At 63.2% G+C, this 229,647-nt stretch carries 204 protein-coding genes, 4 pseudogenes and 2 riboswitches (1 of these 210 only partly in view); of the genes and pseudogenes, 96 read left to right on the top strand and 112 right to left on the bottom strand.

What is annotated here, in order from left to right; translation table 11 throughout:
• Positions 1–476, bottom strand: partial view of a sugar diacid recognition domain-containing protein gene (locus tag OIU19_RS01040; RefSeq protein ID WP_264232714.1) — the 5' end (the start) only. The gene continues 625 nt to the left of window position 1, outside the view; the window shows 476 of its 1,101 coding nt (coding positions 1–476); it begins with the start codon at positions 474–476; its stop codon lies off the left edge, out of view.
• A gap of 162 nt (positions 477–638) precedes the next feature.
• Here OIU19_RS01040 and OIU19_RS01035 point away from each other — a divergent pair, with 162 nt between their 5' ends.
• The 3 genes from OIU19_RS01035 to OIU19_RS01025 all read left to right on the top strand — a co-directional run bounded on the left by OIU19_RS01035 (position 639) and on the right by OIU19_RS01025 (position 5,739).
• The gene (locus OIU19_RS01035) at positions 639–1,967 is read left to right on the top strand and encodes an MFS transporter (protein WP_264232712.1); all 1,329 of its coding nucleotides are present in this window, start codon (positions 639–641) and stop codon (positions 1,965–1,967) included.
• A 137-nt stretch (positions 1,968–2,104) separates the two neighbouring features.
• On the top strand, positions 2,105–3,640 hold the full coding sequence (locus OIU19_RS01030; protein ID WP_264232710.1) for an FAD-dependent oxidoreductase: 1,536 nt from the start codon (positions 2,105–2,107) through the stop codon (positions 3,638–3,640).
• 173 nt (positions 3,641–3,813) lie between these two features.
• The gene (locus OIU19_RS01025; protein WP_264232709.1) at positions 3,814–5,739 is read left to right on the top strand and encodes a sigma-54-dependent Fis family transcriptional regulator; all 1,926 of its coding nucleotides are present in this window, start codon (positions 3,814–3,816) and stop codon (positions 5,737–5,739) included.
• Positions 5,740–6,343: 604 nt separating this feature from the next.
• Here the strand turns inward: OIU19_RS01025 and aldA are convergent.
• Together aldA and OIU19_RS01015 are read right to left on the bottom strand one after the other, a co-directional pair.
• Positions 6,344–7,777: an aldehyde dehydrogenase gene (gene aldA, locus OIU19_RS01020; protein ID WP_264232706.1), complete on the bottom strand. Its 1,434-nt coding sequence runs from the start codon at positions 7,775–7,777 to the stop codon at positions 6,344–6,346.
• A 7-nt stretch (positions 7,778–7,784) separates the two neighbouring features.
• Entirely contained in the window at positions 7,785–9,977 is a 2,193-nt protein-coding gene (locus OIU19_RS01015) for a PQQ-dependent dehydrogenase, methanol/ethanol family (protein ID WP_372353273.1), read from the bottom strand.
• Positions 9,978–10,280: 303 nt separating this feature from the next.
• Between OIU19_RS01015 and OIU19_RS01010 the strand changes: the two genes are divergently transcribed.
• Positions 10,281–11,288: an aldo/keto reductase gene (locus tag OIU19_RS01010; RefSeq protein WP_264232705.1), complete on the top strand. Its 1,008-nt coding sequence runs from the start codon at positions 10,281–10,283 to the stop codon at positions 11,286–11,288.
• A 43-nt stretch (positions 11,289–11,331) separates the two neighbouring features.
• On the opposite strand, the gene OIU19_RS01005 is transcribed toward OIU19_RS01010, so the two are convergent.
• The 19 genes from OIU19_RS01005 to peaA form a co-directional block, all read right to left on the bottom strand.
• A complete protein-coding gene (locus OIU19_RS01005) occupies positions 11,332–13,569 on the bottom strand; it encodes a NahK/ErcS family hybrid sensor histidine kinase/response regulator (RefSeq protein ID WP_264232703.1) in 2,238 nt (745 codons plus the stop codon).
• On the bottom strand, positions 13,499–14,650 hold the full coding sequence (nosP, locus tag OIU19_RS01000; RefSeq protein ID WP_264232700.1) for a nitric oxide-sensing protein NosP: 1,152 nt from the start codon (positions 14,648–14,650) through the stop codon (positions 13,499–13,501). Before nosP ends, OIU19_RS01005 begins: the two co-directional genes overlap by 71 nt.
• A 149-nt stretch (positions 14,651–14,799) precedes the next feature.
• Positions 14,800–15,501, bottom strand: a complete 702-nt coding sequence (locus OIU19_RS00995) for a conjugal transfer protein TraX (protein ID WP_264232698.1) — start codon at positions 15,499–15,501, stop codon at positions 14,800–14,802.
• A gap of 2 nt (positions 15,502–15,503) precedes the next feature.
• On the bottom strand, positions 15,504–16,595 hold the full coding sequence (locus tag OIU19_RS00990; RefSeq protein ID WP_264232696.1) for a metal-dependent hydrolase: 1,092 nt from the start codon (positions 16,593–16,595) through the stop codon (positions 15,504–15,506).
• 104 nt (positions 16,596–16,699) lie between these two features.
• Positions 16,700–17,950 carry an OprD family porin gene (locus OIU19_RS00985; RefSeq protein ID WP_264232694.1) on the bottom strand — a complete coding sequence of 417 codons (1,251 nt, stop codon included), beginning with the start codon at positions 17,948–17,950 and terminating at the stop codon, positions 16,700–16,702.
• Between the two features lie 75 nt (positions 17,951–18,025).
• Entirely contained in the window at positions 18,026–19,228 is a 1,203-nt protein-coding gene (locus tag OIU19_RS00980; protein ID WP_264232692.1) for a benzoate/H(+) symporter BenE family transporter, read from the bottom strand.
• A gap of 217 nt (positions 19,229–19,445) precedes the next feature.
• The gene (catA, locus tag OIU19_RS00975) at positions 19,446–20,372 is read right to left on the bottom strand and encodes a catechol 1,2-dioxygenase (protein WP_264232690.1); all 927 of its coding nucleotides are present in this window, start codon (positions 20,370–20,372) and stop codon (positions 19,446–19,448) included.
• Positions 20,373–20,412: 40 nt separating this feature from the next.
• Positions 20,413–20,703: a muconolactone Delta-isomerase gene (gene catC, locus OIU19_RS00970; protein WP_264232688.1), complete on the bottom strand. Its 291-nt coding sequence runs from the start codon at positions 20,701–20,703 to the stop codon at positions 20,413–20,415.
• A 28-nt stretch (positions 20,704–20,731) separates the two neighbouring features.
• The gene (locus tag OIU19_RS00965; RefSeq protein WP_264232686.1) at positions 20,732–21,853 is read right to left on the bottom strand and encodes a muconate cycloisomerase family protein; all 1,122 of its coding nucleotides are present in this window, start codon (positions 21,851–21,853) and stop codon (positions 20,732–20,734) included.
• A gap of 31 nt (positions 21,854–21,884) precedes the next feature.
• Positions 21,885–23,213 (bottom strand): aromatic acid/H+ symport family MFS transporter, encoded by a 1,329-nt coding sequence (locus OIU19_RS00960; RefSeq protein WP_264232684.1) that lies wholly within the window; start codon positions 23,211–23,213, stop codon positions 21,885–21,887.
• Positions 23,214–23,267: 54 nt separating this feature from the next.
• Positions 23,268–24,029 (bottom strand): 1,6-dihydroxycyclohexa-2,4-diene-1-carboxylate dehydrogenase, encoded by a 762-nt coding sequence (locus tag OIU19_RS00955; protein ID WP_264232682.1) that lies wholly within the window; start codon positions 24,027–24,029, stop codon positions 23,268–23,270.
• Positions 24,030–24,219: 190 nt separating this feature from the next.
• Positions 24,220–25,230 (bottom strand): benzoate 1,2-dioxygenase electron transfer component BenC, encoded by a 1,011-nt coding sequence (gene benC / locus OIU19_RS00950; RefSeq protein WP_264232680.1) that lies wholly within the window; start codon positions 25,228–25,230, stop codon positions 24,220–24,222.
• A gap of 73 nt (positions 25,231–25,303) precedes the next feature.
• Positions 25,304–25,792 carry a benzoate 1,2-dioxygenase small subunit gene (gene benB / locus OIU19_RS00945; RefSeq protein ID WP_264232678.1) on the bottom strand — a complete coding sequence of 163 codons (489 nt, stop codon included), beginning with the start codon at positions 25,790–25,792 and terminating at the stop codon, positions 25,304–25,306.
• Entirely contained in the window at positions 25,789–27,147 is a 1,359-nt protein-coding gene (benA, locus tag OIU19_RS00940) for a benzoate 1,2-dioxygenase large subunit (protein ID WP_264232676.1), read from the bottom strand. The genes benB and benA overlap by 4 nt, the downstream gene beginning before the upstream one ends.
• 647 nt (positions 27,148–27,794) lie before the next feature.
• Positions 27,795–29,477, bottom strand: a complete 1,683-nt coding sequence (locus OIU19_RS00935; RefSeq protein ID WP_264232674.1) for a fatty acid CoA ligase family protein — start codon at positions 29,475–29,477, stop codon at positions 27,795–27,797.
• 130 nt (positions 29,478–29,607) lie between these two features.
• Complete coding sequence (peaD, locus tag OIU19_RS00930; protein ID WP_264232672.1) at positions 29,608–30,732, bottom strand: quinohemoprotein amine dehydrogenase subunit beta; 1,125 nt, start codon at positions 30,730–30,732, stop codon at positions 29,608–29,610.
• Between the two features lie 32 nt (positions 30,733–30,764).
• Positions 30,765–31,088: a quinohemoprotein amine dehydrogenase subunit gamma gene (gene qhpC / locus OIU19_RS00925; RefSeq protein WP_186554372.1), complete on the bottom strand. Its 324-nt coding sequence runs from the start codon at positions 31,086–31,088 to the stop codon at positions 30,765–30,767.
• A gap of 1 nt (position 31,089) precedes the next feature.
• A complete protein-coding gene (gene peaB, locus OIU19_RS00920) occupies positions 31,090–32,520 on the bottom strand; it encodes a quinohemoprotein amine dehydrogenase maturation protein (protein ID WP_264232670.1) in 1,431 nt (476 codons plus the stop codon).
• Between the two features lie 46 nt (positions 32,521–32,566).
• The gene (gene peaA / locus OIU19_RS00915) at positions 32,567–34,132 is read right to left on the bottom strand and encodes a quinohemoprotein amine dehydrogenase subunit alpha (protein ID WP_264232669.1); all 1,566 of its coding nucleotides are present in this window, start codon (positions 34,130–34,132) and stop codon (positions 32,567–32,569) included.
• A 449-nt stretch (positions 34,133–34,581) separates the two neighbouring features.
• On the opposite strand from peaA, the gene OIU19_RS00910 reads away from it, so the two are divergent.
• The 5 genes from OIU19_RS00910 to OIU19_RS00890 all read left to right on the top strand — a co-directional run bounded on the left by OIU19_RS00910 (position 34,582) and on the right by OIU19_RS00890 (position 41,819).
• Positions 34,582–36,075, top strand: coding sequence for an aldehyde dehydrogenase (locus OIU19_RS00910; RefSeq protein ID WP_264232667.1), 1,494 nt, complete (start codon positions 34,582–34,584; stop codon positions 36,073–36,075).
• Between the two features lie 129 nt (positions 36,076–36,204).
• Positions 36,205–37,524 carry an alginate export family protein gene (locus OIU19_RS00905; protein WP_264232665.1) on the top strand — a complete coding sequence of 440 codons (1,320 nt, stop codon included), beginning with the start codon at positions 36,205–36,207 and terminating at the stop codon, positions 37,522–37,524.
• A 74-nt stretch (positions 37,525–37,598) separates the two neighbouring features.
• On the top strand, positions 37,599–38,972 hold the full coding sequence (locus tag OIU19_RS00900) for a sigma-54-dependent Fis family transcriptional regulator (protein ID WP_186554368.1): 1,374 nt from the start codon (positions 37,599–37,601) through the stop codon (positions 38,970–38,972).
• Between the two features lie 183 nt (positions 38,973–39,155).
• Positions 39,156–40,304 (top strand): iron-containing alcohol dehydrogenase, encoded by a 1,149-nt coding sequence (locus OIU19_RS00895; protein ID WP_264232663.1) that lies wholly within the window; start codon positions 39,156–39,158, stop codon positions 40,302–40,304.
• A gap of 72 nt (positions 40,305–40,376) precedes the next feature.
• Positions 40,377–41,819, top strand: coding sequence for a hypothetical protein (locus OIU19_RS00890; protein WP_264232661.1), 1,443 nt, complete (start codon positions 40,377–40,379; stop codon positions 41,817–41,819).
• A gap of 32 nt (positions 41,820–41,851) precedes the next feature.
• Here the strand turns inward: OIU19_RS00890 and OIU19_RS00885 are convergent, their stop codons facing one another.
• The 4 genes from OIU19_RS00885 to OIU19_RS00870 are packed head-to-tail and all read right to left on the bottom strand — an operon-like array spanning position 41,852 to position 47,460.
• The gene (locus OIU19_RS00885) at positions 41,852–43,150 is read right to left on the bottom strand and encodes an NAD(P)/FAD-dependent oxidoreductase (RefSeq protein WP_264232660.1); all 1,299 of its coding nucleotides are present in this window, start codon (positions 43,148–43,150) and stop codon (positions 41,852–41,854) included.
• Entirely contained in the window at positions 43,143–43,820 is a 678-nt protein-coding gene (locus OIU19_RS00880) for a S8 family serine peptidase (protein ID WP_264232658.1), read from the bottom strand. The genes OIU19_RS00885 and OIU19_RS00880 overlap by 8 nt, the downstream gene beginning before the upstream one ends.
• Positions 43,810–45,543, bottom strand: a complete 1,734-nt coding sequence (locus OIU19_RS00875; protein ID WP_264232656.1) for an ABC transporter ATP-binding protein — start codon at positions 45,541–45,543, stop codon at positions 43,810–43,812. The genes OIU19_RS00880 and OIU19_RS00875 overlap by 11 nt, the downstream gene beginning before the upstream one ends.
• A 3-nt stretch (positions 45,544–45,546) precedes the next feature.
• Positions 45,547–47,460 carry a sigma-54-dependent Fis family transcriptional regulator gene (locus OIU19_RS00870; protein ID WP_264232654.1) on the bottom strand — a complete coding sequence of 638 codons (1,914 nt, stop codon included), beginning with the start codon at positions 47,458–47,460 and terminating at the stop codon, positions 45,547–45,549.
• A gap of 389 nt (positions 47,461–47,849) precedes the next feature.
• Here OIU19_RS00870 and OIU19_RS00865 point away from each other — a divergent pair, with 389 nt between their 5' ends.
• The 5 genes from OIU19_RS00865 (at position 47,850) to alkB (ending at position 54,184) form a co-directional block, all read left to right on the top strand.
• A complete protein-coding gene (locus OIU19_RS00865) occupies positions 47,850–49,196 on the top strand; it encodes a hypothetical protein (protein ID WP_264232652.1) in 1,347 nt (448 codons plus the stop codon).
• A 32-nt stretch (positions 49,197–49,228) separates the two neighbouring features.
• Complete coding sequence (locus OIU19_RS00860; protein ID WP_264232650.1) at positions 49,229–51,460, top strand: Ig-like domain-containing protein; 2,232 nt, start codon at positions 49,229–49,231, stop codon at positions 51,458–51,460.
• Positions 51,461–51,480: 20 nt separating this feature from the next.
• A complete protein-coding gene (locus OIU19_RS00855; RefSeq protein ID WP_264232648.1) occupies positions 51,481–51,954 on the top strand; it encodes a curlin in 474 nt (157 codons plus the stop codon).
• 16 nt (positions 51,955–51,970) lie between these two features.
• Positions 51,971–53,416 (top strand): curlin, encoded by a 1,446-nt coding sequence (locus OIU19_RS00850; RefSeq protein WP_264232646.1) that lies wholly within the window; start codon positions 51,971–51,973, stop codon positions 53,414–53,416.
• A 123-nt stretch (positions 53,417–53,539) separates the two neighbouring features.
• Positions 53,540–54,184 (top strand): DNA oxidative demethylase AlkB, encoded by a 645-nt coding sequence (gene alkB, locus OIU19_RS00845; protein WP_264232645.1) that lies wholly within the window; start codon positions 53,540–53,542, stop codon positions 54,182–54,184.
• 99 nt (positions 54,185–54,283) lie between these two features.
• On the opposite strand, the gene OIU19_RS00840 is transcribed toward alkB, so the two are convergent.
• Both OIU19_RS00840 and OIU19_RS00835 read right to left on the bottom strand, forming a co-directional pair.
• A complete protein-coding gene (locus tag OIU19_RS00840) occupies positions 54,284–55,222 on the bottom strand; it encodes a peptidylprolyl isomerase (RefSeq protein ID WP_264232643.1) in 939 nt (312 codons plus the stop codon).
• The gene (locus tag OIU19_RS00835; protein ID WP_264232641.1) at positions 55,219–55,695 is read right to left on the bottom strand and encodes a YbjN domain-containing protein; all 477 of its coding nucleotides are present in this window, start codon (positions 55,693–55,695) and stop codon (positions 55,219–55,221) included. The genes OIU19_RS00840 and OIU19_RS00835 overlap by 4 nt, the downstream gene beginning before the upstream one ends.
• A 340-nt stretch (positions 55,696–56,035) precedes the next feature.
• Here OIU19_RS00835 and OIU19_RS00830 point away from each other — a divergent pair, with 340 nt between their 5' ends.
• Positions 56,036–56,656, top strand: a complete 621-nt coding sequence (locus tag OIU19_RS00830) for a LysE family translocator (RefSeq protein ID WP_264232639.1) — start codon at positions 56,036–56,038, stop codon at positions 56,654–56,656.
• Here OIU19_RS00830 and OIU19_RS00825 read toward each other — a convergent pair.
• Positions 56,634–57,329: a metallophosphoesterase gene (locus OIU19_RS00825; RefSeq protein WP_264232638.1), complete on the bottom strand. Its 696-nt coding sequence runs from the start codon at positions 57,327–57,329 to the stop codon at positions 56,634–56,636. The two genes, OIU19_RS00830 and OIU19_RS00825, sit on opposite strands and share 23 nt — an antisense overlap.
• A 78-nt stretch (positions 57,330–57,407) precedes the next feature.
• Here OIU19_RS00825 and OIU19_RS00820 point away from each other — a divergent pair, with 78 nt between their 5' ends.
• From OIU19_RS00820 to OIU19_RS00810, 3 genes are all read left to right on the top strand, one after another.
• Positions 57,408–57,923 carry a DUF3016 domain-containing protein gene (locus tag OIU19_RS00820; RefSeq protein ID WP_264232637.1) on the top strand — a complete coding sequence of 172 codons (516 nt, stop codon included), beginning with the start codon at positions 57,408–57,410 and terminating at the stop codon, positions 57,921–57,923.
• 118 nt (positions 57,924–58,041) lie between these two features.
• Positions 58,042–58,785 carry a carbon-nitrogen hydrolase family protein gene (locus tag OIU19_RS00815; protein ID WP_264232635.1) on the top strand — a complete coding sequence of 248 codons (744 nt, stop codon included), beginning with the start codon at positions 58,042–58,044 and terminating at the stop codon, positions 58,783–58,785.
• Positions 58,782–59,024: a hypothetical protein gene (locus tag OIU19_RS00810; protein WP_264232634.1), complete on the top strand. Its 243-nt coding sequence runs from the start codon at positions 58,782–58,784 to the stop codon at positions 59,022–59,024. The genes OIU19_RS00815 and OIU19_RS00810 overlap by 4 nt, the downstream gene beginning before the upstream one ends.
• A gap of 28 nt (positions 59,025–59,052) precedes the next feature.
• Here OIU19_RS00810 and OIU19_RS00805 read toward each other — a convergent pair whose 3' ends face one another.
• The 5 genes from OIU19_RS00805 to OIU19_RS00785 form a co-directional block, all read right to left on the bottom strand.
• Entirely contained in the window at positions 59,053–59,553 is a 501-nt protein-coding gene (locus tag OIU19_RS00805; protein WP_264232632.1) for a methylated-DNA--[protein]-cysteine S-methyltransferase, read from the bottom strand.
• Positions 59,554–59,633: 80 nt separating this feature from the next.
• On the bottom strand, positions 59,634–60,047 hold the full coding sequence (locus OIU19_RS00800) for a hypothetical protein (RefSeq protein WP_186554349.1): 414 nt from the start codon (positions 60,045–60,047) through the stop codon (positions 59,634–59,636).
• A gap of 106 nt (positions 60,048–60,153) precedes the next feature.
• Positions 60,154–60,450 (bottom strand): hypothetical protein, encoded by a 297-nt coding sequence (locus tag OIU19_RS00795; RefSeq protein ID WP_264232630.1) that lies wholly within the window; start codon positions 60,448–60,450, stop codon positions 60,154–60,156.
• Between the two features lie 210 nt (positions 60,451–60,660).
• Positions 60,661–61,023, bottom strand: a complete 363-nt coding sequence (locus OIU19_RS00790) for a hypothetical protein (RefSeq protein WP_264232628.1) — start codon at positions 61,021–61,023, stop codon at positions 60,661–60,663.
• Between the two features lie 249 nt (positions 61,024–61,272).
• Positions 61,273–61,581 (bottom strand): hypothetical protein, encoded by a 309-nt coding sequence (locus OIU19_RS00785; RefSeq protein WP_264232627.1) that lies wholly within the window; start codon positions 61,579–61,581, stop codon positions 61,273–61,275.
• Between the two features lie 84 nt (positions 61,582–61,665).
• Here OIU19_RS00785 and OIU19_RS00780 point away from each other — a divergent pair, with 84 nt between their 5' ends.
• From OIU19_RS00780 to OIU19_RS00770, 3 genes are all read left to right on the top strand, one after another.
• The gene (locus tag OIU19_RS00780) at positions 61,666–62,016 is read left to right on the top strand and encodes an integrase (RefSeq protein ID WP_264232626.1); all 351 of its coding nucleotides are present in this window, start codon (positions 61,666–61,668) and stop codon (positions 62,014–62,016) included.
• 32 nt (positions 62,017–62,048) lie between these two features.
• Complete coding sequence (locus OIU19_RS00775) at positions 62,049–63,635, top strand: ABC-F family ATPase (RefSeq protein ID WP_186554344.1); 1,587 nt, start codon at positions 62,049–62,051, stop codon at positions 63,633–63,635.
• A 196-nt stretch (positions 63,636–63,831) separates the two neighbouring features.
• On the top strand, positions 63,832–65,013 hold the full coding sequence (locus tag OIU19_RS00770; protein WP_264232624.1) for an MFS transporter: 1,182 nt from the start codon (positions 63,832–63,834) through the stop codon (positions 65,011–65,013).
• Here the strand turns inward: OIU19_RS00770 and OIU19_RS00765 are convergent.
• Both OIU19_RS00765 and OIU19_RS00760 read right to left on the bottom strand, forming a co-directional pair.
• Positions 64,990–66,021, bottom strand: a complete 1,032-nt coding sequence (locus OIU19_RS00765; RefSeq protein WP_264232622.1) for a dienelactone hydrolase — start codon at positions 66,019–66,021, stop codon at positions 64,990–64,992. The two genes, OIU19_RS00770 and OIU19_RS00765, sit on opposite strands and share 24 nt — an antisense overlap.
• Positions 66,022–66,200: 179 nt before the next feature.
• Positions 66,201–66,812, bottom strand: a complete 612-nt coding sequence (locus OIU19_RS00760) for an FMN-dependent NADH-azoreductase (RefSeq protein ID WP_264232620.1) — start codon at positions 66,810–66,812, stop codon at positions 66,201–66,203.
• Positions 66,813–66,944: 132 nt separating this feature from the next.
• On the opposite strand from OIU19_RS00760, the gene OIU19_RS00755 reads away from it, so the two are divergent.
• Together OIU19_RS00755 and OIU19_RS00750 are read left to right on the top strand one after the other, a co-directional pair.
• Positions 66,945–67,847, top strand: a complete 903-nt coding sequence (locus OIU19_RS00755) for a LysR substrate-binding domain-containing protein (RefSeq protein ID WP_264232619.1) — start codon at positions 66,945–66,947, stop codon at positions 67,845–67,847.
• Positions 67,840–68,199: an MmcQ/YjbR family DNA-binding protein gene (locus tag OIU19_RS00750; protein ID WP_264232618.1), complete on the top strand. Its 360-nt coding sequence runs from the start codon at positions 67,840–67,842 to the stop codon at positions 68,197–68,199. The genes OIU19_RS00755 and OIU19_RS00750 overlap by 8 nt, the downstream gene beginning before the upstream one ends.
• Here OIU19_RS00750 and OIU19_RS00745 read toward each other — a convergent pair.
• Positions 68,192–68,638: a DUF1294 domain-containing protein gene (locus tag OIU19_RS00745; RefSeq protein WP_264232617.1), complete on the bottom strand. Its 447-nt coding sequence runs from the start codon at positions 68,636–68,638 to the stop codon at positions 68,192–68,194. The two genes, OIU19_RS00750 and OIU19_RS00745, sit on opposite strands and share 8 nt — an antisense overlap.
• A gap of 1 nt (position 68,639) precedes the next feature.
• Positions 68,640–69,470: an undecaprenyl-diphosphate phosphatase gene (locus OIU19_RS00740; RefSeq protein ID WP_186554337.1), complete on the bottom strand. Its 831-nt coding sequence runs from the start codon at positions 69,468–69,470 to the stop codon at positions 68,640–68,642.
• 301 nt (positions 69,471–69,771) lie between these two features.
• Here OIU19_RS00740 and OIU19_RS00735 point away from each other — a divergent pair.
• The 11 genes and pseudogenes from OIU19_RS00735 to OIU19_RS00685 form a co-directional block, all read left to right on the top strand.
• Positions 69,772–70,533, top strand: a pseudogene (locus OIU19_RS00735) (cache domain-containing protein); the annotation flags it as partial.
• Between the two features lie 138 nt (positions 70,534–70,671).
• Positions 70,672–71,406: a methyl-accepting chemotaxis protein gene (locus tag OIU19_RS00730; RefSeq protein ID WP_372353276.1), complete on the top strand. Its 735-nt coding sequence runs from the start codon at positions 70,672–70,674 to the stop codon at positions 71,404–71,406.
• Positions 71,407–71,597: 191 nt separating this feature from the next.
• Positions 71,598–72,164, top strand: coding sequence for a nicotinamide riboside transporter PnuC (gene pnuC / locus OIU19_RS00725; RefSeq protein WP_264232615.1), 567 nt, complete (start codon positions 71,598–71,600; stop codon positions 72,162–72,164).
• Entirely contained in the window at positions 72,161–72,712 is a 552-nt protein-coding gene (locus tag OIU19_RS00720) for an AAA family ATPase (RefSeq protein WP_186554334.1), read from the top strand. The genes pnuC and OIU19_RS00720 overlap by 4 nt, the downstream gene beginning before the upstream one ends.
• Before the next feature lie 297 nt (positions 72,713–73,009).
• Positions 73,010–73,447, top strand: a complete 438-nt coding sequence (locus OIU19_RS00715; RefSeq protein ID WP_264232613.1) for a hypothetical protein — start codon at positions 73,010–73,012, stop codon at positions 73,445–73,447.
• A 1-nt stretch (position 73,448) separates the two neighbouring features.
• On the top strand, positions 73,449–74,021 hold the full coding sequence (locus OIU19_RS00710) for an adhesin (protein ID WP_264232611.1): 573 nt from the start codon (positions 73,449–73,451) through the stop codon (positions 74,019–74,021).
• Positions 74,022–74,071: 50 nt separating this feature from the next.
• Complete coding sequence (locus tag OIU19_RS00705) at positions 74,072–75,625, top strand: heme utilization protein (RefSeq protein ID WP_186554331.1); 1,554 nt, start codon at positions 74,072–74,074, stop codon at positions 75,623–75,625.
• A gap of 62 nt (positions 75,626–75,687) precedes the next feature.
• Positions 75,688–76,368 (top strand): C39 family peptidase, encoded by a 681-nt coding sequence (locus tag OIU19_RS00700; RefSeq protein WP_186554330.1) that lies wholly within the window; start codon positions 75,688–75,690, stop codon positions 76,366–76,368.
• A gap of 36 nt (positions 76,369–76,404) precedes the next feature.
• Positions 76,405–77,151 (top strand): hypothetical protein, encoded by a 747-nt coding sequence (locus OIU19_RS00695; RefSeq protein ID WP_264232609.1) that lies wholly within the window; start codon positions 76,405–76,407, stop codon positions 77,149–77,151.
• A 46-nt stretch (positions 77,152–77,197) separates the two neighbouring features.
• Entirely contained in the window at positions 77,198–78,478 is a 1,281-nt protein-coding gene (locus OIU19_RS00690; RefSeq protein WP_264232608.1) for a hypothetical protein, read from the top strand.
• A 136-nt stretch (positions 78,479–78,614) separates the two neighbouring features.
• Complete coding sequence (locus OIU19_RS00685; RefSeq protein ID WP_264232607.1) at positions 78,615–80,816, top strand: LTA synthase family protein; 2,202 nt, start codon at positions 78,615–78,617, stop codon at positions 80,814–80,816.
• A gap of 51 nt (positions 80,817–80,867) precedes the next feature.
• Here the strand turns inward: OIU19_RS00685 and OIU19_RS00680 are convergent, their stop codons facing one another.
• On the bottom strand, positions 80,868–82,193 hold the full coding sequence (locus OIU19_RS00680; protein ID WP_264232606.1) for a sigma-54 dependent transcriptional regulator: 1,326 nt from the start codon (positions 82,191–82,193) through the stop codon (positions 80,868–80,870).
• Between the two features lie 330 nt (positions 82,194–82,523).
• Here OIU19_RS00680 and OIU19_RS00675 point away from each other — a divergent pair, with 330 nt between their 5' ends.
• Entirely contained in the window at positions 82,524–82,790 is a 267-nt protein-coding gene (locus tag OIU19_RS00675) for a hypothetical protein (RefSeq protein ID WP_003247923.1), read from the top strand.
• A 102-nt stretch (positions 82,791–82,892) separates the two neighbouring features.
• Here OIU19_RS00675 and OIU19_RS00670 read toward each other — a convergent pair whose 3' ends face one another.
• From OIU19_RS00670 to cobW, 4 genes are read right to left on the bottom strand one after another with little or no spacing between them, the layout of a single operon-like run.
• Positions 82,893–83,507, bottom strand: coding sequence for a VWA domain-containing protein (locus OIU19_RS00670; protein ID WP_264232605.1), 615 nt, complete (start codon positions 83,505–83,507; stop codon positions 82,893–82,895).
• A gap of 53 nt (positions 83,508–83,560) precedes the next feature.
• On the bottom strand, positions 83,561–84,574 hold the full coding sequence (locus tag OIU19_RS00665; protein WP_264232603.1) for an ATP-binding protein: 1,014 nt from the start codon (positions 84,572–84,574) through the stop codon (positions 83,561–83,563).
• Positions 84,567–88,337, bottom strand: coding sequence for a cobaltochelatase subunit CobN (gene cobN, locus OIU19_RS00660; protein ID WP_264232601.1), 3,771 nt, complete (start codon positions 88,335–88,337; stop codon positions 84,567–84,569). The genes OIU19_RS00665 and cobN overlap by 8 nt, the downstream gene beginning before the upstream one ends.
• A 3-nt stretch (positions 88,338–88,340) precedes the next feature.
• A complete protein-coding gene (gene cobW, locus OIU19_RS00655) occupies positions 88,341–89,408 on the bottom strand; it encodes a cobalamin biosynthesis protein CobW (protein WP_264232599.1) in 1,068 nt (355 codons plus the stop codon).
• Between the two features lie 99 nt (positions 89,409–89,507).
• A riboswitch (cobalamin riboswitch) is annotated at positions 89,508–89,708 on the bottom strand.
• A gap of 175 nt (positions 89,709–89,883) precedes the next feature.
• Positions 89,884–90,109, top strand: a riboswitch (cobalamin riboswitch).
• Between the two features lie 98 nt (positions 90,110–90,207).
• Between cobW and OIU19_RS00650 the strand changes: the two genes are divergently transcribed.
• The 7 genes from OIU19_RS00650 (at position 90,208) to OIU19_RS00620 (ending at position 96,708) form a co-directional block, all read left to right on the top strand.
• Positions 90,208–90,393, top strand: coding sequence for a CbtB-domain containing protein (locus tag OIU19_RS00650; protein WP_186554322.1), 186 nt, complete (start codon positions 90,208–90,210; stop codon positions 90,391–90,393).
• Between the two features lie 10 nt (positions 90,394–90,403).
• Positions 90,404–91,093 (top strand): CbtA family protein, encoded by a 690-nt coding sequence (locus tag OIU19_RS00645; protein WP_264232598.1) that lies wholly within the window; start codon positions 90,404–90,406, stop codon positions 91,091–91,093.
• 17 nt (positions 91,094–91,110) lie between these two features.
• Positions 91,111–91,503, top strand: a complete 393-nt coding sequence (locus OIU19_RS00640; RefSeq protein WP_264232803.1) for a cobalamin biosynthesis protein — start codon at positions 91,111–91,113, stop codon at positions 91,501–91,503.
• A gap of 30 nt (positions 91,504–91,533) precedes the next feature.
• Entirely contained in the window at positions 91,534–92,286 is a 753-nt protein-coding gene (cobM, locus tag OIU19_RS00635; protein ID WP_264232597.1) for a precorrin-4 C(11)-methyltransferase, read from the top strand.
• A gap of 64 nt (positions 92,287–92,350) precedes the next feature.
• The gene (locus OIU19_RS00630; RefSeq protein WP_264232596.1) at positions 92,351–92,593 is read left to right on the top strand and encodes a DUF1272 domain-containing protein; all 243 of its coding nucleotides are present in this window, start codon (positions 92,351–92,353) and stop codon (positions 92,591–92,593) included.
• Positions 92,594–92,813: 220 nt separating this feature from the next.
• Complete coding sequence (locus OIU19_RS00625; protein WP_264232595.1) at positions 92,814–93,428, top strand: response regulator transcription factor; 615 nt, start codon at positions 92,814–92,816, stop codon at positions 93,426–93,428.
• A 13-nt stretch (positions 93,429–93,441) separates the two neighbouring features.
• Positions 93,442–96,708, top strand: a complete 3,267-nt coding sequence (locus OIU19_RS00620) for a transporter substrate-binding domain-containing protein (protein WP_264232802.1) — start codon at positions 93,442–93,444, stop codon at positions 96,706–96,708.
• Here the strand turns inward: OIU19_RS00620 and OIU19_RS00615 are convergent.
• The 3 genes and pseudogenes from OIU19_RS00615 to OIU19_RS00605 form a co-directional block, all read right to left on the bottom strand.
• A pseudogene (locus OIU19_RS00615) lies at positions 96,683–97,099 on the bottom strand (methyl-accepting chemotaxis protein); the annotation flags it as partial. The gene OIU19_RS00620 and the pseudogene OIU19_RS00615 overlap by 26 nt on opposite strands.
• A gap of 120 nt (positions 97,100–97,219) precedes the next feature.
• Positions 97,220–97,936: pseudogene (locus OIU19_RS00610) on the bottom strand (PAS domain-containing protein); the annotation flags it as partial.
• 208 nt (positions 97,937–98,144) lie between these two features.
• Positions 98,145–99,164, bottom strand: coding sequence for a LacI family DNA-binding transcriptional regulator (locus OIU19_RS00605; protein WP_264232593.1), 1,020 nt, complete (start codon positions 99,162–99,164; stop codon positions 98,145–98,147).
• Positions 99,165–99,373: 209 nt separating this feature from the next.
• Between OIU19_RS00605 and OIU19_RS00600 the strand changes: the two genes are divergently transcribed.
• The 3 genes from OIU19_RS00600 (at position 99,374) to OIU19_RS00590 (ending at position 101,801) form a co-directional block, all read left to right on the top strand.
• A complete protein-coding gene (locus tag OIU19_RS00600) occupies positions 99,374–99,913 on the top strand; it encodes a gluconokinase (protein WP_264232592.1) in 540 nt (179 codons plus the stop codon).
• Between the two features lie 112 nt (positions 99,914–100,025).
• Entirely contained in the window at positions 100,026–101,378 is a 1,353-nt protein-coding gene (locus OIU19_RS00595) for a GntP family permease (RefSeq protein ID WP_186554314.1), read from the top strand.
• 129 nt (positions 101,379–101,507) lie between these two features.
• Complete coding sequence (locus tag OIU19_RS00590; RefSeq protein ID WP_264232591.1) at positions 101,508–101,801, top strand: hypothetical protein; 294 nt, start codon at positions 101,508–101,510, stop codon at positions 101,799–101,801.
• A gap of 19 nt (positions 101,802–101,820) precedes the next feature.
• Here OIU19_RS00590 and OIU19_RS00585 read toward each other — a convergent pair whose 3' ends face one another.
• The 4 genes from OIU19_RS00585 to OIU19_RS00570 form a co-directional block, all read right to left on the bottom strand.
• On the bottom strand, positions 101,821–103,251 hold the full coding sequence (locus tag OIU19_RS00585) for a sigma-54 dependent transcriptional regulator (RefSeq protein WP_264232590.1): 1,431 nt from the start codon (positions 103,249–103,251) through the stop codon (positions 101,821–101,823).
• Positions 103,220–104,713 (bottom strand): sensor histidine kinase, encoded by a 1,494-nt coding sequence (locus OIU19_RS00580; RefSeq protein WP_264232589.1) that lies wholly within the window; start codon positions 104,711–104,713, stop codon positions 103,220–103,222. Before OIU19_RS00580 ends, OIU19_RS00585 begins: the two co-directional genes overlap by 32 nt.
• A gap of 266 nt (positions 104,714–104,979) precedes the next feature.
• Entirely contained in the window at positions 104,980–106,434 is a 1,455-nt protein-coding gene (locus OIU19_RS00575; protein WP_264232588.1) for an ATP-binding protein, read from the bottom strand.
• 91 nt (positions 106,435–106,525) lie between these two features.
• Positions 106,526–107,152, bottom strand: coding sequence for a lytic transglycosylase domain-containing protein (locus OIU19_RS00570; protein ID WP_264232587.1), 627 nt, complete (start codon positions 107,150–107,152; stop codon positions 106,526–106,528).
• 185 nt (positions 107,153–107,337) lie between these two features.
• Here OIU19_RS00570 and gspG point away from each other — a divergent pair, with 185 nt between their 5' ends.
• Together gspG and OIU19_RS00560 are read left to right on the top strand one after the other, a co-directional pair.
• Positions 107,338–107,763 (top strand): type II secretion system major pseudopilin GspG, encoded by a 426-nt coding sequence (gene gspG / locus OIU19_RS00565; protein ID WP_264232586.1) that lies wholly within the window; start codon positions 107,338–107,340, stop codon positions 107,761–107,763.
• Positions 107,764–107,774: 11 nt separating this feature from the next.
• Complete coding sequence (locus tag OIU19_RS00560; RefSeq protein WP_264232585.1) at positions 107,775–108,965, top strand: type II secretion system F family protein; 1,191 nt, start codon at positions 107,775–107,777, stop codon at positions 108,963–108,965.
• A 9-nt stretch (positions 108,966–108,974) separates the two neighbouring features.
• Here the strand turns inward: OIU19_RS00560 and xerC are convergent, their stop codons facing one another.
• Entirely contained in the window at positions 108,975–109,889 is a 915-nt protein-coding gene (xerC, locus tag OIU19_RS00555) for a tyrosine recombinase XerC (protein WP_264232584.1), read from the bottom strand.
• A 178-nt stretch (positions 109,890–110,067) separates the two neighbouring features.
• Here xerC and OIU19_RS00550 point away from each other — a divergent pair, with 178 nt between their 5' ends.
• Both OIU19_RS00550 and OIU19_RS00545 read left to right on the top strand, forming a co-directional pair.
• On the top strand, positions 110,068–110,721 hold the full coding sequence (locus tag OIU19_RS00550; protein WP_264232801.1) for a DUF1345 domain-containing protein: 654 nt from the start codon (positions 110,068–110,070) through the stop codon (positions 110,719–110,721).
• Between the two features lie 271 nt (positions 110,722–110,992).
• A complete protein-coding gene (locus OIU19_RS00545) occupies positions 110,993–111,253 on the top strand; it encodes a DUF1652 domain-containing protein (protein ID WP_186554305.1) in 261 nt (86 codons plus the stop codon).
• Here OIU19_RS00545 and OIU19_RS00540 read toward each other — a convergent pair.
• From OIU19_RS00540 to OIU19_RS00530, 3 genes are all read right to left on the bottom strand, one after another.
• Positions 111,250–113,337, bottom strand: coding sequence for a bifunctional diguanylate cyclase/phosphodiesterase (locus OIU19_RS00540; RefSeq protein ID WP_264232583.1), 2,088 nt, complete (start codon positions 113,335–113,337; stop codon positions 111,250–111,252). The genes OIU19_RS00545 and OIU19_RS00540 overlap by 4 nt on opposite strands.
• Positions 113,338–113,484: 147 nt before the next feature.
• The gene (locus OIU19_RS00535; RefSeq protein WP_264232582.1) at positions 113,485–114,153 is read right to left on the bottom strand and encodes a DUF3313 domain-containing protein; all 669 of its coding nucleotides are present in this window, start codon (positions 114,151–114,153) and stop codon (positions 113,485–113,487) included.
• 28 nt (positions 114,154–114,181) lie between these two features.
• Complete coding sequence (locus OIU19_RS00530) at positions 114,182–114,487, bottom strand: hypothetical protein (RefSeq protein WP_186557094.1); 306 nt, start codon at positions 114,485–114,487, stop codon at positions 114,182–114,184.
• A gap of 165 nt (positions 114,488–114,652) precedes the next feature.
• Here OIU19_RS00530 and OIU19_RS00525 point away from each other — a divergent pair, with 165 nt between their 5' ends.
• Positions 114,653–115,363: a response regulator gene (locus OIU19_RS00525; RefSeq protein WP_264232581.1), complete on the top strand. Its 711-nt coding sequence runs from the start codon at positions 114,653–114,655 to the stop codon at positions 115,361–115,363.
• Between the two features lie 62 nt (positions 115,364–115,425).
• Positions 115,426–116,694: an ATP-binding protein gene (locus tag OIU19_RS00520; RefSeq protein ID WP_372353275.1), complete on the top strand. Its 1,269-nt coding sequence runs from the start codon at positions 115,426–115,428 to the stop codon at positions 116,692–116,694.
• A 194-nt stretch (positions 116,695–116,888) separates the two neighbouring features.
• Here OIU19_RS00520 and OIU19_RS00515 read toward each other — a convergent pair whose 3' ends face one another.
• The 8 genes from OIU19_RS00515 to OIU19_RS00480 all read right to left on the bottom strand — a co-directional run bounded on the left by OIU19_RS00515 (position 116,889) and on the right by OIU19_RS00480 (position 130,676).
• A complete protein-coding gene (locus tag OIU19_RS00515; protein WP_264232579.1) occupies positions 116,889–118,388 on the bottom strand; it encodes an efflux transporter outer membrane subunit in 1,500 nt (499 codons plus the stop codon).
• Positions 118,385–121,492, bottom strand: a complete 3,108-nt coding sequence (locus OIU19_RS00510; RefSeq protein WP_186557088.1) for an efflux RND transporter permease subunit — start codon at positions 121,490–121,492, stop codon at positions 118,385–118,387. The genes OIU19_RS00515 and OIU19_RS00510 overlap by 4 nt, the downstream gene beginning before the upstream one ends.
• Positions 121,489–124,587: an MdtB/MuxB family multidrug efflux RND transporter permease subunit gene (locus tag OIU19_RS00505; RefSeq protein WP_264232578.1), complete on the bottom strand. Its 3,099-nt coding sequence runs from the start codon at positions 124,585–124,587 to the stop codon at positions 121,489–121,491. Before OIU19_RS00505 ends, OIU19_RS00510 begins: the two co-directional genes overlap by 4 nt.
• Positions 124,584–125,852: an MdtA/MuxA family multidrug efflux RND transporter periplasmic adaptor subunit gene (locus OIU19_RS00500; protein ID WP_264232577.1), complete on the bottom strand. Its 1,269-nt coding sequence runs from the start codon at positions 125,850–125,852 to the stop codon at positions 124,584–124,586. Before OIU19_RS00500 ends, OIU19_RS00505 begins: the two co-directional genes overlap by 4 nt.
• Before the next feature lie 247 nt (positions 125,853–126,099).
• Positions 126,100–126,600 (bottom strand): thiol peroxidase, encoded by a 501-nt coding sequence (tpx, locus tag OIU19_RS00495; protein WP_264232576.1) that lies wholly within the window; start codon positions 126,598–126,600, stop codon positions 126,100–126,102.
• 132 nt (positions 126,601–126,732) lie between these two features.
• Complete coding sequence (locus OIU19_RS00490) at positions 126,733–128,022, bottom strand: serine/threonine transporter (protein WP_264232575.1); 1,290 nt, start codon at positions 128,020–128,022, stop codon at positions 126,733–126,735.
• Between the two features lie 252 nt (positions 128,023–128,274).
• The gene (locus OIU19_RS00485; protein WP_264232574.1) at positions 128,275–129,474 is read right to left on the bottom strand and encodes an amino acid aminotransferase; all 1,200 of its coding nucleotides are present in this window, start codon (positions 129,472–129,474) and stop codon (positions 128,275–128,277) included.
• A 176-nt stretch (positions 129,475–129,650) separates the two neighbouring features.
• Positions 129,651–130,676 (bottom strand): Ldh family oxidoreductase, encoded by a 1,026-nt coding sequence (locus OIU19_RS00480; protein WP_186557078.1) that lies wholly within the window; start codon positions 130,674–130,676, stop codon positions 129,651–129,653.
• 156 nt (positions 130,677–130,832) lie between these two features.
• Here OIU19_RS00480 and OIU19_RS00475 point away from each other — a divergent pair, with 156 nt between their 5' ends.
• The 11 genes from OIU19_RS00475 (at position 130,833) to OIU19_RS00425 (ending at position 143,446) form a co-directional block, all read left to right on the top strand.
• Positions 130,833–131,705: a MurR/RpiR family transcriptional regulator gene (locus OIU19_RS00475; protein ID WP_186557077.1), complete on the top strand. Its 873-nt coding sequence runs from the start codon at positions 130,833–130,835 to the stop codon at positions 131,703–131,705.
• Between the two features lie 26 nt (positions 131,706–131,731).
• On the top strand, positions 131,732–132,484 hold the full coding sequence (locus OIU19_RS00470; protein ID WP_264232573.1) for a transporter substrate-binding domain-containing protein: 753 nt from the start codon (positions 131,732–131,734) through the stop codon (positions 132,482–132,484).
• Between the two features lie 80 nt (positions 132,485–132,564).
• Positions 132,565–133,284, top strand: coding sequence for an ABC transporter permease (locus OIU19_RS00465; protein ID WP_264232572.1), 720 nt, complete (start codon positions 132,565–132,567; stop codon positions 133,282–133,284).
• Entirely contained in the window at positions 133,281–133,991 is a 711-nt protein-coding gene (locus tag OIU19_RS00460; RefSeq protein WP_264232571.1) for an ABC transporter permease, read from the top strand. Before OIU19_RS00465 ends, OIU19_RS00460 begins: the two co-directional genes overlap by 4 nt.
• A 16-nt stretch (positions 133,992–134,007) precedes the next feature.
• Positions 134,008–135,252, top strand: coding sequence for an FAD-binding oxidoreductase (locus OIU19_RS00455; RefSeq protein ID WP_264232570.1), 1,245 nt, complete (start codon positions 134,008–134,010; stop codon positions 135,250–135,252).
• A gap of 23 nt (positions 135,253–135,275) precedes the next feature.
• A complete protein-coding gene (locus OIU19_RS00450; RefSeq protein ID WP_319004449.1) occupies positions 135,276–136,058 on the top strand; it encodes an amino acid ABC transporter ATP-binding protein in 783 nt (260 codons plus the stop codon).
• Between the two features lie 353 nt (positions 136,059–136,411).
• Positions 136,412–137,224, top strand: a complete 813-nt coding sequence (locus tag OIU19_RS00445; RefSeq protein WP_186557071.1) for a gamma-glutamyl-gamma-aminobutyrate hydrolase family protein — start codon at positions 136,412–136,414, stop codon at positions 137,222–137,224.
• Positions 137,225–137,668: 444 nt separating this feature from the next.
• The gene (kdgD, locus tag OIU19_RS00440; protein WP_264232569.1) at positions 137,669–138,580 is read left to right on the top strand and encodes a 5-dehydro-4-deoxyglucarate dehydratase; all 912 of its coding nucleotides are present in this window, start codon (positions 137,669–137,671) and stop codon (positions 138,578–138,580) included.
• A 105-nt stretch (positions 138,581–138,685) separates the two neighbouring features.
• Positions 138,686–140,050 carry an MFS transporter gene (locus tag OIU19_RS00435; protein ID WP_264232567.1) on the top strand — a complete coding sequence of 455 codons (1,365 nt, stop codon included), beginning with the start codon at positions 138,686–138,688 and terminating at the stop codon, positions 140,048–140,050.
• A gap of 75 nt (positions 140,051–140,125) precedes the next feature.
• Positions 140,126–141,679 (top strand): galactarate dehydratase, encoded by a 1,554-nt coding sequence (garD, locus tag OIU19_RS00430; protein ID WP_264232566.1) that lies wholly within the window; start codon positions 140,126–140,128, stop codon positions 141,677–141,679.
• Positions 141,680–141,865: 186 nt separating this feature from the next.
• Positions 141,866–143,446: an aldehyde dehydrogenase (NADP(+)) gene (locus OIU19_RS00425; protein WP_264232564.1), complete on the top strand. Its 1,581-nt coding sequence runs from the start codon at positions 141,866–141,868 to the stop codon at positions 143,444–143,446.
• Between the two features lie 263 nt (positions 143,447–143,709).
• On the opposite strand, the gene OIU19_RS00420 is transcribed toward OIU19_RS00425, so the two are convergent.
• Both OIU19_RS00420 and OIU19_RS00415 read right to left on the bottom strand, forming a co-directional pair.
• Positions 143,710–144,459: a FadR/GntR family transcriptional regulator gene (locus OIU19_RS00420; RefSeq protein WP_264232562.1), complete on the bottom strand. Its 750-nt coding sequence runs from the start codon at positions 144,457–144,459 to the stop codon at positions 143,710–143,712.
• Positions 144,460–144,514: 55 nt separating this feature from the next.
• A complete protein-coding gene (locus tag OIU19_RS00415) occupies positions 144,515–145,330 on the bottom strand; it encodes a helix-turn-helix transcriptional regulator (protein ID WP_264232561.1) in 816 nt (271 codons plus the stop codon).
• Positions 145,331–145,438: 108 nt separating this feature from the next.
• Between OIU19_RS00415 and OIU19_RS00410 the strand changes: the two genes are divergently transcribed.
• The 3 genes from OIU19_RS00410 (at position 145,439) to OIU19_RS00400 (ending at position 147,383) form a co-directional block, all read left to right on the top strand.
• A complete protein-coding gene (locus tag OIU19_RS00410; RefSeq protein ID WP_264232560.1) occupies positions 145,439–146,254 on the top strand; it encodes a sulfite exporter TauE/SafE family protein in 816 nt (271 codons plus the stop codon).
• 74 nt (positions 146,255–146,328) lie between these two features.
• Complete coding sequence (locus OIU19_RS00405) at positions 146,329–146,979, top strand: DUF998 domain-containing protein (RefSeq protein ID WP_264232558.1); 651 nt, start codon at positions 146,329–146,331, stop codon at positions 146,977–146,979.
• A 74-nt stretch (positions 146,980–147,053) separates the two neighbouring features.
• Entirely contained in the window at positions 147,054–147,383 is a 330-nt protein-coding gene (locus OIU19_RS00400; RefSeq protein WP_264232556.1) for a hypothetical protein, read from the top strand.
• Between the two features lie 173 nt (positions 147,384–147,556).
• Here the strand turns inward: OIU19_RS00400 and OIU19_RS00395 are convergent, their stop codons facing one another.
• Both OIU19_RS00395 and OIU19_RS00390 read right to left on the bottom strand, forming a co-directional pair.
• The gene (locus OIU19_RS00395; protein WP_264232554.1) at positions 147,557–148,480 is read right to left on the bottom strand and encodes a LysR family transcriptional regulator; all 924 of its coding nucleotides are present in this window, start codon (positions 148,478–148,480) and stop codon (positions 147,557–147,559) included.
• Between the two features lie 21 nt (positions 148,481–148,501).
• The gene (locus OIU19_RS00390) at positions 148,502–149,476 is read right to left on the bottom strand and encodes a quinone oxidoreductase (RefSeq protein WP_264232553.1); all 975 of its coding nucleotides are present in this window, start codon (positions 149,474–149,476) and stop codon (positions 148,502–148,504) included.
• A 212-nt stretch (positions 149,477–149,688) separates the two neighbouring features.
• Between OIU19_RS00390 and OIU19_RS00385 the strand changes: the two genes are divergently transcribed.
• The gene (locus tag OIU19_RS00385) at positions 149,689–150,570 is read left to right on the top strand and encodes a DMT family transporter (RefSeq protein ID WP_264232551.1); all 882 of its coding nucleotides are present in this window, start codon (positions 149,689–149,691) and stop codon (positions 150,568–150,570) included.
• 6 nt (positions 150,571–150,576) lie between these two features.
• On the opposite strand, the gene OIU19_RS00380 is transcribed toward OIU19_RS00385, so the two are convergent.
• Positions 150,577–151,791: a YeeE/YedE family protein gene (locus OIU19_RS00380; protein WP_264232550.1), complete on the bottom strand. Its 1,215-nt coding sequence runs from the start codon at positions 151,789–151,791 to the stop codon at positions 150,577–150,579.
• A gap of 117 nt (positions 151,792–151,908) precedes the next feature.
• Between OIU19_RS00380 and OIU19_RS00375 the strand changes: the two genes are divergently transcribed.
• Positions 151,909–152,583: a bifunctional 2-polyprenyl-6-hydroxyphenol methylase/3-demethylubiquinol 3-O-methyltransferase UbiG gene (locus OIU19_RS00375; RefSeq protein WP_264232549.1), complete on the top strand. Its 675-nt coding sequence runs from the start codon at positions 151,909–151,911 to the stop codon at positions 152,581–152,583.
• 252 nt (positions 152,584–152,835) lie between these two features.
• Here the strand turns inward: OIU19_RS00375 and OIU19_RS00370 are convergent.
• Positions 152,836–153,357: pseudogene (locus OIU19_RS00370) on the bottom strand (hypothetical protein); the annotation flags it as partial.
• Positions 153,358–153,536: 179 nt separating this feature from the next.
• Between OIU19_RS00370 and OIU19_RS00365 the strand changes: the two are divergent.
• The 6 genes from OIU19_RS00365 to OIU19_RS00340 all read left to right on the top strand — a co-directional run bounded on the left by OIU19_RS00365 (position 153,537) and on the right by OIU19_RS00340 (position 158,708).
• On the top strand, positions 153,537–154,517 hold the full coding sequence (locus OIU19_RS00365; RefSeq protein ID WP_264232546.1) for an aliphatic sulfonate ABC transporter substrate-binding protein: 981 nt from the start codon (positions 153,537–153,539) through the stop codon (positions 154,515–154,517).
• A gap of 16 nt (positions 154,518–154,533) precedes the next feature.
• Positions 154,534–155,898 carry an LLM class flavin-dependent oxidoreductase gene (locus OIU19_RS00360; protein WP_264232545.1) on the top strand — a complete coding sequence of 455 codons (1,365 nt, stop codon included), beginning with the start codon at positions 154,534–154,536 and terminating at the stop codon, positions 155,896–155,898.
• Positions 155,899–156,031: 133 nt separating this feature from the next.
• The gene (locus OIU19_RS00355) at positions 156,032–156,868 is read left to right on the top strand and encodes a bifunctional allantoicase/(S)-ureidoglycine aminohydrolase (protein WP_186557047.1); all 837 of its coding nucleotides are present in this window, start codon (positions 156,032–156,034) and stop codon (positions 156,866–156,868) included.
• 106 nt (positions 156,869–156,974) lie between these two features.
• Positions 156,975–157,577, top strand: a complete 603-nt coding sequence (locus OIU19_RS00350) for an START domain-containing protein (RefSeq protein ID WP_264232543.1) — start codon at positions 156,975–156,977, stop codon at positions 157,575–157,577.
• 126 nt (positions 157,578–157,703) lie between these two features.
• Entirely contained in the window at positions 157,704–157,991 is a 288-nt protein-coding gene (locus OIU19_RS00345; RefSeq protein WP_264232541.1) for a hypothetical protein, read from the top strand.
• A 102-nt stretch (positions 157,992–158,093) separates the two neighbouring features.
• Complete coding sequence (locus tag OIU19_RS00340) at positions 158,094–158,708, top strand: Yip1 family protein (protein ID WP_264232539.1); 615 nt, start codon at positions 158,094–158,096, stop codon at positions 158,706–158,708.
• Positions 158,709–158,727: 19 nt separating this feature from the next.
• Here the strand turns inward: OIU19_RS00340 and OIU19_RS00335 are convergent, their stop codons facing one another.
• The 4 genes from OIU19_RS00335 to OIU19_RS00320 all read right to left on the bottom strand — a co-directional run bounded on the left by OIU19_RS00335 (position 158,728) and on the right by OIU19_RS00320 (position 161,982).
• Positions 158,728–158,994, bottom strand: a complete 267-nt coding sequence (locus tag OIU19_RS00335; protein ID WP_264232537.1) for a DUF1652 domain-containing protein — start codon at positions 158,992–158,994, stop codon at positions 158,728–158,730.
• Positions 158,995–159,169: 175 nt separating this feature from the next.
• Positions 159,170–160,009, bottom strand: coding sequence for a DNA-3-methyladenine glycosylase (locus tag OIU19_RS00330; RefSeq protein ID WP_372353274.1), 840 nt, complete (start codon positions 160,007–160,009; stop codon positions 159,170–159,172).
• A gap of 101 nt (positions 160,010–160,110) precedes the next feature.
• A complete protein-coding gene (locus OIU19_RS00325; protein ID WP_264232535.1) occupies positions 160,111–160,998 on the bottom strand; it encodes a pirin family protein in 888 nt (295 codons plus the stop codon).
• 102 nt (positions 160,999–161,100) lie between these two features.
• Positions 161,101–161,982, bottom strand: coding sequence for a LysR substrate-binding domain-containing protein (locus OIU19_RS00320; protein ID WP_264232533.1), 882 nt, complete (start codon positions 161,980–161,982; stop codon positions 161,101–161,103).
• 169 nt (positions 161,983–162,151) lie between these two features.
• Here OIU19_RS00320 and OIU19_RS00315 point away from each other — a divergent pair, with 169 nt between their 5' ends.
• Positions 162,152–162,802 carry an ankyrin repeat domain-containing protein gene (locus tag OIU19_RS00315; RefSeq protein WP_264232531.1) on the top strand — a complete coding sequence of 217 codons (651 nt, stop codon included), beginning with the start codon at positions 162,152–162,154 and terminating at the stop codon, positions 162,800–162,802.
• Positions 162,803–163,188: 386 nt separating this feature from the next.
• Here the strand turns inward: OIU19_RS00315 and OIU19_RS00310 are convergent, their stop codons facing one another.
• The 4 genes from OIU19_RS00310 to OIU19_RS00295 all read right to left on the bottom strand — a co-directional run bounded on the left by OIU19_RS00310 (position 163,189) and on the right by OIU19_RS00295 (position 167,570).
• Positions 163,189–164,082: a PA4780 family RIO1-like protein kinase gene (locus tag OIU19_RS00310; RefSeq protein ID WP_264232530.1), complete on the bottom strand. Its 894-nt coding sequence runs from the start codon at positions 164,080–164,082 to the stop codon at positions 163,189–163,191.
• Positions 164,083–164,168: 86 nt separating this feature from the next.
• Positions 164,169–165,671, bottom strand: coding sequence for a glycine betaine/L-proline transporter ProP (gene proP / locus OIU19_RS00305; protein WP_186557035.1), 1,503 nt, complete (start codon positions 165,669–165,671; stop codon positions 164,169–164,171).
• Positions 165,672–165,852: 181 nt separating this feature from the next.
• A complete protein-coding gene (locus tag OIU19_RS00300; protein WP_186557034.1) occupies positions 165,853–167,145 on the bottom strand; it encodes a sorbosone dehydrogenase family protein in 1,293 nt (430 codons plus the stop codon).
• Positions 167,142–167,570, bottom strand: coding sequence for a DUF2231 domain-containing protein (locus OIU19_RS00295; protein ID WP_264232528.1), 429 nt, complete (start codon positions 167,568–167,570; stop codon positions 167,142–167,144). Before OIU19_RS00295 ends, OIU19_RS00300 begins: the two co-directional genes overlap by 4 nt.
• A 240-nt stretch (positions 167,571–167,810) precedes the next feature.
• On the opposite strand from OIU19_RS00295, the gene chrA reads away from it, so the two are divergent.
• From chrA to OIU19_RS00275, 4 genes are all read left to right on the top strand, one after another.
• Positions 167,811–169,013: a chromate efflux transporter gene (chrA, locus tag OIU19_RS00290; RefSeq protein WP_264232526.1), complete on the top strand. Its 1,203-nt coding sequence runs from the start codon at positions 167,811–167,813 to the stop codon at positions 169,011–169,013.
• 86 nt (positions 169,014–169,099) lie between these two features.
• On the top strand, positions 169,100–169,642 hold the full coding sequence (locus tag OIU19_RS00285; RefSeq protein WP_264232525.1) for a DUF3455 domain-containing protein: 543 nt from the start codon (positions 169,100–169,102) through the stop codon (positions 169,640–169,642).
• 110 nt (positions 169,643–169,752) lie between these two features.
• Entirely contained in the window at positions 169,753–170,292 is a 540-nt protein-coding gene (locus tag OIU19_RS00280) for a sigma-70 family RNA polymerase sigma factor (RefSeq protein ID WP_264232799.1), read from the top strand.
• Positions 170,289–171,017, top strand: a complete 729-nt coding sequence (locus OIU19_RS00275) for an anti-sigma factor domain-containing protein (protein WP_264232523.1) — start codon at positions 170,289–170,291, stop codon at positions 171,015–171,017. The genes OIU19_RS00280 and OIU19_RS00275 overlap by 4 nt, the downstream gene beginning before the upstream one ends.
• Before the next feature lie 28 nt (positions 171,018–171,045).
• Here OIU19_RS00275 and OIU19_RS00270 read toward each other — a convergent pair whose 3' ends face one another.
• A complete protein-coding gene (locus OIU19_RS00270; RefSeq protein WP_264232521.1) occupies positions 171,046–172,947 on the bottom strand; it encodes a potassium transporter Kup in 1,902 nt (633 codons plus the stop codon).
• Positions 172,948–173,263: 316 nt separating this feature from the next.
• Between OIU19_RS00270 and OIU19_RS00265 the strand changes: the two genes are divergently transcribed.
• Positions 173,264–173,698 (top strand): anti-virulence regulator CigR family protein, encoded by a 435-nt coding sequence (locus OIU19_RS00265; protein WP_264232520.1) that lies wholly within the window; start codon positions 173,264–173,266, stop codon positions 173,696–173,698.
• 146 nt (positions 173,699–173,844) lie between these two features.
• Here OIU19_RS00265 and OIU19_RS00260 read toward each other — a convergent pair whose 3' ends face one another.
• From OIU19_RS00260 to OIU19_RS00245, 4 genes are all read right to left on the bottom strand, one after another.
• Complete coding sequence (locus OIU19_RS00260) at positions 173,845–175,098, bottom strand: OprD family porin (protein ID WP_264232518.1); 1,254 nt, start codon at positions 175,096–175,098, stop codon at positions 173,845–173,847.
• 56 nt (positions 175,099–175,154) lie between these two features.
• Positions 175,155–176,459, bottom strand: coding sequence for a CitMHS family transporter (locus tag OIU19_RS00255; RefSeq protein WP_264232516.1), 1,305 nt, complete (start codon positions 176,457–176,459; stop codon positions 175,155–175,157).
• A 123-nt stretch (positions 176,460–176,582) separates the two neighbouring features.
• On the bottom strand, positions 176,583–177,896 hold the full coding sequence (gene dctA / locus OIU19_RS00250; protein WP_264232514.1) for a C4-dicarboxylate transporter DctA: 1,314 nt from the start codon (positions 177,894–177,896) through the stop codon (positions 176,583–176,585).
• Positions 177,897–177,958: 62 nt separating this feature from the next.
• Positions 177,959–179,038, bottom strand: coding sequence for a 4-oxalomesaconate tautomerase (locus OIU19_RS00245; RefSeq protein WP_264232512.1), 1,080 nt, complete (start codon positions 179,036–179,038; stop codon positions 177,959–177,961).
• A gap of 147 nt (positions 179,039–179,185) precedes the next feature.
• Here OIU19_RS00245 and OIU19_RS00240 point away from each other — a divergent pair, with 147 nt between their 5' ends.
• On the top strand, positions 179,186–180,079 hold the full coding sequence (locus OIU19_RS00240; protein ID WP_186557014.1) for a LysR family transcriptional regulator: 894 nt from the start codon (positions 179,186–179,188) through the stop codon (positions 180,077–180,079).
• 60 nt (positions 180,080–180,139) lie between these two features.
• Here OIU19_RS00240 and tcuB read toward each other — a convergent pair whose 3' ends face one another.
• The 11 genes from tcuB to OIU19_RS00185 form a co-directional block, all read right to left on the bottom strand.
• Entirely contained in the window at positions 180,140–181,321 is a 1,182-nt protein-coding gene (tcuB, locus tag OIU19_RS00235; RefSeq protein ID WP_264232510.1) for a tricarballylate utilization 4Fe-4S protein TcuB, read from the bottom strand.
• Positions 181,302–182,756 carry an FAD-dependent tricarballylate dehydrogenase TcuA gene (tcuA, locus tag OIU19_RS00230; RefSeq protein WP_264232509.1) on the bottom strand — a complete coding sequence of 485 codons (1,455 nt, stop codon included), beginning with the start codon at positions 182,754–182,756 and terminating at the stop codon, positions 181,302–181,304. The genes tcuB and tcuA overlap by 20 nt, the downstream gene beginning before the upstream one ends.
• A gap of 143 nt (positions 182,757–182,899) precedes the next feature.
• Positions 182,900–183,820 carry a LysR family transcriptional regulator gene (locus OIU19_RS00225; protein ID WP_264232507.1) on the bottom strand — a complete coding sequence of 307 codons (921 nt, stop codon included), beginning with the start codon at positions 183,818–183,820 and terminating at the stop codon, positions 182,900–182,902.
• 135 nt (positions 183,821–183,955) lie between these two features.
• Entirely contained in the window at positions 183,956–184,930 is a 975-nt protein-coding gene (locus OIU19_RS00220) for a D-2-hydroxyacid dehydrogenase family protein (protein ID WP_264232506.1), read from the bottom strand.
• Positions 184,931–185,070: 140 nt separating this feature from the next.
• Complete coding sequence (locus OIU19_RS00215) at positions 185,071–186,387, bottom strand: serine hydrolase (RefSeq protein ID WP_264232504.1); 1,317 nt, start codon at positions 186,385–186,387, stop codon at positions 185,071–185,073.
• Between the two features lie 20 nt (positions 186,388–186,407).
• Positions 186,408–188,261, bottom strand: coding sequence for a DUF1302 domain-containing protein (locus OIU19_RS00210; protein WP_264232502.1), 1,854 nt, complete (start codon positions 188,259–188,261; stop codon positions 186,408–186,410).
• A gap of 174 nt (positions 188,262–188,435) precedes the next feature.
• On the bottom strand, positions 188,436–189,620 hold the full coding sequence (locus tag OIU19_RS00205; protein WP_264232500.1) for an acetyl-CoA C-acyltransferase: 1,185 nt from the start codon (positions 189,618–189,620) through the stop codon (positions 188,436–188,438).
• A 21-nt stretch (positions 189,621–189,641) separates the two neighbouring features.
• Entirely contained in the window at positions 189,642–190,076 is a 435-nt protein-coding gene (locus tag OIU19_RS00200) for a thioesterase family protein (protein ID WP_264232498.1), read from the bottom strand.
• A gap of 2 nt (positions 190,077–190,078) precedes the next feature.
• Positions 190,079–191,242: an iron-containing alcohol dehydrogenase gene (locus OIU19_RS00195; protein ID WP_264232496.1), complete on the bottom strand. Its 1,164-nt coding sequence runs from the start codon at positions 191,240–191,242 to the stop codon at positions 190,079–190,081.
• A 43-nt stretch (positions 191,243–191,285) separates the two neighbouring features.
• Positions 191,286–193,073 carry an acyl-CoA dehydrogenase C-terminal domain-containing protein gene (locus OIU19_RS00190; protein WP_264232494.1) on the bottom strand — a complete coding sequence of 596 codons (1,788 nt, stop codon included), beginning with the start codon at positions 193,071–193,073 and terminating at the stop codon, positions 191,286–191,288.
• Positions 193,070–194,308, bottom strand: a complete 1,239-nt coding sequence (locus tag OIU19_RS00185) for a 3-hydroxyacyl-CoA dehydrogenase (RefSeq protein ID WP_264232493.1) — start codon at positions 194,306–194,308, stop codon at positions 193,070–193,072. The genes OIU19_RS00190 and OIU19_RS00185 overlap by 4 nt, the downstream gene beginning before the upstream one ends.
• 100 nt (positions 194,309–194,408) lie before the next feature.
• On the opposite strand from OIU19_RS00185, the gene OIU19_RS00180 reads away from it, so the two are divergent.
• Both OIU19_RS00180 and OIU19_RS00175 read left to right on the top strand, forming a co-directional pair.
• Positions 194,409–195,308 (top strand): LysR family transcriptional regulator, encoded by a 900-nt coding sequence (locus tag OIU19_RS00180; RefSeq protein WP_264232490.1) that lies wholly within the window; start codon positions 194,409–194,411, stop codon positions 195,306–195,308.
• A 101-nt stretch (positions 195,309–195,409) separates the two neighbouring features.
• A complete protein-coding gene (locus OIU19_RS00175; protein ID WP_264232489.1) occupies positions 195,410–197,368 on the top strand; it encodes an alkyl/aryl-sulfatase in 1,959 nt (652 codons plus the stop codon).
• An 18-nt stretch (positions 197,369–197,386) separates the two neighbouring features.
• Here OIU19_RS00175 and OIU19_RS00170 read toward each other — a convergent pair whose 3' ends face one another.
• The 3 genes from OIU19_RS00170 to OIU19_RS00160 are packed head-to-tail and all read right to left on the bottom strand — an operon-like array spanning position 197,387 to position 199,416.
• The gene (locus tag OIU19_RS00170) at positions 197,387–197,686 is read right to left on the bottom strand and encodes a DUF202 domain-containing protein (protein ID WP_264232487.1); all 300 of its coding nucleotides are present in this window, start codon (positions 197,684–197,686) and stop codon (positions 197,387–197,389) included.
• Positions 197,679–198,065: a YidH family protein gene (locus tag OIU19_RS00165; RefSeq protein ID WP_264232486.1), complete on the bottom strand. Its 387-nt coding sequence runs from the start codon at positions 198,063–198,065 to the stop codon at positions 197,679–197,681. The genes OIU19_RS00170 and OIU19_RS00165 overlap by 8 nt, the downstream gene beginning before the upstream one ends.
• Before the next feature lie 13 nt (positions 198,066–198,078).
• Positions 198,079–199,416 (bottom strand): DUF1329 domain-containing protein, encoded by a 1,338-nt coding sequence (locus tag OIU19_RS00160; protein WP_264232484.1) that lies wholly within the window; start codon positions 199,414–199,416, stop codon positions 198,079–198,081.
• A 150-nt stretch (positions 199,417–199,566) separates the two neighbouring features.
• Between OIU19_RS00160 and OIU19_RS00155 the strand changes: the two genes are divergently transcribed.
• Positions 199,567–200,529 carry a LysR family transcriptional regulator gene (locus tag OIU19_RS00155; protein ID WP_264232483.1) on the top strand — a complete coding sequence of 321 codons (963 nt, stop codon included), beginning with the start codon at positions 199,567–199,569 and terminating at the stop codon, positions 200,527–200,529.
• Here OIU19_RS00155 and OIU19_RS00150 read toward each other — a convergent pair.
• From OIU19_RS00150 to OIU19_RS00125, 6 genes are all read right to left on the bottom strand, one after another.
• Positions 200,514–201,824 (bottom strand): MFS transporter, encoded by a 1,311-nt coding sequence (locus OIU19_RS00150; protein ID WP_264232481.1) that lies wholly within the window; start codon positions 201,822–201,824, stop codon positions 200,514–200,516. The two genes, OIU19_RS00155 and OIU19_RS00150, sit on opposite strands and share 16 nt — an antisense overlap.
• A 63-nt stretch (positions 201,825–201,887) precedes the next feature.
• The gene (locus OIU19_RS00145; protein ID WP_264232479.1) at positions 201,888–203,051 is read right to left on the bottom strand and encodes an acyl-CoA dehydrogenase family protein; all 1,164 of its coding nucleotides are present in this window, start codon (positions 203,049–203,051) and stop codon (positions 201,888–201,890) included.
• Between the two features lie 15 nt (positions 203,052–203,066).
• Positions 203,067–204,614 carry an AMP-binding protein gene (locus OIU19_RS00140; protein WP_264232477.1) on the bottom strand — a complete coding sequence of 516 codons (1,548 nt, stop codon included), beginning with the start codon at positions 204,612–204,614 and terminating at the stop codon, positions 203,067–203,069.
• Between the two features lie 153 nt (positions 204,615–204,767).
• On the bottom strand, positions 204,768–207,248 hold the full coding sequence (locus tag OIU19_RS00135; RefSeq protein WP_186557005.1) for a TonB-dependent receptor: 2,481 nt from the start codon (positions 207,246–207,248) through the stop codon (positions 204,768–204,770).
• A 130-nt stretch (positions 207,249–207,378) separates the two neighbouring features.
• Complete coding sequence (locus OIU19_RS00130) at positions 207,379–208,338, bottom strand: FecR domain-containing protein (RefSeq protein ID WP_264232475.1); 960 nt, start codon at positions 208,336–208,338, stop codon at positions 207,379–207,381.
• Positions 208,335–208,856: a sigma-70 family RNA polymerase sigma factor gene (locus tag OIU19_RS00125; protein ID WP_186557003.1), complete on the bottom strand. Its 522-nt coding sequence runs from the start codon at positions 208,854–208,856 to the stop codon at positions 208,335–208,337. Before OIU19_RS00125 ends, OIU19_RS00130 begins: the two co-directional genes overlap by 4 nt.
• 232 nt (positions 208,857–209,088) lie before the next feature.
• Here OIU19_RS00125 and OIU19_RS00120 point away from each other — a divergent pair, with 232 nt between their 5' ends.
• Complete coding sequence (locus tag OIU19_RS00120; protein ID WP_264232472.1) at positions 209,089–209,487, top strand: hypothetical protein; 399 nt, start codon at positions 209,089–209,091, stop codon at positions 209,485–209,487.
• A 26-nt stretch (positions 209,488–209,513) separates the two neighbouring features.
• Here OIU19_RS00120 and OIU19_RS00115 read toward each other — a convergent pair whose 3' ends face one another.
• Positions 209,514–209,942 carry an MAPEG family protein gene (locus OIU19_RS00115; RefSeq protein WP_264232470.1) on the bottom strand — a complete coding sequence of 143 codons (429 nt, stop codon included), beginning with the start codon at positions 209,940–209,942 and terminating at the stop codon, positions 209,514–209,516.
• On the bottom strand, positions 209,939–210,253 hold the full coding sequence (locus OIU19_RS00110) for a DUF2834 domain-containing protein (RefSeq protein WP_264232469.1): 315 nt from the start codon (positions 210,251–210,253) through the stop codon (positions 209,939–209,941). Before OIU19_RS00110 ends, OIU19_RS00115 begins: the two co-directional genes overlap by 4 nt.
• Before the next feature lie 106 nt (positions 210,254–210,359).
• On the opposite strand from OIU19_RS00110, the gene OIU19_RS00105 reads away from it, so the two are divergent.
• Positions 210,360–211,178, top strand: coding sequence for a helix-turn-helix domain-containing protein (locus OIU19_RS00105; protein WP_264232468.1), 819 nt, complete (start codon positions 210,360–210,362; stop codon positions 211,176–211,178).
• A gap of 13 nt (positions 211,179–211,191) precedes the next feature.
• Here OIU19_RS00105 and OIU19_RS00100 read toward each other — a convergent pair whose 3' ends face one another.
• The 9 genes from OIU19_RS00100 to OIU19_RS00060 form a co-directional block, all read right to left on the bottom strand.
• Positions 211,192–211,392, bottom strand: coding sequence for a DUF1289 domain-containing protein (locus tag OIU19_RS00100; protein ID WP_264232467.1), 201 nt, complete (start codon positions 211,390–211,392; stop codon positions 211,192–211,194).
• 124 nt (positions 211,393–211,516) lie between these two features.
• On the bottom strand, positions 211,517–212,143 hold the full coding sequence (gene ureG / locus OIU19_RS00095) for an urease accessory protein UreG (RefSeq protein WP_186556992.1): 627 nt from the start codon (positions 212,141–212,143) through the stop codon (positions 211,517–211,519).
• Positions 212,144–212,154: 11 nt separating this feature from the next.
• Positions 212,155–212,829 (bottom strand): urease accessory protein UreF, encoded by a 675-nt coding sequence (locus tag OIU19_RS00090; protein WP_264232466.1) that lies wholly within the window; start codon positions 212,827–212,829, stop codon positions 212,155–212,157.
• Positions 212,829–213,374, bottom strand: coding sequence for a HupE/UreJ family protein (locus tag OIU19_RS00085; RefSeq protein ID WP_264232463.1), 546 nt, complete (start codon positions 213,372–213,374; stop codon positions 212,829–212,831). The genes OIU19_RS00090 and OIU19_RS00085 overlap by 1 nt, the downstream gene beginning before the upstream one ends.
• Positions 213,375–213,384: 10 nt before the next feature.
• Complete coding sequence (gene ureE, locus OIU19_RS00080; protein ID WP_264232461.1) at positions 213,385–213,870, bottom strand: urease accessory protein UreE; 486 nt, start codon at positions 213,868–213,870, stop codon at positions 213,385–213,387.
• A 10-nt stretch (positions 213,871–213,880) separates the two neighbouring features.
• On the bottom strand, positions 213,881–215,584 hold the full coding sequence (gene ureC / locus OIU19_RS00075; RefSeq protein WP_264232459.1) for an urease subunit alpha: 1,704 nt from the start codon (positions 215,582–215,584) through the stop codon (positions 213,881–213,883).
• Positions 215,581–215,898 carry an urease subunit beta gene (locus tag OIU19_RS00070; protein ID WP_186556982.1) on the bottom strand — a complete coding sequence of 106 codons (318 nt, stop codon included), beginning with the start codon at positions 215,896–215,898 and terminating at the stop codon, positions 215,581–215,583. The genes ureC and OIU19_RS00070 overlap by 4 nt, the downstream gene beginning before the upstream one ends.
• Before the next feature lie 10 nt (positions 215,899–215,908).
• The gene (locus tag OIU19_RS00065) at positions 215,909–216,211 is read right to left on the bottom strand and encodes an urease subunit gamma (RefSeq protein ID WP_186556975.1); all 303 of its coding nucleotides are present in this window, start codon (positions 216,209–216,211) and stop codon (positions 215,909–215,911) included.
• A gap of 10 nt (positions 216,212–216,221) precedes the next feature.
• The gene (locus OIU19_RS00060) at positions 216,222–217,055 is read right to left on the bottom strand and encodes an urease accessory protein UreD (RefSeq protein WP_264232457.1); all 834 of its coding nucleotides are present in this window, start codon (positions 217,053–217,055) and stop codon (positions 216,222–216,224) included.
• Positions 217,056–217,488: 433 nt separating this feature from the next.
• Here OIU19_RS00060 and OIU19_RS00055 point away from each other — a divergent pair, with 433 nt between their 5' ends.
• The 11 genes from OIU19_RS00055 to OIU19_RS00005 all read left to right on the top strand — a co-directional run bounded on the left by OIU19_RS00055 (position 217,489) and on the right by OIU19_RS00005 (position 229,564).
• Complete coding sequence (locus tag OIU19_RS00055) at positions 217,489–219,681, top strand: type VI secretion system Vgr family protein (protein ID WP_264232455.1); 2,193 nt, start codon at positions 217,489–217,491, stop codon at positions 219,679–219,681.
• Complete coding sequence (locus tag OIU19_RS00050) at positions 219,678–220,559, top strand: DUF4123 domain-containing protein (RefSeq protein WP_264232453.1); 882 nt, start codon at positions 219,678–219,680, stop codon at positions 220,557–220,559. Before OIU19_RS00055 ends, OIU19_RS00050 begins: the two co-directional genes overlap by 4 nt.
• A gap of 10 nt (positions 220,560–220,569) precedes the next feature.
• Entirely contained in the window at positions 220,570–223,209 is a 2,640-nt protein-coding gene (locus OIU19_RS00045) for a T6SS effector BTH_I2691 family protein (protein ID WP_264232452.1), read from the top strand.
• Entirely contained in the window at positions 223,209–224,354 is a 1,146-nt protein-coding gene (locus tag OIU19_RS00040; protein ID WP_264232450.1) for a DUF6708 domain-containing protein, read from the top strand. Before OIU19_RS00045 ends, OIU19_RS00040 begins: the two co-directional genes overlap by 1 nt.
• Before the next feature lie 53 nt (positions 224,355–224,407).
• Positions 224,408–225,250, top strand: coding sequence for a type IVB secretion system protein IcmH/DotU (icmH, locus tag OIU19_RS00035; RefSeq protein ID WP_264232448.1), 843 nt, complete (start codon positions 224,408–224,410; stop codon positions 225,248–225,250).
• Positions 225,251–225,324: 74 nt separating this feature from the next.
• Positions 225,325–225,699, top strand: a complete 375-nt coding sequence (locus OIU19_RS00030) for a glyoxalase superfamily protein (protein WP_186555270.1) — start codon at positions 225,325–225,327, stop codon at positions 225,697–225,699.
• Positions 225,696–226,055, top strand: a complete 360-nt coding sequence (locus OIU19_RS00025) for a hypothetical protein (protein ID WP_264232447.1) — start codon at positions 225,696–225,698, stop codon at positions 226,053–226,055. Before OIU19_RS00030 ends, OIU19_RS00025 begins: the two co-directional genes overlap by 4 nt.
• Before the next feature lie 12 nt (positions 226,056–226,067).
• Positions 226,068–226,217 (top strand): hypothetical protein, encoded by a 150-nt coding sequence (locus tag OIU19_RS00020; RefSeq protein WP_264232446.1) that lies wholly within the window; start codon positions 226,068–226,070, stop codon positions 226,215–226,217.
• A gap of 118 nt (positions 226,218–226,335) precedes the next feature.
• Positions 226,336–227,352, top strand: a complete 1,017-nt coding sequence (locus tag OIU19_RS00015; protein WP_264232445.1) for a branched-chain amino acid aminotransferase — start codon at positions 226,336–226,338, stop codon at positions 227,350–227,352.
• A 171-nt stretch (positions 227,353–227,523) separates the two neighbouring features.
• Positions 227,524–228,204, top strand: a complete 681-nt coding sequence (locus tag OIU19_RS00010; RefSeq protein ID WP_186555266.1) for a response regulator transcription factor — start codon at positions 227,524–227,526, stop codon at positions 228,202–228,204.
• A complete protein-coding gene (locus OIU19_RS00005) occupies positions 228,182–229,564 on the top strand; it encodes a HAMP domain-containing sensor histidine kinase (protein ID WP_264232444.1) in 1,383 nt (460 codons plus the stop codon). Before OIU19_RS00010 ends, OIU19_RS00005 begins: the two co-directional genes overlap by 23 nt.
• The last annotated feature ends 83 nt before the right edge of the window (positions 229,565–229,647 follow it).

Genomic DNA, 229,647 nt, shown 5'->3' with positions numbered 1-229,647 from the left:
TGTGGTTTCAGGCCCAACTGCTGGGCCTCGTCCAGCAACCGCGTGGAGTCGCCGCTACCGCCCAGCAGCAAGGCCAGCAGATCATCACAGCGCTGACGCCGCCATTGCTGCTCGACTTGCAGGTGGCGCTGGGCAAGCAGCATCTCGGCGGTCATGCGCACCAATTCGCCGAAGGTGCGCAGCTGCTGCGGATCGCCAGTCAGGCCGAGCACGCCGATCAAGCGACCATCGAGCATCAATGGCAGGTTCACCCCAGGTTGCACGCCTTTGAGGCACTTGGCCGCTTCACCGTCCAGCTCGACGATACGCCCGTTGGCCAGTACCAACTGCGCGCCCTCGTGGCGGGTATTGATCCGCTCCGGCTCGCCACTGCCCAGGATCAGGCCCTGACTGTCCATGACGTTGACGTTGCACGGCAAGATGGCCATCGCCCGATCGACGATGTCCTGCGCCAGGTCATGGTCCAGTTCGAACATTCAACGATCCTTGCAGTGATAGGATTTGGGCCGCAGCACAGCAGCCAGCGCACCGACCTGTGCAAAAGCACAAAGACAGTCGCGCCGCGGTCCCCGAGACTCGTCAGGGCGAGCGCCGGCACAGGCGACGCGGCGACAACCATAACAACAGAGAACCCGATCATGGCACACAGCCCTGCCCCTGACCAAGGCCAAGACATCAGCCGCAACGCGCTATACCGGCGCATCACCCTGCGGTTGATTCCGTTCATATTCATCTGCTACCTGTTCAACTACCTGGACCGCGTCAACGTCGGCTTTGCCAAGCTGCAGATGCTCGACGCACTGAAATTCAGTGAAACCGTCTACGGCCTCGGCGCCGGGATCTTCTTCATCGGCTACGTGCTGTGCGGCCTGCCCAGCAACCTGGCGCTCAACCGCTTCGGCCCACGGCGCTGGATCGCGGTGATGATGATCGCCTGGGGCAGCCTCTCGACCTGCCTGCTGTTCGTCACCACCCCCACCGAGTTCTATGCCCTGCGCCTGCTCACCGGCGCCGCGGAAGCGGGCTTCTTCCCAGGCGTGGTACTGTACCTCTCGCGCTGGTTCCCGGCGGATAGACGTGGGCGGATCATGGCCCTGTTCATGTCGGCGATTCCGGTTTCCGGCCTGCTTGGCGGGCCGTTCTCCGGCTGGATCCTGGAACACTTCGCTGCCGGGCAACATGGCCTGGCCGGCTGGCAGTGGATGTTCCTGATCCAGGGTCTGCCAACCGTAGTGCTGGGGATCCTGGCGATAAAGCTGCTCAGCGATGGCTACCACAAAGCCGCCTGGCTGAGCCCGGCCGAGCGCCAACTGATCGAAGCCGACCTCAAGGCCGATGCGGCCAGCAAGCCGGCCACCAGTGGCGACAGCGTGCTGTCGGTGTTGACCAATCCGCTGATCTGGACCTTCGGTTTCGTCTATTTCTGCATCCAGAGCGGGGTCTACGCGATCAACTTCTGGCTGCCATCGATCATCAAGAACATGGGCTTCGACAACCCGCTGCTGATTGGCTGGCTGAGCGCCATTCCGTACCTGCTGGCGGGCGTGTTCATGATCATCGTGGGCCGCTCGGCTGACCTGCGCAACGAGCGTCGCTGGCACTTGGTGGTGCCGATGCTGATGGGCGCCATCGGCCTGCTGATCGCGGTGAACTTCGCCGCCAACCCGACCATCGCCATCCTTGGCCTGTCGATTGCCACCATGGGCGCGCTGACTGGCCTGCCGATGTTCTGGCCGATGCCTACCGCGCTGCTCAGCGCCGGGGCTGCCGTCGCGGGGCTGGCGATCATCAACTCGGTGGGGCAGATGGCGGGCTTTCTCAGCCCGTACCTGGTGGGCTTCATCAAGGACCAGACCGGTTCCACCGATGCAGCGCTGTACTCGCTGGCCGGCTTGATCGTGGTCGGCAGCCTGGTGGCGTTGCGCGTTACCCGTAGCGGTGCGCTGAAGGCCGCTCGCGCCAACTAAAGCATTTTGCGGGCAAGCCGCTCACGACTTGCCCGCACACTTGCCGTTTTAGCCCCTGCCCCGTCCAATCGTCAGTTCACTGCACCCTCCTCCCGGCAGAGGCGTCCAATGACCCACAAGGTCCTTGGAGAACGCTCATGACTCAGCACGCCGTGGCCCGCCTAGAACGGCTCGAACAACAGCGCCCCCTGCGCGTACAGGTGGGCAGTGAAGAGGTGATCCTGCTCCGCCAGGGTGACCAGGTACACGCCTACCAGGCCAACTGCCCGCATGCCGGCGCACCCCTCGAAGAAGGCACGGTATACGGTGGGCTGTTGATCTGCCCCTGGCACAAGGCCGCCTTCGCGGTGGATGAAGGGGCCGTCTGCGAGCCCCCCGCCCTGTGCGACCTGCGCCGTTACCCCACCCAGGTCAAAGGCGGTGAGGTCTGGGTCGACGACCAGCCGCTGCCCGAATCGCAGCCCCCGCGGCACAGTGATGCGCGTTGCTTCGTGGTCATCGGTGCCGGCGCTGCGGGCTGCGCGGCCGTTGCCACCCTACTCGGCCGAGGTTTTGGCGGCCGCCTGGTGTGGATCGATCAAGAGCGCCAACCCGCCTACGATCGAACCTCGCTGAGCAAATTCGTCATTGCCGGCGAAATGTCGCCTGATGAAGTTCCAGCCTTGCTGGAGGCGGATGACCTGCGCCAAGGCCATCTGCTACGTGTGCACGGCAAGGTGCGACTGCTCGATACCGGCAAACGCCAGGTGCTCCTCGCCGACGGCCAGCGCATCGACTATGACCACGCGCTGCTGGCCACCGGCGGCAAACCGCTGCGGCCCGCTATCGCTGGGGTGCAATTGAGCGGTGTGTGCGTGTTGCGCTCGCGTGACGATGCCGCGCACCTGCTCGACAGCGCCGAGCCAGGCCAACCAGTGGTGATCGTCGGTGACGGTTTCATTGGCCTGGAAGCGGCCTCGGCCCTGCGCAAGTACGGGATGCAAGTGCATGTGGTGAGCCGTCACCAGGTGCCATTGGCCAAGCAACTGGGCGAGCGGATTGGGCGCAGCATCCGCGAGCTGCACCAACGCAAGGGCGTGATCTTCCATGGCCCGACCGAGGTTGAACGCATCGAGGGCAGCGACAAGGTCGAAGCCGTGCTGCTGGCCAATGGCGAACGCTTGCCGACCTCGTTGGTGCTGCTAGGCACCGGAGTGAAACCGGCCACCGGGTTCATCCAGGGCGTGCAGTTGGCTGACGATCATTCGCTGCTGGTAGATGCGCGCATGCTGGCGGCAGAGGGCCTATGGGCCGCCGGCGACATCGCCACCTTCCCCCTCGCTGGCCAGCCAGTGCGTATCGAACACTGGCGTCTGGCCCAGCAGCACGGAGTGATCGCTGCGGCCAATATGCTTGGCGAGCGTAGCCGCTATGACGACGTGCCGTTCTTCTGGACCTATCAGCATGGGCGAACCTATGAAGTGCTCGGGCATGGCCGCAACTGGAACCGGATCGAGTATGTCGGTGAGCCGGAGCAAGGCGATTTCATTGCCTTGCAGTGTATCGATGACCAGGTCGAGGCCGTGATCGCCAAGGGTTACGGGCGGGCGATGGCGGTCTTGTCGCAGCGCATGAAGCGGCCCCTATCAAGCAAAGATGCGCGGGAGTTGATCGACGTTTGGCCTGAGGGTTGAGGTTGCCAGTACTGGCGCCATCGCGGGGCAAGCCCGCTCCCACACGATTGTTGTGGCGGCGTAACTACCAACACGCCCACTGCGCCCGTGCACCCTTGGCCACAACCAGCTATGGTTTCCCTCTAATCCGCCATTCGAAGCGGCCCCAGACAACGACAATACGGAAAGCGCCCATGCCCGCGCACACCGCTGACACCCGCGCCAGTGAACTGGCCGCCTTTATCGACTGCCATTTCGCCGAACGCGGCCTGGCGCCCGAGGCGCTGATTGCCGAGTCCTGGTACCGCAGTATCAACCAGCACCGCCTCGACCCTAGCCTGCGCCATGTCGACAATATCCTCAGCGCCGCCGAGATCCGTCAGCACCAAGCCCAGCACCAGGCATACCTGAGCATCGCCGGCCAAGGTGTCAACGGCCTGGCCCGGCGCGTGGTCGACGCCGGTTTCGCGGTGCTGCTCAGCGATGCCGATGGCATCACCCTCGACGCCCGCCTGCCCCAGGACCCGCAACGCTATACCCGCGCCGGGTTGATCGTCGGGGCGCGCTGGGATGAGTCGATCGCTGGCACCAACGGTATCGGTACTGCATTGGCCTCGGAGCAGGCACTGACCATCCACCGCCAAGAGCACTTTCTGGCGGCCAATGCCCGGCTCAGTTGCTCGGTATCACCGATTTTCGATGCGCAGAACCAGTTGCTCGGCTGCCTGAACGCCACCTGCCTGCACAACGAAGGCCCCAAGCAAGCCCAGCACCTGACCCTGCACCTGGTGATGCTGTATGCGCGGCTGATCGAAAACACCCATTTTCGCCAGTGCTACCGCGATCGCCTGACCCTGGCGCTGAAAGCGCATGACGACATTACTGATCTTGCCAACGAGCAATTGCTCGCGCTGGACGAAGGCGGCCGGGTGATCGGCGCCAACCGCGCAGCGTTTCTCGCTCAGCCCGGCCAACTGCTAGGCCAGCGCATCGAGCAGCTGTTGCCGGCCACCATCGATGAGCTGCTGGATCTCACTCGCGGTGGCGCGCGCGGCACCCAGCTGCGCGCGCCGAACAGTGAGCACATCATCGAAGTTGGCCTGCGCGTGCCGGCGGGCTACGGCCAGCAGGCAAAACCCAGTCGGCCCGCTGCAGTGCCGAGCCACCCGGACCTTGAACAACTGGCCGGTGGCGATGCCCAGCTGCAACAAGGCGTGCGCCGCCTGCGCAAGGTGCTGGACAAAGACATCTGCATCCTCATCACCGGCGAAACGGGCACCGGCAAAGAAGCATTCGCCCGCGCTATCCACCAGGCCAGTCAGCGTCATGCCGGGCCGTTCGTCGCCCTCAACTGCGCGGCGATCCCCGAATCGTTGATCGAGAGCGAGCTGTTTGGCTATCGCAGCGGCAGCTTTACCGGCGCCAATCGCAAAGGCATGAAGGGCAAATTGGAACTGGCCAATGGCGGCACGTTGTTCCTCGATGAGATTGGCGACATGCCCGCACACCTGCAGACGCGTCTGCTGCGGGTGCTGGCCGAGCGCGAATTGCAGCCGTTGGGCGCCGAGACTGCTGTTGCCTTGGATATCCAGGTGGTGTCTGCAACGCACCAGGACCTCAGCGCAATGATTGGCGAGAAGCGTTTTCGCGAGGATCTGTACTATCGCTTGTGCGGGATGCGCGTGTGCTTGCCGGCGCTGCGCGAGCGTAGCGATCGTGGGCAGTTGATCGAACGGGTGTTGGCGCGCTTGCCGGGAGGCGCCAGGGTTCGTCTCAGTGACGAGGCTCGGCAGTGTCTTGAGGGGTATGCGTGGCCGGGAAACGTACGCCAGTTGCTCAATACCCTGCGCTATGCGCTGGCTTTGGCCGAGGATGGGCTGATCGAGTGCGATTGCTTGCCAGAAGAGCTGTTCACCCGGCCAGTTGCGCGGGTAGCGCCTGCCCTGCCGCTGCGCCTTGGCGACCAGGTCGAGGATACCGAAGCCAGGCATCTGCTGGGTGTTCTGCGTAACCAGCGGTGGAATATCAGTTCGGCGGCCGAGGCGGCGGGTATTTCCCGCTCGACCCTTTATCGCAAGATGAAACGCTACGGGATCATACCGCCGAACCTGGTCGATTGACTGGGCCGGCCTCTTCGCGGGCAAGCCCGCTCCCACAGGGGTAGCGCGAATATTACCAATGGCGCTGGACGCTTTATCGCCAGTGAAACGCTACGGAATCGTACCGCCGAACCTGGTCGATTGACCGGGCCGGCCTCTTCGCGGGCAAGCCCGCTCCCACAGGGGCAGCGCGAATATTACGAATGGCGCTCGACGCTTTATCGCCAGTGAAACGCTACGGAATCGTACCGCCGAACCTGGTCGATTGACCGGGCCGGCCTCTTCGCGGGCAAGCCCGCTCCCACAGGGGTAGCGCGAATATTACGAATGGCGCTCGACGCTTTATCGCCAGTGAAACGCTACGGGATCGTACCGCCGAACCTGGTCGGTTGACTGGGCCGGCCTCTTCGCGGGCAAGCCCGCTCCCACAGGCACAGCGCGAATATTACGAATGGCGCTCGACGCTTTATCGCCAGTGAAACACTACGGGATCGTACCGCCGAACCTGGTCGATTGACTGGGCCGGCCTCTTCGCGGGCAAGCCCGCCCCCACAGGCACAGCGCCAGTCGTAAGGTTTGTACTGACCCTGTGGGAGCGGGCTTGCCCGCGAAGAGGCCAGTAGGATCAGCCTTGGATATAGACCACCTGGGTACGGGTGTATTCATACAAGCCATGCTTGCCATCCGCCCCACCGATCCCCGACTTGCGCGTCCCGGCGTGGAAGCCCTGCATGGCCTCGAAGTTCTCCCGATTGATATAGGTCTCGCCAAAATCAAGCTCGCGGCTGGCCTTGAGCGCTGCATTGAGATCGCGGGTATAGATCGACGAGGTCAATCCGTACTCGCTGTCGTTGGCCAGCGCGATGGCCTGGTCAAGGTCATCGATTACCTGGATCGGCAACACCGGGCCGAAAATCTCTTTGCGCATGATCTCCATGTCCGCCGCACATCCGGCCAGCACCGTCGGCTGATAGTGGAAACCCTCCCCTAGGTCCGCCACCTGCCCGCCCGTCACCAATTGAGCGCCCTGGCCAACGGCGGTACGCACCATCTGCGCGACCTTGTCCAGGCCGGCCTGGTTGACCAGTGGGCCCATGTCCAGAGCACTGTCCTTGGATGGGTCGCCATAGCGGGTGGCGGCCATGGCATGGGCGACTTTGTCGATGAACGCATCGGCCACCCCGCGCTGCACATACACGCGCTCAGCGCAGTTGCACACCTGGCCGGTATTGATCACCCGCGAGGCAACGATGGCGCGCACTGCCAGGTCCAGATCGGCGTCTGCCAGGACGATGGCTGGCGCCTTGCCGCCGAGCTCAAGGTTGAGCTTGGTGATGTTCGGCGCTGCCGCCGCCATGATCCGCGCGCCAGTGGCCACGCTCCCGGTGAAGCTCACCAGGTCGATACCGGCATGGCTGCTCAACCCCTGGCCGACACTGGCACCGCTGCCGCCGACGACGTTGAACACCCCAGCCGGCAAGTCGGTTTCAGCGACCAGCTTGGCGAATTCATAGCAGTTGATCGGTGTCTCCTCGCTAGGTTTGATGACGATGGTGTTGCCAGTCAGCAAGGCCGGCGCCATCTTGCGCGCGATAAGGAAGAAGGGAAAATTCCAGGGCAGGATCCCGGCCACAACGCCCAAGGGCTTGCGTAGCAGGAAGATGTGTTCGTTGGCGCGGTCGCTGGTCAGTACCTCACCTTCCAGGCGGCGCGCCCATTCGGCCATGTAATCCAGGTAATCGGCAGTGAAGTTCACCTCTACCATGGCCAAGCCGGCAACCTTGCCCTGCTCCTGGGTGATCGTGCGGGCCAAGCGCTCGGCATTGGCGCGCACCTTGGCGGCGATCTGGCGCAGGTAGCCTGCGCGTTCGATTGCAGGCTTGGCCGCCCAACCCTTTTGCGCCTGGCGAGCTGCGGCAATTGCCCGCTCGACCTGCTCGTTGGAAGATTCAGGCACCCTGGCCAGTAACTGGCCATTGGCCGGGTTGAACACCTCGATCAGTTGCTCACTGGCGACAAAGGCGTTGTCGATGTAGTTTTGATAGATCGCGTCGTGCATGGTCGTCTCACTCCTTGGGGTTGTTGTCAGCCAGCGGCGTAGCGGCGCTTGGCTTGGCGCTGAAGCGCTGCCAGGCAGTGCCTTCGCCTTTGAGGTCATGGGCGCGCTTGATCAGGTATTGATGCACCTGCTCCACCTGCTCAGGTTTGAGCGCATCGGCGAACGACGGCATGCCATCTGGCACCCGGCCGCCATAGAGGATGCCGAGGAACATCTGGTGTTTTTCCGGCGTCAGCTTGCGCAAGTCCGGCAATACCCCGCCGCTCACCGCATGAATGCCGTGGCACTGTGAGCAGTTGCCGTCATACAGCGCAGCGCCGGCCGCCACGGTCTGCTCATCGGCGCTAAGCGCGGGCGGCTCAGGCGCATCGGCCGGAGGTGGCGGTTCGCGCAGCACCGCGTTGCCGCCAATCTTGTAGGTCAGCACCTGGGAGAACGGCTGCACCCCGGCGCGCAGCGACAGCGCGCCGGCGAAGGTCGAGAACGCTCCGCCCCAGCCGGCCATGAAGGTCACGTACTGTTCGCCGTCCACCGAATAGGTAATGGGTGCGGCCATCACCCCGCTGGCAGCGGGCGATTCCCAGAGTTTCTTGCCACTGTCGGCGGCATAGGCAATCACCCGGCCATCGGCGCTGCCCTCAAACACCAGGTTGCCGGCGGTGCTCAGGGTGCCGCCGTTGAAGATAGTGATGTAGGGCACTTCCCAGGCCGCTGCTTGCTTGACCGGGTCCCAGGCGATCAGCTTGCCCGACCAGGTCTTGGCCATGTCCAGCAGGCCATCCGGGCCTTCAGGCATCATCCCGGTACGCAGGCCGAGCTGGTACACGCTCTTGAACGGGTTGCGCTTGGGCGCCTCGGGGATGTGCTCGTAGTAGGCCGACATGATGTGCGCCGGGATGTACACCAGCCCAGTGTTGGGGTTGTAGGACATCGGGTGCCAGTCATGCGCCCCCCAGAACGCTGGCGTCACCAGCTTGCGTTTGCCGTCTTTCCAGTAGGCGGCGGCCTGGTCATCGAAGATTGGCCGGCCGGTTTTCATGTCGATGCCCTTGGCCCAGTTCACCGGCACGATGTTCTTGGCCGACAACAGCTCACCGGTGGCCCGGTCGAGCACGTAGAAGAAGCCGTTTTTCGGGGCCTGCATCAGCACCTTGCGCTGCTGGCCGTTGATCGGCAGCTCGGCGAGGATCATGTGCTGGGTGGCGGTGAAGTCCCAAGCGTCGCCGGGGGTGGTCTGGTAGTGCCAGGCGTACTCGCCAGTATCGGCGTTGATCGCCACGATCGAAGACAGGAACAGGTTGTCGCCCTTGGCCTGGCTGCGCCATTTCGGGTCCCAGGTCGAGCCATTGCCAACGCCGATGTACAACAGGTTCAGCTCTGGGTCATAGGCAAACGAATCCCAGGCGGTACCGCCGCCGCCCTGCTCGACGAAGGCATCACCGTGCCAGGTTTTGCTGGCAATCTCCATGGCCTTGTCTTCCGGTGGCAGCTTGGGGTCGCCCGGCACGGTGAAGAAACGCCAGGCCTGTTTGCCGGTCTCGGCGTCATAGGCGGTGACATAGCCACGCACGCCGAACTCGGCGCCACCGTTGCCGATCACCACCTTGCCGTTGACCACCCGCGGGGCGCCGGTGATGGTGTAGCTGCGCTTGTCGTCGTTGCGCGTGTCGACCGACCAGACGCGCTTGCCGGTCTTGGCATCGATCGCTTCCAGGCGCCCGTCCAGCACGCCGACATAGACCTTGCCCTGCCACACCGCCACGCCGCGGTTGACCGCATCGCAGCAGGCTTCGCCGGCGCGGTGGCGGTCCGATTGCGGGTCGTACTTCCACAACAGCTTGCCGTTGCGTGCATCCAAGGCGTAGACCACCGAGAACGGGCCAGTGGTGTACATCACCCCATCGACCACAATGGGCGTGGCTTCCACCCCGCGATCGAGGTCGAGCTTGTAGCTCCAGGCCAGGCCCAGTTGGTTGACGTTGGCATCGGTGATGTTCTTCAGCGGGCTGTAGCGCTGCTCATCGTAGGTGCGGCCGTGGCTCATCCAGTTGCCGGGCTCCTTGTCGGCATCGATGATGCGCTGGCCGTCGACCTGGGCGGCATAGGCCGGGCTCAGGCAGGCCAGGGCGAACAAGGCGCAGCCTGCGGTGGTCATCAAGGCACTGGGCAGGGGCCGGCGGTGCGGGCCTGATCTGGTCATCGGCGGATCTCCGTTTCTTGTTATTGGCGAAAGCTCAGGGCTGTCGACAACAGCAGGAGCAACGCCTGTGCCAGCGTCGCGCGATTGCCCTGAAACGCCGAGCCAGAGCGGTCTGTGCGTACACCTTGAGCACATTGCCTGCGACCACACTGAGCCATCGCTGACGCACCTGGCGCAGACCTGACACAGGTGTGTCATGCCCTTGGTCACAGTTGAAGCGTCAAGCCCAGCACCCTTTCAAAGCCTGCAGGATGTGTGTAAAACAATCCGATCCCCCCTGATGACCGGAAAAGGATCCAGCGCATGATCTACCGCCCTCTCGGCCGCAGCGGCCTGCAGGTTTCCGCCCTTACCCTGGGCAGCATGATGTTCGGTGAGCAGACCAGCACCGAGGATTCGCTACGCATCATCGACAAGGCCTGGGACCAAGGCATCAACTTCATCGACACCGCCGACGTCTACAACAGTGGGCGCTCGGAGGAGATCGTCGGTGAGGCGGTGGCGCGTCACCGCCAGGACTGGATCGTTGCCTCCAAGGCGGGCTTTGGCCCGGCAGAAGGTCTGCCCAACCGCAGCGGGCTGTCGCGCAAGCACCTGTTCAATGCCATCGAGGCAACCCTGACGCGCATGGGCACTGACTATCTGGACATCTACTACTTGCACCGCGAAGACCACAGGACGCCGCTTGAGGAGACTGTCCGGGCGATTGGCGAGCTGCTGGCGCAGGGCAAGATCCGCTATTGGGGCGTGTCCAACTTCCGCGGTTGGCGCATCGCGGAAATCTGCAACGTGGCCGAGCGCCTGGGCGTGGCCAAGCCGGTGGTGAGCCAGCCGCTGTACAACATCGTCAATCGCCAGGCCGAGCCTGAGCAGTTGGCGGCTGCGGCTTACCATGGCCTGGGCGTGGTGCCGTTCAGCCCGCTGGCCCGCGGCGTGCTCAGTGGCAAGTACGCTCCCGGTGCGCAACCCGATGCCGGCAGCCGCGCCGGGCGCCAGGACAAGCGCATCATGGAAACCGAATGGCGCCAGGAATCGTTGAGCATTGCCCGCAAGATCCAGGCCTACACCGAGGCCAAGGGCGTGGGGATGGTCGAGTTCGCCATTGCCTGGGTACTGAACAACCAGTTGGTCAGCTCGGCTATCGTCGGCCCACGCACAGAGGCCCAGTGGGATACCTATGCCGGGGCGCTGCAGGTCAAGGTTACGGCGGAGGACGAAGCCTTCATCGATACGTTGGTGACGCCGGGGCATGCCTCAACGCCGGGGTTCAATGATGTGGCGCATTACGTCAGTGGGCGGATTGCCCGATAGCTGCTCGGGGACCGCTGCAATGAAACGCGCAGCGGTCCCGGCTTTATACCTGCCCACCCAACAGATGACAGATAGCCGTCTTCAGCTTCATTGGCCTGACCGGCTTGTGCATCAAGGTATGGCCTAGCTCGCGCACCTGCTGCTTGAGCTCGTTGCTGTAGTTGGCGGTAATCATCAACACCGCAATCGACCGGTCGCGCCGCGCATTGATCGCGGCTACCGCCTCGATCCCGGTACGCCCATGATCCAGGTGATAATCGGCGATCAACAGCTCCACCCGCGCCCGCGCGACATTCACCTGCCGGGCCAAGTCTTGCTCGCTCAACGCCGTGGTCACCCTGCAGCCCCACTGCTGCAACAGGCTGCGCATCCCCTCGCAAATGGCCGCATCATTATCCAGCACCCAGATACGGACCCCCTGCAACGACTGCAACATGGGCATGTGCCCCACCAGCGTGTGGGCCTGGCGCGGCACGCGCCGGCAGCACGGCACTTCGATCGAGAACACCGAGCCCTTGCCGGGTTGCGAGCGTAACTGCACCGGGTGGCCAAGGATGCCGGCAATCTTGTCGACGATGGCCAAGCCCAAACCCAAGCCACGGTCCTGATCGGGGCGCTGGGCCTCGCCACGTTTGAACTCCTGGAACACCTCGACGCACTTGTCGGCGGCAATGCCGATACCGGTATCCCACACCTCGATCAATACCTTGCGCCCACGCCGACGGCAGCCTAATAAGATCCGCCCTTTGGGCGTATAGCGGATGGCATTGCTGAGCAAGTTGCGCAAGATCCTCGCCAGCAGCTGGACATCGCTGCGCACGCGCAAACGGCTGGGTACATAGGCCAGGCGCAGACCTTCGCTGGCCGCCACCGTGGCGTATTCGGCGGCCAGGTTATCGAGCAGATCGCTCAGGGCGAAGCTGGCGACATCGGCGCGGATCACCCCGGCATCGAGCTTGGAGATATCCACCAACGTGCCCAACAGATTCTCCACGCCATCGAGCGCATTGCTGACGTTGTGCACCATCGGCCCCACGCCCGGTTGCTCAAGCAAGGCGCTGGTGAACAGGCGCGCAGCGTTCAACGGCTGCAGCAGGTCGTGGCTGACCGCCGCAAGAAACTTGGTCTTGGACAGGTTGGCCTGCTCGGCCTCGGCCTTGGCTTCACGCAGGTTGGCTTCCATGCGCCGGCGCTGGTCGATTTCGCGCAGCAGCTGCTGGTTGAGGCAGGTCAGCTCGGCGGTACGCTCATGCACCCGCAGCTCCAGGTGCTGATAGGCCTGGTGCAGCGCTTCGGCATGGGCATAGCGCTCGGTGATGTCGGTGAAAGTATTGACGAAGCCGCCAGTGGGCAACGGATGGGTGCGGATTTCCAGCATGCGGCCATCGAACAGGCGCTGCTCCAGCTCGTGTACCGGCTGGCCATGGTCATCGCGGCTGGCCGGTGTCAGCAGGGCCAGTTCACTGTCGGCAATCACATCGCAAAAGCGCCGGTGGCTGGCAATCGGCGCCAAGCCGCTGACCTCCAGAAACCTGCGGTTCCACAACTCCAGCACGCCTTCGGCATTGACCATGGCCAAGCCTTGCGACAGGTTGTCCACGGCGCGCTGGAGCAGGTACGACTTGTGCGCCAGGGCCTGCTCGCGGCGGTGATTCTCGCGCAGCTTGACCCGCGTGACATCGGTGAACAGCATCACCCGCCCGCCATCGCGGGTCGGTCGCTCGCTGACCTGCAGCCAGCGCTCATTGCGCAGCCGATACAGCGGTTGCTCGTCGCTGCTCGCCCGCGGCTCCTCGCGCAGCAGGCTGTGCATCAGGCGCTTGACCTCCACCAGGTGCATACCGCTGGCAACCCGTAACCGGCTATTGGCCCACAGGGCCTTGAAGCGGCGATTGAACAGCACCACGCGCAAGCCTGGATCGAACAGCACAAAGGCGTCGGAGATGCTCTCGATAGCGTCCACCAGGCGCTGATGCGCGGTTTCAGCGCGCTGGTGGGCATCGCTGAGCAACAGGTGGCTGGCCTTGAGTTCGTGCAGCGCATGGTTGAGCGCATCGGTGCGCTCGCGCACCTGTTCGGCCAACACCACCGAATGCTGAAAGGCGGCAAAGGCATCGTCGGGCCGCGCCGCGCCGGATTCCAGGCGCTCGATCAGCGCGGCGTTGATCCGCCTGAGCTTGGCGTTTTCCTGGCGTAGCTGGGCGATCTGCTCAGCTGGCAAGAGGCTCGCGGGGCCGTCCGATGGCAACGCCGGTGAAGGTCTGGTTGATGTGCATGCCATTGAACTGTTCCCCATAGGTGTTGAAGCCCAGCACCTGCTGCTCACGCAAAAACGCCCCAACCTCGGCCACACCGCCCTCACCTTCCAGCTCCAGGCGGCGCAGCACGCAGTCGCAACCAATGGTCAGCAGCAACGGGCCAAGACGTTGCCGCAGCCCGGCAAACAACCCCTGCAAGTTGGCCAGCAACGGGCCTGGGCGCATGGCGGTGAGGACGATGCCGTTCTCCACTGCACAGTAGAAACTCAGGCTACCGTCGTCATGCACCTGCTGGATGGCGCGCACGTAGTGCTTGTGGTTGATCCGCATCGCCAGCGGGTGGGCAGCGAACACGCGATGATCGAGCGCCGCTTGCGCCACACCGATCAGCTGCGCGTATTCCTGGGCGGCGGGCTCGGCGTTGAGTTCGTACACCCGGCGTAACTGGCGATCGGCACGGGTGACCACCAGTTTCTCCTGGCGCGGTTGGATGTGATCGGTACTGAACACTTCGAACTCAAGCCAGGTATTTACCAGCAGCAACACCGCCGCGCCGCTGTGAAAGGCGCCGTCGAAATACACATGGGTACGGCTCAGATGATTGTCATCGCCCGCCGAACCGCCAAATTGCGGGATATCACCCAACGCTGCGGCCAAGGCGGCGAGCACCACCTCTTCGCGGCTGGAAAGGCCATCGAACAGGGTCAGGGCAAAACTATGCCCCTTGATCGGCGCCAGGCTGTTGCCTCGGCACTCATCGACCAAGCGCGCCACCAGTGCTTGCGCCTCCAGCAGGCTGAAACCGGGCATGGCTTCCACCAGGCCGGCGGCGATGGAGAAATAGCGCCGATCAAAGCCTACCGCGGTAATGCAGCCACGCCCGTAGCCCTCTGGGGTGAGCTCGCCAGCGCTGGTGCAGCCGACCAGGCGCACCTCGGCGAACTGCGTTTGCAATGCCGTAGCCAAGGCCGGCAGATCGTATTCGGCCGAGCAGAAGAACAGCACCAAGCCCAGCTCGGCATGCAGCAACTGCTCGGCAAGCTCGCGCGCGGCCTGGGCGGCACTGCTGGCGCGCGAAAGTGCGCTGAGGACGCCTTCGCTCATGGTTCGGTTCCGTAGAGAGGGGAATGCCTTGGCGGCAGGATAGGCAAGCCAGGGGTTGGCTCGAATGCTACTTGGGTACTGGGTGGGGGTGGCATTGGTTGTACATATTCAAGACCCGGTCGCCGCGATCAGGCCCGTCAGCGTAACGGTCACAGCACCCCCTGCAACAGTTTGATCGCCAGCAGGTGCAGCGGATAGAACAGATAACCCCAGCGGCCGACACGCGGCACACGCCTGTAATCCTGGCCCAGCAACCAATACCCTGACGGGATCGACAAGGCGGCCACGCTCAGGATCAGCACGGAAACCGGCAACAGCGGGTGCTCGCGCAACCAGCTGTTGGTCAGATTGCCAGCAACGGCCAGGGCACACGGCAGCAGCCAGGTTACGCCCCCACGGCTTCTGGCAACGACGACCGCAGCCGGCAGTAATACGCCCGGCAGGCCATACATCAGCTGATCGCTGTAGACAGCGGCGAACAATGCTGCGCCTGCCGCAAGCCAACGCGCTGCCGATAGGAGGTGATGTACGCCCCAGGCAACCAGCAGGCCCAGGCTCAGCGTGGGGATCACGTTGAACGTCGTCGAGCCGCTGTCCAGCCACCGGTACGGCGCCTCGGAAACTACCGAGAACACCAGCAACCAACCCAGATACCGGGCACTAGTGGCGCTCGGCCAGGCAAGCGGATGGCTGCGCCCAACGTTGATGGCCAAGGCCAATGCAAACAACGGAAACGCCAGTCGGCCAATGATGAACAGACCGTCAGCCTGCGGCCACAGGTAACGCAGGTGGTCGGCGACCATGGTCAGGATCGCCAGCCACTTGACCAGGTCCAACCCGGCCGAGCGCATGCTCAGCGGCCAGGCTCGGGCGCTGCGGCCTGGCCCAGGTACTTGGCGGTCCAGGCCGCCAGCGGCAGCGGTGGCTGCTGATCGAAGATGCGTCGCCAGATCAGCGCCAGGTCATGCCCATTGAACATCGAATTGGGCGCCGTGCCCGACCACGCCGACGGCGTGCCGACGATCCACTGCCCTTGCCCATCGCGACGGGCCATCTGGAAGCGGAAGGTGTAGTTGCCCGGGATACCCATGCGCAAATCGGTCACGACCAGCGCATCGCCGACCACGTCATAGCGCAACCAGTCGCCGGTAAACCAACGCAGGCGCTCGTACAAGGGGGCGCCTTGCAGGGGCTTGGCCGCTTCCAGGTTGAGCGACTGGCGGAGCATTTCCGGGGGCTGGCGATCGAACGCGCTGCTGACGCCTTCGTAGTAATGGCCGTCTGCGGTCTTGGCCATCACCCGCCAGACCAGGCTATTGAACGCGATAGGCACTGCACGCACCTCGCTTACGGCGATGTCCTGCTGGTCCAGTGCAGCCTGAAAGCGCGCCTCTGCGGCCATGCGACTGGCCAGGCCCAAGCCCAGGTAGGCGGTAGTCAACAGCAGCGTAGCCGTGAGCAGTGTGGTTGCCCTGCCCTGCAAGCCCTTGAACCCGGCGATCAGCACCGCCGCCAACAATGGCAAGGTGTACACCGGGTCGATGATGAACACCGCCGCCCAACTTTCGGGGGTGAAATGCAGCGGCCAGAACAGCTGGGTGCCATACACGGTGAATGCGTCGAGCACGGGGTGGGTGATCAGTACCAGCCAGAACGCCAGGAACAACCGTGGCCAGCGATAGCCTTTTTGCGGCCAGTAGCGTTGGCCAAGCCAACTCACCAGCCAGGCCAGAAGTAGTGCGAGGCCGGTGAGGACGAACACGGAATGGGAAAAGCCCCGGTGGTAGGTCATCTGCGACACCGGGTCGGCGTAGCGGATGATCACATCCAGGTCAGGCAAGGTGCCCAGGGCGGCGCCATAGAGCAGCGAGCGCCGGCCCTGGATGCGGCCGAGCACGCTGCCCTGCAGCGCGGCGCCGAGGACGGCTTGAGTGATTGAGTCCAAGGAAACGATCTCAAGTAGGTGGTTTTTGGCAACCTACCTGCATCCTGTTCGACTGTGCAAATGCAATCGCCGTCCACGCCTAGCGTGGATCACTCCAGAACAACTCAGAACAACTGCCAGGTGTAGACCAGGATCAACCGATTCTCGTCGATATCGCTGCGATAGTTGGACCGCGCCATGGCGTTACGCACGCGGATCCCCAGGCCCTTGAGCACGCCGCTCTGTACCGCGTAACCCATATCCAGGTCGCGTTCGCGGTCCTTGCCCTCATAGCCCAGGCCGGTATCGACATTGTTACCGGTGATGTAGCGCACGGTCGCGGTCAGCCCCGGGATGCCCATGGCGGCGAAGTTGTAGTCGTAGCGCACTTGGTAGGAGCGCTCATCGGTGTAGGCGAACTCGTAGGTGGGCACCTCATTGCCCAGCGGGGTGATGTTGGCGAACACCCGTGGGAATGGGCTGTCGCCATAGATGCCCTGATAGCCGACATGGAAACTATGCCCGCCATGCTTGGCGGTCAGCAGCGAGAAAAACGCCTGGTTATCGATCCGGCCGAGCAAGGCGTCGCCGTCCTCGCGGGCGGTGAAGTAACCCAGGTTGGCGCTGAGCAGCCAGTCGCCCACAGGCGTGTTGTGCTTGAGGCCTACGAAGCCCTGTTGGTAGATGTCCTGCAACTGGCCGTACCAGAGGCTGGCGGAGGTCTGGTTGGCATTGAAGGCATAGTCGCCGCCCAGGTAGTTGAAGGCGTCGCTGGCGGCCTGACGCATCGGCACATGGCCGAGCATGGCATTGAGCTTGTCGTCACCGCCTTCGTTGCGCAGGTGAGTGGCCGACAGATGCCCTCCCTGCAAGGTCAGGCCAGCGAGTTCGCCAGAGTTGAGGCTCACGCCCTGGTAGGTCGGCGGTAGCAAGCGGATATCGCTGAAGGTCAGCACTGGCAGGTTGGGTTGCAACTCACCGACACGCAGCTCGGTTTTCGAGACGCGGGCCTTGAAGGTCGGTGCCAGGCGGCTGTACTCCCCCGCCGCACGGCCATCGCCATGCACTGGCAACAGGCCGGTATTGACCCGGTCGGGGCTGCTGTCCAGGCGGATGCCGAGCAAGCCCAAGGCGTCCACCCCAAAACCTATCGGGCCTGGGGTGTAGCCTGACTTGAAGTCGAGGATAAAGCCTTGGGCCCATTCCTCGGCCTTGGATTGCTGGTTGGCGCCGACGATATCTGAGAAATCCCGGCTGAAATAGTAATTGCGGGCGCTGAGGCTGGCCTTGGCATCTTCGAAAAATCCGCCTTCAGCGGCCAGCAGTGGTTGGCTGAGCAAGCTGATGCCCAGGGCGACACAAGGGGTATGGTTCATTGCGAAGCTCTCTATGATCTTGTTGTTATGGGTAAAGCGCTGCAATTACGTGTGGTGTGCGTGAACAGGCTCCTTTCAGGGGCTACGGCGCAGGGCCGCGCCAGGTTGTGGTGGCCGGCGAATCGCCAGCAGCGCATGGGCGCCAAGGCCGAACAGCAGCCCCCAGAACGCCGCCGACAAACCGAGGAACGACACCCCAGATGCCGTTACCAGGAAGGTAAACAGCCCCGCATCACGCTCCAGTGGCTCGGCCAGGCTGCGCGCCAGGGCGTCGCTGATCGCGCCGTACAGGGCAAGCCCGGCCAGGGCGGCGATCAAGGCGGCGGGGAATGCGGCGAACAACGACATCAAGGTCGCTCCGGCAATGCCCAGCAGCAAGTACAGGGCGCTGCCTGAAAGCGCGGCGATATAACGCCGGCGGGGGTTCTCGTGCGCTTCGCGGCCGGTGCACAGGCTGGCGGTGACTGCCGCCAGGTTGAGCCCGTGGCATGCGAATGGGGCAAGCAATAGCCCCCCCACTGCGCTGGCCGTAATCAGGGGGCTGGCCGGTGTCTGGTAGCCGGCGTTACGCAGCACGGCCATGCCCGGCATGAACTGCCCGGTCAAGGCCACCAGCACCATCGGCACCGCCAGGCTGAACAGTGCAGACAGGCTGAAGTGCGGCGTGATGAATTGCGGCGAAGCCAACTCGAGCACCAGCGCTTCACTGCGCAATTGGCCGCTCAACAGTGTGACCGCAGCGCCGACACACAGCACAGCGGCCACGGCGTAGCGCGGTTGCAGCCGGCGCATCAGCAGGTACGTGACGAACATTGCCAGGACCAATGCGGGCTGTACCGGCAAGGCGCGGAATACTTCGATGCCGAAACTGAACAGGATGCCGGCCTGCATGCCGGCGGCGATCGAGCCGGGCAGACGCGCGATCAGCCGGTCGAAAGCGCCGCTGACACCGATCAGCAGCAAGATCAGGTTGGCGAGCAGATAGGCGCCGATGGCCTGCTCCAGGCCGAGCTGTGGCAAGGCGGTGACCAGCAGTGCCGAGCCTGGGATCGACCAGGCGATGACCACCGGCACGCGATAGCGCAGGCTGAGTAGCGCACCGAGCACGGCGCTGCCGATGGACACCGCCCAGACCCAGGAAGACAGCTGGGGGTGGGTCAAGCCGGCGGCTTCGGCGGCATGGAAGATGATCACCAGCGGGCCGGCATAGGAAATCATCGTCGCGATCAGGCCAGCAACGATGGCGGACAGTGAGCAATCCTTGAACAGGTCTTTCATGTGACCTCTGGCAAGACATCGGGCCAGCCTGGGTGACCGACTCTGGGATTGTGTGGTCTTCTTCGCGGGCAAGCCCGCTCCCACAGGCAGTGCGTCGATGCAGCGACGCTGGGGTGCCCGTTGATAACGCTGCGCAAGTCCAGGTACTGCGCGGGTCGCCAGAGCGACTCAGTCCCTGTGGGAGCGGGCTTGCCCGCGAAGAAGACAACACGGTGGCTCAGGCCTGCTGCAACGCCCGCGGCCGGCCACTGCGCTGTTCGGCCTCACTGTCCGGGGCCTTTTGCAGCTGGAAGTCGAACCTGAGCTCGGCATAGCGCCCGGCCACACCCCGTGCGCCGTCCTCGCGGAACTCGACCTCACCGACCAGCCCATCACGGGTGGCATAGGCGAAGTCGTCCCACAAGTACTTGTCCCCGGCCAGGTTGATCTGGGTGGTCAGGTGCCGGTGGCCAGGCGCCGAGATGAAGAAGTGCACATGCGCCGGGCGCTGGCCGTGCCGCCCCAGCAGATCCAGGCACTCCTGGGTCGGTCCCTGCGGATCGCAACCATAGCCTGAGGGCACGATGGACCGCGCGCGGTAGCGCCCTTCAGCGTCCGTAACGATGCGCCGACGCAGGTTGTACTCGGATTGGCTCTGATCGAAGAACGAATAGGTGCCACGGGTATTGGCATGCCACAGGTCAACCGTAGCCCCGGGCAGCGGCTGGCCATTGAGGTCCAGCACCTGGCCTTCGAGGAACATCACCGTTGCCACGCCCTCCTCGCTGCCGTCATCCATGCGTACCTGGCCTTCGGCAAGCGGCGCACCGGCCACATACAACGGGCCTTCAATGGTCCGTGGCGTACCGCCGGTGAGGCCGGCTTCGGCGTCCTTGGCGTCCTGCAGCAGGTCGAGGAAATGCTCCAGGCCCAGCCCCGCCACCAGCAGCCCGGCTTCACCGCGCCCGCCCAGGCGATTGAGGTAGTCGACGGCATGCCAGAACTCGTCTTCGCTGATCTGCAGGTCCTCGATCAGCTTGGCGCTGTCGTGCAACACGCGCTGGATGATGCGCTTGAGGCGCGGGCTGCCTTGGTCATTGGTAAAACCGGCAGCCTGCTCGAAGAACTTCTGGATATCAGCAGTATGGGAAATCTTCACGGTCATGATTGCGTACCTCTGTTGTTCTTGTGCGAGTCGGTGGAAATCAGCGGTCGTCGGCATGCACCGACGAGGGGTGGCGACACAGGCCGTCGACCTCGATGTCCATGTACGGGAACAGCGGCAGCTGCATCAGCGTGTCGTGCAGCGCCTCGACACTGGGCACATCGAACACGCTGTAGTTGGCGTAGTGCCCGGCGATGCGCCACAGGTGGCGCCAGGTGCCGTCGCGTTGCAGGCGCTGGGCCAGCTCCTTCTCGTCGGCCTTGAGCTGGGCGGCTTTGGCCGGGTCCATGTCGAGCGGCAGTTTCACGGTCATCTTCACGTGGAACAGCATGGGCAGTTCTCCTTCGATCAAGTCAGGTTCAGCGGCGGGCGAAGCGCGTCAGGCGCGCTTCATCCAGGTTCAGCCCCAGGCCTGGGCTGCGTGGCACGTGCAGCTGGAAGTCGTGGTAGCGCGGCGGCTCGGTGACGATCTCCTCGGTCAGCAGCAGCGGGCCGAACAGCTCGGTGCCCCAGGTCAGCTGGCGCAGGGTGAGGAAGGCGTGGGCCGAGGCCAGGGTGCCGATGGCACCTTCGAGCATGGTTCCGCCGTACAGGGCGATGCCGGCCGCCTCGGCGATCTGCGCTGTGCGCAACACCGCTCGGGGACCGCCGTTCTTGGCGATCTTCAGGGCGAAGATGCTGGCGGCGCCGTCGGCGGCAAGGCTGAAGGCATCCTCGACGCTTTCGATCGACTCATCGGCCATGATCGGCGCCGGGCTGCGTTGGTTCAGGCGGATCTGCCCGCCACGGTTGATGCGCGAGATCGGCTGCTCGATCAGGTCGATGCCGTTGTCGCCCAGCACCTGGCAGGCGCGAATGGCTTGCGACTCGTCCCAGTACTGATTGACGTCGACGCGCACGCTGGCGCGCTCGCCCAGCTCGCGCTTGATCGCCACCACGTGCTTGAGGTCCTGCTCCAGTGGGTTGGCGCCGATCTTCAGCTTGAACACGCGATGCCGGCGAATGTCTAGCATGTGCTCAGCCTCGGCGATGTCACGGGAGGTATCACCGCTGGCCAAGGTCCAGGCCACTTCCAGGCTGTCGCGCACGCGGCCGCCAAGCAGTTCGCTGACGGCCAGGCCCAGGCGCTTGCCCTGGGCATCGAGCAGTGTGCTTTCGATCCCAGACTTGGCGAAGGTGTTGCCCTTGGCCAACTTGTCCAACTTGAGCATCGCGGCATTGATGTTGTCCGCCGCCAGGCCGATCAATGCTGGCGCCAGGTGCGCATCGATGTTGGCCTTGATCCCTTCCGGGCTTTCGTAGCCGTAGGCCAGGCCGCCAATGGTGGTGGCCTCGCCGATGCCCTCGACGCCGTCGCTGCAACGCAGGCGCAGCACCACCAGGGTCTGCTGCTGCATGGTGTGCATGGCCAGCTTGTGCGGGCGGATGGTCGGCAGGTCGACGATAATCGCCTCCAGCCGTTCGATAGTCGGGCTTGTCATGCAAGGCCTCCAGTTGGCTAAAGTCACAGGGTCACGCCTGGGCCGCCGTGGCCAGGCCGTGGCGCCGGCTGCTGGCCAGGTGCACGGCCATGGCCAGCGCGGCAATCGCGCCGGGGATGGCAAAGGCGATGAAATTAAGTTGCAGCGGCAGGTTGATGCCCATCAGCGCACCGCCCAGCAGCGGGCCGACGATGGCGCCATTGCGGCCAATGCCCGAGGCCCAGCCAAGGCCAGTGGAGCGCACCGCCAGGCCGTACAATTGCGCAGCGCCGGCATACAGCAGGATTTGCGTGCCGATGGTGGTGGCGCCGGCAATGAAGATCAGCAGGTAGAGCACCGGCATCGGGCTGTTGACCCCAAGCAGGCTGATCGACACAGCTGCAGCGATGAAGAACGCGACCTTGACCTTGACCAGGTTGTAGCGATCGCCCAGCCAGCCGCCGAGAATCGCCCCGGCCATGCCGCCGAAGTTCAACGCCAGCAGGAACGACAGGCTCGAACCCAGGCTGTAGCCGGCGTTGGCCATCAATTTCGGCAACCAGGAGCTGAGTGCATAGACCATCAGCAAGCAGCAGAAGAACGCCAGCCACAGGGCCAGGGTGCGTACCGCCAGGCCATCACGAAACAGCTCCAGCACCGAGGCGCCCTTACCTTTGCGGTCGCTAGCCTGCAATTGATCATCTGCCCGCACCTCACACTGCGGGTCCAGGCGTTTGAGCAGTTTGCGCGCCTCTTCGGTGCGGCCCTGGCGAACCAGGAAACCAATCGACTCGGGCAGGTAATAGAGAATCAGCGGCAACAGCAGCAAGGGCAGCGCAGCGGCGAAGAACATCGACTCCCAGCCAAACCGCGGCAGCAAGAAGATCCCTACCCCGGCCGAGAGCATGCCGCCCAGCGAATAGCCGCTGAACATGATCGCCACCAGGGTGCTGCGCAGGCGTTTGGGCGCGTATTCATTCATCAGCGCCACGGCATTGGGCATCAAGCCGCCGCAGCCAAGCCCGGCGATAAAGCGGTAGATGCCGAACTCGCTCGGGCTGCTGGCAAAACCATTGACAATGGTCGCGCCGGAAAACAAGGCGAAACAGATGGCGATGCCCTTCTTGCGCCCGATGCGGTCGGCCAGGCTGCCGAAGACCAAGGCGCCGAACATCATGCCGAACAGCGCATAGCTGCCCAGCGCACCGGCTTGCAGGGGCGTCAGGCCCCACTCCTTCATGATCACCGGCAATACCACGCCGTAGATGAACAGGTCATAGCCGTCGAAGATCAGCAGCAGGCCGCACCAGGCCATGACCATCCAGTGAAACGGCGTGAAGCGGGCATTATCGATGATCGGGTGGACGTCAATTGTTCGCATGGCATCTGTCTCTGTTGTTTTTGTTGTGTGAGGTGAACCTTGCCGGGCAGGCAATCAGCCGAGATCGCCGCCCCCCACCGGCAGGGTTACGCCGGTGATGTAGGAGGCTTCATCGCTGGCGAGGAAGAGAATCGCGCTGACCTGCTCATCGATGCTGCCGTAGCGTTTCATCAGGCTGCTGTCGAGGGTCTGGGCGACGATCTGCTGGTACCAGGCCTTGTCTTGCTCGCTCTGCTCGGCGTCATTGCGCGGCACCCGGCGCGGCGGGGCCTCGGTGCCGCCGGGCGCGGTGGCGTTGACCCGGATGCCCCGGCCTGCGGTCTCGAAGGCCAGGCATGCGGTGAGGGCGTTGACGCCACCCTTTGCTGCGCCATACGGCACGCGATTGACTCCGCGGGTGGCAATCGACGACACGTTGACGATGGCGCCGCTGTTGCGTTCGAGCATGTACGGCAGCGCGGCGTGGCAGCACCAAAGGGTCGGGAACAGCGAACGGCGCACCTCGGCCTCGATCTGCTCGACCTCATAGTGTTCGAACGGCTTGGCCCAAATGGTGCCGCCGACGTTGTTGACCAGGATGTCGAGGCGGCCGAAGGTCTCGACCGCCTGGGCCATGACCCGGGCGCACTCACTGTGTTGTTCAAGGTCGGCGGTGAGGGTCAGCATGCCCTCCCCGGCCAACTCATGGACCCATTCCGAACGGTCCACTGCAATGACCTGCGCGCCCTCGGCCTTGAGCCGCCAGCACACGCCACGGCCGATGCCTTGGGCGGCGCCGGTGACCAGGGCGACCTGACCTTGGAATCTAGCGTTCATCGTTGCCTCCTTGTTGGCGCGGTCGTGCCAGCGGGCTTGCCCCGCGACTGGATCTGCCAGGCCATCGCCGGCGCATGTCCGTTCGCTGTCGCCGGGCAAACCCGCTGCCACGCCCTCACCCACTGTGTGCTTGAGCTAATAAAAAAGAGGCCGCCAACACCCGCACGATGCGGGCGGCCCCAACAAAGGTTCAAGCTGCTGCTGCGAACTTCTCGTAGTAGAAGTTGGCCGGGGTTATGCCCTGCTCGCGGATGTACTGGCTGACCGCCTCGACCATCGGCGGTGGGCCGCACAGGTACACGTCCACATCACCTTGGTTGAGGTGGCACGGCTCGATGTGCTGGGTCACGTAGCCCTTGTGTGGATACTGGCTGTCCGGGTTGGCCACACAGGCGCTGAAGGTGAAGTTGGGGATGCGCGCAGCAAACGCCTGCAAGCGGTCCAGCTCGACCAGGTCGAAGTCGTTGGTCACGCCGTAGATCAGGTGCAGCGGGTGCTCGCTGCCGGCCTCGGCGATCTTCTCCAGCATCGCCGTGAACGGCGCCAGGCCCGTGCCGCCGGCCAGCAGCAACAGTGGCCGGTGGATCGCGCGCAGGTAAAAGCTGCCCAACGGGCCGGCCAGGGTCATGCTGTCGCCGGTCTTGGCAAGGCTGGTGAGAAAGCTGCTCATCAGCCCGCCCGGCACATTGCGAATCAGGAAGCTGACCTCGCCATCCTTGGGCAATGAGCTGAACGAATAGGCGCGGCTCTGCTCGCTACCCGGCACCTTCAGATTGACGTACTGCCCCGGCAGAAACGCCAGGCTGCTCAGCGACTCGCCCTTGATCGACAAGGCGATGGTGCTTTCGGACAACTGCCGCACATCGCTGATGGCCGCCTCGAAACTGGCCTGCTCGGTCTTGCACAGCTGCGAGGAAGCCGGGATGCGCACGACGCAATCGGACTCGGCGCGCATCTGGCAGGTGAGCACGTAACCCTGGGCGATTTCTTCCTCGCTCAAGGCATCCTCGATGAAGTTGTCACCCAGGTCATAGCGGCCGGACTCGGCTTGACACTTACAGGTGCCGCAGGCGCCGTCGCGGCAGTCCAGCGGGATGTTGATGCCTTGGCGGTAGGCGGCATCGGCAACGGTTTCCTGGCCATCGGCCTGGATGAAACGGGTAACCCCGTCTTCGAAATTCAGTGCGATCTGGAAGCTCATGGTGCACCTCGCAGGCGAGCCTGGCCGCGGCGCGCCAGAGGGCGCCCCGAGCGGCACTCGCCAAGACCTGAAGTCAGATGTGGTAGATGTCGATGACCTGGCGAACGTAGTCGTTCTTCAGCACCACTTTCTTGGCCAAAATCTGCGGCTGCTCGCCGCGCAGATCGAGGGTGTAGAAGCTGCTGCCAAAGTAGCTGTCGGTGGTCTTGTAGCGAAAACTCAAGGTGTGCCAGTTGAAGCGCACCAGGCACTGGTTCTCACTGCGTTCGACGATCTCGATGTTGCTGATGTTGTGGGAGGTGCGTGTGTCCGGCACGGTGGCGCTGGAGCGCTCGGTCTTGATACGGAACACGCGGTCTTCCAGGCCACCGCGATTGCCGTACCAGATCAGCGAGATTTCGCTCTGCGGATCTTCGGTGAGCTGGTCGTTGTCGTCCCAGGATGGCATCCAGAAGGTCGCGTCGGCGGCGTACAGCTCCAGCCACTGATCCCACTGGGCATCATCCAGGTAGCGCGCCTCGCGGTAGAGAAAATCGCGCACGCGGTCATAGAGATCGCTCATCGCACGGCCTCCACGGGAATCAGCTGAGGTTCCTGCTCAAGGGCCTTGAGCATGGTTTCTTGCCAGTACTTGTGCTGCAGCACGAACAGCCCTTCATCCTCGGTGCGCACACCCGACAGCAGCGGTTGCAGCTGGATTTCCTGAGCCGCCTCGTCGGCGCCCTCGACCCAGTGCTTGGCACCGCGGGACATGTCGTTCCAGCCGGTGCCGCCGCCGTAGCCGGTCTGGCACGAGCGGAACTCTTCCAAGTCATCCGGGGTGGCCATGCCACTGACGTTGAAGAAGTCTTCGTATTGGCGGATACGCTTGGCGCGGGCCTCGCGGCTCTCGCCCTTGGGGGCGATGCAGTAGATGGTGATCTCGGTCTTGTTCACCGAAATCGGCCGGGCGATGCGGATCTGCGAGCTGAACTGGTCCATCAGATAGACGTTTGGGTACAGGCACAGGTTGCGCGAATTCTCGATCATCCAGTCGGCGCGGGCCTGGCCGAAGTCAGCCGCCAGTTGCTCGCGGCGCTCATAGGCCGGGCGATCTTCGGGGTTGGCCCAGCGGGTCCAGAGCAGCAGATGGCCGTGGTCGAACGAGTAGAAGCCCCCGCCCTGCTTGGCCCAGGCGCCGGCGCTCATGGTCTTGATCTCGTCACCGCTCTCGCGTTGTTTGCGTTGGCTCTGGGTGGCGGCATAGTTCCAGTGCACGGAGCTGACGTGGTAGCCATCTGCGCCGTTCTCGGCGGTGAGCTTCCAGTTGCCTTCATAGATATAGGAGCTGGAGCCGCGCAGCACTTCCAGGCCTTCTGGCGACTGGTCGACGATCATGTCGATGATCTTGGCCGACTCGCCCAGGTGCTCGACCAGCGGCTTGACCTCGGCATTGAGGCTGCCGAACAAGAAGCCACGATAGGACTCGAAGCGCGCGACCTTGGTCAGGTCGTGGGAGCCGTCGCAGTTGAAGCTCTCGGGGTAGCCGGCGTTGCTTGGGTCTTTGACCTTGAGCAGTTTGCCGCTGTTGTTGAAGGTCCAGCCATGGAATGGGCAGGTGTAGCTGGACCGGTTGCCGCGCTTGTGCCGGCAGAGCATGGCGCCACGGTGGCTGCAGGCATTGAGGAAGGCATTGAGCTCGCCGTCCTTGTTGCGTGCAATGAAGACCGGCTGACGGCCCATGGTCAGGGACAGGAAGTCATTTTTTTCGGGAATCTGGCTTTCGTGGGCCAGGTAGATCCAGTTGCCTTCGAAGATGTGTTTCATCTCTAGGTCAAACAGGCGCGGGTCGGTGAACATCTCCCGCTTGCAGCGGTAGACGCCCGATTCCCGGTCGTCCTCGAGCATGGCATTGAGGTAGTCGAATCCCAGGGACATGGCCAGGGTCTCCAATTGTTATTGTTTCAGGCCAGGTCAGGTTATGTGGCGGAGGTGTTACGCAATATCCGCTTCGTGCAGAGTGTTATCCGTTTTGTGCAGGCAGATTGGTTTTAGCCATGGGTGATGGCGGCGCCTGGGCTGGCGTTATCTGTCGATAGTGACAGGTGTGGTGGATAGTCGGACGCCATCGCGGGGCAAGCCCGCTCCCACGAGTCACGTGGGAGCGGGCTTGCCCCGCGATGAGGCCGGAACAAACAACACAAAAGAAAAATTCAAACCTTGGCTTTGGCTTCTGCGAGAGCGCAGCGATTCGCCTGCTCTTGATCTTCGTGCGCGTAATTGCAGGCGCCGCAGATTCGCGACTTCAGGAGGCTGAGCAGAGGTGCCTGGAGGGCCAGGCGCGAGATGTAGATTTGCGTAGCAAATCGTAGGCCGCGCGGGCCCGGAAGGCGCCGGCGCGAAGGGATCCCGCCACGGGCGCGACTGATGGTGGAGCGCAGACTTTTTTGGTTACTTTTGGCTGGGCCGGCACACCGTGCGTTTGCCAAAAAAAGTGACCCGCCGTAAAGGCGTAAGGGGCCAGTAAAACCACCCCATCAAATGGATAAGCCCCGGCCCAAATGCCCAAGCTTCCAAGCTTCCATTTACCCAGACTTACCCCCAACCAACCCCTCGATACTAATCTCGCGCATCCTGAACTTCTGCACCTTCCCCGTCACCGTCATCGGAAACTCATCCACAAAGCGGAAATACCGCGGCACCTTGAAATGCGCAATCCGCGCCCTAGCCCACTCCCGCAGCGCGTCCTCACCCACCGAATGCCCAGGATGCAAACGCACCCAGGCGACAATCTCCTCGCCATAGCGGCTACACGGAATACCAATCACCTGCACATCAGCGACCGCCGGATGAGTGAAGAAAAACTCCTCCAACTCACGCGGATAGATGTTCTCACCGCCGCGAATGATCATGTCCTTGCTACGCCCGACGATCCGCACGTAGCCAGCCTCATCCATCACCGCCAGATCGCCAGTGTGCATCCAGCCATCGCCATCGATGCTCTCGGCGGTGGCCTTGGGGTTGTTCCAATACCCCAGCATCACGCTGTAGCCACGGGTACACAGCTCGCCAATGTCCCCACACGCAACGGTATTGCCCTGGTCATCGATGATCTTGTTCTCCAATCGCGGCTGGGTACGCCCCACGCTGGTCACCCGGCGCTCCAGGTCATCATCGGCGCCCGTTTGCAACGACACCGGGCTGGTCTCGGTCATGCCGTAGGCAATCTGCACCTGGGCCATGTGCATCTCGTCGATCACCCGGCGCATCACCTCGATCGGGCAGGTAGCGCCAGCCATGATCCCGGTCCGCAGGCTGGACAAATCGAACTCGCCACGCTGTGGGTGATCCAGCTCGGCGATGAACATGGTCGGCACGCCATACAGCGCTGTGGCTTTCTCCTCGGCCACAGCACGCAAAGTGGCCAGGGGGTCGAAGGCATCACTGGGGTAGATCAGGGTGCTGGCGTGGGTCATGCAACCGAGGTTGGCCATGACCATGCCAAAGCAGTGGTACAGCGGCACCGGCACGACCATGCGGTCGTGCTCGGTCAAGCCCAGGCTCTCACCCACCATGTAGCCGTTGTTGAGGATGTTGTGATGGCTGAGCGTGGCGCCTTTGGGGAAGCCAGTAGTACCTGAGGTGTACTGGATGTTGATCGGGTCGCTGGGGCGCAGTTGCGCCTGGCGCGCAGCCAGGGCCTCAGGGCTGATCTCGACAGCCTTGGCCTGCAGATCAGGCCAGGCGAGAAACCCGCCCGGCGGATGGGCGGCCAGGCTGACCACCCCACGCAGTTCGGGCAGGCGTGCGCAGCTCAGTTCTCCGGGCAGGCCTTTGCCCAGGCCTGGGACCAGGCTGAGCAGCATGGCGTGATAATCAGAGGTCTTGAACGCATCGGCGCAGATCACCCAGCGACAGCCCGATTGGCTCAGGGCGTAGTCCAGTTCGCTGCTGCGATAGGCCGGGTTGATGTTGACCAGGATCGCGCCGACCTTGGCACTGGCGAATTGGGTGATACACCATTCGGCGCAGTTAGGCGCCCAGATGCCCAACCGATCACCCACTTGCACGCCCAAGGCAATCAGCGCGCGGGCGTGTTGATCGACCGCTGCGGCCAATTGCCGCCAGGTGTAGCGCAGGCCTTGATGACGCACCACCAGCGCCTCGCGCTCGGGGAAGCGGGCCACGGTGCTGTCGAAGGCGTCGCCGATGCACTGGCTGAGCAGCGGTTTGTCTTGTTGGCCTTGGGTATAGCTGGGCTGGGTCATGGTGATCTTTTGTTATTTTTAGGGTGTCAGCGGGCCTCATCGCGGGGCAAGCCCGCTCCCACGCAGCGGGTATCTTGGCTGCGTGGGAGCGGGCTTGCCCCGCGATGGGGAAGGCACAAGCAACCCACAACTACCTGACGAACACCTGCGGCGTGGTGGTCGACATGTCGCCACCCGGCAGCTTTATATTGCCGACTTTCTCCAGCGTATCGGGATCGAACACCGCCAGATCGTTGAACGTCCCGCCCAGGTACAGCTTGCTGCCGCTGCGGTTGAACGCCACACAGTAATAAGTGTGGTCCAGATTCGCCGCCTTGATCAGCTTGCGCTCCTTGATGTCGTAGCGCGCCAGCCGATTGAGCACGCCATACATCTGGTTGGGATCTTTGGGCGAGCGCAGTCCAGTGAAGTACAGCTCGGTCAGGTCGGCAAATTCCTGGGTGTGGGTCTTGCCGGTCTTGAGGTCCACGCTCAGGTAGCCATACAACAAATCGGCGGTGGCGGGGTCTTGCTTGTCGTCCTTGAACTTGGCGATGGTGTACAGCATCGAGAACTCGTGCCGGGCCGTCTGGTGCGGCCAGAAGTACAGCACGTCCGGCGCGCTGTAGCCGGGGCGGTTCCAGTTGCGTAGCGGCAACGCCACCTCGTACTTGCCATTGCTGACATCCAGCTTGTAGATGTCGGGCCCGGCGACGAACAGGCTGCCATCGTCGGCGGCGCGCATCAGGTAAACCTGGCGCGGCATGGGGAAGCTGCGGACCGGCTTGGCGTTGAGGCCGTCGGCGGTATTGAACACTTCCAGGCGCGGCGGCTTGACCACGTAATGATCGTTCAGCCGCTGGCTTGGGTTGACCGTGGCATAGACCTCCTTGCCGTCCGGGCTGATGGCGAACGAGTACATGGCCTTGCCGATTTCGCCAGGGACGCTGGACAAGTTGGCGTGGAAGATGGTTTTGCAGCTGTCCAGGTCAATGCCGTAGATATCGGCGTAGTGGTTGTTCAGCACATAGGCGGTGCGGTTGTCCGGCGCCATCATCGCGGTGCCCGGGCCGAACGCGTCCGGCATGCGGCACGACTTGAATACGCTGTCGTTGGCCACATCCACCACGTGCAGGTTGTTCGGATAGTTGGTGACGATCATGTACTCGTGGCCAGGCGTCAGCGCAGTGCCGGCTTCAGCGGCCTGCGCCGAGGTCCAGGCGCCGGCACAGGCGGCGACGGTGAGCGCGAACTGTGCGCAGAATCCAGGTTTCATGCGGTTTCCCCTTGTCGTTCTTGTCGGGCCGGTCACTTGTCTTTCGGGAACACGGTGCCCAGGTTGCGCCAGTCGTCCTGCGAGTTGCTCGCCTGGGCGTTCCAGTCCTGGTAGGTGCTCATCATGTCCGGCACCTGGGCCGGCCACCAGCAAGGATCGGAGCAGCCATACAAGTCGGCTTCCATCGGCTGGCACAGCGAGCTGACGCCGCCGAAGGCGTCGACTTCCCACCCCGGGTCGGTAGTCGCGGTGCAACCCGCTACCGCGCTCATGGCCATGACTTCTTCGACCCGGTCCTCGGCGGCGGCTTGTTCAAGGATGCGCGCCTTGTTGTTCATTGCCTTCAAGTGCTTCATATCAATGTGCCTTGCGCGGAGTGATGTAGCGATCGATGAAGGCCGGGTTGACGGCCATGATGCGGCTGTAGACTTCGATGCCAAAGTCGACCCAGTCGCGCATCAGTTCGCAGTAGTGATAGGTCGGATGGGTGGGGTCGCCGTAGCGTGCGTAGCTCTCGTGGTAACAGCCGCCCGAGCACAGGTTACGGATCCGGCAGTCGTCGCAGCCGGTGTTGCTGCGGTCCAGGCGCTGGGACAGGAAGTCGTTGAGCTGCGCCTGTTTGACGCCCTGATGGACATTGCCGAAGGTCGGCAGGCTGGAGCCGGTGAAGCGGTGGCAGAGGTTCAACTCTCCCTGGTGATCGACCGCCAGCATCTTCAGCCCGGCGCCACACGGCAGCGCCTTCTTGTGGCCTTCATGGATGTCGGTGATCAGCTGGTGCAGGTTGGAAAAGCCAATACTGCGGTGTTCCAGGGCAGCCTCAAGATAGCGCCGACCGAGCGCTTTCATGTTGGCGAACACTTGCACCAGTTCCTCGCCAGTCAGGTTGAAGTCGGCCATGTCGCCAGAGGTGACCGGGGCAAACCCCACCTCGGCAAAGCCCATCTCGTTGAACAGGTGATTCCAGATGGTCTCGACGTCGGTGATGCCCCGGGTCAGCGTCACCCGGGCGCCGACCGGGCGGCTGGTGTAGCGCGAGAGCAGCATGTCGGCCTTGCGCCGCACCACGTCATAGGTGCCCTGCCCGCCAACGGTGATGCGATTGCGGTCGTGCACGGTCTTCGGCCCGTCGATGCTGATCGACAAGCCGAAGCGGTGGGCGTTGAGCCAGTCGACGATCTCTTCGGTGAGCAGCGTGGCATTGGTGGTCATGATGAACTCCACCTCTTTGCCAGCCTCGGCGAAACGCTGTTCGCAGTAGGCGACCATGTGCTCGATCAGAGGCCGATTGGACAGTGGCTCGCCGCCGAAGAACACCACGCTGTAGCGGGTTTCATTGGGTGACTCCTTGAGCAGCATTTCCACCGAGGCCTCGGCGGTGGCAGTGCTCATTTTCTTGCCCGCCGAAGGCTTGTCCAAGTCTTCCTTGTAGCAATAGGTGCAGCTCAGGTTACAGCCGGTGTTGACGTTCAGCACCACGGTGTTCAGCGCGGTGCGCTCGATCCGCTTGAGGGCGATTTCCGGGGTGAGCGGCGAGCCATCGCTGACCACTTCCAGGGCGATCAGCTCGCGCAGGGTGTCTTCGATGTCCTGGCCGCTGAACTGCAGGCTCAGGCGCTGCACCAGTTCTTCAGCCGAGCAGCCTTGTTGACGCAAGCTGTCGATGATCCCGCCGGTGACTGCATCGGTGCTGAACAGCGAACTGCTGGGGATGTGAAAGAGCATGCGGTCGGCATCGACCTGCACTTCATGCAGGTTGCGTTCGACCAGATTCAATTGTGCGCCCATGGCGACCTCCAGTAATCGATCCGTTAGTGACGCGCGTTGCTCGCCCTTATGGCAAAGGCGGGTTGTTCCAACGCTGCACGGTGACGATCAGGTGGCCTTCGCCCTGCTGGCCGCCGTCTTCGAGCTGGGCGATGACCTTCAGGTTGCCGGCGTTGTTGGTCATCATCTTGCGCTCAGGGTTGGGCCCGGCACCGGCCGGCATGAACACACCGTCTGGCTGCATGGCACCGGCGAACTTGACGTCCTCATCCTCTATTGCCCGCTCGTTGAACGGCTCGACCTTCCACGTCGCCGGCAGGTAGCCGATGCGCAGTGGCTGGCCACTGGCATCCTTGCCCCAGGCTTCAGCTTCGAAGCGACCCTGGACCTTGGGCGTGGAGCCGCCATTCTCGCCAATCCGGGCGATGGAGAATGCCGGCACTACCTTGACCTGCTCGACCTTGTCGTAGACCGCCAGGGTCACACCTTTGAGCGCGCCAACGGCGACCTCGCGGGTGCCTGCGGCGGCGTCCTTGGCGGCGCGCGCCTTGACCCGGACCAGGGTTGCGCTCGACTCGAGCACCTCGCTCACCTCGACCCCAGCGCCGAGGTCCGGCTTGCCACTCAGGCCGCTGCCGACCAGGGTGATCTCGCTTTCAGCGCCGGCCTTGATGAACGCCGGCTGCACCGCCAGCAGGCGTGCCTTGCCCTCCTTCACCGCGGTGAAGTCCAGGCCACGCTCATCATGCTCGGCTTCGTACATGCGGCCCTTCATCTCGCCATCGAGCGCGGCGAACACCTGGCGCAAGGTGGCCTCGCCGATCTTGACGTTGCCGCGCCACTCGTAGCCGTTGTAGAGGATTGCCTCACCGCTGCCGTTGAACGGCGTGCCGTCGGCATAGCTGCCCTTGACCTCGACCTTGAAGGTGTCGCCCTCGCCTGCGCTAACGCTCATTACCCCGCGCACATCGCCCTTGGCCAGCATGTGCCCGCCAAACGCCCATTGCCCGGCCAACGCATCAGCCTTGGGCTTGGCCTGCTGCCACTGGCTCCAGGCTGGGTTGTCGAGGGGGAAGCGCTTGGCCAGGTCCGGCACCATTTGCTTGAGGGCGATGTCCAGCCAGTCGCGGTCACGCGCCTGGGCCTGGTACTCCAGGGACGGCCACTGGCCGAGGTGGAAGTTGACCAGATGTTCCCACTCCTGCGCCGGACGGCGCTGCAAGGCGACCCGGGCGCCGGAGTGACATCGGCCGCACATCTGGCTGAGCGGGTCATCGAACTGCTCGACAGTATTGAGCCGGCGCTCCATGGCGTAACGCACGCCTTCGGTTTCGCTAGGCGCCAGGCCCTGTTTGTCGGCCAGGTACTTGACCAGGGTGCGGCGGTCATCATCGCTGATCTGCAAGCCATGCATGACCTGCATGCGGCCGATGCTCATCAACCAGCCTTCCGGGGTCTTGCGCTGGTGGCTGATGCGGCTGTAGGCGTCATTGCCTTCGGGGATGTGACACCCCATGCACTTGGTTTGCAACAGGCTCGGGCCCTGCTCGGCCGCCATGGCCTGGGTGCCCAGCAGTGCGGCGGCGACCAGCGCCAGTTTGCCCGCATGCCGCCGGAGTCGAGTCGTCTTCAAAGTCAGACCTCCACGGTGTCGTTTCTTATCGTTTTTGTGCACGCCTGGGTACTGCAGGTGCATGTGACAGTTGCAATACAGGAAGTGTGCCAGCCTTGCCAAAGCTGTTTGATTTCAACTGCTTGGCTAGTTCGGGTGGACGATTGCCGCGGATAGCCTGCGGGTCGGAACGTCCCATTTCGCGACTGAGTGTTTCACCTTGAGACAGCCATAATCGCAGGCTTGGCCAGCTTCCCCAGATAAACACGAGCTGTTCCACCCAGGTCGACAGCGACGTGCTGTTTCACCCCCGTCTCACGCCGTCTCAATGTGCAACAGCGCGCCCCTGCAATGGCATCTGTGCGCCAGGACAAACATCAGGTGGTTCAAAGGCTTAGCTCGATCTACAGCCCTTGGCACGGCCATTGCGCAAGCGCCTCTGACCATTCAATGACAAGAGGCACAGCCCCATGCTTTGTGATCTGCCCATCCTCCCCGCCACCCGCGCCTTTCTCGAACGCAAGCTGAAGATGCGCATTGGCGCCGACTGGCAAGACGCTGCCAGCGGCCGCACCATGACCTTCCGCAACCCGGCCACCGGCGCAGTCCTGGGCGAGGTGCCCTCGGCCGACCCGCAAGACGTCGACCGCGCCGTCGCCGCCGCGCGCCGAGCCTTCGATGATTCGCCGTGGAGCCGGGTGCGCCCGCGTGAGCGGCAGAACCTGCTGTGGCGCCTGGCCGATTTGATGGAGCGCGACGCGCAGATCCTCGCCGAGCTCGAATGCCTGAACAACGGCAAGAGCGCGGCAGTGGCCAAGGTCATGGATGTGCAATTGGCCATCGACTTCTTGCGCTACATGGCCGGTTGGGCGACCAAGCTTGAAGGCAGCACGGTCGAGCCATCGATGCCATTGATGCCGGACGAGCAGTTCCATGGCTTCGTCCGGCGCGAGGCGGTGGGTGTGGTCGGTGCGATCGTGGCCTGGAACTTCCCCCTGCTGCTGGCCTGCTGGAAGCTCGGCCCTGCCCTGGCGACAGGCTGCACCCTGGTGCTCAAGCCCGCTGACGAAACCCCGCTGACCGCGCTGAAACTCGCTGAACTGGTCGATGAAGCAGGCTATCCAGCGGGCGTGCTCAACGTCGTCACGGGCACCGGCCTGAATGCCGGCGCCGCGCTGAGCAGCCACCCTGGGGTAGACAAGCTGACCTTCACCGGTTCGACCGAAGTCGGCAAGCTGATCGGCAAGGCGGCGATGGACAACATGACCCGGGTAACCCTGGAGTTGGGCGGCAAGTCGCCGACCATCGTCATGCCCGATGCCAACCTGCAGGACGCCGCAGCGGGTGCGGCCATGGCGATCTTCTTCAACCAGGGCCAGGTGTGCTGCGCCGGCTCACGGCTGTATGTGCACCGCAAGCACTTCGACAATGTGGTGGCCGATATCGCCGGCATTGCCAACGGCATGAAGCTGGGCAGTGGCCTGGACCCTGCGGTGCAGATGGGCCCGTTGATCTCGGCCAAGCAGCAGGATCGGGTCACTGGCTACATCGATCTGGGGCGTGAACTGGGCGCCACCATCGCCTGCGGCGGCGAAGGTTTCGGCCCGGGCTACTTCGTCAAGCCGACCGTGATCGTCGATGTCGACCAGCGCCATCGCCTGGTGCAAGAGGAGATCTTCGGCCCAGTGCTGGTGGCCATGCCGTTCGATGACATCGATGACGTCGTGCGTATGGCCAACGACAACCCGTATGGCCTGGGCGCCAGCATCTGGTCCAACGACCTGGGCGCGGTGCACCGGATGATCCCACGAATCAAGTCGGGCTCGGTCTGGGTCAACTGCCACAGTGCGCTGGATCCGGCGCTGCCGTTTGGTGGCTACAAGATGTCGGGCGTCGGCCGGGAGATGGGCGCGGCGGCGATCGAGCATTACACCGAGCTCAAGTCGGTGTTGATCAAGCTTTGAGTGTTCTTTGATCAGTTCCGGCCTCATCGCGGGGCAAGCCGCAGCGTGGTGATTCCCGTGGGAGCGGGCTTGCCCCGCGATGAGGCCGGAACAAGAAATACACCAACACAATAATAAGGAACATCCAAGATGGCCCGCATCCCTCGCCTGGCAATCACCGCCCTCACCGCCCTCGCCCTGCACACCGCCCACGCCCATGAGCTGTACAACCAGGACGGCACGGTACTGAACGCCGACCTCGAAGCCCTGTTCGGCGTGTTCCACAGCGACGAAAGCTTCAACCAGGCCGGCAACCGCCAACCCGGCAGCAGCGCCTGGCGCGAGGGCTACGTCAAGTACGGCCTCAGCGCCAGCCAGGCCCTGGCCGGCAGCGGCAGCCTGTACGGCGCCTTCAACCTGGTCAGCTCGGCGACCTGGGGCGACGGCGATGCGGCCGGCCTGACCTTGGGCGATGAGCGCCGCACCGCCATCGAAGACGCCTACCTCGGCTGGCGCTCAGGCAGCCTCTTCCCGGCCCTGGGCGAAGACGGCGTGGATATTTCCGCTGGCCGCCAATTGCTGACCCTAGGCGACGGTTTTCTGATCCAGGGCGACCCGGTCAACCTCGGCAAAGTCGACCTGGGCGCCAACTTCAACCGCGGCGGCGCCTACTACCTGGCCGCGCGCAAGGCTTTCGACCGCACTGCGGTGCTGCGCATTGGCGGCAGCCAGGGCTGGCGTGGCGACCTGATGTGGCTCAAGTCCGACAACCATTACCAAGCCGACACCTCGCTGGCGGTGAGCAACCTTGAGCATGTCTCCGATGCAGGCACGGTCGGGCTGAGCTGGATCCGCGGGTTGGATGTCGACCAGCGCTACGCGCAGATCATGGGCCTGGAGCACCGCGATGGCATGGACACCGTGAGCCTGCGCGGGCGCGGCAGCCTCGGGGTCAAGGATCTGCAGCTGGCCGCCGAGTACGTCACCCAGGACCGCAGCGGCAGGCGCGAAGACGCCTGGTACCTGGAGGGCAACTGGACCTTCTCCGCGCTGCCCTGGTCGCCGACCGCCACCTACCGCTACAGCCGCTTCTCGCAAGACTTCGACCCGCTGTTCTATGGCCTGAGCCGTGGCTATGGCACCTGGTTCCAGGGCGAGGTGGCGGCCAACTATGCCGGGCCGTTCAACAGCAACAGCCAAGTGCATCACCTGGGCTTGAAAGCCAAGCCGCGCGACAACCTGAGCGTCGGCGCGCTGTATTTCGACTTCGATACGCTCGCTACCGACCAGGGCAACCTGGGCGGGCGCGAGCTGGATCTGTATGTCGAGTGGATGGTCACCGAGCACATCCTGATCAGCCCGCTGGTGGGCTACTACACGCCTGAGCGCAGCGCCGACAACGGCGGCGTGCAGATGGGCAGCCGGGATGGCGGCACCTATCTGCAACTGCTGGTCGGGACGTTCTTCTAGGACCATTGCAGACTGCGCATGGGTGGCCCAAGCGTTTAAACTGCAGCGCTTCTCAACCCCACCTGGAGCCTGCGGTGAACGTCAACGACGCCAGTTTCGAAGAACTGCTCAACGCTTTGCATGACGGCGTGTACATCACCGATGGCGACGGCAAGACGCTCAAGGTCAACCAGGCCTATGAGCGTCTGACCGGCCTGAGCAGCGCCGACCTGATCGGCCGGCTGATGCAGGAGCTGGTCAAGGAGGGCATCATTTCCCAATCGGCATCCCTGCGGGTGTTGCAGGAAGGCCGACCGGTGTCGGTGATGCAAAGCCTGAGCAAAGGCAAGAAGCTGCTGGTCAGCGCCACACCGATTCTCGATGCCGAGCACCGAATCTCCTACGTCGTGAGCACCGTGCGCGACATGACCGAACTGCTGCGCATGAAGCATGAGCGCGATGAGCTGCAGCAGCTCAAGCAATTGCGCCACAGCACCGCGAAATTGCATGCAGGCCAGCGCGACAGCCTGTTGCACTCGCCGCTGATGGCCGACCAGGAGGTGTCCGGGCGAGTCTTCGCCTTGGCCCGACAAGTTGCCGACAGCACGGTCAAGGTCTTGCTACAGGGTGAAACCGGGGTCGGCAAGACCCTGGTCGCGCAGTTCATTCACAACGCCAGCGGGCGTGCCGGCGAGCCATTCCTGGCGCTTAACTGCGGCGCCCTGCCGGAGAACCTGATCGAGGCCGAGCTGTTCGGCTATGCACCCGGCGCCTTCACCGGCGCTGGCCCCAAGGGCAAGCGCGGCCTGCTGGAGTTGGCCCACAACGGCACCTTGTTCCTCGATGAAATCGGCGATCTGCCGCTGCCGGTGCAGGTCAAGCTGCTCAAGGTCATCGAAGAAAACCGCTTTATCCCGGTGGGCGGCCTGGAGCTCAAGGAAGTCGATGTGCGCATCATCAGCGCCAGCCATCACGACCTCAAGCAATTGGTGGCCGAAGGCCGCTTTCGCGCCGACCTGTACTACCGCCTCAACGTGGTGCCGATCACTATCCCGGCGCTGCGCGAGCGCAGTGAAGAAATCCCGCCGCTGCTGCATTACTACCTCGACAGCTTCAACAGCCGCTACCAGCGCCAGGTGCAATGGAGCCTGGCGGCACTGGATCTTTTGTGCGAGTACGCCTGGCCGGGCAACATCCGCGAATTGATCAACATCGTCGAGCGCCTGGTGGTGACCAACCAAAGCGGCACCATCGAAGCGCTGGACCTGCCCGAGGAGATCCTCGACCTCAGTCGGCAGAACACCGACGACAGCCGCCTGCCGCTGCGCAAGGTGCTGGAAAACGCCGAGCGTGCTGCGATCCGTGCCGCGCTACAGACCCACAAGACCACCCGCCTGGCCGCCAAGGCGCTGGGCGTGAGCCAGGCGACCGTGGTGCAGAAGATGAAGCGCTGGGAGCGCTCTGATTAGGATTTCAATCATCCCCGGCGATAGCGATCAAAAAGCTAATCGCCAGCGCCCCGTGCACAGCCGGTAAAACCCCACGCCTGCCCCGCCAAGCCGCACCGAACGGGGCTTGGCGCATCTTGGCACAGCTTTCGCTATCTGCTCTGGCACGTCTTCCACTACAACAATGCACACAGGACGCGCCTAATGAGCATTTCTGCCTTCAAGATCGCCAACAAATTGATCACAGGCCCCGCGGCCATCGAACAACTGGCCGCTGAGCTGACCCGCCTCAAGGTTGGCAACCCGCTGATCGTCACCGACACCATCCTGCTCAAGTCCGGCACCGTCGACCTCGCCTTGGCGCAGCTCGGCGCCCGCCCCTATGGCATTTTCGATCAAGTCCAACCCGAACCGGAAATCGCCATCGTCGAGGCCTGCACCCGCGCCTACCGTGAGGGCGGCCACGATGGCGTGATTGGCCTGGGCGGCGGCAGCGCAATCGATATCGCCAAAGGCGTCGCAGCGTTCGCCGGGCATGCAGGGCCGCTGGCTGAATTGTTCGGGGTTGACCTAGTCACGCGCAAAGGCCCGCCGTTGATCGCCATCCCGACCACGGCCGGCACCGGCTCGGAAGTGACCAATGTGGCGATTTTTTCCGACAAGCAAGCACAGCTCAAGAAAGGCATCGTCAGCGACTACCTGCTGCCTGACGTGGCCCTGGTCAGCCCGAGCATGACCCTGACCTGCCCGCGCAGCGTGACCGCTGCCAGCGGTGTCGATGCGCTGGTGCATGCGATCGAGTCGTACCTGTCGGTCAACGCTTCGCCGATTACCGACGCCATCGCCCTGGGCGCTATCAAGCTGATCGCCAAAGCGCTGCCCAAGGCCTACGCCAATCCGGCCAACCTGCAAGCGCGCGAGGACATGGCCACCGCCAGCCTGATGGCCGGCATGGCATTTGGTAACGCAGGGGTTGGCGCGGTGCATGCGCTGGCCTATCCGCTGGGCGGTCGCTTCAACATCGCCCACGGCGTCAGCAACGCCTTGCTCCTGCCCTACGTGATGGCCTGGAACAAACTGGCCTGCGTCGAGCGCCTGCGCGACATCGCCGCCGCCATGGGCGTGCGCGTGGCCGAACTGAGCGACAAGCAAGCCGCCGATCAGGCGGTTCAGGCCATGGCCGAGCTGTGCGCGGCGGTGGATATCCCCTCGGGCCTGCGCAGCTTCAACGTGCCTGCCGACGCTATCCCGGCGATGGCCGAAGAGGCCAGCAAGATCGACCGTTTGATGCGCAACAACCCGCGCCAGCTGAGCGCCGCCGATATCGAGCAGATCTACCGCGCAGCCTACTGATTAGCGAACCCGACGCCCAGCCAAGCGGCTGTGGCGTCTGCCATTACAAAATCAATAAAACAGGTGCACCCAATGACCACTCCTGCTGAGCCGCGGGGCGAAAGCCCGTACATCCCGCTGGGCCCGTTCAAGGTCCGCTTACCGTTCATTCACTACCGCATCGAGCTGCCGGACTACCTGCAAGGCTTGCTGATGTGTGCGGTGGACCTGGCCGCCATTCCGCTGATGACCGAGCTGCTGGGCATGCCCTTTGAAGTGGCGCTGGCAGTAGTGATGCTCAACGGCCTGCTCTACCTCACCCACCATTTGCTCGGCGACCCGACGGTACCGGGCTGGATCACCCCGGCGGTGCCGCTGCTGATGGCCTACTGCGCGCAATTTCCCGAAGGCCCGGAGCGGGTGCATGCGCTGATTGCCTTCCAGTTGATGCTCGGCGCGTTCTCGATAGCCCTGGGCGCGACCGGGATGGCCAAGAAGGTGGTCGAGTACGTACCTTCGGCGATCAAGTCGGGGATCATCGTCGGCGCGGGCTTGAGTGCGGTGATCGCGGTATTCCAGGTCGGTGGCAAGTTCAACGTCCTGCCGTGGACCATCTCGATTGCCGTGGGCATCGCCTTCTACCTGATCTTTTCCCAGCACTTCAACCAGCTCAAGCAACGCAACCGCTTCTGGTGGAACTTCGCCAAGCTCGGCATCTTGCCGATCATCCTGTTGGCGGTAGTGATTGCGCCGCTGTTCGGCGAGGCGCCCTGGCCGACCATCCAGTGGGGCATCAGCACGCCGGATTTCGCCGGCCTGTGGAACAACTACACCGTGTTCGGCCTGGGCATGCCACCGCTGTCGATGTTCATCTCGGCCCTGCCGACCATGCTCGCGGCGTACATCATCGTGTTTGGCGACGTGCTCAGTGCCAAATCGCTGCTCGATGAGGCCGAGACCGTGCGCACCGATGAGGTGGTCGACTATAACGCCGACCGCGCGCACCTGATCTTCGGCGCACGCAATGCGTTCATGAGCATCTTTGGCCCGGACGTGGCCATGTGCGGGCCGAAATGGGCGGCCATGCTGGTGGTGGTCATCGAGCGCTTCAAAGGCGGGCCGAAGGCGATGCAGTCGATCATCGGCGGGGTCGGCTCGTTCCGCTGGGGCACCAATACGGGCTTGTTGCTGCTGCCGGTGGTGACCTTGGTGCAGCCGATCCTGGGTGTCGCGCTATCGCTGACCCTGCTGATCCAGGGCTATGTCAGTGTGCGCCTGGGCATCCTCGAAGCGCGCAGCCAGCGTGACCTGGGGATCGCCGGGGTGATCGGTGCAGTGCTGGCGATCAAGGGCGCCAGCTGGGCGTTCGGCATTGGTGTAGTGCTGTGCCTGCTGATCTACGGCAAGAACTTCTTCAAGGGTGAGGTGGACGGCACCTTCGCCAAGGATGTGAAGGCTGTAGGGGGTAACGCCGAACCTGGCGTGCAACCGGCTGCCGCTGTCAAACGAGTAGAAGCACAAGCAGTAACGGACTGACCTGGCTCAGTGGGCTGCCATGCAGCCCACTTTCAGCGATAACCCTGCTCTGCCAACCAGCGACGCAGCATGCCCTGCTGATCCGTCGCTCGGCCACTCAACACGTCTTCGATAGCTGCGCCCGCCTGCAGCTTGGCCACCAACGGCGCCAGCTCGATGCCCTGCAAATGCCAGATGCCCAGCGGCTGATCAGCTGTCACCACCACTTCGGCTTGATCGACCCAACCATCGCGCAGCACCGGCCGACGCTCGATACGCACTGCGCTCCACTGCGCCGCTCCATGCATCGGCTGCTCATCCGGCCAGTCCTGGCGGTTGCGCCAGAATGGCTGGCCGGCCAGGCGCTGCTCCTGACGGTAGAAATCGCGCCCCATCCGGGCAAAACGCAGGAACAGTTGCTCGATCCGCTGCTGATGAAATTGCCGTGCCAGCGCCGCTCGTTCAGGCATGCGCAGCAGGGTGTTGATCACCACCGGCGCCTGCAATGCCGAGGACAATGACTGGAAAATCCCATTGCCCGACAATGGGTCAACCGCCATGGCCGCATCCCCCACCCGCACCCAGTCGCTGCCCGCACAGTCCCCAGCGAGGATCGCTGTGCTGCTACGTGCGTGGACTGGGGCGGGTTGCAGGGCCTGCGGGTCGAACAGTTCGCGGACCAAGGCCGACTGCCTGCGCCGGTCGGCGCAGTACCCGGGCAACTGTGCCTTGCCGGGCAGGCCGGCAGCGCCGGCGTCCAGAGTGATCTGCCAGTAGCAGCGGCCGTCGGCCAAGCGCGCCATCCACGCCCAGCCATCGTCCAGGCTTTCCACCGCCGAGGCTGGCGGGCCTGGGGCCGCCTGCCAGAGGTTGAGCAAACTGACGGTCTCCGGGCCGCGCAGCCGATCGCTCGACAGCGGTGCCTGGCGGCCACGTGCCTCGACCAAAAACTCACCCTGCACCACTGGGCCGTGGTCCAGCTTCACCTGGTAGCCGTGCTCGCGCTGCACCTCGCGCACCCGACCTTCGACCAGCACCACCCCGGCGCGGCGCAGTTCATCGCGCAAGGCCGCGTCGAAGCGCTGGCGATCGAGCAAGAACTCCTGGTTAAGCTGCAACTGCTCACCGTTCCAGCGCACATGACGGGTGGCCGGCATTGCCGCTTGGCCCAGCGCGCCACCGAGCCCGGCATGGCGCAGCGCATCCAGCACCCGCTGCGAGACGCCTTCTACGGCGGCGAAGCGGCGCCAGTCGGACACCAGCGTAACCGGGTAGCCCAGCCGGCGCAGGCCCATTGCGCAGGCGGCGCCAGCGGGGCCTGCGCCGAGGATCAGGATCGCTGTTTCAGGCATCCACGACACCTCGGCGCTCCGGGCCAATAAACGCTGCGTGGCGGCGCAACCGGTCCAGCGCCTGCTGGGCGTCCATCTGCGGCTGATCGCGCAGCATCGCGGCAATCCGCCCGGTCAACGCTGCACACGCCATGCTCGCACCTGCCGAACCCTGGCCGCCCATATGCCCGCCAAAGTCAGCCTGGGCGCTGTTCAACCACGACCATTGCCCGGCAGCGCAGCGGGCATCCCCGGTGATACGGATAACCCCCGGATAACTGGCCGGATACACCGGCATACCCTGGGCGGGGCTGGAGGCGCACAACAGCACCCCCGCCGACTGGGCCTCGGCGCAGGCCTGGCGCAGCACCGGCCGGTCCTGGTGCAGTCCGAGGCTGAGGTTGACCACACTGACCCCCTGCTCGACCAGCCACAGCAGCGCCGCAGCCACCTGTAGCGCACTGGTGCTGCCGTGCTGCTGAAACACCTGGGCCATCAGCACCGGCACCCGGCTCGCTTCACGGCGCAGCCGCGCCAGCACGGCAGTGCCGTGGCCCAATTGATCGGCTAACGCCTCTCCCTCGCGCAGCACGCCGTCGTCCAGCCAGAACCTGCGCGCGCCGAGCAAGCCTGCCGCCTGGTCGGGCGAACAGCCGCTGTCGATCACCCCGACCCGCAGCTCAGCGCCCATGGCCAGCCGTCTCCAGCGGCAACACCTGCAATTGCCCTTCATGCAAATGCAAACGCAACTGGGCATCGGCCAAGGTCGAGGCACGGTGGCTGATCAGAATCCGCGTCCGCCCGGCGAATAGCTGGTCGATGGCGGCGATCACCTCACGCTCGGTGGCTTCGTCCACCGCCGAGGTGGCTTCATCGAGCACCAGAATGGCCGGTTCCTGGAGCACTGCCCGGGCAATGGCGATGCGTTGCTTTTGCCCACCAGAAAGCTGTTGGCCACGCTCGCCCAGCAGGCCATCGAGGCCCAGCGGCAGGCTTTGCACCAGGCTGTCCAGCTGGGTCAACTGCACCACCTGTTCAAGTTGGGCGCGGCTGGCCTCGGGGGCGCTGTAAGCCAGGTTCTGCGCCAGGGTGCCGCGAAACAGCACGATGTCCTGGCTGACCACCGCGATACGGCGGCGCAGCGCGCCCAGGTCCAGTTCGCGCAGGTCAGCGCCATCGAGCAGAATGCGTCCGGCATCGGGGTCGTAGAAGCGTTGCAAGAGGTCGATCAGCGTTGACTTGCCGACCCCGGAGGCACCACTGATGGCCACCTTGAGCCCGCCTGGGATGACCACGTCGACCTCCCGCATTACCGCACCCTGGCGCCCGGCATGGGCGAACTGCACGCGTTCCAGGCGCAGCTCGCCCGGCCCTTGCGGCATCGGTCGCGGCACTGGCGCCTCGCGCACGGCCACCGGCTCCTGGCGCAGTTCCATCACCCGCCCCAGGCTCACCGCCATGCGCTGGATTGCCACGTACAGACCCAGCAGGCTCTGCACCGGCCCGACCGCCATGCCCATGTAAGTCGAAAACGCGATCAACGCCCCCAGTTGCCAGGTGCCCTGGATCACCCACCAGCCGCCGATCAGAAACGCACAGGCGCGACACCACGACGTCAGCGTGCCAGGCACAGCCTGGGTAAAGAACTCGGTGACCTGCACCTTGAGCAACTGGCCCATATACCCCTGGCCAAGCTGGTCCAGCCGCCCGGCCTCGCGGGCCTGTTGGCCTGAGGCCTGGATGAATTTCATTGCCGGCAAGGTTTCGACCAGAAACGACGAGACATCCGCCGAACGCTCACGCAGGCTGCGCACTTCACGCTCGACCTTGCGCCGCATCCAGCGCAGCCACAGCACCTCGATCGGGATCAACAACGCCAGCAGCAACGACAGCTGCCAAGACAGCATCAGCATCAGCGTGACCGCGCCGATCAGGCCAATCACGCTGGACACCGCCGAGAACAGCGAATCCACGGCAAAGCGCTGGATCTCGGCGACATCGCCGTCCAGCCGCGACAGGATATCGCCGGTACGTCGGCGGCCATAGAAGGTCGGCGACAACTGCTGCAGGTGCCGATAGAGGTCGTCGCGCAAGGCGAACAGGATGCGCCCCGACAGGCGCGTGTGCAGGTAGCGATTGACCCCGGCCAGCACGGTGCCGAGCAGGCCGGCGACGATCATGATCGCCGCCATGTGCCACAAGGTCTGGTAATCGCGCGCCAGCAGGCCTTCATCGATCAGGGTCTTGACCAGCCAGGGCTGGGCCAATGCCAACAGCGAGGCGCTCAGGGACAACCCTAGCAGCACGGCAATCGCCTTGCGCTGGGGGCGGACAAAGCCATACAGCCAGGCCAGTGCCTGGCGCATCAGCAGCGGATCGCCGGTTTCGATCAGCCTGGAAAATAACCCGCCCATGGCTTAACCGCGCAGCTGTTTGAGTTTGCGATAGAGCGTCGCACGGCTGATGCCCAAGGCTTGGGCCGCGGCCGAAACATTGCCCTGGTGACGCGCCAGGGCGCCGCGGATCAGCTCAAGCTCGTTCTCGCGCAGGCTGCCAGAAGGCGCCGCACCGCTGGCCAACTCGTCCAGCAGGCAATCGGTCAGATGCTCAAGGCCCAGCAGCTGCTCGCCGTCCTCGCGCATGGCCAAGGCGGTGCGCAAGACCATCTCCAGTTGGCGGATGTTGCCCGGCCAGTCGAAGCCATCGAGTAGTTCGGCCAGGGCCGGGTCGAGCGCCACGCCCTTGGCGCCGAACTTGTCCAGCAGGCCCTCGATGATGCCAGCCAGGTCATCACGCTCACGCAACGCTGGCAAGCGCAGGGATACCCCGTTGACCCGGTAGTACAGGTCTTCACGGAACTGCTGCTCGGCCAGCAAATGCTTGAGGTCGCGGTGAGTGGCGCAGATCAGCGCGACATCGATGTCCTGCTCCTCCCCTGCGCCCAGCGGCGCTACCCGGCGCTCTTGCAGCACCCGCAGCAGGCGCGCTTGCAAGGCCAGCGGCATGTCGCCAATCTCATCGAGGAACAGCGTACCGCCGTGGGCCTGCATCAGCCGGCCGGTCATGCCGCCACGGCGTGAGCCGGTAAAGGCGCCTTCGCGGTAGCCGAACAATTCGGACTCGATCAAGCCCTCAGGGATCGCCGCGCAGTTGACCGCCACGAACGGCTTGTCGGCGCGTGGGCTGGCTTGATGCAAGGCACGGGCGACCACCTCCTTACCGGTACCGGTCTCGCCCAGCAGCAGCACCGGCAGCCCATTGACCAGGCCCTGGCGGGCCATGCGCAGGTTGCGCGCCAGGCGCGGATCGCCACCGGCCAGGCTGTCCAGCGCGGGGGATTTACTCAAAGGGGCAGGCTTGCTCGCCGGCACGCTGCCATTGAGGTTGTTGTGCCGCGGCAGCTGCAAGGCACGGAAGAAGAACTCGCCCTTGGCGGTCTGCACACTGCTTACGCCGTTTTGCCACAACCGGGCGATAAACGCGGGCGAACGTTCGCCGAGTAGATCGCTGCAGCGTCGACCGATCAGGGCCTGGCGCGCCACCTGCAGCAGCTGACAGGCATTGTCGTTGGCCGCCAGCACTTCACCCTCCAGGCTCAAGGCCAACAGCCCCTGCCAGGCACTGGTCAGGTACTGCGCGCGGCTATGAAATGCCAGCACCAGTTGTTCAGGATGGCACAGGCCGAACAGCCGGCTTTCGATGTTGCCCGCGGCGAGCATCAAGGTGCAGAGGCTGTCCTGGGGCTGGCTCATCAGCCCTTCGCGGGTGACATCGAGCACGCCGATCACCTCGCCACGCGGGTCGCGCAGTGGCACCGAAGTACAGGAGAACGGGCTGAGCCGGTCGAGGTAATGTTCGCCGCAATTGATCAGGGTTGGCCGGCCTTCTACTACGGCCGTGCCGATGGCATTGGTGCCGCGCAGGGCTTCGCTCCAGCAACTGCCAGGGTGCAGGTCGCGCAGGCCCTCGCGGTTGAGCACATGTTTCTGGCCTTCGATGGCCAGGACGTTGGCCTGGGCATCGCCGAGGATGACGATACCGCTCTTGCCCTGGCGTTCGACCAGGTAGTCCAGTTCAGGGGTGACCGCGTCGATCAGCAGCCGGTTGTGTTCGAGCAGTGCGCGCAGGTCGAGGCTTTGCTGCATGCCCAGGCCGACCTGTTCGCCTTGCAGGCAGTCCAGGCCATGACCCAGGCTGCGGCGCCAGGAGGCATCGATTTCGTCACGCAGCATCCCGGACGGCAGTTCGCCTTCGCTGGCCAGTCTGAGACGGGCCTGACGGGATTCGTGCAAAGGATCTTGGGCGTTTGTTATAGGTAATTGTCGCGCCATTGTTTTACTCCAGCGGTGCCCCAGCCACGCTGAGACATCGGGCCACGGAATTTCCTGCAGTGTGCGTCAGAATCAACCAAGCGTCATCAAGGTAGGCCTGAGGGTGGCATAAGGTTACGTATACGTAAAGGCAGGCAATTGTACGTCGTCCACTTGGCGGATTGACCCGCGAAAAGGCCCCGGAGGATAGATAGCCAATCCCTCCACCCATTTCCCCAATGCTGGGGACCACCGCCCACCCAGCGCACACCCAAAGCGCCTTGCCCTTCAGGGCTACAAGCCTTGCCCCACAAGGGCTGCACACCTATCACCAAAAACTGGCATGGCTGTTGCCCATACCCCCTCAGACGCCCCAACCCCTTGGGCCCGTTTGCAGGAGGGATTGACTCATGCACCGACCGATACCCCACCCGCTGGCAGTGGCGATCCTCGCCGGCATGCTCCAGCTTCCGGCCCAAGCTGCACTCTATGCAGTCGACCCCGGGCCTTATCATCCCGAAACCGGCGGATTCGCCTCGTGGTACCAGGACAGCCACGGGCGCACGCTCGACTTGTGCCTGTCCAAGGCGGTCAGCTCGCGGGTAGCAGGCGCCCCCGGCGCACCGTCGTACATGTGTACGCTGCTGCCGACCCCCGGGGTGTTCGACGACACCCAGCCAATCGTGTTTCCCAGCAACTTCCCCGACGAGACCTTCTGGTTCACCGCCGATGCGGCCATCGTCGATGCTGCCCGTGGCATCGACCTGAGCTTCGGCACGGCAATCGAGGCGGCGTTCGCTGCCGAAGAACCGGTCGAAGGCGACCAGGTCAGCTTCGCCCGGGTGCGGATCCGCGTCGATGTACCGGTGGCCGGCACCTACATCATCACCCACCCCTATGGTGTCGACGTATTCGACGTGCCTGCTGCCGGCCAGCGCGCGATCAACATGACTCGCGACATCGGCATTGCCGGCGCCGGCGACTTCAGCGGCGCACTCAAGGGCGACGTCGGGCCGTTCCTGCGCAGTGTCAACGGCCCCTACACCGAGACCAACCCGCTGACCGGCGCCAGCGAACGCTACATTGGCGATCCGAACCTGGAAGAAGCCGTGACCGGCAGCCCGTTCAACACCAACTTCGTGCGCATCGAAGGCCCCAATGGCATCGACCTGCGCACCGAGCTGTTCTCGATCTCCGGCAAACTGTCCACGGTCGAGCGCCCCACCCCGCTGATTCCTTTGCGCAGCACCTACTCGCGGCACACCGACAATGGCGACCTGCGCGCGCAGCAGGACGTGTTCGTCATGGCCCCACCGCCACCGGCCACGGTCAGCCTGACCAGCCAAAGCCCGAGCCAATCGCTGACCGAGGCCAATGGCACCGGCACTTGGTACGCGCAGTCGGCCCTCAACCCGACCCTGCCCACCACCTTGGTAGTCAATGCCGACAACAGCGTGGCCATCGCCAGCAGCACGCCAACCAACGCCAACCTGGCACTGACTGACCTGGTGACCATCAGCCGCGCGGAATACAGCCTGGCCAGCGGCCAGCTGACCCTGGTCGCCAGCAGCAGCGATGAAACCTCGCCGCCGGCGATGACCGCCAGCACCCTCGATGGCGCGCTGATCGGCAGCCTCGCCGGCAATGGTGCAGTGAAAACATTGACCACCGGGCTCTCGCCGATCCCGCCGGCCTCGGTCACGGTGACCAGCGCCCATGGCGGCAGCGACAGCGAAGACGTGGTGCTGGTGCCATGAACAGACAACGGCCGTACCTCCAAGGAGGCATCATGAACACATGGTCACGCCGCACGCTGTACGCAGCCGGGCTCTCCTTTACCCTGAGCAGCGTTGCCTGGGCCGCGCTCAGCGAAGTCGATCCTGGTCCTTATACCTTGGCCACCGGGCGCTACCCGATGTGGTACAAGGACGCCAACGACCTGGCCCTTGAGCTGTGCCAGTCGCGCGCTACCAGCTCGCGGGCACCCGGTGCGCCTGGCGCACCTGCCTACATGTGCACCCTGCTGCCAGAGCCAGGCATCTATGACGATGCCCTGCCACTGGTATTCCCGGATAACTGGCCGCCAGAAATGTTCTGGTTCCTGGCCGAGACCTCGATACCGCAAGTGGGTAATAGCGGCTACGAGCTGGAAGTCTATGTGGCCGGTATCGAGGCGGCATTCGCCTCGGAGAACCCGGTCGATGGCGACCAGCAGAGCTTCGCCCGCGTCCGCATCCGCGCCTCGGTACCCACTGCCGGCACCTACACCATCACCCACCCCTACGGGGTCGAGAGGGTCACGGTCGCGGCAGGTGGACGGCGTGCGATCAACATCACCCGCGACATCGGCATCGGCGCCCCAGGCAACTTTACCGGTGCACTCAACGGCAACATCGGGCCGTTCCTGCAGCGCGCCGCCGGCCTGGTGACCGAGGTCAACCCGGACACCAGCGCCATCGAGACCTTCATCGGCGATCCCAACCTCAACGAGGCGGTGGTCGGCAGCCCGTTCAATACCAACTTCGTGCGCATCGAAGGCCCTCCTGGACAGATCGAAACCAACCTCTTCAGCGTCTCCGGCAAGGTGCTCGACCCGCGTGAGCAAACCCCGGCGCAGCTGCAACGCGCCACCTACCAGCGCAACGGCGCCGGTACCCGCGTCGAGGTCTTCGCCAAGGCGCCGAACAGCGCCAGCCTGTGCCTGCGCAATAGCCTGGCACTGGTGGGCTCACCGCCGTCGCCGTGTGAATTCAACATGTTGGCCGACAACAACGGGCTGTTCTTCAACCAGCAATTGACCCAGGCCGCACCGCCGCCAGTGGTGGTGGTCACCGCCAGCAGCGCGACCGGCGCCACCCGCCCGACCTCGCTGTCGAGCAAACTCACCGACGTGGTCAAGGTGCGCACCGCACGCTACGACTGGGCCAACAAACGCCTGCTGATCGAGGCCAGCTCCAGCGATGAAGTGCAGGTGCCTGACCTGGTCGCCCAAGGCTACGGGCGCATGTCCAAATCCGGCACGCTGCAAAGCCTGACGGTCAATGGCCTGACCCAACCTCCAGCATCGGTCACCGTCAAGTCCGCCCACGGCGGCAGCGATGTCGAGCCGGTGATCGTGGTCGGCAGCGCGCCGGTCGAAGCCGAGAACCAACCACCGCTGGCCCAGGCCGACAGTGGCAGTACCAGTGTCGGCGTGCCGCTGACCCTGAACCTGCTGGCCAACGACAGCGACCCAGACCTCAACGTGCCCCTGGCGATCACCGATCTGACCCAACCTGGCACCGGCCTGGGCTCAGTGGTGCTCAACGGCACGACCGCGATCACCTACACCCCACCGCCCGGCGCCGCCTCGCCGCTGGTGGCCACCTTCAGCTACCGCGCCCAGGACAGCAAAGGCCTGAAATCGGAGCTGACCACGGTGACCATCAACGTCGCGCCCAACCAGCCACCCACTGCGGTTGCCGAAACCGTTACTACCCTGGGCGTACCGCTGACCATCAACGTGTTGACCAACGACACCGACCTGGAAGGCAACCTGCCATTGACCGTCGCCAGCGTCGGCCAACCAGCGCCTGGTCGGGGCACCGTGACCACCGATGGCACGACGGTCACCTATACCCCGCCAACCACCGTCACCACGGCCTTCACCACGACCTTCACCTACGTGGTGCGTGACGCGGTAGGGGCGTTGTCCAGCCCAGGCACGGTCACGGTACAGGTGTCGCCACGCCCAGTCGCAGAGAACTTCGCGGTAACCGCCGCCACAGTCTCGGCGCGCTCCAACAACCGTTACAACTGGGACATCAGCGGCACCTCGTCGGTGACCACCGGCAACACCATCACCGTGCAGGTGACCACGCCGAGTGGCCTGGTGACCCTGGGCACCACCACGGTACCGGTGACCGGTCGCTGGCGCCTGGCGGTGAGCAACAGCACCACGGTGATCCCAACGGCCACGCCATCGGCCACCGTGCGCAGTAGCCAAGGCACCACCCGCACCGTGCCAGTGGTCGTGCAGTAACAGCTGCCAAGGAGAACGCCATGAACCGTCTGTACCCGCTGCTGCTGTGCCTGGCCTTGAGTGGCCAGGCTGCCTGGGCCGACGACCTGATGGACAACGCCGACCTTGCCACCGGCAACGACCTTGGCGAACCGCTGATCGTGCGCCTGCTACCGGCAGGTTCGGGCCAGGCAGCAATCATCGAGCAGCAAGGCACGGGCAACCGCGCCGCCCTCGACCAGAACGGTCAGGCCCTGCTGGGCCGGATCGTCCAGGCCGGGGGCGCGCAGGAGGCGTACATCCTGCAAGACGGCAACGACCTGATGGCCTCGATCAGCCAGCAGGGTTACGGCAACTCCGCCTCGATCCGCCAGAGCGGCAACAGCAACAGTGCTGCGATCGAGCAGATCGGCAACAACAACAGCGCCAGCATCGAGCAGGCCGGCACGGGGCTGACCAGCGCCGTGACCCAAGCCGGCAATGGCCAACACGTACAGATCACCCAATATCGATAGACCTGGAGGCACCACCATGTTCAAGCTCGCACCTTTAAGCGCCGCGATAGTCCTGACCCTGGCCGGCCAGGTCATGGCCGACGACAGCACCTCGACGCAAAACCAGCTCGGCGCCGACAACAGCGCTGAAGTCAAGCAGACCCAGTCGTCGTTCGCCTCGGCAACCCAGAACCAGACTGGCCAAGGCCACTACCACGTAGCCGTGCAGGACAACAGCACCAGCCACATCAACCAGAGCGCCACCGGCTCGAAGAACGCCGGCTACGGCGAGCAACTGTTCGAGCAAGGCAGCCAGATCACCCAGCAATCGGGCGGCAGCCTCAACGACAGTTTGTCCAGTCAGTCTGTAGGTGAAAGCAACCAGTCCTTGCAGACCCAACAAGGCAGTGCCAACAAATCGATCGTGTTCCAGGACACCCAAGTGGGCAGCCACGCCACCACCATGCAGTGGGGCGACCGTAACGAGGCGGTGGTAGAGCAAATGTTCGGTGGCACCAACAACAGTGCACTGATCATGCAAGGCGGTACCGACAACTTTGCCGCCGCAGAGCACCTCTATCATCAGGACGGTAATATCCAGATCTTCCAAGAGGGCAAGGGCAACTGGGCCTACGGCGACCAGCGTGATGGTTTTGCCGGGGTCATCGGCATCAACCAGCATGGCGACGGCAACTCGGTGGAGGTCTGGCAAGGCAATCAGACCGACAGCCAGGCCAGCGTCAACCAGAGCGGCGAGCGCAACGAAGGCTACATCGACCAGAGCTTCGGCGAAGCCAACCTGGCCAGCCTGAGCCAGAGCGGCACCGCCAACGCCAGCTGGTCCGATCAGTTCGAGACCAACAACTCGGTCACCAGTATTTCGCAGAACGGCAACAACAACCTGCATTTCACCTACCAGACCGGCGACAACCACAACCTGAGCATCACCACCACCGGCAATGGCAACAAGATCATGGCCAGCAACTGGAAGGGTGACAAAGCCGGGGGCCAGTTTGGTACGGCGCAACGCGCCGAAATCAACCAGAACGGCTCGCTCAACAGCGTCAACCTGACCCAGGACGGCGCCAACCAGCTCGCCCGCCTCAACCAGAAAGGCGTGGGCAACGAGATGCAAACCAATCAGGTCGACAGCAACAACGAGCTGTACTTCGAACAGAACGGCACCGACAACCTGCTGATCGCCGACCAGCGCGGAACCGACAACTACGCCACCGGCCTTTCCGCTGGCACCGGTAATACCATCACCCTGGAGCAATCGGGCTACAGCAACCAGAGCTATACCAACCAGCTGTATGGCAGCGGCAACGAGGCCACCCTCAAACAGACCGACAGCTTCAACGTCGCCTACGTGACCCAAGGCGGCAATGCCAACCAGGCATTCGTCGACCAGAGCGGCGCCAACCAGAGCGCCACCATCACCCAATTCGGCAACGCCAACCTGGCGACCGTCAACCAGCAGTAATCGCTCCCCCCTTGGACCGCGGCGCTCACTCCCTGGCGTCGCGGTTCCTTTTTATCGCTTCTGGCGCTGTGGTGATTGGCCGACCGCGATACAATGCGCCTACTTCCACCCGAAGCCACCGGCATGATTCAGTCCGACCTCGACCTATTCGGCCCGCAGCCGCAGCGCCTGGCCAGTCACACCGTGCTGTTGCCAGGCTTCGCCCTGGGCGACGTCGAGGCGCTGCTCGATGCCCTGCGCCCGGTGCTGCGCGCCGCACCGTTTCGCCACATGCACACACCGGGTGGCTTGCGCATGGCGGTGGGCCTGAGCAACTGTGGCAGCTTGGGTTGGGTCAGTGATCAGCGCGGCTATCGCTACAGCCCAATAGACCCTGTCAGCGGCAAAGCCTGGCCCGCCCTGCCCCAGGTTTTGTTGGCGCTGGCAGCCCGGGCCGCCAGTGAAGCAGGGTTCGACGGCTTCGTGCCCGACGCGTGCTTGGTCAACCACTATTTGCCCGGGACGCGTTTGAGCCTGCACCAGGACCGAGACGAGCACGACTTCGGTCAGCCCATCGTGTCAGTCAGCCTGGGCTTGCCGGCGGTATTTCTGTTTGGCGGGCTACAGCGCGCCGATCGAACCCAGCGCATTGCCCTGAACCATGGCGATGTGTTGGTCTGGGGTGGCGAGGATCGATTGCGCTTTCATGGTGTATTGCCCATCAAGCCCGGCGTGCATGAACGCCTGGGTGAGCGGCGGATCAACCTGACTTTGCGTAAGGCGGGGTGATATCGCTGCTCACTTAAGACCGGCGTCGTCTGTTGTGGGGCCGCTGTGCGGCCCGAATGGCAAGTGATCCTGCGATAAGCTCAGCAACTGCAACCTCGATCAGCTACCTTCAACCACCTTGTTCAACGCCGCGCCATCGATACTCAACGTCGCGCTGTCGAACATGCCCTCGACATAGGCCTTGGCCAACTGCTCCTGACGCTGGGCACGCAACACCTCGCGCAAACGCGGGGCAACTTCTTCCAACGTTGCCGTGCGCGCCGGCTCCTGGCTGACCAGCTTGATGATGTGATAGCCCGCAGCACTTTGCACCGGCTCGCTGACACTACCCTGCTTGAGTTTGGGCACCACCCCGCGCACCTCCGGTAACAACCCCGCTAAAGGCTGCAACCCGGTATCGCCGCCTTGCGCCGCGGTGCCTTCATCCTGCGAGTGCTCACGCGCCAGTGCGGCAAAGTCAGCGTCGCTGGCTTGCGCCTGCTTGGCCAGTGCCTGGGCCTGCTTGCGTACTGCCTCGTCATCCTTGGGGTTCTCCACCCGCAGGAAGATCTGGCTCAGGCGATAACGCACAGGTAATTGCAAGCCCGCCTTGCCATTGTCGTAGGCCTGCTGCAACTGCGCGTCACTGGGGTAATCGTCGGGCACCTTGCTCACCGAGCTCAGGTAGTCGCGCAAGACGATTTGCTCGGTCGCCGCGCGGGTCTGTGTCAAGATCTCAGGCCGTTGCGGCCAGCCCTGGGTTTGTGCCTGCTGGAACAGCGCCTTCTCCGCCAGGCGTGCACGAATCCAGGCTTCCAATGCTGGCCGATCGTTGCGCAACTGATTGCGCGCATCCTCAGGCAACAGCGCCAGCAGTGCCTTGAGTTCATCACTGCCCACGTGTTGATCGCCCAGCCGCGCCAAGGTCGGCCCGCTGTCGGCAGCCGGCGCAGTACGCGCCGCTGCCACTGGCTCATCCCCCGGGCGTAGCGCCAAGGTCACTGCCACAGCGATCACGGCCAGCGCCCCGGCGCCGGCCCACAGGGTACGCGCGCTCAAGAGGCGCGCGCCGTTGCAGTGGCTGCCTCGCTTGGCGCCTGGTCGGCCAGGTTGCGGCTGTAGTCACGCAGGTAGACGATGAACTCTTGCAGCAGGCGATCCCACAGCAGCAGGCTGCCCAGCAGGTGTTTCTCGCTGACCCCGTCGGCGACCACCACATCCATCTCCATTACCAGGAACTCGCCCTGCACCGACAACCGGGCAAACCGGCGGCTGGCGTTCCAGCGCTCGGCCAGGCCCGCGGGCAGCTCACCCTGGATACGCAAGGCGCAGCTGAAGGTGAAATCGAGGAACTCGCCCTCCTTGTTCGGCGCACGATTACCAAACCGCACGGCATAGCCCACGCCCTGGCTGGCACTGAGCAACTGCACCACCGCGTTCTGCTCGCTGCGGTTGACCCGGCAACCGGCATCTTGCAGCAACTGGGTGAGGGAGTCGGCGCTTACGGTTTCGATCAGGGTGACTTCGGTCATGTGTCGTCTTCCTTGTGATGAGGCAATGCACAGCTCAGAAATTGCCCGCTACCTGGGCAATGCGCTCTAGCGTAGCTGTTGCGCCCAGCACCGGCCTTACTACCTTGGGAATAATCCCTTGCTGATCGACAACGGTTTCTCTATCGACCAGGCCGGCCTCATCACGGGGCAAAGCCGAACACCGACTGGCGTGGGAGCGGGCTTGCCCCGCGATGAGGCCAGCCCGCTTGGAGTAAAGGCTTTGCGTCGCAGCGCCTGGTCGCTGCGTGCAATATTCTTCAATACGCCCAAGCGATGACGCTTGAGACTAAGGCTTTCGCCACCGGAGCCAACCTAGTCCATGGAGCAATTTCTGATTGTCGCCGCCGCCCACTTTCTCGCCCTGCTCTCACCCGGCCCGGACTTCTTCCTGGTCGCGCGCACCTCGGCCAGCGCTGGCTGGCGGGTGGCCAGCGGTGCTTGCCTGGGCATCGCGCTGGCCAATGGCGTGTTCATCGGCGCCGCCTTCGCTGGGGTAGCGATACTGCGCGAAGGCAGTGCGCTGTTCATGGCCCTGCAGTTGGCTGGCTGCGCCTATCTGTTGTACATCGGCAGATTGTTCCTGCGCCATGCCGGGCAGAACGCCCTGGATAACCTTCAAGCCAGCGCAGCGCGGGCGACCCAGGGCTGGTTGGCAAGCCTGGCAATGGGCTTTGCCTCGGGCATTCTCAACCCGAAGAACGCGCTGTTCTACGCAAGCCTGGCGAGCATGCTGGCCAGCAGCAGCGCAGGCTGGAGAATCGCCTACGCCTGCTGGATGTTCGCCATTGTCTTGCTGTGGGACCTGCTGGTAGCAGTGAGCATCGGCAATCGCCGGGTACTGCGCCGCTTCAGTCGCGCCCTGCCCTGGCTCGAGCGCGCCTCGGGGATCATGCTGATCCTGCTGGCCAGCGCCGTACTCATTCACCTGGCGCTGGGCTGAGCAACACCAGCCGGTGCATGTCCAGCAGGCTGAAGTGGCCGCTGCTCCAGCCCCCGGTGTCCAGATGCCAGACATTGCCCAACTGTTTGACCTGCAGCACCGGGGTGTGGCCGACCAGCAGCGCTGCCAGGCCTTGCACGCGCTGCGTGTCGCCCTCCTTGAGCCGACGTCGCGACCATTGGCAGACTTCGCGCACCTGCGGGTCATCCTCGGCCTGAAGCCGCCTACGCAGGGTCGGCCAGTCGGCGAACGGGCTGTCGGCATGCAGCAGGCCGATCAAGCCCGCCTCGGTCGGTACCTCCAGGGCCAGCGGCAGGTTGGCGAACACCTCGACAAAGCGCAGCTGCTCGCTGCTGGGCAGATCGAGAAACCAGCCACCGCCGGCAGCGCGGTACATGTCCAGATCCAAGCGCCCACCGCGCAGATAGGTAACGGCCAAGGCTTCGTGGTTGCCCTGCACCGGATGAAACCAGGGCTGGGCTAACCAGTGCAGCGCCTGTTCACTGTGCGGCCCGCGATCGACCAGGTCGCCGACACTGAACAGGCGGTCGACTAGCGGGTCGAAACCGACCGCATCCAGGCATCGCTGCAAGCGCGCGAAGTGCCCGTGGATATCCCCCACAGCCAGGTCGCGCCCTTTGCGATTGGCTGCTAGCCGGCGAAAAAGCGTCATGACATGGTTCCTCTGCTACTGCGCCAACGCCAGGCGTAGAATGAAAGTACACCCAGTCAGCAAAACCGGAGGTGCATCATGCGTTCTGTACTCGCCTGTGCCGTACTGATGGTGCTGGCATTCGACAGCATGGCACAAGGCACCCCGACCGCGCAGGTCGAGGTGCGTTTCGATCACCCGGAAAAATTCCGCGATGCCAGCCTCAACAGCCAAGGCTACGAGCGTGGCGCCGATGAGCAGGTGATGAAGGCGCTCAGCGCTCATCTGCAACAACTCGGTCAACGCTACCTGCAACCCGGTCAGCAGCTGCGCATCGACATCCGCGACATCGACCTGGCGGGTCGCTACGAGCCATGGAACAGCTACGCCTACGATGTGCGCTTCATGCGCGAGATCACTTGGCCGACCATCGAGCTGAACTACACCTTGAGCCAACCGGGAAAACCCGATCAGCAGGCCCAAGAGCGAGTCAGCGACAAGATGTACTTGAGTCGTCCGGGCCGCCAGGTCAGCAGCAGCGACCGCTTGTTTGCTGAAAAAGCCATGCTCGATGACTGGTTCCGCCAGCGCTTTGCGCCCAAGCCGACCTCTTGAGTGACTAGCAATTGGCTCATGTTGATCTTCTTTGCGTGGAATTGACCTGCTTGCACTGGTGTGTAGGCTGTGGGCGATAGTATCCTCGGCGCTCAGCCGTCGCCAGGATGGATCCAAAATGAAGCTGTGCGCTGTCCAACTTGCCTCTGATAAGGGCGACCTGCAAGCTAATCTCCTACGCCATGTCCATTGCGTCGAGCAGGCCGTGCGCCATGGCGCGCAGGTGGTGGTGTTTCCTGAACTGTCCCTGAGCGGCTATGAGCCGAGCCTGGCCCGCGAGCTGGCCCAGCCGCTGGACACGACGCTAGTCGACCCCTTGCAGGTGGTGAGCGACCGCCACGGGGTGGTCATCGCGTTCGGGCTACCGCTGGCGACAGCGGCGGGCGTGCAAATCGCTATGGCTGTAGTGCGCCCTGGTCAACCTCGCCTGGGGTATGCCAAGCAACGCTTGCATGCCGATGAGCTGCCGTTCTTCGTCGCAGGCGATCAACCACTGCTGATTGCTGTTGACGACCTTCGGCTGGCGCCGGCGATCTGTTATGAATCGATGTTCTTCGAGCACGCACAGCAGGTGTGTCAACTTGGCGCCGAGCTTTACCTGGTCAGCGTGGCCAAGACTGCCAAAGGCATAAAGGAAGGCTACCAACACTACCCCGAAGTCGCCCGGCGTTTCGCCATGCCGGTAGTGCTGGCCAACTGCATAGGCCCTGCCGATACCTTTGTCGGCGCGGGCGGATCGGCTGCCTGGGATGCACAAGGCAACCTGCTGGCCACCCTGGATGACGTGTCGCCAGGACTGATCGTGCTCGACACCCTCACGGGCAAGGCCCAGGCCGTGCCATTGGCCGAGTTGGGGGCATGAGATACCTGTTGCTGATCGTGGCCAGCTACACCTGCAGCTACTGGCTGGTGGGCCTGCTGATTCGCGGCCAACTTGCCGATATTGCCCAAGGGCTGCGCCATCGGCCGGATGCGCCAACGCCTGGCCAATACTTGCGCGAAGTCGAGCAGCATGCCCGGCGCGCCCATCGCCAATACAGCCTGATGGCTGGTAGCGCCCTGGCACTGGTGATTTGCCTGTTGGCCTATTGGCTTAGTTGAGGGCTTGGCCGTGCCGCGCGCTGGCGGATCAGAAATCCAGCGCCAGGCTTTGCCTCCCCTCCAGGGCCAGCAGCAGTTGCTTGGCCGGCAGGCCACCGGCAAAGCCAGTCAGGCTGCCTGAGGCGCCGATCACCCGATGGCAAGGGGCGATGATCGAAATAGGGTTACGGCCATTGGCCGCGCCGACCGCACGGACAGCACTGGGGTTGCCGATCTGTCGGGCGATCTCGCTGTAGCTGCGGGTTTCGCCGAACGGAATGGTCAGCAGCGCCGCCCACACCTGGCGCTGGAATTCGGTGCCGACAAAGTCCAAATCCAGCTCGAAGCGCTGCCGCTGCCCGGCAAAATACTCACCCAGCTGACATGCAGTCTCTCGCAACAGCGGATGCTCGTCATCACGCTGCAGCTCGCCCAGACGCACGCGATTCTCCCGCTCCGCCTGCCATAACACCGCAGCCAGTCGATTACCCCGCGCAACCAGGGTCAAGGTGCCCACGGGCGATTGCATGAGGGTGAATGCGCAAGACATAGCCAATACCTGGGTAACAAGGTGTTCAGCGAACTTTACCCGCAAATGCCTGCAACGGCACCTGGGCAGCTGAGCAGCGCTCAGGTTTCAGCACGCGAATCTCGCTTGCGCCGCTCAAGCCCCAACGCGATACCCACCAGCGCGATCGCCAGGGTGTAGGCAAAAAGCCCCAGGTTAACCCCCAGGATCATCTTCTCTGAGCCGTCCGAGAGCACCATCGAGCCGCCGTAGCCATCACGCAACCAGTACGCCATCAAGAAGCCGCCGGTGACGAAGGCGGTCAGCAGGCTGGCCAGGCGCAGATTGTCCTTGACCCAGACCAGCCAGACGCTGAACACCCCAAGCGCGGTATTGGTGAACAATTGCCAGGTCTCGTGCAGGCGTGCATGCGGCGCCCACGCCTGATTGAAGACATGGCTGTCATTGACCTCGAGAATCGGCACGATGACGGCGTAGAAGACTATGCCAACGGTCACCAAGAGCTTCGCAACCACCCCACCACCTCCATGTTCGTGACTTGGGCGTTTCCTGCCCTGGCCTGCACTGTAGCTGCTAGCTGCCAGCACAGCCACCTGGCGAGGTGGCTAGGCGTATGCGCGATCAATCCTCTTCAGTCAATTCACACACGCCATTGGCGCCACCTTTACCGGTGTAGGAGACGCTCGGCGAGCCATCGGGGCTGACGGTCAGGGAAATAGTCACACCACTGCCCTTGGCCTCGAAATAGTTGTCGTTGAACGTCTTCAGCTTGGCCTCCTTGCCATTGATGTAGATCGGCCCGCCTTCATCGGCGTGCACTTCGATGTCGCCAGGGCATGTGGCGTTGACCAGTGGAATCTGCGCCTGGGCCAGCCCGGCTAGGCAAGCCAGCAGTGCCCCTAACAGAACCTGCCTCATACAACCTCCTGATTCGCTCCAGTGCCGACGTTTCAGCAATAGCCCACCTAAGGACAACGCGCCAATCCCAGCCACAGATAGCAACCAAGCCGATCAGCGCGATGACGCTGCGACTGAGCTCGGCCCTAGGCACTGTTGCATAAAAAAGCCCCGGCACTTGCCAGGGCTGAAAAACGACCAGGCCCGACTCGATAGCCGGGCTGCGAAGGTTTAGTTGGACGGCTGGCGACTGTGGTGCCAATAGAGGTACAGCAGTCCAAGCGGGGCGATAAAGATCGCCAGGAACCAGCACACGAACATCGTGAAGAACTTGGCAGCCAGCATGAACAACGCGTTCACGAAGAATACGTTGCGCCCCATGATGAAACCCACCGCGCTCTCGTACACGAACCTTGAGTAGGGATAGAGCAATGTGCTCACCACGGAAATGGCCACGGTGGCGAAGTCAATCCCGAGGGGAGCACGTGACTTCATGTAAATGAAAAAGGCCGCGAAGAGTGCGCCGAAAAACAATTGACGAGCGTAATAGCTAGGCGTCAGACCGCCAAAGGACATAGCAAGAACGTTGCGCATAAGATCCGTCTCAAGGTTTCAAAGGGCCGGTATTTTAGCAGCCTGGCCGCCTCAGTAAAGTCTTGATACAGACAGGCTGGGTAGACGAAGGAGAGCGACAAAGAGATAAGTGGAGAACGGCTGCTGACCGCCGTTCACCAAGACCGAGCAGGTGCGTACGTGTGGCAACAGCGTTAGCCCGCCGCCGATGGCAGCACTGGCGCGAGCCAATGATCCATGGCCGACGGTATCGGAACTCGCGAGTGTTGCCTAGGAATCTCGGCGCTTGCCAACGACGACCGCGCCGCGGGTGATCGAGAATCCGACATCCCCTACGTAATTGCCGGTCGTTTGTGTGCATGACTCGGACTGCCCCATCGCAATCGGTACCACGTTGATAACGTCGTAGCCGGCGTGATCAAAGTCTTCGTACATTTTTTGTAAGTGCGCCGCGTACTCATCAAAATCCACGACCTTCTGATTGTGAACAACTTCGACCTTGTTCCCGAAGAGCCCGGCTGGCTTGGTTCCTGATTCCAGTGATGCGTAGAACCAGCGCGTGACAAACTTTCCTGACATAGAACCTCCTGTAAGCGGAACCCAACGATATCAAATGAGTGGCGCCAATCAATCGCCACGATTCGATAGGCTACCCTTCGTCGCATGGCGTCCAAGTCGGCCCACCCGACTAGTCGCTTCGTGTTCCAACCTGGCAAAGGTGGGCTGTGGATCAACGAGCCAAGTGTTACAATCCGCCACTTCAAATCGGCGCTGAAGGCGCTGAACATCCGTGAACGCCGTCAGTACGACACCCGCCACACCTACGCAACCATGTGCCTGATGCCTGGGATGAACCCCGCGTTCATCGCGAGCCAGCTTGGCCACAGCGTCGAGATGTTGCTCTCTACCTACGCGAAATGGATCAGCTCCTCCTCGGACTGGAGGGAGCTGGAGAAGCTGCCGCCCCGCGTCGTATTGGCCCAAAATTGGCCCAAGACTGACGACAGGGCCTAAATACACCTCTGGAATCCCCGCAGGACAAGCACTTGATTTCTACCGCTAACATCACCATGCAATTCGGCGCCAAGCCGCTGTTCGAGAACGTCTCGGTCAAATTCAACAACGGCAACCGCTACGGCCTGATCGGCGCCAACGGTTGCGGCAAGTCGACCTTCATGAAGATCCTCGGCGGCGATCTGGAGCCGTCTGGCGGCCAGGTGATGCTTGAGCCGAACACCCGCCTGGGTAAGCTGCGCCAGGACCAGTTCGCCTACGAAGACTTCACTGTGATCGACACCGTGATCATGGGCCATGAGCAGCTGTTCAAGGTCAAGGCCGAGCGTGATCGTATCTACTCGCTGCCTGAGATGAGCGAAGAAGACGGCATGGCCGTCGCTGAACTGGAAACCGAGTTCGCCGAAATGGACGGCTACACCGCCGACTCGCGCGCCGGCGAACTGCTGCTGGGCCTGGGTATTCCCCTGGAACAGCACTACGGCCCGATGAGCGAAGTCGCGCCGGGCTGGAAACTGCGCGTGCTGCTGGCCCAGGCGTTGTTCTCGGATCCGGACGTGCTGCTGCTCGACGAGCCGACCAACCACCTGGACATCAACACCATCCGCTGGCTGGAAACCATTCTCACGGCGCGTAACAGCACCATGATCATCATTTCCCACGACCGGCACTTCCTCAACAGCGTGTGCACCCACATGGCTGACCTGGACTACGGCGAGCTGCGCCTGTTCCCGGGCAACTATGACGAGTACATGACTGCTGCAACCCAGTCGCGCGAGCAACTTTTGGCCGACAACGCCAAGAAAAAGGCGCAAATCGCCGAGCTGCAGACCTTCGTCAGCCGTTTCTCGGCCAACGCCTCCAAGGCCAAGCAGGCCACCTCGCGGGCCAAGCAGATCGACAAGATCCAGCTGGCCGAGGTCAAGCCATCGAGCCGGGTCAGCCCGTTCATCCGCTTCGAGCAGAACAAGAAGCTGCACCGTCAGGCGGTGACCATCGAGAAGATGGCCAAGGCATTCGACGACAAAGTGCTGTTCAAGGACTTCAGCTTCACCGTCGAAGCCGGTGAGCGCGTCGCCATCATCGGCCCTAACGGTATCGGCAAGACCACCCTGCTGCGCACCATGGTCGGTGAAGTGCAGCCAGACGCGGGTGCGGTCAAGTGGACCGATAGCGCCGAAGTGGGCTACTACGCCCAGGACCACGCCCACGACTTCGAAGATGACGTCAACCTGTTCGAGTGGATGGGCCAGTGGACCCAGGGCGAGCAGATGATCCGTGGCACCTTGGGCCGGATGCTGTTCTCCAATGACGAGATCCTCAAGTCGGTCAAGGTGATTTCCGGTGGTGAGCAAGGCCGGATGCTGTTCGGCAAGCTGATCCTGCAAAAGCCGAACGTACTGGTGATGGACGAACCGACCAACCACCTGGACATGGAATCGATCGAGGCACTGAACCTGGCGCTGGAAAACTACCCAGGCACCCTGCTGTTCGTCAGCCATGACCGCGAGTTCGTGTCGTCGTTGGCTACGCGGATCATCGAGCTGACGCCTGAAGGCGTGGTCGACTTCAGCGGCACCTATGACGACTACCTGCGTAGCCAGGGCGTGGTGGTCTGAGCTGAGCGACTGACTCAGTAGCCAGCAATCGCGGGGCAAGCCGGCCCTCACGCAGTGCGTGGGGGTGGGCTTGCCCCGCGGTCGTTTCGGCCTGCGGCCAGCGCGAGCCGACGAATAATTCGTTAGCCTGCTTTCATTTATCCCAGACTACGGCCATGATGCTTGCACGCCCAACCGCCCGCCCGCGAACGAGCCCATGACCGCGCAAGAACCCGCTCCCAGTAATAGCTTTGCCATCACCCAGCAGATCCTCTCGATCGTCTTCTATACCTTCATCGCCTTCCTGTGCATCGGCCTGCCGATTGCGGTGCTGCCCAGTTATGTGCACGACCAACTGGGTTTTGGCGCGGTGATCGCTGGGGTGACCATCGGCCTGCAGTACCTGGCGACACTGCTCAGCCGGCCGTTCGCCGGGCGGGTAGCAGACAGCCTGGGTGGCAAGCGAGCCATACGCTACGGCTTGTTTGGCATCGCCGGTTGCGGGGTGCTGACCCTGGTCTCGGCCTGGACCCTGAGCCTGCCCTGGCTGAGCCTGGCGCTGCTGCTCGGTGGGCGCTTGCTGTTGGGCATCGCCCAAGGCTTGATCGGCGTTGCCACCTTGAGCTGGGGCATCAGCCAGGTGGGCGCCGAGCACACCGCACGGGTGATCTCTTGGAACGGCATCGCCTCGTATGGCGCCATCGCCATCGGCGCGCCGGTGGGCGTGCTGATGGTCGATGGCCTGGACTTCAGCGTGCTGGGGCCGGCTCTGCTGACCCTGGCGACACTGGCGCTGCTGGCCCTGCGCAAGCGGCCTGACGTCGTGGTAGTGCGCGGCGAACGCCTGCCGTTCTGGTCGGCGTTCGCCCGAGTAGCGCCATGCGGGATGGGCCTGACCCTGGCCTCGATTGGCTATGGCACGCTGACCACCTTCGTCACCCTGTATTACCTGGAACGCGGCTGGGCTGGCGCGGCGTTGTGCCTGAGCGCGTTCGGCGTGTGCTTCATCATTTCGCGGCTGCTGTTCGTCAATGCGGTCAATCGCTTTGGCGGTTATGCGGTGGCTGTGAGCTGTATGGCGACGGAAGTGCTCGGGCTGAGCCTGCTCTGGCTTGCGCCCTCGCCTGCCTGGGCGCTGGTTGGCGCGGGCTTGACCGGATTCGGCCTGTCGCTGGTGTATCCGGCCCTGGGCGTGGAAGCGATCAAACAGGTGCCGAGCAGCAGCCGTGGCGCTGGCTTGGGGGCTTATGCGGTGTTTTTCGACCTGGCCCTGGCAATCGCCGGCCCGGTGATGGGCGCAGTGGCGGTGCACCTGGGCTATGCCTCGATCTTCGGCGTGGCCGCCCTGCTGGCGCTTTCTGGGGTGGGCCTGACCCTAGTGCTCGCTCGCCGCCGCTGAGCGCTCGCCTGGCGCTGGCTCGCCCAGGGTCTGGCTAAAGAAATCGGCGGTTTCGCGCTGTAGCGAGTGATGAATCTGCCGACGGTCGACACCCTCGGCATCCTTGCACACTACAGGCATGCGCGCATGCTGCTCGGCATCGCAGGGCGCCATGAAAATGAAATGCCCCGCCCCTGCCAACAACCGATAGTCGGGGGTGACCGGCAGCTTGCGCGCCAGAGCCTGGGCATTGCGATCCAGCGCCAGCAACTGATCGTTGTCCCCGCTGTAGATCAGCGCGGGGACATGCACGCCGCTCAAGGCGTGCCGGCCAAACATCAAGCTCAACGGCGCCATCAGCACCAATGCGCCAACCCTGGGGTCGGCCTGGGCGGTGAGCTCGCTGCGATCAGCGATCAGCACGCCGTGGGTCTTGCAGGCATCGGCATCACCAGGGCGCTCCAGGCAGTAACGGTGCAAACGATCAAGATCGGGCTGGGCGCCAGACAGGATCAAGGCCGTCTCGCCCCCTGCCGAGTAACCAATCACGCCCACCTTGCCGTCGTTCAGATAGGGCCCGAGCACGCTGTCCGCACGCGCAGCGCTGATCGCTGCGCTCACTTGCAATGGCCGGCCATAGAGATTGCTCAAGGTACCCAGGCGACTATGGTCACTGGCGTTATCGCCCGGGTGGGTCAGCGCCACCACCACGAATCCCCGACGCGCCAGCGCGCTGGCTAAATCGTGCAGAGCCAAAGGGCTGCCGGTATTGCCGTGGGACACGACCAGCAAAGGGAATTGCCCCAGCGCGACCGGAGCATCCTCGGCCACGGTGAGCGGATAGCCTTCACGGCGAATGTGATGTGCTTGCCCTGTGGAGGGATAGAACGCCAAGGCCTGCATCGGGCGGGCGTCCAGCGGGTCGACCAGTTGCAACTGATGCAACCCTGCAACCCACGGCGCCGCGTCAGCGCGGGCCAACAGGCCGGCCAACAACAGGCACGCTACCAGCAAAGGGGCTCGGTTCATCGCGGGCGTCTCCCCGCCAAACGGAAGGATAGCGCCAGCATAAGCCCCGGCATCGGCCAGCAGATGAAAACTGGATGAAACAACCCAGCGCGGGGCGAGCCAGCTACCGCTACCGCCCTCTAAAAGGAAGCGGCGTGGGAGCGGGCTTGCCCCGCGATGGCGTCAGCACATCACTGCACTCAGGCAGCGACGAACAACTCACCGGCAATCTGTGCCTGAGCGGCGTCGATCGCTTGGCTGCGGTGCTCTGGGCCATAGGCCAGGCCGTGGGCACGGACGATTTCCAGGTCGGTGATGCCGATAAAGCCGAGGAACACCTTGAGGAAGTCCTCATGGCCAGCACCGGTCGGTTGGCCAGCGTGCAGGCCGCCTGCGGTGGAAACCAGGATCACCTTTTTGTTACCGCACAAGCCTTCTGGACCGGCTTCGGTGTAGCGGAAGGTCTTGCCAGCGACAGCAATGCGGTCGATCCAGGCTTTGAGCTGGGTCGGTACAGTGAAGTTGTACATTGGCGCGCCGATCACCACGGCGTCGGCAGCGATGAACTCATCCAGGGTTTCCTGGCTCAGCTTGGCTTCGTGCGCCTGGGCGGCATCGCGCATTTCCTCTGGGGTGCCAGCGGCAACCAGGGTGGCGGCGGAGAAGTGGCTGATGGCATCGGCGGCCAGGTCGCGGTAGACCACTTCGATGCTCGAATCAGCGGCTTTCCAGGCGTCTACCACTTCGCGGCTCAGCTGACGGGAGGCGGAATTGTCGCCCAGAATGCTCGAATCGATATGCAACAGTTTCATGGGACTCTCCTGTGAATGACGACCGCGGTAGTGGGCGATCACGATGGAGAGAATCCTATAGAACCATCGAATAGCTGATAAGTCGGTAAAAATGCATTAGTTTGTCCTACTGATGGAACAATGGGTTTTCACATGCAAGATCTCAACGACCTGTTCTACTTTGCCCGCGTGGTCGAGGCCGGCGGCTTTGCCGCCGCCGGCCGCCAACTGGGTATCCCCAAATCGCGCCTGTCGCGGCGTATCGCCGAGCTGGAGGAGCGCCTGGGTACCCGTTTGCTGCAACGCACCACGCGTCAACTGAAGCTGACGGCGGTGGGCGAGCGCTATCTGCATCACTGCCAGGCCATGCTGCTGGAAGCGGAGATGGCTGATGAAGCCGTCGCCAGCATGACCAGTGAGCCGCGCGGGCGCTTGCGGGTGTCGTGCCCGGTGGCCTTGGCGCATGCCTTTCTCCCGGAGGTGATCAGCCGTTTTCTGGAGTTGCACCCGCTGGTGCAGTTGGACATGGTCCTGCTCAATCGCCGGGTCGACCTGATTTCCGAAGGCATCGACGTGGCCCTGCGGGTGCGCGACCTGGGCGACGAGGACCCGGCCTTGGTCACCCGCCGCTTGCGCCAGGCGCAGATGCATCTGGTTGCCGCGCCAGGCTTTGCCGACGACATCCGTGAGCCTTCGCAGCTGGCCAGCCTACCGGTGTTGGGCGCGGCCGAGGCTGATCGATTGGTGCACCTGCGCTTGTTTGGCCCTGGCGGGCGCCAGCAGGACCTGGCCTTGGAGCCGCGCCTGGCCATCGATGACTTTGTCGTACGCAAGGCCTCGGTGCTGGCCGGGCTGGGCTTCACAGCGCTGCCGAGCATGTACTGCGAAGAAGAGCTGGAGCGCGGTGAGTTGGTACGCCTGTTGCCCGATTGGTCATTGCCGGGCGGCTGGCTGCAGGCGGTGTACCCACACCGGCGGGGCGTGCTGCCGGCGGTGCGGGTGTGGATCGACCATCTGGCGGCCTCGTTCGAGGCCTGTGGAGAGCGTTATGTCTGAGCAACGCATGAGCCCTGAGCAGGTGGCCGAGTTTTGCCTGGGCCTGCCAGGAGCGCGAGAAGACTACAAGTGGGGTGGGATCCGGGTGTTCTCGGTGGCCGGCAACAAGATGTTTGCCGTGCTCGACCTGGCGGGTGCGGGGTTGTCGTTCAAGGTCGATGACGAGCTGTTCCTGGGGTATGTCGACCTCCCGGGCGTGCGCCCGGCTCCCTACTTGGCCAGGGCCCGCTGGATCAGCATGGCCCCGCCCTACCCCATGGGCCGAACCCAGCTGTGCGATCTGCTGCAGCGTTCCCACCAGTTGGTGGTGCTGCGCCTGCCCAAACGATTGCGCCTTGGCCTGCTTATCTGAACAACGGCGCTACCGCCGCGCCTAGCCAGCGCCCTTGCAGCGCCAGGTGATCGAACCAGAACAGCTGGTGCACGGCGACGATGGCCCAGAAGCTCAGCTGATAGGAGGCCTTGCGCGTCTTGTGCCGAAACAGCTGCTGGGCCAGCAATGCGCCGGGCCAGCCGCCGCACAGTTCGCTGGCATGCAGGACCTTTTCCGGCGTGCGCCAGGCCTGGCTGCGGGCCTGCTGTTTGTCCTGCCAATAGAGCATGAGGCTGATCAAGCTGACAGCGGGATAGGCCGCCAGTGGCAACCACGACTGCCCACTCCAGGCCATCTGCGCCGCACCCAGGCCAGGCATCAGGCACAGGACGGCGAGAACCAGCAGCTTCAGGCGTGCATTGCGCACGCCCTCTTGCCCGCCATTGCCGCGCCTGGCCGCAGTGTGCGTACGCGCCATGTCAGCCTTGCGCCGTCGCCCAGTCGACCCAGCCGAACTGCCAGGTCGCCAGGATGATCAGGCCAAAGACGATGCGGTACCAGGCGAAGGCCGCATAGCTGTGGTTGGCGATGAACTTGAGCAGCGCCCGCACGGCGATCATGGCGAAGATGAACGACACCACGAAACCGATGGCGAATACCGGCAGATCGGCCGGCTGGAACAGCTCCCGGTATTTGTAGCCCGAGTACACCGCAGCGCCCACCATGGTTGGCATGGCCAGGAAGAACGAGAACTCGGTCGCGGCCTTGCGCGACAAGCCGAACAGCAAACCGCCGATGATGGTCGAGCCGGAACGCGAAGTCCCTGGGATCATCGCCACACACTGCACCAGGCCGATCTTCAGCGCGTGGCTCCAGTGCATGTCATCGACATGGTCGACCTCGATACGATGCTCACGCCGCTCGGCCCAGAGCATGATCACCCCGCCCACGACCAAGGCGGCCGCCACGGTAATCGGGTTGAACAGGTACTCGTGGATGTAGTCGGCGAACAGCACGCCCAGCACCACTGCCGGCATGAACGCGACCAGCAGGTTGGCCGTGAAGCGTCGCGCCGGCGCTTGGCTGGACAGCCCCAGCACCACATCGAAGATCTTGCGGCGGAACTCCCACACCACTGCCAGGATCGCGCCCAGCTGGATGATGATGTTGAACGCCATGGCCCGCTCGCCACCAAAACCGATCAGGTCAGCGACGATGATCTGGTGCCCGGTACTGGAGATCGGCAGAAACTCTGTCAGTCCTTCGACGACGCCTAAGATGATTGCCTGAAAGGCACTCCAAAAATCCATCATTCCCCCGATGGGACGCAGCTCGTGGCACGCCCCTTGTTCTTGATTTACTGGTGATTGCCGCACGCGGCCCGGCAGTTTTACAGCGACTGCCAGGCGCAATGCCAGTTGAATTGTTCCAGATGCCTAAAGGTTTCATCCAAAGCGGCCGAGATGCTATCAGAGCAGCCCGCCGAAGGCTCGCGCGCAAACATCATGGATTGTCCTGCCGGACACCTAGCCATTGGTCGACTGGGGGAGCAACGGCAAAGCATGCTTGGATGCATCTCAATAACAAGAACAACGCGGGAGTAGCTTATAAATGAAGACCTTGAGGTCGATGTCGATCAGCCGCCGCTTGTGGCTGATCTTGCTGGTGGCAGTGGCGATGTTGCTGGTACTGGGGCTGCTGATGCTGCGCCAGATCCATGCTGACCTGTACCGGGCCAAGGCCGAGAAGACCCACCACGTGGTCGAAACCGCAGCGGGGGTGCTGGCCTACTACCAAGGCCTGGAAGCCAACGGCACGCTCACCCGCGACGCCGCCCAGCAGCAAGCCCTGCAAGTGGTGCGCGGCCTGCGCTACGACCAGAATGACTACTTCTGGATCAACGACCTGGCGCCGAAGATGATCATGCATCCGGCCAACCCCAAGCTAGATGGCCAGGACCTGGCGGCCATCCGTGACCCAGACGGTTTTGCCGTGTTCAACGAAATGGTGGCCCTGGCCCGCAGCCAGGGCGCCGGGCCCGTCGACTACCGCTGGCCTAAGCCAGGTGCCAGCGAGCCGGTGGCCAAGACCTCGTACATCCAGCTGTTCAAGCCTTGGGGGTGGATCATCGGTTCGGGGGTGTACGTCGATGACGTGCAGGCCGAGTTCGCCCGCCAGGTTCGCGATGCCTGCCTGTTGGGCCTGGGTATCGCCCTGTTGATGGGGCTGCTGGTGATGTTGATCGCCCGTAGCATCGCCCGCCCATTGCAGGAAGCAGTACAGGCCATGGGCATTATCGCCAGTGGCGAAAGCGACCTGAGCCAGCGCCTGGACACCCATGGTCGCGACGAGATCACCCACCTGGGCGAGCACTTCAACCGCTTCAACGGCAAGCTGCAGGGGGTGGTTGGTCAATTGCAAGGCACCGCCCACGCCTTGGCCCAATCGGCCGGCCATGTCGGCGACAACGCCGGCCAAGCCCAAGAGCGCAGCGCCCAACAGTCGTTGCAGATGGATCAGGTCGCGACAGCGGTCAATGAGGTTACCTATGCCGTCCAGGACGTGGCCAAGAACGCTGAGCAGGCAGCCAGCGAGATGCGCGCCGCGCAGGAGCAGGTCAGCCATGGCCAACAGGCGATCCACGGCAGCTTGCAGCAGATCGACCGGTTGTCTGCCACCATCGATCAAGCGGTCCAGGTCATTCGTGAACTGGCGGGGCACAGCACCAAGATCGGCGGCGTGCTGGAGGTGATTCGCTCGATTGCCGAACAGACCAACCTGCTGGCCTTGAACGCCGCCATTGAAGCCGCCCGAGCCGGCGAGCAAGGCCGCGGCTTTGCGGTGGTAGCCGATGAAGTGCGCCTGCTGGCCCAGCGCAGCGCGCAATCGACCGCCGAAATCCAGACCATGATCGAGCACCTGCAAGGCCAGTCGGAAGCGGCGGTGCGGGCCATCGACACCAGCAGCGAGGCGTCGCGCCAGACCGTCGAGCAAGCCCGTGAAGCAGGCACCAGCCTGGATGCCATCAGCCAGGTACTGCACAACCTCACGGCACTGAACGCGTCTATCGCCAGCGCTACCTTGCAGCAGTCGCATGTGGTCGAGGAGATCAACCGCAATGTGACCGAGACGGCCGGACTGTCGCTGCAAACGGCCGAAGCGGCGCGCCAATCGACGGATTCGGGAATGGCGCTGGCACGCCTGAGCGAGGAACTGGAGCAGTTGTTGAAGCAGTTCAGGGTGTAACAGCGTGGGCAGAGGTCGCCGCTGCCGACCTCTTCGCAGGCAAGCCCGCGCCTACAGGGTTGGTGTCGTTCGCAGCAATTGCGCGCGACACAGCCTGTGGGTTTACCCGCGTCGAAGCCCGCACTGAGCCCTACTCCTGTCCGCCCCCACAGGCTACAATCGCGCCCTTTCCCTGCCCCCAAGGATCGCCGATGTCCGGCCTTGAACTGATCGCCGCCGTGCTCGGCGTCATTGCCGTGTGGCTCACCGTCAAGCAAAACCCTTGGTGCTGGCCGATCGGCCTGGTCATGGTGACCCTCTATGGCTGGTTCTTCTACGAGGTGAAGCTGTACTCGGGGATGCTCTTGCAGGCCACCTACGCCCTGCTGCAGCTCTATGGCTGGTGGCAATGGACGCGTCCCGAGCGGGTCGAGGATGCCCGCCAGGTATCGCGCCTGGCGCGCCGACAGATACTCGCCGGGCTGGCCGTGGGCCTGCTGTTGAGTATGGCGCTAGGCGCAGCCATGGCGCATTGGACCGATGCCGCCCTGCCCTGGCTGGACGCTACCCTGACCGGTTTCAGCCTGGTCGCACAGGTGTGGATGGCCCAAAAGCGCGTGCAATGCTGGCCGCTGTGGCTGGTGGTCGATGTGGTCTATGTCGGCCAATACCTGCACCAGCAGCTGTACTTCACCGCCGGATTGTTCGTCGTGCTCACCGTGATCGCGGTGCGTGGCTGGCTGGAATGGCGCCGTGACCCGGCGCTGGGCAACGCATGAAGGTCCTGGTGTTGTGCGGGCCGGAGTCCAGCGGCAAGAGCTGGCTCAGCAGTGAGATCCAGGCGCACTTTGGTGGTGAACTGGTCGGTGAATACGTGCGTCATTTTATCGACGAGCAAGGGCGCGATACCTGCTACGCCGATATTCCGGCGATCGCTCGCGGTCAACTGGCCTGGGAAGACGCCGCGCGCGCCCATCAGCCTGAGTTGTTGATCCTCGACACCCACCTGTTGAGCAACCTGCTGTGGAGCCGGGCACTGTTCAACGATTGTCCGGCATGGATCGAGCAAGCACTGCTTGAACGCCACTACGATCTGCACCTGCTGCTCGACCCGCAGGGCGTCAGTTGGGTCGGTGATGGTCAGCGCTGTCAGCCCGATTTGCGCGAACGCCAGGCGTTCTTCAGCGACAGCCATGCCTGGCTGCAGCGCCATCAGCAGCCAGTGCAGGTGATTGGCGGTGATTGGCCGCAGCGCAGCGCTGCCGTGCTCGCTGCGGTGCAGCGTTTACTGAACGGCAAAGCCGCAGCGTGCCCCACCGAGTGTTAAGCCGCTGATACATCTCACTGGGCCATAGTCCCCGCAGTTGGGCCTCCCTCGCCAGTTATGGGCCTAGTGTTAAGCCGGTAATACACCCCCGGTAAAGCCCGCTCAGGCGCTGCCCGTGCTGGGCTGCGCCGGTAGTTCAGGAAAAATTGTCTCAACGCTGATACAGCAAAATCCCGGCGCGCCCCATTCGCCCGCACAAGTTGTTGATTGCACTGCAATAAGCAAAACCGGCACAGCATCTGCTCTATTCCTCGCAACGCTGACTAGGACCAGCGCTCTGAAGAAGGAATTGCCATCGTGGGGAAATTCGATAAAGGCATCTATCGCCTGCTGCTGCTCAGTTGTGCCCTGGCGCCCAGTCTCAGTCTGCCAGTCCAAGCCGAAAACGGGGTTATCGTGATCACCCGCGATGTGCAGCCGCGCAACGCCATGCGCCCACCGCTGATCCCCGATCCAAGCCCCGTCACCGTCAATACCAATCCTTCGGCTCACATTCTCAAGCAAACCAACGAGCTCAGCGATGGCGACTTTGCCGGTATCAGCAGCGGTTCTGGCATCAGCACCATGATCACCCAGCAAACCAACAACCTGGGCGGGCAGATCAACAACCAGAACCAGTTGCCCAACCTGGCCGGTGGACGCGCTTCAGGCTCGGGCAATGGCATCTCCAACATGGTCAACTCGAACGTCCAGCGTGGCATGGGCGCGCTGAAGATCCTCGGCGGAGGCCAATGAGATGAAGCACACGCTGCTGATTCTGGCCAGCCTTTGCAGTGCATCGGCCTTTGCCCAAGGCCCCATCATCGACACCGCCACCATTGACCGTTCCGGTGCGCAGTACCAGGGCAATCTAAGCGTCAACCAGGCGGCCGGCGACCTCCAGCAACAAGCCAACGCCCGCGCCTTCGCCATTGGTCATAACGCCAGCGCTACCACCCAGATTCGCCAACGCCTGCGCAGCGAGGTCGACCCTTCGCGCGATGCCAAGTCAAGCATCCAGGGCGATGCCTTCAGCAACGGCACTGGCGCGCTGGGCGTCAACCAGAGCGCGGGGGCCAGCAACCAGCAAGCCAACGCATTGCGCATCAGCATTAGTGCGCAACCGCAAACCATTGATGACAGCGTCCTGCTGCAACAAAACGTGGCGCTGATCAATAACTCCGATGCAACTGCCTCTGCACCCGGCTATCGCCAGATCACCACGAGTGACCAGGCCTTCACCGGTAGTCGTGGGGTGATCCAGTTGAATCAGAGCGCCGGGGTGGGAAACCGAACGGCCAACACCCTGAGCGTCCGGGTCGCGGACTGACCCACAGGTAATAACAACACTTAACCTAAAATAAAGTACGGAGAATCACCATGAAACCCTCGATGGCAATCAAGCCTCTGGTTTTCGCAATTGCTGCGATCATGGCTGTAGCTGTACAAGCTGACGATAGGCGTGGCAACGGCCACAACAATGGCCATAACAACGGTCACAACAACGGCAACAACAACCCTCGTCCGATCATCATCCCAATCAGCGCCACTGCCGAAGCTACCGATCGTCAAAGCAGTACCGGCAACCGCATCTGGAACGAAGGGACCGTCAACGAAGCTGAAATGAGCAGCTCTGCCGAAGGCGCCGCAGGCAACGTCGGGGTCAACGTGGCAGCCGGTAACGGCAACCAACAAGACAACGCCGCCGCCATCGCCAACGCGGCCTCCGACTCAAGCCTGGATAACAGCTTCGTGTTTGGCACCGCCACTGCCACTGCCGACGTCCGCCAGGTCAGCAACAACAACCGGGTCACCAACTGGTCCACCCAAAGCTCTGCGGTCATGAGCGGATCAGCCAGCGGCGCCAACGGCAACGTGGGTGTCAACATCGCCAGTGGCGACCTCAACCAACAGAAAAACACCATGGCCATTGCTAACACCAATGCGCCCATTGGCAACGCCGTGGCCACCGCTTCTGCCAACCAAAGTGGCCCTGGTCTGACCGTCAACAACTATGCCGATCGTGAAACCCGGCTGGATACGCTGACCCTGACCAAGACTTCGAGCGGCTCGTTCTCGCGCGAAGGCACCTTCGAGTCCAGCGACAATCGCAGCTCGTCTTCGAGCGGCAGTGTCAGCGGCTCGAAAAACTCGGCGTCCAGTGGCTCCAACAGCTGGAGTGCCAGCGGATCCAACAGCATGACTGCCAGCGGCTCCAACAGCATGACCGCCAGTGGGTCCAACAGCTCCAGCGCCAGCGGTTCGGGCAGCGCCAACGCCAGTGGTTCCAACAGCGCCAGTGCCAACGGTTCGGCTAGCGGCAGCGCCAGCTCGAGCTCTAGCGCTTCGCTGGACGCTACCTTGACCGCCGCAGCCGAGTCTACCCGGTCGACTACCGTCAACAACGGCTTTGGCGATCGCACTCGCAGCCAGAGTGCCAGCGGATCGCTTGACGCTTCGTTGAATGCGTCGATCGATACCTCGCATGAAAGCGCGTATGACGCTTCGTTCGAGAAGTCGTTCGACTCCTCGTTCGACAGATCTCGTGACTACTCCTACGACAGGGCGCGTGATTCTTCGTACGACAAGTCGCGTGACTCGTCGTACAACAAGGCACGTGACTCTTCGTACGATAAGTCTCGTGAGTCCTCGTACGACAAGACCGCCTCCAGCTCGTTCGAGAAGTCCTACGAGAAGGCCAACGAGTCTTCGAAAGACATTTCGAAGAGCTACAGCGAAGCCAACTCGTATGAGCTGAGCAACACCATCTCGTACCAAGTGTTGACTCCAATTGGCTGGGCTAACCCTGTGACCAACACTGCAACCCTGAGCGGTTCGGTGAATGGCGGCAGCGGCAACCTGGGCGTCAACGTGGCCTCTGGTGTCGGCAACCAGCAAAGCAACTCGCTGGCCATCTCCAACACCTCGTTCTAAGTACTGTGGCCTGAGGCCCCCTTCGGGGGGCCTTTTTCAGCATCCGCAGGGGGACGTCGAACATGCGCATTATCGCCTTGGCGCTGTTGCTTTGCCTGGCAAGCCAAGCAGAAGCCGCGCAAATGCCACTTTCCGTTTTGCCGGGTGGCGCGGTGATATTCAAACCCATCCAGAGTGTGCGCGAACGCAAGTTCGCCGATCTGGTGCAACAGAAAACCGACTTCAGTTGTGGCGCCGCCGCGCTGGCGACCATCTTGCGCCAAGCCTATTGGCTGGACGTCGATGAACAGCAGATCATCGAGGGCATGCTGGCCAACGCCGATCAGGATCTGGTCCGCGTGCAGGGTTTTTCCATGCTCGACATGAAACGCTACGTGGAAACCCTAGGCATGCGCGCCCGCGGCTACCGGGTAGCCGTCGACACCTTGCACAGTATCCGTATTCCCGTGGTGGTCCTGATGGACATCCGCGGCTACAAGCATTTTGTGGTCATGCAAAAAGTCGACAACGGCTGGGTGTATATCGGTGATCCGGTACTGGGTCACAAACGCTTCAAAGTCGAAGATTTCATCAAAGGCTGGAACGGCATCATCTTTGCCATCATCGGCCAGGGGTACGACAAGAGCAATGCCTTGCTCGACCCGCCCATTCCGCTGACCGTCAAAGGTCGCATCAACAACTTCACCCCGGTGCAAGACGCAGAGTTGATGGATTTCGGATTCATCCAAAGCGACTTCTTCTAATAATGACAAGGGAGCACCACGCTCCGGGAGCATCCAATGAAGACTTCAACCTGGCTAGCCGTGGTGTGCCTGGCCGCCAGCCTGCCGCTCCAGGCGGAGACGTTCAAACCCATTGAGCTGAAGGATCAGGAGCTGGCCAACTTGCGCGGGCGCTATGTCATGCCAGGGCGGATCATCAGTTTCGGGATTGTCATGACCAGCACCTGGCAAAATGCCAACGGCGAAGTGATTGGCGCCACCTCGTCGATGCAGATCCAGCAATCGACCATCAAGCCGCAGTTCTACGTGTCGATGATCAACCAAAAAGGCAGCGGCACCCCGCGTGGCCAAGGCCCCGGCACGGGCAGCGTAACCGGCGGCAAGGGGCTCAATAGCACCGAAGGCGTGACCCAGATCGTGCGGGCCGCCGGCGACCATAACCTGGCCTACAATGGCGTTGATATCAATGTCAGCAAAGGCAACAAAGCGCCCACCACGCAGCCCCAGGGCGAGGCCTTGGCCGCTGGCAGCAAAGTACTCGGAGCCAATGCTGCTGGCGCGCTGAGCGTGTCCTCGAGCGGCACCGGCGTGCAACTGAACATCAATGCCAACAATAACCAGGGCAGCACCTTCCAACGCCTGGGCCAAGGTGGGCTGATGCAGAACACCACGTTGCTCGGCGCCGGCAATCAGGTCAGAAACCTCACTTCGCTCAATGTCGTGCTGCGTGACAACGTCTCGGCAGCCGGGTCGGTGAGCGGCAACCTAGACCAGCTCAAAGGCCTTCGTACTCTCGGATTCTGATCTACGCTCTGTCTCATCAAATGTAGTCAGAAGGGACGGCTAACCCATGCACCGATCGTTAACCTTCAGAGCTATCGTCTGTTTGGGTAGCCTGACTCCAGCCGCATTGCTCTATGCAGCACCCGACCCTCAAGTCGAAGCCCTGAAACAAGAACTGATGGAGTTGAAACAACGTTACGAAGCCCAGCAACACGCGCTGATGGTGCTTGAACAGCGCGTTCGCCAGGTTGAGGAAGCACCCGCAACCCCTGCACCCAAGCGCCTGACCAAATCCCCTGCCGAAACCGTACGGGGCGGCCAGAGCGTTGCCGCAGGCGCGCCAGGTACTGGCGGCAGCTCATACGGCCAGTCGCTCAAGGAAGATTCCGAACCTGCGCAAAGCGTATCGAACCTGTATGACGAGGCCAGTGGCTTCTTTGGCGGCGGCAAGTTCAGCGTCGAAACCGGCCTGACCTACACCCACTACGATACCCGAGCCCTGGTGCTCAATGGTTTCCTGGCGCTGGACTCGATATTCCTCGGCAATATCAACCTTGACCGGATCAAGGCCGATAACTGGACCTTGGACCTGACGGCGCGCTACAACCTGGACCAGCGCTGGCAATTCGACGTCAACGTACCGGTGGTCTACCGCGAATCCACCTACTCATCTGGCGGCGCCGGTGGCGCAGGCCCTGTCACCTCCGATGCCACCGTCACCCGCGACCCGACCATTGGCGATGTCAACTTCGGGGTCGCCTACAAATTCCTCGATGAGTCGGAAAACTGGCCCGATGCGGTGGCTACCCTGCGGGTCAAGGCACCTACCGGTAAAGACCCCTATGGCATCAAGCTGGTCAACGACCCGACCAACGATAACCTTTCGGTGCCGGAGAGCCTGCCGACCGGCAATGGTGTCTGGTCGATCACCCCGGGTATCTCGCTGGTCAAGACCTTCGACCCGGCGGTGCTGTTTGCCAGCTTGTCCTACACCTACAACATGCAGGACTCGTTCAGCGACATCAGCCCGCAGGTCAACAGTAAAGTCGCAGGGGACGTGAAGCTCGGTGACTCCTGGCAGATCGGCGCCGGTATTGCCTTTGCCTTGAACGAAAAAATGAGTATGTCGTTCTCGGTGTCCGACCAATTTGCCAGCAAGAGCAAGATCAAACCCGATGGCGGCGACTGGCAGGACGTGCCCAACAGCGACTACAACGCGGCAAACTTCAACATCGGCATGACCTTCGCCGCAACCGACAACCTGACCATCGTGCCTAACCTGTCGATTGGCCTGACCGACGACTCGCCGGACTTCTCCTTCAGCCTGAAATTCCCTTATTACTTCTGAGTTTGCCAAAGGCACGGACCTGCTCGGCGGGTCCGTCTTTTGGTAACCAGGCTTGTAGCCAACCGCTTTCCTGACCCTGGCCTGTTATCATCGAGCACAGATGTGTGACGTTTTAATGGCAATAAGGAAAGTTTTCGTGAAAAACCTGTTCGGCCACCCGCGGACCCGGCTTGTCGCCCTGGCGACCCTGGTGCTGGTGCTTCCACTGGGTGCGCGTGCCCTGCTGGGCTGGTCCAACCCGCTCGGCTACTTGTCGGACCTCGCCCTGGGCAGCCTGCTGGTGCTGCTGCTGTTGCGTCGCCCATGGTGGCTGGCCTTGCCGGTGCTGCTGGCATGGGCTGCGCTGTGGGTGGCATCGGCCGAGCTGGTGAGCGCGGTGGGCCGACTGCCGAACAGTGCCGACCTGGGTTATCTGTTCGACCCGCAGTTCATGGAAAACTCCACCGGCGGCGGCTTGGCCCACCCCTGGCTGCCAGCCGTGCTCGGCGCCGGCCTGCTGGCGTGGCTGATCAGCGCCTGGCGCAGCCGGGCACAGCCGCGAGCCGCGCTACCGCGCGTGGCGCGGGCGGTACCGCTCATGCTGTTCGGCCTGCATTGGGCGAGCCAGCACCTGGCCCCTTCCGACGCCGACCAGTGGCGTCAGTACAACCTCTCCCACCAACTGTTGTCGGCCGGGGTGGGCAACCTGCAGCGCAAGGCTCAGGGCTGGCTGGGCCAGACTCAGGCAATTACCCCGTTACCCAGTGTTGGCCTGACCCAGTCTGACCTTAGCGGCCAGAAACTGTTGGCCGCTGCGGGGCAGGCGCGCAACCTGCTGGTAATTACCCTCGAAGGTATTCCCGGCGCCTATGTGCAAGCCAACCGTGAAGCCCTCGATAGCCGCTTCGACGAAGCGTTGATGCCCAAGCTCAGCCGGTGGGCCGAGCGCGGCATGAACACTCCCGACTACGTGCTGCACACCCATCAGACCATCCGCGGCCTGTATGCCATGCTCTGCGGCGACTACGACAAATTGGCCAACGGCACCCCCAAAGGCGTCGAACTGCTCACCCAGAACCAGCGCAACCAGGCCTGCCTGCCCGCTCAGCTACGTCAGGCGGGGTTCACCACCCACTACCTGCAAGGCGCCGGGCTGCGCTTCATGGCCAAGGACCGCATCATGCCGCACATCGGCTTTGACTCGGTGCATGGCCTGGAGTGGTTCAGCAATGCCAACTACCTGGAGTTCCCCTGGGGCAAGGATGACCGCGCCTTTTTCGAAGGTGCACTGGACTACATCGGGCAACTCGGCAAGCAGGATCAACCCTGGATGTTGACCCTGCTGACCGTTGGCACCCACCAGCCCTACTCGGCACCCGAGCAGTACTTGCAACGCTACGACACCCCCAAACAAGCGGCGGTCGCCTATCTGGATGACGCCATTGGTGCGTTCCTCGATAGCCTGGAGCGCCAGGGCGTGCTCAAGGACACCCTGGTGGTGGTCACCTCCGATGAGTCCCACGGCATCGATGGCGTGCGCCTGGCCTCCTCTTGGGGCTTCAACCTCACCCTGGCCCCGGAGCAGGCCGAACTCCCCCGAGTCAAACGTGGCACCTATGGCCATATCGACCTGGCCGCCTCCTTGCTCGACTATTTCGCCCTGCCGATTCCCGATGCGTTGGGCGGGCGCTCGCTGTACCGCGACTATGACAGCGGCCGGGAAATGATCGCCTACACCAATGGCATGCTGCGCTACCACAACGGCCAGGGGGTATTTACCGAATGCGATTTCCAGCAGCGCTGTCGCCGCTACGCCAGCGAGGGCTTCATTGCCGACCAGGCCAAGTACCTCGGCCCTGGGCAAGCTGCCGTCGGCGAGCAGATCAGCGCCCTGGCCGGCGTCCTCGATCAGTCGCTGTTGCGCACACCGCTTAACCTGCGTTACCAATTCGGCGGGCCCTCGCCGATCCAATTGCAGGCACGCATTCACGATGACTGGGCGGACAACCTGATTGGCGCGCAGTACCTGGAGATGCCTGAAGGCTCGCATACCCGCGTGCGGGTGAAGGTGCGTTCACTTGACCCGCAGCGCACTGCGCACATCCAGCTCAAGGCCAAGGAACTGGAACAGGATGTGCCGCTGGGGTTGCCGGATGAAATCCTGGTGACTGCCGATCAGCCACTGGACATGGAGTTCAGCTTCGACAATCCCAACATGCGCAAGGCGTTCTCCTTCCATCTGCTGGGCTATGGTGGCGGTGAGGTCGAGGTGAGTGACTTCAGCGTAATTACCGCGTTGCCTGGGGATGAAGAGCCAGCCGAAGAGCTCTCAGATGGGCATATCGCGCAGTCGAGTTGACCGATCAGCTCTGTTGAGTCAGTGCCGCCCAGGCGCCAGGCACTGACATACCTAGCGAATCTGATGTTTGTGCAGCAGGCGATAGAACGTCGGCCGCGAAACACCCAAGACCTTCGCCGCGATACTCAGGTTATCACTGTGCCGGTTAAGCACATCGCACAGTGCCTGGCGCTCGGCGCGGTGCTTGTAATCCTCCAGTGTGCCCAGCGGCTGATCCTCCTGCTCGACCACCTGCAAGCCCAGGTCCTGCGCTTCGATCTGCCGCCCCTCTGCCAGGACCAAGCCACGCCGCACCCGATTGGCCAGCTCGCGCACATTACCTGGCCAGTCGTGGCGGCCCATGGCGGCCAAGGCATTGTCACTGAAGGTACGCGGCCTGCGTCCGGTCTCCAGGCTATAGAAGTGCGAGAAATGGTTGGCCAGCATCGACAGGTCACCATGCCGATCACGCAGAGGGGCGGTCACCACCTGCAGCACGTTGAGCCGGTAGTACAAGTCTTCTCGAAAACGCCCATGCTCGATGGCCTTTTCCAAGTCCACGTGGGTCGCCGCCAACACCCGCACATCGACCGGAATCGGCTGGCTGCCACCGACCCGTTCAATGTGTTTTTCCTGTAGAAAACGCAGCAGATTTGCCTGCAGCTCCAACGGCAGGTCGCCCACCTCGTCAAGGAACAGCGTGCCATCATGGGCCGCCTCGATCCGGCCTAGCTTGCGCTGGTGAGCGCCGGTAAACGCGCCCTTCTCATGCCCGAACAGTTCGGACTGGATCAGGTGTTCAGGGATGGCACCGCAGTTGATCGCGATAAACGGCTTTTCGCGCCGGTGCGACTGGCGATGCAGCGTGCGCGCCACCAACTCCTTGCCGGTGCCGCTTTCTCCACGTATCAGCACAGGTGATTCGGTGGGCGCCAACTTGCCGAGCAACTTGCGCAACTCACGGATGGGCCGGCTTTCGCCGAGCAATTCGTGCTCAGGCTCGTCTACCTTGACTGCGCCTTTGCCGCGCAGGCGCGCCATGCCGAAGGCCCGCCCCAGGGTTACCTGCACCCGGGAGACGTCAAATGGCAGGGTATGGAAGTCAAAAAACCACTCGCAGACAAAGTCGCCTACGTTCTGCATGCGCAGTTCCTCGGCGCTGAGCACTGCGATCCACTCGGTATTACTGCGCTTGATCATGTCCTTGACCGCCTCGGGATGGCGCAGATGCGAGGCCTGCAAGCGCAGCAAACCGACATCACAGGGGTACTCCAGTGCCGAGCCCAGGGTGCAGCCGTGAACGTCCCAGCCGGCGCTACGCAAGCCAGGCAATAGACGGAGGCAGTCGTCGCAAGGGTCGACGATCAACAAGCGGCGTTGCGGTGCGGGTTCTAGCATGACCGTTCCTTGGCGCCAATGATTGGTTTTTTTCGTAGAAACAGTAAGTTGCAGCGCCCGAATTAACAGTAGCAACGAAAGCGTCAGAACCCCCTACCGTTTGTCTGCCAGTTAACGGCATGTTCTAGCCGTACGGGAATTTTATTTAGTTGTCGGCGTCACACGCCGGATAGCCCGCCGCTAAAACCAGGCGCGGATAAAAAATTTCAACTGCCATGTGACTTCAACCCGGCCCCGGAGCATCAGTACCAATAACCCCGCGCTGCGTAACTTAACTTTTCAGCCTCGCGGACTTACTTTCGCTGTTTGGGACCAAAGAGAGACCGAACCATGAATGCCCCGCTCCGTGTCAACGAAGCACTGCTGATCGCCGACCACGCCTTCGAACCGTTCCAGTGCGTAGCCTGGGATGCACCCAACGGTACTGGTGAGCTAAGCCTGGCAGTGATCGACCGGACCAGCACGCGTATCGGCGCCAAGCAAGTCTCCTCACGTATTTACTCCGACCCTGCCCAGTGGGCCAGCTTGATCGAAGAAGTACGCGCCGAGCTGTGTGAAAAAGGTTATGACCTGCAACCCTGGTCGATGCCCAAGTAAGCCTACTTCGCCTGTAAGTGCGTGTTAAACCACGCACTTACAGCAACTTCCATCGACTAACTTCTGCGCGTGCGACATTGGGTCGCACAACAGCGAGTTATATCAATTCAGTCGTTTTAACCGGTCGATATGTTGATAGTCGGCCTGCAGCTGCGCGGCCAACAACTGCGCACGCCCCAGCCGCACTGGCGCCAATTCCATGTCGACCAAGCAGGTCGCACAGGGCATTGGCAGTACTGGCTGCCAGTGTTGCAGACGCCCATCGGTAAACACCAGGCAGCGCTGCAACTCGTGGGGATGGCGTTTACGCCGTAGCTGCAACCAGTCCCGCGCCTGCTCCAGGGCCGCGATCAATGGCGTTCCACCACCGGCGCCCAGTGCGTGTAACCATGGCTGCAGCGCCGCCGAGGCCTTCAGGCCGTGCCGTTGCCATTGCGGGCCACGGCCACTGGCGGTGAGCAAGGCTAGCCGGGCGCGCTGGCGATAAGCTTGATCGAACAACTGCGCCAACAACCCTTTGGTCTGGGCCAACGCCTGATGACGCCGGGTCGAAGCCGACGCATCGACAATCACCAGCCACAGCTCTGGCTGCTGGGCCTGGCGCTGCTGCCAGGCCAAGTCTCGACGCAGGCGGGGCTTGCCTTTGAGCAGGGTCGGTAACCAGGCGACCCGCCCAGACGCAGCACTGCGACCACGTCCACGCGGGGCGCCTGTCAATTTGCCGACGCGGGGTCTGGCATCCGCCGCCGCAGCGTTGGGCTGGCGGATGCTCAGGGCTTTTTTGCCCAGTTCGGCACCTCGCGCCGCGGGCCAGCTGCTACCGGTTGTGGCGGTAGCGCTCCCCAGTCACCCTGGCCACCCTCAGGCTTGCTATCGACACCATCAGCAGCGGGCGCTGCACTTGGCGGATTGGCGGCCAGCGCTTCTCGCCGACGATGGCGCAGGGCGAATTCTGCGACGGCGTCGACATCCTGCTCTTCGATAGCCTCACTGCCGCGCCAGGCAGCATGGGCACGCGCTGCGCGCAACCAGACCAGGTCAGCGCGCAGGCCATCCACTCCAGCAGCAAAACAACGCTCGGTAATCCAGGCCAACGCTTGGTCATCCAAGGCAATCTGCTCAAGCCGCTGGCGAGCGTTCTGGCAACGCTCGCGCAGCTGCGCCTGAGCGCTTGCCCACTGGGCGCAGAACGCCTGCGGATCGCTGTCGAACGCCAGACGCCGGCGAATGATCTGCTGACGCGCCGCAGGCTTGGGCAGGCCATCGAGGGAAACATTCAAGCCGAAGCGGTCGAGCAATTGCGGACGTAGTTCACCCTCCTCCGGGTTCATCGTGCCGATCAGCACGAAACGGGCGTCGTGCCGATGGGAGATGCCGTCGCGCTCGATGCGGTTGGTGCCACTGGCGGCGACATCCAGCAGCAGGTCCACCAGAGGATCAGGCAGCAGATTGACCTCATCGACGTACAACACGCCGCCATTGGCATGGGCCAGCACTCCTGGGGAAAACTGGGCCTTGCCCTGCCCCAGTGCGGCATCCAGATCCAAGGTGCCGACCAGGCGCTCTTCAGTCGCCCCCAGTGGCAAGGTGACGAACGGCGGGCTGTGCTCGGCATTGCCTAGCAAGTCGGCCAGGCCACGGGCCAAGGTACTTTTGGCCATGCCACGCGGGCCTTCGATCAGCACGCCGCCAATCTTGGGGTCGATCGCGGTCAGGCACAGGGCCAGTTTGAGCGGCTCGGCGCCGACTACGGCGGCCAGGGGAAATTGCACGGGTTCAGTCATTTAACGAATCTTCCTCGCCCTCGAGCAGCTGCTCTTCGAGGGCTTCGCGGTACGCGCCCGGCTCTTGCCAGAGGCCCCTTTGCTGGGCTTCAAGCAGGCGCTCGGTGAGGTCGCGCAGGGCTTCTGGGTTGTGCTCACGCATAAAGTCACGGGTCGCTGGATCGAGCACATAGGCCTCGGCCAGCGACTGATAATGATGGTCGTCGATCAGGTGCGTGGTGGCGTCGAAGGCGAACAGGTTGTCCACCGTGGCGGCCAATTCGAAGGCGCCCTTGTAACCATGACGCTTGGCGCCGTCGATCCACTTCGGGTTCAGCGCGCGGGCACGGATCACCCGGTTCAGCTCTTCCTTGAGGGTGCGGATGCGCGGCCGATCGACCTGGCTGTGATCACCGTGATAACTGGCCACTGTCGAGCCAGCCAAGGTCTCGGCCGCTGCCAGCATGCCGCCCTGGAACTGGTAGTAGTCATTGGAGTCAAGCAGGTCGTGCTCGTGGTTGTCCTGGTTCTGCAACACGGCCTGGACCTGGCCCAGCCGTGTGGCGAACTGGGCGCGGGCCGGGGTGCCCTCGTCAGCGCCACCATAGGCATAGCCACCGTGGTTGAGATAAACCTCGGCCAGGTCTTCGCGGCCCTGCCACAAGCGCCCGTCGATGGCATTCTGCACCCCGGCGCCATAGGCACCAGGCTTGGCCCCGAACACCCGCCAACCGGCCTGTCGCGCCGCCTGTTCGGCGTCAACGCCTTGCGCTTGCAACGCTTCTCGCTCCGCGCGCACGCGCGCCGCCAGAGGGTTGAGGTCGGCGGGCTCATCGAGCGCTGCCACCGCCTGCACCGCGGCATCGAAAAGGCGGATCAGGTTGCCGAACGCATCACGGAAGAACCCGGAAACCCGCAAGGTGACGTCCACCCGCGGCCGGTCAAGCAGGCTCAAGGGCAGGATTTCGAAATCATCGACCCGCTGACTGCCGGTGGCCCAGACCGGACGCACGCCCATCAAGGCCATGGCCTGGGCAATGTCGTCACCGCCGGTACGCATGGTGGCCGTGCCCCAGACCGACAGCCCCAGCTGGCGCAGGTGATCGCCGTGCTCCTGCAGGTGCCGCTCCAGAATCAGGTTGGCCGAGGCAAAGCCCAGCCGCCAGGCCGTGGTGGTGGGCAGGTTGCGCACATCCACCGTGTAGAAGTTGCGCCCAGTGGGCAATACGTCCAGGCGCCCGCGGCTGGGCGCGCCACTGGGGCCTGCTGGCACGAAGCGGCCTGCAAGCGCCGCGAGCAGGCCGTCAAGCTCGGCCGCGCCACAGGCGTCGAGGTTCGGCGCTACCGAGTCGACCAGCTCACGCAGCACCGCGTTGACCCCTTGCCATTGCGCATCGGCGCCAAGCGTTAGTTGCCCCGCCAGCGCCTGCTCGATCAGCGCCAGGGCCAGATGCTCGAGCCGCTCACGGGTATCACCCTGGGTACGCCATGGGCTTTCACCGAGCGCCTGCAACAGCGGCGGCCGTGGCCCTTGCCAGGCCAGGCCAAGATCGCAGTCCAGCGGATCGAAGCCTAGCGCCAGGGCTTGGGCCAGGGCCCGGATCAGGCTGGCATTGCCGCCCTTGCCATCGCCGCGGGCAACCCGCAGCAACGCCAATAGGGTATCAATGCGCAAGCGCCCCTCGGGCGACTGGCCGAACACATGCAAGCCATCGCGAATCTGCGACTCCTTCAAGTCGCAAAGGTAGGTGTCAAGGCGTGGCAACCAGATGGCGGCGTCATCCAGCTGGCCTTCTAGCTGCAATTCACGGTCGATGTGGTTGGCTTTGAGCAGCTCGAGGATGTCCCGCTGCAGCTCACGCGCCCGGCGCGGGTCGAGCAACTGGGCTTCGTAGTATTCGTCGGCCAACTGCTCCAAATGACGCAACGGGCCATAGGTTTCGGCGCGGGTCAGCGGCGGCATCAGGTGGTCGATGATCACCGCCTGGGTCCGGCGCTTGGCCTGGGCGCCCTCACCCGGGTCATTGACGATGAACGGATAGATGTTCGGCAGCGGCCCCAGCAGCGCATCCGGCCAGCACTGCGCCGACAGGCCGACACCCTTGCCAGGCAGCCATTCGAGGTTGCCATGCTTGCCGACATGGATCACCGCGTCGGCTGCATAGGCATGGCGCAACCAGAAGTGAAAGGCCAGGTAGCCGTGCGGTGGGACCAAGTCGGGGTCGTGATACACCGCGCTCGGATCGACCTGATAACCCCGCGCAGGCTGGATCCCGACGAAGGTCAGGCCGAAACGCAAACCCGCTACCATCAGCCGCCCGCTGCGGAACATGGGATCTTGTTCCGGCGGCCCCCAACGCTCGAGCACCGCCTGCTGATTGGCCTCGGGCAAGCGGGCGAACGCCTGCTGGTAATCGGCCAGGCTCAAGCTCTGTGCGCAAGGGCGTTGATCGAGGTGATCCAGGTCGTTGGTGACGCCACCCAACAGCTGATGAATCAGCGCGGTGCCCGTTTCAGGCAATTCCCCTAGCGGATAGCCCTCGGTCCGCAGCGCCTGCAAGATGTTCAGCGCAGCCGCCGGCGTATCCAGGCCTACGCCATTGCCAATGCGACCGTCGCGGGTCGGATAGTTGGCCAGCACCAGGGCGACGCGTTTCTGCCCATTGGGCAAACGCGCCAGTTCAACCCAGCGCCTGGCCAGTTCGGCAACGAAGTCCATCCGCTCCGGGTGGGCGCGGTAGCAGACCACATCCGCTTGGCTGCGCTCGCTGCGCCAGGCCAAGTCCTTGAAGCTGACCGGGCGGGTGATGATCCGCCCATCGAGTTCCGGCAAGGCAATGTGCATGGCCAAATCGCGCGCGCCCAGGCCCTGCTCGCTGGTTTCCCAGCCCTGCTGGTTGTCCTGGGCGCAAATGGCTTGCAACACCGGCACATCACGGCGTAACGGCCGCAGGTTGGGCTGCTCGGGGCTGGACAAGGCGAAACCGGTGGTATTGATCACCACTTCGGCCTCGACCTCATCCATCCAGGCCTCGACCTGATCGAGGCAGCCGCGCTCTTTCAGGCTGGCGACCGCGATCGGTAGCGGGTTCAGGCCCGCGGCCTGCAAGCGCTGGCAAAATACGTCGATGAACGCGGTATTGGCCGCCTGCAAATGTGAGCGATAGAACAGCAGCGGCGCCACCGGCTGGAGCGGGTCCCAATCAGCGAACCAGTCGCTTGGCTGGGCACTGGCCTTGTGCGGGTGGTAGACCGCGGTGCGCGGCAGCGGCTGCGGCTCGTCCCAGGGGTAATCACGCTCAAGCCACAGGCTGGCCAGGCAATTGAACAGGTTCAGCGCATTGGCCTTACCGCCCTGGCGCAAATAGTGCCAAAGCCGTTCGGCCTGTGCTGCCGGCACTGTGCTCAGGTCGGTCAACTGCGGGTCGGGACGATCATCGCCGGGCACCAGGATCAGTTGCACGCCGCGACGGGCCAACTCGACCAACTGTTCGACCCCGTAGCGCCAATAGCCCACCCCACCGTGCAGCGATAGCAGAATCACCTTCGCGTGGCGCAGCACCTGGTCGACATACAGATCGACCGAGGCATGGTTCTGCACCTGCATCGGGTTGGCCAGGCGCACGCTGGGGTAGTCGCCGGGCAACTGCTCGGCGGTGTCCGCCAGCAGCGCCAGGTGCGAATCACCGCTGCAGAGAATCACCAGCTCGGCCGGGGTCTGGCCGAGGTCGGCGATGCTGTCGTCCGGCACGAAGCCGCCGGGCTGGGTCCGCAGCAAGTGCATGGATCAGGCGCCCAGGGCCTGGCGCAGACGCGCTTCGAGCTCGGCGGCGTGCAAATCCTGGCCAATCAGCACTAGGCGGGTGATGCGCGGTTCATCGGCACGCCAGGCGCGGTCGAAGTGTTTGTCGAAACGGGTACCGACACCTTGAATCAGCAGGCGCATCGGCTTGCCGGGGATTGCCGCGAAGCCCTTGGCGCGCAGGATGCCGAACTCGACCACCAGTTGGGTCAGGGCGTCGAGCAGCAGGCTTTCGTCAGCCTCGGGCAAGTCGATGGAAATGGAATCGAAAGCGTCGTGGTCGTGGTCATCATGATCGTCGCCGTCGTGGTGCGAATCGTGGTGAGTACGACGCCCATCGATGTGCGCTTCAGACTCTGCCCCCACCCCCAACAGCACCTCAAGGGGCAGACGACCACTGCTCGCCTCGATCACTTTGACGGCCGCTGGCAGCTCCTCGGCGACCTCGGCGCGAACCTTGGCCAAGCCTTCGGCGTCGATCAAGTCGGCCTTGTTCAGCACTACCAGGTCGGCGCTGGCCAACTGGTCGGCGAACAGTTCATGCAGTGGCGATTCGTGGTCCAGGTTGGGGTCGAGCTTGCGCTGGGCATCCACCTGGTCTGGGTAGGCGGCGAAGGTGCCAGCCGCGACGGCCGGGCTGTCGACCACCGTGATCACCGCATCGACCGTGCAGGCGTTGCGGATTTCTGGCCACTGGAAGGCTTGCACCAATGGCTTAGGCAGGGCCAGGCCGCTGGTTTCGATGAGAATATGGTCAAGGTCGCCACGGCGCGCCACCAGCTCGCGCATCACCGGGAAGAACTCCTCCTGCACAGTGCAGCACAGGCAGCCGTTGGCCAGCTCGTAGACGCGGCCGCTGGCTTCTTCTTCGGTGCAACCAATGCTGCATTGCTTGAGAATCTCGCCGTCGATGCCCAGCTCGCCGAATTCGTTGACGATAACGGCAATGCGCCGGCCTTGGGCGTTGTCGAGCATGTGCCGCAGCAAGGTAGTCTTGCCCGAGCCGAGGAAGCCGGTAACGATGGTGACGGGAAGCTTGGCCAGTGTTTTCATGTCTCGATGCCCTTGGCAGGATGGCGCGGGCATGCAGGACGAAAGCCTCAGGCCTATTGGCCGGGCTCGTTCGCCACCGGATCACCCCGCCCGGATTAAAAGTCGAAATCGCTACGAGGCAGGTCTCCTGGCTCGCACCGCTCCGGCGCCAGGCCGGTTGGATGACGCCTTCCCGCGCCGGGGCGCAGTGGCTGTGTCGATCCTGTTCAGTGCTTACAGTTGCGGGGGCAGCCGCGGCTTGTACCGCGTTCCCGTCTTAGCTGCGCCTACAGGCGCAGAACCTCGAAGCGGCAAGGCTACGCATCACGGCTATAAGCTGCAAGTAGATACGCACCCAGATCCCTTGGGAGCGGCCTTGCCCGGCGATGAGGCCAGAACAAACGACAGCCAATCGTCCCTGAACAGACCAAAAACAGCCGACTTTGCCAGCCATCGCATCGCTTACAGCTTGTAGCCTGAAGCTCAGGTGTGGTTTGCTAGCGCCTTGCGTTCAGGTGCCCCCACGGGGGTGAAACGGGAAACCGGTGCGTCGCAGGCTCTTCATCCAAGCCCACGACAATGCCGGTGCTGCCCCCGCAACGGTAAGCGAGGAAGCGTCTTGACCACTGTGCCGAGTTGTCTGGCATGGGAAGGTGACGCCTCTGCTGGAGCCCTGCTCCACCTCGCAAGCCCGGAGACCGGCCTGCCTACGTAGCAATGAACACCCCGCGGTGGGCGGGCGCTGTCGCATGTCCCTGGGCGAATCACGTCCGGGGCTGCCGCGCTTGCCCATTGCCTACAACAAGCAGAGGAAAGCGTCATGCCCATCACCAGCGCCAAGCACAGCATCGCCACCCCCATCAGCCTCAGCCAGCGCGTGATCATCGCCGCCGGCGCCAGCCTGCTTGGCCTGTGCCTGATCTACTTTGCCGGTTTCTCGCACATCGAAGCGGTGCACAACGCTGCCCACGACACCCGCCACAGCGCCGCCTTCCCGTGCCACTGAGTAGTCTCGCATGATCAAGCGCATTGCCCGTACCGCTGGCTTCAGCGGCCTGCTTGCAGCCCTGTTGCTGACCCTGCTGCAAAGCGTGTGGGTCAGCCCGCTGATTCTTCAAGCGGAAACCTTCGAAACCGCAGCGCCTGCCGAGCAGCATGAGCATGCCGGCGAAGCGCACGCACCTCATGAACATAGCGCCGAGGCCTGGGCGCCTGAGGATGGCTGGCAGCGCGTGCTGTCGACCACGGGCGGCAACCTGGTGGTCGCGGTCGGCTTCGCGCTGATCCTGGCCGCGCTGTACAGCCTGCGCGAACCCAACCGGGTGAGCACCGGCGCGCTGTGGGGCCTGGCCGGTTTCGCGGTGTTCTGCCTGGCGCCGACCCTGGGCCTGCCACCTGAGTTGCCGGGCACTGCTGCGGCCGATCTTGGCCAACGCCAGACCTGGTGGATCGGCACTGCCGCCGCCACTGCCACGGGCCTTGCGCTGATCGTGTTCGTCCAGCACTGGCTGCTCAAACTGGTGGGGGTGCTGCTGTTGCTGGTGCCACACGTGATCGGCGCGCCGCAGCCAGAGGTTCATCAAAGCCTCGCCCCTGCGGCGCTGGAAACCCAGTTCAAGATCGCCTCCTGGCTGACCAACGCAGCGTTCTGGGTGGCCCTTGGCCTGCTCAGCGCCTGGTTGTTCCGCCGCTCCCGCCAGGCCTGATGCCTAGCGCCCCTGCCCTGCCGGTGCTGTATGCCGGCTTTGGCTGTCGCCAGGGCTGCTCGCGGCAGCACCTTGAAACCCTGCTGCGCCTAGGCCTGGCACAGCTGCAACTGGCGCTGGGCGCAGTGCAGGGCATCGCCAGTATCGAGCTGAAAGCCGACGAGCCTGGCCTGGTTGACTTGGCCAGGCAACTCGCGCTGCCTTTGCAGGTGTTCACCCCGGTGCAGCTGCAACGCTTCGAAGCGCAACTGTCCCATCGTTCCACTGCAGCCTTCACCCACAGCGGCTGCTGGGGCGTTGCCGAAAGTAGCGCCCTGGCCCTCGCTGCCCAGGCCCATGGCGCTGCGCGACTGGTACTTCCCCGGCAGATTCTCGGCGGCGCTACCCTCGCCTTTGCCAGTGGCCGATAATCGCGCCTATTTCATCTGCAAGGATTTTCCATGACGGTCTACTTCATCGGCGCCGGCCCCGGCGACCCGGAACTGATCACGGTCAAAGGCCAGCGCCTGATCCGCCAGTGCCCGGTGATCATCTACGCCGGCTCCTTGGTACCGGCCGCCGTGCTCGAAGGCCACCGCGCCGAAACACTGATCAACAGCGCCGAGCTGCACCTGGAGCAGATCATCAGCGCCATCTGCACAGCCCATGCCAAAGGCCAGGATGTGGCCCGCGTGCACAGCGGCGATCCAAGTCTGTATGGGGCCATTGGCGAGCAGATCCGCTGCCTGCGCGAGCTGGGCATCGACTACCAGATCATCCCGGGCGTCACCGCCACCGCCGCCAGCGCCGCCCTGCTCGGCTGCGAACTGACCTTGCCTGGGGTCGCCCAGACCGTGATTCTCACCCGCTACGGCGACCGCTCACCGATGCCCGCTGGCGAGCAACTGGCGGACCTGGCCCGGCACGGCAGCACCTTGGCCATCCACTTGGGCGTCAAGCACTTGCCACGGATCGTCGCCGAGCTGCTGCCGCACTATGGCGCCGACTGCCCGATTGCCGTGATTCATCGGGCCTCCTGGCCAGATCAGGACTGGGTCCAGGGCACGTTGCAGGACATCGTCGTACGCGCCTCGGCCAAGGACTTCCGGCGCACCGCACTGATCCTGGTTGGCCATGTGCTGGGCGATGCCCCCTTCAGCGACTCGGCCCTGTACCGGGCCGGTCACGCCCACCTTTATCGTCCTGGCAACTGAGCGTTGCCAGGCGCGCGGCTGGCGTAGCAGACTGCGGTTTACCTCGCCCACCGGAGTCATGCCCATGCTCGAGCTACGCCCCAACTGCGAATGCTGCGATGTCGACTTGCCCGCCGAAAGCACCCAGGCGCTGATCTGCTCATTCGAATGCACCTTCTGCCAGGCCTGCGCCGAGCAGCGTTTTCAAGGGCGCTGCCCGAATTGCTCGGGCCAGCTGCTGGCTAGGCCCAGCCGCGTCGGCACGGCGCTGAGTAATAATCCCGCTTCGACGCAACGCATCGTAAAACCGCACCCCGCCTGCGCCTGATCCCTACACGCTACGGTGAGCCAAATCGCTTGCCGGGGCGTGCAAAACCGCTCTTTTTTGTAGGCTTTTTCAACAGACCCTCCGCGTTTTTTCAACGCACCTATACTCGCCATTACCAATGATTCTGAATCGACGTATCTTGCGCGCTGCCGGGCAGGCCCTACAGACGTATTCCTGGGTAATTCAGGAAACGGACTAAATTTCCGACAGGAGTTTCCCAATGACAACCGTGCTGATGGTCGATGACCACCCAACCGTAAGGATGGCCGTAGGCATGTTGCTGCAGCGTGAACGTTTCCAGGTGATCGGTGAGGCCGGCAACGGCATAGAAGCGGTCCAACTAGCGCGCAAACTCTCGCCCCAAGTGGTGATTCTCGATATCGGCCTGCCGGGCCTGGACGGCATGGAAGTGATCAAGCGTTTGCAGTTGCTGGAACCTGCGCCAAAAATTCTGGTGCTGACCGGACAACCCGCCGATCTCTACGTACGCCGCTGCCTGGATGCAGGCATCGCCGCCTTCGTCAACAAAGATGAAGACACCGAATCTTTGGTGTTCGCCCTCAAGGCATTGGTCAAGGGTTATTCGACCTTTCCGCAGATGTCGGTCAACAGCAACTCGCTGGAAAACGAAAACGTGCGCCTGGGCAGCCTCTCCAACCGAGAGATGGAAGTTCTGCGTCGCTTGAGCCGAGGCGAAAACAACAAGTCGATCGGCGAACGCATGAACCTCAGTGCCAAGACCATCAGTACCTACCGCGGAAGGATCATGGACAAGCTCAAAGCCGAATCGCTGGTTGAGATGGTCGACCTTGCCAAGCGCAATAACGTCAACTGAACCTGCGCACATGATCAGGGGCGCTCTACTGGCAATGATGCTGGCGGTCAGCCTCGCCACGCCGGCGCATGCCGAAGGCGAAGTCCGCCAGCTACTGGCCCGCTCGGCGAGCGCGGCCCCGCCGCTGGTGCTGGATCAGCAAGATCGTGACTGGCTCGATAAGCGCAAGGTGTTGGTGCTGGGCAGCTCTCGCCCTGACTATCCGCCTTTTGAAATCAACATTGATCAGGCCGACTATGAGGGCTTGAGTGCCGATTACGCGGGACTGATCGCCGAACAGCTGGGCATTCCCATCGAGGTACGGCGCTTTCCCAGCCGCGAGGAGGCAATCGCCGCCCTGCATGAAGGACGCATCGATCTTTTGGGCAGCTCCAATGCCTTCGAAGCGGTCGAGGCCCAACTGAGCCTGAGCCAGCCGTATGCCGATGACTTGCCGGTGATCGTCAGCCGCCAAGGGCATACCCTCAATCAGAGCAACGCGCTCGCCGGCCTGCGCCTGGCGATGGTCGATCACTACCTGCCAACCGAAATGGTCCGCGCGCACTATCCCCAAGCGCAGCTGTCGCTCTATCGCTCGACCCTGGCAGGCCTGTCGGCTGTGGCACTGGGCGAGGTGGATGCCTACCTGGGCGATGCCATCAGCACCGACTACTTGATCGGCAAGAGCTACCAAGGGCAGATTCGGGTAGATCACTTCTCGCCCCTGCCTGCTGAGTTCTTTGCCTTCGCCTTGGCCAATGAAAACACCCAGTTGCGCCGTTTGGTGGATGATGCGCTCGACAGAATCACCGACAGCGAACGCCTGAATATTCTGCGTCGCTGGAGCAGCGGCAATACCAGTCTGCTGATGCAGCGCCGGGTGGCGGCGCTGACTACCGCCGAACAAGAGTGGATTACCCGCCACCCGGTGGTGCGCGTGCTGGTCAATCCCTCCCTGGCTCCACTGACCTTCAACGACAGCCAGCAACGCCCTACCGGCATCACCATGGACCTGCTCCGGCAAATCAGCCTGCGCACCGGCCTGCAGTTCAATTGCGTTGAAGTCGACTCGGTGCAGGCAATGGTCGAACAGGTCGCCCAAGGTGAGGCGCAGATGATCGGCGCCTTGGGCTATGGCGGCGACCGAGCCGCCCGCCTGCGCTACACCCGCCCCTACCTGGTCAGCCCGCGGGTCTTGGTAACCCGCGCGGATATGGCGTGGCCGGCAGGTTCGCGCTCGCTGGAAGGCAAGCGGGTCGCGTTGATCCGCGGTTCGCCCCAGCGCGCCTTGCTCCAGGCCCAGTACGCCCATGCCCGCTTCGTCGAAGTGAACACCCCACTGGGCTTGATGGAAGCGGTAGCCAATGGTGAAGCCGATGTGGCCCTGAGCAGCCTGATCAATGCCGGCTATTACATTGGCCAGGTGTTCAAAGGCAAGCTGCGAATTGCCGGCCTGCAAAGCGACGATCCAGCGAGCGCTTCGTTCGCTGTCGCACCCGAGCTGGTCGAGCTGCAAAGCATCCTCAACAAAGCCTTGCTCAGCATTCCCCCCGACGAGATGGACCAACTGGTCAACCGCTGGCGCAGCAGTACCCTGGTCAGTGACAGCCCGTGGCGCAATTACCGCACCCTGGCTTTGCAGGTATTGATCCTTGCCGCGCTGCTGCTGGCAGGCGTGGTGTTCTGGAACAGCTACCTGCGCAAATTGATCCATCAACGTACCGAGGCTCAAGGTGCACTGCAGGCCCAGTTGGCACTGAGCCGCGGCCTGCTCGAACAACTGCGCCAGGCCAAGGACGACGCCGAACAGGCCAGCCAGACCAAAAGCACCTTCCTGGCCACCATGAGCCACGAAATCCGCACGCCGATGAATGCGGTGATCGGCTTGCTGGAGTTGGCATTGGAGGACGCTCAAAATGGCCAAAGCGACCCCCACACCTTACAGACTGCGCATGACTCGGCTGTCGGCCTGCTCGAGCTGATCGGCGATATCCTCGATATTTCCCGCATCGAATCCGGTCACATGACCTTGCAACCAGCACCGACCGACCTGGTCGACCTGGTCCGCGCGACGGTACGGGTGTTCGATGGCAATGCCCGCATCAAGGGCCTGCACTTGCGTACCGAGCTGCCCGAGCAGGCGCTTTGGCTGCAGGCCGATCCATTGCGCCTCAAGCAAGTGCTGTCCAACCTGCTGAGCAACGCGATCAAGTTCACCGATCGCGGTGAAATTCTGGTACGCCTGTCGGCCGCGACTGGGCAAGCCAACCAACCCGTACAGGTCACACTCTGCGTGCAAGATAGCGGCGTGGGCATCAGCCCGGCCGACCAGGCCAAACTGTTCAATAGCTTCGCCCAGGTAGACGGTCCACGTGCGCGCCAGGGTGCAGGTTTGGGTCTGGTAATCAGCCGCACCTTGGCCGAACTGATGGGCGGCAAGTTGACCCTGCAAAGTGTCGAGGGCATGGGCACCAAGGTCGAGGTGACGCTGCAACTGACAACCGCCCAGGCGCCTGCCGAGGTCGAGCCAGCCGAAGCTGATCCCATCGAGCAGGGCGGGCCGCTGAACATTCTGGTGGTTGACGACTACCCAGCCAACCTGCTGTTGCTGGACAAGCAGCTCTCCACTTTGGGCCATCAGGTGACACTGGCCGAGCATGGCCAGGCGGCGTTCGGCCTCTGGCAGACCGGCCAGTTTGACTTGGTGATCACCGACTGCAGCATGCCGGTGATGGATGGCCATGAACTGACGCAGCGCATACGCGCCGCGGAAAAACTCACTCACCGCCCTCCTTGCCGGATCCTCGGCGTCACCGCCAATGCCCAGGTCGAAGAGCGTGAACGCTGCCTGGCCAGCGGCATGGACGACTGCCTGTTCAAGCCTATCGGTTTGCAAACCATCAAGGCGCACCTGCCTGTGGTCCAACCGCCTGAGGCAGAGCCTGGGTTAAACAGCAGCGGCTTTAACCTCGATGAACTGCGCCACCTGACCCAGGATGACGCCACCTTGATCAGACGCCTGCTTGAGCAGCTGGCACAGAGCGCCAGCGAAGACCTGCAGGGCTTACGCGCCTTAGGCCCGGCACCGCGCGAAGACGCTGTGCGGACCTTGGTGCACCGGATCAAAGGCGGAGCAAAGATGCTCAAAGTCAGGGGCGTGGTGCGCGACTGCGAAGCCGTGGAACAGGCCATCAGCCGCCACGAACCCACCTCGAAACTGCTCCAGCGCCTGGAGGCAAGCCTGCAGACGCTGCAACGAGAGCTGCGCGAAAACCTTAATGCAATTGCAACGTCGAGCTGATCTGGCTGATGGCATCGACCACATGCCGCGATCCCTGTTGAATTTCCTGGATCACCGTACCCGCCTCGTTGGCCAACGCTACCCCGCGCCCAGTGCGCGACAGGCTCGACTGCATGCTGGCCACCGCAGTCAGCGACAGGTCGTGGTTCTGGCGCACCACATCAACGATCTCCAAGGTAGCCTTGCTCGTGCGCGCCGCCAGGCTGCGCACCTCGTCAGCGACGACAGCAAAGCCACGGCCGTGTTCGCCTGCACGGGCCGCCTCGATCGCTGCGTTGAGCGCTAACAGGTTGGTCTGATCAGCGATACCCCGGATGGTCAGGACAATCTGGCCAATCACTTCCGACTGCTTACTCACCGCATCGATAGTGCGCGCGGCATCGCTCAACTCCTGGGAAATCTGCTCGATCACCTGCACTGTCTGTTGCACCACATCGCTGCCTTTGCGGGCGCAGGCGTCGGTCTGCACGGAACTGGCATGGGCGGCGTCAGCGGCACTCTGCTGGGTGCTGACCTGAGCCGTGATATCACTGGCGAACTTGACTACCTTGTACAGCCGGCCCTTGTTGTCGAAGATCGGATTGTACGAAGCCTCCAGGTACACCGTATCGCCGCGCTTGTTGACCCGTTCAAAACGATGGGAGTGGTACTCGCCGCGGTTCAGAGAGGCCCAGAACTCCCGGTACTCAGCCGACTCGCGCTCATGCGCCAGGCAGAACAAGCCATGATGGCGACCGACGACTTCTTCGAGCCGATAGCCCATGGTGTCGAGGAAGTTCTGGTTGGCCTTGATCACCCGGCCTTGCGGGGTGAACTCGATGACCGCCATCGAGCGACCGATCGCCTTGAGCAGGCTTTCGCTTTCATGCTCCTCCAGCACCCGCCGGCTGATATCGGACGCCACCTTGATCACACTGGTAACCTGTTGGCGCTCATCGAGCACCGGCATGTAGCTGGCTTCCAGCCACACTTCGCGACCAGCCTTGTCGACCCGCTCGAAGGTGCCACTGATCGCCTTGCCCTGGCCCAGCTCACGCCACAGCTGCTGGTACTCGGCCGTTTTGGCATAGGCCGGGTCGCAGAACAGGCGGTGATGTTTACCGCTGATCTCTTCAGCGCTATAACCCATGGCTTTGCAGAAGTTATCGTTGGCGCCGAGGATGGTGCCGTCAGGGGCGAATTCGATCATGGCCATGGAACGGCTGATCGCCGCCAACTTCGCCTCCATACCCGCCAAGGCCTGGCGGCAACGCTGAATCTCGACGAGGTCAGACTTGCGATGATAATCGAACATGACGCCGGGCTCCTTCATCCATGGGATGCCCTGAGCATAGATCGACGCCGACGCCATGCAAGCAATCTGCTATCACTTTAGGATTAACCGTGCGCCGCGTGAAAGGGCTGCAACGCAGCCCCAACGAAGTAGAGCATGCGCATCAGCTGCTCTCGCGCACCATCAACTCGAAGCCCAGATCCTGCTGCTCACTGGCCACGCGCTTGCCATCGAGCATGGCCAGCAGCGCCTGCGCCGCCGCCCGCCCGACTGCAGCGCGGGGCGTGCGAATCGAGGTCAAGGGCGGGACCATATGCGCTGAGGCCGGCAGGTCGTTGAAGCCGACCATCGCCACCTGGCGCGGCACCTCGATGCCTTGGCGCAATGCCTGCAAGACTGCACCTTGAGCCAGGTCGTCGTTACAGAAGAAGATCCCGTCGACATCCGGCGCCTGGGCCAGCAAGCGGCTAAACAACTCCCCGCCCAGGCCAATGGACGACGGCTGCGGCGCCAGCACTTCCAGCTCAGGCGCCTGCATGCCGGCTTCAGCCAAGGCCTGGCGGAACCCTTCGGCACGCTGCAGCACCCGCGGATCGAGCTGCGCAGCGATGAACGCCAGACGCCGCCGACCGCGTTGGATAAGGTGCCGCGCGGCAGCGCGCCCGGCCTGTTGCTGGGAGAAACCAACCGACACCGCGCCCGCCTCACCCCCGAGCTCCATCATGTGCACACAGGGCACACGGCTGGCGGTGAGCATTTGCCTCGACGCTTCGCTGCGATCAAAGCCAGTGAGTAGCACTCCACAGGGTTGATAAGCCAGATAGTTGCGAATCAGGTTCTCTTCTTCGGCAATATCGTAGTGATAGTTACCGATCAGCACTTCAAGGCCGCGTGGACGCATCACCTCATGGATGGCTTCCAGGGTGTCGATGAACAGCTGGTTGGACAGCGACGGAATCAGCACCACCACCGAGTGGCTACGCGCCGAGGCCAGCGCTCGGGCCGCTGGGTTGGCGATATAGCCCAGGCTGGCTGCAGCGCTGAGGACCTTTTCCACCAGTTCTGGGGCCACGGTACTGACGCCGCGCAAGGCGCGGGATGCGGTAATGGGCGATACGCCGGAAAGCCTGGCCACTTCAGCCAGGGTCGGGCGACCTGTAGTACGGGAGCCGGTGCGGGACATGGATGTTGTAATTTTACTACTTGCCAGGATAGGGAACGGCCACTAAGGTAGCGCTGTCCCAGGACACAGGCAATGTAATCTTCGCTAGCAAGCCTGTGTCCAACGGCCATACTGCGTTAGACAAGACTAATAACACCCGGGAGGGTGGCGCCCGCAATCACTCCTTGCCAGAGCTGAGACAGCGCTATCTTACCCCGCAGGAGGTACTGATGAACTCTCCCCTGTCCGCGATTGTGGTAATGGGCGTGGCCGGCTGCGGTAAAAGCAGCATCGGCGCCGCTATTGCTGCGCGAAGCGGCGGCCGCCTGATTGAAGGCGATGCCTTCCACCCGGCCGCCAATATCGAAAAGATGAGCGCCGGCATCCCCCTGGACGACGACGACCGTGCCGGTTGGCTGATCCGCCTGGGTGAAGAGCTGCAGGCCACGCTCAAATCCGGCGAACGGCCAATCCTCACCTGCTCTGCGCTCAAGCGCCGCTATCGCGATGCCCTGCGTCACGCTGTGCCGGACCTGGGCTTCGTGTTCCTCGAGCTGACCCCTGCCGAAGCCGAAAAGCGCGTGCTCGCCCGACCTGGCCACTTCATGCCGGCCAGCCTGATCGAAAGCCAGTTTGCCGCCCTTGAGCCGCCCCATGGCGAACCCCTGACCTTGCCGCTGGACGCTACCCGCCCCGTCGCTGCCTTGGCTGAAACCGTCAATGACTGGCTAAAGCCCTGCGGTGAGCGGACATTGGCGCGGACCGCCTGAGCGGGCGGTTTTTCCGGCTCACCAAAGACAGCGCTACCCCGACGCTTCATGGCGTCTACAGTTGCACCAATGCTCCGCCTAAAAACAAAGACAAGACCGAGGCTCATGAACCATGTTCGGACTGGCTACTGATACCTTCCTGCTACTCGATGCCCTGGTGACCATCATCGGGCTCATCCTGCTGATCACCCATTTCAAGGTTCACCCCTTCGTCGCCCTGACCCTGGCCGCAGGCTTTCTCGGCCTGACCTCAGGCATGCCGGTGGCTAAGGTCATGAAGTCGTTCCAGGACGGCTTTGGCGGTGTGCTCGGCTTTGTCGGCATCGTCCTGGCGCTGGGCACCATGCTCGGCAAGCTGATGGCTGACTCTGGCGGTGCCGACCAGATCGCCCAGACCCTGATCCGCGCCTTCGGCAAACAGAAGGTGCACTGGGCAATGATGTTCGCGGCCTTCTTGGTGGGCATCCCACTGTTCTTCGAGATCGGCTTCGTGCTGCTGATCCCACTGGTATTCATCGTCGCCCGCCGTTCCGGGGTGTCGCTGGTGAAGATCGGTATCCCGCTGCTGGCCGGCCTGTCGGTGGTGCACGGCCTGGTGCCGCCGCATCCGGGGCCGTTGCTGGCGATCGGCATCTTCCACGCCGACATCGGCAAGACCATCTTTTACGGCCTGCTGGTGGCGCTGCCCACGGCAGTGATCGCCGGGCCGCTGTTCGGTAACTTCATTTCCCGCTACATCCCCGGCAACCCGTCCCAGGAACTGATGGACCAGATCGCCAAGGAGTCCGACCAGCGCAACCTGCCCAGCTTCAGCGTTACCCTGATCACCGTGCTGCTGCCGGTGGTGCTGATGCTGCTCAAGACCTTCGCTGACGTGGTGCTGCCCGCCGAGCACATCGTGCGGCAGTGGATGGACCTGATCGGGCACCCAATCACCGCCCTGCTCGCCGCCCTGCTGCTGGCGTTCTACACCTTCGGCTCGGCCCGCGGCTTCTCGCGCCAACAAATCATGAAGATGCTCGACCAGAGCCTGGCGCCGACCGCCGCGATCGTGCTGATCGTCGGCGCTGGCGGCGGTTTCAAGCAGATGCTGGTGGACACTGGCGTGGGCAACGTGATCGGGCAAATGGCCGTGCAGGCAGAAATCTCGCCGATCATGCTGGCCTGGCTGGTGGCGGCGGTGATTCGCATCGCTACCGGTTCGGCAACCGTGGCGACGATTACCGGCGCCGGCATCGTCGCGCCAGTGGTCGACCTGGTGCCCGGCGTCAACCGCGAACTGCTGGTACTGGCCACCGGCGCCGGCTCGCTGATCCTCTCTCACGTCAACGATGCAGGCTTCTGGCTGGTCAAGCAGTACTTCAACATGACCGTGGCCGAGACCTTCAAGACCTGGAGCATGATGGAAACCATCCTTTCGGTGGTGGGCATCATCTTCATCATGCTGTTGGCCCAAGTGGTGTGACCGTTGATCGGGGTGATGGCACCCCGCTCCATCGGGCATGGCCCAACTGAGGTAGAAGCCTGGCGAACGTCTTCGCCCCCGGGATGACGTTGGTCCAGGCAGCCTTTCTCGAAGCAAAGGAGCCTGCCCATGAAACACGCCCTGCTACTCGCAGCCCTGCTCGCCTCGCCCTTGGCCCTGGCAGCGGGCACCGGCACGACCCACCCCGACGACCCCCACAATCCGGCACCTCAGCCCGGCGTCGATAGCACCTTGAACCCGATCGAGACGCCGGTGCCGCGCGATACCGATCCACGGATCCAAGGTAACGACCCAGACAGCCCGCCCGCCGAGCGCAATGAAAATCGCGATCTGCCTGGAATGGGTGACACCGGCTCAGAGGGTACCGGGCGCCAGGGGCAAGGCGGCAGCAGCAAGCCCTGACTGACCCGGGCCGCTGGCATCACCACTGACGCTTGTCTGGACGACTCAGGCCAAGCTTTTCGATCTTGTAGCGCAGCATGTCGCGCGAGAGCCCAAGCAGGCGCGCCGATTTGGTCACGTTCCAATCGGTGCGATCGAGCGTTCGGCACACCAGGTCACGCTCCATCTCCGGCAGACTGGTACCTGGGTCGGGCTCATGGCGTGGCGCTTCATAGGCGCTGAGCATGGGCTGCGGCTGCGCCTGGGGCTCATCGATCAAGGTCAGACACAAGTTCAACTGATGCGCAGCTATCACTTCGGACGGCGCCAGCAACACCGTTTGTTCAAGCATGTTGCGTAGCTCGCGCACGTTGCCCGGCCAGCTGTAGCCAAGCATCAGCGATTCGGCCTCGGCCGAGAAACGCAGGTTGGGCTTGCCATAGCGGCGCCCGTGATGGGCCAGGAAGTGCCGCGCCAGCAGCAAGATATCCTGGCCGCGCGCATACAGCCTGGGCACCTTGAGGGCGATGATGCGCAGGCGGAAGAACAGGTCGCGTCGAAACTTGCCCTGTTGGACCATCTGTTCCAGGTTGCAGTTGGTGGCACTGATCACCCGCAGGTCGACCTTGCGCTCCTTGACCGCGCCAATCCGGCGAATGCTGCGGTCTTCCAGCAGCTTGAGCAGCTTGGCTTGCAGCACCAGGTCCATCTCACCGATCTCATCGAGGAACAATGTGCCGCCATCGGCGGCCTCGACCAAGCCTACCCGCCGCTCCTTGGCGTCGGTGAAGGCGCCTTTCTCATGGCCGAACAGCTCGGCCTCAAGCAGGTTGGCCGGGATCGAGGCACAGTTGAACTCGATGAACGGGCCCTTGCTGCGCATGCCATCAAAGTGCAGGGCGCGCGCCACCAGCTCTTTGCCGGTTCCGGTCTCGCCCTCGATCAACACCGGCGGCAGGTCATCGCTGGCCATGCGCCGTTCGGCATCGAGCAATTGGCGCAGGGTGTGCTTGAGGTTGTGCATGGGCGCCGACTCGCCAATCAGCGCCTGCAGGCCAGACTTTTGCGCCTCGCGCTCTTGATAGAACGACAAGGTGCGCTCCATCCGCTCGGTGGCCAGGGCCTTTTCCAGCATCAACTTGAGCTCTGCCAGCACCACCGGCTTGGTCAGGTAATGAAAGGCGCCTTCTTTCATCGCCAGCACGGCATCTTCGACATTGCCGTAGCCGGTCATCATGATCACTTTGAGCTCTGGCGCCTGCGCCACCAGATTACGCAGCAGGTCGTGACCACTCATGCCCGGCAGCGAATTGTCGGTGAGCACCGCGTCCGGCTGGGCACGACTGATCTGCTCCAGGGCCAACTCGGCGCTGTGGCAGACCGTCACTTCGAACCCCTTGAGGTTCAGGTAGGTGCGGATGTTGTCGGCGAGGATTTCGTCATCCTCGACTACCAGGATGCTGTGCTCCATGGTGCTCTCCCACTGCAATATTGAAGATCAGGCAGACCCGGGTTCCTTCCTCTTCGCGACTGCTCAGGCTGACCGAGCCGCCAAATCGTTCCATGATCCGCTTGACCAGGACCAACCCCACCCCCAGGCCGCCCTGCTTGGTGGTGAAGAACGGCTTGAACACCATCCGCTCCTGTTGCTGGCTCATGCCCTTGCCGGTGTCGCTCAGCAGCAGTTGCACCTGCTGCCCTTCCAACTCACTAAGCTGTGCGCTGAGCCGACCACCCTTGGGCATGGCTTCCACGGCGTTGGCGAACAGGCTGTTGAGAATTTGCGTCAGTTGCAACGACTGGCTGGCCACCCAGTACTGCGCCGCGCCCTCGTAGCTGAACTGCACGCCGTTGCGCTCGATCTGCTGGGCGAAGGCCAGGCGGGTGTCTTCGATGGCTGCCACCAGCTCGACCGGTTCTGCTTCGTCACTGGTTGGACGCAGTGATACCAGCAGGTCACGCACCCAGCGCGACATACGATCAACCTGGCTGATGATGTCGGCAATGTTCTTGCGTGCCGGCTCGTTGGCGATGTCCTGGGCAAGTTCGGCACTGGAGCGGATATTGGCCAGCGGGTTGCGCAAGCTATGGGCCACCGCCGAGGACATCTCGCCCAGCGCCACGTAGGTCTCGCTGGCGACCAAGCGCTCCTGCTGGTGATGCAGCATGCCGGCGGCGCGGCGCACGATCCAGAACAGACCGAAATAGATCAGCGCCCCACCGATCAGGGTCGAGGCCCAGATCAGCACGTAGCCGCGCTGGATGCGGCGGATCAAATCGACCGGTTCCTTGTAGATCTCCACCATCGACAAGACCTGCTCGCCTTGGCTGTCGAACAAGGGGATGTAGTTCTCGATGAACAGGTATTGCGGTTCACGCTGGAATTTTTGCTCCTCGCGGTCTTCTTCGGCCTTGTGATAACTGGCCGAGACCGGTTTGCGCGAGCGAAATGCGTGGTCCAGGTCACTGTCGACTTTGATGCGTTTGCCGATCAGTTGCGGGTTGGTCGACCAGACGATCGTCCGGTCGTGGGCATAGACATTGGCCAGCAAGGTGTCAGGCAGGTGCTCGACATGATCGAGAAACTCTTCACGGGTGGACTTGGCCAGCGCCGCCGGTACCTGCAGGTGCTGATCGTCCAGGCGCGGGTCAAGTAGTTCGCCCATGGTGGTGCCCGGTGGTAGCTGCGAGTGGCGCACTTCCGCCTGGGCCATGGCCTGGATGAACTGAGCGGTGAGCATGGCATCGCGCTCAACGCTGTCACGCACCACAAACCGGGTCGAGACATAACCCAGGCCGCCTGCCACGGCGGTGATGATCAGCAGGCTGATCAGCGAGAACCAGCGCAGCAGATTGAACTCACGCAGCGGCACGGCCAGCCCACTGGAGGGCGTCGAAGACTTGTCTGGCGCAGTGTTTTCCAGCGTCTGCATTGTGTAGTTCCCGCCTTGAACTGCTACCGTGCGTAGCAGGGTGATATCACTTTGCCGCTAGCCTTGCAGCGGCCGCCGGTCGGTACGTACCTGCAGCAAGAAATTAGCCAAGAATGAATAACTCGTTATTATGTTTATTTTCAATGCCTTAGAATACATACCTAATGCTTGATATCATCCACCTTCCCCAATGCTGGGTAATTCTCACCCAAAATTTTTTAATTTTTATAAATCATTGGGTTATGTAAATAATCTAAGGCATTGCTTCAATCGTGGATTACGCGAAAACTCAATGACACTCGGGTGCCCTTGCCTTCGTAACTGCTCAGCCTGACTGATCCGCCGAAGCGCTCCATGATCCGTTTGACCAACACCAGCCCCACGCCCAGCCCGCCTTGCTTGGTGGTAAAAAATGGCTGGAAGGCCAGGCGCTGCTGCTGCTCGCTCATGCCTTTGCCAGTATCGGAGATACGCAAGGTCAGGCTACGCCGATCACGCCGTACGACCTCAACCCGCAACTGCCCGCCCTGCTCCATCGACTCCAGCGCGTTGGCGATCAGGCTGCTGAATATCTGCCCAAGCAAGGCCGGCTGGCCGAGTACCCGCACCGCCGGCAACGGCTTGAGCTCCAGGCTCACCCCCGCCCGAACCAGCGGCACGGCGAACGTTTGCAGGCTCTCTTGCACGGCCTGGGTTAGATCCACCGGGACTGCGTCATCATTGAGTGGCCGCAACGATTGCAGCAGTTGCCGCACCCACTGCGACATGCGGTCGACCTGGCTGATGATATCGTTGACGTTTTTCTGCGCCGGCCCCTCGTCGAACACCTGGGCCAGCTCAGCACTGGAGCGAATGCTGGCCAATGGATTACGCAGGCTGTGGGCCACCGCCGAGGACATCTCGCCCAGCGCCACGTAGGTCTCGTTACTGATCAGGCGCTTTTGCTGCACCGCCATCACCTTCGAGGCCCGGCGCATGATGCCGTACAAGCCGACATAGACCAGCCCAGCGCCCACCGCGATGGCCAGCCAGATCAACAGCAGCCCGTGCTCGATGCGCACGATCAGGTCATGCGGCTCCTTGTAGATTTCCACCATGGCGGTGACCCGCTCACCGTCGGCATCGAACAAAGGTATGTAATTTTCGATGAACAGCTGCTGCGGCGGGGTGACAAACTTCTGCTCGCTGCGCACATCGTCAAAATCGTGGTAACTGGCCGAGACGCGCATCTTGTATTCGAAGGCGCGCTCCAGGTCGTCGTCCGATTCGATGATCTTGCCGGTCAAGGACGGGTTGCTCGACCAGATTACCGTGCGATCGGGTGCGTAGATGTTGGCCAACAGTACATCTGGCAAGTGGGCGATATGATCGAGAAACTCGCCGCGGGCCCTGCGCCGCGCGTCCGGGTCGACATCGGGCATGGCCTGGTCGGTGCGTGGATCGAGTAACTCGCCCATGCTGCGCACATTGGGTATCGCTACATGGCGCACCTCGGCATCGGCGATGGAGGTAATGAACTGGGCGGTGAGCAGCGCATCGCGCTCGACGCTTTCGTCAATGATGAAACGGCTGGAGATCAGCCCAAGTCCGGCTGCGACCGAGACGATGATCGCCAGGCTTACCCAGGCATACCAGCGCAACAGGTCGAATGGCTTGCGGCTTGCGCCCCCATCAGCGCTTGCGGGCACTTCAAGCGTGTCTGGACGAGGGACGAGGTCCATGGCGGACTCCACAACTGGGCACCTGTAAGAGGTTATAGCCCAGTGTTGGGGAAACCAGGATGGCAATTGACTTATTTCGCGCCGGGTCACGCTACATACCCTGCTGCCGGCCAATCTGCGCGCTCAGCGGTGCATCATCAGCCAAACCCTGCAGCTTTCGGTATTCACGCAGCACGTTGGGCACATAACGGCGGGTTTCGGCGAATGGAGGCACTACGCGGCCACGGCTCAGTACGGCATCGGGGCCTGCGTTATAGGCGGCCACTGCCAAGGTGATGTCATTGTCGAACAACTTGAGCATGCGCTTGAGGTAGCGCGCCCCACCCTGCACGTTAGCGGCCGGGTCCAACGCATCCTTAACGCCCATCTCCTTGGCCGTCTCGGGCATCAGTTGCATCAGCCCAACCGCGCCTCTGGGTGAACGTGCCTTGGGGTTGTAGCCCGACTCGGCCTTGATCAAGGCATGCAGCAAAGCCTGAGGCACGTCGTGGGCACGCGCGGCGGCGGCAACCTCGTCGGCATAAGGCCGACCCGTGACCCATTGCGCGTTGGCCGGCCCGGACAGCGCCGCGACCTCGCTGATCACCCGCTCATAGTGGCGTCCTGGCCGATGCACGTTGGATAACACATAGCCGCCCTTGGCATCGATGGAGATATACACATCGGCCTGAGCAGCACCCGCCGCTAGCCAGATAAGTCCCAGGATAATTCCACGCATGTCGGTCACCTCCCCGTCGTGGCCCCCGATGTGGGGGATATGCCCCGGAAAACCCGAGGTTTGAACCTCTCACGCAAGCACTGTGCCGCTTGCCATCGCCCATGGCGCAAGGCCGCGAGGCAGACGTGCACGACAGTTGCATAAGGCTTGGCGAGAACTGCCTAACCGCACTGGAGGGTTTCACCATGCAGCGCAGATCCCACGCCCAGAGAGGCTTCACCCTGCTTGAACTGTTGGTGGTGCTGGTGGTGCTCGGCTTGCTGGCCGGCATCGTCGCCCCCAAGTACTTCAGCCAACTCGGCCGCTCCGAAGCGAAAGTGGCCCGCGCCCAGATCGAAGGGCTAAGCAAAGCCCTGGACCTGTATCGCCTGGAAGTCGGTCACTACCCCAACAGCGAGCAAGGCTTGCAGGCCCTGGTCAGTGCGCCGAGCGGCGAGGCACGCTGGTCGGGCCCGTACCTGCAGAAAGCCGTGCCGCAAGACCCCTGGGGCCGCGCCTATATCTACCGCCAACCCGGCGAAAACGGTGGCGAGTACGACCTGCTGTCGATGGGCAAGGATGGCCAGCCCGGAGGCGATGGGGAAAACGCCGAAGTCACCAGCTGGCAGTAAGGAGAGCGACTATGCGCTACCACCTCAAAGCATTGGGGAGCCAAGGCGTCGTTGAGCTGCAGATCGACGCCGAGGATGCCGAGCAGGCGCGCCGCCAGGCCCAGGCGCAAGGCCTGCGGGTGGTCAGCCTGCGCGGCCAGGCCAGCAGTCTGCGTGGCTTGCCCTGGCGGCGTGCCCCGGCGTTCGACCTGGTGCTGTTCAGCCAGGAACTGAGCACCCTGCTCAACGCCGGCCTGCCGCTGATCGATGCCCTGGAAAGCCTGGCCGAAAAAGCCCCTGGCGGGTCGTCCCGCAAGGTGCTCGAGCAATTGGTACGGCAGCTGTATGAAGGCCGCTCGCTGTCCCAGGCGCTAAGTCAGCAACCGCAGGTGTTTCCAACCCTGTATGTGGCGCTGGTGCAGTCCAGCGAACGCACCGGCGCCCTCGGCGATGCCCTGTGCCGTTACATCGGCTACCGCCAGCGGCTGGACCTGGTCCGGCAGAAATTGGTGGGGGCCTCGGTGTATCCGTTGCTGTTGCTGCTGGTTGGGGGCGGCGTGGTGCTATTTTTGCTGGGCTATGTGGTACCGCGCTTCAGTTTGGTGTTCGAGGGCATGGGCACTGAACTGCCCTGGCTGTCGCGAGTACTGATGCAGATTGGCCTGTTCCTGCATGCGCAGATGCTGCCACTGGCACTGGCTACGCTTGGCGCGCTGACGGTGCTGGCGCTGATGCGCCGTAACCCGGCGTTACGGCGCTGGCTGGGGCGGCAAATACGGCGCTTTGGGGCACTGCACCAGCGCTTGCTGATGTATGAACTGGCGCGCTTCTACCGCTCGCTGGGGATCTTGCTGCAAGGCGGGATATCCATTCTCACCGCCATGGGCATGGCCCGTGGGCTGCTTGGCAGCGGCACCGCGCAGGGGCTTGAGCAAGCCAGCCAGCGGGTCGCTGAAGGCCTTCCGCTGTCCGATGCACTGGAGGCTGGCGGCTTGGTGACGCCAGTGTCGCTGCGCCTGCTCAGGGCCGGCGAGCAGTCGGGCAACCTGGGCGAGATGCTCGAGCGCTGCGCCGACTTTCATGACCAGGAAGTCGGCCGCTGGGTGGAATGGTTCGTGAAACTGTTCGAGCCTTTGCTGATGACCTTCATTGGCCTGCTGATCGGCCTGATCGTGATCCTGATGTACATGCCGATCTTCGAGCTGGCTTCGAGCATTCATTGAGCGCCGGCCTCAATAATCGAAGCGGTCCACCGCCCGGCGCCGCTCGTTGTCATCGCGCCGGTCATAGGCGGCGGTGGTCTGGATATTGGCATGGTGGGCCAGCTTCTGCGCGATCGACAGGTCATGCTCCTCGATCACCCGGGTGATGAAGGCCCGGCGAAAATCATGGGGCATGATCTTCACCCCGACCTGGGCGCCACGCTGGCGAGCGATGTAATAGATGGCATGCTTGGTGATCCGCGCGCGGGTGATGTGATTGCCCCGGCGAATTCGATTGAACAGAAAGCCGTCATCGCCCTCACCTTCCGCTAACTGCGCCCGGCGCAGGTCGAGCCAGGCCTGTAGCTTTTCGAAAGCCCAGGCCGGCGCATACTTGACCAACTGGCGGTTGCCCTTGCCCACCACTTGCAGGCTGCGGGCCTGGAAGTCGACCTGGGCCAGATCGACATCGACCGATTCAGACTTGCGCATGCCGGTGCCGTACAACAAGGCAATGATCGCCGCATCGCGTACACCTTGCGGGCGTGGGTCGGCGGCGCAGACGTCCATCAGCTCTCGAATCAGGCTACGGCGCAGATTGCGCCCCGGTGGCAAGCGGCTGCCGCTGTCTGGCTTGACTTCGCGTATGCGCAGCAACTGCTCGTGGTCGATCAGGCCCTGGCGCCAGGCTTCATTCATCACCCCGCGCACCGCGTTGACATACAACGACGAGGTATTCGGCGCGTAGCCATCGGCACGCAGCGCCGCCACCAGAGCGATGACATGGCCAGGCTCAAGCCGGTGCCACGGCACCTCTTCGATATCGCAATCGACGAACCCCAGGCGGTCGGCGCCATCCTGGAGAATGTAACGCATGGTCAACTGGCTGGAGGGCGCCAAGCGCGCCAGATACTGCAGCAGCGGATTGTGCAGGAGATCAGACAAAACGTGGATCCTGTAGCGTGAAACGGGGGCGAAAACGGTGCCATCACCTTGATATACAAGGGCTTTGCGCAGTGTGAAGGCGTTGATGGTACCTCATTCCTACTGCGTTGATCGAACCTGAGGCCCAGCCCCTGGGTGGGCTAGAGTGGTAGCCATGACCATTGAGCGCCGAGGCAGCATGGCTTTGCACCGTTTGACCCGCACCCACCCGCGCCTGAGCTTCGCCGCCCTTGCCGGACTGGTGGGCGCCTGGCTGATCCCAGCAGATGATCTGACCCAACACATTCTCGCGGGCTGGAACCTGGGCGTCTGGCTGTACTTGCTGTTGGTCGCCTGGCTGACCTGGCGGGCCACGCCTGACACGGTGCGCAAGGTCGCCCGGGTCGAGGATGAGAACGCAGCGCTGGTGCTGTTCACCGTGTGCATCGCGGCTATCGCCAGCCTTGCCGCGGTGACCCTGCAACTGGTGTCCAGCCGCGGCCTGCAAGGCAGTGCGCTCGCCTTGCACTACCTGTACACCGGGCTGACGGTGGCGGGCTCCTGGCTGCTGATCGGCTGCATCTTCAGCCTGCATTACGCGCGCCTGTTCTACACCGACAAAGGCCACCAGCCGCTGTTGCGCTTTGCCGACAGCGAGCGCAACCCCGACTACTGGGACTTTCACTACTTCTCCTTCACCATCAGCGTCGCTGTGCAGACCTCTGATGTCGGTGTCGGCGGCCGGGGCATGCGCCGGGTGGTGCTGGCCCACTCACTGGTAGGCTTCGTATTCAATACCGCCATCCTGGGTTTCACCATCAACATTGCTGCCGGCCTGCTTGGCGCAAATTAGCTGCACCGTCGGTCGGAAACTGCTGGGCAGGCGCAGGCGGAAAAACAGCACAGCCCTCCTCTCGCCCCAGTACCTGCGGGCGGCGAAAACGTTTGCCTGCCAACTGCCGCCGGCAGGCGTCCAAGCAGGTGCTGTGACCGCCGTCATGCATTAGCACATTTGTCATATTTTCTGCGGGACACTGCCATGCCAAGTGCTATCGTTACAGTCCCACCGGCCGCATGAGTGGCCACATGATCACCGCGTTCAAGACGAGGACAAGGAGGCTGGCATGAACAAGATGACGTTCCCCAACGCCTGCCAGGTGATGCGCTGGCACTTCCACCCTTTGGGGTTCGAAGCCAGCATGGATGCGCCGCGCAGCATGATCGCCCGCCTGTTCGACCGCGCCACTGGCGAAACCGTACTGGCCATCGCCGGCATTCCCTGTGCGGCGATCATGGCCGCGGCCGATGTCGAACGGATCATCGAAGCGGTAGAAGATGAGATGGCCGCGTTCGTCCCGTCGTTCGCCTTGCGCGACGCGGTCTAGCCGACCTGCTGCTGTTTTTCCCGCAATGCCACCAGCCCTGCCATGAACTGTTCGGCAGGTACCGGCCTGCCCATCAGGTAGCCCTGCAGCGAATCGCACCCCAAGCGGGTGAGAAAGTCTTGCTGGCGATCGGTCTCGACCCCCTCGGCAACAATCCGCAGGCCCAGTGCCTGGCCAAGGGCGACAATGGCCGAGACAATTGCAGCGTCATCGCTGTCGTGCTCAAGATCACGGACGAATCCGCGATCGATCTTCAGTTCGTTGGCCGGCAGGCGCTTGAGGTACATCAGGCTCGAATAGCCGGTGCCAAAGTCGTCGATGGAAATGTCCACACCCATGTCGGACAGCTTCTGCAGCACGGTCAGGCTGGCATCGGCGTCGTGCATGGCCGTGGTTTCGGTGATCTCCAGGGTCAAGCGGTTGGCGGGCAGCTGATTGCGCTGCAAGGCGCTGGCAACACTGGCCACCAGGCCTGCGTGGCAAAACTGGATCGCCGACAGGTTGACCGCCATGCGCCAGTCTTGATGCCCCTGCTCCAGCCACTCGCGCATCTGCCGACACGCTTCATCGAGCACCCACTCACCGATGGGGATGATCAGCCCGGTTTTTTCCGCAAGGCCGATGAAGCGGTCCGGCAGCAGTAGCCCCTGCTGCGGATGATCCCAACGCAGCAACGCCTCGGCACCAATTGGCTGACGCAGGGTAGCGTCGAATTTAGGCTGGTAATGCAGGCGGAACTGACCAAGCTCCAACGCCGCGCGCAGGTCCTGGAGCAATTGCAGCTGCTGGCGAGCGTTGCTGTTCATCGACACGTCGAAGAAGCTGTAGCCGTTCTTGCCTGCGCTCTTGGCGTGGTACATCGCCGCATCGGCGTTACGCAGCAGTTCGAGCTGATCGACGCCGTTGCCCGGATAGAGGACGATGCCCAGGCTCGCGGTCAGTTGCAGGTCGTGCTCGGCCACGCGAAATTGCCGCGAGACCAGGTTGACCTGCTTGGCCGCCACATCCATGGCGTCTTCCGGCTCTTGCAGCTCGACCAGCAGGACGAACTCATCGCCGCCAATCCGCGCCAGGGTGTCCTGGCTGTGCAAGTGACCACGCAGGCGCGAGGCGACAGCCTTGAGCAACTGATCACCGACATGATGGCCAAACGCATCGTTAACCGGCTTGAAGCCATCCAGGTCGATGAACATCAGCGCGAAACAACCGCCCTGCTCGGCCACCTTGCCGATTGCCTGGTCGATCCGATCAGCCAGCAGGGTGCGGTTGGGCAAGCCGGTAAGGATATCGTGCAGCGCCAACTGGGTGAGTTCCTGGTTGGCTAGCGTCAGCGACCGCGCAAGCTCTGCGGTGCGCGCTTCCAGCCGGGCATCGAGGACCGAGGTCAACAGTGCCACCGAGAGCACCGCCAAGGTGGTGATCAGCACCAGATAATCCAGGCCCTCGCCACTGAGGCCTGTGGTCAACGCGCCGCAGAAGCTGCCCTCGGGGAAGTTCGCCGCCGCCATGCCGGTGTAGTGCATGCCCACGATGGCAACCCCCATCACCACGGCCGCCGCGCCGCGGATCTGCCGCACATAAGGTGTGTGCTGGCGTAGACGGAAGGCAATCCACAGCGCCGCGGCCGAAGCGCCGACCGCGATCGCCAGCGAGGCGCCGAACAGCGTCGGGTCGTAATCGATGCCTGGTTGCATGCGCAGGGCAGCCATGCCCATGTAATGCATGCTGCTGATGCCACTGCCCATGATCAGCGCGCCGCAGCCCAGTTGCAGCCACGGCAGGCTGGGCTGGCTCACCAGCCATAAGGCAAAGCCACACGACAGCACCGCGATCAGCAACGACAGCGCGGTCAGTGGCAAGTCATAGCCCAGGTCGATCGGCAAACTGAAGGCGAGCATGCCAATGAAGTGCATCGACCACACGCCGATACCCATGGCCAACGCCCCGCCAGCCATCCACAAATGCGCCGCGCGGCCCTTGGCCGTGGCGATCCGCCCGGTCAGGTCCAGGGCGGTGTAGGAGGCAAGAATGGCGACGCACAGCGAGATCAACACCAGCGAGGAAGAGTAGCTACCGATCAGCATTGGCACATCCAGCAGCGGGCGTGGGGGGCCCGCAAAAAGCTGATAATTGTACTCAAGCTTTAGCGAAACGCACGGGTTTTCGCGAATGAGAACGGATCCAATCCTGTGTTAGCGGGGCCGCTGCGCGCCCCTGAACTCGGCCGCCAACTACCTATAGACAGCCGCATACGCCTCACGCAAATCACACGCCCAGCCATCGAGCACAGCCTTGACGTTATCCGCCGTCATCACCTGCCGGTCATTCTCCAGCGGCACCCCGGTGCCCATCCTCATCACCTCGGCCACCACCGCCCCCGTCGCGCCATCCTCGAATGAAAGCTCAGTGCTGATCTCGCTGTCCTGATCACGTATCCCGGTGGCAGTGCTCACCCCGGCCGCGACCAAGGTAATCGGCAGCCACTCATAAAAGCGCAAGCCCTGGGTACTGGCCGCAACCCGGGTAATTGCAGGCCTGACCACCAAGGTATGCGGGCCTGGCTTGTCGACCACGGTCAAGACTTTGCCCAGCTCGTGCTTGAGCGACGCATCGTAATAGCCGAGCACGTTAGTCAAGGTAGTCCCAGCAATCCGCTCGGTCGGCTCGAACCGCGGGTAGAACACGCTGGGGGCAAAGTACACCTGGGTGTACTGCCCCCGACTCACGCCAGGGCTGACCCAGCTCAGCACCGTCTGGCCCGAGGGCGCTTGACGCTGGCTGAGCAGGCTATAGTCCTGGAGAAACCCGGCGTGCATCTCACTGGGCGCCTTTTTGCTGCTACAGGCCGACAGGGTCAACACGGCGGCAAACAGCAGCGACAGCGAACGGTTGCTTCTCATCACGGCAATCCCTTTAACAGCAACGTGGTCATACATGGACTTGGCTACCTTCAGCGCCTTCGGAGCAGGCGATGCGCAGTTGCCCATGGGCCATGATCCAGGCGATCAGCTCGGCGGTGGGCACGGCGTGGGCGTACTCGACCCAGTGACCGCTGTCCGGGCTGTAGTGCTCGACGTAGCGGCGCAGCACTACCTGGTGCTGATCCTGGGCCAGCCCCAGGCAGGACTGCTGGAAAATGATCGGCTCGTCGCGCCCGGTGGTGGTGGTGCGCTGCATCAGGATCAACGAGCGGGCGATGTCGTGTGCGGGATACTTGCTGTGCAAAACCTTCATGGACGCCCCCTTTGGCTTGGAAAGCCGGCAGAGTGCCCGGCGGGTTTTGCTGGAGAATGTCCGCTTGATGGCTGCGCTGACGCTTTGTTGCTCGATTGAAATATATGACCCAACCTGGGCAATGGTTTTACAGTTGCCCTTTTTCGCCTGTGGATCTGAGTGAACGTGAGCAGACTGCTGATCGTCGACGACGATATGGAAATCTTGTCGTTGCTGAAGAAGTTCTTCCTTCAGCATGCCTATGAGGTGGATGTCGCCCCGCACGGCGAGGCGATGTGGGCGGCGATCGCCCAGCAGCGCCCGGACACCATCATTCTCGACCTGATGCTGCCTGGTGAAGGCGGCCTGAGCCTGTGCCAGAAAGTCCGCGCGCAAACCGGCATCCCGATCATCATGCTCACTGCCATGGCCGAACTGAGCGACCGCATCGTCGGCCTGGAACTGGGCGCCGACGACTACCTGACCAAGCCGTTCGCCCCGCGTGAGCTGCTGGCGCGGTTGCGCGCCTTGCAGCGCCGGGTAGGCGAACGGCAAGTGCCCGTCAGCGAACCGTCACGGCCGATAATCGGCTTTGCCGGTTGGCACCTGGACATCACCGCGCGCGAGCTGCGCTCGCCTGAAAACGTGATGATTCCACTGTCTGGCGGTGAGTTCGATCTGTTGCTGGTGTTTCTCGAGCATCCACAGCGCATCCTCACCCGCGAGCAACTGATCGATCTCACCCACGGCCAAGGCCACGACGCTTATGACCGCAGCATCGACGTGCAAGTCAGCCGCCTGCGGCGCAAGATCGAGCCCGACAGCAAGCGCCCGGACCTGATCCGCACCGTGCGCAATGGCGGCTACATGTTCACCGCCAAGGTCAGCCGCTCGTGACAACACCGCGCTGGCGCCGCGATACCCTCAACCGGCGCATCGCCCTGACCATCCTGGTGGCGATGCTGATCTCGTTGGCCCTCAATGCCCTATTCGTGCAGGTGGCAGGCATCTGGGCGCGGCCGCCGATCGACCGCACTGGCCTGCTGGACCAGATTGCCGCCACCGCGCGAGTGATCGAAGCCGCCCCAGCGCCCCTGCGCCCGCAATTGGCCAATGCCGCCAGCAGCCCCATGCTGCAGGTGCAATGGCAAGCCGAGCGCCGCGCATTCGATCTGCCCCCGGGTGGCGCGCAGGTCGACCCCGGCAAAGTGCCCGTGCTGCGCCAATTGCTCGGCAATCAGCGGGAAATCGAAGTCTACCGGCCCAGTGACTGGCCCAGCGGCAGCGCCCAGGCGCGGTATGCGGTGCTGATCGAGTTCGGCGATGGCAGCTGGCTGTCCTTCGTGCCACCCGAGCGCAGCTGGGGTCTGAACTTGCCGGCCCGCATTGGCGTGATCATCGCCCTGGGGCTGATCGCCACCTTGCTGGTCGCCTGGATCGCCACCCACCAACTGGCCAAGCCCCTGCAACGCTTTGCCGGTGCGGCCCGGCGCTTTGGAGGTGATCTAAGCGCGCCACCGATCAAGCTTGAAGGTCCCCACGAAATCCGCCAGGCGATCATCGCCTTCAATACCATGCAAGCGCAGATTCAGCATTTCATCGCTGAGCGCACCCACATGCTCGCAGCCATCTCCCACGACCTGCGTGCGCCGTTGACGCGGATGCGCTTGCGCAGTGAGTTCATGGAAGACCTCGACCACCAGCGCAAACTGATTCGCGATGTCGAAGAAATGCAGTCGATGATCAACGCCGCCCTGGCGTTTTTCCGCGAAGACACGGCGCTGGAGCAAAGCACCGCGTTCGATCTGTCGGAGCTGCTGCAAACCATCATCGACGACTACCGCGACCAAGGCATTGCCGTCGACTTCGCCGGCCCCGCGCACCTGGTGTATGACGGCCGGCCGCTGAGCATCAAGCGCGTGGTGGTCAACCTGCTGGACAATGCAGTGAAGTATGGCCGACAGCCGCGCATTGATCTGAGCAGTGACCAGCAAGCTGTGCGCATCGAGGTTAGCGACCAAGGGCCCGGGATTCCCGAACCCGCCCTGCAGCGCGTGTTCGACCCATTCTTTCGTCTTGAAAGCTCGCGCAACCGCGACACCGGCGGGGTTGGCCTGGGCCTGTCGGCAGCGCGGGCGATCGTGCGTGAGCAAGGCGGCGAGCTCACCCTGCGCAATGGCAGTGGCTCAGGGCTGATTGCGCAGGTTGAGCTGCCGGGACGTAGCTGAAGCAAATCTGCAGGGGCTGTACCGGCCCTATCGCGGGCAAGCCCGCTCCTACAGGCCGGCGGGTGCCTCTGCAGGTACGGGCCCGCGATAGCGCCGGCGATGCCCCCGTAGGAACGGGCTTGCTACGCGATAGCGCCGGCGATGCCCTCGTAGGAGCGGGCTTGCCCCGCGATAGGGCCAGCAACCGCTACCTCTCAGTCCTGGGCGCGCTCAGCCTCGGCAAACGCCTGCTCGGCATCCCAGCCACCACCCAGCGCAGCAATCAACTGCACACTGGCCACCAGCCGCCCTTGCAACAGGGTCAGTACACTGCGCTCGTTACTCAGGGCAGTGGTCTGCACATTGACCACATCCAGATAGCCAATCAACCCAGCGCGATACTGGTTCTCGGTCAGGCGCAGCGACTCACGGGCAGCGTCCAGCGCCTCCTGGCGCACCACCGCCTCGTCGCCGTAGACCTTGAGCTGGACCAGGTAGTTCTCGACTTCCTTGAAGCCGTCGAGCACGGTCTGGCGATACTGCGCCACGGTCTGGTCATACACCGCAACGGTGCGATCGACCTCGGCGCTGCGCTTACCGGCATCGAACAAGGTCATGGCCAGCGATGGCCCCACCGACCAATAGCGGTTGGGCAGCTCGATCCAGTTGCTGAAGCTGCTGCTCGAATAGCCGCCACTCATGCTCAGGCTCAAGTCTGGGAAGTACGCCGCACGCGCCACGCCGATATTGGCGTTGGCCGCCATTACGTTGCGCTCCGCCGAGGCGATATCGGGGCGCCGTTCCAAGAGCTGCGAGGGCAACGAAACGGGAATCTGCGGCAAGGCCGGTATCGACTTGCTGTCAGCCAGGGCGAAATTGGCCGGGGCCTTGCCCATCAGCACGGCAATGGCGTTCTCGTACTGCGCGCGCTGCCAGATCAGGTCGATCAGGTCGGCCTGGGTGCTTTTGAGCTGGGTGCGCGCCTGGGCCACCGCATCCGGGCCGGAAACACCGGCGCGGTACTGGTTCTCGGTCATCTTCAGCGAACGCTCATAGGCAGCCACGGTGGCCTCCAACAAGCGCTTCTGCTCATCGATGACGCGCAGTTGCAGGTAGTTCTGCACCAGTTCCGACTGCAAGCTAAGGCGAATCGCCGCCAAGTCGGCAAAGCTGGCTTGCGCGCTGGCTTCGTTGGCATTGAGCGTCTCGCGCAGCTTACCCCACAGGTCGATCTCCCAACTGACGCCGAGCTGGGCGTTGTAGGTATTGCGGATGCCGCTGCTGTTGTTCGACAGGCTTGAGCTGCTACTGCCAGTACCTTGCGCCGAACGGGTCTTGCCGGCCGACAGGTCGAGGCTGGGGAACAGCGAAGCGCGGCTGCTGCGAATCAGTGCCGTCGCCTGGCGGTATTGGGCCTCGTACTGGGCAACGGTCTGGTTGCTGCGGTTGAGTTCTTCGACCAGGGCATTGAGCCCGGCATCGCCATACAGCTCCCACCAGGCGCCACGGGCAATAGCGTCGGAGGGATTGGCCTGGGTCCAGCCTTCGGCCTGCTCGAATTGCGCAGGCGTGGCCAGCTCCGGCCGCTGGTAGTCGGGGCTCAAGGTGCAGGCACTGAGCATCAGTGCGCACAGGCTGGCGCCGAGCAGTCGCGAGCCGCGGCCACGGCCCAGCTGCTGCAGGGCACGGTGAAGTGGGGTCTGGGCAAAGTTCATAGCGGGGTATCCAGAGCGGCGTCGGTGCGCACGCCGCGCCAACGGTTGAATCGGTGACGCAGGCGGTCGAGGTAGAGGTAGACCACCGGCGTTGTGTATAGGGTCAGGACCTGGCTAAACACCAGACCGCCAATGATGGTCAGGCCCAATGGCTGGCGCATCTCGGCACCTTCGGCGCTGCTGAGCATCAACGGCAGCGCGCCGAGAATGGCGGCGATGGTGGTCATCAGGATCGGCCGCAGACGCAGCAGGCACGCGCGGCGAATCGACTCCTCCGGGCTCATGCCTTGCTGACGCTCCAGTTGCAGGGCCAGATCGATCATCAGGATGGCGTTCTTTTTCACCACACCGATCAACAGGAACAGGCCAAGCAGCGAGATCAGGCTGAACTCGCCACCGGTGACGTACAACGCCAACAACGCGCCGACGCCGGCCGAGGGCAAGGTCGAGAGAATGGTCAGCGGGTGGATGTAGCTCTCGTAGAGAATGCCCAGCACCAGGTAAACCAGCACCAGCGCGCCAAGGATCATCAGTGGCTGGCCTTCCTGGGTCTTGGTAAAGGCATCGGCGGTGCCACCGAGCTTGGCGATCACTTCCTCGGGCAGGCCGAGCTTGGCCACTGCCCTCTCCACCGCGGCCATCGCCTGGTCGGGGCTGTAGCCTTCGGCAACGTCGAAGGCGATATCTTCGGCGGCGAACTGGCCCTCGTGGCTGACACGGTCATTGGCCAGACTGTTCTCGTAGCGGGCGAAGGCCGACAGCGGTACACGTGCGCCGTCCGCAGTGATTACCTGGACTTGCTCCAGGGTGCTCGGGTCCCAGGCATACTTGGGGTTGATCTCCAGCACGACCTGGTACTGGTTGAGGCTGTCGTAGATGGTCGAGATCTGCCGCTGGCTGTAGGCGTTGTTGAGCACGCTGGTGACCATTTCCATGTCGATGCCCAGGCGCTTGGCCTGATCGCGGTCGACGACCAGGGTCACTTGCTGGGTGCCGGCGCCATCACGGGCGTCGATGGCGGTCAACTCAGGCAGTGCGCGCAAGGCCGCGGTGACTTTCGGGAACCACTCGCGCAATGCCGCCAGGTCACCACTTTGCAGGGTATACAGGTACTGCGAGGTGGTCTGGTCGCGCCCGCCGCCGCCCAATTGCAGGTCCTGGTCGGCCATCAGGTAAAGCCGCCCGCCTGGCACCTTGGGCATTTCCTTGCGCAGGCGTTCGATCACCTGCTGGGCGTTGAGCTTGCGCTCGGCAATCGGCTTGAGGCGGACCAGAACCATGGCGTTGTTGGTACCGCTATTGCCACCAATGAAGCCGGCCACGCTCTGCACGGCCGGGTCTGCGAGCAGCGCGCGGCGGTAGACCTCCATCTTCGGCTGCATCACGGTGAACGACAACCCGTCGTCGCCGCGGATGAAGCCCATCAGCTGACCGGTGTCTTGCTGCGGCATCAGGGTCTTGGGCACCACCACGTACAGGGCGACGTTGACCCCGATGGTCACCAGCAAGCTGAGCAGGGTCAGGCGGCGATGACGCAAGACCCAACCCAGGCTGCGGTCGTAACCGGCGACCATGCGCTGGTGAACCTTGTCGCTCCAGCGTTGCAAGCGGTTCTGCTCCTGCTGGTGCGGGCGCAACCAGCGCGCGCAGAGCATCGGCGTGAGGGTCAGCGATACCACCAGCGAGACGATGATCGCTGCGGCCAGGGTGATGGAAAACTCCTGGAACAGGCTACGCACGATCCCGCCCATGAACAGGATCGAGACGAACACCGCAACCAGCGAGACGTTCATCGACAGCAGGGTGAAGCCCACTTCCTTGGCGCCGAGGAACGCCGCGCGCATCGGTGGCTCGCCGTTCTCGATATGCCGGGAGATGTTCTCCAGCACCACGATGGCATCGTCCACCACCAGGCCGGTGGCCAGAATCAGCGCCATCAGCGACAGGTTGTTCAGGGAAAACCCGCACAGGTACATGACCGCGAACGTGCCGACCAACGACACCGGCACCGCTAGGCTTGGGATCAGCGAGGCGCGCAGGTTGCCGAGGAACAGGTACACCACCAGGATCACCAGCACCACCGCGATCAACAAGGTGTGCTCGGCTTCCTTGAGGGTCGCCTTGATCACCGGCGAGCGGTCCATGGCGATGTTCAGCTTGACGCTGGCTGGCAGCAGCGATTCCAGGGCCGGCAGCTGCGCCTTGATCTGCTCGACGGTTTCGATGATGTTGGCGTTGTTCTGTCGGTTGATCACCAGCAACACCGCGCTCTGGTCGTTGAAGAAGCCGCTGTTGTAACGGTTCTCGACGCTGTCGGTGATCGTCGCCACATCAGACAGGCGCAGGATCGAGCCATCGCTCTGGCGAATCACCAGTGGCGCGTAGTCCTTGGCTTTCTCCAACTGGTCGTTGGCGCGCACCTGCCAATTGCGTTCGGCGTCTTCGACAAAGCCCATCGGCCGGCGCTGGTTGGCGTTGGCCACCGCCGTGCGCACTTCATCCAGCGACAGCGCGTATTGGTTGAGTAGCTGTGGCTCCAGCGAGATGCGCACCGCTGGCAGCGAGCTGCCGCCGATCTGCACTTCCCCTACCCCGCTGACCTGGGCCAGGCTTTGCGACAGGATGGTGTCGGCCAGGTCATACAGCTGACCCTTCTGCAAAACGTCGGAGGTCAACGACAGGACCATGATCGGCGCCTGCGATGGGTTGATCTTCTTGTAGGTAGGCATGCTGCGCATGCCGCTGGGCAGCAAGTTGCGAGTCGCATTGATTGCCGCCTGCACCTCGCGTGCCGCGCCATCGATATCGCGGCCTTGCTCGAAACCGATGATCACCCGGGTCGAGCCCTGGTTGGAGCTACTGGTCAGGGTGGTGACCCCGGCGATGGCACCGAGCTTGCGCTCCAGTGGCGTGGCTACGGTGGAAGCCATGACCTCGGGGCTTGCGCCCGACAAGTTGGCCGACACCACGATCACCGGGAAGTCCATCTGCGGCAGCGGCGCCACCGGTAGCAAGCCGAAACTGACCCCACCGAGCAGCATGATCGCCAGGCTCAGCAGCATGGTCGCCACTGGCCGGCGGATGAACGGGCCGGAGAGATTCATGCCTTGGCCTGCTTGGCGTCAGCAGCCGGACGCCAGCGGCGGGCCAGGCGGTCGAAGTACAGGTAGATGACCGGCGTGGTGAATAGCGTCAGCACCTGGCTGACCAGCAGCCCGCCGACCATCACCAGGCCCAGCGGCTGACGCAGCTCGGCACCGGAGCCGGTGGCGAGCATCAGCGGCACCGCGCCGAACAACGCGGCCAGGGTGGTCATCAGGATCGGCCGGAAGCGCAGCAGTGCTGCCTGGTAGATCGCCTCCTGCGGCGCCATGCCCTGATTGCGTTCGGCCTCCAAGGCGAAGTCGATCATCATGATGGCGTTCTTCTTGACGATACCGATCAGCAGGATGATGCCGATGATCGCGATCATGCCCAGGTCATTACCGCTGAGGATCAACGCCAGCAAGGCGCCGACCGCTGCCGACGGCAGGGTCGAGAGGATGGTTACCGGATGGATGTAGCTCTCGTACAGCACGCCAAGCACGATGTACATGGTCACCACCGCCGCCAGGATCAGCAGCAAGGTGCTCGACAACGAAGCCTGGAAGGCTTCGGCGGCGCCTTGGAAACGGGTCTGTACGCCAATGGGCATGCCGATGTCCTGCTGCACCTGCTCGATGGCCTGGACTGCCTCGCCCAAGGCCACGCCTGGCGCCAGGTTGAACGACATCATCACCGCCGGGAACTGGCCGATGTGCGAGATCGCCAGCTGCGCCTGGCGCTGCTCGATACGCGCCAGGGCCGAGAGGCGCACCTGGCCACCGTCGCTGGCCTTGACGTGGATCGACTCCAGCGCCGCTGGGCCGATGCTCGCCGCAGCCTGCGACTGCAGCACCACGCGGTACTGGCTAGCCTGGGTATAGATGGTGGAAATCTGGCGTTGGCCGAAGGCGTCGTACAGGGCATTGGTGATCTGCGCCACGTTGATGCCCAGGCGGCTGGCCATGTCACGGTCGATCACCAGGTAGACCTGTAGGCCCTTGTCTTGCAGGTCGCTGGCGACATCGCGCAGCTCGGCGCGCTGCTGCAGGGCCTGGACCAGCTTGCCGCTCCACTGCGCGAGCATGTCGGCGTCTGGGGAGGACAGGCTGAACTGGTACTGGGTGCGACTGACCCGATCTTCGATGCTCAAGTCCTGCACTGGCTGCATGAACAAGCGAATACCCACCAGCTTGTCGACCTGCGGTTGCAGTCGATCGATCACCTGGCTGGCAGTGACGTCGCGCTCGCCATGGGGCTTGAGGTTGATCAGCAGGCGGCCACTGTTGAGCGTGGCGTTGTCACCATCGACGCCGATATACGAGGACAGGCTCTGCACCGAAGGGTCTTGCAGAATGACCTTGCTCAGCGCCTGCTGGCGCTCGCTCATGGCGGTGAATGAGGTCGATTGCGGCGCTTCGGAGATGCCCTGGATCACCCCGGTGTCCTGCACCGGGAAGAAGCCCTTGGGCACGATCATGTAGAGGAACACGGTCAACACCAGGCTGCCAACCGCCACCAGCAACGTAAGCGGCTGGTGCTTGAGGACCCACTGCAGGCCCCGCCCATAGTGCTCGATCAGCCAGTCGATCCACGCGCCGCTGGCACGGTAGAAGCGGCTCTGCTCTTCCTCCTTGGGCTCGCGCTTGAGCAAGCGCGCGCACATCATCGGGGTCAAAGTCAGCGACACCACCAGGGAAATCAGGATGGCCACGGCCAAGGTGATGGCGAACTCACGGAACAGCCGGCCGACCACGTCGGCCATGAACAGCAGCGGGATCAGTACGGCAATCAGCGAGAAGGTCAGCGAGATCAGGGTAAAGCCAATCTGCCGCGCGCCCATGAGCGCCGCCTGCATCGGCGTCTCGCCCTCCTCGATGTGCCGGGAGATGTTCTCCAGCATGACGATGGCATCGTCCACCACGAAGCCGGTGGCGATGGTCAGAGCCATCAGGGTCAGGTTGTTGATGGAAAAGCCCGCCAGGTACATCACACCGAAGGTGCCGATCAACGACAGCGGCACGGCAATCGAGGGAATGATGGTCGCACTGAAGCGGCGCAGGAACACGAAGGTCACCATCACCACCAGGACGATGGCGATCAGCAGCTCGTGCTGCACGTCGGTAACGGCGGCGCGGATGGTCTGGGTGCGGTCGGTGAGTACCATCACATCGAGGCCGGCCGGTAGGTTGTCGGTGATCGATGGCAGCAGATCCTTGATCCGGTCGACCACTTCAATGACGTTGGCCCCCGGCTGGCGCTGGATATTGAGCAGCACCGCCTGGCTCTCGTTGGCCCAGGCCGCCAGGCGCTCGTTTTCGGCACCATCGACGATTTCGGCGACGTCCTTCAGCCGCAGCGGCGCGCCATTGGTGTAGGCGAGGATGAGGTTGGCGTATTCCTCGGGCGAGCGCAGCTGGTCGTTGGCATCGAGCATCGACACCCGGGTCGGGCCGTCGAAGTTGCCCTTGGGCTGGTTGACGTTGGAGGCGCCGATCAAGGTGCGCACGTCATCCAGGTTCAAGCCATTGGCAGCCAGGGCGTCGACGTTGACCTTGATCCGCACTGCCTGGCGCTGGCCGCCAGCGATGCTGACCATGCCCACGCCGCTGATCTGGGCGAGCTTTTGCGCTACCCGGGTATCGACCAGGTCGTTGAGCTTGGGCAACGGCATGGTCTTGGACGAGATGGCCAGGGTCAGCACCGGGGTATCGGCCGGGTTGACCTTGTTGTACACCGGGGGGGCCGGCAGGTCGCTGGGCAATAGGTTGCTGGCGGCGTTGATCGCTGCCTGCACCTGCTGCTCGGCGACGTCCATGTTCATGTCCAGGCTAAAGCGCAGGGTCAGCACCGAGGCGCCGCCGGAGCTGGTCGAAGCCATCTGGGTCAGGCCTGGCATCTGGCCGAACTGGCGCTCGAGGGGCGCGGTAACCGCACTGGTCATCACCTGCGGACTGGCACCGGGATACAGGGTCATGACCCGTATAGTCGGGTAGTCGACCTGGGGCAAGGCCGCGACTGGCAGCAGCTTGTAGGCGATCAGGCCGGCCAGGACGATGGCCAGCATGCTCAGCGTGGTGGCGACCGGCCGCAGGATGAACAGGCGCGAGAGGTTCATGCGCCCGCCTTGTCCGACTTACCGGCCTCGATCGCGCCATTGGCGTCCTGGCCTTGCAAATGCTGACCGGGGGTGGTCGGCACTTGCGAGCTGTCTTCGACCACTTCGACCTTGCTGCCTTCGCGCAGGCGGTCGGTGCCTTCCAGCACCAATCGATCACCGGCAGCCAGGCCTTCGAGGATTACACTGCGTTCGCCATCGCTGGCACCGACCTTGAGCTTGCGCACATTGACCGTGTTCTGTTCGTTGACCACGTAGGCGAAGGTGCCTTCATTACCGAACTGGATCGCCGCGGCCGGCGCCAAGACCACCTGTTTGAGGGTATCGGCAAGCAGGCGCACGTTGACGAACTGATTGGGGAACAGGGCCTGGTCCTTGTTTTCGAAGCGGCCCTTGAACTTGAGGGTGCCGGTGGTGGTGTCGATCTGGTTATCCAGGCTGCCGAGCACACCGGTGGCCTGCAATTTGCTGTCGCCACGGTCCCAGGCCTCGACGGGTAACGCCGCGCCGCTGCGGTAGCGCTCGAGCACGGTGCTCAGCTCGGTTTCCGGCAGAGTGAAGGCGACGCTGATCGGCTCGGTCTGGGTGATGACCACCAGTGCAGTGGTGTCATTGGCAGCAACCAGGTTGCCCAGGTCGAGCTGACGCAGGCCCAGGCGCCCGTTGATCGGTGCGCGGATCTGGGTGAATTCGAGGTTCAGTCGGGCATCGCTTACCGCTGCCTGGTTGGTCTTGACCAAGCCCTGGAACTGCGCCACCTGTGCTTCGGCGGTGTCCAGGGTTTGCTTGGCGATGCTGTCTTCAGCGTACAGGCCTTTATAGCGCGCCACGTCGACCTGGGCGTTCTTCAACTGCGCCTGGTTTTGCGCCAGCGTGCCTTCGGCCTGCTGCAAGGCGATGCGGTAGCTGCGCGGATCGATCTCGGCGAGCAGGTCGCCAGCCTTGACCTGCTGACCTTCCTTGAAGTGGATCTTGACCAGCTCACCGGCAACGCGGCTGCGCACATTGACCGTGTTGTTCGCCGTGACCGTGCCCAACGCCTTGTAATACAGCGGGAAGTCGCCGACCTGCACCGGTTCGACTCGCACCGGCACCGCCTCGGTCGAGCCACCAAAGCCTGGGCGGCCATTTTTCCCCATGCGCCCGGCCGGTTCCTTGGAGGTCGACGCAGCGGGCCACAGCCACCAGGCCAGCAAGGCCACCAGTAGCAGGATCAGCAGGCCGATGAGCCAGCGACGAGGGGAGCGGGAGACGGAAGCTTGCATGGGTTGAACGAACCTTGTTCGGAAACGGCGACGTGGGAGGGTGAACGATAAGCATTGAGACCGGTTTAGCAAAGCGGCTTTACCAGGCATTTACCTTTGGCTGACGTTGCTAAAACGATGAACTTTAAATGAAAACGGCCTGGAAATCGTTCCAGGCCGTTTCAGGGTGTTGCTGTTGGGGCCGCTGTGCGGCCCATCGCAGGCAAGCCAGCTCATACAGGGGCTAAGTCGCCCTTCAGATCCGCGATTACTTCAGGACAGCCAGCGCTGCCTCGTAGTTCGGCTCTTCAGCGATCTCGCCAACCAGCTCGCTATGCAGGACTTTGTCGTTCTCGTCCAGCACTACGACCGCGCGGGCAGCCAGGCCAGCCAGCGGGCCGTCAGCAATGGCCACGCCGTAGTTCTCGAGGAACTCCCGACCACGCAGGGTCGACAGGTTCTTGACGTTTTCCAGGCCTTCGGCACCGCAGAAACGCGCTTGGGCGAACGGCAGGTCAGCCGACACGCACAGCACCACGGTGTTGGCCAGGTCATTGGCCTGGGCGTTGAACTTGCGTACCGAGGTAGCGCAGGTTGGGGTATCGACGCTTGGGAAGATGTTCAGCACCTTGCGCTTGCCGGCGAAGTCCTTCAGCGACTGGTCAGACAGGTCTGCACCAACCAGCGAGAAGGCGGGAGCCTGGGCGCCGGCCTTCGGCAGGACACCTTTGACCTGAACTGGGTTGCCTTTGAGGGTCACTTGAGCCATGAGCGTAATCCTTATACGGGGTTTGGAAAGGACACTGAGTTAAGCATGAAGCTGCGCCCAAGCCTATGGCCGCACATAAAAATGTCCGGGTGGCGACAGCCGACCCGGACATTTCTTACAACAATAACGCGATCAGCCCAGCAAGCTGTCTACCAGCGAGTAGACCACCGAGGTAATGGCGACCAGACCCACCACCACCACGAACACATTGGACATCGCGCCACTGTACTTGCGCATCGACGGCACTTTGCGGATGGCGTACATCGGCATCAGGAACAGCAGCACGGCGATGATCGGCCCGCCGAGCGATTCGATCATGCCCAGGATGCTCGGGTTGAGCGTGGCGACGATCCAGCACACCACCAGCATCAGCGCGGCGACCATGCGGTCCAGGGCCTTGGCACCTGGACGCAGGCCGGCCTTGCTGATGATGCCTTTAAGGCCTTCGCTGGCGCCAATGTAGTGGCCCAGGAACGACTTGGCGATGGCAATGAAGGCAATCAATGGCGCGGCAAAGGCGATGGTCGGATTGCTGAAATGGTTGGCCAGGTACGACAGGATCGACAAGTTCTGCGCCTTGGCTTCAGCCAGTTGCGCGCTGTCCAGGGTCAGTACGCAGCTGAACACGAAGAACAGCACCATGGCCACCATCAGCAGGTGGGCACGCGACAGGATCTGCCCGCTGCGCTGATCGGCATGCTCGCCATAGCGACGTTTCTGGTCGACGGCGAACGCCGAGATGATCGGCGAGTGGTTGAAGGAGAACACCATCACCGGAATCGCCAGCCACACGGTGTGCAGGAAGGCCGAGCCAGACGGCACCTGCATGGCGGTGTCGAGGATGCCGCCACTCCAGTGCGGCACCAGGTACAGCGCCAGCAGCGCCAGGGCAACGATGAACGGGTAGACCAGCAGGCTCATGACCTTGACCGTGGCCTGCTCGCCGCAGCGCACGATCGCCAGCAGGCCCAGGATCAACACGAACGACAGCAGCGCGCGCGGTGGCGGGGTCATGTGCAGTTGGTGCTGCATGAAGCTGGTGACCGTGTTGGTCAACGCCACGCTGTAGATCAGCAGGATCGGGAAGATGGCAAAGAAGTACAGGATGGTGATCAGTGCACCGGCCTTGATGCCGAAATGCTCTTCGACCACCTCGGTGATGTCGCCGCTGCGCCCGGACAGGACAAAGCGGGTCAGGCCGCGGTGAGCGTAGTAAGTCATGGGGAATGCGAGGATAGCGAGGATCAGTAGCGGCCAGAAGCCGCCCAGGCCTGCGTTGATCGGCAGGAACAGGGTTCCGGCGCCGATAGCCGTGCCAAACAGGCCCAGCATCCAGGTAGTGTCTTGACGCGACCAGCTGTCGAGGACGGCGGGGGACGATTGTTCGAAGCGTTGTTCAACGCCTTGGGCCTGCTCATTCATTCCGGGTGCAACTCCACTCGCAAGACTGCAACAGGCTGAGAGTGGCGAAACAGAGGGATCGCACACCTCAACCGAAAAGAGGGGCGCGATTGTGCACTGAAAGGTTGCACTTGCGAAGCCCCGCCCGAGGGACGGTTGCACCTTTTACGTGTACGAATCGGGGATCTGCAATGTCATGGGTGTGGGAGCGGGCTTGCCCCGCGATAACGATCTGGCCGACAGCACTCGGCTACCGACCAGAACGCAATCCTATCAACCTTGCTGAACCGCGGCGAACGCCTCGGCAACACGGCGCAGGTTGTCTGGGCGCAGCCCCGACATGCAGACCCGGCCGCTGTCGATCAGGTAAACGCCGAACTCGTCGCGCAGACGGCGCACTTGCTCGACGTTGAAGCCGGTGTAGCTAAACATGCCACGCTGCTCGAGGAAGAACTGGAAGTCCTGACCTGGCAACAGCTCGCCGAGCAGATCGACCAGGCCCTGGCGCATTTGCAGGATACGCTTGCGCATCACTTCGACTTCCGCCGCCCACTGGGCATTGAGCCCGGCATCGCCCAGTACGCCTGCTACCAACTGCGCACCAAATGCCGGTGGGCTGGAGTAGTTGCGGCGCACAGTGGCCTTGAGCTGACCCAACACGCTCTGCGCGGTCGCCTGGTCATCACAGACCACCGACAGCCCCCCTACCCGCTCGCCATACAGCGAGAAGATTTTCGAGAACGAGTTGCTGACCAGGCACGGCACACCGGCACGGGCCATTTCGCGAATGGCGTAGGCGTCTTCAACCAGGCCTTCGCCAAAGCCTTGATAGGCGATATCGAGGAACGGAATCAGCTCACGCGCCTTGACCACTTCGACCACTTGCTGCCATTGGCTCTGGTCCAGGTCGACACCGGTCGGGTTGTGGCAGCACGGGTGCAGCAGCACCACGCTGTTTGGCGCCAAGGTCTGCAGGGTTGCCAGCATGCCGGCAAAGTCCACCCCACGGGTGCTCGCATCGAAGTACGGGTAGGTGTTGACCTTGAAACCTGCACCTTCGAAGATGGCCCGGTGGTTGTCCCAGGTCGGATTGCTCACCCAGACTTCGGACTGCGGGAAGTAGCGCTTGAGGAAGTCGGCGCCGACTTTCAGCGCACCAGAACCACCGACTGTCTGCACGGTGGCCACCCGCCCGCCAGTGACGGCCGGATGATCGCTACCGAACAGCAGTGCCTGGATCGCTTGGCGGTAGCTGGCCAGGCCTTCCATCGGCAGGTACAGCGAAGCTTCATGGGGCTGACCGGCCAGGCGCTTTTCCACCTCGGCCACGGCCGCCAGCTGCGGCACGACGCCGGCCTCATCGTAGTACAGGCCGATACTCAGGTTGACCTTGTCGGCACGCGGGTCGGCCTTGAAGGTCTCCATCAACGAGAGGATCGGATCGCCGGCATAGGCATCGACATGTTTGAACACAGCGCACAGCTCCTTGAATCAGGACAGTTCGGAAATGCTTGAGCGAGGATACCCGCAGTTGCGCCCAAGGAACATCACCTTGGTGCAACAGAGTCAGTGCAAGGCTGCACGACCCGCCAGGTGTGTCCCTTGCACGACTACTAGTAGGAGCGGGCTTGCCCCGCGATAGCGCCAGTTCAGCCAGCCATTGCCTCAAGCTCGTGCAACTCCTGCTCGGTCAACGCCACCCCTTCACGCTCAGCCACCTCGCGCTCGCGATAACGCCGCTCACCCGGCATGCGCGTCAACCCCACCGCCTGCATCTGCGCAACCAGCTCGCGGCTGCGCTGGGCAAAGCGATCACCCTCGGCCTTACTTGGGTCAATGACGATGATCAGCTGCCCAGTCCAAGGCGTCTTCGCCCCCGGATGACCGTTCCAATCGAACTCCCAGGAGAAGTTGCCGCCGGTCAATGCCGCTGCCAGCAGCTCGACCATCATCGACAGCGCCGAGCCCTTGTGCTCGCCAAACGGCAATAGCGCGCCACCTTCAAGAATCGCCTTGGGGTCAGTGGTCGGCTGGCCATTGGCATCCACCCCCATGCCCAGCGGCAGTTGCTGACCGGCGCGCGCCGCGATCTGCACATCGCCATGGGCCATGGCGCTGGTAGCCATGTCGAAGACGATCGGGTCAGTCCCGGCGCACGGTGCAGCGAAGGCAATCGGGTTGGTGCCGAACAGCGGTTTGCTGGCGCCATGGGGCACCACGCAGGTCATGCTGTTGACCACGCTGAGCGCCACCAGGCCCTCATCGGCGAACGGCTCGACATCCGGCCAAAGGGCCGCGAAATGGTGCGAGTTGTGAATCGCCAGCACGGCAATCCCGGCGCTGCGCGCCTTCTCGACCAGCAGCGCGCGCGCCGCAGCCAGCGCGGGTTGGGCAAAGCCACCGCCGGCATCGACCCGGACATACCCCGACGCCACATCACTGACCTGCGCGACGGCCTTGCCGTTGACCCAGCCACTGGCCAGGGTCGAGACGTAGCCGGGAATGCGGAACACGCCATGGCTATGGGCGCCGTCACGCTGGGCACTGGCGCAGTTGAACGCCAGCGCACTGGCGACTTGCTGGCTGCAGCCATGGCGCTCGAGGATCGCTTGCAGCAACGCCTGCAATTGGGCAAACGGCACGCGCACGACAGCGCTGGTGGAGGGTGCGGACATCTGAAGCTCCTTTCTTGGAATTATTGGAATCGCAATGGCAACAGCGTTGGCAATGACAAAAACTTTCATGCATGTGACAGCTATCTGTCAAATGTTGACTTGGTGACAGAAAAGATCCATTTTCTATTTCACGCCTCACCCAGCCCGGAGCACGTCATGAGCCAATCGATCAAGCAACGCCTGGAGCACAGCCTGCACAGTGCTGCCGCCTCGGGCCGCAAGATCGCCAGCTACATGCTCGGCAACCTGCACGAACTGCCGTTCCAGACTTCGGCGAGCATCGCCGAGAAGCTTGGCGTCAGCGAATCCAGCGTTGGTCGCTTCTGCCGCTCGCTCGGCTATGCCCACTTGAAGGCGCTCAAGCAAGACCTGCAAAGCGACCTGGGCGATGGCCCATGGCTGGTGGGTGACCGTTTGCAAGAATATCGCCAGAAGCACGACGACAGTCAAAGCAGCGGCAGCCTGGAGCTGGAAATCGCCGCCCTGGTGCGGGTGCATGAGTACAGCCGCACCGAGGCCTGGCACCAGGTTGCCCAGCGCCTGGCACAACGGCCGCGGGTGTTCATCGCCGGGTTTCAGACCGAGCGCGGCGTCGCCCAATGCATGACCCACCTGCTGCACTACCTGCGCGATGGCGTGCAGGTGGTCGACGGCAGCGCCGGGCACTTTGGCGAGGTCCTGCTTGGCCGCCCAGACCACAGTGCGCTGGTGGTATTCGAGGCGCGCCGCTATTCACGCCACGCCCTGATGCTGTGCCAGAAGGCACGCCAGGCGGGCATTCCGGTCACCCTGGTGACCGACACTTTCTGTGACTGGGCCGATGCCAATGCCGATGAGGTATTTCGCATCCCCACCGAGTTCAATCTGTTTTGGGAATCCACCTCGGCGATGCTGTCGTGGGTGCACCTGATGGTCAACGAGGTCTGCAAGAAACTCGGGCCTGATGTTGAAAAGCGCTTGGAAGCGACTGCCGCTCTACATAACGAGTTCGTCGGCTACACCTCGTGGCCGGCGGGAAAACAACAATAGCAAGCGAGCAACCCTAGAGGTGCAAGATGAACAAGACCATGGCTATGGTGGGTGCGTGCGCCCTGCTGCTGGCGGGGACTGCCAGCGCCGAGACCCTGCGTTTCGCCACTGAAGGCGCTTATCCGCCGTTCAACTATGTCGATGCCGACAACAAGCTGCACGGCTTCGATATCGATATCACCCACGCCCTGTGCGAGCAGATGAAAGTCGAGTGCACCCTGGTCGCGCAAGACTGGGAAGGCATCATTCCGGCGCTGATGGCGCGCAAATACGATGCCGTGGTCGCCTCGATGATCGACACCGAGGAGCGGCGCAAGAAGATCGCTTTCACCAACCACTATTACCGCACCCCGCTGACCGTCGCGGTAGCCAAGGACAGCCCCATCAGCGACGCCCAGACCGACTTCAAGGGCTACACCGTTGGCGCGCAGTCGTCCTCGACCCAGGCGATCTACGCCGAGGACGTGTACGCCAAGGCCGGCGCCGATGTGAAGCTCTACCCGACCATGGATGAGGCCAACGCCGACCTCGCTGCCGGACGCCTGGACGGCGTCATCGCCGACAAATTCCCCCTGCTCGACTGGCAGAAAAAGAACGGCCAGGACTGCTGCAAGATCCTCGGCGATGTCAGCAAGACCAAGGCCGATGCCGCCATCGCCGTGCGCAAGGACGACGACGCCTTGCGCGAGCGACTGAACAAGGCCCTAGGCGAGATCGTCGCCAATGGCACTTATCAGAAGATCGCCAGCAAGTATTTCGAGTTCGACATCTATAACTGATCACCTGGACATTTGCGTGGGAGTGGGCGTGCCCCCTCCACGCAAGTTCGCATGCGCTTATTGCAAGTGGGGAAACGCCCATGTTCGATCAACTGTCCTTGCTGTCTTTCGCCAGCGGTGGCTGGGGCCAGGCGCTGCTCGCCGGCGCCCTGGTGACCGTGTCGCTGGCCTTGGCTTGCCTACCTATTGGCCTGCCCCTCGGCCTGGCTGTGGCCCTGGCCGCACGCTCGCGCAAACGCCTGCCACGGGCCTGGGCAACCACTTTTTCCACGGTGTTCCGCGGCCTGCCGGAGCTGCTGACCCTGCTGATCATCTATTACGGCTGCCAGATCGCTGCGCAGAAGATCCTCGCTGCCATGGGCTATCAAGGCGAGGTGCTGATCAATACCTTCCTCGCGGCGATGATCGCCTTCAGCCTGGTATTCGCCGCCTTCTCCAGCGAAATCTGGCTGGCCGCCTTCAAGACCCTGCCCAAGGGCCAGCTTGAAGCCTGCTCGGCACTAGGCCTGAGCAAGCGCACCGGGTTCTTCAAAGTGGTGTTGCCGCAATTGACCCGCATCGCCCTGCCCGGCCTGTCCAACAACTGGTTGTCGCTGCTCAAGGACACTTCGCTGGTGTCGACCATCTCCCTGGTCGATCTGATGCGCCAGACCAACCTGGCAGTCAGCGTGACCAAGGAGCCAATGTTCTTCTATGGCGTGGCCTGCCTGGGCTACCTGCTGTTCTCGGCGCTGTCGGGCCGGGTGTTTGCCTTCATCGAGCGGCGCTGCAACCGTCACCTGCAAGGAGCACGGGCATGACTGTCGAACAACTGCTGGGGCTGGTGCTCGACCCCGAACTGCTGGAGCGCTACGGACCGCGCTTTCTCGATGGCCTGCTGGTGACCGCCAAGCTGGTGGCGATCTCGTTTACCCTCGGGGCGCTACTGGGCCTGCTGCTGGCGCTGGCGCGGATGTCCAAGCAGCCGCTGCTCAACCGCCTGGCTGCGGGGTACATCTATTTCTTCCGTGGCTCGCCACTGCTGGCCCAGCTGTTTTTGCTGTACTACGGCCTCGGCTCGCTCAAAGGCTTCTGGCAAGACTTGGGGCTATGGTGGTTCTTCCGCGAGGCCTGGTACTGCGCCGTGCTCGCCTTCACCCTGAACACTGCCGCCTACCAGGCAGAGATTTTCCGCGGCAGCCTGCTGGCCATCGCCCCGGGGCAGTACGAAGCGGCGCGCGCGCTGAACCTCAAGCGCTCGACCACCTTCTTCAAGGTGATCATGCCGCAGTCGTTGCTGGTGGCCATCGGCCCCTTGGGTAACGAGCTGATCCTCATGATCAAGGCCAGCGCCATCGTCTCGCTGGTGACCATCTATGACTTGATGGGCGTGACCAAGCTGGCCTTCTCGCGCAGTTTCGACTTCCAGATCTACCTGTGGGCAGCGGTGCTCTATCTGCTGATCGTGGAAATCGTCCGGCGCACCCTGAAACACCTGGAAGCCCGCCTGGGCCGCCACCTGAACTGACCGAAGGATACGCTCCATGCATTGCCAAACCCTTGTCCTGGGCGCCGGTATCGTCGGCGTCAGCACTGCGCTGCACCTGCAAGCGCGTGGCCGTCAGGTGATCCTGATCGACCGCGACGAGCCGGGCAGCGGCACCAGCCATGGCAACGCCGGGCTGATCGAGCGCTCCAGCGTCATTCCCTATGCGTTCCCGCGCAACCTTGGCGCGCTGCTGCGCTATGGCCTGAACCGCCAGCCAGATGTGCGCTACAGCCCGCTGCACTTGCCCAAGGCGGCGCCCTGGCTGCTGCGCTACTGGCAACAATCGGCGCCTGGCCGCCTGGCTGCGGCGGCGGCCGACATGCTGCCGTTGGTGCAGCGCAGCGTCGAGGAGCACGACGCGCTGATCGAGGCCGCCGGGCTGGCCGCACTGGTCAAGGCCAAAGGCTGGATAGAGGTGTTCCGCAACCCAGCCCTGTTCGCCCAGGCCAAACAAGAGGTCAAGGGCCTGGCCCGTTATGGCCTGCACTATGAATTTCTGGAGCGCGAGCAGCTGCAAGTACGCGAGCAGCAATTGCAAGGCGATGTCGTTGGCGGCATCCACTGGCTCGACCCGAAAACCGTCAGCAACCCCGGTGGTCTGACCCGTGGCTATGCCGCACTGTTCGTCCAGCGTGGCGGGCAGTTCCTGCACGGGGATGCCAGTAGCCTGCGCCAGGTGGATGGCAAATGGCGGGTCGACAGCCAGCGCGGAACGCTGAGCGCCGACGAGGTGGTCGCCTGCCTCGGGCCGCAATCGGCCGAGCTGTACGCACCACTGGGCTATCGCTTCCCGCTGGGCATCAAGCGTGGCTATCACATGCACTACGCCACCCGTGGCGATGCCCAACTGCAGCATTCGATCTGCGACACCCAAGGCGGCTACGTGCTGGCGCCGATGGCCCGTGGCGTGCGCCTGACCACCGGCATCGAGTTCGCCGCCAGCGATGCGCCGGCCAACGAAATCCAGCTGCAGCGCTGCGAAGCCTTGGCCCGCAAGCTGTTCCCGGCGCTTGGTGAGCGCCTGGACGACCAGCCCTGGCTGGGCCGGCGCCCGTGCATGCCGGACATGCGCCCGGTGATTGGCCCAGCCCCCAGGCACAAAGGTTTGTGGTTCAACTTCGGGCACGCCCACCATGGCCTGACTCTGGGCCCGGTCACCGGGCGCTTGCTGGCCGAAATGCTCACCGGCGAACAGCCGTTTACTGATCCTGCGCCTTACAGCGCCGCACGCTTCGACTAGAACCCCAGCGGGAGAACAACAACATGACCGCCCCTCTAAGCCTTGCCAGCCTTGCCCCCGAAGCCGACTCGCGGCCGGTGCTGATCGACATCGAAGGCCTGAACAAACACTACGGCGCCTTCCATGTCCTGCGTGATATCAACCTGCAGGTCCGCGAAGGCGAGCGGATCGTGCTCTGTGGCCCCTCGGGGTCGGGCAAGTCGACCTTGATTCGCTGTATCAATCGCCTGGAAATTGCTGAACAAGGCACTATCCAGGTTGCCGGGATCGATCTGGCCAGTAGCCGCCGCGAAGCCGCCCAGGTACGCAGCGAAATCGGCATGGTGTTCCAGCACTTCAATCTGTTCCCGCACATGAGCGTGCTGGACAATTGCCTGCTCGCCCCCACCAGTGTGCGTGGGCTATCGCGCAAGGACGCCGAGGAGCGTGCGCGGATGTACCTGAGCAAAGTCGGGATCGAGAGCCAGGCGCATAAATACCCCAGCCAGCTCTCCGGTGGCCAGCAGCAGCGGGTGGCCATCGCCCGCGCCTTGTGCATGAAGCCACGGATCATGCTGTTCGATGAGCCAACCTCGGCGCTGGACCCGGAGATGGTCGCCGAGGTGCTGGATGTGCTGGTGAAACTGGCCGATACCGGCATGACCATGCTCTGCGTCACCCATGAGATGGGCTTTGCTCGGCAGGTGGCCGAACGCGTGCTGTTTCTGGAGGGTGGGCAGATCATCGAGGACAGCCCGCCCCAGGTGTTCTTCGGGCAGCCGCGTACGGCGCGGGCGCAGGCGTTCTTGAAGCAGATCCTGCATTGAGCTAGGCAGTATGGCCCTATCGCGGGGCAAGCCCGCTCCCACGCGAACGCAGCGGCTTGCCCCCGATCATTGCAGCGCTGCAATGATCCAACTGCATCGTTAAATATATTTACCAGAAACCCTGCCAAACCCTTGCCAGCCAAGGCCGCGCTGCTCTACACCCCCCGAAAACCGGCGCCAAAACGCGCGCCACTCGTTTGACATATCGAACGGCTCTGGCAAGCTATGAGTAAGCCCCGACCGGCATCGTCTCCCTCTGCGAGCCGGCAGTGCTCGGGGCCCCAGGTCGTACACAAGGCCAAGGCCGTGCGCCTGCACAACAACGACAGGAAGCACCTGTCCCAAGGTGACATATGTCCAACAGCAACATTGGCAACAAGCAACCTTCCCTGCGCAAGCCCGTCGTCCTGATGACCATGGGCAGTCAAGAGCGCAAAGGCCATGACTATCAGGTCATGACCCACAAATACATCACTCCGCTGGTCGACTTCGCAGGCTGCATTCCGGTCCTGGTACCCACTTGCTGTGGCACCGAAGACTTGGAGAGCTACCTGGACATGGCCGACGGCGTCTACCTGACCGGCGCCGGCAGTAACATCGATCCAGCGCTGTACGGCCAGGAAAACGAAACGCCCGGCAAAGCCCAGGACAAGAACCGCGACCTGTTCGACATCCCCCTGGTGCAGCTGGCCATTGCCCGCGGCCTGCCGATCTTCGGTATCTGCCGCGGCATGCAGGAAATCAACGTGGCCCTGGGTGGTGACATCTACCAGAAGGTCTACGCCGAAGCGGGCTTCAACGATCATCGGGAAAACCCGGAAGATCCGGTCGACGTCCAGTACCAGCAAGTGCATGGCGTGAAGATCAAACCAGGCAGCTGGCTGCGCGACGCACTGGGTACCGACGAAATCCGCGTCAACTCGCTGCACGGCCAAGGCCTGCGCAACCTAGGTGAGGGCCTTGAGCCGATTGCCCACGCTGAAGATGGCCTGGTCGAAGCGATCCATGCGCCGAGCATCTCGCCGTTCCTGTTTGCCGTGCAATGGCATCCCGAGTGGCAAGCGGCGAAAAACCCAGATTCGATCAAGATGTTCCAGGCCTTTGGCGACGCCTGCCGCGCCCAGGTCCGCAAATCCCAAGTCAGCAAGCGCCACCAGGCCGCCTGACTCCTCGCTTCGTTAGTTTTGATCGCGGGGCGGCGCAAGGCCGCCCCCGTTTCCCCGGTCACCCTCTGCTGGTCCCAGAACACTTCCCGTGGAAGCGGGTGGCGGGCTTGTGCCTGCCCCGCGATCTTTTTTCCCCCTAAGTCATACGACGACTGATTGCCGTAGCCAGCACTGCGGATTCGGTTTCAACCGTCTCGTCACCTGTCATGGCCTCTTCGCGGGCAAGCCCGCTCCCACAGCAACTGCAGAGCTCTCAAGGCCCCTGCAGCATCAATTGGGGGAGCCATGTTGGCCGCGAAGTGGCCGGCACTACATCCTGCCCATTTCCTGGCGACGCTGAAAAAATCTGCGTAGAGGTACTAGTCATCGCGCATGTTGTACGATAACTTACCTCTCATCGCAGCACATCACCTTTACCCCAAGCGCCATAGGATGCCAACAACAATGAATCCACAAGAACTGCAATCCATCCTCTCCCACGGCCTGCTGTCGTTCCCGGTGACCGACTTCAATGCCCAGGGCGACTTCAACCAGGCCGGCTACATCAAGCGCCTGGAATGGCTCGCCCCCTATGGCGCCAGCGCCCTGTTCGCCGCCGGCGGGACCGGTGAGTTCTTCTCCCTGGCTGCCAGCGAGTACAGCCAAGTGATCAAGACCGCAGTCGATACCTGCGAGCGCTCGGTGCCGATCCTGGCCGGCGTCGGTGGCTCCACCCGCCAGGCCATCGAATACGCCCAGGAAGCCGAACGGCTTGGCGCCAAAGGCCTGCTGCTGCTGCCGCACTACCTCACCGAGGCCAGCCAGGATGGCGTCGCCGCTCACGTCGAAGCGGTGTGCAAATCGGTCAAGATTGGCGTGGTGGTGTACAACCGCAACGTCTGCCGCCTCAACGCCAGCCTGCTCGAGCAACTGGCCGAGCGCTGCCCGAACCTGATCGGCTACAAGGATGGCCTGGGCGATATCGAGCTGATGGTGTCGATTCGTCGCCGCCTGGGCGACCGCTTCAGCTACCTGGGTGGTCTGCCGACCGCCGAGGTGTATGCTGCCGCCTATAAAGCCCTGGGCGTACCGGTGTATTCCTCGGCGGTGTTCAACTTCGTGCCCAAGACCGCGATGGACTTCTACAACGCCATCGCCCGTGACGATCACGCCACCGTGGCCAAGCTGATCGACGATTTCTTCCTGCCGTACCTGGACATCCGCAACCGCAAGGCCGGTTACGCGGTGAGCATCGTCAAGGCCGGCGCCAAGCTCGCCGGTTACGACGCAGGCCCAGTACGCACGCCACTGACCGACCTGACGGGCGAAGAGTACGAAATGCTCGCCGCGCTGATGGACAAGATGGGTCCGCAGTAAGCCCCACTCCGCGGCCTGCCAATGCCGCACACCGGAGCCGGGCAATGCCTGGCTCCGGTTACAACTCATTAGCCCGCACAAAAATAACTAGTGGGAGTACCCAGCATGCAAGCGACTAAAAAGACGCATGTGCGCTACCTGATCCTGTTCATGCTGTTCCTGGTGACCACGATCAACTATGCAGACCGAGCCACCATCGCCATCGCCGGCTCCAGCCTGCAAAAAGACCTCGGCATCGATGCCGTCACCCTCGGCTACATCTTCTCGGCGTTCGGCTGGGCCTACGTCGCCGGCCAGATCCCCGGTGGCTGGCTGCTCGATCGGTTCGGCTCGAAGAACGTCTACGCGTTCAGTATCTTCACCTGGTCGCTGTTCACCCTCCTGCAAGGCTTTGTCGGCGGCCTGCCGGTAGCCTGGGCGGTGGTGACCCTGTTCACCCTGCGCTTTCTGGTCGGTTTCGCTGAAGCACCGTCGTTCCCCGGCAACGCGCGCATCGTTGCCGCCTGGTTCCCGACGGCCGAACGCGGGACCGCCTCGGCAATCTTCAATTCGGCGCAGTACTTCGCTACCGCACTGTTCGCGCCAATCATGGGTTGGATCGTGTTCAGCTTCGGCTGGGAACATGTATTCGTCGTCATGGGCGCACTGGGGATCGTGTTCTCCGCGGTCTGGTTGAAGACCATCTATAACCCACGCCAGCACCCGCGCATCAGCCAGAGCGAGCTTGAGCACATCGAACAAAACGGCGGACTGGTCGACATGGACCAGAAACGCGGCAACGATGGCCCGAAATGGGGCTACATCAAGCAACTGCTGACCAGCCGCATGCTGCTGGGCGTGTACCTGGGCCAGTACTGCATCAATGCCATCACCTACTTCTTCCTGACCTGGTTCCCGGTATACCTGGTGCAGGAGCGCGGCATGACCATCCTCAAGGCCGGCTTCATCGCCTCCTTGCCGGCCATCTGCGGCTTCATCGGTGGCGTGCTGGGTGGCGTGCTGTCGGACTGGCTGCTGCGCCGCGGCAATTCGCTGACCTTCTCGCGCAAACTGCCGATCGTCTGCGGCCTGCTGCTGTCGACCACCATGGTCTTTTGCAACTACGTCGAAGCGGAATGGATGGTGGTCGGCTTCATGACCCTGGCGTTCTTCGGCAAGGGCATCGGTGCCCTGGGCTGGGCGGTGGTGGCCGATACCTCACCCAAGCAGATCGCAGGTCTGTCCGGTGGTCTGTTCAATACCTTCGGCAACATCGCCTCGATCACCACGCCGATCGTCATCGGCTACATCATCAGCGCCACCGGCTCGTTCAAGTGGGCCTTGGTGTATGTGGGCGCCAACGCCTTGGTGGCGGTGTTCAGCTACCTGGTGATCGTCGGCCCGATCAAGCGTATCGAGCTGCGCGAAGACGCCCCCCAGTCACAGCCTGAGCCAGCCGCCAATGGCGAACTGGCAAGCTCGCGTCACTGAGTGGACACGCCCGCACCGGGGGACCGCTGCGGGCGGATGGACAAAAGCCTGAGAACCTACCAGTAGGGCCTGAACATGCAGTTGATCGAACACTCCGACTCGCCCCGCTACGTCCGCCTGCACGACGACGATAACGTCGTGGTGGTAGTCAATGACGGCGGCCTGGGCGAAGGCGCCCGCTTTCCCGATGGCCTGACCCTGGTCGAAGCCGTGCCGCAAAGCCACAAGGTCGCCACCGTGCTGATCGGCAAAGGCGAGCCGGTGCGCCGCTACGGGCAAATCATCGGTTATGCCCTACAAGACCTGCGCAAGGGCAGTTGGGTCCAGGAAAGCCAGCTGGCCATGCCGTCGGCGCCGGAATTGGACAGCCTGCCGCGCTGCAATGCCGTCCCCGCGCCCCTGCCGCCTCTCGATGGCTTCACCTTCGAAGGCTACCGCAACGCCGACGGCACCGTCGGCACCCGCAATATCCTCGGCATCACCACCACCGTGCAGTGCGTGACCGGCGTGCTGGAGCACGCGGTCAAGCGCATCCGCGCCGAGTTACTGCCGCACTACCCCAATGTCGATGACGTGGTCGCCCTCACCCACAGCTATGGCTGCGGCGTGGCAATCAACGCCCGCGACGCCTACATTCCGATCCGCACCGTGCGCAACCTGGCGCGCAACCCTAACCTGGGCGGCGAAGCGCTGGTGATCAGCCTGGGCTGCGAGAAGCTGCAAGCCGGCCAGGTGATGCATGACAACGACCCGTCGGTGGACCTCAGCGAGCCGTGGCTGTATCGCCTGCAGGATGCCAGCCTTGGCTTCAGCGAAATGATCGAGCAGATCATGGAGCTGGCCGAAACCCGCCTGAAAAAACTCGACCAGCGCCGCCGCCAGACGGTGCCGGCCAGCGAGCTGATCCTTGGCATGCAGTGCGGGGGCAGTGACGCATTCTCCGGCATTACCGCCAACCCAGCACTGGGCTATGCCGCCGACCTGCTGGTGCGGGCCGGCGCTACCGTGCTGTTCTCGGAAGTGACCGAAGTGCGCGATGCCATCTACATGCTCACCTCGCGCGCCGAAAACCAGGACGTCGCCCAGGCCCTGATACGCGAGATGGACTGGTACGACCGCTACCTGCAACAAGGTGCGGCCGACCGCAGCGCCAACACTACGCCTGGCAACAAGAAAGGCGGCTTGTCCAATATCGTCGAGAAATCCCTCGGCTCGATCGTCAAGTCTGGCAGCGGCGCCATCCAGGGCGTGCTCGGCCCGGGCGAGCGAGTCGAGCGCAAGGGCCTGATCTTCTGCGCCACCCCGGCCAGCGATTTTGTCTGCGGCACCTTGCAACTGGCGGCGGGGATGAACCTGCACGTATTCACCACCGGCCGTGGCACGCCGTATGGCCTGGCCATGGCGCCGGTGGTCAAGGTGTGTACCCGCAGCGAGCTGGCCCAGCGCTGGCCGGACTTGATCGACATCGACGCCGGGCGCATCGCCAGCGGCCGTTCGAGCATCGAAGAGCTCGGCTGGGAGCTGTTCCACTATTACCTGGACGTCGCCAGTGGCCGCAAACAGACCTGGGCTGAGCAGCACAGGCTGCACAACGACATCACCTTGTTCAACCCGGCGCCGATCACTTGATGGCTCAGCGTTCGGCCCATGCCCAATCGCCGCAGCCCCCTGTGGGAGCGGGCTTGCGCGCGAAGCAGGCAACTCGGTGGATGGCACCGGCTTCGCCGGTGTTCGCGGGTAAACCCGCTCCCACAGGGGCCGGGCAAGCCCATCGCACCTGCATTCTTCCTTCAACTACATCGACAGGAGCACCCCATGCCTGAGATTCTTGGTCATAACTTCATCGCCGGCCAGCGCAGCGCCGCCGGCAGCCAACGCTTGCAGAGCCTCGATGCCACCACCGGCGAAGCCCTGCCCTACAGCTTCGTCCAAGCCACTGAGGCTGAAGTGGACCAGGCCGCCCGCGCCGCCGCTGGCGCTTTTGCCGAGTTCCGCCAGCTTTCCCCGGCCCGCCGCGCCGAGTTCCTCGAGGCCATCGCCGCCGAGCTGGATGAACTGGACGACAGCTTCGTCGCCATCGTCTGCCGCGAGACCGCCCTGCCCGCTGCGCGCATTCAGGGCGAACGTGGCCGCACCAGCGGGCAGATGCGCTTGTTCGCGCAGGTGCTGCGCCGTGGCGACTTCCTAGGCGCTCGCATCGACCAGGCGTTGCCTGAGCGTCAACCGCTGCCACGGGTCGACCTGCGCCAGATGCGCATTGGCGTTGGCGCGGTCGCGGTGTTCGGCGCCAGCAACTTCCCGTTGGCCTTCTCCACCGCAGGCGGTGACACCGCTGCCGCCCTCGCCGCTGGCTGCCCGGTAGTGTTCAAGGCGCATAGCGGCCATATGGCCACTGCCGACCTGGTCGGCTGCGCCATCATCCGCGCCGCCGAGCGCACGGGCATGCCCAAGGGCGTGTTCAACATGGTCTTCGGCGGCGGTGTCGGCGAGTGGCTGGTCAAGCATCCGGCGATCCAGGCGGTGGGCTTCACCGGCTCGCTCAAGGGTGGCGACGCGCTGTGCCGCATGGCCGCCGAGCGCCCGCAGCCGATCCCGGTGTTCGCCGAGATGTCGAGCATCAACCCAGTGATCGTCCTGCCCGGTGCGCTGGCCAAGCGCGGCGAAACCATCGCCCGCGAACTGGCAGGTTCGGTATGCCTTGGCGCCGGCCAGTTCTGCACCAACCCAGGGATGGTGATCGGCCTGCAATCGGCCGAGTTCAGCAGCCTGCTGAGCAATGTCGGCCAAGCCCTGGATGCCCAGGCCGGGCAAACCCTGCTCAACGCCGGTGGCCTACGCAGTTACGTCGCCGGCCTTGAGCACCTGCACGCTCATGCAGGCATCGAGCACCTGGCGGGCCAGCCGCAACAAGGTGCACAAGCGCGCGCGCAGCTGTTCAAGGCCGATGCCAGCCTGCTGGTCGATGCCGACCCGCTGCTGCAGGAAGAAGTGTTCGGGCCGGCCACTGTGGCGGTCGAAGTCAAGGACCAGGCGCAACTGCGTGCGGCCTTGCTAGGCCTGCGCGGTCAGCTCACCGCCACCTTGATTGGTGAAGCAGAAGACTTCGAGGCGTTCGCCTGGCTGGTGCCGCTGCTGGAGGAGAAAGTTGGCCGGATTCTGGTCAACGGCTATCCGACGGGTGTGGAAGTGTGCGACGCCATGGTTCATGGCGGGCCGTACCCAGCCACCTCCGATGCCCGCAGCACCTCGGTGGGCACCTTGGCGATCGACCGTTTCCTGCGGCCGGTGTGCTACCAGAACTACCCGCAGGCGCTGCTGCCTGAGGCGCTCAAGGATAACAACCCGCTGGGGCTGCGCCGGTTGGTCAATGGGCAGTGGAGCGAAGGTTCGCTGTGATCTGCGCACATTCAAAATGACTCGCATCTTTGCGGTAATGCAGTTCGCTTAAGCAATTGGGGCCGCTTTGCGCCCCTTCGCGGGCAAGCCCGCTCCCACAGGGATAGCGCCGCTCTCACGGTCGGCGCCGTACCTGTGGGAGCGGGCTTGCCCGCGAAGGGGCGCAAAGCGGCCCCAAGCAGACGACACAGGTCTAACGTGATCTCTTGCGCGGCATTTTTCAATTAGCCATGGCTTCATGGCTTGGGCCCCCGATGAAGTACTCAGGCGCCCTGCGCCTCTGCCGCTTCATGCGCCTGGCGCAAGCGCTCCCGACTGTTGGACAGGTGCATGCGCATCGCCATCTTCGCCCCTTCGCTATCGCGCCGGGCAATCGCCTCATAGATCGCTTCATGCTCGTGACGCAGGCGGCTCATGTAGTGCGCCTGGTCATCATGGGCGATCCGTGCCGAATTGAGCCGGGTGCGCGGAATGATGCTGGTGCCCAGATGATTGATGATGTCGGCAAAGTAGTGATTGCCACTGGCCTGGGCAATGCGCAGGTGAAACTGAAAGTCCGCCGACACGGCATCGGAGGCATGCGCAGCGCTTTCGTTGATCTCATCCAACGCCGCACGCATCCCGGCCAACTGCTGGTCATCGCGCCGTTGCGCGGCAAGCCCGGCTGACTCGATCTCAAGCGCGATACGCAACTCGAGCACCGCCAGCACCTCACGCAGGGTGACCACAGTTGCCGGATCGATGCGAAAACCGCTACCCGCCGGCGCATCCAGCACGAAGGTGCCGATACCGTGGCGGGTCTCCACCTGGCCTGCTGCCTGCAACCGCGAGATGGCCTCACGCACCACCGTACGGCTGACGCCCTCCTCGGCCATGATCTGCGACTCGGTCGGCAGCTTGTCGCCGCGCTTGAGCTGACCACTGCGGATCCGTTCGGTCAGCACCGTGACCAGTTCCTGGGCCAGACTGCGCGGCTTGCGCCGGGTCCTTGCCTGTACCTGCTGCTCTGTCATGCCGTGTATTTCACCTTGAAAGACCAGCGTCATCATAGCGCAAGCAGTTGTACGATCACATACATCCCTTACGGTTTTCGCTCACCCTGCGCACTGCCGGTTGCGCCCCTCCAGGGGCAAAACGCGAAGGCGCCTCGCCCAGCACCCTGCGGAACATGCTGGAAAACGCACTGGGGCTGTCATAACCCAAGTCCAGGGCGATCCGCGTCACTCCCTCACCGCCGGCCAGGCGTGTCACCGCCGCCATCAGGCAGGCCTGCTGCCGCCACTGGCCAAACGACAAGCCGGTCAGCTGCCGAAACTGTCGATTGAAGCTGCGCGTGCTCTTGTTCAATTGCTGCGCCCAGTGCTCAGCGGTCTGATGAATATTCGGTGCCTGCAAAAAGCCTTGGCACAGTGCAGCCAGTGCCGGCTCGACCGGCATCGGCGCATACAGCGGCAGGCTCGGCGCCCGACGCAACTCCTCGAGAATCAACGCCACTAACAGCCCATCGCGCCCATGCGGCTCATACAGCGCGGGCACATCGGCACTGGCCAGCAGCAGCTCATGCAGCAATGGGCTGACCAGCAAAGCCTGGCAGCGCGCATCGACACGCGGCAGCGCTTGCGGCTCGATGTACACACTGCGCGTGCTTACCCCCTGCATCTTCACCTGATGGCGCTTGCCAGGCGGGATCCATACGCCGTTATAGGGCGGGATCACCCAGGCACCATCGTCGGTCAACACCTCCATCAGCCCGCTCATGCCATACAGAAACTGCGCCCGGCGATGGCTATGCGCCTCGAGCAAAGTGCCCGGCGGGTAGTCGGTGCCGATGGCCAGTACTGGCCTGGGAATGCTATCGACCTGGGACAACGGGGTATTACGCATGCTGCACAGCCTTGGCCTGAACGCGATGATTATTGGCCAATTCACGCATGTCGGCCAAGCGTAACCTGCCTACTCTGCGTGCGTCCTATCACCTGCAGAGGCAGCACGATGCTGTACCCACTTTTAAGCATTTTCGGCGTCGCCGCCGGCATGACTACGTTGTTGTTCGGCTTCGGTGGCGGTTTCTTCGCCGTGCCGCTGCTGTATGCGCTGCTGATCGCCGGCCATGGAGCAGACGCCCCCATCGGCCAACAGGCGATGCAGATTGCTGTAGCCACCTCGGCTGCGGTGATGATCTTCAGCAGTGCCCTGGCCACCTGGCGTCATCACCGCTCGGGCAGCCTGCGCTGGGATCTGATTGGCCAACTGGCACCGGCCATCGCCTTGGGCGCGATAGTTGGCGCCTATGCAGCGCTGCAGCTGGACGGCACCTGGCTGCGGTGGCTGTTCATCGGCTACCTGGTGCTGACGTTGCTCGATAGTTGGCTGCGCCCAGGCTTTGTCAGCGACGCCGGCGCCGTTCTGCGCCCAATGAGCCGGGCAGGCTCGGCCCTGGTCGGGCTGCCAATTGGCGCGCTGGCAGCACTGCTGGGAGTGGGCGGCAGCGTCATGACCGTACCGCTGATGCGCAGGCGTGGCGCAAGTATGCTCACTGCTACGGCCATGGCCAATCCGTTGTCGCTGCCCATGGCGCTGAGTGCGTCGCTGGTATACGCCATGCTGCCTGCAACCGGTGAGCCGTTGGGCAGCGGATTTGTCGGCTTGATCGACCTGTACGCGGCGGCCGCCCTAGCGCTCGGCGCATGGCTGGGCATGCAGCTGGCTTCGCCGCTAGTGGGGCGCATCGCCGACAGCCTGCACGCCAGAGCCTACCTGGTGCTGCTAGGCACAGTCCTGCTGGTGATGCTCTGCGCCGGGCGCTGAGCGCTGGCCAATCGCCCTGCAACGGCGGTAACGTGAGGGTTTGAGCGCGTCTACTCCACGGAAGGAAGTACAGCATGATAACCCTCGACCGACTGTTACTGGGCTGCGGCCTGTTGATCCCCGTCTGGCTGCTGATGGGCGTGACCCTGACCGCGGCAAGCTACCCTGGCTACAGCCACCTGCATCAGGCCATGAGCCAACTGGGTGCGGTTGGCGCACCGACCCAGGGATGGTCTGCGCTGCTGAACAACTTCCCCCTCGGCGGATTGTTCGCCCTGTTCGCCTGGGGGTTGGCACGCCGCTGGCGGCAGTCGAATTGGGCACGCCTGAGTGCTTTGCTGGTGCTGGTGCATGCGTTGGGCAGTATCGGCACCGGCTGGTTTGCTTGTGACCAAGGCTGCGCCCCGGCGCAACCCTCGTTTTCGCAGCAGATGCACAACCTGAGCGGGCTGCTGATGTTCCTTTCACTGACCCTGGCCAGCCTGCTGTGGAGCTGGCTGGGCAAACGGGTGGCCGGCTCTGCCAGCCTCGCCTGGGGGTCACTGGCCTGCACAGTGCTGGCGATCGTCAGCGTGATACTCATGGCCCAGGCGGCGCATAGCGGCGAATGGTTCGGCCTGTACCAACGGCTCAACTACGGCGTGTCGGTCATCTGGATTGCCATCCTGGCGCTGTACAGCCTGCGCAGCACCCGCCGCAATCCGCTGCGCATGGCGATCATCTGACGGCAAATTGCTGGCCCCCAAGTTTTTGAAGCGAAGGCAAACTCCCTTTTCCTTCATAAGCTTAGGACAGCATCATGCGGGTATTTCTAGCAACCATGGCCGGCTGCCTGCTGGCCTCCATGGCCTTTACCGCTCAGGCCCGGGCCCTGAGCCAGAATGATCGGCACGTCTGTGGCTGGGGTTCGCAGATCGCCGCCGAGGCCCAGCAGGCCAAGCTTTCCGGGGTCAACCTGTATGCGACCCGCAAACGTTTACAGGCGCGCAAATTCCCCAAGCCGTGGATGCGCATGACTGCCTTTGGCATTACCGAGCAGACCTACAACAGCCAATCGCGCCTCAAACCTGCGGCTATAAAGCAGACGTACTATGAGCAGTGCGTTCAGCATGCTGTCGCGAGACGTTAGTCTATAAATATCAGCCAGTTAACCAATCTTTCTAATATCGATTGGAAGATATTTCAGTATCGCTTTCTTCGCGGCGGTTATCTCCGACCGCGAAGAGATCCCACACTGAATGCTAAGCAAAATATCTATATATTTCATACTGATACAGATGATTTCTAATCTATTTTGTTAATTCAGGCTTGCTGCCAGGGCGGCCCATGCTTGAAACACGTCTGCAGCCAATCCTTGAACGCGCCGAGGGCAGCGCTATTCAAGCGCGCTGAGGGCCGCACGAAGTAAATCCCGGCAGCGACATCCAACTGCCACTGCGGCAATACCCTGACCAACCTGCCAGCTGCCAGATCCTCGACCATTAACCAGTCGCCCCCAGCAATGATGCCTACACCGCGTCGTGCCGCCTCCAGTAGGGCCTCGTTGTCGTTACCGCGCAGCGAGCCGCTGATCTTGACACTCTCCTGCCGCACACCGGCCGTCAGATGCCATTCAGGAAACGAGCGCAAGCCACTGAAACCCAGACAATTGTGCGCGCTCAAATCAGCCGGTTGTTGCGGCTGTGGATGCTTGGCCAGATAAGCGGGTGCAGCACACAGGATACGCAGGTGATCGCACAGCTTGTTGGCGACCAGTCGATTGTCAGCCAGCTCACCAATGCGAATGGCCCCATCGAACCCCTCGGCGACCAGATCGACGAAGCGGTCGGCATACTCTATCTCCAGGGTGACCTGCGGATGGGCCAGGACAAACTCCGCCATTAACCCACTCAACCAACGCCGCCCCATCGCGGCGGGCAACGCTAGACGCAGACGCCCGCGCACAATAGCTGCCCCTTGCGAGGCCTGCTGTTCGGCTTCGTCGATCAGGCGACCGGCCAGGCGCAAGCGCTCAACCAGCCGCTCGCCCTCATCGGTGAAGCGCAACTGCCGCGTGGTGCGCTCGACCAGACGGATCCCCAGGCGCTGCTCCAAGGCGCCCAGGCGGCGTGACAGCACCGAGGGGTGGCGTTGCAGTTGCCGGCCTGCGGCGGCGAACGATCCCTGCTCATGCAAGGCCAGCAAGGTGGCAAGCTCATCGGCGCGGCGACTGTCGAATGGATCCATGGCAAGGCTCGTTGGCAGCTATCAAGGGGTCAGGATCAGCGCTCCCTGCGCGCGACCCTGTTCCAGGTCGGCATGGGCGCTGGCAACATCGGCCAGCGGATAACGGCGCCAAATCCGCGGCTGAATGATACCGCTGGCAAGCGCGGCCAGCACATCGCCAGCGCGCTGCTGGTACTCCTCGGTGCTGCGGGTGTGCGCGGCCAGCGACGGCCGGGTCAGGTACAGTGAGCCTTTGCCATTGAGGGTGGCGACGTCGATGGCTGCAGGTGCCCCAGAGGTGGCGCCGAAAGACACCAACAAACCGCGCACGCGCAGACTGTCCAGAGAAGCTTGCAGCGACACCTTGCCGACACCGTCGTAGACCACATCGACACCTAGCCCGTTGGTGAGCTCTTTGACCTGCGTGGCCAACGTTGCGGCATCGAAGACCAGTACATGATCACAGCCCGCCGCGCGGGCGCGCTCGACGCTCTGCGCCTTGGACACCACGCCAATCACCAAAGCCCCCAAATGCTTGGCCCAAGACACCATGATCTGGCCTACGCCGCCGCCAGCGCCGTAGATCAATACGTGACTGCCAGGACCGACCGGATAGGTAGTCTTGAGCAGGTACTGCGCGGTTATGCCTTTGAACAGCAGCGCCGCTGCGTCCTCGTCGCTCACCGCAGGCGGCAGCTTGATCAGGCGCTCGGCGGGATACAACCGGCCGCTGGAATAGCCGCCGACAGGACCGGTGGCGTAGGCCACTCGATCGCCCACTTGCACGCTGTCGACCCCCTCACCGACTGCCGTCACCCGCCCGGCACCCTCCAACCCCAATCCGCTGGGCAAAGGCAGTGGTGCGCCGCCCTTGCGCTGCAGCACGTCGAGTGGGTTTACGCCAATGGCCGTCTGCTCCAACCAGACCTGCCCAGGCCCTGGGGGCAGTGCCTGAACAGTCTCCAGCTGCATTACCTGAGCGCTGCCGGTTTCGCTGAGTACGATGCGTGTGGCCATGATCCATTCCTGAACAAGTAAAAGACCCATCCAGGCTAATTACCTGCTGTACATCGAACAATCATGCCCAGCGCAGATGATTTCTGCACCCAGCGCAGCAATCTGGGCCGAAAGTAGCGTTGCAGCAAACCTGCAACCTGTCGACACTGCGCCTACGACCAACCTGACGACAGGCTCGCACAACGAGCCTTCAGGCCCCTCTCCAGGTGACCATGAATAACAACAAAGCCTGTAGCGCCCGCTTGCCCGGCCATTCGCTGTTGCTGCCCACCGTGCTCAGCCTGCTGGCGTTCGCTGCCAACTCCTTGTTTTGCCGCCTGGCCCTGCGTGATGGCGCGATAGATGCCAATAGCTTTACCGCGCTACGACTGGGTAGCGGTGCGGTCTTTCTCGCCAGTGTGCTGTGGTTCAGCCAGGGTAGACGGGCGCCGCGCGGCAGTTGGGCGGCGAGCCTGGCGTTGTTCGCCTACGCTTGGCTGTTTTCCCTCGCCTACCTGCAATTGGGCGCAGGGGTCGGGGCGTTGATGCTGTTCGGCGCGGTGCAGGTGAGCATGTTCGCCTATGGCCTGGTCAGGGGTGAGTCGCTGCAGCGGCGGGTGCTGCTGGGCATGCTGATCGCCTTTACTGGGCTGATCGCCCTGCTGCTACCCGGCGCCGATGCGCCGCCCTTGGCCAGTGCCCTGATCATGCTGGTGGCGGGAGTGGCGTGGGGCGCTTATTCGGTGCTGGGCAAGGGGTCGGCTGACCCGCTGGCAGATACTGCCGGTAACTTCCTGCGCAGCTTGCCACTGCTGCTGGCGCTGGGGCTGGGCCTGATCTTCAGCGGCGCGCGAGTACAGCTGAGCAGCGAAGGCGTGCTCTACGCGCTCGGCTCCGGAGTGCTGGCGTCCGGTGCTGGCTACAGCCTGTGGTATGGGGTGGTCAAATACCTCAGCGCCCAGCAAGCCGCGACGCTGCAACTGAGCGTGCCGGTCATTGCGGCGCTGGGTGGGGTCATGCTGCTGGGCGAGCCGTTGTCCTGGCGCTTGAGCCTGACCTCACTGGTGGTGCTCGGCGGCGTGGCGCTGGCGTTGAAGCCAGCGCGCAGGGGCTGATGCGCCTTAGCAGCCGCTCAAGGCGGGGGCGCGGCGTTCGCCAGCAAAGAACATCGGCCGCAGGCGCACGCCGATCAGGTTGCCCGCGTACGCCGCAACCAACCACAGCCAGCCATGTACGCTGCCCGAGGCGATCCCACTGAAATAGGCGCCAATGTTGCAGCCATAGGCCAGGCGCGAACCATAGCCCAGCAGCAGGCCGCCGATCACCGCCGCAATCAGCGAAGGCAGCGGGATCTTCAGGCTCGGCGCAAAACGACCGGCCAGGCCCGCCGCCAGCAGCGCGCCGAGCACGATGCCGATATCCATCACCGTGGTGATGTCCTGCCACAAGGGCGCTGCCAGCGCCTTGGCATTGGCCGGCGCCTGCCAGAACACCCAGCTGCCGACATCCACACCCAGGCCGCTGAGGGTCTTGGCGCCCCACAGGGCGAAGGCCGACGTGATACCCCATGGACGACCCGCCAAGGCCAAGGTGGCGTAGTTCAGCAGCGCCAGGGCGACAGCGCCCCAGAGCAAAGGCCAAGGCCCACGCACAAAGCGCCCCAGGCCCTGATGCGCACTGGCCACTGGCGCTTCAAGCTGGCCATGGCGGCGTTTCTCCAGCAGCACAGTGACCCAGGCAATCAGGGCAAATACCGCCAGGCTCGCCAGCAGCGCCGGGGTCACGCCCCAGGCCTGGACAATCGAGGTCGCCGGGAATGACGGCAAGGCAAACCACCAGTCGACATGATGGGTTGCAGTGACCGAGCCGATGATGAAGAACAGCAGCGTCACCAGCATCCGCGCGTTACCGCCGCCGACCGTGAACAGCGTCCCGGAAGCACAACCACCGCCCAGCTGCATGCCAATGCCGAAGATGAACGCACCGAACACCACCGACACGCCTGCCGGAGCGACCAGGCCGGTGACCGGAGTGCCGAACAGGCTGCCAGCCGACAGCGCCGGGAAGAACAGCAGCACAGCCAACGCCAGCATGATCATCTGCGCGCGCAGGCCTGCCCCACGACGTTCGTTGATGAACACCCGCCAGGCTGAGGTGAAACCAAAAGCGGCGTGATAGAGCGTCAGCCCCAACGCAGCGCCAACGATCAACAACAACACCTGCTTGAATCCGGCGTTGAGATTGACCAACCAGGCACCGGCCACTAGCAAGGCCAGGGCGACCAAGGGGGCGCCCAGGCGGCGCGGTTCAGGTGAGGCAGTTGCAGAAAGACCCATCGGCATACTCGGATAACAGTGAAACGGGGGCGCGAGTATACCGCCGTGCGACTGTCAGTGCTCGCCGCCAGGCAAACGCCTATGCTTGCCATTTCCCCCTCAACTGCGGAGCAGCAGATGCCCTCAGCCGACGACGCCCTGCTGCAAAGCTGGCAGCACAATGCCCAAGCCTGGATTGAGGCCGTTCGCAGCGGTGCGATCGAAAGCCGTCGCCAGGTCACCGACCAGGCGATCCTGCTCGCCGTGCTTGGCCAGCAACCTGAGCGAGTGCTAGACCTGGGCTGCGGCGAAGGCTGGTTGTTGCGCGCCCTGGCTGAGCGCGGCATTGCGGCCGTTGGCGTGGATGGTGATGCAACGCTGGTACAGGCCGCTAGGGCGGCGGGCTCGACGCACGTGCACCTGGGCAGTTACGAGCAGTTGGCCGAGGCCCAGGTGGATGTCGGCACAGCGTACGACTTGATCTGCGCCAACTTTGCCCTGCTGCAGCAGGACATCATTCCCTTACTGACAGCCGTCAGCGCTCTGCTCAGGCCTGGCGGGGTGCTAGTGATCCAGACCTTGCATCCTTGGGCGGTGGCCAATGGCGATTACCAGGACGGCTGGCGGGAAGAGTCATTTGCCGGATTTCAAGGGCAGTGGCAGCCGATGCCCTGGTACTTTCGCACGTTATCGAGTTGGTTGCGGGCTCTGGAAATGGCGGGGTTGAGGCTGGTCAGTCTGGACGAGCCGCAGCATCCACAGAGCGCCGTGCCACAGTCGCTGCTGATGGTGGCTGGGCGGTTGGCTGAATAGCGGTCATTGCCACGTATTTGCAGTGCCAGATCCGGCCTCTTCGCGGGCAAGCCCGCTCCCACAGGTACCGCGCAGATTTCAGTTCAGCGTTGAGCCAGCACTGACACCAGGCAGATCCTGCGAACCCCACGAACCCTGTGGGAGCGGGCTTGCCCGCGAAGAGGCCGGATCTGACACGACAACGCCATTGGCTGCACAAATCCGTAACCGGCCCAATTGTCAGTCGTCAGTCAGCTGCTTGGGGCTGACCTTGCCGTCGGCGACGATCGCCTGCGGCGCCTTGAGGAACGACAGCATGGTCTGGCGCAGGCCTTGGGCATCGATCAGCAGCAAGCGGGCGCGGTGGGTGGAGTCTTCGCTGATCCACAGGCCGCGCTGGTCGCACATGAGAAAGGTCGGATTGCGCAGGCCTTGCACCACGACCGGGTCGTTGCCGTCATCGCTGAGTGCGCGAACCTTGCCCTCGCCCTTCTGGGTGTAGAGCAGCCGACCATCATGGCAACGGGTCAAACCCTCGGTCTCGGTCAGGCCTGAGCGCAGCACATCGAGCTGGCCGCTGTGCCAGGCGTAGCGCATCAGCCGGCCATTGCCGCGACGGTCCTCGATGGCATAGAGGTAATCGCCATCGTTCCACAAGCCCTGCACGCTCTCTCCTTCGACGGCCACCATGCCATCGGGCTCGGACAGGCCGTCGACCACCACCACCCGGTCACCCTGGGCGGTGATCTTGAGGATGCTGCTGCGCCCATCGTCGAGCTCGCGACTGACCAGCAAATCGAGCGCAGCCCACGTGGCGTTCACGCAATGGCCGGGCCAGACCACTCCTGGCTAAACCACAAAATGATATAAAAAGAACAAAACATTCTAACCAAATGGAATTAAAAAATTGAAAGCCTCAAGCCTGCTCCTTAATCTCAGGTCATCTTTCCAGCGCCTGATCAGGAGCCAATCCCGTGCCTACCCGTACCTTCTCCCCCCTGCGCCGCCTGTTGCTCGGCGGCCTGCTGGCCAGCGTTGCCAGCGCCGTGCTGCCCTGGTCCAGTGCGGTTGCCGACGACGCCAAGACCCTGCGCATTGGCTACCAGAAATTCAACAGCATCAATATCCTCAAGGGCAGCGGTGCCCTGGAAAAGGCCCTCGCACCGCAAGGCGTCAAGGTCAGCTGGCATGAATTTGCCGCCGGCCCGCAACTGCTCGAAGCGCTGAGTACCGGCGCCATCGACCTTGGCCACGCGGCCGATGCACCCTCGGTGTTCGCCCAGGCCGCAGGCAAGCCGGTGGTCTACCTGGCCGCCGAACAACCCTACCCGCGCGGCATCGGCCTGGTGGTGCGCGAGCAGGACCACATCGCCAGCGTGCAAGACCTCAAAGGCAAGCGCGTCGCCACCGGTCGTGGCTGGAACGCCCAATACCTGTTGGCCGTGGCTCTGCAGCAAGCCGGCCTGAGCTACCAGGACATCACCCCAGCCTACGTCAACAATGCCGCCGACGCCGTCGCCGCCCTGCAGTCGGGCAGCGTACAGGCCTCGACCCTGTGGGATCCGTTCCTGGCCGCCGCCGAGCAGCAGCCGGGCCTGAAGAACCTGCGTGACGGCAGTGGCCTGAGCAACAACCGCACCTTCTATCTCTCCACAGCAGCTTTTGCTGACCAACACCGCGAGCTGCTCAAGACCTTCTTCAGCGAGCTGGCCAAAGTCAGCCAGTGGGCCAATGCCAAGCCTGCCGAGGTGGCTAGCCTGCTGGCACCGCAACTGGGCATCAGCGCCAACGTGCTGGAAGTGGCCAGCGAACGGCGCAACTACAACGCGGTAGCGATCACCCCGCAGATCGTCGCCGAGCAGCAAAAGCTGGCCGACACCTTCCAGGGCCTGGGCCTTATCCCGCACAAGCTCAGCGTGGCTGACGCGGTCTATCCAACCGCCGTGCTGCCCTGACGCCAAGGAGACCTGGATGTCACGCCCGATCCGCTTCAACGCCTTCAGCATGAACGCCGCCAGCCACCAGTCGCCAGGCTTGTGGCGCCACCCACGCAATACCAGCGTGCAGTTCAATCGCCTGGACTACTGGACCGACCTTGCTCGCCTGCTTGAGCGCGGCCTGTTCGATGCGCTATTCATCGCTGACGTACTGGGTATCTACGACGTCTACCAGGGCGGTCCAGAGGCGGCCCTGCGCGGTGGCGTGCAGGTGCCGGTGAATGATCCGCTGCTGCTGGTCCCGGCCATGGCCGGGGTCACCGAGCACCTGGGCTTTGGCGTGACATTCTCGCTGACCTACGAACACCCCTACCCCTTCGCCCGGCGCATGTCGACCCTCGACCATCTGAGTAACGGCCGGGTCGGTTGGAACATCGTCACCGGCTACCTGGATAGCGCCGCGCGCAACCTGGGGTTGAACCGCCAACTGGGCCACGACCAGCGTTACGACCTGGCCGATGAGTACCTGCAAGTGCTGTACAAGCTGTGGGAAAAAAGCTGGGAAGACGATGCGGTACTGCTTGAGCGGGACAGCGGGCGCTACATCGATCCGTCCCGCGTACACCCCATCGGCCATCATGGCCAGCACTTCCAGGTCCCCGGCATGCACCTGTGCCAGCCCTCACCACAGCGCACCCCGGTGCTGTTCCAGGCCGGCGCCTCGGCACGCGGCCAGGCGTTTGCCGCGCAACATGCCGAGTGCGTGTTCATCAGCGGCCCGTCGCCGACGGTGCTGCGCCGCTACGCCGACGGCGTTCGCCAAGCCAGCGCCGCGGTTGGCCGTGGTCGCGACGAGGTATTGATCTACGCCCAAGCGCTGCTGATCGTCGGCCACAGCCGTGAACAGGCCCAGGCACGTTTTGCCGAGTACCGGCGCTATGTCGACCTCGACGCCGCGCTGGCCCTGCTGTCTGGCTGGACCGGCATCGACTTCGCCGGGCTCGACCCGGATGCACTGATCGAGTACGTGGAAAATGACGCCGGCCGGGCGGCCCTGGCCGCCTTCACCGCGGCCGACCCGAGCCGCCGCTGGACCGTGCGCGAGGCTGCTGAGTTCATTGGCCTGGGCGGGCGCGGCCCGGTGTTGGTGGGCAGTGCCAGCGAAGTGGCCGATCAACTCGAGCTGTGGCTGGATGAGACCGGCATCGACGGCTTCAACCTGACCTACGCGGTGCAACCGGACGATCTGCACAACGTGGTCGAGCTGCTGGTGCCCGAGTTGCAGCGCCGTGGTCGCTATCCTCTTGCCTATCAAGACGGCACCTTGCGCCACAAGCTGTTCGGCCAGGGCGATCGCCTGCCTGAGCAGCATGCGGGGCGCAACGTCAGCATTCGGTAATCAAATACCGGGTATTTCAACATTTAATTTGTGGATGGCAGTGCACGGACCCTATCCTGTCCGTGCATCCCCTGCGGCGCACCGGCCGGTGCGGTTTCCGGCACGGGGAGAGAACAACAAGTCGAGACTGTCCATGTCGAATCACTCCTACTTCGCCCCTCACGGTGGGCACCCCGCTCAAACCGAGCTGCTGACTGACCGTGCCATGTTCACCGAAGCCTATGCCGTCATCCCCAAGGGCGTGATGCGTGACATCGTCACCAGCCACCTGCCGTTCTGGGACAAGATGCGCATGTGGGTCATCGCCCGTCCGCTGACCGGTTTTGCCGAGACCTTCTCGCAGTACATCGTCGAAGTCGCGCCAGAAGGCGGCAGCGAGCGCCCAGAGCTGGACCCGAACGCCGAAGCGGTACTGTTCGTGGTCGAGGGTGAAATCGACATCACCCTGGAAGGCAAGCCCCACACCCTGGCCCCAGGCGGCTATGCGTTCATCGCCCCGGGCGCCGAGTGGAGCCTGCGCAACCACAGCAAGGCCAACGTGACCTTCCACTGGCTGCGCAAGCACTACCAGAAGGTCGAAGGCCTGGACCTGCCAGAATCCTTCGTCACCCACCGCGACAAGGCCCAGGTGATCGAGATGCCGGGCACCGAAGGCGCGTGGAAAACCACCCGCTTCGTCGACATGGCCGACATGCGCCACGACATGCACGTCAACATCGTGACCTTCCAGCCAGGCGGTGTGATTCCGTTCGCTGAGACCCACGTCATGGAACACGGCCTGTACGTGCTGGAAGGCAAGGCGGTGTACCGCCTGAACCAGGACTGGGTCGAGGTTGAAGCCGGTGACTTCATGTGGCTGCGCGCCTTCTGCCCACAAGCGTGCTATTCCGGCGGTCCAGGTCCGTTCAGCTACCTGCTGTACAAGGACGTTAACCGTCATGTGCACCTGACCCTCAACCCAAAGCGTTGAGTTCAGGCTGAGATTGTTGGGGCTGCGCTGCGGCCCCAATATCTGCCACCCCTTCCAAGTTTGTGGCCATACTAGAAATCGATACCCTCAACAGCGGCCCACGACCATGCCCCGCCCCCGCCTGCTGGTCGCTTTGTTATTCCTGCTCCCGCTCAACGTTCATGCCGATGATTGGCGCCTGGCGCACCAACAGGACGGCATCGATGTCTACCTGAGCGCCGTGCCCAGTTCCGCCTATCAACAGTTTCGCGGCGTCACCCGAATCAAGGCCAGCGTGCGTACCCTGGTAGATCTGCAGGAAAACCTGCGGGTAGCCTGCAAGTGGTTGTATGCCTGCGCCCAGATGCGCCTGCTGGAAGTCGACGGCGACAGCACCTGGGTCTACCTCACGACCGACCTGCCCTGGCCAGCACAACCCCGCGACATCGTCCTCAAGGTGCGCAGCGAGCGCCTGGACGACGGCACGCTGGTGCGCCATTTGAGCGCAGAGCCGACCAAGCTGCCCCCGGTGCAAGGCTTGATCCGCGTGCGCCGCTTACAAGGGGAATGGATCATGCGTCCGCTGGGCGAGCGCGAAACCGAGGTCACCTATCAGTTACAGGCCGACCCCGCCGGCGATGTGCCGGGCTGGCTGGCCAACCGTTTTGTGGTCGATGCGCCGATGGTGACCTTGCGCACCCTGCGCGCGGTTGCCGAGCGCCAGCCCTGAATGCAAACGATCGGATGACCGTTGGTGAAATGTTTGGAACGACTTTGCCGGCCTGGCTTCAAAAGAATGATGCTCGTCATCTTTCGCCAGGAGCCCCTTTATGACTTTTCACTCTCTCGAAGCGCTATGAAGAGTACCTATCGCGCTTCCAGTGCATGCCTTGAGCTGGACTTTGTCCGCGACACCCTGTTCGGCCCCGTGGCCCAACGTGTCGAGTGCCATGTGCAGTTGGCCGCTATCAACCTACAAGGCTGTCCAGCCTTGCGCTTGCATGTGTCGCCCCCGTTACCCGCCAAGCTCGACCGCGCCCACAGCGTGGCATTCACCTGGGATGGCCGCAGCTACCGCGGCGTGGTGCGCGATCATGGCCGGTGTGGCGATGGCGGGCTGAACTTGCTGCTCGAACTGCAGTAAGGCGATCAATGGCAGGTAATTAGGCTGAACCCAGCCGCCGCCACGCTTCTCCATTGAAAGAGGCTGCGCTTGTCCTAGCGCGAAAGCCTGGAGGAGATCGCCATGAACAGTCCATTGCTCAAGCTCTTCATTCACCCCGCTGACGCCTGGCTGGACATCCGCCATGCCGAAGAAGCCCATCCGCAGCAATACCTGCCTCGTCTGTTGGCAATGGCGCTGATCCCCGCGTTATGCCTGTTTGTCGGCACCACCCAGTTCGGCTGGAGCCTGGCCGGTGAAGAGCGGGTGCGCCTGAGCATGGCCAGTGCCGCTCAACTGAGCGGTTTGCTCTATGCCACCACGGTGGTCGGTGTGATGATCATGGGTGTGATGATTCGCTGGATGTCACGCGGCTTCGATGCCCAACCAACGCTCAATCAGTGCATCGGCTTTGCTGCCTATTGCGCCACGCCATGGTTTGTTGCGGGAGTGGTGGGCCTGGTCCCCATGCGCTGGTTGGCTGTCGCGGCGCTGGCAGCGGCATCGGCCTATGCCACGGTATTGCTGTATGGGGGGTTGCAGACGTTCCTGCGCTTGCGCAAGGAGCAGGCCATGCTGTTCGCCACCTGCGTGTGGGGAGTGGGCCTGTTGCTGATGGTGACCATCCTGGTGTCGATGATCCTGTTCTGGTTCAACACCTTGATGCCTGAATATGTGCGCCCGGCCAGCCTTGGCTGACCGGGGCAACCGACAGCGCTCAGGCGATGGCCCTGGCCGCTGTGGCAGGATGGGCCAGGCGCTGCTCAGCGCGAAGCTGTGCCACCAGCCCAACCAGATCACGACAACTATTGAGGTTGGCGACCGGTACATCGGTGAGAGTCACGCAATCCTCAAGACTCTGCCCTTCACCGAGCCGAATGGTCAGGTGGGCGCCATCGGGGCAACTAACTTCACAACGGTCTGGCAGGCAGGCTTGCTCAATGAGCTGACGCATTTCCAGCATCGAAACACCAATCAACGACATGGTACGACCCTCTCTTCATCGGATGGCCTGTTATGTTTAATTACGCCGTCAGCGGGCGAGACGCCAATTGATAGTGCGCATGTTCAAGCGGCCGTCCATTTGCCAGAACAATCCCAGCGCAAGCAATCCCCTAGCACCTTAGTGGAAGATCTCCAGCCGGCGGCGACCGTTCGTTCTACTGCGCCTGTGATGCGACGGGCGGTCGCAGATCACTCAATGAAGTCCACAAATGCTGCGCCGCATAGGCTCGCCACGGTCGCCAGGCTTGAGCGCGGTGGGCCAGATCTGCCTCCACGCCTTCCAACACACGCAGCGCCTTGATCAACGCCACATCACCCAGCGGTAACGCATCGGCGTCACCCAGTTGGCGCAGCGCAAGGTACTGCGCGCTCCATGGGCCGATCCCTTTGAGCTTGAGCAGGCGCTCAAGCGCGGTATGTGATGCCTGGCCAGGAGCGAGTAGATCAGGGCTGGCCAACAAGGCGTTGGCCAAGGTGGTCAGTGTGACTGCGCGAGCACGCGGCATGCCCAGGCCCTGCAGCGTCAGGCCAGCGATTGCACTTGCACGAGGGAAGACATGGCTCAGCCCGGCTGCCGCCAACGCCAGCGGTTGACCATGGCGCTGTACCAGCCGACCGGCCAGGGTCATGGCGGCGGCGACCGTGACTTGCTGACCCAGTACCGTGCGCATGGCTTGCTCGAAGCCGTCCCAACCCTGCGCCACGCGCAGGCCAGGACGGCGGGCCAGCAACTGGGCCATCAGCGCATCGCGCCCCAGTTCGGCCTGGATGCGCGCAGGCTCTGCGTCCAGATCGAATACCCGGCGCAGGCGCGCGACCAGCGCAGGTACAGCGCCAGGGGCAACCCCGGACAATTCCACCCGCAACTGCGCGCCGTTCGCGGGCGACACCTGCACTGTCCCCTGCCGCCCGCGCCACTCGAAGCTGCGCCGGTACACCTCACCCTGGCAGCGCTCGATCCCGGGAATGCACCGCGCAGCCAGGAAGGCCACCATTGCCGGCCAGTCGTAAGGGGCGCGGTAGCGCAGCCACAGGCAAGCCCCGCCCTCGGGCCGTACGCTACGGCGCACGGCCTGCAAGCGGGACAAGCGGGTGATCAATGCGGCGCCCCCTCCCCTGCATCGGCCATCAGGCCGAAACGCCCGGCATGGAAATCATCGAATGATTCGGCGATTTCTGCCTGACTGTTCATCACGAACGGGCCGTATCCGACAATTGGCTCATCGATCGGCTCGCCGCTGAGCAGCAGCACCACGGCGTCGCCCAGCGCTTGCACGTGCACCTGTTCACCCACGCGATCCAGCAACACCAGGCTGGCAGGACCTGCATCGCGCTCGCCATTGACCCGGACACTGCCGCGCAGCACTACCAGTGCGGCGTTGCGGCCCTCTGCCACGGGCAATTGCAGTTCGGCACCCACCTTGAGCTGCATGTCCCAGACGTCCATGGCGGTAAAGGTCCGCGCCGGGCCAGCATGGCCTTGGTAATGACCGGCAATCACGCGCAAGGTACCGCCATCGTTGGCCAGCGCGACCACTGGGATATCCGTCGACAGCAGGGTCTGGTAGCCCGCCGCGGCACGCTTGTCCTTGGCGGGCAGGTTGACCCACAACTGCACCATTTCCAGGGCGCCTCCGCTGCGGGCAAAGGCTGGAGAATGGAACTCTTCATGGATGATGCCGTTGGCGGCAGTCATCCACTGCACATCGCCCGGCCCGATCAGGCCACCGGCGCCGGTGGAGTCGCGATGCTCCAATTCGCCTTGATAGACGATGGTCACCGTCTCAAAGCCCCGATGCGGATGCTGGCCAACCCCGCGGCGGGCATTGGTCGGGGTGAAGTCATGGGGCCCGGCGTAGTCGAGCAGCAGGAACGGGCTGATCTTGCTGGCCAGATGGTCGTAGGTGAACAGGCTGCGCACCGGAAAACCGTCGCCTACCCAGTGGGCATTAGGGTTTTGGTGAATACCCAGAATCTTTTTCATGAGATGACTCCTCTCTTGGCTGGGTATAACCTTACTTATAGTGCTAATGGCGCGGTAGATGGCCAAAACAGCACTGATCGTCCCATCTATGGAACATCAACCTCAAATCGCCTGCATTGCCAGTAACTCCGTAAGCACCTCGGCCAGGGCCTTGACCATCACATCCGCCGTTGGCCGATGCACGATGACGATCTCGTAGCTATCGACCTCAGGCAACCCCTGCATCGCGCCGAGCACCCGATGTTCGGCTGTGGCAGCGCGCGGCGGGAGCAGGCTGACGCCCATGCCATCGGCCACCGCTGCCTGAATGCCGCTGAGGCTGGAGCTGGTAAAGCTGATGCGCCAGCGCCGACCCATGCCCTCGATGGCACTGATCATATCGTCGCGGTACAGCCCACGCGGTGGGAAGGTCACCAACGGTATGGGGTCAAGATCGAAGGCAGGCAGGCGCGCGCTGTCGATCCACTGCAGACGCTCCGGCCAGCATGCCACGCCTTCACGACTGTTGCGCCGCTGCTTGAGCAGCACCAGGTCGAGTTCGCCATTGTCGTAGGCCTGGCTGAGGTCGCGACACAGCCCGCTGGCGACTTCCAGCTTGACCTGCGGATGCTGGCGGCTGAAGGCCGACAAGGCGTTGGTGGTGCGGCCGCCGACGAAGTCTTCCGGAACCCCCAGGCGCACAGTCATACCGACCATGGCCCCGGCCAGGGCTTCAAGCATCTGATCGTTCAACGCCAGCATGTGCCGGGCATAGCCGAGCAGGGTCTGGCCGGCGTCGGTGGGCAATACGTCACGGTTGCCGCGCACCAGCAGACGATGGCCGACCATCTCTTCCAACCGGCGTACTTTTTGGCTGATGGTCGACTGGGTCGAGTGCAGCCTTGCCGCTGCCGTGGTGAAACTGCCGCAATCGGCCACCACGACGATGGCGCGTAGCAGGTCGAGGTCGAACAGGGCTCTATTCGATTTCACGCTAACAGACATCGCGCTATTCAACTTGTAAATGACAAGCGTGAGTTCTAACACGCCCACCCGCTGTCGGCCAGCGCAATCAGCGCCTATTCACAACGGCACTGCCTGCCATCCAGATAAATCACTTCACCCCCTCACGCGGTTTTCCTAGGATGGACATTCATTGACCAGGAGCCGCCGCATGCGTCTACCCTGCGCTGCACTGCTGATGCTGCTTAGCTGCTGCAACTTCACCGCTTATGCCGAGACTACGATGACCGACTCTTTGATCGACGCCGCCCACCGCGGCGATGGGCTAACCGTGCAGCGCCTGCTGGATCAGGGTGCGCCGCTGGAGGCCAGGGACGCTCAGGGCCGCACTGCGCTGCTGGTTGCGACCCAGGCCAATCAAGTGCAAGTGGCGCAGGCACTGATCGCGGCCGGCGCCGATGTGAATGCCAAAGACAATATCCACGACAGCCCCTACCTGTACGCCGGGGCGCGTGGGCTCAACGACATCCTGCGCCTGACCCTCGAACATGGCGCCGACCTCAAGAGCACCAACCGCTATGGCGGTACCGCCTTGATCCCTGCGGCTGAGCGTGGCCATGTTGAAACCGTGCAGATGCTGATCGATGCCGGGGTGGATGTGAATCATCTCAATCGCCTGCACTGGACCGCCCTGCTGGAGGCGGTAATCCTCGGCGATGGCGGGCCGCGCCATGTGGAGATCGTGCGGCGGCTACTACAAGCCGGTGCTGATCCGACGATTGCCGACAAGGACGGCGTTAGCGCCCTGGAGCATGCGCGCCAGCGCGGTTATCAGGAGATGGTTCAATTGCTCAACAAATAGACCTGGCGCTACGCTACGGCCCTTCGCGGGTAAACCCGCTCACCCTGTTGCCTTGGTGAGCGACGCTTTACCTGCGCGCCGGCTTACCCGCGCAGGCCAGGCCCGCCCCCCAGCGAGTATTGCCCAGACAGGCCACCCCTCCACAGACCAGCACAACAACCTGTGGGAGCGGGCTTGCCCGCGAAGAAGCCAGACCTGACCCCCGCGGAGTATTCCCCAGACAGGCCCCCCCTCCACAGACCAGCACAACAACCTGTGGAAGCGGGCTTGCCCGCGAAGAGGCCAGACCTGACCCCCGCCGAGGATTCCCCAGACAGGTCACCCCCTACAGACCAACACAACAACCTGTGGGAGCGGGCTTGCCCGCGAAGAGGTCGACACTGACGTTATTGCATCCAGGGCGGTGGCGGTTCCTCGGCCTTGACCGGCCCACGCTCAGCCTCCTCTCGCGCAGCCCGACGGCGGGCATCATCGAGACGCGCCGCTTCGATCTCGCGCAGCACGCCCCCCACATCGGCATCGTGGTCGTCGTCCTTGAACTGCCCGGTCAACGGCGTATCGGCCAGCAACTCACCAGCCTCGAACAGCGACCACATTTCCCGCGCATAACGGGTGGCCTTGAGCTCCGGGGCAAAGCGGCCGAAGTAGCCGCTCATGTTCGCCACATCGCGCTCGAGCATGCTGAAGGCATGGTTGTTGGCCGCAGCATCCACCGCCTGGGGCAGGTCGATGATCACCGGACCGTCTGGGCCAAGCAGCACGTTAAACTCAGAAAGGTCACCATGCACCAAGCCTGCACAGAGCATCAGCACGATCTGGCGAATCACAAAAGCGTGGTACTCGCGCGCCTGCTCTGGCTCCAGGTGCACGTCGTTCAGGCGCGGCGCGGCGTTGCCGTCCTCGTCCACCACCAGTTCCATCAGCAGCACGCCGTCCTGGAAATCGAACGGCTTGGGCACCCGCACGCCGGCATGAGCGAGACGGAACAAGGCCGCCACCTCGGCGTTCTGCCAAGCGTCTTCGGCTTCTTTACGGCCGTACTTGGACCCCTTGGCCATGGCCCGGGCCTGACGGCTGTTGCGCACCTTGCGTCCTTCCTGGTACTCGGCGGCCTGGCGGAAACTGCGTTTGTTGGCTTCCTTGTAGACCTTGGCGCAACGCACCTGGGTGCCGCAGCGCACTACATAGACCGCTGCTTCCTTACCACTCATCAGCGGCCGTAGTACTTCGTCGACCAGCCCGTCTTCGATCAGCGGTTCAATCCGTTTTGGAGTCTTCATCAGGTTTAATTCGGGGTCCTGTTCTGCCAGACACTGGGTTTGCCGGCCATCCTCTCACAGCCTGAACCGACTTGCTCGCTCCGCCGCTATTCGATACGCGGATGTTGTTGTACCAAATGCTTGCGCTTGGCCTCCAGCTCAGCGATCTGCTGGTCGATGTCTTCGATTTTTTGCTCGATATTGTCGTGATGTTCCTGCAAAAGCTCACGTGCCTCCTCGATATCAGAGGCCGCTGGGGCCGCGCCGCGCAAGGGCTGGTTGGCGGTTTCCTTCATGGTCACACCGGTTACCAGGCCGACCAGGGCAATCACCATCAGGTAGTAGGCTGGCATGTACAGGTCATTGGTGCTTTCCACCAGCCAGGCGGCGATGGTCGGCGTGAGGCCAGCGATCAGCACGGAAATGTTGAAGGCACTGGCCAGCGCGCTGTAGCGAATATGGGTGGGGAACATCGCCGGCAGGGTCGAGGCCATCACGCCGATGAAGAAGTTGAGCAGGATCGCCAGCACCAGCAAGCCAGCGAAGATCACGCCGAGCACGCCACTGTTGATCATCATGAACGCCGGGATAGCCAGGATGAACAAGCCAACACTACCGCAGATGATGAACGGCCTGCGGCCGAATTTATCGCTGAGCAAGCCGATCACCGGTTGCACGAACAGCATGCCGACCATGATCGCGATGATGATCAGTACCCCGCGGCTTTCGCTGTAGTGCAGGTTGTGCGACAGGTAGCTGGGCATGTAGGTGAGCAGCATGTAGTAGGTGACGTTGGTCGCGATCACCACGCCAATGCAGGTCAACAGGCTGCGCCAGTGCTGGGTAGCGACTTCCTTGAACGACACCTTGGGGCCGGAGGCCAACCCTTCGCGGTCGCCCTGTTCGAGTTTGTCGACGTGTTGTTGGAACGCCGGGGTTTCTTCCAGGGCGTGCCGCAGGTACAGGCCGATGATGCCCAGCGGCAAGGCCAGCAGGAACGGCAGGCGCCAGCCCCACTCAAGGAACTTCTCCTCACCGACGATGGCGGAGATGAACACCACCAGCCCAGCACCAAACACAAAGCCTGCGATCGAGCCGAAATCCAGCCAGCTGCCAAGGAAGCCGCGCTTGCGATCCGGGGCGTATTCAGCGACGAAAATCGACGCCCCGGTGTATTCGCCGCCAACCGAGAAGCCCTGGGCCATCTTGCACAGCAGCAACAGGATCGGCGCCCAGATGCCGATCGAGGCATAGGACGGGATCAGGCCAATGGCGAAGGTACTCAGGGACATGATCACGATGGTGGCGGCGAGGACTTTCTGGCGCCCATAGCGATCGCCCAGCGCGCCGAAAAACAGCCCGCCCAACGGACGAATCAAGAACGGTACGGAAAAGGTGCCAAGGGCTGCGATCATCTGTACGCCCGGGTCGGCGCCAGGGAAGAACACCTTGCCCAGCACATAGGCGACAAAGCCATAGACGCCGAAGTCGAACCATTCCATGGCATTGCCTAGCGCAGCGGCGGTGATCGCCTTGCGCATCTTGGCGTCGTCGACGATGGTGATGTCTTTCAAGCCAATCGGCTTGACGCTTTTCTTGCGTGATTTCATATCCGTCACTCTGTATCTGACTTGTCCTGTGCCTGGCTGCCATCGTTTTGGTGGCCAGGCTCTAAGGCATCAGATACAAAGGGATACGAAATAATTCACCACTCACTGCTTTTTTCAGTGAATTGACCGAAGTCATCGCGGGGCAAAACCGCGATGACTCCGGTACGGCTTGGCAGTGCCTCTACTGATTGCGCGTCACTCGCCACACCGTATTGGCCAGGTCATCGGCAATGATCAACGCCCCGCGCGGATCGACCGTGACCCCGACCGGCCGCCCACGGGTCTTGCCGTCTTCACCCCTGAAGCCGGTGGCGAAGTCCACTGGCTCACCGGCCGGCCGGCCATTGCTGAACGGCACGAAGATCACCTTGTAGCCCACAGGATTGGGCCGGTTCCAACTGCCGTGCTCGCCGACGAAGACGCCATCAGCGAACGCCTCCCCCATCGCTGGCAGCGAGAAGTCGACCCCCAGCGCCGCCACATGCGAGCCAAGGCTGTAGTCCGGTTTGATCGCTGCGGCGACCTTGTCCGGGTTTTGCGGCTGCGCGCGCGGGTCGACGTTCTGGCCCCAATAGCTATAGGGCCAACCGTAGAAACCGCCCTCCTTCACCGAGGTCAGGTAGTCGGGCACCAGATCAGGCCCCAGCTCGTCGCGCTCGTTGACTACCGTCCACAACTGCCCGGTGCCTGGCTGGATGGTCAGCGCGGTCGGGTTGCGCAGCCCAGTCGCATAAGGCCGGTGGGCGCCGGTCTGGGCGTCGATCTGCCAGACCATCGCCCGGTCGATCTCGGCCTCCATGCCACGCTCGGTGATGTTGCTGTTGGAACCGATACCGACATACAGGTAGCGACCATCAGGGCTGATGGTCAGGGCTTTGGTCCAGTGGTGATTGATCTCGGCCGGCAGATCGGTGACTTTGCTGGGCGGGCCGCTGGCCTGGGTCTGGCCTTCGCTGTAGTCGAAACGCACCAGCGCATCCTGGTTGGCCACGTAGAGCTTGCCCTCGGCAAAGGCCAGGCCGTAGGGCGCGTTGAGGTTTTCGGCAAACACGGTCTTGAGCTCATAGTTGCCGTCGCCGTCGGCGTCGCGCAGTAAGGTCAGGCGGTTGCCGCCCTTGACCTGGGTATTGCCCTTGGCCTTGATCGAACTGGCGATGACGTCCTTGGGCTTGAGTTTGGCGGCGCTGCCGCCGCGCCCCTCGGCCACCAGGATATCGCCGTTGGGCAGCACCAGGGTCTGGCGCGGAATCCGCAGGTCAGTGGCGATGGCGCTGATACTGTAGCCCTGGGGCACGGTCGGTTTTTGCTCACCCCAGGCGGTTGGCTGGGCGATTTTCATGCTCGGCAGCAAGCCGCGCTGAGGATCGGGCAACTTGGGGTCGGCGCCGTAGGTTTGCTGGGCATCACCTTCGCCGCCACAGGCACTGAGCAGCAGGGCCATGCTCAAGGCAGTCAGGGGGTATCTAGGGTTCATTGCGCACCTCCCGATCGCAAGTTGGTCAGGCCGATCCAGGTCGCGCTACAGGCCAGCGCGCTGACGATCACCGACAGCACCAGGCCTGAGGGCATCACCGCCCAGGCGTCCTTGGCATGTTCGAAGGCATTGACCAGGCCCAACAGCCAGGTGGCCAGCAGCACCAGGAAATACACCAGCGCACGCCCGCCTTTGTGCTCGGCGCGGATCAGATTGACCAACCCGAACAGCAACGCCAGCCCGCAGAACAGCAAGCCGCCAGCGATCAGCCAGGCGGCGAAATTACTCCACTGGATCTGGTAGCTCTGGTAGTAGGCGATGTCACTGAGCAAACCGCCGAGAAACAGCGGCACAGTACCGGCCAGCAAGGTCGCGTGTAGCGGACCTGGCGTGCAGCGATAGACAGGTTGAGTGGTAACGGTCACGGCGGCTCCTTTTCATTCGACAATCCTTGAAGTCCTGCTCAGCGCCGCTGCGCAAGACGCACGATCACTGAGCATAGGAGAAGATCCCCCTGGCAAAGCGTTAGTTCAGCGCATGTGCGCGAATTGAAACGTTTCGAAAGACTTGCCGTTGCGCCACCTCAAGCTGCCCTCAGAGAATTCCGGGGCACGATGGCAGGCAATGTGATAAAGGTGATCGAGCCCCCACCGTCGAGCCTGAGCATGTCCGATACCCCAGAGACCAACACGCGCCCATGGACGGTCTTGCTGATTTTTCTGCGCCTGGGCCTGACCTCGTTCGGTGGGCCGATTGCCCACCTGGGCTACTTTCGCGATGAGTTCGTCATGCGCCGGCACTGGCTGAGCGAGCGCAGCTATGCCGACCTGGTTGCGCTGTGCCAGTTCCTGCCGGGCCCGGCCAGTAGCCAAGTGGGCATCGCCCTGGGCTTGTCGCGCGCCGGCTACCGTGGGGCGCTGGCGGCGTGGGTCGGCTTCACCCTGCCCTCGGCGCTTGCCCTGGTGCTGGTCGCCCTGGGCCTTGCCCGGTATGCACACGCGATTGCGCCAGGCGTACTGCAAGGTCTGCAGATGGTGGCAATCGCGGTCATCGCGCAGGCAGTGTGGGGCATGGCGCGCGCATTGTGCCCGGACATCCCACGCATCATCTTCATGGCAGTGGCGACCTGCGCGGCGCTACTGCTGCCGTCAGCGGGCGGCCAGATCACCGTCATTGCCCTCGCTGCCAGCAGCGGCTTGCTGCTGTTCAGGCCAAGCCCAGGCACACCCCATGAGCCGCTGCCGATCATGATCCGCCACCGCGCTGCGTTGCTGTGGCTGTCGCTGTTTTGTGCCCTGCTGATCGGCTTGCCGATCCTCGCCGAGCTGTCTGCCAATCAGGCCCTGGCGCAGTTTGATGCGTTCTACCGGGTAGGCGCGATGGTATTTGGCGGCGGCCATGTAGTACTGCCGTTGCTGGAGGCAGAAGTGGTAGCCAGTGGCTGGGTCAGCCGCGATACCTTCCTGGCAGGCTACGGACTCGTGCAAGCGGTACCGGGGCCGCTATTCACCTTCGCGGCGTTTCTGGGCGCTTCGATGAATGGCGCCCCTAGCGGCTGGGCGGGCGGGCTGATCTGTCTGTTGGCGATTTTCCTGCCTTCGTTTCTGCTGGTCGTGGGTGTGCTGCCGCTGTGGGAGCGTCTGCGCCGTAACACGCGTGCACAAGCGGCGTTGATGGGCATCAATGCCGCCGTGGTCGGACTGTTGCTGGCCGCCCTGGTGCGACCGATAACGGCTACTGCACAGCATGCGCCACAAGACCTGGCCCTGGCACTGTTGGCCCTGGTTGCGCTGATGCTGGGCAAACTTCCGCCTTGGCTGGTGGTGATCGCGGGCGGCGCTGCCGGTTGGTTGTTGAGCTTTTTTTGAAATCGGCTGCATCCAAAACACCCACTGGCGGGTAATCCCTTCAGCAGCCTTTCGCTGCCGAGCCGTTCCCCTGCGGAGAAACCGTCATGAATGCCAAACCCATCCTCAGTCTCATCCCCCGCACACTGGCCATCGCCGGCCTGTCGCTGACCCTGCACAGTGCCAACGCCCAGACCGGCCTGCCCGACGCGGTGAAAGTCCCCGATGGCCACAAAGTGGTCATGGAAACTGTCGGAGTCGGCGAGATCACCTACCAATGCCGGGACAAGGCCAACGCCCCCGGCCAGAGCGAATGGTTCTTCGTCGGCCCCAAGGCCGTACTCAATGACCGCGCCGGCAAAGCCGTTGGCAGCTACTTCGGCCCGCCCGCCACCTGGCAGGCCAAGGATGGCTCGAAAGTCACCGGCACGCAGCTGGCCGTGGCGCCAGCGAGCAAGGCCGACCTGCCCTATCAGTTGGTCAAGGCCAATCCGGCCGAGGGCCAGGGCGCGATGATCGGCGTCAGTTACATCCAGCGCCTGGCCACCCAAGGCGGCGTGCCACCGAGCACGCCGTGCAGCGCGGCCAACAAAGGTGAGCAACAGGTGGTGAAGTACCAGGCCGACTACATTTTCTGGGCGGCCAAGTAACGACCCAGGCGGCTCGGTGAGCGCAGTGAAAGTCGTCTACGCTGTTCGACAAACCCCAGCCCGGTGGCCGGGGTATCGACCTGCTGCCGAGGGCTGAACTCACCGTGTCATTGCCCGAACCCGGCTTCGATTACCAAGGCTGTCTTGCAGCCTGCGCCCAAGGCCAGCGTCAGGCCCTGCGCGAGCTGTATGACCAGGAAAGCGCCCGCTTGCTCGGGGTCGCCCGGCGCATCGTGCGCGACAGCGCCACGGCCGAGGATGTAGTCCACGATGCCTTTGTCAGGATATGGACCCGCGCTGGCAGTTTCGATCCAAGTCGAGGTTCGGCACGCGGCTGGATCTACAGCATCACCCGCCACCTGGCGTTGAACTTCATTCGCGATAGCGCACGCCTGGTGCCTGCCGGCGAGGAGGATGAGCCAGTGTCAGCCGTCTGTGAACAGCAGCCTGGCTTCGACCTGCAAGCACGCTCGGCGAAGATCTTCGACTGCCTCGATCAGCTAGAGCCGTCGCGGCGCAGCTGCATCCTGCATGCCTATGTCGATGGCTGCACGCACGCCGAGATCGCGCAGAAACTCGGCGCGCCGCTGGGCACCGTCAAAGCCTGGATCAAGCGTGGCTTGAGCGCATTGCGGGAGTGCATGGGATGACCACCCAGAACGGCGACGAGCGCCCTGATGAGCTGCAGCAACTGGCTGGCGAGTACGTCCTGGGCACCTTGCCTGGCGAGCAACAACGCGCGGTGCAAGCACGCTTGCAACACGACCCGGCCCTGCGTGCGGCGGTGGATGCCTGGGAGCAGCGGCTGCTGGAGTTGACTGCCCTGGCCGAGCCTCAACAGCCCAGCCCACAGCTGCGCCAGCGCATCGAACGCAGCCTGGATACCCTTGAGTCACCCGCCCCGTCAACGTCGCGCCAACAGGCCGACTCGTGGTGGAACCTGCTGCCCTTGTGGCGTGGCTTGGCGGGTGCCGGGCTGCTCGCCAGCCTGCTCATGGCGCTGGCCCTGCTGCTGGGCGACCCGCCGCCGGCCACGCCCACTTACCTGGTGGTGCTGGTGGCGCCACACAGCCAGGCACCTGGCTGGGTGGTGCAAGCCAGCGATCGCCAACAGGTGCAGTTGATCCCGTTGGGCGAGACGATCATCCCGGCAGACAAAGCCCTGCAATTCTGGACCAAGGCTGACCACTGGCAGGCGCCGGTGTCACTGGGTTTGGTCAAGCCTGGGCAAACCCTCTCGCTGCCGTTGGACAAGCTGCCGCCGCTTGAAGCGAACCAGCTGTTCGAGCTGACCCTGGAGGGCGTACAGGGCTCGCCGACGGGCAAACCTACCGGGCCAATCCAGTTCATCGGGCGCGCGGTGAAAGTCATCTGATGCCCATTCCATTGGCCTGGCGCTGGGTCTACATCTCCACCTGAGTGCCCAGCTCGATCACCCGGTTGAGCGGCAATTGGAAGTACTTGAGGTTGCTGTTGGCGTTCTTCAGCAAGAACGCGAACAACTGCTCGCGCCAGCGCGCCATGCCCATGCGCTTGCTGGCGATAACCGTCTCGCGACTGAGAAAATAGGTGGTACGCATCGGGCTGAAGTCCAGGTCCTGACGCTGGCACAGGCTCAAGGCCAGCGGCACATCAGGCTCTTCGATGAAGCCAAAATGCAGGGTGACGCGGAAAAATCCGGCGCCGTAGGCCTCGACTTCCAAGCGCTGCTCGGGCCGGACCCGCGGCGAGTCTTCGGCGACCACCGTGAGCAACACCACCTGCTCATGCAGCACCTGGTTGTGCAGCAGGTTATGCAGCAAGGCATGCGGTACTGCATCGGTCCTGGCGGTGAGAAACACCGCAGTGCCCTGCACCCGATGCGGTGGCTGCGCCTGAATGCTGGCGATGAACAGTGGCAGCGCCAGCGCGGCTTCATCCAACCGCTCGAAGATGATCTTGCGTCCGCGCTTCCAGGTGGTCATCAGCACGAACAGCGCTAAGCCGGCGATCACCGGGAATGCCCCGCCCTGCACGATCTTCGGCGCATTGGCGGCAAAATACAGGCTGTCGACCAGCAGGAACCCGAGCAGCATGGGGATCGCCAGCCAGCGCGGGGTTTTCCACAACAGCAAGACCACCGCCGCGGACAGCAGCGTGGTGATCAACATGGTGCCCGTCACCGCCACCCCGTAGGCCGCCGCTAATGCACTGGATGACTCGAAACCGATCACCAGCAGCACCACGCCGACCATCAACGCCCAGTTCACCGTGCCGATGTAGATCTGCCCCTGTTCGTGACTGGAGGTGTGTTGGATGAACATGCGCGGCACATAGCCCAGCTGAATCGCCTGGCGGGTGAGCGAGAAGGCGCCGGAGATCACCGCCTGCGAGGCGATGATGGTCGCCAGGGTCGACAGCGCGACCATCGGCAGCAGCGCCCAGCTCGGCGCCAGCAGGTAGAACGGGTTGCGCACTGCCTCTGGGTTGTCGAGGATCAACGCGCCCTGGCCGAAGTAGTTGAGCACCAGCCCCGGCAGTACCAGCAGGAACCAGGCCCGGGCGATCGGCTTACGGCCAAAATGGCCCATGTCGGCATACAGCGCTTCGGCCCCGGTCAACGCCAGCACCACTGCGCCGAGGATGGCCACGCCCATGCCCGGATGAACCACGAAGAACTGCACCGCCCAGGCAGGGTTGAGCGCTAGCAGCACTTCCGGGCGCTGGACAATGCCATGGATGCCCAAGGCACCCAGGACCACGAACCACAGCACCATCACCGGCCCGAACAGAATGCCGATGCGCGCCGTGCCGTGTTTCTGGATCAAGAACAGCCCAACCAGCACGATCACGGCCAGCGGTACCACCCAATGGTCGATGCCATCGAAGGCCAGCTGCAGGCCTTCTACCGCCGACAGCACCGAAATGGCCGGGGTGATCATGCTGTCGCCGTAGAATAGCGCGGCACCAAACAAGCCAAGCAGCACCAGGACCCTGCTCAGCCGGGGAAATGGCGCCGCCGCCCGCCGCGCCAGCGCGGTCAAGGCCATGATTCCACCCTCGCCTTGGTTGTCGGCACGCAGGATGAACAACACGTACTTGATCGTGACCACCCAGACCAATGACCACAGCACCAGCGACAGAATACCCAGTACGCCATCGTGACTGGCTTGCACGCCATAGTGACCGGAAAACACTTCCTTGAGGGTGTACAGCGGACTGGTGCCGATATCGCCATAGACCACACCGACTGCGGCGACGAGCATGCCGAGACCTGTGGCTCTACCGTGGTTGGACTGATCTGCTGCGGTCGCTGCTTGGCTCACGAATCACTTCTCTGCACAGGGGGAGGCAACACAGTCAGTCCATGAGCGTCACCGGCTCCCCACAACCTGCTAGAGCCAGACCGTCGCAGCAGCCTGGGTTCAAACAGGTCAAGTTGACACTGCCCGCCTGCGGGCAAAAAGTGTCGCTAGTATGCGGATCGGCAATCGTGCTCGTCGTAAAAAAACCGTAAAAAACCAGCCCCGGTAGCCACTGCCAAGCGGCCTGAACATAACCAGCGGTGGCAGCCCAAGCCGCGCGTTGGCTGTTTCAGCGCCAGCGGCTACGCTGACGTGCAAACCTTGAGGAGATACTGTCATGCCCACGCTCAACTCGCTGCTCTGTGCGGTGCTCGCCGTTACGCTGAGCTGCACAGCAGTGGTGTCGCTTGCTGACCCTGGCAATGGCAAAGGCAAGGGACACGACAAGGGTGGCCAGCACGGCAAGCAGGACCCGGCAGGCGCAAGCCACCAGCACGGCGGACCTTCGATCGATGTCGCAGGGGTCAGGATCATTCTCGGCGACAATCGTGACTACTGGAGCCCGGGAGCGGCTTTGCCGCCAGGCATCCAGAAAAACCTGGCTCGGGGCAAACCCCTCCCGCCCGGTATCGCCAAGAAGCTGGACAGCCGCCTGCTGGGGCGCCTACCTCATTACGAGGGCTATGAATGGCAACAGGCAGGCAAGGACTTGTTGCTGATCACCCTCGCCACCGGCGTTATTTATGAAGTGCTGCACAATGTGCTGGATTGAGCCAGGCAGTGAAGCTGCATGGGGCACTACTCTCTGAGACAGCAGCGCAAGCAAAGCGGCGACAAAGCATGCCGCAACTTGGGCCGCTGGCCGGCAGCGGATGCTCTGGCCATAGCCAGATTACCGCAGCCGCTGCGGGTTGGGCGCTACCAGATGGCAATCTCGTAAGTCAGGTAGATGCGGTTGCTGTCACGACCACGGGAGAAGTCCGAGCGATAGACGTAATTGCGCAGTTTCACCCCCAGCCCCTTCGCTACACCTGCCTGGACCACATAGGCCAACTCGATGTCACGCTCCCATTCCGCCAGGCCCTCGTCGCCTGAACGGCCATTGTCACCGCTCAGGTAACGCGTCATGAAGGTCAGGCCCGGAATGCCGGCGGCGGCGAAGTTGTAGGCGTAGCTGGCCATCCAGGTCTTCTCTTGCTCTTCGATGAACTTGCCGATACCGACGTTGCTGAACGAGTAGACTGTCGCACCGCTGATGTAAGGCAACCCGGCGTCACCCTCGAGCATCTGGTAACCGGCACCAAGGGTGTGCCCGGAGTGGGTATACGATACCTGGCCGCTGAGCATGTGATTGTCGATCTTGCCGCCATGGGCGGCGCCGCTATCGCGACTCTTGAAGTAGCGCAAGTCGCTGGTGAACACCCCGCCGGCCAACGACAGGTCGTGGACCACGCCGGCATAGTCCTGGCGGTAGAAATGCTCTAGCTGAGCGTGAAAGTAGCTCACACGCAGTTGCTTGCTGACGGCATAGTCGGCGCCAGCGAAGCTGAAATCGCCAGACTCGCTGCCGCCGTAGCCATCGAGGTACAAACCGGTGCTATCGGATGAGTCGCGCAGCTTGAAGCGATCCAGGTAGCCGGCGGTCAAGGTCAGGCCATCGACATCGGTACTGGTCAGTTGCGTACCCTGGTAGGTCTGCGGCACAAGCCGCGCATCGTTGTAGACCAGCACCGGCGTCTTGGGCAGCAGGGTGCCATGCTTGACCACGGTCTGCCCCAAGCGCGCCTTGGCCGTCAGCCCGGCACTGGCGAACTCGTCTGCTGCCCGGCCATCGTCATGAACTGGCAGCAAGCCGGTCCCACTACGCCCGCGGCCTGAATCGAGGCGCACGCCGAGCAGACCGATGGCATCGAGCCCAAGGCCCAATGTGCCTTGAGTGAAGCCTGATTGGTAGTCGAGCAGAAAACCCTGCGCCCATTCCACTCGCTCACTCTTGGCGCTCGCCGCAGCGCGGGCGCTCATGCCTTGTTCGTCGCGAAAGTTTTCGTTGAAGTAGACGTTGCGCAGCTGCACTTTGAGCTTGCTGTCGTCGATAAATCCGGCAGCGCCGGCCACAGGCAACCAACCGCAGAGCAGGCCACAAGTGGCCCCACGGAAAACAGCTTGGGACATGATCGGTACTCTTTTGTTGTTCTTGGAGAGTTGGGCGCAAGCGCGCCCTCTGCAAATCAGACGAAGAAGGACAAGGCCCCGGTGAGCAAGGCCAGTGCGGTAATGACCAACGAAGTCAGCACCGCCCATTTCACGGTGGCCTTCTGGAAGTCACCGATGTCGCGATCGACCATGCCCACCAGGAGCAGGGTCGAGGCCACCAACGGGCTCATCAGGTGCACCGGCTGACCCAGCACCGAGGCGCGAGCGATTTCTATCGGGTCGATGCCATAGGCAGCCGCCGCGTTGGCCAGGATCGGTACCACGCCGAAGTAGTAGGCGTCGTTGGACAGCACGAAGGTCAGCGGCATGCTGGTCAGCGCAACCACCAGCGGGAACCAGTGGCTCCATGCTTCGGGAATCCAGTCGACCAGGGTCTGCGCCAGGGCGTCGACCATCTTGGTGCCGGAGAAGATCCCGGCGAAGATACCCGCGGCAAACACCAGCAGGACCACGGTCATGGCATTGCCCGAATGGGCCAGGATGCGCTCTTTCTGCAAGTCCAGCTGTGGGTAGTTGATCATCAGCGCCGCGACAAAGCCGATCATGAACAGCAGTGCGGAATGCATGACACCCAACACCAGGGCGGTCATCACGGCGATTACCAGCACCAGGTTCACATACGCCAGGCGCGGACGCTTATGCGGGTTGTCGCCGAGGATTTCCTTGATATAGCAATTGCCGCCACCGGATTCCAAGGCAATGTTGCCGATCCGCCGGCGCTCCGCCCGCCCCAGCAAGTAGGCGGTGAACACCACCCAGGCAGCTCCGCCGATCACTGTCGGCAGCATTGGAATGAAGTATTCGGTCGCGTCCAGCCCCAGCGCGGCAATGGCTCTAGTGGCCGGGCCTCCCCAGGGGCTCATGCCACTCATGATGCTCAACGACAGCATCGACACCGTGGCCAGGATCATCGGGTTCATGCCGATGCGCTTGTACAGCGGCAGCATTGCCGCGCAGGTAATCATGTAAGTGGTGGTGCCGTCGCCATCAAGCGCTACCAGCAGCGACAGCAACGCAGTGCCGATGGCGATCTTGATCGGGTCGCCGTTGACGCGCTTGAGAATCTTGCGGATCAGTGGATCGAACAGGCCGGCGTCGATCATCAGGCCGAAGAACAAAATGGCGAACAGCAGCAAGGCTGCCGAGGGCGCCACCATCTTCAAGCCATCGAGCATCATCTTGCCAAGCTCAGGGGCGAAGCCACCGATGAGAGCGAAGACAATCGGCACCACGGTGAGCGCAACAATCGGTGAAAGGCGTTTACTCATGATCAGGTAGGTGAAGGTCACCACCATGATCAGGCCCAGGAGTGCGAGCATGGTCTTTTCTCTTGTTGTTATTCTATTGCGGCCATCGGCAAGGCAGACGGCCCCCTACCCCACTCGACATCGCTGGGATGTTGAGTGGGATTTTAAGTCAACGATGGGAGATACAAGTGCTTTTCAGCTGTGCTGCCGGGGCTCGGCAGTCCAGTCGGCCTGCGCCGTGTCCAGCTCGGTCGGGGCCACCGGGGAGCCGTTCAAGCGACTGAGCAAGGTTTCCCGTTCGCAGGCGTTTTCCGACAGTGAAATAACCACCGTGGCCACGGCATTGCTGGCCAGGCTGGTCAAGGCGCGCGCTTCGGACATGAAGCGATCGATGCCGATCAGCAAGGCCAGCCCTGCCAACGGTATGTCGTGAATGACCGTCAGGGTCGAGGCCAGTGCCACGAAACCACTGCCGGTCACACCTGCTGCGCCTTTGGAGGACAACAGCATGATCGCCAGCATCGTCACCGTCTGGCCGAGGGTCAGATCGATGTTGCAGGCCTGGGCGATGAACACCGCCGCCAGCGACAGGTAGATGGCAGTACCGTCGAGGTTGAACGAGTAACCCGTTGGCAACACCAGCCCCACTACACCTTTCTTGCAGCCAAGCTTCTCCAGTTTTTCCAGCATGCGCGGTAGGACCGGCTCGGTGGACGAGGTGCCGAGCACTACCAGAAACTCCTCGCGAAAATAGCGCAGCAGCTTCCACAGGCTGAAGCCGTGCGCACGGCAGATACCCCCGAGCACCACCAGCACGAAAAACGCGCAGGCGATGTAGAGCGTACCGACCAGCTTGGCCAATGCCCCCAGCGAGGTTACGCCGTATTGCCCGACAGTGAAGGCCAGCGCACCGAAGGCGCCGATCGGGGCGAAGCGCATCAGATAGCCGAAAATGCGAAACACCATGGTCGAGGCCGACTCCAGTACATCGAGTACCGGCTTGCCCTTCTCGCCCATCGATGACAGGGCAAAACCACTCAGTACCGCGATGAACAGCACCGGCAGGACTTCACCCTTGTTGAACGCCCCGATGAAGGTATCCGGGATGATGTGCATGAAGAAATCGACCACGCTGAGCTTCGCCGCAGACGCGGCATACTGGTCCAGGCCGGCCGTGCTGAGGGTGGCCGGGTCGATGTTCATGCCAACACCCGGGCGGAACAGGTATACCGCGCCCAGGCCGATCACCAGGCTGACCACGGTCAGTACCAGGAACAGCAGCAAGGTCTTGCTCATTAACCGCCCCAGCGAGCGCTTGTCGGTCATCCCGGCGATGCCGGTGACGATGGTGCAGAACACCACAGGGGCGATCATCATCTTGATCAGCTTGATGAAGGCATCACCCAGTGGCTTTAGCGCAACGGCCTGTTGCGCCCAGAAGTGACCGACCACCACGCCCAGCAGGACGGCGCAGAGGATCTGGAAATACAGTGACTTGGCGAGTTTCATGAGGCATCACCCATTGTTGAAATTGTGCGGATGCGCTGGTTGTCGAGGTGCTGCGCCCCTGCCTACCCCGCCAGCCTGCGCAAGGTGGGGGCGTAGACGAAGCCTGAAAACAGTCGGCGAGCGGTTCTCACCACCGATGCCTGAAGCGTCTTGCCATCGGCACCGCTGCGCGAAAGCGCCACGTCAATGCCGCCGCTGGGGTGCTCCAGACGCACTTCCTGCAACTGCTGGGCTTGCTCGCCGAGCATGTCCATGATCACCGTGCCAGGGCTGACGCAGGCAGTCGCCAAGCCGATAGCACCGGTGATGGCCAAGGCCCGGTGGCAGTTGTGAGGCATGAAGTAACGTACCTGCAGCGTGCCGTCATAGCGCGGCGCCGAGACCAGCACAGGCTTGGGGATCACCATGCCGCTGACATCGCCCAACCCCATCGCCTTGCCGGCTTTCAGGCGCAGGGCCTCCAGACGTTGCAGCAGGCGGGTATCGGCATCCAGCTGCGCCGGGGTCTCTGACCCGGTCATGCCCAATTCGCTGGCATGGACGATCATCATCGGCATGGCCATGTCGATGCAGGTCACCGGTACACCGTCGATCACATCCTGGGCCTGGCCAGTGGGGAACAGTTTGCCGGTCTTGCTACCCACTGCATCGAGGAAGGTCAGGTGCACCGGGGCGGCAGTGCCCGGTACACCGTCGATCGCCGTACGGCCTTCGTAGCGCACGATGCCACCCGGGGTTTCCACCAGCGAGTTGACGAAGGTACCGGTGTTGAGATTGCGGATGCGTACCAGGGTCTTGCCGTCCTGCGGCTTGACCAATCCTTGCTCGATGGCGAACGGGCCAACGGCGCACAACATGTTGCCGCAGTTGGGCGCGGTATCGACCCGGCGCTGGGCGACCATGACCTGCACGAACAGGTAGTCGACGTCAGCGTCGGCATGCAGCGACGGGCTAACGATCGCCACCTTGCTGGTTTGCGGGCTACCACCACCGATACCGTCGATTTCCAGCTCATGGCCGGAACCCATCAGGTTGATCAGCAATTCGTCGCGCTCGACCACGTTGGCAGGCAGATCCCATGCATGGAAAAAAGGCCCTTTGGAGGTGCCACCGCGCATGAGTACGCAAGGAATTCGTTGCATGATTTCGTACTCTTGTTGATCAATGGACATCATTGATGTTGTAGACACAAGACTGACAGGGATGGATAAATCATTCCAATGCAAATATCGTAGTGATTATTGCGTTTTTCAGATCAATCAAACCTGGCCGCAGGAGAGCGAACTCAGATGGAATATGAGCTGCAAGACATTCGATCTTTCGTGAAAATCGCCGAACTAGGCAGTTTTCATGAAGCTGCAGAAGCGCTGCACCTGTCGCAACCGGCCCTGAGTCGGCGGATCAAGAAACTTGAAGAGGGCTTGGGTACTTCGCTGCTGGAGCGCACCACCCGTCGTGTCAGCCTCACCAGCGTGGGACGTGACTTTCTGCCCAAGGCCAGGCGTTTGCTGGATGACTTCGAGGACTCGATCCTGAGCATTCGCGAGCTCGCCGAACGCCAGACCGGCCAGGTCACACTCGCCTGTATTCCGACGGCAGCGTTCTACTTCCTGCCGTCGGTCATCCGCGACTACAACGAACAGTACCCGAAGATCCGCATTCGTCTGCTCGACCTCAGCGCCAACGACGGGCTCGAGGCGGTACTGCGGGGTGAGGCCGATTTTGGCATCAACATGATGAGCGGCCAGCACCCCGACATCGAGTTCGTCTCCCTGGTGCAGGAGCATTTCGTCCTGGCCTGCCGCAGAGACCATGCCTTGGCCACCCGTGAGGCCGTCACCTGGACAGAACTGGCCGATTACCGCCTGATCGGCGTCGGCCGTCTGAGCGGCAACCGGATGTTGCTGGATCATGCGCTCTCCGGGCTCAACTTGCGGCCCAAGTGGTTCTACGAGGTTCAGCACCTGTCTACCTCGCTGGGTATGGTCGAGGCCGGGCTGGGTGTCTCTGCCATGCCCAGCCTGGCCATGCCCAGCGCCGACCACCCGACCTTGGTCAGCGTGCCACTGATCGAACCGCAGGTGACTCGCACCCTGGGGTTGGTCTATCGGCGCGGGGCGTCGCTGTCGCCAGCGGCGGAAAAATTCGTGTCGATCCTGCTGGACAAATGGCCCAACCGTTGAAGCCAACGCCCCGCTTGCAGCCCGGCGCGGCATAGTCACCCTGGACAATGCGTACATGGCTCAGTCCTCGCCCAGACCCAGCGAGTTGGGCCGACGCTTCTCGATCGCGAACTTGAGCAGCGCAGCGCTACGGAACAGGCCATGGGCAAACTTGCCATAGGGCAGTGTGATGAACAGCGCCATGACCGTGCCCAGGTGAATCGCCAGCAAGACCGCCATCGCTGCGGTATCACGCAGCCCCAGCAAGACGAGGCCCGTGGCGCTGACCAGCAGCAGAAGCAGGAGAAATGCCCGGTCCATGGGGCGCTGGGCAACATCGCCGTGCTCCGCTGCCCTGCGCAGGTTCAGCGCCAGCAACCCGGCCGGCCCGATGATCAAGCCAAGACCGCCCAAGGTGCCCAGCAGCACCGGCGCGCTCAGCAGCGGGTACGGCGCCTGTTGGCCCAGCAGGTAGTGGTAACCGGTGGCGACCAGCGTCGCGGCAAAGCACAACATGAAACCGTAGAACGTGAAGTGATGGAAACGTCGGCGCCAAAGCGTGAAGCGATCATCGGCATTGTTGCAGCCTTTGCCATGCCCACCGTCCAGATACTTCAGGGTCAGTGCAGCACTCGACGCCTCGATCACCGCCGCCGTGGCCGGTTGCGCCAACGCCTCGGCAGGCGAGACCGAGCGCCAGAAGCGTCGTACCGCCATCGCCAGCGCGACACCTGCAGCGGCAAACACGCTGCCGAACATCAGCGCCAAGGTGTTATGTGGGAAAACCGCATAGAAATTTCCCGCCAACCGCCCGGGCAGTAGTGTGCCGTTGCCCCACAAGGTCAGCAGCAAGAACAACGACAAGGCCACTGCCAAGGCGCTTGCGACAAACGTGCCGTTGCGCCGATACAGCCGCCCGAAGAGGGTCGGCCAGGCGTACTCGGCATACGTCTGCACGCGCACTTTGGCCATGGCCTGTGGCACGTTGACGGCGAATTCGTGGGGCTGGGCGTACTGGCAGGCGTGCAGGCAAGCCCCGCAGTTGTGGCATAGGTTGGCCAGGTAATGGATGTCTGCCTTGTTGAACTCCAGCCTGTGGGTCATCGCCGGGAAAACTGCGCAAAACCCCTCGCAGTAGCGACAGGCATTACAGATGCGCAACTGCCGATCTACTTCCTGCTCCTCAAGGGTCAACAGCGGGATCAAATCGAGGGCCGGCTGGGCGGCATCGGGCAGGTAGGGTTCAGGCAGTTGCGCGGTCATGGCTATTCTCTTGTTCTGGATGAAGGTGGCCTGTCGCCGCAGCGGCGTGGGTCCCGGCGATGCGGCCGAAGGCTGTGCCGATGGACATGCCGACACCTGCGGTGTAGCCCTTGCCCAACACATTGCCCGCCATCATCTCGCCGGCGACGAACAGGTTCGGGCTGGCATGCCCATTGAAATGCACTGCAGCCGTTTCATCGGTGCGCAGCCCAAGGTAGGTGAAGGTCACCCCCGGTCGCAGCGGGTAGGCGTAGTACGGTGGCTTATCGATCGGGCGCGCCCAGTGGCTTTTCCCCGGCTCCAGGCCCTGGGTGTGACAGTCGTCCAGGCGGGTGTGGTCGAAGGTGCCCACCTGGCAGGCACGGTTGTAGGCCTGCACGGTTTCGACGAAGGCTTGCACAGGCAAACCGAGCACGCCGGCCAGCGCCTCCAGGCTATCGGCGGTGGCGCCGGGAAAAACCGGCGGCATGAACCGGCCGAGGGCTTTCTGGTCGATGATCGAGAACCCCACCTGGCCAGGTTGATGAGCCACCAGGCGCCCCCAGATGGCATAGCGTTTTGGCCAGAAATCCTCGCCTTCATCATAGAAGCGCTGCCCATCGCGGTTGACCACCACGCCCAGCGACACACAATCGATGCGCGTGCAGATCCCGCCGTCGTAAAGCGGTGCGCGGGCGTCGATCGCCACCATGTGCGCCTGGGTCGGGTCGCCAATGGTGTCGGCGCCCTGTTCGATCAGGCGGCGTAACAGGACCCCGTCATTGAACCGCGTCCCGCGGATCAGGAAATTGTCCGAAGGCCACTCCCCTCGCTCATTCTGCCCCCAGGCTTCGCGCAACCATTGACGGTTCGACTCGAAACCACCGGCAGCCAGCACGCAACTGCGCGCCTCGATGCGCTCGGCAGGAAGGTGCCGGCCCTGGACCTCACGCGCCGGCACATGGCCGGCTACGAAACGTCCATCTTGCAGTTCGATATCGGCGACGGGCGTGTCGTAGCGGATCTGTACCCCGAGTTGTTCGGCGCTTCGATAATAGGCATTGATCAGCGCCTTGCCGCCACCCATGAAAAACGCATTGGTGCGTGCGGTGTGCAGCGCGCCAGACAACGATGGCTGAAAGTGCACGCCATGGCGGCGCATCCACCCGCGGCAGTTGGAGGATGCGCGAATCACCAGGCGCGCGAGCTTTTCGTCGGTCTGGCCACCGGTGACTTTCAACAGGTCCTGCCAGAATTCTTCTTCCGGGTACGCTTCGACCAGCACGTCCTGCGGGGCGTCATGCATGCACCGCAAGTTGCGCGTGTGCTGGGAATTGCCACCCCGCCAGACGCGCGGCGCAGCCTCGAGCAGCAGCACGCTGGCTCCTGCCTCGCGCGCCATCAGCGCGGCACAGAGGGCGGCATTGCCCCCTCCGATGACTAGCACATCGATCATTTCGCCTCCAAGTCACGCAGCGCCGGATGTTCGGCCGCTTTTCGGTGACCCAGGACTCTAGAGAGTGCTTCAAGGGCGCGAAACGCGATTACCGCGGGGAGGCATTCAGTTTTTCTAAAGGCCCGGATTAGGGGAAGACTGCGTCAAAGCAACTGAGCGCCCGGCCAGCGGCCCTGCTCCACCAACTCCCGCGATACTTCCTGCAGTACGATCTGGGTAGCCAAGGCGGCCGGCGAGAGTTCGTCATCGCTCAAGCTGACAATCAGATTGCGTCGCTGCGCTTGCGCCTGATCGATGGAAAATACGCGTAAGCCTGCCTGATGCGCCCGGGCAACCGTTGCGCCCGGCTGAATGGTGGCGGCATGACCTGCACAGACGCAATCCATCAACAGCGACAGGCCATCGACTTCCAAGACGATCCGGGGTTCGCGCCCTGCTCGTTCGAAAATCGAACGCAGCGTAGTCCGCAGACCATGCTGTGTGCTGGGCATCACCAAGGGCAGCGTGGCGATCTGTGCCAGAGTAAGCGCCTCACCCCAATCGGCATTGACCAGCGCGGCAGGAACCAGGACAAACAGGCGCTCGTTCAGCAGTGGCCGGACATTCAGGCGAGGCCCGGCGTCTGCTTGGAACAGCACGGCCAAGTCAAGGTGCCTGGCGTTGAGCTGGTTCACCAGGTAACCGGATAGCATTTCTACCAGGTGCAGGCGGATGTCGGGATAGCGTTGGCGCATCCTGTCGATCAACGCCAAGCCAAGAATCGATGCGGTAGTCGGTGCCAATCCCACGCTGGCATAACCGCTCATACGGCCACTTTGCGCGGCAAGCACCGCATGCTCCGCCTGACGCAGCGCCAGGCGCGCATGGTATTCGAAGGCCAGGCCCGCCGCCGTCGGTGACACGCCGGTGCTCGAGCGGGTCAACAGCCGGGTACTCAACTCGCTCTCCAGCTTCGACAGCTGCTGGCTCAAGGCGGAAGCGCCGACACCAAGCTCGAGCGCAGCCCTACCAAGGCTGCCGTACTCCAGGACACTCAGGAAATAGCGAAGCTGACGTAACTCCATACAAGACTCTTTCACCGCTGGGGGCCGCAGAGGCTAGCCCGGATTTGCCGATACGTCAGCCCGTTCGAATGCATCATGCCAGGTAGCTCTAGCCTGAGCTGGCTTGACTGCGTGCCTTGCCGTTGAGTAACAGATCTACCTTTGACCCATTGCCTCGGGATTGGCTACGTTCTTGGGTGCGCCGGCAAAAAACGCCACGAGATTGTCGAACGCATCACCAAAATAAAGCTCGTAACCGTTCTTTTCCACGTACCCCAGGTGCGGTGAGCACAGCACGCGCGGGTGATTGAGCAACGGGTGGGCGGGGTCGAGCACCGGCTCGTCCTCGTAAACGTCCACTGCGGCATAACCTGGCCGCCCGGCCTGCAATGCCTGCAGCAACGCGCCCGGGGCAATCAGTTCGGCGCGACTGACGTTCACCAGCAGTGCATCGGTTTTCATCCTGGCAAGATCGTCCGGAGTGACAATGTAGCGCGTGCTCTGGGCCAGGCGCAGGTTGAGGCTGAGGATGTCCGCCTCGGCGAACAAGGCTTCACGCGAAGCTGCGGCGCGATGGCCATCGGCTGCGGCCGCTGCCCGGCTGCTATCGCTGCCCCACACCAGTACCGGCATGTCGAACGCCTGGGCATAGCGCGCCAGCCGCTGGCCGATCTTGCCGTAACCCCAGATGCCCAGCACCTGGCCAGCCAGCGCCGAACCCAGGTTGACCTGCCATTGCCCTTGCCTGAATCCCTGTAGCGCCGCTACCAGCTGACGCCGCGCATTGAGCATCAGTGCCCAGGCGAGTTCTGCCGGGGCTACCGGCGAACCGCGGCCCTCGGTGACGACGATGCCACGCGCCGTGCATGCCGCCAGGTCAAGATGACCAGCAAGCTTGCCGGTCTGGCTGATCAGCTTGAGCTTGGGCAAACGATCCAGCAGCGCGGCATCGATGCGCGTTCGTTCACGCGTGAGCACCAGCGCATCGGCATCGGCGAACCTTATGGCCAATTCCTCCAGCGAGGCCGGTTGCCGATCGTGCAGCACCGTGACGTGGTGGCCCGCCAACCGACTGAAGCAATCGAGCGTACGGATCACATTCTGGTAGTCGTCGGGAATGACGATATGCATGCCGGCTGGCCCCTGGCGATGATGGAAGGATCAGACGATAGCTGAGTTGTGGCGCTTATGACGAGTGCCCCACTAAGCGGTGAAGCGTCATGCATCCGCTATTCGATGGCTGCGCCCACCCTATCGAGTGGTGATCCCCCTCAATCCGGTAATCCGGCCAGCACCGCGTTGACCATGCTGCTGAAGGCTGCCGGCGAGTCCACAGCCCGCGCGGCAGCGTTGACCGCTCCGTGCGCATGGGTGGAGCGCCTGGCCTGGTCGGCGGTGGCCGACAGCTTGACGATCACCAGTTCGCGCCGAGGGTTGATGTAGAGCTTCTGCCCAAAACGCCCGCTGGCCTCCACCGACCCATCGCCATCATTCTTCTGGAACCAATAGTTGCGGTAGCCGTAGCCAGGGCGACCGGGGCCGAGGCTGCCTTGGGCGAACACCGCCGGGTCGGCGGGCTGGAACGTACTGTGCACTGCCTGGTTGAAGCTGTCGCCCTTGACCTCGCGAGCCAGTTCACGGCGTACCAGTTCGGCGAAGCGGGCGGTGTCTCGCAAGTTGCAGCTGATGCCGCCACTGGCCATCTCGGTCCCGAGCGGGTCGACCTGCACATAGGCATCGTGCTCGGCGAAACGTGACCACAACCGCTGCTCGACCAGTTGCGCCCAGTTCAGTCCAGTGATGCGCCGCAACACCCACGCCAGCGCCTCCGGCGAGCCGTTCTGGTAGAAAAAGGGCGCCTTGTCACCTGGCTGCGGGGCCTGATGCACGTGCTGAAGAAAGCTGTAGATATCACCTGGCATGTCGCCTCGCGGTATCAGGCCGGTGGCGGCAAACAGGCCGAGGTCCGGCGGCATCTGCGCTGGATACTCCACCGCAACTTGCATGTCGAGGTTAGCCTGCACGGTCGCCTCGCCGAACGGCGTGCCGCTTAGTTCCGGCACGTAATGCGCCAGTGTGCGCTGCGGGTCAAGCGCACCTTCAACGATCAACTGGGCGGCGATCAGGCCTGTGACCGACTTGGTCATCGATGCCCATATATGCGCCTGGCCCGGTTGGAACGCTTCCAGATAGCGCTCGTATACCACCTTACCCCGATGTAGCACGATCAGCCCGTCGGTGCTGGTTTGCTCAAGGTAGTCGGCCAGGGTCAAGGGCTGCTCGCCGACCCTCAAGGCCACCTGATCGAGGGCTAGCCGGCGGCCTTCGGCCAAGGCCAACGGGACGGCTGCGCGGCCGATGCCACGGGTCGGCGACACCTCGCGGGCGTGGCGCATCGACCAGCGCAAGTAAGGTGGCTGAAAAGCATTGGCCTGGTTGACACGCAACTGCGCTGGAGGAGGAAACCCCTGCATCACGCCCTGCCCGGCCGGTGCGCCGATGGCCAACCCTGGGCCCAGCGCCCCGGCCAGCACCAGGGCAAAGCCGGGCAGATTGGCGGAGTGGGCGTGCATGCTGCGCTTGGACATGGTCTTGCTCCTTGGTTGCATTAGAAATTGGCACCAACGCTGAACGCGAGGTAATCGCGGTCACCGCGGGTGCCGTAGTCGCCGTCGAGGTAATCGGTATAGGCCAGGCTCGCCCAGTATTGGCTGGCCAAGTTGATGTCCACGCCCAAGCTGATCGAGCGCGAGCCTTGATTGAAGGCCGAGCTGTCAGCGGGTGAGTAACCCTCGACGTCATGGGCCCAGGCCAGGTTGGGGCGGATGTCCAGGCCCGGGATCAGATTCGGATAGCTCCAGGTTGCGCGCAGACGGTAGCCCCAGGAAAAGGGCGTCACGAAGCCTTCGCCATTGCAATCGCCTGGGCTTTTCGAAATCGCCAGGCACACGCTGTTATCGGCAAGTTCGCCGTTGCCGTAGGCACCGGAGCGGCCATAACGCGGTCCGAACCGCCCCTCCAGTCCGCCGACGTAGGTGGCCCCCAGCTCGCCCATCAACAGCAGCTGGTTGGCGCCCATGACCTGGCTGAACGCCTGTACGGCAGACACCTGGGCCTGGGTCACCTCCTTGCGCCGATAACCGTCGAAAGCGGTGTTGTCAGTCGCAGGACGCAGGCCATCGGCATTCAACGGACTACGACCGGGGGCATTGAGCAAGGATTGCAAGACATCGTTGCCGTTGAGCTGCACCGGCATGTTCGGCCGGTAGCTCAGCTCCCCTTGCACGGCAGCGCCGTTACGCAGGGTGGTGGCGAAGGTGATGCCGTACAAGCGAATGTCCTCGGGGTATTGCGCCCGGTACTGCGAGGTGCCCATGCGCAGCGCACCGGCCAGGGTCTGGCCGGTGCCAGACGCCAGAAAGGCAGCGCAGTTGGCCAGCGGCACGCCGAGATTGCTACACAGCGCCCCGGCAAAGCCGCTATTGGCGTAATAGCGGCTACTCACCGTGCCCAGGTAGGGCGAGCGGCTGTGGTAATTGGCGGCGAACAAGCCGAACTCGGTATCCAGCGGTTGGACGTACCAATGCAGCGAAAATCCCCATTGGCCACCGTTGCGCGCCTCCTGGTCGGCGCCCCGGGGCACCCGCACGCCCTCCTCCGTCAGCCTCACATCGAACGGGGCCAAGGCCTGCGCAACCGCGGGATTGGTCAGCATCTGCCCGCCGACATCCAGGCCTGTGCAGCCCTCAGGCATGAAGTCATTGCCGGAAAAGAACGTTGCGCAGTTGTCCAACCGAGTCTGCTCCCAGTCCAACTGGTAGAAAGCGTCGAAAGACAATGCCTGATTGAGGTTCTGCGTGAGATACACCAGGTTGACCGGCGCCAGGGCGTCCTTGACCTCCGAACCTGGGCGGCGCAGCGCGGCCTGGTTGAAGGGGTTGACGACGTTCAGCCCGCCCTGGATGAACAGGCTTTCCCCCCAGTTGACCACCTGTTTGCCCAGGCGCAGCGAACCGGGCTCCCCGTCGATGTCGTAGAGTGCGTAGGCGAAGGCATCGAGCAGCTCCACACCCGCGGTTTTCGCCGATACCTGGCGGTTGTCGTCGTCGATATCGACAGCCCGCTGGCTGTGGTCACGCTGCGCAGTGTCATACCAGTAAGTACCCCGCACGAATACCCCAAGGTTGTCGCCGCGCAGCTCCAGATCGTGGGTGCCTTTGAAGACTGCCGAGAACACATCGCCCGCGCGGTAGTTGCGTCGCCCGTCGTTGCCGTTGGCAGCCTGCAATTGCTGTTTGTCAGGGTTGGCAGTACTGATGGCGGTACCGAACGACAGGGCCGAGTCGAATCGCCCTTGCAGCGGGCCAACATCCAATTGCACGCCCGCGACCGGGGTGGCTAGCAGGCAGCACAGGGCCGCCAGCGGCGCGCGGCGCCGGCAGGAAAGAAGGGTTGCGCTCACTCTTAACCTCTTGTTGTTTTATTAGAGAGGGAAATGATGGGTTTAGCGCGGACGCGCCGGCCGCCCAGGCCGGCGGTGTCGGTGACGAGGAGTATCAGGTAGGTTTGCCGACGCTCACAAATAGCGTCTTCAGATCAATGCCATGCCGATTCGTTATGGCTCGATGGCGGTGGTTCAGAGCACCTCGAACAAGCCCGCCGCCCCCATGCCGCCGCCGACACACATGCTCACCACCACATAACGCACCTTGCGCCGGCGGCCTTCGAGCAAAGCATGCCCGACCATGCGCGCACCGCTCATGCCGTAGGGATGGCCGATGGCGATGGCCCCACCGTTGACGTTGAGCCGCGCAGGATCGATGCCCAGGTGTTCGGCGCAGTAAAGCACCTGGCAGGCAAACGCCTCATTGATCTCCCACAAACCGACGTCCTCGATTCGCAACGCATGGCGCGCCAGCAGTCGCGGTATCGCCAACACCGGGCCAATGCCCATTTCTTCCGGGGCCAGGCCCACCACCGCCATGCCCCGGTACAGCCCCAGCGGCTGGCCACTTAAGCGCGCCGCCCGCGCGCCACTCATCAGTACACAGGCGCTGGCGCCGTCGGACAACTGGCTGGCATTGCCTGCGGTCACGCAACCGCCCTCGACCACCGGTTGCAGTGCCTCGAGGTCCGCCAGCCGGGTCTGCGGGCGGTTACCTTGATCCTGGATCAGGTGCACGCGTTGGTGAGTCTGGATCCCGGTGACCTTATCCACGACCTTGCACTGCGCCACTACCGGGACGATTTCATCGGCGAACAGCCCGGCAGCCTGTGCTGCCGCCGTGCGCTGTTGCGACAGCCAGGCGTAACGGTCCTGCGCCTGGCGATCGATGCCATAGCGTTTGGCGACATGCTCGGCCGTGTGCAACATGGGCATGTAGGCGTGCTCGCACAAGCGCCGTACCGTGGCGTCCTGGGCGGCGTTGGCGGCCTGCATGTGGGCCTGTTGCACCAGGCTGATCTGCTCTTGCCCGGCGCCGACCACCACGTGCATGCCCTCGCCGCGGATCTGCTGGGCGCCGATGGCGATGGCCATCAACCCCGACGCGCACTGCCGATCGATGGTCTGCCCGGCCACCGACAGCGGCAGTCCGGCCGCCAGGGCCGACAGGCGCGCCGGGTTGATCGCAGCGGTACCGCTTTGCATGGCGGTGCCCAATACCAGATCCTCGATTTCGCCCGGTTCTATGCCCGCGCGCTCGACCGCAGCGCGGATGGCAATGGCGCTCATGCTGGGTGTGGTGAGGTCGTTGAAAGCGCCACGCCAGGCCTTGGCGATAGGCGTGCGCGCGGTAGATACGATGACAGCGTCTTGCATGAAACGGCTCTCCTTGGGCAGTTACGCCGGCAGCAGGCGTTGGTAGGCGCTGCGCAGCTTGACGGGAATGGCGACCGGGCGGTTGTCGCGGCGGTCGACGAAAACATGGCTGAAACGGCCAGCCGCGCAGGCCTCAGGTTCGCCCTCGACGAACACGGCCAGGGCGTAGTGCACTGAGCTGTTGCCCAGTCGCTCGACGGCCATGCCAACCTCGATGCGTTGTGGGAAGGCGACGGCGGCGAAATAGTCGCAGGCCGAACCCGCCACGTAGGCCACCACCGGGTCGCGATGAATGTCCAAACCGGCATGCTCGATCAGCCAGGTATTCACGGCAGTGTCGAAAAAACCGTAGTAGACGACGTTGTTCACATGCCCATACAGGTCGTTGTCATGCCAGCGGGTGGTGATCGGCTGGAAGTGGCGATAGGCGCTGCGCAGCGGGCGCTCCCTGGCCATGTTCAGAACGCCGCCTGATAGAGGGCCAGGGCATCGGCGAAGGTGACCTTGCGCGGGTTGTTGACCAATAACCGTTGCTGTTGCAGGGCATCCTCGGCCAGCAGTTGCAGGCTGTGCCGCGGTACCCCGACATCACGCAACCGACTGGGCAGGCCGCAGCGAGGCGCCAACTGCTCGAGCTCATCGATGAACTGGCTGCACAGTTCATGGGGGTCGCCAGGCACCAGCCGCTGGCCCAGCAGTGCTGGCGCCAGCGCCGCATAATCGGCGAACGCCTCAGGCCGGTTGAAACGCATCACGTGCGGCAGCACCAAGGCGTTGGCCAGCCCGTGCGGTACGTGGTAGCGCGCTCCCAGCGGGTACGCCAGCGCATGCACCGCCGCCACCGGCGCGTTGGCGAATGCCTGGCCGGCCAGGCAAGCGCCCAGGAGCATGGCCTGCCGTGCCACCATATTGCCACCATTGTGTACCGCCTGGTCAAGGTTGCTGGCCAGCAACGCCAGCGCTTCGCGGGCCAACAGGCTGGACAGCGGGTTGCGCTTGAATTGGCTGGTTGTGGCCTCGATGGCATGGACCATGGCATCGATACCGGTTGCGGCGGTTATCGCCGGTGGCAGGCCCAGGGTGCGCTCGGCGTCGAGCAGCGCCAGGTCGGGCAGCAACAGCGGTGAGATTACCGCCATCTTGGCCGCCTCGCCTGTGGTGATCACGGCCACGGGGGTGACCTCCGAGCCAGTCCCGGCGGTAGTCGGCACCTGGATCAGCGCCAGGCGCTGGCCCTTGGCCTGATCGATACCGTAGATCGCCTCCAGGGTCTGGTCACAGCCCGGATGTGCCAGCAGCGCCACCAGCTTGGCGACATCCATGGAGCTGCCGCCACCGAAACCGACGATCAGCTCGGCGCCGATATGCCGCGCCCGGCTGACCGCCGCCAGCACGCAGGCGTGGCTGGGGTCGGCGCTGACCTCACTGAAGATCGCCACGCTCAGGTGCGCCTGGGTGAAGCCTGGCAGCACATCATCGAGCATGCCCAGGTTGACGATGCCCGGGTCCGTCACGATCAGTACGCGGCGCACGCCACGCCGCTGACACAGCTGGGCCAGACGCCCGGCAGCGCCGGCTTCACACAACAGCTGGGGAGTCGTGACAAAACTGAAAGGCTGCATGTTTGTGTTCCTCTTGTTCTTGTGGGTGAACAGTTGGGCCAGGTCAGAAGGCGAAGTGCGCTTCATCCAGGCTCATCAGGCACAGGGCGCCGCCGCGTAACGCCTGGCAATGAGCACTGGCGCGCGGCAACACCCGCCGCCAATAGAAGGTGGCGGCATGCAGCTTGGCCTGGTAGAAGGCACTGTCCGCACTGCCTGCTGCCAGAGCCGCACTGGCAGTGTCAGCAGCCCGCAGCCACAATGCGGCCAGCAGCACGTAGCCTGAGTAGGCGAGAAAGTCCACCGACACCGCACCGATCTCCTGCGGGTCGCAGCGACAGGCATCAAGCACCTCGGCGCTCAGGTTGCGCCATTCCTGCAGGCGCTGGGTGACTGCCTGGGCCATGTTCGTCAGGCCGTCCGCGCGGCAACCTTGGGCCACTTCGAGCAATTCATCGATCAGCAGGCGCAATTGCTCGCCGTTGTCGCCGAGCACTTTGCGGCGAATCAAGTCCAGGGCCTGGATGCCGTTAGTGCCCTCATACAACTGGGTGATACGGCTGTCACGCATCAGTTGCTCCATGCCCCACTCGCGGATATACCCATGCCCGCCATAGAGCTGCACGCCCAGGCTGGCGGCCTCCTGGCCAACATCGGTGAGGAAGGCCTTGACGATCGGGATCAGCAACGCTGCCCGGCGACCGGCAGCCGCCTGAACTTCAGGCTGCGCGGCGCCATGTTCCAGATCCAGCGCTTGCGCCGCGAAGGCCGCGAGCATCCGGCAGCCCTCGCTGAGGGTTTTCTGCGTCAGCAGCATGCGCCGTACGTCAGGGTGGCAGATGATCGGATCGGCACTGCGTGCGGGCGCTACCGGGCCGGCCAGGCCGCGTGACTGCAAGCGCTCGCGGGCATAGGCCAGGCCACCCTGGAAGGCCGCCTCGGCGATACCCAGGCCCTGCAGGCCGACCTGGAAACGCGCGTCGTTCATCATGGTGAACATGCAGGCCAACCCCTGGTTGGCCTCACCGACCAGCCAGCCACAGGCATCATCGAAGTTCATCACGCAAGTCGCTGCACCCTTGATGCCCATCTTGTGTTCGAGCGCGCCGCATTCGACCGCGTTGCGCGCGCCCAACCCACCGCCATCGGTGCAGTGGAACTTGGGCACCAGGAACAGGCTGATGCCACGCACACCCACCGGCGCATCCGGCAGCCGCGCCAGCACCAGATGGACGATGTTGTCAGTCAGGTCCTGGTCGCCACCGCTGATGAAGATCTTGCTGCCACTGATGCGGTAGCTGCCGTCACCTTGCGGCTGAGCGCGGGTGCGCAACAGCGCCAGGTCGGTGCCGGCCTGGGGCTCGGTCAGGCACATGGTGCCGGCCCAGTGGCCGCTGACCAGCTTGCCCAGGTAGTCGCGTTTGAGCGCAGCGCTGCCATGCCGGTGCAAGGCCAGCACGGCGCCCTCGGTCAGGCCGGAATAGATTCGAAACGACAGCGACGCGCCCATCAGCATTTCGTGAAAGCAGGCTGCAACCATTTGCGGCAGTCCCTGGCCATCGTGCTCCAGTGGGCCGGTCATGCCTGCCCAGCCCTGCGCCACATACTGTCGGTAGGCCTGACGAAAGCCATCGGGGGTGCGCACGCTGCCTTGCTCCAGGCGGCAGCCCTGCTCATCGCTCTGGCGGTTGAGCGGCGCAACCACCTCGCCGGCGAAGCGTGCACCCTGTTCGAGGATGCCATCGATGGTTTCGCGGTCCAGCTCATTGCCCAGGCGGGCACAGTGCGCTGTCACATCGAACAGTTCGTGCAGTACGAAATGCATGTCACGCAAAGGGGCTCGGTAGCTCATGCGCGGCCCTCGCGGACATCGGCCAGCTGTTTGCCGGCGGCCACCAGGCGCATCAACAGCGCGGCCGGACGCCAGTGCTCACCGAACAGGCCCTGCAGGCGCTCCAGCCTTGCCAGTAGCAGGCTCAAACCCTGCTGATCGGCCCAGCACATAGGCCCGCCGAGCGCTGCCGGGAAGCCGTAGCCATACCGGTAGACCCGGTCGATATCGGCGCTGCAACTGGCCACCGACTCCTCAAGAATCTTCGCCCCTTCATTGACCAGTGCCAGCAGACAGCGCTCGCGAATTTCCTCATCGTCGATCGCGCGCCGGTGCATGCCCAAGTCCAGGGCAACCTTGAGCACCAGTGCATCGACCTCAGGGTCGTGCTCGGCATCGCGGCTGCCGGGAGCATACCGATAGTAGCCCTGGCCGCTTTTCTGGCCGAAACGCCCCAGCGCGCACAGGGCATTGTCAACCTGTACCAAAGGCGCATCCAGATCCTTGCCAGCCAGCTGGCGCGCTCGCCACTCCAGATCGATGCCGACCACGTCATACATGCGAAACGGGCCCATGGCCAGACCGAACGCCTGCAGCGCCTCGTCCACCTGCCGCGGCGTAGCGCCTTCGAGCAGCAGCTTGCGCGCCTCGGCCACATAGGTGGCAAGCATGCGGTTGCCGATGAAGCCCGGGCAGTTGCCGGCCACCACCACTTCCTTACCCATGCGCTGGCCGAGGGCCTTGGCCGCATCGAGTACCGCAGGCGCAGTGCGCTCCCCACGCACGACTTCCAACAACTTCATGACATGGGCCGGGCTGAAGAAATGCAGCCCCAGCACCTGTTCTGGCCGGCGGGTCACGCCAGCGATGGCGTCGATATCCAGAGCCGAGGTGTTGCTGGCCAGGATGGCTTTGGCTTTGAGTGTGCTGTCCAGGGTGCGGAAGATGTCCTGCTTGAGTGCCAGGTTTTCGTATACCGCTTCGATCACCAGGTCCACTTCGGCGAGGTCGGCGCAGGCCATGACCTGGCGCACCCGCGCCAGGCAGGCGTCGGCCTCGGCCTGGTCGATGCGCCCCTTGGCCACCTGCTGTGCCCAAGTCTGCGCGAGCATCGCCAAGCCGGCTGCGGTAGCCCTGGGGTCGTTATCCAGCCACAGCACCGCAAGGCCTGCCCGGGCCAGGCTGATGACAATGCCGCGGCCCATCGTGCCGGCGCCGATCACGCCAACCTGCTGAATGTTGAAGGGAGTACTCACGGGTGACGCTCCTGATTAGTGGTGTCAAGGCATTGCCCTCACCCTAGTCAGGCGCCTACTATTTTTGAAATTTTCATTTTCCATCCCATGTATTTTTCGCATGAATATAGCCAACTTCGATCTCAACCTGTTGCGCGTGCTGGACATGCTATTGCGAGAGCAGAACGTCTCCCGCGCCGCCGAGCGTCTGGCCCTGACCCAGCCGACCGTGAGCAATGCCTTGGCGCGCCTGCGCGACCTGCTCGGCGACCCGCTGCTGGTGCGCGTCGGCCGGCAGATGCGCCCCACTCCACGCGCCTTGGCCCTGGAAGGCCCGATTCGCGCGGCGCTGCAACAGATCGAACAGACCCTGGGCGTCGGCGACCGCTTCGACCCGCAGATCAGCCATCGGCAGCTGCGCGTCGCACTCACCGATTTCGCCGAACAGCTGTGCATGCCCAAACTGCTGGTCACTTTGCAAACCCAGGCCCCGCATTTGCGTGTGGACGTGCTGCACCTGACGCCCAACCTGCCGGCCGAGGCCCTCGACCGCGGCGAACTCGACCTGGTCCTGGGGCGCTTCGATGATGTACCGGCGCGGTACGAGCGGCGCCACTGGCGCAGCGAAACCCTGCACGTGGCGCTGCGCCAGGGCCACCCGCAAGTGGCGGGCACACTGGACCTGCAGACGTTCCTCGGCTTGCGCCACCTGTGGGTGCACGGCGGTCAGACCCGCGGCATGGTCGACCAATGGCTGGCTGAACAGGGCCTGGCCCGGCAGATCGTCTACACCACCCCCAATTACCTGCAGGCCGCCCACCTGGCGGCAAGCTCCGACCTATGCGTGGTGCTGCCCACCGCACTGGCCCGCCATTTCGCCAGGCTGCTGCCGCTTCAGTTATTCGACCTGCCGTTCGCGTTGCAGCCGTTCCAGCTGGAACTGGTCTACCTTGCCCACCGCCAGCACGACCCGGCACTGGCCTGGCTGGTGGCGCGCATCATGGATATTGGCGCCGACTGAGCCATCGCATCCCGGCATGGGTAGCCATGCAAGAGTGGTATTGGTTCGTCGGCGAGTACTGTCCTTAGAGTGTTCGCACTCAGAACAACAAGGACCACCCCATGCGCGTACCAACATTGCCCTGCCTGCTGGCCCTGGCCCTGCCCTTTGCGGCGCTGGCCGAAGGACCGGGCAAAGATGCCACCGACCTCACCCGCCAAAGCAATCAACAATGGTTGCAGCGCCTGCCCTTTGCCGAGCGCAGCGACTTCGACAATGCCCGCCGTGGCCTGCTCGAAGCCGTCGACGACGCCGTGGTCAATGCCGACGGCAAAACTGTCTGGGACCTGCAGCGCTATGCCTTCCTGAACGGCGAGGCGCCGGCCACGGTCAATCCGAGCCTGTGGCGCATCGCCCAGCTCAATAGCATTGCCGGGTTGTTCAAGGTCACCGACGGCATCTACCAGGTGCGCGGCCTGGACCTGGCCAACATGACCCTGATCGAAGGCGAGCACGGCCTGATCGTGATGGACCCGCTACTGTCGGTGGAGACCGCCAGGGCCGGGTTGGCGATGTACTACCGTCATCGCCCGCGGCGACCGGTGGTCGCGGTGATCTATACCCATCCACACGTCGATCACTTCGGCGGAGTGCGTGGGTTGGTCGACGAGGCCGAGGTCAAGGCCGGCAAGGTGCAGGTCATCGCCCCGCAGGGCTTCTTCGAGCATGCCATCAGCGAAAACGTATTGGCCGGGCCTGCTATGAAGCGCCGGGCGCAGTACATGTACGGCGCGCCGCTGCCACGCGGGCCTCGCGGCCAGGTGGATGCCGGCTTGGGCAAGGGTGTGCCAGCCAATGCCACGGTCAGCCTGATCGCCCCGACCCGGCTGATCGAGCAACCCTTCGAAAGCCTGCGCATCGACGGTATCGATATCGAGTTCCAGCTCACACCCGGCACCGAAGCGCCCGCCGAGATGAATCTGTGGTTCCCCCAGTTCAAGGCCTTGTGCATGGCCGAGAACGCCTCCCACGTGCAGCACAACGTGCTGACCCTGCGCGGCGCCCAGGTACGCGATGCCAAGGTGTGGGCGTACTACCTGGATCAGTCGCTGTTGCGCTATGGCGAGCAAGCCGAGGTGGTGTTCGCCCAGCACCATTGGCCGACCTGGGGCGGCGCGGCGATCCGCGAGTACCTGGCCGATCAGCGCGACATGTACGCGTTCATCGATAGCCAGACCCTGCGCCTGATCAACCGCGGCCTCGGCCCCACCGAGATTGCCGCCGAACTGACTACGTTGCCGCCACGGCTGGCGAGCAAATGGTATAGCCGCGACTACTATGGCTCGCTCAGCCACAACGTGCGTGCGGTATATCAGCGCTACATGGGCTTTTACGACGGCAACCCGGCGACCCTCAACCCATTACCGCCGAGCGAGGCCGGTGCGCATTACGTAACGGCCCTGGGCGGTGCCGAGCGGGTGCTGACGCTGGCCCGTGAAGCTTACGCAAACGGCGAATACCGCTGGGTCGCAGAGCTCACCCGGCACCTGGTCTTCGCCCAGCCCGATAACAGCCCGGCGCGCGAGCTACAGGCCGACGCCCTGGAACAGCTGGGCTACCAGAGCGAGAACGCCACCTGGCGCAACGCCTACCTGACTGGCGCACAGGAGCTGCGCAACGGCATGGCGCCAGCCGCCAGCAAGGGCGGCAGTGCCGACGACCTGGTGCGCGCCCTGACCCCGACGCTGTTCTTCGACTACCTGGGGGTACGCGTGGATGCCGCCAAGGCCGCCGAGCAGGACCTGACCATCAACTGGCACTTCACCGACCTGAACGAAGACTACGCCCTGACCCTGCGCAATGGGGTGCTCACCCACCGCGACCATCGCCGCCACGGACAGGCCGATGTCGAGGTAAAAATGAGCAAGGCCACTCTGGACCGCATCGCACTGAAGCAGACCGGCTTTCTCAAGGAAGCGACCGCAGGTGATATCGCCATCAGCGGCGAGCGCATAAAGCTCATGCGCTTCATGGCAGCGCTGGACGAACCGGATGGGCGCTTCAACATCGTCACCCCCTGAATCAGCACCAGCGCCGCTCTACAGCGAGCGGCGCAACCAGACGCCCAGCACCAATACGGCCACCCCCACCGTACACAACGGCACGATCCAGGCACCTGCCTGTCCCTGCCCGCAGCGCAGCATGCCCAGGCCACGGCGGTAGATCCCGCGCTCGCGGGTCCTGCCCAACAGCGCCAATAACAACGCCATGCCTGCCACCATCTGCATTTCGCCACGCCAAGCCAGGCACGCTACCAGTAGCAACGCCACTTGTGTGCGCCGCCAGGCCAGCACTGTCCGTTCGGCCTGCAGCCCGCTGTCGCACGCGCTATCAACCATGCCAACGCTCCCAGAACACCCCCACCAGCAGCACGCAGGCAAGCCCACACGCCACACTCAAGAGCGGCACCAGGCGCGCCAGTGGCAGCGGCGCCTCGCGACGCAGCGCCCGTTCAACCGCCAACCAGCGCCAGCCGGCGCCCAGGCTCACCAGCAAGCTCATGGCCAGCAACGCCAGCTCCATCGCCACACGTGCTGGCGCGGGCCAGGCATGGGCGGCGAAGGTTTCGAGGGCGATGGCGCCGCCGAGCAAGGCCAGGGCGGTGCGGATCCAGGCAAGAAAGGTACGTTCATTGGCCAGCGTGAAGCGTGGATCGGGCGCCTTGCCCTGCCCCAGCAACCAACGCTCCCAAGGGGTGTGACGGTGTTCGGGGTTCATCGCGGGTCCTGTCTCAGCGCAGCCCTTGGCTGCGCAACGCGCCGGGGGAAAAATAAGAAGCACTGGTACGCACATCGAAGGCGTACGGCCTTGGCTGCTGGTTGGTCAGGCCTGACAATTGGTAGCGGCCAGTGCGCAGGTCATAGATCGCCTCCATGGCATTGACCAGTGCCTGCCCGGTGACGTGGTAGTAGCTGTGAGCCTGGGCTGTACGCCACAACTGCCCCTGGTGATCGAAGAAGTCCGCCTCGACGATGGCCCAGCTGTCCTCGTCCAGGTAGTAGCGACGACTGGCATAGATATGCCTGGCCCCCGGTTTGAGCGTACCCACCACTTCCCACACCCGGTGCAGCTCGTAGCGGGTGGGGTGGGGGTTGACGTGACCCGGCCCGATCAACGCGGCATAGCCGAGCACAGGCGAGGCCAGGCGATAGCTGTTGTACGGCACGTGCAGCACCTTCTTGCCCACCAGGGTCCACTGGTAGAGGTCCGGGGCACCATTGAACATGTCGCGGCTGTCGGCGGTACGTAGGCCGGCGGTGCCCGGGGTGATGCTGTCATAGGCAAGTGCCGGAGCCCGCCGCACCCGCCGCTGACTACTGCTGTACAGCCACGACAGTCGCGGCTGCGCGACCTGATCGAGGGTTTCGTGCAGCACCACGGCATCGCCCGCCAGGCGCGACGGGGCGGTCATGCGGTAGCTCAGGTAATACAGGACATTGCCGGTCTGGCCATCCTCCAGCACGTCGGGGCGGGCGAAGGTCTGCTGCAGACTCATCGTGGCGAAGCGGCCATCGCCACGCGGGGTGATACTGTCCGAGGCCAGGCTGTAGCTGGCATTGCGTGGCCGGGTGAGGTGGTTCCACAGAACCTGCAGGCCATTACTGGGCTTGGGGAATGCCAGGACGCCGGCAAAGCCTTGGACGCCGTTGCCGTCATTGACCAGTTGGGCACTGCGAGCATTGTGCCGGGCCCACTCGCTCACTGGTTGCGGCACCGCGACACTGCGGTGCGATGGGTACACCGGCAAGCGAAACGAGTTGGGGTAGCGCTGGAGCAAGGCCACCTGCCCGGCGGTAAGCTGCTCCCGGTACTGGGTGTAGTTGTTGGCGCTGATGACGTAAAGCGGCTGCTCATCGGCGTACGGGTCAAGGGGGGTACCGTTGACCGCCAGCGATACTTGCCCCGCTTGCAGGCCGCCGCTCCAGGCCGGGATGCGACCGTCGCTACTGGGCCCCCATTCGGCCCCCACCGGCGTCAGTTCTGCATGCAGCGGCTTGGCAGCCACGTGCAGGGTCAGCAGGCTGGCGTTGACGAGCAGGATGCAGCGCAGCAGGGCAACAGGTTTCATCGGGCTAGGCCTCTTGTTGTTGTGTGATCCCAGACGGGCTTGCCTTGGCCCGCCCTTTCGGGGTGATACTAGGAGCCGCGCTTCGAACCTCACAAATAACGTGTTCGGATACGTGCCATATCAGTTCGGCATACCCTTGGAACCGCTCCGATGACCCTGAAACAGCTTCGCTACCTGATCGCCATCGTCGAAGCCGGCAGCTTCTCCTCGGCTTCGCGCCGGGCCTACATTGCCCAGCCGGCGCTGAGCCGGCAGATAAGCCTGCTGGAAAGCGAACTGGAGATGCAGTTGCTTGACCGCCAGCACGACGGCATTGCCCTGACCGATGCCGGGCGCCAGCTCTACGAGGTGGCGCGTCAGGTGGTACAAAAGCTCGACTCGGTGAAGGACGAGCTGAAGTCCAGCCGCGGCGACCCCAAGGGCCACGTGGCCATTTCCATTCCGGCCACTGCCGCCAACCTGCTGCTGCCGGAAATCGTCAGGCGCGCCGAACAGCGCTTCCCCGGCGTGATCCTGACGGTGTGGGACGGCCTCAGCCGCGAAGGCGGCCAAGCCATCGAGCTGGGCAAGGTGGACTTTGGCGTGGTGCCCAATGCCGAGGAACTCGAGCATGTCGAGGCTGAGCCGATCTTCACCGAAGCGCTGTACTGGGTCGGTGCATCAGCACCGAACGCCCCTGACACCATTAGCCTGGCCGAGGCCGCCGCCACTCGGCTGGTGTTGCCGCCGCGGGCGCTGCACCTGCGCCGGCGCATCGAGCAAGCCGCCATGGAAGCCGGCGTGCCACTGAGCGCCGCCTACGAACAGCAATCGGCACCCGGCATCGCCAGCCTGGTGCGTGCCGGCCTGGCGGCGACCATCAGCAACTGGCCGCCGTTGAGCGAACTGCTCGAACCCACGACGGCGCGACGCATCGTCGAGCCGCGCATCAGCCGCACCATCGCCTTGGCGCACTCGCAGCACAAACCCCTGTCGTTCGCCGCCGGTTGCTTGCGCGACCTGGTGCGCAGCGTGCTGATCGACCTGGTCAACAGCGGCCGCTGGCGGGGCGATCTGATCGGCAAAGAGTCCGAACCGCTGGAATCAGTGCTCGGCGTTCAGCTGGCGGTCTGAGCGCGCGTCTGCCCGTCACCTGCAGCCGACTCGCGCAAGCGCTGCAGGGTGCGCTGCGGGTTCAAGCTGGCAAGGCCAACCAGTCCGGCCACCACCAGCACTGCACCGCAGACCAAGAACCCCTGGGCGTACCCCGCCGGATGCGCGGCTCCCGCGCCCTGCACCAGCACGCCGGTGACCACCGGCGCTGCCAAACCGGCCAACGAAGCGATGCCGTTGCCCATGGCCAGGATGCCGCCGCGCTGGGCCGCCGGGGTGAACTCGGCAAGCATCGCCGGCCCCACCGAATACATGATTAACGCCAGGCCGCCACTGAAGGTCAGCGCTGCAACCCGCACGGCGGTGCTCAGCCCTGGCAGGATCAGCGACGCCGACAACAGCCCGCCCAGTATCAGGCACACGGCAACGAATACCCCGCGTGCCACCCGCGAAGGCACGCCGCGGCGCATCAGGCGCTGGGACAACCAGGCCAGCAGCAAGCTCAGCGGCGTGGTCACGACCACGAACATGACGAAAATGCGTCCGGTCTGCAGCGGGTCGATGCCCAGGCCGACCTGCAGGTAGCTGGGCACCCAGGTCAGGGTCAACGCCAACGACCAGTTAGCGGCGAAGTGGCACAGGTAGTTGCCCAGCACACTGGGATCGCTCAGCAGTTTGCGGTAGGGAATTGCCGGTTCATCGGCCTTGAGCTGGCTGGCGCGCAAACGCTCGAGCGTGCCCTCCTGGCCCAACCGCCACCACAGCAGGCACCAGACCAGGCCGATCAGTGCCAGGATGATGAAGTTGGTACGCCAGCCATAATGCAGGCTGACCCAAGGGATCATTGCCCCGGCCACCAGCAGCCCCATGGCGCTGCCGGCATGCAGCAGGGCCACCGGCAGGTTGCGCCGGTCGTTGGGGAACCACTTGTACAGTGCATGGGTGGCGACCGGCGACGCCGGCCCCTCGCCGATGCCCAGCAGCACGCGGCAGGCGACGATGGTCCACAGTGAGGTGGCGAACAGCATCGGCAGCTGGATCAGTGCCCAGAACAGGCCCATGCCCAACAGCAAGGTGCGAGTGGGGCGGCGGTTGGCCATAAAACCACCGACCACGGCGGAGATCGCGAAAAACCAGTGCAAGGCGCCGCCGATCAAGCCGAACTCGGTCGCCGTCAGGCCCAGTTCGGCGCTCATCGGCACCGCCACCAGGCCGATCACCACCTTGTCGAGAAAGTTGACCAGCATCAGCAGCGCCAGCAAGACGGCCACCAGCCAGGCAGTACGGGGGTTGGGCAGGGAAGAATCTGCAGTCATGGCGAGTACTCTTGTTATTGTTGTGGGGTGATGCCAAACGGCCGCCGCAGCGGCGGCCGTCGATCAGGCAGGCATCAGCACGCCTTTGGCGATGGTGTTGCGTTGAATCTCGCTGGTGCCGGTGAGGATACGCATCATTCGCGTGGCGCGGAAAATCCACTCTACAGGGTGGCCCTGCATCAAACCGGCCCCGCCGTGCACCTGGACCGCCTTGTCGGCAATGCGGAAGGCGGCCTCGGAGACGAACAGCTTGCACATCGGCGCATGGGTACGGATATCGCCCCCGGCGTCATTCACCTGGGCGGTGGCGTACACCATGCTGCGCGCAGCGTGCAGCTCGGTGGCCATGTCGGCGATCATGTGGTTGACCGCTTGGAACATAGCGATCGGCTGACCGAATTGCTTGCGGCTACGCGCATGCTCGATCGATAGGTTCAGGGCCAGGCCGGCCATCCCTAGCAGGGTCGGGCAATGCAACAGGCGGTTGAGGGTAATGCGCCCCATGGCCAGCTTGAAGCCCTGTCCCTGTTCACCGATCAGGTTGGCCGCCGGCACGCGCACTTGATCCAGCACGATGTCACCATGGGCACCGCCACCGGACATCACCGAATAGTCGCTGAGCACCTGTACACCGGGCGCCTTGAGGTCGACGAAGAACGCTGAAATACCCTGTGCGCCCTGCCCCGGTCCGGTCACGGCGAGCAGCACCGCCAGGTCCGCGTAAGTGGCGCCGGAGATGTAGCGCTTGCTGCCGCTGAGTACGTAGTGATCGCCCTCGCGGTGTGCCTGGGTCGCGATGGCTGTCGCATCCGAGCCGGCCTCGGCTTCGGTCAACGCGAAGCACACGGCTTTTTCGGCGCGGCACACGGGGTTGAGGAAGGTCTCGACCTGGTAAGGGCTGGCCACCTTGAACAGGTGGCCGACCCGCGGCGGCCCCGACAGCTCGCCCAGCACATGCGGCGCGAGCATGGAGCCGGTCAGCACCGTGGCCTCCTTCACCGCGCACAGGTCGGCCACGTTCAGGCCGGCCCCACCCATGCTTTCAGGCAGCATGACGGTGTACAGGCCTTGCTCGCTCGAGCGCTTCCATACCTGCCGCAGCACCGCCTGTGGATGCGGGCGCGCCCAGTCCAGCTGGGCTTGCTGCTCCAGCGGGCGAACCTGATCGCGAACGAAACCTTCGATCGCTTCGATGATCTGCGCAGCTTTTGCACTTGGTTGATACATGGTAATGCTCCCTGGTCAGATACGACGTTCGCTGTGTTGCCAGTAGGTGTCCCGGACCAGGCGGCGGACCACCTTGCCGTTGGGGTTTTTCGGCAGTTCGCTGACAAAGTCCACGCCGCGCGGCTTCTTGAAACCGGCCAGTGCACGGCCGCAACGCTCGATCAGCTCGTCGGCCTGCAACTGCGCCCCGGGCTTGAGCACCACCACCGCACGCACCGCTTCGCCCCACTGCGCATCGGGCACACCGACCACCGCCACCTCGAACACTTCCGCGAAGCCGTAGATCACCTGCTCGACTTCGCTGGGGTACACGTTGAAGCCACCGGAAATGATCATTTCCTTCTTGCGATCGACGATGAACACGTAACCCTGCGCATCGACCGTCGCCAGGTCACCGGTGAGGTAGTAACCGTCGCGCATGACCTCGGCGGTGAGCGCTGGCGCGCGCCAGTAACCCTGCATGACGTCCGGGCCCTTGACCACGATCTCGCCGACCTCGCCGGGTGCCACATCCTCGAACGCCTCATTGACCACTCGCAGGTCGGTCTCGAAATAGCACCGCCCACAGGAGGCCAGGCGCTGGTAGTCGCCGTCTTCCACCAGATGGTCCTGCTCGGTCAGTACCGTGACCAGCGAACAGGTCTCACCGGCACCGTAACCTTGCGCGAGAATCGGCCCGAACAATTCGATGGCTTTCTTCACCAAGGCCGGCGCCATGGGCGCAGCGCCATACATGACCAGCTTCAAGCTGGACAGGTCGAAGCGCTCGACGCCAGGGTAATTGACCAGCCGGTTGATCATCGCCGGCACCAGGAACAGCCGGGTCACCCGTTCGCGCTGGATGGTCTCGAGCAACAGGCGGTCGTCGTAGCGCTCCAGCAGCAGGTTGCAAGCGCCGACTGCCAGCAGGGGCATGATCTGCATGCCGCTGGCATGGGTGATAGGCCCGACGTGGGCCATGACGTCGCCCGGCCCGGAGCGCCGCGTCGGGCTGGCGATACTCTTGCGCACCAGCGCCTTGCGGTTGCCGAAGGAGAGCATGGCGGCCTTGAGCACGCCCGAGCTGCCGGAGGTGTAGTGCAGCACGGCCAGCGCGTCGTCGGCCGGGTCCAGGTCCAACCGTGCTTCGCTGCCGCGCTCGAGCAATGCGGCATAGCCCAGGTCGCCGCCCTCGCCCTCCAGCACGATCAACTGGCGCAGCAGCGGCAACTGCGCACGCCGGGTGGCCAGCGCCTGGGCAAAACTGGCATCGGTGATCAGGGCAACGCTGCAGGAGTCTTCCAGCACCCGCACCAATTCATCCAGTGACAGCCGGGCATTGATCGGCACCTTGACCATCGCCGCCTTGTACAGCGCCACTTCCGCTTCCACCAACTCCACGCGGTTGGCGGCGAGGATCGCCACATGCTCGCCGGCGCCCACGCCCAAGGTACCCAGCCCAGAGGCCAAGCGGTTGCTGCGGCGTTCCAGCTGGGCGTAGGTCAGGCGCGCTTGGCTGTCCGCTACGGCAATCTGATCAGGCCAGTAGCGGGCACTTCGGGTAATGATCGTTCCAAGGTTCACGTTGTTGTTCTCGTCGACAGGAAGACATCGACGATGCTAAACAGCCGTGCGCGGGCGCATCTAATACCAGTTTCAGATGCCGTCCATAGCGTTATTGGCTGGCATCCTCAGAACGCTGGCAGGCGTGGACCTTGCAACAGCCATGACCCCAGCTCAGAAACTCGCCTTGAGCGATACCATGAAGTTGCGCGGCTCACCGTAGTAGTTGCCGAACGTCTCGGTACCAATGGTGGTGTAGTAACGCTTGTCGAACAGGTTGTTGCCGTTGAGGGCCACAGACCAGGTGTCATCGATCCGATAACCGATTCGACCGTTCCAGATCGCGTAGCCCGACTGGCTGATTTTCTCGCCGCTGGAAGGCGAAACGCGGTAATTGTCGCTTTGCGCATTAACCCCGGCGCCGAGGGTGAAGCGTTCAAGTGCGCCAGTCAGGGCGTATTCACCCCACATGCGCAACACATGCCGCGGCACATAGCTGTTGAACGCGGCGCCGTTGAGGGTGGTGTCGATATCGTCGAGGGTCTTGGTCTGGGTGTAGGTGTATCCGGCGAGCAGTTGCAAGCGCTCGATGACTTCGCCGCTGATCTCGGCCTCGAAACCTTGGGCGCGAACCTTGCCGGCATTGACGTAACAGTATCCATCGGAGGACGGGCAGGAAGAGTTGTAGTCAGTTTGCGCCTGATCTTTCTGGATGGTGCGGAACAGGTTGAAAGCGCTGTTCAGGCGACCGTCGAACCAGGCGCCCTTGATCCCCAGCTCGTAGCTCTGGCCCACCAACGGCTTGAGCGCCGAGCCGTCTTCGGAGCGGTAATTGCCCTGCGGGGTGAAGATGTCCGAGTAGCTGGCGTAGGCCGTGAGGTTGTCGTTGAGGTCCAGCAGCACGCCGGCAAACGGCGTGACCTGGCCGGTCTCGCGGGTACTGGAATGCTGCGAAGGGACAGCGTTGAGGAAGTCATAATCGGTGTCGGAGCTGTACCAGCTCACCCGACCTCCCACGACTACGGTCAGTGGATCGGCCAGTTTCAAGCGCAGGGTCGAATAGACGCCCTTCTGTTTGGTCACCGATTTGACCGGGCCGCCACGCGACGAGTTTTCGATGAAGTAGCTGTCATCCGGCTCAGGGATGGACTTGTCCGGGTTGAACACGTCCTGCCGTTGCGGCAGAAACGCCACCGAGTAGAAATCGTCCTTGTTCGCGCGGCTGGCGTTCATGCCCAGCACCAGTTCATGTTGCTGGCCGAACGCGGCAAATTTGCCATCGATGTAAGCGTCCAGGCCATAATCGACCTGGTCGTAGTCGTACAGGCTGCCGAGCATGCCGGTGGTATTGGTGCCAGGCGTCACCGCTCCGGAGGCGAAGGCATATTTGATGGCCTGGGTGTTCTTGGTATAGACGCTGGCCACCTTGAGCTTCCAGTCGTCATTGAGCTGGTGGGTCAGGTCACTGAACACTGTGGTGCGCTTGCTGCGCCAGGTATTCCAGGAAGGGTCAAGGCAGGTCGAGCGGCTGAGCTTGAGGTCGCTGCGATCCTTGTAGCGCGGCAGGCCGCCCCAGCATGGGTTGGCGTCGACATCTTCATAGGCGATGCCCAGGCCGAGCGTGGTGTCGGGGCTGACATCGAGGTCGAGCGCGCCGTAGTACACCTGGTCCTTGCGGCTGGCGTCGTCGACAAAGTAATGCCGGCTCTGCTCGGCGATCACCGCCCGCCCACGCAGGCTGCCGGACGCATTCAGCGGGCCGCCGGTGTCGACCTGGCCGCGATAGTTGTCCCAACTGCCGCCAGAAAGGGTGATGTCGGTATGCGCGACTGCCAGGCCGCGCTTGCGCACGAAGTTCACCCCGCCCGCAGTGCCACCGGAGCCTTTCATCATGCCGGCGGCACCGCGCAGTACCTCGACCCGATCGTAATAGGCCATGTCGCTGCTGAAGCTGTCGGCCTGGACATAGAGGTTGCCCATGTCCAGTGGCACACCATCGTACTGATACTGGCCCGACATACGAAAGCCGCGCGAGTAAAAGTACTTGCCGCCCATGGTCGAGTCGTAGACGGTGATGCCGGGAGTCTTTTCCATGACCTGATCGATGGTGTTGAGGTTCTGGTCATCGAGCATCTTGCGGGTCATCACCGTGACCGATTGCGGGGTCTCCTTGAGCGAGTGTTCACCCTTGCCGATGGTCACCGCACCGGTGGTGTACGAACCGCTGTTTTCGGTGGTAGCACCCAGCACTTGGGCGTTGACCGTGGTGGCGCCCAGCTCCAGCGCCGAGCCCGTTGCCGGCACTGCGCGCAGGACAAAGGTGCCGTTGGCCTGGGGCTCGGCTTGCAAACCGCTGCCACCAAGGATTCGCGCAAAGCCTTCGCTGACGCCGAACGTGCCTTTGATCCCAGGTGAATGCAGGCCATCTGTGTCGCGCGCGTCAAAGGAAATCGCAGCCCCGGCCGCACTGGCGAAACGGCTGAGCACTTCAGTCAGGCTGCCCGCGGCGATATCGAACGAGCGCACCGTACTGTGCTGCTGGGCGGGCACCTGGGCCGCCAGGGTGACGCTCGACCACCCGCCGGCAGTGGTTGCCGCCAATAATCCAACTTTTACTGCTTTCGCCAGCCCACACCACTTGTACACAGCAGACATGCCTACCCTCCCCCAAAAGAACATCAAATGAACTCACTGGGGAATGAGCCGAACAGTGGATTGGAAAAGTGCAGGCGCTGACAAAAAATTTTCAACCGATGGCAATCGCGGCGGCGCCCTCAACTTCTGCCTAAGACTTCCCGGTGGGCGCGGAGACATTGACCCAGAACCGGCTGTAGCGCGTCACCCGCAGCGACAAACCACTCTCCAGCGCGGCCAGCGCGCGGTCAGTGTCATCGATGGGGAACGCGCCAGACACCTTCAATTGCGCAATCCGCGGATCACAGCGCAGCACGCCAGGGCGATAGCGCGAAAGATCAGCCAGCAAGTGCGCCAAAGGACGATCGAGGGCGATGATGCTGCCTTGCTGCCAAGCACCCACCGACGCGTCATTGCGCCTTGGCGCCGCCACCGCGCGGGCATTGAAGTCTACCGACTGCCCGGCTTCCACGCGCACCGTCGATGCACCGCTGAACGACCTGACTTCTACCGCTTTCTCGAGCACCGCCACCTCACCACCCTGCGCCTGCGAGCGAACGATAAAACGCGTCCCTAGCGCGAACACCTGGCCATGCCGGGTGAGCACCTTGAACGGCCGCTGCGCAGGATCAGCGGCGGTGCTCACCAGAATCTCACCCGACAACAGCTCAAGCAGCCGCTGACGACCGTCGTACCTGAGGTTGACCGAGGTATCGGTGTTGAGTAGCAGCGAGCTGCCATCGGCCAAGCGAAACTCGCGGCGCTCACCCACGGCGGTACGAAAATCGGCAAGCAGGTTGTGCGAGGTCTCACTGCGCCAGCCCAGCCAGCCCAGTGAGATGGCCGGCACCACTACTAACACGCTGCCAAGCAGCTGGCGCCGAGAGCGCTCGGCGCCGCGCAAGGCAGGGGCGGCCAGGCTACCAGGCACACTGGCCATCTGCTCGCTCACAGCCGCCATGCGTTGCCAGGCTTGACGATGAACCGGGTCGGCAATCAGCCAGTCATTCCAGGCGCGGCGATCAGCATCGCTCGCCACGCCCGACTGCAGTCGGGCGTACCAGCGCGCGGCGGCGCTGATCGCTTGCAACTCGGCAGGCGAGAGGCTCATGCCAGTTGCATCTTGATCTGCATCAGGCAGCAATGCTCCATGGCCTTGGCCATGTAGTTATTGACGCTGCGCAGGCTGATGCCCAGGTGCTCGGCAATCTGTGGGTAGGTCAGGCCATCGAATTGCGAGAGGATGAACACTTGCTTGACCTTCGGCCCCAAGCCTTGCAGCAGGCGGTCGATTTCGACCAGCGCTTGCAGCACGATCGCTTGCTCCTCCAACGAAGGATGATGCGCTTCAGGCAGGTTGGCCAAGGCATCCAGATAGGCCTGCTCCAACGAGCGCCGACGCAGCAAGTCGATCAGCAAGCCTTTGGCAATGCGTGACAGGTACGGCCGGGGCTCGCGAATCTCCAGCGCGCTGCGCGCCTTTAGCACTCGCACGAAGGTGTCCTGGGTCAGGTCGGCAGCATCGAAGGCATTTCCCAGGCGCTTGCGCAGCCAGCCATTGAGCCAGCCGTGATGGTCGCAGTACAGCTCATTGACGGCGCTACGCAAGGATAGATCGGTGGCGGACATGGTAATAGAACAGTTCGCGAGTGGTAATGAATCTTATTGTCATGCGTGCACTCGGTGATTTGCAATAGCCACGCATTGGCCCAGCAGGCTATTTACCGTGGGGCGCTTAGAACTTTTGCCTATTTATCGGTCTATGTGAATACGCACATTTGCTCGCTAGACAGCCACCTCACCAGGTTTGCGCAAGCAGATGAGCACACGTCAAACTGCCATGTAGAGGTTGTCTTTGCTCATGAAATTCAATGCCCCCCGGATGGTGCTTTTGGCCCTGTTCGCCTTCGCGGCAGTGGGCTCGGCCTCAGCAACACAGATCAACCCCAAAGCGCCGGCCTTGGCCCAGCAACTGACAGCCGTTGAGCCAGCCAAGCAGTCGGCTGGCAACCCTTGGTCAAGCCTGGCCGACGTCGCCGATCAGCAGTCGGCGCCATTGCTGGCCCATGACGACCGTTACTGGCACGACGGCCGTTGGCACGATCGCCGAGATGAGTGGCGACGCGACAACTGGCGCCGAGATCAATGGCGTAGGGAGCAGGCGCGCCGTGAAGCCAAACGCCATCGTGACTGGGAGCGCCACCACGAACGGGTAATGCGCCACCGCTACGAAGAGCATCACCGTTACTATCGCCGCTAACACCCTGCACGCCTGAGCCTGAGTGCTCAGGCCGCCAGCACCTTGAGCACAATCATCCCGGCCAGGCCGAGCAAACACAGCACACCCATGCCATAACTGACCGTACGCCATGGCTGCACGCCCGCTAGATAAGTGACGGTGTGCAAGACCCTGGCGACGGTAAACAGCCCGCTCAAGTACTGGCTCATCACCCCAGGCGCATCAACGGCAACCGCCAGCCCACCCAGCGCAATGAACAGCGGGATGCTTTCAAGGTCATTGCTCCAGGCTTTCGCGCCGCGTCTGACTTGTGGGCATTCTTCGAATTCGGCCGAGCGCCGGAAAACAGCAGCATCTTCGGGGTTTGTGAAGATCTGGCAGCGCAAACGAAAATAGCCTTGATAGCACGAGATCGCGAGCATCTTGAGCAGCAGAACCACCACACAGATGGCATACACAGACAGCACACTGTTCATTGCCTGCCCCTGGCGCAAAAGCCCCGAACCACGATATACAACAGCGGCCCTGCTGAAACGAACACGATCGTGACCAGCACGTACGGCAGCACCCCGCGCAAAGGCTCCCCTCGGGCGCGGGTGTCGTTGACCATCCAGAGACAGGCAAGCCCGGCCATCAGGTACAGATCGATGACCACTTGGGCAGTGTCGGGCCTGGCCATCAGCTCAAGGCCGAATGCGATCAGCGACTGATCGGCAATTAGCATGCTCCAGCCGGTGTACAACGTGAAAGCCAACAGCAGCGGTAAAGCGATATAGGACGCGCGCATGTGCTTCTCCTGGTGAGTTGCACGCAACCCTAGTGGTAGAGTTGCTCGCCGCTCAATGACCTGACAGGTCATGGACTCGCTACACAAGGACCGTCAGAGTGCACCCATGAGCCCTTCCCACTCCCTCACGACTCATCCGCTTACCGCCACAGCGGCGGGTGAGCACCTGCGGCGCCTGCGCCGTCAAGCCAGGCTGAGCCAGCTCGAATTGTCGCTGATTACTGGCATTTCCCAGCGTCACCTCAGCTGCGTCGAGACCGGCCGCGCCAAGCCCAGCCCGAGCACGCTGCATGCTTTGCTGTCAGCCCTCGACGCTCCACTGGAACAACGCAATGAGATATTTCTCGCGGCAGGTTTTGCCCCGCGCTACATGGCCTCGACACCCGACGCGCCAGCGATGGCAATGGTGCATGACGCGATCGAGCACATCCTGCAGGCCAACAACCCGGCACCGGCGTTGGTGATCGCCAGTAACTGGGACATCACCGCTGCCAATGCCAGTGCCGGCTTGCTCATGGCAATGCTCGGTGTTCAGACGACCCAGCCGTCCGGCCTGAATCTGCTCGACACGCTGCTGCGCCCCGGTGGCCTGGGCGACCACCTGGTCAATGCCGATGAGATACGCGCAATTGCCTGGCAACGCGCGGCCCGGGAAGCCTTCAGCAATCCTGAGTTGGCTGAGCTGTTGCGCAAGCTGCCTGGGCCAGCCGATCTGCCGCTGAGCCCGGCACTCTCCCCTGTGGTGTTGACCCGAGTGCGCAGCGCGCAAGGCGAGCTCAATTTCCTGTCGACCTTTACCACCTTCGGCATGCCGCTGGACATCAGCGTGGCGTCACTGCGTATCGAACATCTGATCCCTGCCGACCGGCAAACCTGGCAGGTGATGACGGCGGCGTACGCGCAGTGGTCAGCGGCGGCAGTTTAGGCACAGCCCAAGGTCATTCGCTCGGCTGGCGCTTGGCGTTTTTCTTAGCGATGGCTTTCAACCGCACAGCCGCTCGCTGCACGGTGGCCATCTTTTCCGGGCGTTTCATTGCACGCCATTTGCGAATCTCGTCCCGGCTTCGACCACAGCTCACGCACAGCTCGCTGTTGAGCTGGCACAGCGAGACGCAGGGGTTGTCGATGTCTTTGGCCATGGGTTTGCTCCTGAGCGGGCGCAGATCATACCTCAAGCGCATTGCTGCGGGGGCTCTCGCCCCTCATCGCAGGACATGTCGCAGCGATGAGGGGCGACTGGTCGTCAGCCATTGCACTGCGCCGTCAAGAACTTCTGACCCCCAGCATCCCGCGCTCGACGATGAAATCGATCACCGCCTGCAACCCCTCGCCCTTCTTCAGGTTACTGAACGTCCAAGGCCGCTGCGGGCGCATGCGCTGGGTATCACGCTCCATCACTTCCAACGAAGCGCCAACATACGGCGCCAGGTCGGTCTTGTTGATTACCAGGAAGTCCGACTTGGTAATCCCCGGGCCACCTTTACGCGGGATCTTCTCGCCCTCGGCAACGTCGATCACGTAGATGGTCAGGTCCGCCAGCTCCGGGCTGAAGGTGGCGCTGAGGTTGTCACCGCCGCTCTCGACGAAGATCACCTCAAGGTTGCCGAACTTGCGCGCCAAGGCCTCCACTGCGGCCAGGTTCATCGAGGCATCCTCGCGAATCGCGGTGTGCGGGCAGCCGCCGGTCTCTACCCCGACGATGCGCTCAGGCTCAAGGGCGCCGGCCTCGGTAAGAATGCGCTGATCTTCCTTGGTGTAGATGTCATTGGTCACCACGGCGATCTGGTAGTGATCGCGCATGGCCTTGCACAGCGCTTCGAGCAGCGCGGTCTTGCCGGATCCTACCGGGCCGCCGACACCGACGCGCAGGGGTTGCTGATAGCTTTGCATGAAGGCAGTCCTCAAGAACGGAACAAACGGGTGTATTGGGTTTCATGTCGCGACGAGGCAATCGCCAGCAGCGGCAAGCCGCCACCGAGTTGCTCGTCGGTCAGGGTCAAGGCCTGGTCAAGCACTGCGGGCAGCGCTTCACCGAGGTCGCGCAGCAGGGTCTGGGCGGCCTGCTGGCCGAACGGCACCAGCTTGACCCCAGCCATCACCGCCCCTTCCAACCAGGCAAAACCCAGGCCCAGGGCTAGTTGGCGTAACGGGATCGACCAGTGCACGGCGAGCCAGGCCATACCGCCCAGCTGGCTAAGCTCAAGGCTCGCTCGCCAGGCCGGGTCTTGGCCCAGCTGCCAGCCGTCGAGCATCCGTGCCAGGGCATATCCGCGCTGGCGCTCCTCAAGGCGCAGCTCGGCGGTCTCGCGGTTGGCCAGCAAGAACTGGCTCCAGCGCCCAAAGGCTTGAGCGTCATTGGCCTGGCAGGCATGGTACAGGCGCGCCAGCAGCGGCCAGTCGAGGTAGCCGAGGGTGTCGTGCAACTGCTCTCGCTGCCAGTCACAGAAGCTGGCAATGTTGTTCACCCAGCCAGCCTCGACCGCCCACTCCAGCCCTTGCGAATAGGTAAAGCCGCCCACCGGCAAGCCGGGGCTGGCCAGCTGCAGCAGGCGCAGCAGCGCCAGGTCGCTGCTCATCAACCGGCCACGACCAGCGCAGCGCCAGCCAGCAGGCCGCCGCCGAAGGCCTTCTGCAAGCCGCTATGGCGACGCAGCAGGCAACCTACGGCAAAGCCTGCCCCCAACAACAGGCCGCTGACGGTGACAAAGCCTGCACTGAACAGCCAGAACGCACTCGGGGTCGCTTCGACACCGTGCGCCCAGCCATGGAACAAGGCGAAGATCGGCATGGCCAACGCCAGCACCAGCTGCCGACCTGGCACCAGCAGCGCCGCGGCCGCCACCAGCAGCGAGCCGATGATCATGCTTTCCATCCCCAGCACATCACCGAACAGATGCCCCAGCACTGCGCCTGCGAACATCGCCGCCAAGGTCGCCAGCGGCAACGTCAGGCTGCGCCGGGTCAGTGCCGCCAACACGCCGGTACCGAGCAGCATCAGCAAGTGATCGAGGCCCGTCAGCGGATGCAGCAAGCCATCGTGCAGCGGGTTGCTGTCGTGGCCAGGGTGGGCGAAGGCCGGTACAGCGACCAGCAGCAACAACAGGGCAAGGCTTTTTTTCATTGATGATTCCTCAGGAATGGGCAGGCAGGCGCACGAACGGATGATCGTTGCCGTGGCTATGGCTATGCGGCGCGCTCTGGTAGGCACCCGCTTCCGGTTCGAATGGCGCCTGCTCGGCGTCCACGCTCAGGCCAAGGCCGCGCACCATGTCATCGAGCACATAGTCATGCTGATAGCGCAGCAGCCCGGCTTCGATCTGCAGTGGCACATGGCGGTTACCCAGGTGATAGGCAGCGCGAGCCAGCAGCAAAGGGTCGCTGCAGCGCACCGTGGATACCGCCTCTGGCGCGGCCACCACACGCACGACCTGGCTGCCGTCGGCGTCAGCGAGCAGCTCGCCACCGCGCAGCAGATGACCGCGCTCGAGCATCAACCCGGCCTCGCGGCCATCGTCGAGGGTGACGCGCAGGCGGCTCTTGATACGGCTGTCGACATCCAAGGTGACGCTAGCGGTCACCGGTGCGGCATCGGCGATGCGTCGGGTCAGGACAATCATGCTTGCTCCTTCAGAACAGAAAATAACGCTGGGCCAGCGGCAATTCGCGGGCCGGTTCGCAAACCAGCAACTCGCCGTCGGCGCGCACCTGGTAGGTTTGCGCATCGACTTCGATGACAGGCTGCAAGGTGTTGTGCAGCATGTGCGCCTTGCGCACCTGGCGACAGCCGTGGGCGACGCCGATCAGGCTGCGCAGGTTGAGCTCCTCGGCCAGGCCACGGTCGATCGCCGCCTGGGGCAGGAAGGTCATGCGCGTGGCATGCCGGGCGGCGCCCATGGCGCCGAACATCGGCCGGTAATGCACGGGCTGCGGGGTGGGGATCGAGCCGTTGATATCGCCCATCGGCGCGGTGACGATCATCCCGCCTTTGATCACCAGGGCCGGCTTGACCGCAAAGAACGCCGGCGCCCACAGCACCAGGTCAGCCAGCTTGCCGACCTCGACCGAACCGACTTCATGGGCAATGCCATGGGTCAGCGCCGGGTTCATGGTGTACTTGGCGATGTAGCGCTTGACCCGGAAGTTGTCGCTGTAGTCGCTGTCTGGTGCCAGCGGGCCGCGGCGCAGCTTCATCTGGTGCGCCACCTGCCAGGTGCGCAGCACCACTTCACCGACCCGGCCCATGGCTTGGGAGTCGGACGAGGTCATGGCGAAGGCGCCCATGTCATGCAGGATGTCTTCGGCGGCAATCGTCTCGCGGCGGATGCGCGACTCGGCGAAGGCCACGTCTTCGGCGATGCTCGGGTCGAGGTGGTGGCAGACCATGAGCATGTCCAGGTGCTCATCGACCGTATTGACGGTGTAGGGCAAGGTCGGGTTGGTCGAGGACGGCAGCACGTTGGCCTGCCCCGCCGCACGAATGATATCGGGCGCATGCCCGCCACCGGCGCCTTCGGTGTGGAAGGTATGGATGGTGCGATCGCCAATCGCCGCCAGGGTGTCTTCGATGCAGCCCGACTCATTGAGGGTATCGGTGTGGATCGCCACTTGGATGTCCATCTCCTCGGCCACGCCCAGGCAACAGTCGATGGCCGCCGGAGTCGAGCCCCAGTCCTCATGCAGTTTCAGGCCAACCGCACCTGCGGCAATCTGCTCGCGCAGCGCTTCGGGGCGCGAGGCGTTGCCCTTGCCCAACAGGCCGATGTTGATCGGCAGGCAATCGGCCGCCTGCAGCATGCGCGCCAGGTACCACGGACCCGGCGTGGAGGTGGTGGCATTGGTGCCGGTCGCCGGCCCCGTGCCGCCACCGATGAAGGTGGTGACGCCACTGGTCAATGCCTCTTCGACCTGCTGCGGGCAGATGAAGTGGATATGCGAGTCGATGCCACCGGCGGTGACGATCTTGCCCTCGGCGGCAATCACTTCGGTGCCGGGCCCAACCGGCACGGTGACGCCGGGCTGCACATCCGGGTTGCCTGCCTTGCCGATCGCGGCGATGCGACCCTGCTTGACGCCGATGTCGGCCTTGACGATGCCCCAGTGGTCGATGATCAGCGCGTTGGTCAGCACCAGGTCCATCGCCTCGCCCGCCAGCATCTGGCCCTGGCCCATGCCATCGCGGATGACCTTGCCACCGCCGAACTTGACCTCCTCGCCATAGATGGTGAAGTCCTTCTCCACTTCCACCCACAGCGCGGTGTCGGCCAGACGCACCCGGTCGCCTACGGTGGGGCCGAACATGTCGGCATAGGCCTGGCGGGAAATTCGGCTCATAGCCTGCCCTCCAGCGCGCCCATCACCTTGCCCTGAAAGCCATACACCTCTCGCTTGCCAGCGTAGGCCACCAACTGCACGGTGCGCGCCTGGCCTGGTTCGAAGCGCACCGCGGTGCCGGCCGGTATGTCCAGGCGAAAGCCGAGGGTCGGCTCACGCTCGAACACCAGCGCGTCGTTGACTTCATAGAAGTGGTAGTGCGAACCGACCTGCACCGGTCGGTCGCCATGGTTAGCGACGCTGACACTGACGGTGGCGCGGCCAACATTGAGTTCGATATCGCCGGCGGCGACCTGGATTTCTCCGGGGATCATGCGGGGCTCCTTAGACGATAGGGTCGTGAACGGTGACAAGCTTGGTGCCGTCGGGAAAGGTCGCCTCGACCTGGACGTCGTGGATCATCTCGGGCACGCCGTCCATGACCTGATCACGCCTGAGCACTTCACGCCCCAGGCTCATCAACTCGGCGACACTGCGGCCATCGCGCGCGCCCTCCATCACCGCAGCGCTGATCAACGCCACCGCTTCCGGGTAGTTGAGCTTCAGGCCGCGGCCCAGGCGGCGCTCGGCCAGCAGCGCGGCGGTGAACAGCAGCAGTTTGTCTTTCTCTCTTGGGGTCAGCTCCACGGCGTCTCTCTCAGGTAGCCCAGATGCGCGGCGGGCATGGCGCCAGGCCGAGTACGGCCGGGCGCAGCACATGCCAGAGGCGCTGCAGGGTGTGTTGCAGATGTTGGTTGTCGTGATCGAGCAGGCGGATCACCAGCAATTGACCGAGCAGGGTCGCGCCTGCTGGGTTGGCGAGCTGCTCCAATTCGGCGCGGACCTGCTCGAGCAGGGCCTGGTCGGCCGGGGCCGCGCAGAAGGTCGCGAGCAATGGGTGCTCGGCAACTTTCGCCAGGCGCCCGCCTTCGATGCGCAGGCGCTCGTGCAGGCCCGGATCATCCGCCAGCTCGATGCGCAGCCGGCTGTCCAGCGCGCCCTGGCTGAAGCGCTCGTTCATCACTGGCCGGCCCAGGCACAGGGTCTCCCAGGCCAACAGCCGGGCACCGGGTTCAAGGGTAAAGCGGCTATCAAGGCTGGCCCTGGCGCCGGAGAAAAAGATGCTGCCTTGTGGCAGCCACTCCAAGGTGCTGCCCGCGGCCAGGTGAAAGTACTGCGCAAGCCGCGCGGTGGGCCCGATGCTGCGATAGAACTTGCTGGCGCCCGGCATGGTGAGCAGTGCATGGCTGCCAGATTCGAGCTGGATGTCCAGCTCCAGGCGGTCGCCCGCAACGATGCCCCCGGGCGGATGCAGGATGTACACATGGCACGGTGCACCTTCTGGGTAGAACGGGCGCTGCACCAAAAGAGGTCCAAAATGCTTGCGCGCACCAAGGCGGGTCACTCCGTCGCGCTCGACGAAGCGCAACTGCAGGTGGGCGCTCCAACCCGCGTCCTGTTCGATTTTCTCTGGTTGTTCCGCCTGCAACATCCTGCGGCCCCTGCAAATCCGTGGCGCTATGGCCGGTTATGAGGGTCGGGGCAAGCAGCGAAGTTGCTGTACCAGCCTGACCACTCGATCAAATTCGATGGCTGGATATAGCAGGTTGCGGGCCAACTACGCAGGTGAACGATTGTGAAACTGTTAGCGCAGATGCTCTGGCATCGAGCACCAGCGCCTGGGCGCACAATCGCAGGGCGATGGATTGCTCCGATACGGTGCCCGCGATGCGTCCATTCCACCCCCAAGATGAAATAGAGAAACTTCCTACACCCCTTTAGGAAGTCAAAAATATCACTGAGAAATGCTTCTTCGTTAGTGTCGGGACTTGAGCCCGAGGCAGCCCATTCCCTGCGTGGCTGTTAGCGCACAACCCGCAGATCCGCCAAATGGATGGCCGCTTCCCAGCAGACAAGGACTTCTCATGCCCCGCCAATCCAATCTTCGTTACAGCGTGCAACCCTTGGTCGGCGACGCCGCATTCGAGGTGGTCTCGTTCACCCTCGATGAAGCCTTGAGCACCCCGTTCAAGCTCAACCTGGAGCTGGTCAGCGCAGACGCCGACGTCGACTTTGCCCAGCTGCTCGACCAGCCTGTGCTGTTCACTATCTGGGACGGCCCACGCCCGGTGCGCTACGTGCACGGCCTGGTCAGCAGCTTCAGCCAGGGTGACAGCGGCTTCTCTCGCACCCGCTACCAGGCACTGGTCGAACCGCAGCTGGCCCGCGCCAGCCTGCGCTCGAACTGGCGGATCTTCCAGCAAAAGACCGTGCCGCAAATCCTTGAGCTGATGTTCCAGGCCCAGCGGCTGAGCAACGTCAGCCTGGTGGCCTGTTTCGACCATCAGGTTCGCGAATTCTGTGTCCAGGCCGGTGAAACCGACCTCGACTTCCTGTCCCGCCTGGCCGCCGAAGAAGGCTTTATCTACAGCTTCGAGCACAGCGCCACCGGCCATCAACTGATCATCACCGACCGCCTGCTGGAGATGGGCCTGATCAGCCGCAGCGTGATCAAGGCCGAAGACGACGATGAGGGCTTCGTCGATGACGTCGAAACGCCCGACGCCGACCCCATCGCCGTGCTCTACCAGCCCAACGGCGGCGGCGATCAGGCCAAACCCGCCCTGCACCGCTTTCGCTACAGCGAACAGGTACGCAGCGCCCGCCAGGTGCAGCGCGACTACAGTTTCAAGCACCCCGCCTACCGCCAGGAGCATGCCGCCACTGCCAGCGACCTGCAGCACCAGTCCCCGGCCTACGAGCGCTTCGACTATCCCGGACGCTACAAGCGGGATGTGGTCGGCAAGCCGTTCACCCACAACCGCCTCACCGCCTTGCGCCACGATGCACGCATCGCCCAGGTCGAAGGCGACGATGTGCGCCTGCAACCGGGCTTGAGTTTCAACCTGATCGACCACCCGCGCGAAGACCTCAACGTCCACTGGCGGGTGATCGGCGTGCACCACGAGGGCTGCCAGTTCACCAGCCTGCAGCAAGAGGCGTCGGGCGCCGACCAGGGCACCCGCTACCTGCAACAGGCGACGTTGATTCCCGGGCGCATCGAGTGGAAACCCGCCCTGCTGCCCAAGCCGCATATCGACGGCCCGCACATGGCCACCGTGGTCGGCCCGGCCAACGAGCAGATCTATTGCGATGAATGGGGCCGGGTCAAGGTCAGCTTCCCCTGGGACCGCGACAGCCAGGAAAATGAGTTCAGCTCGTGCTGGGTGCGCGTCTCGCAAGGCTGGGCCGGCGGCAGCTGGGGCGCGATGGCCATCCCCCGGATCGGCCAGGAAGTGATCATCCACTACGTCAACGCCGATCCCGACCAGCCGCTGATCACCGGCCGAACCTACTGCGCCAACCAGCTACCGCCGTACGAGCTGCCCAAGCACAAGACCCGCATGACCATCAAAAGCCAGACCCACAAGGGCCAAGGTTTCAATGAGCTGCGTTTCGAGGATGAGCTGGGGCATGAGGAGGTGTTCATTCATGCGCAGAGGGATCAGAACACCCACGTCAAGCACAACCAAACCACCTTCGTCGGCAACGACCGCAGCGAACGGGTCGAGCATGACGAGACGGTCTCGATTGGCAATGACCGCCGCGAAGACGTTGGCCGCGATGAGTCCGTCAGCATTGGCCAAAACCGCCTGCATGAAATCAGCAATGACGACAGCCTGACCATCGGCCGCACGCAGACCATTGTCACCGGCCAGGATCGGATCGAAACGGTCGGCAATCACCGCCAGGACAAAACCACCGCCAATCATTCGGTGGAAATTGGCGGCCATCTGCAGCAACAGGTGGCCGGCCATGTCGAGCTACGCGCAGGCCAAGCGATCAAGCAGCAGACCCAGGTGTTTGACATTGAAGTCGCCGACAGCCTGACCATCAAGAGCCCAGGCGGACTGCTTCGGCTCGATGGCGCCGGCATTACCCTCGAGGGCGTGGCCATCACTATCAAAGGCCCGGTGGCGCAAAACGCTACCGGCAGCAGCAACGCGTTTGCCATCGACGGCGCGCCAGTGGTAGGCGAGCCGATATGCGTCAGTTGCCTGCTCAAAGCCATCCAAGAGGGCCGTAGCGTAGTGCGCATGGAAGGAGCCGGCCAATGAATGATGCTTTCAGAGACGCCCTGTTCACGCCTTTGCGCGAGTCTTCGCAGTATCGCCTGGCCGCGATCGTCGAGCTCGGTCGGCTCAGCGAACAAGAGCGAGAACGGCTCGCGAGCAAATGCCCAGGCAGGCTGTGGTCGCTTTTGCAGCAGAGCGATTTCAAAAACCTGCTATCGGTGGCCCCCTGCCTGTGTGTGCCGCGCGAGGGCGCCAGCCTGGAAGGCCAGTGGGACTTTTTCTGGATGCTCAATGAACTTGCCATGCAAGGCATCTGTGGCTGGATCGTCAGCAAACTGCCGGCCGCAGCGTTGCTTGAGCACCTCGGCCAAGCCAACATCGTGCGGGCTGCCGATGGCCATCGCTACCTGCTGCGCTATCACACCGAACACAGCCTGAAAGTGCTGCATGCACGCCGGGATCTGCCAGACATCGCGCACTGGCTGGCACCTATCCATAGCTGGTGGGTGCCCTATCCCGATCATCAAAAACAATCCTGGCAGTGCCTGAGCGGAGGTGACCTGCCTGCCGGCAAGCGCCTGTCTGGCCTGGCGCTTGACCAGGCGTGCTGGCATGCACTCAGCGGTGAACCGCTTAGCCAGCGCCTTGCCGAGCAACTCAAAAGCACACTGGCCGACAGCGGTATGCCTGCCCGTTGTCACGGAGTGCGCCTTGGGCTTGCCCAACACCATCTTGCTCAAGCGCGCGCCGCCGGCCTGACCCGGCAAGCGGACTTGATCACCTATGTCAATTGCATGGCTGTCCACGAGACCACCTTGAAAACCTGCGCTGCGTGGCAGCACGCCTTGGATCAAGCCCGTGCCAATACCCGCCTGCTCGCCGACGCCCTGGCCCAGGCGAACATTCAATCGCTGCAGTAAGGACGCTCAGATGATCGCTTGGCAAGACTTCCTCGAGCTCAACCGCAAATCCTGCGAAGAACTCAGCGAGCAGTTCGACCTCGGCCCCGCCGTCAGCTGCACCCGCACCTTCACCATCCTGCCGCTGCGCTACGCCGTGGTTGGCGGCAACCCCGGCCAGCGCAAGCGTTTGCCCGATCTGGCCGAGCACCTGCGCCAGCCCCAGCAGGTCGCCACACTCAAGCATGCGGCCTATGCCATACGCCCTTTGCGCGAAGGGTTCCTGTATGTGATGGAACAGCGCACCAGCACTGGCCGCGCTACCCTGCACCGGCCCTATCGGATTGCCGCCAACGGCTCGCTGTCACTCACCGAGCCCGACGCGCCCTGGGAGCCACCGCCAGCCCTCGGCGTCCGGGACGTACTCAGCAACATCGCCTGGGCCTTCAACGTGCACGACCTGGACGATCTGCAAGCGCTGCGCGTGTTCTACAGCCCCGACCCGCTGACCGTAGCCGCCCAGCAACAATTGCTGCGCCGGCGGCACAGCCTGCCCGCCGTGAACATCGCCCGCTTCACCGGCACAGCCTGCCCGACGCCCGAACCGCATGTGCTGACCCATGACCAGCTCGAACAAGTCGCCGACTTTGCCGCCGAGTACGATCCGCAGCTGCGCACCCTGCTCCAGCGCCAACTGTTCAGCACACCCAGCGTCCTCTCCCTGGCCGGCGTCCGGCAGATGCTCAGGCCCATGGCAGACACGCTCAAGCCACGCGGGGTTGCCCTGGTGGTCGAAGATGCCATCGGCATCACCCAAGAGCTCAATGCCTGGCGCAACGCCGGTCTTGAACACCTCAAGGACTGGCTGGAAACCACCGAGCCGGCCGGCCCCGACGGTAAGCCCGGGCCGAGCAACGAGCGCAAGACCCTGGTCGCCCAAGCCTTCACCGAGCTGCACCAGCAGTTCAGCGAACGCAAGGTCGCCGCGCTCATGGGCCGGCACGCCGAAACCTTGCGCGTGCAGCTCAAAGACAGCGATCAAGCCTTGCTGCCAGGGATGAACCGCGAAGGCTGGAATCAGTTCAAGGACACCCTCATCGATATCAACAGCGAGCTGGTGCGCCAAGACCTGCAAGCTCGCGCCGAGCGAGGCGAGTTCGCCAAACAGTTCGAACAACGCTACCTGCCCCGGGTCAACCTGGGCGGTATGCGCGTACAGCTTGGCTGGTTCCGCCAGGAGAGCGAAGAAGCGCAACGACTGGCCGAGGCACGCGCCGACGACCATCTGGCCTGGCTGCTCAGCCCCACCTTGCTGGAGGCATTGGCCTACTACGACGACAACGACCTCAACAGTGGGCTGTGCTTCGCTCACCAGAGCGGCTTGTGTGTCATCGGCATGGAAGCGGTGCCAGCCGGCGCGCGCCTGTTGGCCCAGTGGTGGCAAGCCGAAGAAATGACCCCAGCCAACCTGGCGCTGCGCTCGTTCGTGTTCAACCAGCGCGACATCGCCCAGGTGCTGGAACAAACCCGGCTGAAGCTCGCCAACCTGCAGGCGCCCGCCGACCCGTGGCAGATGCTCGACACCACGCTCAAGCAGGCCAAGGAACTGGCTGCCCAGTTCAGCCGCGTCGATGGCCACCTCGATCAGCTTGCCGAGCACAGCCAGATCAACACCGCTGGCGCCCTGGCCTGGCTGGGCCAGCTGGGGCGAGAAAGCCTGCAGGCAGGCATGCCCAACAGCAGCGACCACCGGCTGCATCGACGCTTGACTGCCTACCTGGTGGCCTCGCTGGGTGAACAGGCGTTGAACTTGCGCCTGGCCGAACACGCCCAGGATGGCCGCACCCCCTCCCCCGGACGCGTCGCCGCCCCCATCGTGCGCCGCCTGGAGCAAGCCTATGTCGACAGTGTGCGAGGCGCGCAGAGCAATGCGTTCTACCGATTGCGGGTCGCCAGTGGGTTGTTGCTGCTTGAGGCGAGCCTGCTGTTGCTGCAGGGGCAGCGGGACAACAAGGATCGGCGGTTCTGGAGTGAAGTGGCAGCTGCGGGGTTGACCAGTGCGGCGGCGGGGATGGAGTTACTCGCGGTGGGGACCGAACAGGCGCTGGCCACTGTAGGTCAGGGCTCGGCAGCGGCGCGGGGGGCGCAAGTCAGCCTGGGGCGCTTTCGCTTGTGGGGAGCGGGGATGGCGGCTGCGGGAGGGGTTGTTAGTATTTTTTGGGATGTTGCAGATGCAATTGACCACTTCGAAAAGAAGGATTCCTCAGGAACAAGAACATCCAAACTATGGGCAGCCTATTCCCTACGGGCCATTGCAACGGGAGCACTCGTAATTGGCCAAGGTGGAGTCGCATTTTCGCAAGCGGGTATGTACCTCGAATGGTTAGCACTACGTGGTAACAATAGTCCTGGCTCGCTTTTTCTTCGGCTTTCGTCACTATCCAACCAACTTGCTGCAAATCGAGCTATTATGTTGCTGCTTAGCCGGCTCGGCTGGATTGGTGGAACAGTAGCACTCGGCGCAACTACTTATTTATTGGTAATGAATGACAACGCCTTGGAACAATGGTGCGACAAATGTTGCTTTAGCCTAAAGCCAACAGCGAAACGCTATAACTCTGACGCAGACGAAATGGTGGAATTCTTAGCGTCCGTCACCGAGGTATTGTAATGTACTTTTTTGAATGGGGATCATGGGAAGCCGCCATCGAGCCAGATGCGGATAAAAAAGAAAATGCGCGAGCCCGTAGGTTGCGAAAAAAAATCACCCCCTATGAAAATGAACAAGCAGAAGAGCAAGCCGCAGCAAAAATAAGCGCAAGCGAAACACCAAAAAGCCGCGGGCCCGTCTATGCCTACAACAAGCAGATACTTGAAATACGTAGCGGGATGTTCGAAGAAAAACGTGGATTGATTGGTATTTTGTCACTAACCTGGATCAGCCTAATTGTAACGGGAACAGTTGGAATTATGGTTGCAGCATCATGGATAGTTGAATCCATAACAACTGAAGCAGCAATCTCTAGCGAACATGTTTTCAAAATCACATGGCTTCTCCTACTGACTTTCCCTACAGCCTGGCTGTACTTTAAGTTCGGCCTTCGCTTCACCCGACTGGAAATGTTCACCTCGCGCCACCTGTTGATTCGCTTCAACCGTACTACCCAACAGGTCTATCTTCATCGACCGCCTCACTGTGGCGGTATCGTGGTTCTGCCGTGGGAAGGAGTCGCTTCAAGCGGGTCCGCCAACAAGTACGCCATTGCTGACGGCGTGGGCGTGCCGCTGGCGCTCCACTGGTCAGCCCGGGTCACAGGCACTCTGCACCCCGAACTGGCCTGGGTCGGCAAATCAGCAAACCATCAAGGAGAAATCCGCGACGAGTGGGAGTTCATCCGCCGCTTCATGGACGAAGGCCCCGAAGGACTACCGCGCCCGCGCATCACCTCGCACTTCCCCTGGCCATGGCAAGCGTTCACCCCGCAGTTCGAAGGGGTCACGCACTATTTTCGCAATGCCTCGAAGCTCATCAAGGTCGGCCTGGTCCTGATCTCCCCCGCCTTCTTGATCATCGGCACCGGCCACTGGCTCAGCCTGCTGCTGTGTTGGAAACCGCGCTGGCCCAAGATCATTCGCCAAGCCGGCATGCCAGGCAAGCCTGTACCGCCGTTGACGACCCTTGCCGACTATCCACCGCACATTCAGCAGCGCCTAAGAGAAAACGCCCACCTTTGGGCCGTACGCCCGGGTCAACGCCCGGAGAAGAAACCGCGCAAGGTCTCTCGTACCCGCAAAGCCGAACCTAAGCCTTCGTAACCAGCAACCAGACGCAAAGCCCGGCCCCCCTACAGAATTAGGAGCAATAATCGATGACCACGCAAAACACCAAGCAGGATGCGCTGGGCGCTGGCCTACTCATAAACTTCCAAGACGCCGAGGCCACCCGCGAGCACACCCCGCCACCCACAATCAAATCCCGCCCCGAAGCTCACGCCTCGCTCTATGCCGCCGACCCACAGTTTCAATTACGGGGCGCCTTCAGCAATCAGATGATCGATGCAGCAATGCCGTTATTTGGCTTGGCGATGCGTCTGCAAACGCTGGACGGCCACAGCGATATTGCGCAGCTGTACAAACAGGTTCACAACCAGATCAACCAAGTCCTGGAGGAAATGCGCCAACACGCGTATGAGCCGACCCAGTTGCTGGCCTATTCGTACTCGCTGTGCCTGTATCTTGACGAGACCGTGATGCGGACGGACTGGGGCAAGAACTCCAGCTGGAGCCAACAGCCATTGCTGAGCGACTTTCATCAGGAAACCTGGGGCGGGGAGAAGTTCTTTACCGTGCTGTCGCGCATGATGCAGGAGCCGCAACGCTTTCAGGACGTACTGGAGTTCATGTACCTGTGTTTGTGCATGGGCCTCATGGGCAAATACGCTATCGAACCCAAGGGTGACGAGGCTGTACAAGCACTGATCGTCAAGTTGCACGCGATCATCCGCGAGCTCCGAGGTCCAACACCCGAGTTCTTTGCAGACTCATCACACAATGTTGCCCCGCGCAATTTTCGCATGCAGCGCCAGTGGCCGTGGTGGAGCCCCTTGCTGATCAGCGCTGTGGCCCTGGCCGCGCTGTACGGCTTCTACAGCTATCGCTTGCAGATGATTACCGATGAAGTATTGCAATCGCTCAATGGCATTCTGCAGTAGGCATTGAACGAAACCGGCTGAGACGAGCACGAACTGCGCTACAGTAGCGGCTCGCCAATGACCAAGGACGTCCCATGCACCTCGCCCCCGCTATCCCGATCCTGCGCATCTTCTCGGTCGACAAGGCCAAGGAGTTCTACCTCGACTTCCTCGGTTTTCAACTCGACTGGGAGCATCGTTTCTCGCCAGACCTGCCGCTGTACGCGCAGATCCACCGCGATGGCCTGATCCTGCACCTTTCCGAGCACCACGGCGATGCCTCGCCCGGCGCCACCATTTTTGCCCGGGTGGAAGACCTGCGAGCGTTGGAGCGCGAGTTGCAGGCCAAGCAATATGGCTATTCGCGCCCCGAGGCTGAGCCAGTCGACTGGGGCTTGCAGATGCAGATCTGGGACCCGTTCGGCAATCGCCTGCGCTTCTGCCAGCAGATTGACGACAGCGCTCAATGAAGGCCTTGAGCAAACGCGACCTGGCCCGCCTGGAGCGTGAGCTGGTGGTTTGCCTGACCGAAGCCTGCGAGACCGCCAAAAGCGAGATCGTCGGCTTCACCTGGCTCACCCACCGCCTTGCGCCAGACAACTTTCCTGCCAGCCTGCGCATCACCTGGGTATTCGAACAAGAAGCCGACAAGGACGCCGCCGTGGCAGGAGCTGCCAAGGCGCGCATGCTCGAGCTGACTGCCAAGGCCCTGAGCGAGGCTGGCGTGCACCTGGATCATGTCGCCTGGCACGTGCGTTTCGACAGCGAGCAAGCGTGCCAGCGCAGCCATGCTGGCGACTGGGATCGGCGTTTGCTGGGGCGCTGAGCGGCGCTGTTGGTGCTCGACGAGCCGAACACTCATCTCGACCTGCCTTCGCTGCACGCGCTGGAACTGATGCTCGGCCAGTTTCGCGGGGCAATGCGGGTGGTTGCGCATGACCTGGCCTTTATCGAACGCTTGCAGCCAACCGGCAATCTGCGGCTGTGACTGGGCGGCGAATCTATGACTGGGCGTTTCCGATCTGCGGCGGATGTATTATCGTGGCGAGGTGCGCAAATAACAGCAGCCTGAGCGATCGGGCATCTGCAAGACAAACGAGGGTGTCATGAGTAACGAGATTAACTGGGACAAGCTTGGCTTCGACTACATCAAGACCGACAAGCGCTACCTGTCCGTGTTTCGCGATGGCGAGTGGGACAAGGGCACCCTGACCGAAGACAATGTGCTGCACATCAGCGAAGGCTCGACTGCTCTGCACTATGGCCAGCAATGCTTCGAAGGCATGAAGGCCTACCGTTGCAAGGATGGCTCGATCAACCTGTTCCGCCCCGACCAGAATGCCCTGCGCATGCAGCGCAGCTGCGACCGCCTGCTGATGCCGCGCGTGCCGACCGAACAGTTCATCGAAGCCTGCAAGCAGGTGGTCAAGGCCAACGAGCGCTTCGTTCCGCCGCACGGCAAAGGTGCCCTGTACCTGCGTCCGTTCGTGATTGGCGTGGGTGACAACATCGGTGTGCGCACCGCACCGGAGTTCATTTTCTCGATCTTCGCCATTCCGGTCGGCTCGTACTTCAAAGGCGGCATGACCCCGCACAAGTTCCTGATCTCTGACTTCGACCGCGCCGCGCCGCAGGGCACTGGCGCGGCCAAGGTCGGTGGCAACTACGCCGCCAGCCTGCAGCCTGGCTACGAAGCCAAGAAAGCCGGCTTCGCAGACTGCATTTACCTCGACCCGCTGACTCACAGCAAGATCGAGGAAGTCGGTTCGGCGAACTTCTTTGGCATTACCGCCAACAACGAGTTCGTGACGCCCAAGTCGGCCTCGGTATTGCCAGGTATCACCCGCCTGTCGCTGATGGAGCTGGCCGAATCGCGCCTGGGCCTGAAAGTGATCGAGGGCGACGTACAGATCAACAACCTGGAGCGTTTCGTCGAGGCTGGCGCCTGTGGCACCGCTGCGGTGATTACCCCGATCGGGGGTATTCAGTACAACGGCAAGCTGCATGTGTTCCACAGCGAGACTGAAGTCGGTCCGGTGACCACCAAGCTGTACAACGAGCTGACCGGCATCCAGAGCGGTGACGTCGAAGCGCCGGCAGGTTGGATCGTCAAGGTCGACTGATCACGTTTTACCCCTTCATCGCGGGGCAAGCCCGCTCCCACGCCTGCCTGGGCAGGATTGTGGGAGCGGGCTTGCCCCGCGATGCATTTGCGCGCAGATGAATTTTTCTTAAATCGCCCTTTGTCTATTCTTTGGCACAATCAAGTCTCCATTCGCCGCCCAGGAACCAGCATGACCCGCGTACTGACCATCGAAGACGACGCCGTCACCGCCCAGGAAATCGTCGCTGAACTGTCCAGCCACGGCCTTGAGGTGGACTGGGCCGATAACGGCCGGGAAGGCTTGTCCAAGGCCATTGCCGGTGGCTATGACCTGATCACCCTCGACCGCATGCTGCCCGAGGTCGATGGCCTGACCATCGTCACAACCTTGCGCAACCTCAAGATCGCCACGCCGATCCTGATGATCAGCGCCCTGTCCGATGTCGACGAGCGGGTGCGCGGCCTGCGCGCTGGCGGCGATGACTACCTGACCAAGCCATTCGCTTCCGACGAGATGGCCGCCCGGGTCGAAGTGCTGCTACGGCGCAACAGCGTGCCTATGACCCAGACCCGCCTGCAGGTCGCCGACCTTGAGCTGGACCTGATCAGCCACGAAGCACGCCGCGGCGAACAGACCCTGAACCTGCTGCCTACCGAGTACAAGCTGTTGGAATACCTGATGCGCCATTCCGGCCAGGTGATCACTCGGATGATGATCTTCGAGGAGGTCTGGGGCTATCACTTCGACCCCGGCACCAACCTGATCGATGTACACATTGGGCGTTTGCGCAAGAAGATCGACTCGCCCGGCCAGTCGCCGCTGATCCGTACCGTACGGGGCTCGGGCTATGCCATTGCTGAACCCGTCTAAGGGCTGGAGCTCCTCGACCAGCCGCCTGTTGGCGCTGTACAGCTTTCTGTTCGTGGCCTGGAGCAGCATCCTCATGGGGGTGCTGTACTTCGAGGTCTCCAGCTACCTGAACAAACTCACCCGCCACTCGATGCTGCAGCGCCAGCACTTGTTCGCCCACATGAGCGGCAAGCAGCTGGACGATGCACTGATTGCCAGCCAGGCCTTCGAAGAGCGTAGCTTTGACGCCTACGGGCTGTTCGACGCCCAGCTCAACCCGATTGGCGGGCGGATCCGCAGCATACCGCCGGAGTTGGGGCTGGACGGCAAGATCCATGAGCTCAAGCGTTGCCTGGACGCAGATGACCCACACATGCTCAGCGACAGCTGCGATGCCGTGGCGATCAAAGTTCAGGATGGCCGCTGGCTGGTGCTGCTACGCGATAATGGCTCGTTGTTCGTGGTCACCCGGATCATCCTCGACGCCCTGCTCTGGGGCATCTCGCTGACCCTGATCCCAGGCTTTGCCGGCTGGTACCTACTGCGTCGACGCCCACTCAAGCGCATCCGCGCGGTGCAGGCCAGCGCCGAGTTGATCGTCGCCGGCGACCTGACCCACCGCCTGCCGCTGTCCGCACGCCGCGACGAGCTGGACATGCTCGCCGCCATCGTCAATGCCATGCTCGATCGCATCGAGCGGCTGATGCACGAGGTCAAGGGTGTGTGCGACAACATTGCCCATGATCTGCGCACACCGCTGACCCGCCTGCGCGCCCAGCTTTACCGGATTCGTCAGCAAAGTGGCGATGATTCGCCGCAGGCCGAAGCGCTGGACCAGGCCATTGGTGAAACCGACACGCTGATGGCACGCTTCCGTGGGCTGCTGCGCATCAGCGAGTTGGAAGACCGCCAGCGCCGGGCCGGGTTCGTCGAACTCGATCCGCATGCCCTGTTAGTCGAGCTGCATGATTTCTACCTGCCGCTGGCCGAGGATGGCAGCATTCGCCTGAGCTTGGAGCAGCCGGCGCAGTTGGCGGCGCTGCACGGTGATCGCGAACTGCTGTTCGAGGCGTTGGCCAATCTGGTGGGTAATGGCATCAAGTTCACCCCAGCGGGTGGCCAGGTGAGGATCGTCGCCCGGCAGGATGCCGAGGGCGTGCATATCGCCATCGAGGACAGTGGACCGGGGATTCCCGAGCAGGAACGGGCTGCGGTGTTGAAGCGGTTTTATCGCAGTGACGAAGGTCACCGGCATCCGGGGTTTGGGCTGGGATTGTCGATCGTGGCGGCGATCGTGGATTTGCATGGGTTTAGGTTGGAGGTTGGCGAGAGTGAACTAGGCGGGGCAAGGTTGGTGCTGCACTGCCCGCTGGCCAGTTGAAGCCTGGGGCCGCTTTGCGACCCTTCGCGGGCAAGCCCGCTCCCACAAGGACTGCGCGGTCCCTGTGGGAGCGGGCTTGCCCG

Origin of the sequence: Pseudomonas sp. BT-42-2 (assembly GCF_025847435.2) — a bacterium.
Classification (GTDB): Bacteria; Pseudomonadota; Gammaproteobacteria; order Pseudomonadales; family Pseudomonadaceae; genus Aquipseudomonas; species Aquipseudomonas urmiensis.
This window is presented reverse-complemented; position numbering and strand designations above follow the sequence as displayed.

Excerpts from the sequence above, each read along its gene's own strand:
- OIU19_RS01035 (WP_264232712.1), top strand. The coding sequence starts at position 639 with ATGGCACACAGCCCTGCCCCTGACCAAGGCCAAGACATCAGCCGCAAC.
- OIU19_RS01030 (WP_264232710.1), top strand. The coding sequence starts at position 2,105 with ATGACTCAGCACGCCGTGGCCCGCCTAGAACGGCTCGAACAACAGCGC.
- OIU19_RS01025 (WP_264232709.1), top strand. The coding sequence starts at position 3,814 with ATGCCCGCGCACACCGCTGACACCCGCGCCAGTGAACTGGCCGCCTTT.
- aldA (WP_264232706.1), bottom strand. The coding sequence starts at position 7,777 with ATGCACGACGCGATCTATCAAAACTACATCGACAACGCCTTTGTCGCC.
- OIU19_RS01015 (WP_372353273.1), bottom strand. The coding sequence starts at position 9,977 with ATGACCAGATCAGGCCCGCACCGCCGGCCCCTGCCCAGTGCCTTGATG.
- OIU19_RS01010 (WP_264232705.1), top strand. The coding sequence starts at position 10,281 with ATGATCTACCGCCCTCTCGGCCGCAGCGGCCTGCAGGTTTCCGCCCTT.
- OIU19_RS01005 (WP_264232703.1), bottom strand. The coding sequence starts at position 13,569 with ATGGCATGCACATCAACCAGACCTTCACCGGCGTTGCCATCGGACGGC.
- nosP (WP_264232700.1), bottom strand. The coding sequence starts at position 14,650 with ATGAGCGAAGGCGTCCTCAGCGCACTTTCGCGCGCCAGCAGTGCCGCC.
- OIU19_RS00995 (WP_264232698.1), bottom strand. The coding sequence starts at position 15,501 with ATGCGCTCGGCCGGGTTGGACCTGGTCAAGTGGCTGGCGATCCTGACC.
- OIU19_RS00985 (WP_264232694.1), bottom strand. The coding sequence starts at position 17,950 with ATGAACCATACCCCTTGTGTCGCCCTGGGCATCAGCTTGCTCAGCCAA.
- OIU19_RS00980 (WP_264232692.1), bottom strand. The coding sequence starts at position 19,228 with ATGAAAGACCTGTTCAAGGATTGCTCACTGTCCGCCATCGTTGCTGGC.
- catA (WP_264232690.1), bottom strand. The coding sequence starts at position 20,372 with ATGACCGTGAAGATTTCCCATACTGCTGATATCCAGAAGTTCTTCGAG.
- catC (WP_264232688.1), bottom strand. The coding sequence starts at position 20,703 with ATGCTGTTCCACGTGAAGATGACCGTGAAACTGCCGCTCGACATGGAC.
- OIU19_RS00965 (WP_264232686.1), bottom strand. The coding sequence starts at position 21,853 with ATGACAAGCCCGACTATCGAACGGCTGGAGGCGATTATCGTCGACCTG.
- OIU19_RS00960 (WP_264232684.1), bottom strand. The coding sequence starts at position 23,213 with ATGCGAACAATTGACGTCCACCCGATCATCGATAATGCCCGCTTCACG.
- OIU19_RS00955 (WP_264232682.1), bottom strand. The coding sequence starts at position 24,029 with ATGAACGCTAGATTCCAAGGTCAGGTCGCCCTGGTCACCGGCGCCGCC.
- benC (WP_264232680.1), bottom strand. The coding sequence starts at position 25,230 with ATGAGCTTCCAGATCGCACTGAATTTCGAAGACGGGGTTACCCGTTTC.
- benB (WP_264232678.1), bottom strand. The coding sequence starts at position 25,792 with ATGAGCGATCTCTATGACCGCGTGCGCGATTTTCTCTACCGCGAGGCG.
- benA (WP_264232676.1), bottom strand. The coding sequence starts at position 27,147 with ATGTCCCTGGGATTCGACTACCTCAATGCCATGCTCGAGGACGACCGG.
- OIU19_RS00935 (WP_264232674.1), bottom strand. The coding sequence starts at position 29,477 with ATGACCCAGCCCAGCTATACCCAAGGCCAACAAGACAAACCGCTGCTC.
- peaD (WP_264232672.1), bottom strand. The coding sequence starts at position 30,732 with ATGAAACCTGGATTCTGCGCACAGTTCGCGCTCACCGTCGCCGCCTGT.
- qhpC (WP_186554372.1), bottom strand. The coding sequence starts at position 31,088 with ATGAAGCACTTGAAGGCAATGAACAACAAGGCGCGCATCCTTGAACAA.
- peaB (WP_264232670.1), bottom strand. The coding sequence starts at position 32,520 with ATGGGCGCACAATTGAATCTGGTCGAACGCAACCTGCATGAAGTGCAG.
- OIU19_RS00910 (WP_264232667.1), top strand. The coding sequence starts at position 34,582 with ATGCTTTGTGATCTGCCCATCCTCCCCGCCACCCGCGCCTTTCTCGAA.
- OIU19_RS00905 (WP_264232665.1), top strand. The coding sequence starts at position 36,205 with ATGGCCCGCATCCCTCGCCTGGCAATCACCGCCCTCACCGCCCTCGCC.
- OIU19_RS00895 (WP_264232663.1), top strand. The coding sequence starts at position 39,156 with ATGAGCATTTCTGCCTTCAAGATCGCCAACAAATTGATCACAGGCCCC.
- OIU19_RS00890 (WP_264232661.1), top strand. The coding sequence starts at position 40,377 with ATGACCACTCCTGCTGAGCCGCGGGGCGAAAGCCCGTACATCCCGCTG.
- OIU19_RS00885 (WP_264232660.1), bottom strand. The coding sequence starts at position 43,150 with ATGCCTGAAACAGCGATCCTGATCCTCGGCGCAGGCCCCGCTGGCGCC.
- OIU19_RS00880 (WP_264232658.1), bottom strand. The coding sequence starts at position 43,820 with ATGGGCGCTGAGCTGCGGGTCGGGGTGATCGACAGCGGCTGTTCGCCC.
- OIU19_RS00875 (WP_264232656.1), bottom strand. The coding sequence starts at position 45,543 with ATGGGCGGGTTATTTTCCAGGCTGATCGAAACCGGCGATCCGCTGCTG.
- OIU19_RS00870 (WP_264232654.1), bottom strand. The coding sequence starts at position 47,460 with ATGGCGCGACAATTACCTATAACAAACGCCCAAGATCCTTTGCACGAA.
- OIU19_RS00865 (WP_264232652.1), top strand. The coding sequence starts at position 47,850 with ATGCACCGACCGATACCCCACCCGCTGGCAGTGGCGATCCTCGCCGGC.
- OIU19_RS00860 (WP_264232650.1), top strand. The coding sequence starts at position 49,229 with ATGAACACATGGTCACGCCGCACGCTGTACGCAGCCGGGCTCTCCTTT.
- OIU19_RS00855 (WP_264232648.1), top strand. The coding sequence starts at position 51,481 with ATGAACCGTCTGTACCCGCTGCTGCTGTGCCTGGCCTTGAGTGGCCAG.
- OIU19_RS00850 (WP_264232646.1), top strand. The coding sequence starts at position 51,971 with ATGTTCAAGCTCGCACCTTTAAGCGCCGCGATAGTCCTGACCCTGGCC.
- alkB (WP_264232645.1), top strand. The coding sequence starts at position 53,540 with ATGATTCAGTCCGACCTCGACCTATTCGGCCCGCAGCCGCAGCGCCTG.
- OIU19_RS00835 (WP_264232641.1), bottom strand. The coding sequence starts at position 55,695 with ATGACCGAAGTCACCCTGATCGAAACCGTAAGCGCCGACTCCCTCACC.
- OIU19_RS00830 (WP_264232639.1), top strand. The coding sequence starts at position 56,036 with ATGGAGCAATTTCTGATTGTCGCCGCCGCCCACTTTCTCGCCCTGCTC.
- OIU19_RS00825 (WP_264232638.1), bottom strand. The coding sequence starts at position 57,329 with ATGACGCTTTTTCGCCGGCTAGCAGCCAATCGCAAAGGGCGCGACCTG.
- OIU19_RS00820 (WP_264232637.1), top strand. The coding sequence starts at position 57,408 with ATGCGTTCTGTACTCGCCTGTGCCGTACTGATGGTGCTGGCATTCGAC.
- OIU19_RS00815 (WP_264232635.1), top strand. The coding sequence starts at position 58,042 with ATGAAGCTGTGCGCTGTCCAACTTGCCTCTGATAAGGGCGACCTGCAA.
- OIU19_RS00810 (WP_264232634.1), top strand. The coding sequence starts at position 58,782 with ATGAGATACCTGTTGCTGATCGTGGCCAGCTACACCTGCAGCTACTGG.
- OIU19_RS00805 (WP_264232632.1), bottom strand. The coding sequence starts at position 59,553 with ATGTCTTGCGCATTCACCCTCATGCAATCGCCCGTGGGCACCTTGACC.
- OIU19_RS00795 (WP_264232630.1), bottom strand. The coding sequence starts at position 60,450 with ATGAGGCAGGTTCTGTTAGGGGCACTGCTGGCTTGCCTAGCCGGGCTG.
- OIU19_RS00790 (WP_264232628.1), bottom strand. The coding sequence starts at position 61,023 with ATGCGCAACGTTCTTGCTATGTCCTTTGGCGGTCTGACGCCTAGCTAT.
- OIU19_RS00785 (WP_264232627.1), bottom strand. The coding sequence starts at position 61,581 with ATGTCAGGAAAGTTTGTCACGCGCTGGTTCTACGCATCACTGGAATCA.
- OIU19_RS00780 (WP_264232626.1), top strand. The coding sequence starts at position 61,666 with ATGGCGTCCAAGTCGGCCCACCCGACTAGTCGCTTCGTGTTCCAACCT.
- OIU19_RS00770 (WP_264232624.1), top strand. The coding sequence starts at position 63,832 with ATGACCGCGCAAGAACCCGCTCCCAGTAATAGCTTTGCCATCACCCAG.
- OIU19_RS00765 (WP_264232622.1), bottom strand. The coding sequence starts at position 66,021 with ATGAACCGAGCCCCTTTGCTGGTAGCGTGCCTGTTGTTGGCCGGCCTG.
- OIU19_RS00760 (WP_264232620.1), bottom strand. The coding sequence starts at position 66,812 with ATGAAACTGTTGCATATCGATTCGAGCATTCTGGGCGACAATTCCGCC.
- OIU19_RS00755 (WP_264232619.1), top strand. The coding sequence starts at position 66,945 with ATGCAAGATCTCAACGACCTGTTCTACTTTGCCCGCGTGGTCGAGGCC.
- OIU19_RS00750 (WP_264232618.1), top strand. The coding sequence starts at position 67,840 with ATGTCTGAGCAACGCATGAGCCCTGAGCAGGTGGCCGAGTTTTGCCTG.
- OIU19_RS00745 (WP_264232617.1), bottom strand. The coding sequence starts at position 68,638 with ATGGCGCGTACGCACACTGCGGCCAGGCGCGGCAATGGCGGGCAAGAG.
- OIU19_RS00740 (WP_186554337.1), bottom strand. The coding sequence starts at position 69,470 with ATGGATTTTTGGAGTGCCTTTCAGGCAATCATCTTAGGCGTCGTCGAA.
- OIU19_RS00730 (WP_372353276.1), top strand. The coding sequence starts at position 70,672 with ATGGATCAGGTCGCGACAGCGGTCAATGAGGTTACCTATGCCGTCCAG.
- pnuC (WP_264232615.1), top strand. The coding sequence starts at position 71,598 with ATGTCCGGCCTTGAACTGATCGCCGCCGTGCTCGGCGTCATTGCCGTG.
- OIU19_RS00720 (WP_186554334.1), top strand. The coding sequence starts at position 72,161 with ATGAAGGTCCTGGTGTTGTGCGGGCCGGAGTCCAGCGGCAAGAGCTGG.
- OIU19_RS00710 (WP_264232611.1), top strand. The coding sequence starts at position 73,449 with ATGAAGCACACGCTGCTGATTCTGGCCAGCCTTTGCAGTGCATCGGCC.
- OIU19_RS00705 (WP_186554331.1), top strand. The coding sequence starts at position 74,072 with ATGAAACCCTCGATGGCAATCAAGCCTCTGGTTTTCGCAATTGCTGCG.
- OIU19_RS00700 (WP_186554330.1), top strand. The coding sequence starts at position 75,688 with ATGCGCATTATCGCCTTGGCGCTGTTGCTTTGCCTGGCAAGCCAAGCA.
- OIU19_RS00695 (WP_264232609.1), top strand. The coding sequence starts at position 76,405 with ATGAAGACTTCAACCTGGCTAGCCGTGGTGTGCCTGGCCGCCAGCCTG.
- OIU19_RS00690 (WP_264232608.1), top strand. The coding sequence starts at position 77,198 with ATGCACCGATCGTTAACCTTCAGAGCTATCGTCTGTTTGGGTAGCCTG.
- OIU19_RS00680 (WP_264232606.1), bottom strand. The coding sequence starts at position 82,193 with ATGCTAGAACCCGCACCGCAACGCCGCTTGTTGATCGTCGACCCTTGC.
- OIU19_RS00675 (WP_003247923.1), top strand. The coding sequence starts at position 82,524 with ATGAATGCCCCGCTCCGTGTCAACGAAGCACTGCTGATCGCCGACCAC.
- OIU19_RS00665 (WP_264232603.1), bottom strand. The coding sequence starts at position 84,574 with ATGACTGAACCCGTGCAATTTCCCCTGGCCGCCGTAGTCGGCGCCGAG.
- cobN (WP_264232601.1), bottom strand. The coding sequence starts at position 88,337 with ATGCACTTGCTGCGGACCCAGCCCGGCGGCTTCGTGCCGGACGACAGC.
- cobW (WP_264232599.1), bottom strand. The coding sequence starts at position 89,408 with ATGAAAACACTGGCCAAGCTTCCCGTCACCATCGTTACCGGCTTCCTC.
- OIU19_RS00650 (WP_186554322.1), top strand. The coding sequence starts at position 90,208 with ATGCCCATCACCAGCGCCAAGCACAGCATCGCCACCCCCATCAGCCTC.
- OIU19_RS00645 (WP_264232598.1), top strand. The coding sequence starts at position 90,404 with ATGATCAAGCGCATTGCCCGTACCGCTGGCTTCAGCGGCCTGCTTGCA.
- cobM (WP_264232597.1), top strand. The coding sequence starts at position 91,534 with ATGACGGTCTACTTCATCGGCGCCGGCCCCGGCGACCCGGAACTGATC.
- OIU19_RS00630 (WP_264232596.1), top strand. The coding sequence starts at position 92,351 with ATGCTCGAGCTACGCCCCAACTGCGAATGCTGCGATGTCGACTTGCCC.
- OIU19_RS00625 (WP_264232595.1), top strand. The coding sequence starts at position 92,814 with ATGACAACCGTGCTGATGGTCGATGACCACCCAACCGTAAGGATGGCC.
- OIU19_RS00605 (WP_264232593.1), bottom strand. The coding sequence starts at position 99,164 with ATGTCCCGCACCGGCTCCCGTACTACAGGTCGCCCGACCCTGGCTGAA.
- OIU19_RS00600 (WP_264232592.1), top strand. The coding sequence starts at position 99,374 with ATGAACTCTCCCCTGTCCGCGATTGTGGTAATGGGCGTGGCCGGCTGC.
- OIU19_RS00595 (WP_186554314.1), top strand. The coding sequence starts at position 100,026 with ATGTTCGGACTGGCTACTGATACCTTCCTGCTACTCGATGCCCTGGTG.
- OIU19_RS00590 (WP_264232591.1), top strand. The coding sequence starts at position 101,508 with ATGAAACACGCCCTGCTACTCGCAGCCCTGCTCGCCTCGCCCTTGGCC.
- OIU19_RS00585 (WP_264232590.1), bottom strand. The coding sequence starts at position 103,251 with ATGGAGCACAGCATCCTGGTAGTCGAGGATGACGAAATCCTCGCCGAC.
- OIU19_RS00580 (WP_264232589.1), bottom strand. The coding sequence starts at position 104,713 with ATGCAGACGCTGGAAAACACTGCGCCAGACAAGTCTTCGACGCCCTCC.
- OIU19_RS00575 (WP_264232588.1), bottom strand. The coding sequence starts at position 106,434 with ATGGACCTCGTCCCTCGTCCAGACACGCTTGAAGTGCCCGCAAGCGCT.
- OIU19_RS00570 (WP_264232587.1), bottom strand. The coding sequence starts at position 107,152 with ATGCGTGGAATTATCCTGGGACTTATCTGGCTAGCGGCGGGTGCTGCT.
- gspG (WP_264232586.1), top strand. The coding sequence starts at position 107,338 with ATGCAGCGCAGATCCCACGCCCAGAGAGGCTTCACCCTGCTTGAACTG.
- OIU19_RS00560 (WP_264232585.1), top strand. The coding sequence starts at position 107,775 with ATGCGCTACCACCTCAAAGCATTGGGGAGCCAAGGCGTCGTTGAGCTG.
- OIU19_RS00550 (WP_264232801.1), top strand. The coding sequence starts at position 110,068 with ATGGCTTTGCACCGTTTGACCCGCACCCACCCGCGCCTGAGCTTCGCC.
- OIU19_RS00545 (WP_186554305.1), top strand. The coding sequence starts at position 110,993 with ATGAACAAGATGACGTTCCCCAACGCCTGCCAGGTGATGCGCTGGCAC.
- OIU19_RS00540 (WP_264232583.1), bottom strand. The coding sequence starts at position 113,337 with ATGCTGATCGGTAGCTACTCTTCCTCGCTGGTGTTGATCTCGCTGTGC.
- OIU19_RS00535 (WP_264232582.1), bottom strand. The coding sequence starts at position 114,153 with ATGAGAAGCAACCGTTCGCTGTCGCTGCTGTTTGCCGCCGTGTTGACC.
- OIU19_RS00530 (WP_186557094.1), bottom strand. The coding sequence starts at position 114,487 with ATGAAGGTTTTGCACAGCAAGTATCCCGCACACGACATCGCCCGCTCG.
- OIU19_RS00520 (WP_372353275.1), top strand. The coding sequence starts at position 115,426 with ATGCTGATCTCGTTGGCCCTCAATGCCCTATTCGTGCAGGTGGCAGGC.
- OIU19_RS00515 (WP_264232579.1), bottom strand. The coding sequence starts at position 118,388 with ATGAACTTTGCCCAGACCCCACTTCACCGTGCCCTGCAGCAGCTGGGC.
- OIU19_RS00510 (WP_186557088.1), bottom strand. The coding sequence starts at position 121,492 with ATGAATCTCTCCGGCCCGTTCATCCGCCGGCCAGTGGCGACCATGCTG.
- OIU19_RS00505 (WP_264232578.1), bottom strand. The coding sequence starts at position 124,587 with ATGAACCTCTCGCGCCTGTTCATCCTGCGGCCGGTCGCCACCACGCTG.
- OIU19_RS00500 (WP_264232577.1), bottom strand. The coding sequence starts at position 125,852 with ATGCAAGCTTCCGTCTCCCGCTCCCCTCGTCGCTGGCTCATCGGCCTG.
- tpx (WP_264232576.1), bottom strand. The coding sequence starts at position 126,600 with ATGGCTCAAGTGACCCTCAAAGGCAACCCAGTTCAGGTCAAAGGTGTC.
- OIU19_RS00490 (WP_264232575.1), bottom strand. The coding sequence starts at position 128,022 with ATGAATGAGCAGGCCCAAGGCGTTGAACAACGCTTCGAACAATCGTCC.
- OIU19_RS00480 (WP_186557078.1), bottom strand. The coding sequence starts at position 130,676 with ATGTCCGCACCCTCCACCAGCGCTGTCGTGCGCGTGCCGTTTGCCCAA.
- OIU19_RS00475 (WP_186557077.1), top strand. The coding sequence starts at position 130,833 with ATGAGCCAATCGATCAAGCAACGCCTGGAGCACAGCCTGCACAGTGCT.
- OIU19_RS00470 (WP_264232573.1), top strand. The coding sequence starts at position 131,732 with ATGAACAAGACCATGGCTATGGTGGGTGCGTGCGCCCTGCTGCTGGCG.
- OIU19_RS00465 (WP_264232572.1), top strand. The coding sequence starts at position 132,565 with ATGTTCGATCAACTGTCCTTGCTGTCTTTCGCCAGCGGTGGCTGGGGC.
- OIU19_RS00460 (WP_264232571.1), top strand. The coding sequence starts at position 133,281 with ATGACTGTCGAACAACTGCTGGGGCTGGTGCTCGACCCCGAACTGCTG.
- OIU19_RS00455 (WP_264232570.1), top strand. The coding sequence starts at position 134,008 with ATGCATTGCCAAACCCTTGTCCTGGGCGCCGGTATCGTCGGCGTCAGC.
- OIU19_RS00450 (WP_319004449.1), top strand. The coding sequence starts at position 135,276 with ATGACCGCCCCTCTAAGCCTTGCCAGCCTTGCCCCCGAAGCCGACTCG.
- OIU19_RS00445 (WP_186557071.1), top strand. The coding sequence starts at position 136,412 with ATGTCCAACAGCAACATTGGCAACAAGCAACCTTCCCTGCGCAAGCCC.
- kdgD (WP_264232569.1), top strand. The coding sequence starts at position 137,669 with ATGAATCCACAAGAACTGCAATCCATCCTCTCCCACGGCCTGCTGTCG.
- OIU19_RS00435 (WP_264232567.1), top strand. The coding sequence starts at position 138,686 with ATGCAAGCGACTAAAAAGACGCATGTGCGCTACCTGATCCTGTTCATG.
- garD (WP_264232566.1), top strand. The coding sequence starts at position 140,126 with ATGCAGTTGATCGAACACTCCGACTCGCCCCGCTACGTCCGCCTGCAC.
- OIU19_RS00425 (WP_264232564.1), top strand. The coding sequence starts at position 141,866 with ATGCCTGAGATTCTTGGTCATAACTTCATCGCCGGCCAGCGCAGCGCC.
- OIU19_RS00420 (WP_264232562.1), bottom strand. The coding sequence starts at position 144,459 with ATGACAGAGCAGCAGGTACAGGCAAGGACCCGGCGCAAGCCGCGCAGT.
- OIU19_RS00415 (WP_264232561.1), bottom strand. The coding sequence starts at position 145,330 with ATGCGTAATACCCCGTTGTCCCAGGTCGATAGCATTCCCAGGCCAGTA.
- OIU19_RS00410 (WP_264232560.1), top strand. The coding sequence starts at position 145,439 with ATGCTGTACCCACTTTTAAGCATTTTCGGCGTCGCCGCCGGCATGACT.
- OIU19_RS00405 (WP_264232558.1), top strand. The coding sequence starts at position 146,329 with ATGATAACCCTCGACCGACTGTTACTGGGCTGCGGCCTGTTGATCCCC.
- OIU19_RS00400 (WP_264232556.1), top strand. The coding sequence starts at position 147,054 with ATGCGGGTATTTCTAGCAACCATGGCCGGCTGCCTGCTGGCCTCCATG.
- OIU19_RS00395 (WP_264232554.1), bottom strand. The coding sequence starts at position 148,480 with ATGGATCCATTCGACAGTCGCCGCGCCGATGAGCTTGCCACCTTGCTG.
- OIU19_RS00390 (WP_264232553.1), bottom strand. The coding sequence starts at position 149,476 with ATGGCCACACGCATCGTACTCAGCGAAACCGGCAGCGCTCAGGTAATG.
- OIU19_RS00385 (WP_264232551.1), top strand. The coding sequence starts at position 149,689 with ATGAATAACAACAAAGCCTGTAGCGCCCGCTTGCCCGGCCATTCGCTG.
- OIU19_RS00380 (WP_264232550.1), bottom strand. The coding sequence starts at position 151,791 with ATGGGTCTTTCTGCAACTGCCTCACCTGAACCGCGCCGCCTGGGCGCC.
- OIU19_RS00375 (WP_264232549.1), top strand. The coding sequence starts at position 151,909 with ATGCCCTCAGCCGACGACGCCCTGCTGCAAAGCTGGCAGCACAATGCC.
- OIU19_RS00360 (WP_264232545.1), top strand. The coding sequence starts at position 154,534 with ATGTCACGCCCGATCCGCTTCAACGCCTTCAGCATGAACGCCGCCAGC.
- OIU19_RS00355 (WP_186557047.1), top strand. The coding sequence starts at position 156,032 with ATGTCGAATCACTCCTACTTCGCCCCTCACGGTGGGCACCCCGCTCAA.
- OIU19_RS00350 (WP_264232543.1), top strand. The coding sequence starts at position 156,975 with ATGCCCCGCCCCCGCCTGCTGGTCGCTTTGTTATTCCTGCTCCCGCTC.
- OIU19_RS00345 (WP_264232541.1), top strand. The coding sequence starts at position 157,704 with ATGAAGAGTACCTATCGCGCTTCCAGTGCATGCCTTGAGCTGGACTTT.
- OIU19_RS00340 (WP_264232539.1), top strand. The coding sequence starts at position 158,094 with ATGAACAGTCCATTGCTCAAGCTCTTCATTCACCCCGCTGACGCCTGG.
- OIU19_RS00335 (WP_264232537.1), bottom strand. The coding sequence starts at position 158,994 with ATGTCGTTGATTGGTGTTTCGATGCTGGAAATGCGTCAGCTCATTGAG.
- OIU19_RS00330 (WP_372353274.1), bottom strand. The coding sequence starts at position 160,009 with ATGGTGGCCTTCCTGGCTGCGCGGTGCATTCCCGGGATCGAGCGCTGC.
- OIU19_RS00325 (WP_264232535.1), bottom strand. The coding sequence starts at position 160,998 with ATGAAAAAGATTCTGGGTATTCACCAAAACCCTAATGCCCACTGGGTA.
- OIU19_RS00320 (WP_264232533.1), bottom strand. The coding sequence starts at position 161,982 with ATGTCTGTTAGCGTGAAATCGAATAGAGCCCTGTTCGACCTCGACCTG.
- OIU19_RS00315 (WP_264232531.1), top strand. The coding sequence starts at position 162,152 with ATGCGTCTACCCTGCGCTGCACTGCTGATGCTGCTTAGCTGCTGCAAC.
- OIU19_RS00310 (WP_264232530.1), bottom strand. The coding sequence starts at position 164,082 with ATGAAGACTCCAAAACGGATTGAACCGCTGATCGAAGACGGGCTGGTC.
- proP (WP_186557035.1), bottom strand. The coding sequence starts at position 165,671 with ATGAAATCACGCAAGAAAAGCGTCAAGCCGATTGGCTTGAAAGACATC.
- OIU19_RS00300 (WP_186557034.1), bottom strand. The coding sequence starts at position 167,145 with ATGAACCCTAGATACCCCCTGACTGCCTTGAGCATGGCCCTGCTGCTC.
- chrA (WP_264232526.1), top strand. The coding sequence starts at position 167,811 with ATGTCCGATACCCCAGAGACCAACACGCGCCCATGGACGGTCTTGCTG.
- OIU19_RS00285 (WP_264232525.1), top strand. The coding sequence starts at position 169,100 with ATGAATGCCAAACCCATCCTCAGTCTCATCCCCCGCACACTGGCCATC.
- OIU19_RS00275 (WP_264232523.1), top strand. The coding sequence starts at position 170,289 with ATGACCACCCAGAACGGCGACGAGCGCCCTGATGAGCTGCAGCAACTG.
- OIU19_RS00265 (WP_264232520.1), top strand. The coding sequence starts at position 173,264 with ATGCCCACGCTCAACTCGCTGCTCTGTGCGGTGCTCGCCGTTACGCTG.
- OIU19_RS00260 (WP_264232518.1), bottom strand. The coding sequence starts at position 175,098 with ATGTCCCAAGCTGTTTTCCGTGGGGCCACTTGTGGCCTGCTCTGCGGT.
- OIU19_RS00255 (WP_264232516.1), bottom strand. The coding sequence starts at position 176,459 with ATGCTCGCACTCCTGGGCCTGATCATGGTGGTGACCTTCACCTACCTG.
- dctA (WP_264232514.1), bottom strand. The coding sequence starts at position 177,896 with ATGAAACTCGCCAAGTCACTGTATTTCCAGATCCTCTGCGCCGTCCTG.
- OIU19_RS00245 (WP_264232512.1), bottom strand. The coding sequence starts at position 179,038 with ATGCAACGAATTCCTTGCGTACTCATGCGCGGTGGCACCTCCAAAGGG.
- OIU19_RS00240 (WP_186557014.1), top strand. The coding sequence starts at position 179,186 with ATGGAATATGAGCTGCAAGACATTCGATCTTTCGTGAAAATCGCCGAA.
- tcuB (WP_264232510.1), bottom strand. The coding sequence starts at position 181,321 with ATGACCGCGCAACTGCCTGAACCCTACCTGCCCGATGCCGCCCAGCCG.
- tcuA (WP_264232509.1), bottom strand. The coding sequence starts at position 182,756 with ATGATCGATGTGCTAGTCATCGGAGGGGGCAATGCCGCCCTCTGTGCC.
- OIU19_RS00225 (WP_264232507.1), bottom strand. The coding sequence starts at position 183,820 with ATGGAGTTACGTCAGCTTCGCTATTTCCTGAGTGTCCTGGAGTACGGC.
- OIU19_RS00220 (WP_264232506.1), bottom strand. The coding sequence starts at position 184,930 with ATGCATATCGTCATTCCCGACGACTACCAGAATGTGATCCGTACGCTC.
- OIU19_RS00215 (WP_264232504.1), bottom strand. The coding sequence starts at position 186,387 with ATGTCCAAGCGCAGCATGCACGCCCACTCCGCCAATCTGCCCGGCTTT.
- OIU19_RS00205 (WP_264232500.1), bottom strand. The coding sequence starts at position 189,620 with ATGCAAGACGCTGTCATCGTATCTACCGCGCGCACGCCTATCGCCAAG.
- OIU19_RS00200 (WP_264232498.1), bottom strand. The coding sequence starts at position 190,076 with ATGGCCAGGGAGCGCCCGCTGCGCAGCGCCTATCGCCACTTCCAGCCG.
- OIU19_RS00195 (WP_264232496.1), bottom strand. The coding sequence starts at position 191,242 with ATGCAGCCTTTCAGTTTTGTCACGACTCCCCAGCTGTTGTGTGAAGCC.
- OIU19_RS00190 (WP_264232494.1), bottom strand. The coding sequence starts at position 193,073 with ATGAGCTACCGAGCCCCTTTGCGTGACATGCATTTCGTACTGCACGAA.
- OIU19_RS00180 (WP_264232490.1), top strand. The coding sequence starts at position 194,409 with ATGAATATAGCCAACTTCGATCTCAACCTGTTGCGCGTGCTGGACATG.
- OIU19_RS00175 (WP_264232489.1), top strand. The coding sequence starts at position 195,410 with ATGCGCGTACCAACATTGCCCTGCCTGCTGGCCCTGGCCCTGCCCTTT.
- OIU19_RS00170 (WP_264232487.1), bottom strand. The coding sequence starts at position 197,686 with ATGGTTGATAGCGCGTGCGACAGCGGGCTGCAGGCCGAACGGACAGTG.
- OIU19_RS00165 (WP_264232486.1), bottom strand. The coding sequence starts at position 198,065 with ATGAACCCCGAACACCGTCACACCCCTTGGGAGCGTTGGTTGCTGGGG.
- OIU19_RS00160 (WP_264232484.1), bottom strand. The coding sequence starts at position 199,416 with ATGAAACCTGTTGCCCTGCTGCGCTGCATCCTGCTCGTCAACGCCAGC.
- OIU19_RS00155 (WP_264232483.1), top strand. The coding sequence starts at position 199,567 with ATGACCCTGAAACAGCTTCGCTACCTGATCGCCATCGTCGAAGCCGGC.
- OIU19_RS00150 (WP_264232481.1), bottom strand. The coding sequence starts at position 201,824 with ATGACTGCAGATTCTTCCCTGCCCAACCCCCGTACTGCCTGGCTGGTG.
- OIU19_RS00145 (WP_264232479.1), bottom strand. The coding sequence starts at position 203,051 with ATGTATCAACCAAGTGCAAAAGCTGCGCAGATCATCGAAGCGATCGAA.
- OIU19_RS00135 (WP_186557005.1), bottom strand. The coding sequence starts at position 207,248 with ATGTCTGCTGTGTACAAGTGGTGTGGGCTGGCGAAAGCAGTAAAAGTT.
- OIU19_RS00130 (WP_264232475.1), bottom strand. The coding sequence starts at position 208,338 with ATGAGCCTCTCGCCTGCCGAGTTGCAAGCGATCAGCGCCGCCGCGCGC.
- OIU19_RS00125 (WP_186557003.1), bottom strand. The coding sequence starts at position 208,856 with ATGTCCGCCACCGATCTATCCTTGCGTAGCGCCGTCAATGAGCTGTAC.
- OIU19_RS00120 (WP_264232472.1), top strand. The coding sequence starts at position 209,089 with ATGAAATTCAATGCCCCCCGGATGGTGCTTTTGGCCCTGTTCGCCTTC.
- OIU19_RS00115 (WP_264232470.1), bottom strand. The coding sequence starts at position 209,942 with ATGAACAGTGTGCTGTCTGTGTATGCCATCTGTGTGGTGGTTCTGCTG.
- OIU19_RS00110 (WP_264232469.1), bottom strand. The coding sequence starts at position 210,253 with ATGCGCGCGTCCTATATCGCTTTACCGCTGCTGTTGGCTTTCACGTTG.
- OIU19_RS00105 (WP_264232468.1), top strand. The coding sequence starts at position 210,360 with ATGAGCCCTTCCCACTCCCTCACGACTCATCCGCTTACCGCCACAGCG.
- OIU19_RS00100 (WP_264232467.1), bottom strand. The coding sequence starts at position 211,392 with ATGGCCAAAGACATCGACAACCCCTGCGTCTCGCTGTGCCAGCTCAAC.
- ureG (WP_186556992.1), bottom strand. The coding sequence starts at position 212,143 with ATGCAAAGCTATCAGCAACCCCTGCGCGTCGGTGTCGGCGGCCCGGTA.
- OIU19_RS00090 (WP_264232466.1), bottom strand. The coding sequence starts at position 212,829 with ATGAGCAGCGACCTGGCGCTGCTGCGCCTGCTGCAGCTGGCCAGCCCC.
- OIU19_RS00085 (WP_264232463.1), bottom strand. The coding sequence starts at position 213,374 with ATGAAAAAAAGCCTTGCCCTGTTGTTGCTGCTGGTCGCTGTACCGGCC.
- ureE (WP_264232461.1), bottom strand. The coding sequence starts at position 213,870 with ATGATTGTCCTGACCCGACGCATCGCCGATGCCGCACCGGTGACCGCT.
- ureC (WP_264232459.1), bottom strand. The coding sequence starts at position 215,584 with ATGAGCCGAATTTCCCGCCAGGCCTATGCCGACATGTTCGGCCCCACC.
- OIU19_RS00070 (WP_186556982.1), bottom strand. The coding sequence starts at position 215,898 with ATGATCCCCGGAGAAATCCAGGTCGCCGCCGGCGATATCGAACTCAAT.
- OIU19_RS00060 (WP_264232457.1), bottom strand. The coding sequence starts at position 217,055 with ATGTTGCAGGCGGAACAACCAGAGAAAATCGAACAGGACGCGGGTTGG.
- OIU19_RS00055 (WP_264232455.1), top strand. The coding sequence starts at position 217,489 with ATGCCCCGCCAATCCAATCTTCGTTACAGCGTGCAACCCTTGGTCGGC.
- OIU19_RS00050 (WP_264232453.1), top strand. The coding sequence starts at position 219,678 with ATGAATGATGCTTTCAGAGACGCCCTGTTCACGCCTTTGCGCGAGTCT.
- OIU19_RS00045 (WP_264232452.1), top strand. The coding sequence starts at position 220,570 with ATGATCGCTTGGCAAGACTTCCTCGAGCTCAACCGCAAATCCTGCGAA.
- OIU19_RS00040 (WP_264232450.1), top strand. The coding sequence starts at position 223,209 with ATGTACTTTTTTGAATGGGGATCATGGGAAGCCGCCATCGAGCCAGAT.
- icmH (WP_264232448.1), top strand. The coding sequence starts at position 224,408 with ATGACCACGCAAAACACCAAGCAGGATGCGCTGGGCGCTGGCCTACTC.
- OIU19_RS00030 (WP_186555270.1), top strand. The coding sequence starts at position 225,325 with ATGCACCTCGCCCCCGCTATCCCGATCCTGCGCATCTTCTCGGTCGAC.
- OIU19_RS00025 (WP_264232447.1), top strand. The coding sequence starts at position 225,696 with ATGAAGGCCTTGAGCAAACGCGACCTGGCCCGCCTGGAGCGTGAGCTG.
- OIU19_RS00015 (WP_264232445.1), top strand. The coding sequence starts at position 226,336 with ATGAGTAACGAGATTAACTGGGACAAGCTTGGCTTCGACTACATCAAG.
- OIU19_RS00010 (WP_186555266.1), top strand. The coding sequence starts at position 227,524 with ATGACCCGCGTACTGACCATCGAAGACGACGCCGTCACCGCCCAGGAA.
- OIU19_RS00005 (WP_264232444.1), top strand. The coding sequence starts at position 228,182 with ATGCCATTGCTGAACCCGTCTAAGGGCTGGAGCTCCTCGACCAGCCGC.